Annotated in this window: 227 protein-coding genes, 3 pseudogenes, 1 riboswitch and 1 other annotated feature (2 of these 232 only partly in view); of the genes and pseudogenes, 19 read left to right on the top strand and 211 right to left on the bottom strand. The window is 46.6% G+C overall.

All coding sequences use genetic code 11. The annotated features are described in order from the left end of the window. Positions 1-17, bottom strand: a pseudogene (locus tag P3X63_RS09925) (TetR/AcrR family transcriptional regulator); it reaches 505 nt to the left of the window's first position. 150 nt (positions 18-167) lie between these two features. Between P3X63_RS09925 and P3X63_RS09920 the strand changes: the two are divergent. The 3 genes from P3X63_RS09920 (at position 168) to P3X63_RS09910 (ending at position 2017) form a co-directional block, all read left to right on the top strand. Next, complete coding sequence (locus tag P3X63_RS09920) at positions 168-1427, top strand: glycosyl hydrolase family 18 protein (RefSeq protein ID WP_277692788.1); 1260 nt, start codon at positions 168-170, stop codon at positions 1425-1427. 93 nt (positions 1428-1520) lie between these two features. Beyond that, positions 1521-1721: a hypothetical protein gene (locus tag P3X63_RS09915; RefSeq protein WP_026587095.1), complete on the top strand. Its 201-nt coding sequence runs from the start codon at positions 1521-1523 to the stop codon at positions 1719-1721. After that, positions 1718-2017 carry a spore coat protein gene (locus tag P3X63_RS09910; protein WP_026587094.1) on the top strand — a complete coding sequence of 100 codons (300 nt, stop codon included), beginning with the start codon at positions 1718-1720 and terminating at the stop codon, positions 2015-2017. Before P3X63_RS09915 ends, P3X63_RS09910 begins: the two co-directional genes overlap by 4 nt. A gap of 46 nt (positions 2018-2063) precedes the next feature. Here the strand turns inward: P3X63_RS09910 and P3X63_RS09905 are convergent, their stop codons facing one another. Both P3X63_RS09905 and P3X63_RS09900 read right to left on the bottom strand, forming a co-directional pair. After that, a complete protein-coding gene (locus tag P3X63_RS09905) occupies positions 2064-3644 on the bottom strand; it encodes an APC family permease (RefSeq protein WP_277692787.1) in 1581 nt (526 codons plus the stop codon). Between the two features lie 124 nt (positions 3645-3768). Continuing rightward, positions 3769-4959, bottom strand: a complete 1191-nt coding sequence (locus P3X63_RS09900) for a macrolide family glycosyltransferase (RefSeq protein ID WP_077736801.1) — start codon at positions 4957-4959, stop codon at positions 3769-3771. Positions 4960-5417: 458 nt separating this feature from the next. Between P3X63_RS09900 and P3X63_RS09895 the strand changes: the two genes are divergently transcribed. Beyond that, positions 5418-6431 carry a serine hydrolase domain-containing protein gene (locus P3X63_RS09895; RefSeq protein WP_236251123.1) on the top strand — a complete coding sequence of 338 codons (1014 nt, stop codon included), beginning with the start codon at positions 5418-5420 and terminating at the stop codon, positions 6429-6431. Positions 6432-6468: 37 nt separating this feature from the next. Continuing rightward, entirely contained in the window at positions 6469-7098 is a 630-nt protein-coding gene (locus tag P3X63_RS09890; RefSeq protein ID WP_035428079.1) for a TVP38/TMEM64 family protein, read from the top strand. Positions 7099-7150: 52 nt separating this feature from the next. On the opposite strand, the gene P3X63_RS09885 is transcribed toward P3X63_RS09890, so the two are convergent. The 7 genes from P3X63_RS09885 to P3X63_RS09855 all read right to left on the bottom strand — a co-directional run bounded on the left by P3X63_RS09885 (position 7151) and on the right by P3X63_RS09855 (position 13906). After that, positions 7151-7462, bottom strand: a complete 312-nt coding sequence (locus P3X63_RS09885) for a YbjQ family protein (protein ID WP_026587089.1) — start codon at positions 7460-7462, stop codon at positions 7151-7153. 289 nt (positions 7463-7751) lie between these two features. Further along, positions 7752-8084, bottom strand: a complete 333-nt coding sequence (locus tag P3X63_RS09880) for a hypothetical protein (protein WP_277692786.1) — start codon at positions 8082-8084, stop codon at positions 7752-7754. A gap of 179 nt (positions 8085-8263) precedes the next feature. Further along, positions 8264-9118 (bottom strand): alpha/beta fold hydrolase, encoded by an 855-nt coding sequence (locus tag P3X63_RS09875; RefSeq protein WP_277692785.1) that lies wholly within the window; start codon positions 9116-9118, stop codon positions 8264-8266. 199 nt (positions 9119-9317) lie between these two features. Next, positions 9318-10787, bottom strand: coding sequence for a potassium/proton antiporter (locus tag P3X63_RS09870; protein WP_277692784.1), 1470 nt, complete (start codon positions 10785-10787; stop codon positions 9318-9320). A gap of 120 nt (positions 10788-10907) precedes the next feature. Next, the gene (locus P3X63_RS09865) at positions 10908-11606 is read right to left on the bottom strand and encodes a YoaK family protein (protein WP_026587086.1); all 699 of its coding nucleotides are present in this window, start codon (positions 11604-11606) and stop codon (positions 10908-10910) included. A 360-nt stretch (positions 11607-11966) separates the two neighbouring features. Then, positions 11967-12227, bottom strand: a complete 261-nt coding sequence (locus P3X63_RS09860; RefSeq protein WP_026587084.1) for a CotD family spore coat protein — start codon at positions 12225-12227, stop codon at positions 11967-11969. A 329-nt stretch (positions 12228-12556) separates the two neighbouring features. Further along, a complete protein-coding gene (locus P3X63_RS09855; RefSeq protein WP_277692783.1) occupies positions 12557-13906 on the bottom strand; it encodes an amidohydrolase family protein in 1350 nt (449 codons plus the stop codon). A gap of 338 nt (positions 13907-14244) precedes the next feature. Here P3X63_RS09855 and P3X63_RS09850 point away from each other — a divergent pair, with 338 nt between their 5' ends. The 5 genes and pseudogenes from P3X63_RS09850 to P3X63_RS09830 all read left to right on the top strand — a co-directional run bounded on the left by P3X63_RS09850 (position 14245) and on the right by P3X63_RS09830 (position 18857). Further along, positions 14245-15375: a Rap family tetratricopeptide repeat protein gene (locus P3X63_RS09850; RefSeq protein WP_026587082.1), complete on the top strand. Its 1131-nt coding sequence runs from the start codon at positions 14245-14247 to the stop codon at positions 15373-15375. Next, positions 15375-15503: a hypothetical protein gene (locus P3X63_RS09845; protein WP_256860404.1), complete on the top strand. Its 129-nt coding sequence runs from the start codon at positions 15375-15377 to the stop codon at positions 15501-15503. The genes P3X63_RS09850 and P3X63_RS09845 overlap by 1 nt, the downstream gene beginning before the upstream one ends. A 421-nt stretch (positions 15504-15924) precedes the next feature. Beyond that, a pseudogene (locus P3X63_RS09840) lies at positions 15925-17759 on the top strand (T7SS effector LXG polymorphic toxin). A gap of 20 nt (positions 17760-17779) precedes the next feature. Then, positions 17780-18106 carry a hypothetical protein gene (locus tag P3X63_RS09835; protein ID WP_026587081.1) on the top strand — a complete coding sequence of 109 codons (327 nt, stop codon included), beginning with the start codon at positions 17780-17782 and terminating at the stop codon, positions 18104-18106. A gap of 538 nt (positions 18107-18644) precedes the next feature. After that, entirely contained in the window at positions 18645-18857 is a 213-nt protein-coding gene (locus P3X63_RS09830; RefSeq protein ID WP_026587080.1) for a hypothetical protein, read from the top strand. A 187-nt stretch (positions 18858-19044) separates the two neighbouring features. Here P3X63_RS09830 and P3X63_RS09825 read toward each other — a convergent pair whose 3' ends face one another. The 15 genes and pseudogenes from P3X63_RS09825 to P3X63_RS09755 all read right to left on the bottom strand — a co-directional run. Next, positions 19045-19233: a hypothetical protein gene (locus P3X63_RS09825; protein WP_026587079.1), complete on the bottom strand. Its 189-nt coding sequence runs from the start codon at positions 19231-19233 to the stop codon at positions 19045-19047. 645 nt (positions 19234-19878) lie between these two features. Further along, the gene (locus P3X63_RS09820) at positions 19879-20118 is read right to left on the bottom strand and encodes a hypothetical protein (RefSeq protein ID WP_051290366.1); all 240 of its coding nucleotides are present in this window, start codon (positions 20116-20118) and stop codon (positions 19879-19881) included. 263 nt (positions 20119-20381) lie between these two features. Next, positions 20382-20675, bottom strand: coding sequence for an oxidoreductase (locus tag P3X63_RS09815; protein ID WP_277692782.1), 294 nt, complete (start codon positions 20673-20675; stop codon positions 20382-20384). A 241-nt stretch (positions 20676-20916) separates the two neighbouring features. Then, entirely contained in the window at positions 20917-21510 is a 594-nt protein-coding gene (tmrB, locus tag P3X63_RS09810; protein WP_277692781.1) for a tunicamycin resistance ATP-binding TmrB, read from the bottom strand. Between the two features lie 246 nt (positions 21511-21756). Continuing rightward, positions 21757-22149, bottom strand: coding sequence for a hypothetical protein (locus P3X63_RS09805; protein WP_026587074.1), 393 nt, complete (start codon positions 22147-22149; stop codon positions 21757-21759). A gap of 400 nt (positions 22150-22549) precedes the next feature. Continuing rightward, on the bottom strand, positions 22550-23728 hold the full coding sequence (cntE, locus tag P3X63_RS09800; RefSeq protein ID WP_077736808.1) for a staphylopine family metallophore export MFS transporter CntE: 1179 nt from the start codon (positions 23726-23728) through the stop codon (positions 22550-22552). Positions 23729-23767: 39 nt separating this feature from the next. Then, positions 23768-24514, bottom strand: a complete 747-nt coding sequence (locus P3X63_RS09795; RefSeq protein WP_026587072.1) for an ABC transporter ATP-binding protein — start codon at positions 24512-24514, stop codon at positions 23768-23770. Positions 24515-24516: 2 nt separating this feature from the next. Next, positions 24517-25323: a staphylopine uptake ABC transporter ATP-binding protein CntD gene (cntD, locus tag P3X63_RS09790; protein ID WP_026587071.1), complete on the bottom strand. Its 807-nt coding sequence runs from the start codon at positions 25321-25323 to the stop codon at positions 24517-24519. A 4-nt stretch (positions 25324-25327) separates the two neighbouring features. Next, entirely contained in the window at positions 25328-26224 is an 897-nt protein-coding gene (cntC, locus tag P3X63_RS09785) for a staphylopine uptake ABC transporter permease subunit CntC (RefSeq protein WP_077736809.1), read from the bottom strand. Next, on the bottom strand, positions 26225-27157 hold the full coding sequence (gene opp1B / locus P3X63_RS09780; protein WP_077736810.1) for a nickel/cobalt ABC transporter permease: 933 nt from the start codon (positions 27155-27157) through the stop codon (positions 26225-26227). A gap of 47 nt (positions 27158-27204) precedes the next feature. Then, positions 27205-28803 carry a staphylopine-dependent metal ABC transporter substrate-binding lipoprotein gene (gene cntA, locus P3X63_RS09775; RefSeq protein ID WP_026587068.1) on the bottom strand — a complete coding sequence of 533 codons (1599 nt, stop codon included), beginning with the start codon at positions 28801-28803 and terminating at the stop codon, positions 27205-27207. A 128-nt stretch (positions 28804-28931) separates the two neighbouring features. Next, on the bottom strand, positions 28932-30266 hold the full coding sequence (locus P3X63_RS09770; protein WP_026587067.1) for an opine metallophore biosynthesis dehydrogenase: 1335 nt from the start codon (positions 30264-30266) through the stop codon (positions 28932-28934). A 14-nt stretch (positions 30267-30280) separates the two neighbouring features. Beyond that, the gene (locus P3X63_RS09765) at positions 30281-31075 is read right to left on the bottom strand and encodes a nicotianamine synthase family protein (protein WP_277692780.1); all 795 of its coding nucleotides are present in this window, start codon (positions 31073-31075) and stop codon (positions 30281-30283) included. 27 nt (positions 31076-31102) lie between these two features. Continuing rightward, positions 31103-31936, bottom strand: a complete 834-nt coding sequence (locus P3X63_RS09760; protein WP_026587065.1) for a histidine racemase CntK family protein — start codon at positions 31934-31936, stop codon at positions 31103-31105. 450 nt (positions 31937-32386) lie between these two features. After that, positions 32387-33050: pseudogene (locus P3X63_RS09755) on the bottom strand (amidohydrolase family protein); the annotation flags it as partial. A 129-nt stretch (positions 33051-33179) separates the two neighbouring features. Between P3X63_RS09755 and P3X63_RS09750 the strand changes: the two are divergent. The 3 genes from P3X63_RS09750 to P3X63_RS09740 are packed head-to-tail and all read left to right on the top strand — an operon-like array spanning position 33180 to position 34781. Beyond that, on the top strand, positions 33180-33494 hold the full coding sequence (locus tag P3X63_RS09750) for a PadR family transcriptional regulator (RefSeq protein WP_277692779.1): 315 nt from the start codon (positions 33180-33182) through the stop codon (positions 33492-33494). 13 nt (positions 33495-33507) lie between these two features. Beyond that, positions 33508-34149 (top strand): hypothetical protein, encoded by a 642-nt coding sequence (locus P3X63_RS09745; RefSeq protein WP_277692778.1) that lies wholly within the window; start codon positions 33508-33510, stop codon positions 34147-34149. 17 nt (positions 34150-34166) lie between these two features. After that, positions 34167-34781 (top strand): DedA family protein, encoded by a 615-nt coding sequence (locus P3X63_RS09740; protein ID WP_277692777.1) that lies wholly within the window; start codon positions 34167-34169, stop codon positions 34779-34781. A 189-nt stretch (positions 34782-34970) separates the two neighbouring features. On the opposite strand, the gene P3X63_RS09735 is transcribed toward P3X63_RS09740, so the two are convergent. Both P3X63_RS09735 and P3X63_RS09730 read right to left on the bottom strand, forming a co-directional pair. Further along, the gene (locus tag P3X63_RS09735) at positions 34971-35408 is read right to left on the bottom strand and encodes a hypothetical protein (RefSeq protein ID WP_026587060.1); all 438 of its coding nucleotides are present in this window, start codon (positions 35406-35408) and stop codon (positions 34971-34973) included. Next, positions 35395-35613, bottom strand: a complete 219-nt coding sequence (locus P3X63_RS09730; RefSeq protein WP_026587059.1) for a helix-turn-helix transcriptional regulator — start codon at positions 35611-35613, stop codon at positions 35395-35397. Before P3X63_RS09730 ends, P3X63_RS09735 begins: the two co-directional genes overlap by 14 nt. Before the next feature lie 322 nt (positions 35614-35935). Here P3X63_RS09730 and P3X63_RS09725 point away from each other — a divergent pair, with 322 nt between their 5' ends. Further along, positions 35936-36310 (top strand): YunG family protein, encoded by a 375-nt coding sequence (locus P3X63_RS09725; RefSeq protein WP_277692913.1) that lies wholly within the window; start codon positions 35936-35938, stop codon positions 36308-36310. 389 nt (positions 36311-36699) lie between these two features. Here the strand turns inward: P3X63_RS09725 and P3X63_RS09720 are convergent, their stop codons facing one another. The 3 genes from P3X63_RS09720 to P3X63_RS09710 all read right to left on the bottom strand — a co-directional run bounded on the left by P3X63_RS09720 (position 36700) and on the right by P3X63_RS09710 (position 39224). Next, complete coding sequence (locus tag P3X63_RS09720) at positions 36700-37095, bottom strand: immunity 22 family protein (protein ID WP_026587057.1); 396 nt, start codon at positions 37093-37095, stop codon at positions 36700-36702. Positions 37096-37106: 11 nt separating this feature from the next. Further along, the gene (locus tag P3X63_RS09715; RefSeq protein ID WP_277692776.1) at positions 37107-38993 is read right to left on the bottom strand and encodes a ribonuclease YeeF family protein; all 1887 of its coding nucleotides are present in this window, start codon (positions 38991-38993) and stop codon (positions 37107-37109) included. 63 nt (positions 38994-39056) lie between these two features. Beyond that, positions 39057-39224 (bottom strand): hypothetical protein, encoded by a 168-nt coding sequence (locus tag P3X63_RS09710; protein ID WP_236251231.1) that lies wholly within the window; start codon positions 39222-39224, stop codon positions 39057-39059. 525 nt (positions 39225-39749) lie between these two features. On the opposite strand from P3X63_RS09710, the gene P3X63_RS09705 reads away from it, so the two are divergent. After that, positions 39750-40040, top strand: a complete 291-nt coding sequence (locus P3X63_RS09705; RefSeq protein ID WP_026587055.1) for a YozQ family protein — start codon at positions 39750-39752, stop codon at positions 40038-40040. A 184-nt stretch (positions 40041-40224) separates the two neighbouring features. Here P3X63_RS09705 and P3X63_RS09700 read toward each other — a convergent pair whose 3' ends face one another. The 6 genes from P3X63_RS09700 to P3X63_RS09675 form a co-directional block, all read right to left on the bottom strand. Further along, positions 40225-40890 carry a flagellar brake protein gene (locus tag P3X63_RS09700; protein ID WP_277692775.1) on the bottom strand — a complete coding sequence of 222 codons (666 nt, stop codon included), beginning with the start codon at positions 40888-40890 and terminating at the stop codon, positions 40225-40227. Positions 40891-41945: 1055 nt separating this feature from the next. After that, on the bottom strand, positions 41946-42695 hold the full coding sequence (locus P3X63_RS09695) for an ABC transporter permease (protein ID WP_026587053.1): 750 nt from the start codon (positions 42693-42695) through the stop codon (positions 41946-41948). Next, complete coding sequence (locus tag P3X63_RS09690) at positions 42696-43457, bottom strand: ABC transporter ATP-binding protein (protein WP_026587052.1); 762 nt, start codon at positions 43455-43457, stop codon at positions 42696-42698. Positions 43458-43630: 173 nt separating this feature from the next. Further along, the gene (locus P3X63_RS09685) at positions 43631-43972 is read right to left on the bottom strand and encodes a DUF1048 domain-containing protein (protein ID WP_026587051.1); all 342 of its coding nucleotides are present in this window, start codon (positions 43970-43972) and stop codon (positions 43631-43633) included. A 72-nt stretch (positions 43973-44044) separates the two neighbouring features. Continuing rightward, positions 44045-44365, bottom strand: coding sequence for a PadR family transcriptional regulator (locus P3X63_RS09680; protein WP_026587050.1), 321 nt, complete (start codon positions 44363-44365; stop codon positions 44045-44047). Positions 44366-44724: 359 nt separating this feature from the next. Further along, positions 44725-45918 (bottom strand): Ger(x)C family spore germination protein, encoded by a 1194-nt coding sequence (locus P3X63_RS09675; protein ID WP_277692774.1) that lies wholly within the window; start codon positions 45916-45918, stop codon positions 44725-44727. A gap of 804 nt (positions 45919-46722) precedes the next feature. Here P3X63_RS09675 and P3X63_RS09670 point away from each other — a divergent pair. Both P3X63_RS09670 and P3X63_RS09665 read left to right on the top strand, forming a co-directional pair. Next, complete coding sequence (locus P3X63_RS09670; RefSeq protein ID WP_026587048.1) at positions 46723-47070, top strand: BLB8/JUQZ-1 family protein; 348 nt, start codon at positions 46723-46725, stop codon at positions 47068-47070. Between the two features lie 706 nt (positions 47071-47776). Next, complete coding sequence (locus P3X63_RS09665; RefSeq protein WP_026587047.1) at positions 47777-48133, top strand: Ig-like domain-containing protein; 357 nt, start codon at positions 47777-47779, stop codon at positions 48131-48133. Between the two features lie 548 nt (positions 48134-48681). Here P3X63_RS09665 and mutL read toward each other — a convergent pair. From mutL to P3X63_RS09045, 124 genes are all read right to left on the bottom strand, one after another. After that, complete coding sequence (gene mutL / locus P3X63_RS09660) at positions 48682-50568, bottom strand: DNA mismatch repair endonuclease MutL (RefSeq protein ID WP_277692773.1); 1887 nt, start codon at positions 50566-50568, stop codon at positions 48682-48684. A gap of 15 nt (positions 50569-50583) precedes the next feature. Next, positions 50584-53193 (bottom strand): DNA mismatch repair protein MutS, encoded by a 2610-nt coding sequence (gene mutS, locus P3X63_RS09655; RefSeq protein WP_277692772.1) that lies wholly within the window; start codon positions 53191-53193, stop codon positions 50584-50586. 110 nt (positions 53194-53303) lie between these two features. Next, complete coding sequence (gene cotE / locus P3X63_RS09650; protein WP_026587044.1) at positions 53304-53849, bottom strand: outer spore coat protein CotE; 546 nt, start codon at positions 53847-53849, stop codon at positions 53304-53306. Positions 53850-54163: 314 nt separating this feature from the next. Then, positions 54164-54595 carry a regulatory iron-sulfur-containing complex subunit RicA gene (ricA, locus tag P3X63_RS09645; RefSeq protein WP_026587043.1) on the bottom strand — a complete coding sequence of 144 codons (432 nt, stop codon included), beginning with the start codon at positions 54593-54595 and terminating at the stop codon, positions 54164-54166. 1 nt (position 54596) lies between these two features. Beyond that, the gene (miaB, locus tag P3X63_RS09640) at positions 54597-56126 is read right to left on the bottom strand and encodes a tRNA (N6-isopentenyl adenosine(37)-C2)-methylthiotransferase MiaB (protein WP_026587042.1); all 1530 of its coding nucleotides are present in this window, start codon (positions 56124-56126) and stop codon (positions 54597-54599) included. Positions 56127-56262: 136 nt separating this feature from the next. Next, positions 56263-57438, bottom strand: a complete 1176-nt coding sequence (locus P3X63_RS09635; protein WP_026587041.1) for a glycine C-acetyltransferase — start codon at positions 57436-57438, stop codon at positions 56263-56265. Positions 57439-57453: 15 nt separating this feature from the next. Continuing rightward, entirely contained in the window at positions 57454-58482 is a 1029-nt protein-coding gene (gene tdh / locus P3X63_RS09630; protein ID WP_277692912.1) for an L-threonine 3-dehydrogenase, read from the bottom strand. Positions 58483-58623: 141 nt separating this feature from the next. Beyond that, positions 58624-59544 carry a dipeptidase gene (locus P3X63_RS09625; protein WP_026587039.1) on the bottom strand — a complete coding sequence of 307 codons (921 nt, stop codon included), beginning with the start codon at positions 59542-59544 and terminating at the stop codon, positions 58624-58626. Between the two features lie 97 nt (positions 59545-59641). Beyond that, positions 59642-59902 (bottom strand): stage V sporulation protein SpoVS, encoded by a 261-nt coding sequence (spoVS, locus tag P3X63_RS09620; RefSeq protein WP_003181955.1) that lies wholly within the window; start codon positions 59900-59902, stop codon positions 59642-59644. Positions 59903-60092: 190 nt separating this feature from the next. Further along, on the bottom strand, positions 60093-60890 hold the full coding sequence (locus tag P3X63_RS09615) for a TIGR00282 family metallophosphoesterase (RefSeq protein ID WP_026587038.1): 798 nt from the start codon (positions 60888-60890) through the stop codon (positions 60093-60095). 293 nt (positions 60891-61183) lie between these two features. Continuing rightward, positions 61184-62743, bottom strand: coding sequence for a ribonuclease Y (gene rny / locus P3X63_RS09610; protein WP_026587037.1), 1560 nt, complete (start codon positions 62741-62743; stop codon positions 61184-61186). A gap of 341 nt (positions 62744-63084) precedes the next feature. Continuing rightward, positions 63085-64122 carry a recombinase RecA gene (gene recA, locus P3X63_RS09605; protein WP_026587036.1) on the bottom strand — a complete coding sequence of 346 codons (1038 nt, stop codon included), beginning with the start codon at positions 64120-64122 and terminating at the stop codon, positions 63085-63087. Positions 64123-64293: 171 nt separating this feature from the next. Beyond that, positions 64294-65544 carry a competence/damage-inducible protein A gene (locus tag P3X63_RS09600; RefSeq protein ID WP_077736822.1) on the bottom strand — a complete coding sequence of 417 codons (1251 nt, stop codon included), beginning with the start codon at positions 65542-65544 and terminating at the stop codon, positions 64294-64296. A gap of 19 nt (positions 65545-65563) precedes the next feature. Beyond that, the gene (gene pgsA, locus P3X63_RS09595; protein WP_026587034.1) at positions 65564-66145 is read right to left on the bottom strand and encodes a CDP-diacylglycerol--glycerol-3-phosphate 3-phosphatidyltransferase; all 582 of its coding nucleotides are present in this window, start codon (positions 66143-66145) and stop codon (positions 65564-65566) included. A gap of 61 nt (positions 66146-66206) precedes the next feature. After that, positions 66207-67103 (bottom strand): helix-turn-helix domain-containing protein, encoded by an 897-nt coding sequence (locus P3X63_RS09590; protein ID WP_277692771.1) that lies wholly within the window; start codon positions 67101-67103, stop codon positions 66207-66209. Between the two features lie 17 nt (positions 67104-67120). Continuing rightward, complete coding sequence (locus tag P3X63_RS09585) at positions 67121-67912, bottom strand: YmfK family protein (RefSeq protein WP_026587032.1); 792 nt, start codon at positions 67910-67912, stop codon at positions 67121-67123. A gap of 213 nt (positions 67913-68125) precedes the next feature. Beyond that, entirely contained in the window at positions 68126-68383 is a 258-nt protein-coding gene (locus tag P3X63_RS09580) for a DUF3243 domain-containing protein (protein ID WP_026587031.1), read from the bottom strand. Between the two features lie 70 nt (positions 68384-68453). Next, the gene (ymfI, locus tag P3X63_RS09575) at positions 68454-69185 is read right to left on the bottom strand and encodes an elongation factor P 5-aminopentanone reductase (protein WP_277692770.1); all 732 of its coding nucleotides are present in this window, start codon (positions 69183-69185) and stop codon (positions 68454-68456) included. A gap of 73 nt (positions 69186-69258) precedes the next feature. Further along, positions 69259-70545: an EF-P 5-aminopentanol modification-associated protein YfmH gene (gene yfmH / locus P3X63_RS09570; RefSeq protein WP_026587029.1), complete on the bottom strand. Its 1287-nt coding sequence runs from the start codon at positions 70543-70545 to the stop codon at positions 69259-69261. Beyond that, a complete protein-coding gene (gene yfmF, locus P3X63_RS09565) occupies positions 70542-71822 on the bottom strand; it encodes an EF-P 5-aminopentanol modification-associated protein YfmF (protein WP_026587028.1) in 1281 nt (426 codons plus the stop codon). Before yfmF ends, yfmH begins: the two co-directional genes overlap by 4 nt. Positions 71823-71964: 142 nt before the next feature. Beyond that, positions 71965-73188: a bacillibactin exporter BcbE gene (bcbE, locus tag P3X63_RS09560; protein ID WP_077736827.1), complete on the bottom strand. Its 1224-nt coding sequence runs from the start codon at positions 73186-73188 to the stop codon at positions 71965-71967. Positions 73189-73297: 109 nt separating this feature from the next. Continuing rightward, positions 73298-74023, bottom strand: coding sequence for a GntR family transcriptional regulator (locus P3X63_RS09555; RefSeq protein ID WP_026587026.1), 726 nt, complete (start codon positions 74021-74023; stop codon positions 73298-73300). A gap of 143 nt (positions 74024-74166) precedes the next feature. Continuing rightward, the gene (locus tag P3X63_RS09550) at positions 74167-76506 is read right to left on the bottom strand and encodes a DNA translocase FtsK (RefSeq protein ID WP_077736828.1); all 2340 of its coding nucleotides are present in this window, start codon (positions 76504-76506) and stop codon (positions 74167-74169) included. A 120-nt stretch (positions 76507-76626) separates the two neighbouring features. After that, complete coding sequence (locus P3X63_RS09545) at positions 76627-76842, bottom strand: YlzJ-like family protein (protein WP_277692769.1); 216 nt, start codon at positions 76840-76842, stop codon at positions 76627-76629. Further along, positions 76839-77585, bottom strand: coding sequence for a ClpP family protease (locus tag P3X63_RS09540; protein WP_026587023.1), 747 nt, complete (start codon positions 77583-77585; stop codon positions 76839-76841). The genes P3X63_RS09545 and P3X63_RS09540 overlap by 4 nt, the downstream gene beginning before the upstream one ends. A gap of 91 nt (positions 77586-77676) precedes the next feature. After that, positions 77677-79341, bottom strand: coding sequence for a ribonuclease J2 (gene rnjB, locus P3X63_RS09535; RefSeq protein ID WP_026587022.1), 1665 nt, complete (start codon positions 79339-79341; stop codon positions 77677-77679). 146 nt (positions 79342-79487) lie between these two features. After that, on the bottom strand, positions 79488-80357 hold the full coding sequence (dapA, locus tag P3X63_RS09530) for a 4-hydroxy-tetrahydrodipicolinate synthase (protein WP_026587021.1): 870 nt from the start codon (positions 80355-80357) through the stop codon (positions 79488-79490). Positions 80358-80387: 30 nt separating this feature from the next. Then, positions 80388-81602 carry an aspartate kinase gene (gene dapG / locus P3X63_RS09525; protein WP_026587020.1) on the bottom strand — a complete coding sequence of 405 codons (1215 nt, stop codon included), beginning with the start codon at positions 81600-81602 and terminating at the stop codon, positions 80388-80390. A gap of 97 nt (positions 81603-81699) precedes the next feature. Then, positions 81700-82740: an aspartate-semialdehyde dehydrogenase gene (gene asd / locus P3X63_RS09520; RefSeq protein ID WP_026587019.1), complete on the bottom strand. Its 1041-nt coding sequence runs from the start codon at positions 82738-82740 to the stop codon at positions 81700-81702. 115 nt (positions 82741-82855) lie between these two features. Next, positions 82856-83449, bottom strand: coding sequence for a dipicolinate synthase subunit B (gene dpaB, locus P3X63_RS09515; RefSeq protein WP_277692911.1), 594 nt, complete (start codon positions 83447-83449; stop codon positions 82856-82858). Then, the gene (gene dpaA, locus P3X63_RS09510) at positions 83446-84345 is read right to left on the bottom strand and encodes a dipicolinic acid synthetase subunit A (RefSeq protein ID WP_026587017.1); all 900 of its coding nucleotides are present in this window, start codon (positions 84343-84345) and stop codon (positions 83446-83448) included. Before dpaA ends, dpaB begins: the two co-directional genes overlap by 4 nt. Positions 84346-84522: 177 nt before the next feature. Then, complete coding sequence (locus P3X63_RS09505) at positions 84523-84783, bottom strand: YlmC/YmxH family sporulation protein (protein WP_026587016.1); 261 nt, start codon at positions 84781-84783, stop codon at positions 84523-84525. An 82-nt stretch (positions 84784-84865) separates the two neighbouring features. Continuing rightward, the gene (locus P3X63_RS09500) at positions 84866-86095 is read right to left on the bottom strand and encodes a M16 family metallopeptidase (protein WP_277692768.1); all 1230 of its coding nucleotides are present in this window, start codon (positions 86093-86095) and stop codon (positions 84866-84868) included. Between the two features lie 35 nt (positions 86096-86130). Then, complete coding sequence (locus tag P3X63_RS09495; protein ID WP_236251261.1) at positions 86131-87033, bottom strand: polysaccharide deacetylase family protein; 903 nt, start codon at positions 87031-87033, stop codon at positions 86131-86133. 217 nt (positions 87034-87250) lie between these two features. Continuing rightward, the gene (gene pnp, locus P3X63_RS09490) at positions 87251-89368 is read right to left on the bottom strand and encodes a polyribonucleotide nucleotidyltransferase (RefSeq protein WP_026587013.1); all 2118 of its coding nucleotides are present in this window, start codon (positions 89366-89368) and stop codon (positions 87251-87253) included. A 200-nt stretch (positions 89369-89568) separates the two neighbouring features. Next, positions 89569-89838 carry a 30S ribosomal protein S15 gene (rpsO, locus tag P3X63_RS09485; protein WP_026587012.1) on the bottom strand — a complete coding sequence of 90 codons (270 nt, stop codon included), beginning with the start codon at positions 89836-89838 and terminating at the stop codon, positions 89569-89571. A gap of 203 nt (positions 89839-90041) precedes the next feature. Then, positions 90042-91001, bottom strand: coding sequence for a bifunctional riboflavin kinase/FAD synthetase (gene ribF, locus P3X63_RS09480; RefSeq protein WP_026587011.1), 960 nt, complete (start codon positions 90999-91001; stop codon positions 90042-90044). Positions 91002-91017: 16 nt separating this feature from the next. After that, positions 91018-91947 carry a tRNA pseudouridine(55) synthase TruB gene (truB, locus tag P3X63_RS09475; protein ID WP_277692767.1) on the bottom strand — a complete coding sequence of 310 codons (930 nt, stop codon included), beginning with the start codon at positions 91945-91947 and terminating at the stop codon, positions 91018-91020. Positions 91948-92014: 67 nt separating this feature from the next. Then, the gene (gene rbfA, locus P3X63_RS09470) at positions 92015-92362 is read right to left on the bottom strand and encodes a 30S ribosome-binding factor RbfA (RefSeq protein WP_026587009.1); all 348 of its coding nucleotides are present in this window, start codon (positions 92360-92362) and stop codon (positions 92015-92017) included. Positions 92363-92380: 18 nt separating this feature from the next. Next, positions 92381-92659, bottom strand: a complete 279-nt coding sequence (locus tag P3X63_RS09465; RefSeq protein WP_020451433.1) for a DUF503 domain-containing protein — start codon at positions 92657-92659, stop codon at positions 92381-92383. After that, positions 92656-94824 (bottom strand): translation initiation factor IF-2, encoded by a 2169-nt coding sequence (infB, locus tag P3X63_RS09460; RefSeq protein ID WP_026587008.1) that lies wholly within the window; start codon positions 94822-94824, stop codon positions 92656-92658. Before infB ends, P3X63_RS09465 begins: the two co-directional genes overlap by 4 nt. 19 nt (positions 94825-94843) lie before the next feature. Beyond that, the gene (locus P3X63_RS09455) at positions 94844-95146 is read right to left on the bottom strand and encodes a YlxQ family RNA-binding protein (RefSeq protein ID WP_026587007.1); all 303 of its coding nucleotides are present in this window, start codon (positions 95144-95146) and stop codon (positions 94844-94846) included. Then, entirely contained in the window at positions 95147-95422 is a 276-nt protein-coding gene (gene rnpM / locus P3X63_RS09450; protein ID WP_026587006.1) for an RNase P modulator RnpM, read from the bottom strand. It abuts the gene before it with no gap. A 13-nt stretch (positions 95423-95435) separates the two neighbouring features. Beyond that, positions 95436-96554, bottom strand: coding sequence for a transcription termination factor NusA (gene nusA / locus P3X63_RS09445; RefSeq protein WP_026587005.1), 1119 nt, complete (start codon positions 96552-96554; stop codon positions 95436-95438). A 34-nt stretch (positions 96555-96588) separates the two neighbouring features. Further along, on the bottom strand, positions 96589-97062 hold the full coding sequence (rimP, locus tag P3X63_RS09440; RefSeq protein ID WP_277692766.1) for a ribosome maturation factor RimP: 474 nt from the start codon (positions 97060-97062) through the stop codon (positions 96589-96591). 463 nt (positions 97063-97525) lie between these two features. Continuing rightward, positions 97526-99202, bottom strand: a complete 1677-nt coding sequence (locus tag P3X63_RS09435; protein ID WP_277692765.1) for a cellulase family glycosylhydrolase — start codon at positions 99200-99202, stop codon at positions 97526-97528. A gap of 97 nt (positions 99203-99299) precedes the next feature. After that, positions 99300-101414, bottom strand: coding sequence for a glycoside hydrolase family 48 protein (locus P3X63_RS09430; protein WP_277692764.1), 2115 nt, complete (start codon positions 101412-101414; stop codon positions 99300-99302). Positions 101415-101442: 28 nt separating this feature from the next. After that, complete coding sequence (locus P3X63_RS09425) at positions 101443-103332, bottom strand: glycoside hydrolase family 9 protein (RefSeq protein ID WP_277692910.1); 1890 nt, start codon at positions 103330-103332, stop codon at positions 101443-101445. A 740-nt stretch (positions 103333-104072) separates the two neighbouring features. Continuing rightward, entirely contained in the window at positions 104073-108416 is a 4344-nt protein-coding gene (locus tag P3X63_RS09420; RefSeq protein WP_152520963.1) for a PolC-type DNA polymerase III, read from the bottom strand. A gap of 62 nt (positions 108417-108478) precedes the next feature. Then, entirely contained in the window at positions 108479-110197 is a 1719-nt protein-coding gene (locus tag P3X63_RS09415; RefSeq protein WP_026586999.1) for a proline--tRNA ligase, read from the bottom strand. A 106-nt stretch (positions 110198-110303) separates the two neighbouring features. Next, complete coding sequence (gene rseP, locus P3X63_RS09410; RefSeq protein WP_142246124.1) at positions 110304-111569, bottom strand: RIP metalloprotease RseP; 1266 nt, start codon at positions 111567-111569, stop codon at positions 110304-110306. Between the two features lie 6 nt (positions 111570-111575). Continuing rightward, complete coding sequence (gene dxr, locus P3X63_RS09405; RefSeq protein ID WP_277692763.1) at positions 111576-112727, bottom strand: 1-deoxy-D-xylulose-5-phosphate reductoisomerase; 1152 nt, start codon at positions 112725-112727, stop codon at positions 111576-111578. Between the two features lie 45 nt (positions 112728-112772). Then, on the bottom strand, positions 112773-113576 hold the full coding sequence (locus P3X63_RS09400; protein WP_026586996.1) for a phosphatidate cytidylyltransferase: 804 nt from the start codon (positions 113574-113576) through the stop codon (positions 112773-112775). 12 nt (positions 113577-113588) lie between these two features. Continuing rightward, entirely contained in the window at positions 113589-114371 is a 783-nt protein-coding gene (locus P3X63_RS09395) for an undecaprenyl pyrophosphate synthase (protein WP_026586995.1), read from the bottom strand. Positions 114372-114500: 129 nt separating this feature from the next. Next, positions 114501-115043 (bottom strand): ribosome recycling factor, encoded by a 543-nt coding sequence (gene frr / locus P3X63_RS09390; RefSeq protein WP_372709737.1) that lies wholly within the window; start codon positions 115041-115043, stop codon positions 114501-114503. 16 nt (positions 115044-115059) lie between these two features. Beyond that, complete coding sequence (gene pyrH / locus P3X63_RS09385; protein ID WP_026586993.1) at positions 115060-115782, bottom strand: UMP kinase; 723 nt, start codon at positions 115780-115782, stop codon at positions 115060-115062. 144 nt (positions 115783-115926) lie between these two features. Continuing rightward, positions 115927-116808: a translation elongation factor Ts gene (tsf, locus tag P3X63_RS09380; protein WP_026586992.1), complete on the bottom strand. Its 882-nt coding sequence runs from the start codon at positions 116806-116808 to the stop codon at positions 115927-115929. Between the two features lie 101 nt (positions 116809-116909). Next, the gene (rpsB, locus tag P3X63_RS09375) at positions 116910-117650 is read right to left on the bottom strand and encodes a 30S ribosomal protein S2 (RefSeq protein WP_026586991.1); all 741 of its coding nucleotides are present in this window, start codon (positions 117648-117650) and stop codon (positions 116910-116912) included. Positions 117651-117801: 151 nt separating this feature from the next. After that, positions 117802-118320: a DUF6115 domain-containing protein gene (locus tag P3X63_RS09370; protein ID WP_026586990.1), complete on the bottom strand. Its 519-nt coding sequence runs from the start codon at positions 118318-118320 to the stop codon at positions 117802-117804. A gap of 86 nt (positions 118321-118406) precedes the next feature. Next, entirely contained in the window at positions 118407-119174 is a 768-nt protein-coding gene (locus tag P3X63_RS09365) for a FliA/WhiG family RNA polymerase sigma factor (RefSeq protein WP_026586989.1), read from the bottom strand. A 22-nt stretch (positions 119175-119196) separates the two neighbouring features. After that, positions 119197-119703: a chemotaxis protein CheD gene (locus P3X63_RS09360; RefSeq protein WP_077736837.1), complete on the bottom strand. Its 507-nt coding sequence runs from the start codon at positions 119701-119703 to the stop codon at positions 119197-119199. Next, positions 119700-120329, bottom strand: coding sequence for a chemotaxis protein CheC (locus P3X63_RS09355; RefSeq protein ID WP_026586987.1), 630 nt, complete (start codon positions 120327-120329; stop codon positions 119700-119702). The genes P3X63_RS09360 and P3X63_RS09355 overlap by 4 nt, the downstream gene beginning before the upstream one ends. An 11-nt stretch (positions 120330-120340) precedes the next feature. After that, positions 120341-120817: a chemotaxis protein CheW gene (locus tag P3X63_RS09350; RefSeq protein ID WP_026586986.1), complete on the bottom strand. Its 477-nt coding sequence runs from the start codon at positions 120815-120817 to the stop codon at positions 120341-120343. Between the two features lie 23 nt (positions 120818-120840). Then, entirely contained in the window at positions 120841-122865 is a 2025-nt protein-coding gene (locus tag P3X63_RS09345) for a chemotaxis protein CheA (protein ID WP_077736839.1), read from the bottom strand. Positions 122866-122870: 5 nt separating this feature from the next. Further along, on the bottom strand, positions 122871-123938 hold the full coding sequence (locus tag P3X63_RS09340; RefSeq protein ID WP_026586984.1) for a protein-glutamate methylesterase/protein-glutamine glutaminase: 1068 nt from the start codon (positions 123936-123938) through the stop codon (positions 122871-122873). After that, a complete protein-coding gene (locus P3X63_RS09335; protein ID WP_077736840.1) occupies positions 123935-124819 on the bottom strand; it encodes a MinD/ParA family protein in 885 nt (294 codons plus the stop codon). The genes P3X63_RS09340 and P3X63_RS09335 overlap by 4 nt, the downstream gene beginning before the upstream one ends. Before the next feature lie 2 nt (positions 124820-124821). Further along, positions 124822-125925, bottom strand: coding sequence for a flagellar biosynthesis GTPase FlhF (flhF, locus tag P3X63_RS09330; protein WP_026586982.1), 1104 nt, complete (start codon positions 125923-125925; stop codon positions 124822-124824). Continuing rightward, positions 125922-127958: a flagellar biosynthesis protein FlhA gene (gene flhA / locus P3X63_RS09325; protein ID WP_026586981.1), complete on the bottom strand. Its 2037-nt coding sequence runs from the start codon at positions 127956-127958 to the stop codon at positions 125922-125924. The genes flhF and flhA overlap by 4 nt, the downstream gene beginning before the upstream one ends. 33 nt (positions 127959-127991) lie before the next feature. Beyond that, positions 127992-129071, bottom strand: a complete 1080-nt coding sequence (gene flhB / locus P3X63_RS09320) for a flagellar biosynthesis protein FlhB (RefSeq protein ID WP_077736842.1) — start codon at positions 129069-129071, stop codon at positions 127992-127994. Further along, positions 129071-129850, bottom strand: a complete 780-nt coding sequence (gene fliR / locus P3X63_RS09315) for a flagellar biosynthetic protein FliR (RefSeq protein WP_026586979.1) — start codon at positions 129848-129850, stop codon at positions 129071-129073. The genes flhB and fliR overlap by 1 nt, the downstream gene beginning before the upstream one ends. A gap of 7 nt (positions 129851-129857) precedes the next feature. Beyond that, the gene (gene fliQ / locus P3X63_RS09310) at positions 129858-130127 is read right to left on the bottom strand and encodes a flagellar biosynthesis protein FliQ (RefSeq protein WP_026586978.1); all 270 of its coding nucleotides are present in this window, start codon (positions 130125-130127) and stop codon (positions 129858-129860) included. A 14-nt stretch (positions 130128-130141) separates the two neighbouring features. Further along, positions 130142-130807 (bottom strand): flagellar type III secretion system pore protein FliP, encoded by a 666-nt coding sequence (gene fliP, locus P3X63_RS09305; protein ID WP_026586977.1) that lies wholly within the window; start codon positions 130805-130807, stop codon positions 130142-130144. Further along, the gene (gene fliZ, locus P3X63_RS09300; protein ID WP_026586976.1) at positions 130800-131462 is read right to left on the bottom strand and encodes a flagella biosynthesis regulatory protein FliZ; all 663 of its coding nucleotides are present in this window, start codon (positions 131460-131462) and stop codon (positions 130800-130802) included. The genes fliP and fliZ overlap by 8 nt, the downstream gene beginning before the upstream one ends. 15 nt (positions 131463-131477) lie before the next feature. Continuing rightward, a complete protein-coding gene (locus P3X63_RS09295) occupies positions 131478-131840 on the bottom strand; it encodes a chemotaxis protein CheY (RefSeq protein ID WP_026586975.1) in 363 nt (120 codons plus the stop codon). Between the two features lie 28 nt (positions 131841-131868). After that, positions 131869-132999, bottom strand: a complete 1131-nt coding sequence (fliY, locus tag P3X63_RS09290; protein WP_026586974.1) for a flagellar motor switch phosphatase FliY — start codon at positions 132997-132999, stop codon at positions 131869-131871. Further along, complete coding sequence (gene fliM, locus P3X63_RS09285; protein ID WP_026586973.1) at positions 132989-133987, bottom strand: flagellar motor switch protein FliM; 999 nt, start codon at positions 133985-133987, stop codon at positions 132989-132991. Before fliM ends, fliY begins: the two co-directional genes overlap by 11 nt. Before the next feature lie 37 nt (positions 133988-134024). Further along, on the bottom strand, positions 134025-134456 hold the full coding sequence (gene fliL / locus P3X63_RS09280) for a flagellar basal body-associated protein FliL (protein ID WP_026586972.1): 432 nt from the start codon (positions 134454-134456) through the stop codon (positions 134025-134027). After that, complete coding sequence (swrD, locus tag P3X63_RS09275) at positions 134453-134668, bottom strand: swarming motility protein SwrD (RefSeq protein ID WP_026586971.1); 216 nt, start codon at positions 134666-134668, stop codon at positions 134453-134455. Before swrD ends, fliL begins: the two co-directional genes overlap by 4 nt. Before the next feature lie 42 nt (positions 134669-134710). Beyond that, positions 134711-135505 carry a flagellar basal body rod protein FlgG gene (flgG, locus tag P3X63_RS09270; protein WP_026586970.1) on the bottom strand — a complete coding sequence of 265 codons (795 nt, stop codon included), beginning with the start codon at positions 135503-135505 and terminating at the stop codon, positions 134711-134713. A gap of 27 nt (positions 135506-135532) precedes the next feature. Further along, positions 135533-135988 (bottom strand): flagellar hook assembly protein FlgD, encoded by a 456-nt coding sequence (gene flgD / locus P3X63_RS09265; RefSeq protein ID WP_035428069.1) that lies wholly within the window; start codon positions 135986-135988, stop codon positions 135533-135535. Beyond that, positions 135988-137370: a flagellar hook-length control protein FliK gene (locus P3X63_RS09260; RefSeq protein WP_277692762.1), complete on the bottom strand. Its 1383-nt coding sequence runs from the start codon at positions 137368-137370 to the stop codon at positions 135988-135990. The genes flgD and P3X63_RS09260 overlap by 1 nt, the downstream gene beginning before the upstream one ends. Before the next feature lies 1 nt (position 137371). After that, positions 137372-137974 (bottom strand): MotE family protein, encoded by a 603-nt coding sequence (locus tag P3X63_RS09255; protein WP_026586967.1) that lies wholly within the window; start codon positions 137972-137974, stop codon positions 137372-137374. Between the two features lie 6 nt (positions 137975-137980). After that, complete coding sequence (gene fliJ, locus P3X63_RS09250; protein WP_026586966.1) at positions 137981-138430, bottom strand: flagellar export protein FliJ; 450 nt, start codon at positions 138428-138430, stop codon at positions 137981-137983. A gap of 2 nt (positions 138431-138432) precedes the next feature. Beyond that, positions 138433-139740, bottom strand: coding sequence for a flagellar protein export ATPase FliI (gene fliI / locus P3X63_RS09245; protein WP_372709739.1), 1308 nt, complete (start codon positions 139738-139740; stop codon positions 138433-138435). Between the two features lie 5 nt (positions 139741-139745). After that, positions 139746-140516: a flagellar assembly protein FliH gene (gene fliH, locus P3X63_RS09240; RefSeq protein WP_077736845.1), complete on the bottom strand. Its 771-nt coding sequence runs from the start codon at positions 140514-140516 to the stop codon at positions 139746-139748. Further along, positions 140500-141516: a flagellar motor switch protein FliG gene (gene fliG / locus P3X63_RS09235; RefSeq protein WP_026586963.1), complete on the bottom strand. Its 1017-nt coding sequence runs from the start codon at positions 141514-141516 to the stop codon at positions 140500-140502. The genes fliH and fliG overlap by 17 nt, the downstream gene beginning before the upstream one ends. A gap of 13 nt (positions 141517-141529) precedes the next feature. Then, positions 141530-143131: a flagellar basal-body MS-ring/collar protein FliF gene (gene fliF / locus P3X63_RS09230; protein WP_026586962.1), complete on the bottom strand. Its 1602-nt coding sequence runs from the start codon at positions 143129-143131 to the stop codon at positions 141530-141532. Positions 143132-143182: 51 nt separating this feature from the next. Continuing rightward, positions 143183-143494 (bottom strand): flagellar hook-basal body complex protein FliE, encoded by a 312-nt coding sequence (gene fliE, locus P3X63_RS09225; RefSeq protein ID WP_026586961.1) that lies wholly within the window; start codon positions 143492-143494, stop codon positions 143183-143185. A 13-nt stretch (positions 143495-143507) separates the two neighbouring features. Beyond that, positions 143508-143960: a flagellar basal body rod protein FlgC gene (flgC, locus tag P3X63_RS09220; protein WP_026586960.1), complete on the bottom strand. Its 453-nt coding sequence runs from the start codon at positions 143958-143960 to the stop codon at positions 143508-143510. Beyond that, entirely contained in the window at positions 143960-144349 is a 390-nt protein-coding gene (gene flgB, locus P3X63_RS09215; protein WP_026586959.1) for a flagellar basal body rod protein FlgB, read from the bottom strand. The genes flgC and flgB overlap by 1 nt, the downstream gene beginning before the upstream one ends. A 356-nt stretch (positions 144350-144705) precedes the next feature. Beyond that, positions 144706-145485, bottom strand: coding sequence for a GTP-sensing pleiotropic transcriptional regulator CodY (gene codY / locus P3X63_RS09210; protein ID WP_006638180.1), 780 nt, complete (start codon positions 145483-145485; stop codon positions 144706-144708). 38 nt (positions 145486-145523) lie between these two features. Beyond that, on the bottom strand, positions 145524-146933 hold the full coding sequence (gene hslU, locus P3X63_RS09205; protein WP_256860410.1) for an ATP-dependent protease ATPase subunit HslU: 1410 nt from the start codon (positions 146931-146933) through the stop codon (positions 145524-145526). Positions 146934-146940: 7 nt separating this feature from the next. Further along, positions 146941-147486, bottom strand: coding sequence for an ATP-dependent protease subunit HslV (hslV, locus tag P3X63_RS09200; protein WP_026586957.1), 546 nt, complete (start codon positions 147484-147486; stop codon positions 146941-146943). Between the two features lie 13 nt (positions 147487-147499). Continuing rightward, complete coding sequence (gene xerC, locus P3X63_RS09195) at positions 147500-148414, bottom strand: tyrosine recombinase XerC (RefSeq protein WP_026586956.1); 915 nt, start codon at positions 148412-148414, stop codon at positions 147500-147502. Positions 148415-148480: 66 nt separating this feature from the next. Beyond that, complete coding sequence (gene trmFO, locus P3X63_RS09190; protein WP_026586955.1) at positions 148481-149785, bottom strand: FADH(2)-oxidizing methylenetetrahydrofolate--tRNA-(uracil(54)-C(5))-methyltransferase TrmFO; 1305 nt, start codon at positions 149783-149785, stop codon at positions 148481-148483. A 76-nt stretch (positions 149786-149861) separates the two neighbouring features. After that, positions 149862-151937: a type I DNA topoisomerase gene (topA, locus tag P3X63_RS09185; RefSeq protein ID WP_026586954.1), complete on the bottom strand. Its 2076-nt coding sequence runs from the start codon at positions 151935-151937 to the stop codon at positions 149862-149864. Between the two features lie 219 nt (positions 151938-152156). After that, positions 152157-153044 (bottom strand): DNA-processing protein DprA, encoded by an 888-nt coding sequence (dprA, locus tag P3X63_RS09180; protein WP_026586953.1) that lies wholly within the window; start codon positions 153042-153044, stop codon positions 152157-152159. 97 nt (positions 153045-153141) lie between these two features. Continuing rightward, a complete protein-coding gene (gene sucD, locus P3X63_RS09175; protein ID WP_026586952.1) occupies positions 153142-154044 on the bottom strand; it encodes a succinate--CoA ligase subunit alpha in 903 nt (300 codons plus the stop codon). 18 nt (positions 154045-154062) lie between these two features. Beyond that, entirely contained in the window at positions 154063-155223 is a 1161-nt protein-coding gene (gene sucC / locus P3X63_RS09170) for an ADP-forming succinate--CoA ligase subunit beta (protein WP_026586951.1), read from the bottom strand. A gap of 174 nt (positions 155224-155397) precedes the next feature. Beyond that, entirely contained in the window at positions 155398-155679 is a 282-nt protein-coding gene (locus tag P3X63_RS09165; RefSeq protein ID WP_026586950.1) for a FlhB-like flagellar biosynthesis protein, read from the bottom strand. Beyond that, entirely contained in the window at positions 155676-157382 is a 1707-nt protein-coding gene (locus P3X63_RS09160) for a hypothetical protein (protein ID WP_026586949.1), read from the bottom strand. The genes P3X63_RS09165 and P3X63_RS09160 overlap by 4 nt, the downstream gene beginning before the upstream one ends. Before the next feature lie 24 nt (positions 157383-157406). Beyond that, positions 157407-158180, bottom strand: a complete 774-nt coding sequence (locus P3X63_RS09155; protein ID WP_026586948.1) for a ribonuclease HII — start codon at positions 158178-158180, stop codon at positions 157407-157409. Between the two features lie 76 nt (positions 158181-158256). Next, positions 158257-159108, bottom strand: coding sequence for a ribosome biogenesis GTPase YlqF (gene ylqF, locus P3X63_RS09150; protein WP_277692761.1), 852 nt, complete (start codon positions 159106-159108; stop codon positions 158257-158259). A gap of 114 nt (positions 159109-159222) precedes the next feature. Next, on the bottom strand, positions 159223-159570 hold the full coding sequence (gene rplS / locus P3X63_RS09145) for a 50S ribosomal protein L19 (protein ID WP_020451373.1): 348 nt from the start codon (positions 159568-159570) through the stop codon (positions 159223-159225). Positions 159571-159707: 137 nt separating this feature from the next. Continuing rightward, entirely contained in the window at positions 159708-160439 is a 732-nt protein-coding gene (gene trmD / locus P3X63_RS09140; protein WP_026586946.1) for a tRNA (guanosine(37)-N1)-methyltransferase TrmD, read from the bottom strand. Further along, a complete protein-coding gene (gene rimM, locus P3X63_RS09135) occupies positions 160436-160960 on the bottom strand; it encodes a ribosome maturation factor RimM (protein WP_026586945.1) in 525 nt (174 codons plus the stop codon). The genes trmD and rimM overlap by 4 nt, the downstream gene beginning before the upstream one ends. Before the next feature lie 4 nt (positions 160961-160964). Continuing rightward, positions 160965-161351 carry a YlqD family protein gene (locus P3X63_RS09130; RefSeq protein ID WP_026586944.1) on the bottom strand — a complete coding sequence of 129 codons (387 nt, stop codon included), beginning with the start codon at positions 161349-161351 and terminating at the stop codon, positions 160965-160967. A 115-nt stretch (positions 161352-161466) separates the two neighbouring features. Further along, positions 161467-161712 carry a KH domain-containing protein gene (locus tag P3X63_RS09125; RefSeq protein ID WP_026586943.1) on the bottom strand — a complete coding sequence of 82 codons (246 nt, stop codon included), beginning with the start codon at positions 161710-161712 and terminating at the stop codon, positions 161467-161469. Then, positions 161712-161984, bottom strand: a complete 273-nt coding sequence (gene rpsP / locus P3X63_RS09120; RefSeq protein ID WP_006638197.1) for a 30S ribosomal protein S16 — start codon at positions 161982-161984, stop codon at positions 161712-161714. The genes P3X63_RS09125 and rpsP overlap by 1 nt, the downstream gene beginning before the upstream one ends. 108 nt (positions 161985-162092) lie before the next feature. Beyond that, positions 162093-163433 (bottom strand): signal recognition particle protein, encoded by a 1341-nt coding sequence (gene ffh / locus P3X63_RS09115; protein ID WP_026586942.1) that lies wholly within the window; start codon positions 163431-163433, stop codon positions 162093-162095. A gap of 15 nt (positions 163434-163448) precedes the next feature. Then, the gene (locus P3X63_RS09110; protein ID WP_026586941.1) at positions 163449-163772 is read right to left on the bottom strand and encodes a putative DNA-binding protein; all 324 of its coding nucleotides are present in this window, start codon (positions 163770-163772) and stop codon (positions 163449-163451) included. 138 nt (positions 163773-163910) lie between these two features. Next, positions 163911-164897, bottom strand: coding sequence for a signal recognition particle-docking protein FtsY (gene ftsY, locus P3X63_RS09105; protein WP_277692760.1), 987 nt, complete (start codon positions 164895-164897; stop codon positions 163911-163913). Positions 164898-164913: 16 nt separating this feature from the next. Further along, positions 164914-168474: a chromosome segregation protein SMC gene (smc, locus tag P3X63_RS09100; RefSeq protein ID WP_277692758.1), complete on the bottom strand. Its 3561-nt coding sequence runs from the start codon at positions 168472-168474 to the stop codon at positions 164914-164916. 100 nt (positions 168475-168574) lie between these two features. Further along, positions 168575-169324 carry a ribonuclease III gene (gene rnc, locus P3X63_RS09095; protein ID WP_026586938.1) on the bottom strand — a complete coding sequence of 250 codons (750 nt, stop codon included), beginning with the start codon at positions 169322-169324 and terminating at the stop codon, positions 168575-168577. 145 nt (positions 169325-169469) lie between these two features. Next, entirely contained in the window at positions 169470-169703 is a 234-nt protein-coding gene (gene acpP / locus P3X63_RS09090; RefSeq protein ID WP_003181706.1) for an acyl carrier protein, read from the bottom strand. Between the two features lie 76 nt (positions 169704-169779). Further along, positions 169780-170523: a 3-oxoacyl-[acyl-carrier-protein] reductase gene (fabG, locus tag P3X63_RS09085; protein ID WP_026586937.1), complete on the bottom strand. Its 744-nt coding sequence runs from the start codon at positions 170521-170523 to the stop codon at positions 169780-169782. Beyond that, positions 170510-171469: an ACP S-malonyltransferase gene (gene fabD / locus P3X63_RS09080; protein ID WP_026586936.1), complete on the bottom strand. Its 960-nt coding sequence runs from the start codon at positions 171467-171469 to the stop codon at positions 170510-170512. The genes fabG and fabD overlap by 14 nt, the downstream gene beginning before the upstream one ends. A 17-nt stretch (positions 171470-171486) precedes the next feature. Further along, positions 171487-172479 carry a phosphate acyltransferase PlsX gene (gene plsX, locus P3X63_RS09075; protein WP_026586935.1) on the bottom strand — a complete coding sequence of 331 codons (993 nt, stop codon included), beginning with the start codon at positions 172477-172479 and terminating at the stop codon, positions 171487-171489. 17 nt (positions 172480-172496) lie between these two features. After that, complete coding sequence (gene fapR / locus P3X63_RS09070) at positions 172497-173063, bottom strand: transcription factor FapR (RefSeq protein ID WP_277692757.1); 567 nt, start codon at positions 173061-173063, stop codon at positions 172497-172499. Positions 173064-173178: 115 nt separating this feature from the next. Further along, positions 173179-175227 carry an ATP-dependent DNA helicase RecG gene (gene recG, locus P3X63_RS09065; protein WP_277692756.1) on the bottom strand — a complete coding sequence of 683 codons (2049 nt, stop codon included), beginning with the start codon at positions 175225-175227 and terminating at the stop codon, positions 173179-173181. Then, entirely contained in the window at positions 175205-176107 is a 903-nt protein-coding gene (gene sdaAA, locus P3X63_RS09060; protein WP_026586932.1) for an L-serine ammonia-lyase, iron-sulfur-dependent, subunit alpha, read from the bottom strand. Before sdaAA ends, recG begins: the two co-directional genes overlap by 23 nt. Positions 176108-176130: 23 nt before the next feature. Beyond that, the gene (gene sdaAB / locus P3X63_RS09055) at positions 176131-176793 is read right to left on the bottom strand and encodes an L-serine ammonia-lyase, iron-sulfur-dependent subunit beta (RefSeq protein ID WP_026586931.1); all 663 of its coding nucleotides are present in this window, start codon (positions 176791-176793) and stop codon (positions 176131-176133) included. A gap of 142 nt (positions 176794-176935) precedes the next feature. After that, the gene (locus tag P3X63_RS09050) at positions 176936-178603 is read right to left on the bottom strand and encodes a DAK2 domain-containing protein (protein ID WP_277692755.1); all 1668 of its coding nucleotides are present in this window, start codon (positions 178601-178603) and stop codon (positions 176936-176938) included. A gap of 17 nt (positions 178604-178620) precedes the next feature. Beyond that, entirely contained in the window at positions 178621-178983 is a 363-nt protein-coding gene (locus P3X63_RS09045; RefSeq protein ID WP_026586929.1) for an Asp23/Gls24 family envelope stress response protein, read from the bottom strand. A 281-nt stretch (positions 178984-179264) separates the two neighbouring features. On the opposite strand from P3X63_RS09045, the gene rpmB reads away from it, so the two are divergent. Continuing rightward, the gene (rpmB, locus tag P3X63_RS09040; RefSeq protein WP_003181685.1) at positions 179265-179453 is read left to right on the top strand and encodes a 50S ribosomal protein L28; all 189 of its coding nucleotides are present in this window, start codon (positions 179265-179267) and stop codon (positions 179451-179453) included. A 110-nt stretch (positions 179454-179563) separates the two neighbouring features. Here rpmB and spoVM read toward each other — a convergent pair whose 3' ends face one another. From spoVM to P3X63_RS08955, 17 genes are all read right to left on the bottom strand, one after another. Then, positions 179564-179644, bottom strand: a complete 81-nt coding sequence (gene spoVM / locus P3X63_RS09035; protein ID WP_003221545.1) for a stage V sporulation protein SpoVM — start codon at positions 179642-179644, stop codon at positions 179564-179566. 77 nt (positions 179645-179721) lie between these two features. Next, positions 179722-180366: a thiamine diphosphokinase gene (locus tag P3X63_RS09030; protein WP_026586928.1), complete on the bottom strand. Its 645-nt coding sequence runs from the start codon at positions 180364-180366 to the stop codon at positions 179722-179724. Between the two features lie 85 nt (positions 180367-180451). After that, positions 180452-181105: a ribulose-phosphate 3-epimerase gene (gene rpe / locus P3X63_RS09025; RefSeq protein ID WP_026586927.1), complete on the bottom strand. Its 654-nt coding sequence runs from the start codon at positions 181103-181105 to the stop codon at positions 180452-180454. 2 nt (positions 181106-181107) lie between these two features. Beyond that, positions 181108-181983, bottom strand: coding sequence for a ribosome small subunit-dependent GTPase A (rsgA, locus tag P3X63_RS09020; RefSeq protein ID WP_026586926.1), 876 nt, complete (start codon positions 181981-181983; stop codon positions 181108-181110). A gap of 12 nt (positions 181984-181995) precedes the next feature. Beyond that, on the bottom strand, positions 181996-183972 hold the full coding sequence (gene pknB, locus P3X63_RS09015; RefSeq protein WP_026586925.1) for a Stk1 family PASTA domain-containing Ser/Thr kinase: 1977 nt from the start codon (positions 183970-183972) through the stop codon (positions 181996-181998). Continuing rightward, positions 183966-184730, bottom strand: a complete 765-nt coding sequence (locus tag P3X63_RS09010; RefSeq protein ID WP_026586924.1) for a Stp1/IreP family PP2C-type Ser/Thr phosphatase — start codon at positions 184728-184730, stop codon at positions 183966-183968. The genes pknB and P3X63_RS09010 overlap by 7 nt, the downstream gene beginning before the upstream one ends. Positions 184731-184737: 7 nt before the next feature. Beyond that, positions 184738-185826: a dual-specificity RNA methyltransferase RlmN gene (gene rlmN / locus P3X63_RS09005; protein WP_026586923.1), complete on the bottom strand. Its 1089-nt coding sequence runs from the start codon at positions 185824-185826 to the stop codon at positions 184738-184740. Beyond that, a complete protein-coding gene (rsmB, locus tag P3X63_RS09000; RefSeq protein ID WP_026586922.1) occupies positions 185823-187172 on the bottom strand; it encodes a 16S rRNA (cytosine(967)-C(5))-methyltransferase RsmB in 1350 nt (449 codons plus the stop codon). The genes rlmN and rsmB overlap by 4 nt, the downstream gene beginning before the upstream one ends. Continuing rightward, the gene (fmt, locus tag P3X63_RS08995) at positions 187159-188112 is read right to left on the bottom strand and encodes a methionyl-tRNA formyltransferase (RefSeq protein WP_077736857.1); all 954 of its coding nucleotides are present in this window, start codon (positions 188110-188112) and stop codon (positions 187159-187161) included. Before fmt ends, rsmB begins: the two co-directional genes overlap by 14 nt. Before the next feature lie 4 nt (positions 188113-188116). Beyond that, positions 188117-188599, bottom strand: coding sequence for a peptide deformylase (gene def / locus P3X63_RS08990; protein WP_026586920.1), 483 nt, complete (start codon positions 188597-188599; stop codon positions 188117-188119). Between the two features lie 25 nt (positions 188600-188624). Continuing rightward, a complete protein-coding gene (gene priA, locus P3X63_RS08985; protein ID WP_277692754.1) occupies positions 188625-191042 on the bottom strand; it encodes a primosomal protein N' in 2418 nt (805 codons plus the stop codon). Next, a complete protein-coding gene (gene coaBC, locus P3X63_RS08980) occupies positions 191039-192256 on the bottom strand; it encodes a bifunctional phosphopantothenoylcysteine decarboxylase/phosphopantothenate--cysteine ligase CoaBC (protein ID WP_026586918.1) in 1218 nt (405 codons plus the stop codon). Before coaBC ends, priA begins: the two co-directional genes overlap by 4 nt. 82 nt (positions 192257-192338) lie before the next feature. Continuing rightward, positions 192339-192539 carry a DNA-directed RNA polymerase subunit omega gene (rpoZ, locus tag P3X63_RS08975; RefSeq protein ID WP_026586917.1) on the bottom strand — a complete coding sequence of 67 codons (201 nt, stop codon included), beginning with the start codon at positions 192537-192539 and terminating at the stop codon, positions 192339-192341. A 3-nt stretch (positions 192540-192542) separates the two neighbouring features. Further along, positions 192543-193157 (bottom strand): guanylate kinase, encoded by a 615-nt coding sequence (gene gmk, locus P3X63_RS08970; protein WP_026586916.1) that lies wholly within the window; start codon positions 193155-193157, stop codon positions 192543-192545. A gap of 8 nt (positions 193158-193165) precedes the next feature. After that, positions 193166-193435, bottom strand: coding sequence for an extracellular matrix/biofilm regulator RemA (remA, locus tag P3X63_RS08965; RefSeq protein WP_077736858.1), 270 nt, complete (start codon positions 193433-193435; stop codon positions 193166-193168). Between the two features lie 74 nt (positions 193436-193509). Continuing rightward, a complete protein-coding gene (locus P3X63_RS08960; protein ID WP_277692753.1) occupies positions 193510-194385 on the bottom strand; it encodes a YicC/YloC family endoribonuclease in 876 nt (291 codons plus the stop codon). A gap of 74 nt (positions 194386-194459) precedes the next feature. Beyond that, positions 194460-197132 carry a calcium-translocating P-type ATPase, SERCA-type gene (locus tag P3X63_RS08955; protein ID WP_077736862.1) on the bottom strand — a complete coding sequence of 891 codons (2673 nt, stop codon included), beginning with the start codon at positions 197130-197132 and terminating at the stop codon, positions 194460-194462. A 140-nt stretch (positions 197133-197272) separates the two neighbouring features. Here P3X63_RS08955 and P3X63_RS08950 point away from each other — a divergent pair, with 140 nt between their 5' ends. Next, positions 197273-198988 (top strand): Rqc2 family fibronectin-binding protein, encoded by a 1716-nt coding sequence (locus P3X63_RS08950; protein WP_277692752.1) that lies wholly within the window; start codon positions 197273-197275, stop codon positions 198986-198988. A gap of 17 nt (positions 198989-199005) precedes the next feature. On the opposite strand, the gene P3X63_RS08945 is transcribed toward P3X63_RS08950, so the two are convergent. From P3X63_RS08945 to spoIIGA, 34 genes are all read right to left on the bottom strand, one after another. Further along, a complete protein-coding gene (locus P3X63_RS08945; protein ID WP_277692751.1) occupies positions 199006-199500 on the bottom strand; it encodes an NAD(P)-dependent oxidoreductase in 495 nt (164 codons plus the stop codon). After that, positions 199481-200266, bottom strand: coding sequence for a sirohydrochlorin chelatase (locus P3X63_RS08940; protein ID WP_277692750.1), 786 nt, complete (start codon positions 200264-200266; stop codon positions 199481-199483). Before P3X63_RS08940 ends, P3X63_RS08945 begins: the two co-directional genes overlap by 20 nt. Position 200267: 1 nt before the next feature. Beyond that, positions 200268-201041, bottom strand: a complete 774-nt coding sequence (cobA, locus tag P3X63_RS08935; RefSeq protein ID WP_026586909.1) for a uroporphyrinogen-III C-methyltransferase — start codon at positions 201039-201041, stop codon at positions 200268-200270. 153 nt (positions 201042-201194) lie between these two features. Then, positions 201195-201800 (bottom strand): adenylyl-sulfate kinase, encoded by a 606-nt coding sequence (gene cysC, locus P3X63_RS08930; protein WP_026586908.1) that lies wholly within the window; start codon positions 201798-201800, stop codon positions 201195-201197. A gap of 15 nt (positions 201801-201815) precedes the next feature. Further along, a complete protein-coding gene (gene sat, locus P3X63_RS08925; protein ID WP_026586907.1) occupies positions 201816-202952 on the bottom strand; it encodes a sulfate adenylyltransferase in 1137 nt (378 codons plus the stop codon). 19 nt (positions 202953-202971) lie between these two features. After that, positions 202972-204036 carry a sulfate permease gene (locus P3X63_RS08920; RefSeq protein WP_026586906.1) on the bottom strand — a complete coding sequence of 355 codons (1065 nt, stop codon included), beginning with the start codon at positions 204034-204036 and terminating at the stop codon, positions 202972-202974. An 11-nt stretch (positions 204037-204047) separates the two neighbouring features. Next, on the bottom strand, positions 204048-204749 hold the full coding sequence (locus P3X63_RS08915; protein WP_026586905.1) for a phosphoadenylyl-sulfate reductase: 702 nt from the start codon (positions 204747-204749) through the stop codon (positions 204048-204050). Between the two features lie 85 nt (positions 204750-204834). Beyond that, complete coding sequence (locus P3X63_RS08910; RefSeq protein WP_372709743.1) at positions 204835-204948, bottom strand: YezD family protein; 114 nt, start codon at positions 204946-204948, stop codon at positions 204835-204837. A 107-nt stretch (positions 204949-205055) separates the two neighbouring features. After that, positions 205056-205161, bottom strand: a riboswitch (SAM riboswitch). A 159-nt stretch (positions 205162-205320) separates the two neighbouring features. Then, positions 205321-205953, bottom strand: coding sequence for an orotate phosphoribosyltransferase (pyrE, locus tag P3X63_RS08905; RefSeq protein WP_347176592.1), 633 nt, complete (start codon positions 205951-205953; stop codon positions 205321-205323). Further along, the gene (gene pyrF / locus P3X63_RS08900; protein WP_277692748.1) at positions 205950-206669 is read right to left on the bottom strand and encodes an orotidine-5'-phosphate decarboxylase; all 720 of its coding nucleotides are present in this window, start codon (positions 206667-206669) and stop codon (positions 205950-205952) included. The genes pyrE and pyrF overlap by 4 nt, the downstream gene beginning before the upstream one ends. Further along, on the bottom strand, positions 206638-207573 hold the full coding sequence (locus P3X63_RS08895; protein ID WP_026586902.1) for a dihydroorotate dehydrogenase: 936 nt from the start codon (positions 207571-207573) through the stop codon (positions 206638-206640). Before P3X63_RS08895 ends, pyrF begins: the two co-directional genes overlap by 32 nt. Next, positions 207573-208343 (bottom strand): dihydroorotate dehydrogenase electron transfer subunit, encoded by a 771-nt coding sequence (locus tag P3X63_RS08890; protein ID WP_026586901.1) that lies wholly within the window; start codon positions 208341-208343, stop codon positions 207573-207575. The genes P3X63_RS08895 and P3X63_RS08890 overlap by 1 nt, the downstream gene beginning before the upstream one ends. Continuing rightward, positions 208340-211555 (bottom strand): carbamoyl-phosphate synthase large subunit, encoded by a 3216-nt coding sequence (gene carB / locus P3X63_RS08885; RefSeq protein WP_277692747.1) that lies wholly within the window; start codon positions 211553-211555, stop codon positions 208340-208342. Before carB ends, P3X63_RS08890 begins: the two co-directional genes overlap by 4 nt. Then, the gene (locus P3X63_RS08880) at positions 211540-212634 is read right to left on the bottom strand and encodes a carbamoyl phosphate synthase small subunit (RefSeq protein WP_026586899.1); all 1095 of its coding nucleotides are present in this window, start codon (positions 212632-212634) and stop codon (positions 211540-211542) included. The genes carB and P3X63_RS08880 overlap by 16 nt, the downstream gene beginning before the upstream one ends. Then, positions 212631-213917, bottom strand: a complete 1287-nt coding sequence (locus tag P3X63_RS08875) for a dihydroorotase (protein WP_077736870.1) — start codon at positions 213915-213917, stop codon at positions 212631-212633. The genes P3X63_RS08880 and P3X63_RS08875 overlap by 4 nt, the downstream gene beginning before the upstream one ends. Further along, a complete protein-coding gene (locus P3X63_RS08870) occupies positions 213901-214821 on the bottom strand; it encodes an aspartate carbamoyltransferase catalytic subunit (RefSeq protein WP_026586897.1) in 921 nt (306 codons plus the stop codon). Before P3X63_RS08870 ends, P3X63_RS08875 begins: the two co-directional genes overlap by 17 nt. A gap of 158 nt (positions 214822-214979) precedes the next feature. Beyond that, positions 214980-216272, bottom strand: a complete 1293-nt coding sequence (gene pyrP / locus P3X63_RS08865) for a uracil permease PyrP (RefSeq protein ID WP_026586896.1) — start codon at positions 216270-216272, stop codon at positions 214980-214982. A 195-nt stretch (positions 216273-216467) separates the two neighbouring features. Next, positions 216468-217016, bottom strand: coding sequence for a bifunctional pyr operon transcriptional regulator/uracil phosphoribosyltransferase PyrR (pyrR, locus tag P3X63_RS08860; protein ID WP_026586895.1), 549 nt, complete (start codon positions 217014-217016; stop codon positions 216468-216470). 180 nt (positions 217017-217196) lie between these two features. Next, entirely contained in the window at positions 217197-218111 is a 915-nt protein-coding gene (locus tag P3X63_RS08855) for an RluA family pseudouridine synthase (RefSeq protein WP_026586894.1), read from the bottom strand. A 1-nt stretch (position 218112) separates the two neighbouring features. Then, positions 218113-218652, bottom strand: a complete 540-nt coding sequence (gene lspA, locus P3X63_RS08850) for a signal peptidase II (RefSeq protein WP_256860416.1) — start codon at positions 218650-218652, stop codon at positions 218113-218115. Between the two features lie 44 nt (positions 218653-218696). Then, complete coding sequence (locus P3X63_RS08845; protein ID WP_026586892.1) at positions 218697-219062, bottom strand: TraR/DksA family transcriptional regulator; 366 nt, start codon at positions 219060-219062, stop codon at positions 218697-218699. A 171-nt stretch (positions 219063-219233) separates the two neighbouring features. Beyond that, positions 219234-221996 carry an isoleucine--tRNA ligase gene (gene ileS, locus P3X63_RS08840; RefSeq protein WP_026586891.1) on the bottom strand — a complete coding sequence of 921 codons (2763 nt, stop codon included), beginning with the start codon at positions 221994-221996 and terminating at the stop codon, positions 219234-219236. A gap of 51 nt (positions 221997-222047) precedes the next feature. Continuing rightward, positions 222048-222275 (bottom strand) — a binding site (T-box leader). A gap of 62 nt (positions 222276-222337) precedes the next feature. Continuing rightward, entirely contained in the window at positions 222338-222832 is a 495-nt protein-coding gene (gene divIVA, locus P3X63_RS08835; protein ID WP_026586890.1) for a septum site-determining protein DivIVA, read from the bottom strand. Between the two features lie 95 nt (positions 222833-222927). After that, entirely contained in the window at positions 222928-223704 is a 777-nt protein-coding gene (locus P3X63_RS08830; RefSeq protein ID WP_026586889.1) for a YlmH family RNA-binding protein, read from the bottom strand. 124 nt (positions 223705-223828) lie between these two features. Continuing rightward, complete coding sequence (locus P3X63_RS08825; RefSeq protein WP_026586888.1) at positions 223829-224104, bottom strand: YggT family protein; 276 nt, start codon at positions 224102-224104, stop codon at positions 223829-223831. Positions 224105-224111: 7 nt separating this feature from the next. Next, positions 224112-224564: a cell division protein SepF gene (gene sepF / locus P3X63_RS08820; RefSeq protein ID WP_026586887.1), complete on the bottom strand. Its 453-nt coding sequence runs from the start codon at positions 224562-224564 to the stop codon at positions 224112-224114. Beyond that, the gene (locus P3X63_RS08815; RefSeq protein ID WP_026586886.1) at positions 224561-225256 is read right to left on the bottom strand and encodes a YggS family pyridoxal phosphate-dependent enzyme; all 696 of its coding nucleotides are present in this window, start codon (positions 225254-225256) and stop codon (positions 224561-224563) included. Before P3X63_RS08815 ends, sepF begins: the two co-directional genes overlap by 4 nt. Before the next feature lie 7 nt (positions 225257-225263). Then, complete coding sequence (pgeF, locus tag P3X63_RS08810) at positions 225264-226097, bottom strand: peptidoglycan editing factor PgeF (RefSeq protein WP_026586885.1); 834 nt, start codon at positions 226095-226097, stop codon at positions 225264-225266. Positions 226098-226236: 139 nt separating this feature from the next. Further along, positions 226237-226470: a YlmC/YmxH family sporulation protein gene (locus P3X63_RS08805; protein WP_026586884.1), complete on the bottom strand. Its 234-nt coding sequence runs from the start codon at positions 226468-226470 to the stop codon at positions 226237-226239. 83 nt (positions 226471-226553) lie between these two features. Further along, a complete protein-coding gene (locus P3X63_RS08800) occupies positions 226554-227441 on the bottom strand; it encodes a putative RNA methyltransferase (protein ID WP_277692746.1) in 888 nt (295 codons plus the stop codon). A gap of 287 nt (positions 227442-227728) precedes the next feature. Further along, the gene (locus P3X63_RS08795) at positions 227729-228526 is read right to left on the bottom strand and encodes an ABC transporter ATP-binding protein (RefSeq protein WP_026586882.1); all 798 of its coding nucleotides are present in this window, start codon (positions 228524-228526) and stop codon (positions 227729-227731) included. 131 nt (positions 228527-228657) lie between these two features. Next, positions 228658-229437 carry an RNA polymerase sporulation sigma factor SigG gene (gene sigG / locus P3X63_RS08790; protein ID WP_026586881.1) on the bottom strand — a complete coding sequence of 260 codons (780 nt, stop codon included), beginning with the start codon at positions 229435-229437 and terminating at the stop codon, positions 228658-228660. Positions 229438-229576: 139 nt separating this feature from the next. After that, on the bottom strand, positions 229577-230296 hold the full coding sequence (gene sigE / locus P3X63_RS08785) for an RNA polymerase sporulation sigma factor SigE (protein ID WP_026586880.1): 720 nt from the start codon (positions 230294-230296) through the stop codon (positions 229577-229579). A gap of 60 nt (positions 230297-230356) precedes the next feature. Next, a protein-coding gene (gene spoIIGA / locus P3X63_RS08780; RefSeq protein ID WP_277692745.1) for a sigma-E processing peptidase SpoIIGA crosses the window boundary here: on the bottom strand, positions 230357-230686 show its 3' portion. The gene runs 600 nt beyond the window's last position; the window shows 330 of its 930 coding nt (coding positions 601-930); its start codon lies off the right edge, out of view; its stop codon occupies positions 230357-230359.

Raw genomic sequence — 230686 nt, 5'->3', positions numbered from 1 at the left:
TCTTTGTACCTCCCCAATCACTCATCATCTCCTTTAATAGAAGGAATAAATTTTTTTAGCCTAGTCGTGCAATTTTGGAAATCGGCTCATGATCCTTCCGGGCAAGTCATAGACATAAGCATTAGGATCACACTGTCAAAGCCAGAAGAGCAAAGGAAGTGTAACAGTTGTTTATTTATACGGTTCAGCCTGGAGATTCTTTATTTGTCATCGGGACCAACTTCGGTATTGCGGTCGATCAAATCCGATTAGCAAACGGGCTGGCGGAGACAAATCTCGTTCCCGGACAGGCTCTCCTGATTCCGCTGTTTACATACACCGTTCAGCCCGGAGACAGCTTTTACTCGATCGCCCGCCAGGCATTTGTATCCTCGGAAAGCCTGCAAAGAGCAAACCGGTCGGTTACACCCGGAAATATGAGACCCGGCATGAAATTAACGATTCCCGACATACCGAAAAAGCCGATTACAGGTTTAGGCTATTACACATTAAGAAATCCACAATTAGACCGGGAGCTGATCAACAATTTTGCACCCTATACAACATATTTGGCGTTTTTTGAATACCATTTTTCAAGCGATGGATCATTAAGCGACCTCAACGATCCGCCGGCCGTTCAAACCGCATGGAGGCGCCGCGTTCCTCCTCTCATGACCGTCACCAATTTAACGGAAACGGGATTTAGCCCGTCATTGGCTCATCAAGTATTAAATCAGCCCGAGGCCAGAAACAATCTCATTGAAAATATTTTCGCGACGATTTCGAGAAAAGGCTATGCCGGCGTCAATATTGACTTTGAACAAATTATGGAAGAAGACCGAGATTTATTTTCGGGTTTTCTGCGCCGATTAAAAAATCGCCTGCAGCCGGCCGGCTATGTCCTGACGGTCGCTGTTCCGCCAAAAACAAACGAGAATATCGCCTGGTTAAAAGGCTATGATTACGGAGGTATCGGTTCGGCCAGCGATCTCATGTTTATCATGGCATATGACTGGCACCACGGGGCGAGCGAGCCGGGACCTGTAGCCCCGATTGACGAAGTGCGGCAAACGATCCAGTTTGCCCTCACCAAGGTTCCGAAACAAAAAATCATTCTCGGTTTTCCGCTTTACGGTTATAATTGGACGCTTCCTTACCAGCCTGGAACCGTTTCCCCGGGAATCGCCAATCAAGATGCCGTTCAGCTTGCCATGAAACATCAGTCTCCGATCCAATACGACAAACGATATGAATCCCCATTTTTTGAATATACCGATGAACAAGGTAAAAAGCATATCGTCTGGTTTGAAGACGCCCGAAGCATCGGTAAAAAAATGCAGCTGATGCGCGAATTCGATCTTGACGGCGGAGGTGTATGGCAGTTAACCCTCAGCTTTCCGCAAGGCCCGTGGCTGCTGACAAAATTCTTTCGCGTCAGAAGGGTGTAACCCTCGATTAATTGTTAAAAATTGGATCGGATAAACTTTCAAGAAAACATGATAATAATTGACGATAACTAAACCTGAAAGGGATGTTGAATGTTGAATAATGGGATTCATGAAACATTGGAGCTCCATGAGCTTCTGATGTTTAAAAATCTTTGTCTGACGAAATCTTCGACCATGACCGGACTGGTGAAGGATCAGGAGCTTCGGGATATCCTTGAACGGGATGCATCACAAACAAAGCATCAGATTGAACATTTGCAGGGACTCTTGTCGATGAGAGGTGAATCTCTATGAATGAATTCATCCAAAATATGACGGGAATGGGCGCTATGACTGAGCAGGTCATCGCCACCGATTTTTTGATTACAGCGAAAACAGGTGTTAAAAACATTGCAACAGCCATTACGGAAACCTCTTCCCCTGACGTTCGGGAAACACTGAAGCAATATTTAAACGATGCCATTGAAACACATGAGCAAATCACCAATTACATGATTTCCAAAGGCTATTACAATCCAAGCAATTTACCTAAACAGATTCAAATTGACACACAAGCCGCAGAAGTGGCCAAAGACCTTCCTCAAATGTAGAGATATGAAAAGAACCTGCCGCCTGAGGGCAGGTTCTTTTATGATTTTAAACCGTTTGTTCTTTTTTCTCGTCATAGTCAATCACGGCTTTTGGCAGAGCCGTATATTTCGCCCAGTAAAAGATTCCGAGCGAACCGATTGCGATTACAATCAAATCAAGCGGTGTGTCCAATAAGCCCAGCCCGTTTCCGAAAGACCCGACGTATGACAAAATCAAAAGCATCACATAGTATCCGACGATCCACCATGCGGACCTTAGCTGCTGTGCGAATGGAACATCGTCCTTCGGAACGTACTTTTGACAGGCCCAGTAAATCGCAAACATGACCAGCTGGGAGCCGAGCAGCCATGAGACGGTATTCCAGCCTGACCAGTAGACGATGAATGAGGCGAAGATGAATGAGATCGGCGCTATCACTGCCATTCCCTTGATGCGGAGCGGTTTTTTCAAATGTTTTGCATTGAGATCTAAGGCCGCTGCGGATACCGGGGCAATCGCGTACGAAAGAATCAGGGCAACCGAACAGACATTGACAAGCGCATCCCAAGATGGAAATGGAAGCGTCCAGAATACAGCCAGTCCGAATGACAGCCATAAAGACGGACGGGGAATGCCAGTCGGCTTATCGACCTTTGAAAACACACGAAACAATGTGCCGTTCCGCGCCCATGCATACACAAGGCGGGAAGTCGTATTCATAAAAATATTTCCGTTTCCGCCCGGGGATAAAATCGCGTCAAGTACAACCAATGTTGCAAGCCATCCCATGCCGAGCAAAACGGCGATATCTTTAAACGGAAGAGAAAATTCGCGGCCGATCGCTTTCCAGCCGTCAGCAAGCATGTTTGTCGGAATCGCGCCGATGAACAGCACTTGCAGAATCGTATAAATACATGCTGAAACAATGATGCATATGATCAGGGCAATCGGAATATTCCGCTGCGGATTCCTGACTTCCCCGGCAACCGAAACGATCGGGTGAAGTCCAAGATAGGCAAACATGACCCCGCCTGTCGAAATCGATGCCTGCACACCGCCAAAACCAAACGGTGAAAATTCCGCTGTCGTAAAGTTGACTCCTTTAAAATGAAACATGAGAGCGACAATAATGGTCAGCGGCACAAAGTATTTAAAAACGGAAATGATCAAATTGGACTTGGCGAATGCCTTCACACTCCAAAAATTCAACAGAAAGAATAAGCATAATAAAGCAAACTGCAAAAGCCAGCCGATGATAGTCGGTGATTCTGATCCTTCTATTGTCAAGCCGGGAAACCAATACGCCACATATTGCCGGACCGCCGTCACTTCGATTGAAATCAGACTCGTGTAGGCGACGATCGTAATAAATGAGATGATATAGCCGACAAGATGGCCGTGCGTATACACCGGATAGCGGATGATTCCTCCCGTTCGCGGCAAAGCGGCGCCGAGCTCGGCATACACAAGCCCGATTAAAAGGATGATGATCCCTCCGATTACCCAGGAAAAGCTTCCCGCGGGACCGGCTTTTGAAGCGACATTGCTGACGGCAAATAACCACGCTGACCCAAATATCGCGCCCATCCCGATCAAAATCAGATCCAACAGAGAAATCGTCTTTTTGAAATTGCCCTGTTTAGCCATTACACTACCTCCTAGTCTAAAAAGTCCCGTGAATAGAAGGTAGTATGTTCAAAACATGCCATCCTTATGAGTCTGTAACGGCGAAAGAGCCCGGGAAACATTTGCGGTCCCCCGAGCGTCACAATTATTTTACAGCGGCCGGCGCCAGAAACGCCTCAATTTCATCGGCGGCTTTTTCCGCGCCTCCTGCTTCTTTGATGTTTTTTTGCATATCTTGAACCCGTTTCATCAGCTCCGCATCTCCATCAACTTCTGAAACGGCTTCCTGTAATATAGCAACAGTTGTTTCTTCAGGCTTCAGGTGTATTCCAAGACCAAGCTCATTAACGCGCTCTGCTGTCATTTCCTGTTCAGCCATTTGCGGAATGACGATCAAAGGAACACCTGCATTCAGTCCTTCCATCGTGCTGTTCATGCCTCCGTGGGTGATGAACAGACTGGCTTTTTTAAGGATTTCAAGCTGTGGAACACGCTGATGAATTGAAAAATTTTCCGGCATGTTCGCAAAGCTTTCTGGATCAATCGTGGTGCCCACCGCCATGATGACGCGCCATTTTGAACCGCCGAAAGCATCAATGCACATTTGATAGAACTCCGGCCAGGCGTTGAATGCCGTTCCTAAAGAAATCAGCATGACGGGACGGTCATCGCCATGCAAAAGCGCCGTGCTTTCTTTTTCCTGAAACTTGCGTTTGCTCAGAGAAGGTCCGACAAAACAGAACCGTTCATCAAAAGTATCCCCATAGGGCTGGAAAGCGCGCGGCATAAAGACGATGTTCAGATCGGCCGGCTTGAATACCTCCTCAAAAAATGACGGAAGATTCGAATTTTTCAAAGCCTCTTTTTGCTCATCCGTCAGCTCAGCCTGATACTTTTCCCTGGAAAGATAGCTGAATTGAAAATGGTCGTTTTGCGCATATGTCGAGCAAAGCCGAACCGCTTTTATGCCAAGCTTTTCCGCTAATATTTTCCCCGTCATCGCCATAAAGTCAAAAATGATGAGGTCAGGCTTGTCATGCTCATAAATCGCTTCAAGCTGAGGAAGCACCTCTTCAACCTCTTTCTTGAACATCAGCGGACCTTCGGACATATCCTTGGTTTTCATCATTTCCCTTATTTGGCGGGGATCCATATTTAAGGTTGAACGGTAGCGGAGCGGTTTGGCACCTGTTTCTTCAATCGCTTCCACAAATTCATCTGTCACCGGATATGTGACTCTGTAGCCGCGTTTGACGAGATTTGCCGTTAAAGCGAGCGTAGGGTTGATATGCCCGTGAGCCGGTATATTAAAGATGGCGATATGTCTTTGTTCCATTTTCTAAAAACCTCCCATTATTTTTTTAAAAGAACATTGCCGTATAGCATAGCCGTCTTATGTTCAGACATCATCTTTCATATATGGTAAAGAATATATTATAGATCATAAAGGAAAAACCCTTCAAAATTAAAGTAAAATTGAAAAATACTAATATAGTCCTTTTCTTCACAGCCGAATCGAGACCTTTAGCCCCATCTTGAAGATCAACCTCGACCTTTTTCTCATTTTATGATCCCGAGTCTATCTGCCAATCGTTTTCTATATCAAAAAAACACCGGAAAAACAGCTGATTTTTCCGATGTCAAAAATTTGCCTTATTTTAAATTTAGTTTAAATTATATTGTGAATGATGGAAAGCAAAAGAAAATTTTTATAATGTTATTTTGTCACGTCGCGTGCAACATATAAGTCCGGCACGTTCATTCCACAATATGATGAGAGGACTGGTTTAATTGGTGTATACAACTGAACATCTTGATGATTATCTAATGGAACAGGCAGCAAAAAATCATTTCCACGGCAGCATTCTGCTGGCGGATCGACATGGAGTGATTTTATCGAAAGGATACGGGTTTTCCGACTGCAAGGATAAAATAAAAAACGAATCGGATTCGCGGTATCAAATCGCTTCTTTGACAAAGCAGTTTACAGCGATAGCGGTCATGCAGCTCCATGAAAAAGGACTGCTCTCTACAGCCGATCCCGTTCAACACTATGTAAACGGCTATCCAAATGGGGACAAGATCACCATCAAGCATTTATTAAGCCATACGTCAGGAATTCCGGATTTTTTAGAGGACGAATTGCTTGATGTGGAATTGGAGCTGGCACCGCTTGACGAATACATATCCCGTTTTATTGATAAGCCGCTCGAATTCAAACCGGGACAAAGATTCAACTATAGCAATTCCGGGTACATACTGCTCGCCAAAATCATTGAAGAGGTCATGGGTGATACTTACGCAAACGTCATTCAACAGTTGATATTTGAACCTTTAGGCATGAAAAACTCCGGCTTTTTCACTTCACCGGCAGATATTTCCCCAACGATCGGATATTTAAACATCAATCGGGAAATGATCAAGGCGCCGACTGTTTACGGCTATGGAGAAAGCGGACTCTACTCAACCGTTGAGGACCTGTATTTATGGGACAGGGCGCTTTACACCGAAAAGCTGGTCTCAAAAACCGCACTGAAAGAAGCGCTTTACAGCTGTGTTAAAAAGCCTGCATTTCCAACAGAGGGCCCTTCTCCGGCTCTTGTTCAAAACAATTCGATCGGATACGGATGGTTTATTAATAAAGAAAACAAGTATAAAATATGGCATGATGGCGAGATTCACGGCTTTTTCAGCTCAATCAACCGATACATGGATCAAAAGAAGGTCCTCATCATGCTCAGCAACTGCAATCTATCAAAAACAGACGAAATCCTGGCTGAATTAGAACAGGCTTTGTTAACGATGTAAACGAAAGGCGGCGGACAAGATCAAAAAGCTATTCACTATGATCGCGGTCATGATCATCATTGCAATCGGTTTGACACACAAAGATGCCTGGCTTGAATTGATCAAAGCGGGCGGCGTTTATTCCGTTTTGTTCAGCACCCTGCTTGTGGCAGCCTGCGTCTTTTTCCCGGTCGTTCCATTTGCACTTATCGCCGGGCTGAACGGCGCTTTATTTGGAATCGGAAACGGCGTCTTGATTACACTGTCCGGTTCAATGCTTGGCACGATGCTCTTGTTTTTTCTAGCTCGCTACGGCTTCAGGGATTGGGCGGTTTCAAAGATAGCGAAATATCCGAGAATCAATGAGTATGAAGCCTATTTCAACCGCAACGCTTTCACCGCCGTGCTGTTGGGCAGGCTCCTACCCGTTGTGCCTTCCGTTGTCATGAACATTGTCTGCGGTCTCAGCAAAATCAAATGGACGGTCTTTTTCGCGGCTTCAACGCTCGGAAAAATTCCGAATGTTCTCGTTATCTCCATTGCCGGCGCCAATTTCACCGAGCATAAGCTGATCGCGTTCGGCATCTATGGCGTATACATGCTGATCATCGTCATGGTGATCTATAAAAAATATCCTCACCTTATCAGCAAACAGAAGAAAACAAAGCAGCAGGAGAAAACGCCTTAGCATGTTGAAGGCGGCCGCAGATCCACAAGCGGCCGCACGCTGCAAAAAGCTGTTAATCGATGACGGCGGCAGTGCCGTAGCCGATTAATTCAGAAGTGCCCTGACCAGCCGACAGTTCAAATCTCAAGCCGACGATCGCGTTTGCCCCCTTCTCTTCAGCTTGTTCAATTAAACGCTCGATGACGGCTTTTTTCGAGTCTTCGAGCATTTGCGTATAATTTTTTAATTCTCCGCCAATCACCGACTTCAATCCGGAAAGAATGTCTTTTCCGATATTCCTCGACTGAACGATGCTTGCGGTGACGATCCCCTTGACTTCGCGAATGTTTTGATTCGCGACTGTATCTGTTGTGGCGATGAGCATGATCCTTTCCTCCTGTTCGTCAGCCTGCCAGCTGCCTTATTTCTTTTTTCGCGCATTCATCTATAAATCTTATCGGCCGGATCGCTTACATGTTAAGTCTTATTTAATATTTTCCCAAAAGCGGGCACCGACGAATCAAACCACATTCTCTTTTATTGTATGCCGGAAGCCTTCTGCGCTATTCTTCAAGAGGTTGCTGGTGACGCGTGCAGCTGCACGACACGACTGAACCGTATAGGTAAAATCATAATGGCTTGTTGTGCTGCAGTCACCGTCATGCGATGTAAACCTAACATACACTTTCCCCCGGCAGAACCACAGCCGCGCCAATCGAATCCGTTTTCCCCGGTCCACGATCCTTCACCTGTATCACGACTGTTGTTTCCGTTTCCGGGGTCACATCGTGCGCTTCCAAAGCGAAGTTTTTTCCGCTTGGAGAGGTTAATGAAGCTGATACGTAATGTGGGCCTGCCGTTTTATATTGCCCAAACCGGTCTGAACTTCCATCTATATTCACTTCAAGTACGGAACTTTTATCATCGGCAAAACCGGTGATCGTCAAAGTGAATGGTGTTGTTAGAAGCAGTCCCGACAACACGGCTGTGACCGGCAAACATTTCACGAACTTGAATGTCCTCCTCGTCACACCTTGTCCAAATTCCTAAAGAACCGGCGGATTCTCTCAACCATAATATAACGCCGAGGGTTGACATTGTAAATCATATCTAGGTGTTCTTTAGAAATGTTAATATAATCTACATCTTTTTCTAACACTTTTGTAAAAATAGACTCCCATGCTTTTTAACGCTGCAAAAAGGTGATGACCTTGCGCGATACGGTCTCGGCTCCTTTTCCAAGCCAAATTAAATGCCCCCATGCATCGACCTCATACAGCTCTGATGAAGGGATATACTCCTGCGCGTGATACGCATGCTGATTCGAGACGAGCCGATCATACTGACAATGCATGATTAACACCGGACAAGACACCGTTTTTAAGTGGTGAACGGATAAGTCGTTCATGTTTTTTAAATCGATTAGAAACCCGTGTCCTGAGCGCTGTCTGTTGTTCATTTTTCTCATTTCTTCGATATCTCCCTCTTGTATTTTCAGCATTGCCTCATCGGCAGTAAGCGTTGTGAAGGAAGACATCATTTTCTTAAAGACCATCTGCGGAAATCGGTTATTCAGCGCTGAAATAAGTTTCCATACAGTCTTTTCAACAGGCGGGCGAAACATAAGATTTCCAATTTTATATTCAAGATCATCCGGTGTCAGCCACTGCTTTGTGACCGCACTTTGCAAAATCAAAGATTCCACCCTGTCTGGATATGCTGCTGCAAAGTAAATGGCGCTCGGACCGCCGGCTGACATTGCCAGCACATGAACCTTTTCAATCTTTAGTTCATCAAGCAGTTTCATATAGTAATAACAGGCACGCTCCAAAGTCTCCCCGATTTCTTTGGATGTCCCGCCATATCCGGCGCGGGAAGGCGTAATAATTGAAAATCCATTTTCATAGAGGCTTTGATAGCCAAACTCTTCCTGACAATTCGAATGTCCGCCGTGCATGACAAGAATCGGTGCGCCTTTACCTAGAAGCGAATACTCAATTGTCATTCCGTCAATTTCAAAGATGTCGATTGTTCTATCCATGTCTTGTCATCCTCTCAGGAAGCTTTTTATGTTATACGGTTTTCGTTTTGAATTGGTTTCATCGGGATGCCCCTAAAAGGAGGACGCATACAAGCCTTTCCTCTGTGTATCCGAATCTCAGAAAAAAAGACCAATTAAGCATAACTTAATTGGCCGCTGCTGGTATAAGTGATGTTCTGAGCAATCGACGGCTCAGAGATTATTCAAATTCCCTGTTCAAGTATTTTTTCAGTTCTTTTTTCCTTTTCTTTGAGACGAGAATATAAAGAATATCTCCTGATTGAATTTTCGTTTCTCCGTGCGGCGTGACTAAATCGCCGTCCCGGATAATCGCATTGATGAGGGCGCCTTTCGGAAAACTGATCTCTTTCAATGCCTGCCCCCTGATGACGTTGTCATCATCAACTTCAAATTCAATCATTTCCGCATTTGCCTTCCCGATGGATACAAGCTCTAAAGAATGGGGAGCTTCCACTTTCTTCGGACCGTTCAACCCTAACTTTTCCGCGACAAAAGCGATGGTTGAACCTTGGATTAAAGCGGATGTCAACACGACAAAAAAGACGACATTAAAGAATAGCTGGCTGTTTTCCAGCCCCATCGTCATCGGAAACGTAGCCAGTACGATCGGAACAGCCCCTTTCAACCCCGCCCAAGATAAAAAGATCTTTTCATTAAAATGAAATCCCATTTTGACGGCCGATAAAAATACAGCAACAGGACGGGCAACGAAGATTAAAATGAGAGAGAGCAGAAACCCTTTAAAAATAATGTCAAAGGATAAAAATTGCGAAGGGAACACCAAGAGCCCAAGAATGATAAACATCAGAATCTGCATCATCCACGCAAATCCTTCATTAAACCTGAAGATCGAGTGACGGTATGTTAAATCCTGATTCCCGATGACAAGGGCCGCAATATAAACGGCAAGCAATCCGCTCGCTCCGATTAAATCGGTCAGACTATAGGTCAGAAGTGCAAACGCAAGGGTAAAGATCGGATAAAGGCCGCTTGAATCTAAATTGATGGTATTGATCGCAAAGCTGGCAATGCGACCTAAAAAATACCCCAGCAAAAGTCCGATTCCCATCTGCCAAAAAAACGAACCGATCAGCAATAAATAGCTTGAGCCGTTGGACGTCATCAATTCTATCAAGGATAAGGTTAAAAACATCGCCATCGGGTCGTTCGTACCCGATTCCGCCTCAAGTGTGGCACTAAGCCTGTCGTGGATGTTCTGCCCTTTTAAGACGGCGAAAATGGCAGCCGCATCTGTTGAACCGACAATGGCCCCGAACAAAAACCCTTCCATCCAGGATACATCAAATATGAGTTTGGCGGCGACGGCAATCACGATCGTTGTGAGCAGCACGCCGATGGTTGCGAGCGATAATGAAGGAGCAGCCACCGACTTAACGGATGACCATTTTGTCTGCAGCCCGCCTTCAAAAAGAATGACCACCAGAGCGATGATCCCGATCAATTGAGCAAGCCCGGGATTATCAAAATAAATGATGCCAAGCCCGTCGCTTCCCATAATCATTCCGACAATAAGGAACAGTACAAGAGCGGGCACCCCCAACCGCGTGGAAAACTTTGTCGTCAATACTCCGATGATGAGCAACAATGCCGCAAGTAAAACAAATTGTTCAATATTCATATGTTCCAACCATATATCCTCCTCCCAGGAATGACAATATGCTTTGCAATGTAAATCTGGTCCCCTCGATCAGCAAAACCCTCACCCGTGTTTTACCCGCACAACGTCACGGCAAACGGATGACGTTAGTTAGTCCGTGCGTCTGGTCTCAGCTTTTTCATTTGTCTTGTGAAACCGTGCGGCGGCAAAAATGATGATCCCGATGATCATCACAATGGGAAGCCAGATCACAGCGAACGGGTATACCGGTTCGGCCACTGCGGCGATCACGGCGCCGAGGCAATATAACACGATCGTTAAGGCGCGGAGAAGCGCATCTGTATGAAGAATTGTTTTGGTGTTGATGCTGAGGATCCGTTTGGTGACATCTTCGAAAAAATTGGCGAGCGTGCCGGTCAAAACGGTCGTGGAAATACCTGCGATCGCGAGCTTTCTTGCTGCGGTTGTCTGAAGGCCCATCGCCATACTGAGCAGAATGATCATAAGGTGTGCTGAACATTCAAACAAAGACAGGAAGGCAAACAATAGTAAAATGAATGCTTCAACAGCAAGCGTGACGGTGACGCCGGGAGGCCAGAATGATTTTTCCTGTTTTCCGACGATGAATGATGCGATGACCACTCCGATGACAAACCCCAGCAGTGCGGTCAGTGAATACAGAACGGTCTTGCGGAGGGAGCTGCCGATGGCCAATCCTAAAAGGACAATGTTTCCGGTCATATTGGCGGTAAACACGTGACCGATGCTTAAATACCCTATCACATCCACAATGCCAGCTGTCAGACATAAAAGCAAAAGCATGATGTTTCGATATTGAGCAGCTTTCAATGTGATTCAAATCCTTTCTTGCTACATAAATCCGGAGGAATTGCAGCACATTTCCATCCGGTATCATGTTAAAACAAATGGGGACTGCAGGATCTCCTCTTCTCATATGTATGATGTCCTTTGCCAGAAAAAATCCGCTTCAATCAAACGATGTCCCCTCCTTTTTCAATTGTATCATAAACACAGCAAATGTTTATGATCCACACCTCCAAAAACCCCTTGGAAACGGGATTTTCGATTTATTTTTCTCCGTCGGACAATGAAGAACCCCGAAGTTTTCGCCCTGTCAAAAATAAAACAGACCATAAAGGTCCGAGCGGACTTTTATGGTCTGTTTTTGGTCAGAGATCATTCTCCTTACTAATAGCACTTTCCGTAGTCAGAATGTTTATCATATCCTCTGCATGGCTTTCCGCAGTAATAATGGTCATGCGAAACCTTCTTATCATAAGAATAAGTGTGCGGATAGTAATGAACATGCTCATATTTGTGATGATCTACTTTTCTTGTATGCTGCGGATGAATATGGGGAACGATGGTTTTTTTGCAGCGATGGTCCTCACAATAGTTTGTAGGGTAAACATGCGGCTTCTCTTCATATGATTTGCAACAACGATCCATGGATAAACCCCCTTCCTTCGTCTTCTCGTTCTCTCTATTAAACTATGATGACCACTGATAGTATGACTGCAATAAAAACCTATCCTTCGTCCTATTTTTCTCATTGGGCTACCTTGCCTTGGCTTTAGCCTTACCGAATTCCCAAGACAGTCTATTTCATGAACTTATTTTTAGATTGAATAAAGAAACACTGTATGATGAAGTGCTCATGGGAATTTTGAGAACGCCGGCTGCATAACCATCCGCAGCTTTTACACTTACTCCACAACAACAAGAAAGGCGGCAAAATAAAAAAAGCCTTCAAGCTAAATAGCTTGAAGGACGGCCGCTTAAAAAGCGGTTTCCGGAGAGCGCGATAAGATATGATCTCTTGCTTTAACCGCTTTCTTTCTTATATCATCAAGATTAACATCAACCAATGTTCCATTTCGCTTCAGCGCTTTTCCGGCCACATAAACGGAGTCTACATTACCGGGATGAGTGCACTGAACGATGGCTCCAACCGGATCAGTCAAGGGCAGCAAATTGAGGCTGTCCGATTTGACCATGATAAAATCAGCTTCCTTGCCAGGTGTCAGTGAACCGATTTTATGATCCAGCTTTAACGCCCGCGCGCCGTCAATCGTAGCTGCTTTAAGGATTTGTTCGGCGGAAATCCCTAGTTCCGGCCCCGGCATGATCCCTTGTTCGAGCTGTGCTTCATTCTGTTTGGCACGCTCTGCCTGAAGGGCGAATTTCATTTGTGCGAAAAGGTCGCCGCCCGTTGATGTGACAACATCAACGCCAAGCGTTGGGCAGACCCCTTGTTCGAGGGCAAGCCCTGTGACCGGATAACCATGCCCCATCATCATCTCAATTTCCGGCGTCACAGAAATCGAGCTTCCATGCGCCGCCAGCATTTTCATTTCTTCCCCGCTGATCGCATTGACATGGACCATGTTCAAATCGGGACCGAGCAGACCTGCTTGGTGAAGCTTTTCAATTGAACGGTCTTGCGCTCCCCAATTGCCAAACGCAATATGCATGCTGCACAAAGCATCGAGCTCTCGGGCTGTGTTGATTTCAAAGACAGACGTATCCCATGATGAAAACTCAGGACCGCGAATCGCAAGCCCCATCGAGAGAAGCTGATCATCTGACTGAAAATAGGCTTTTTTGACCCTTCTGGCTTCCTCCATATTGGAAAGTTCGCTTTCTCTGTTCCAATAAGCGGCATCGCCTGATGTTCCAAAAGCAAACACCCCGCGGATTCCTGCATCCTGCAGACCGGCAATCAGCTGATCCGTATGATCGGGCGATTCGATCATCGTCCAATCCAACAATGTCGTCACGCCTGCATCGAGCGCCTCGAGCGCTCCTAAATAATTGGCAATCCAACTATCCTCGGGCCTCAGCATCGCACCGTAATTCCCATAATAAATCCGGTTCAAATACGTTTGCAGCGACCAATCCGCACCGATCCCCCGGATCACGGACTCCCATACATGACGGTGCGTATCGACAAACCCCGGCATGATCACCATATTTTCGGCATCCACAACGAGAGCGTCCGAAGCTTCGATCGACCTCCCAACATCCACAATCGTTGAACCCTCAATCAGCATGTCCCCTTTTTCAATATTGTTCAGGCTCGGGTCAAGAGTGACGATCACAGCACCTCGAAAAAGCGTTTTTTGCATGATGATTCTCCTTTCATAAGGATTAGGACCAAATCAAACATTGCACACATTCTCATAACCAGTAACATTTTCCATCTTCAAAACCATTGTAGAATAAAATTGCCTGGGATTCTATTGATAAGGTTTGTAAAAACTCAATTCGACAAATTTCACGACTAAAGTAATGAGGAAAGTCGGTTAATAAATCCTGCTTATTTATGAAAGCGATTCATATTCTCTAGATCAAAACACCCGAATGCAGGAAAGAACAAACGGCTGTTGACTCGAAATAATTGTAAAAAAATAATCTATTTTGTAAAATAAAAGAAAAAGAAATCACCTGGGAAGGGGTTATGGACTTGAGTCAAAAGATCTCGTCAGCTGCGGTCGGGGTTAAAATCAATGAATGGTATAACATGATCCGCCAATTTAGCGTGCCTGATGCAGAAATTTTGAAAGCGGAAGTTGAACGGGAAATCGAACAGATGGAAGAGGATCAATATTTACTTGTCTATTATTCTCTTATGTGTTTTCGTCACCAGTTGATGCTGGATTCTTTAAAACCGTCAGAAAAACAGAAAAAACGTCCAACCATTCCAGATCTTCTGGAGAAAATCGAGAGCCCTCAAAGGAAACTTACCGGCCTTCTGAAGTATTATTCATTGTTTTTTCGTGGGATGTATGAATTTAACCAAAAGGGATACGTCGAGGCTATTCATTATTACCGCAAAGCTGAAAAAGAGTTAAGTGTGGTTACCGATGAAATGGAAAAAGCCGAATTCCATTACAAGTTAGCGGATGCTTATTACCAAATCAATCAATACTATGTTTCTTTAAACCATCTGACAATAGCTAAAAGATTATTTGAGAGCAATAGCTTTTATAAAGTGAAGACCATTGGATGCAATATGATGTTCGGAGCCAATATGTATGATATGAACCGCTTAACTGAGGCCGAATCTTATTACCGGGAAGCCTTAAGCCTAGCTGAACAACTCAATGAGAAAAACATAAAAAGGATTATTGGTGTCATATATCATAATTTAGGTCTTGTATCTGAAAGAGAGCAGCAATTAAATAAAGCCGAGTCGCTTTTCAGAAAAGCACTTGATATGAAAGAACATGCCGATACGATTTACGGTATTAGATCACAATACATGCTTTCAAGAGTTCTATATCAAACTGACAAATCAGAAGAAGCAAGATCATTTTATTATATCGCTTTACATCGGGCGTTAAAATGTCATGAGGAAGAATACAAATCCAAATTAAAAATCATTTATTCAATTTATGAAGAGTATGATCATAAAGATGTTGAACAAAGTCTTCACTATCTTGAAAAGAAACGTTTGTGGTCAGAATATGCAGAATTGACTGAAATATTGGGAGATTATCATTTTGAAAAAGGAAATTTTGCAGAAGGAAGGAAATTCTTAAAGAGGGCAATAACTGCCCAAACAAAAAAATTTAAAGTAACGGAGGCGTTGTAATGAAAAAATTTATTGTCAGTTCCACAGTAATCGGATTGCTTTTTGCAGGTTTCCTAAGTGTAGATGCAGCATACTCTAAATACGAGTCTGGAACGATGAAAATTGCGGAAAAAGCAATCAATATTTAACGCTTACAAAGGAGCAGGTTCACAAGAGCCTGCTTCTATTGTTTTCCATAAGTCTCATATAGAGAACTTTTTCTATATCAGTAAAACTTTAATGTGCCCTTCAGCAAATTGTTCACTCAGCACTTCCTCCCTACAGCTTCCAACATCCGAATGAATATGCAGCTCCGCTTCCGTACAACGCTGATCAACTGCTTTCTACAAGCATACCTATTTGAATGAATGGTAATTGATTGCCCTCATCCCATTCCCTCTCCATCCCTATGGGAAAAATTCAACTCTTTCTTCCTAAGAATCACATAGGCATAAAAACCTAAATCAAATGATTCATTTTCATGGATAGACAGGATTTATTCACCAATTTCTTTCTATAAAGTGGTAAACTCTTTACTGTTATGTCACTTTCGTATTAGAGGAGAATGCCATGAAGACCTTGGACGTTCAGGCGTTGCACGATGGAATTGATGAAACGCTGGAACAATTAAAAAAACAATCAGATGAAATCACAAACCTCAAAAAAAGCGTTGGCTTGACGATGCTTTAAAAGGAAAAGGGGGCGATGCGATCCGCGCCTTTTACGAAGAATGCCACACCCCTTTCCTGAGATTCTACGAATCCTTTATTGACGAATATCAGTCAGCATTGAAAAAACTAAAACATGCGTTAAAATCGCTTGAACCGAATCACAATGGTTATATTTCGCAAGCCTTTCTTGAAAACGATCTGGAACAAGGCTTGAACACGGCCGATCGAACAACGAAACATTTGGTTTCAAAAGCTAACGCCACGATCGCGAAAGTCAGTCATATTGCCGATCTGCCGGACTTGAATGACAATGATTTTCATGAACAGAATCGAAAAGCGTTGAAAGAGATCAATCAGACGATTGAAAAGCTGCATACATTTGACCGCGAACAGACAAGCGCTTTTAAAACCGCTGAAAACGATCTTGAAACGATGCAAAAATATATTACTAGGCTTGAAAAAATGTATACAGGGCCTAAAATTGAGATTACCGGCTACCAAAAAGGTTCGATTTTAAAGCCGGATGAGATGGATGATTTGAGCGGGAATCAAGAGACAGCGATGGAAGTCATGTTGGATAAGCTTGATAAGAGATCCGAACTTGAAAAAGAAGTGAGTGAAGTTGATGAACGGGATGTTGAAATTTATAAGTTGAAGAAAAAGCTTGAAAACGTCTCCAGTTCAGAGGAATATATTAAGATTGCGAAAGAGATTGGGTATGAAAATCTGGATTCAGATCAGAAGCTATATGTATGGCTGTTGGAGAAAAAGAAGTACATAGAGTTCGATTCGGCTGGATTTGTTGGGGGAGTAAAAGAGAATCTCGTCGATGCGGGTAGTGATTTGTGGGACGCTGCAACCCATCCTATAGAAACACTTGAGGGCATTGGAAACGCGATTATTCATCCCGTAGATACTTTTAACATTATAAAAAAGGATATTGAAGAATCATTTGTGCGGGATGTGATCAATGGCGATTCCTACAGTAGAAGTCATTGGTTCGGATATGCCCTTACAACGGTAGGAACATCGATAGTAGGCTCAAAAGGTGCAGACAAATTAAACAAAGTCTCGAAAGCCGGAAAAGTCGGATCTAAAGTAAAGGCAGCTACTAAGAAAGCAACGAGCAAAACGATTAAGGTTTCGAAGGAAACTTTAGAAAAAAGTATAGCGTATTTCAATAAGTCGATGCATAGGGTTGCTTCAAAAATAAAAGGGATACAAATACATAATCCTTTTGAACCACAAGTTGAATTTGCGGGCGTAGGGAAAGTCCCTTATTATAATGTGCTGAATGGCGAGAAGGTAAAGGAAAAGTTCATTCAGTTTGCAAAGAAAGTTTCTGATTTAACCAAAGGTGACCGCAAATACAATTCAGGCACTTTGAAACACATTTATCATGGAGAAATAAATAAACGTGGAAAAGCTGTAGGTTATCATCATGAAAGTATGATGGGTGGCGGAAAGATTATTCCTGGGACTGAAACCAAGCCTGATAAAAATGGTGTTTATAGAGCAAAAGTTGAAGTTAATGGTGTTACTAAAAAGGCCAAATCAAGCTTTTTCCCGAAAGATTGGAATCGTGCTGATGTATTAAAGGCCATTAATGAAGCTTACCAATCTAAAAAACAAGTTGATATATACAAATATATAGGCAAAAGTTCATCAGGAATTGAAATGTATTTAAATAAAGATGGCTCAATCGCTACGGCATATCCTTTATATAAAAAATAAGTTTAAAAGGATGAAAGGTAATGAAATATTTGTACGATTTTAAAAGAGACCCGTTCGGATATCTACGAATCAGTTTACCAAAAGAAATTAATATTTTTTCAGATTTTCTTGAAGATATTCCGACACCGGAAGAAGCAGACGAGTATCTTGAGGACCTTGAAAATGTTTTGAACGGGACATACGAGGATTTTGAAATTCAGCTAAATGCGACTAGCGTTTTCATGAAAAAAGATGTGACAATTGCTGAACATTTTTTTAGATATGAACCGCCCTTTAAAAACACAATAGAAACCGAGGAATTTAAAAAGTTGCTATTAATTTGGAGAGAGAAGATATCAAAAGAGTGATTACTATGGACCATAGATTGTCCGTCGAGGTTCTTTTATGTAAAAAGAAAACCTTTGATTAGAACTTGAGTTCCGATTTACTTCAATCCGACTTCTCGCTGTGTCAGGTATTTTTGCCTTTCATCAACAGCAAATTAACCGGTTATCTTGGTCTGGCCATCCCCTCACCTCCTTCCGAAATTTCATTTAGGGAATTTTTCAAAATTGAGGGGAGTGCGGCCTTCGCGGGGATCTCCATTTCCTCCTGCAGATGCAGCATGGCCGTCTCCAGTTCTTTTCGAGCTTGCGTTTATTTTTGTTTGTATACGTCAATTCCCTTTTGCGCTTGTGCATTAAAACGCAGCACAGTCAGCTTCTTTACCTTCCCGGGTGAGAATCGGACAGCTTGGCTCATTACAGGACTTTAAAGATTTATTCATCACCCAATCAATCCGCCTAGATTAAGTGCGACAGAATGGATTACATTTATTGTACTAATCTAAGAAATATACCATTTCATCTTCCAAATAAGGTATCATTTAACTAGGAGGTGATAAAAATGTCTGATAACCCAGTCACTATTCAACGCAACAGGTTAGATGTTGCTATGGAACTGACTCAGTTGCATATAAAACAGTTTCATATCCTTGAGGAAGAGGAGATACCTGGAATATACGCCCAATATTATGCGTTGGCTCACTGCTTGCAAAAGGACTCACAAAAATTACATGAGTTCCTCCCTCAAGAAATACGTAACAAATTATATAAGTAAGATTGGGCCATCCACTGTTATGTGTGGATGGCTTTTGATTTTATAAGTCTGTCCCTCCTATAGATTCTTTCTAAACCGAGCCCAAACTCGAGAGGCCCCTTGGCCGCCGATCGTCTATTCTGAGATTCACTGAACCCGTTTTACAGAGAATATAAAAAGCACCCCGGAGGATGCTTTTTAATCACTTTTATCTTTTTTTCACATCAAATTGTGTTACAAGTCGCATATTAACATTTACAATACGCTTCCCCTCTTCAAACTCATACCAATGCTCACATTCTTGCAATTCTTTTATAAGTGCTTTCTCAGATTGTGCCATTACTTTAGCTGTTCTAATATTTTCATTGTCAAACCAAAAAACAACTTCAAATTTCATAATCTTTCACCTCTTGCTTTATTATCGAACAAGAGGTCTAGAAATGGAACAATTCACGAAATTTGTCGAACGAATTTCTAGTTCTTAATGTTTACTTTATTTTAATCACCTAATCAGGACAATATGAAGTTGTTGGGCCACGAGGGTTTAAGAAACAGAGAAATCACTTCTGTAAAAGGAAAACCTTTACCTCCAACTCAAAACCCAAATGAAAGTGATATCTTTTTTTACTCACTCCTTACGCTAAACGCTCATTAATATCGCCTTATACACACTTCGGGAGGAAGCCAAGTATTTTAAATGGTATATCCAAAAAACATCTGCTTACAAATCTCCCACAAGACTGCGCGACCCGGAGCTTAAGAATGTTCCTCCTATTAGGCTTCATTCTTCTTACCTTCAATGGTATCCGAACCATAAAAAGTCGCCCTTCTGTTTTGGAAAGCGCCTTTTTCAATTTGACCTAATATCATATTAACCGATCTAAAACAAAACAGAGTACCAACGTTGTGCCATTTTTAATAACTTCATTCCAATCACCTCCTTTAACGAACACCGCGCTCTTAGCCAGTAAGTCGTTTTTCATCACCAATAAAAAACCTGACGGCATTTATCAAAGATCTATAGGAATCACCCACAACGGCTTCATTTCAAATCATTCCGCATCACTGTCCGCGGCAGCCAATGAACAATTACATCATCCGAATGAATATGCAGCTCTGTCTCCGTGTCAAAGTGAACGACAAAACCGCTGATTAAGCCGGAAAATTTGTTTTTTTCCGTAATTTTCGTAACCGTTGCCCCTTTTTTAAATCCTGGCGGGTGACACGCTTTTCCTACAGTATAGGTATTTGAATGAACGGTAATTGATTGGATTGCCTTCATCTCATTCCCTCTCCATCCCAGCGGGGAAAAGACCCCCTTATTACATCAATACTTCCGCATGGCGATGATTTTTCCTTTGCGGATTTTTTACATAAAAATGTCATTTTGAGAAAGCCCAGCTTGACTCCTTCCCGGTTTTTAAAGGATATGCGCCGGCTTCCGCTAACTCTCCCAGATCACATCCGCGGCTTTTCATACAAAAAGCGCGAAACCGAGAGCGTTTCGCGCCTTGAAAAATAACTGATATTCAACTCGGGAACGTTTCAATCCTTAAAACTGATCATGTTCTGCGCAAAATCAGGGTCTTCCAGCAGCGGGCGGCCGACTGCGACGGCATCTGCCAGCCCGTCCCCGATGATCCGGTCCGCAAAACTGCGGGTATAGATTTTGCCGACGGCAATAACAGGTACTTGTAGATGCTGCTTAATGACGGCGGCATCAGGCAATTGGTAGCCTGGGTGGGTATCGGCCGGCTGGATGGGCAGCAGGCCGCCGGATGATACGTCCACTGTTAACCGCTTTTCTTGACTCATGCAGCCCGTACGGTTTTTCTTCAACCCTTATCGTGCTTTCGAATGCGATTGAAAATAAGCTCATGATCGATGATAATGGCGAATAACAGCCATGTCTTACCGTTAAAAGAGAGCTGAAAATCCCATCCCAAAAAAAGCAGGTGTGAAGCCCGCTTTTTTAGGATAAGGTCGGAACTTTTCATTTCCTCTTCCTTCTCTTTAAAAAAAAGCAGCATTTCCCCGCCGAATGGGTTATCAACAAGTCCGAACGAGATTTTCAAAAACATTATTTTACACGGATATGCTTCAGCTTCACATGCAGTCTGTCGATGAATCTTTTCATGCTTCCTCTCGTGTCAGGTTCAATTGCCAAGTGTGCTTTGGCAGCAATCATTTCCGCGACATTTTGGATTGACATATGATCCGTATGGATATGCTCTTCAAAGGTTTTGTCTGACAAGCCCTTGATGCATCGGTCTATTTGTTTGGCCGCCCAGGAATTTTTTCCTTCAGCTCTGGAGCGAAGACGTTTGTGTAAACTCTCCTTTGAAGCCACTAATGTAAAGTGATAAACCGTACGGTCGTCTTGTCTGAGCCTGCCGATGATTTCTTCAAAATAACCGGGATTCACAATCGTCATCGGCACGATGATAATGCCGCTGTATGTATCGGCTAAGTAGGAGAGTATGCTGTAATTGAAATCTCTCCACAAGCTATAATGTTGAAAATCATCTTCAGCGATTTCTGAAGGTATCAGCGAACGCATCGCAAATCCCATCTTTTCAGGATCGTATACGTAAGACTTTTTCAGCCTTCTATGCAGCTCAAACACCGTCTGTGTTTTCCCGGAACCGAAAGCTCCGTTTATCCAAATAATCATCGTTAACCTCCTCCATCTAAAAAAGCCCTCGGCTTGTTGAAAAGGAAAACCATTTTTCTCTAACATATACCGCCTTTACCCGCAGATCATCCAACACGCAGAATAACCCTGCTTTTCATGTCTTACTGATACAAAAAATCAGTGTTGGAGTTTGTTTATCAGAATGAATTGTCGTGTTTTGATGTTGTGTTTGCATTAAAAAATACCTCCTAAGCGGATAAACAAAGGAGGTATTTTGAACAGAGATTAATCCCATAATTCAAATTTAATGGTACCGATGATATCGCGTGTCGTTGTCACAACAAATTCGGCATCGTTGTCAGACCCGTCTACATATGGATCTACGTCAAATGAAACACAATGCCCATTTCCCCAGAATGATGTTGATTTGATTACAGGCCGTGAACTTCCATCATTATCATAGATTGTTACGTTGGCACCTCCAAAAGCGTCTTTTAAACAAATCTTGGCATTACCACCTTCGGCTCCGTTAAGATAACCCGTTACTCCGTCGCCAATATAAGTCGTATCTATTAATTGCCAACCTGGCGGGTCTGCTGCATAACTAGTTCCAGCTCCCCACATGAAACCTCCGCATACTAGTGTTGTAATGAACAACCCCTTTAAAAATGTTCTCATCCAATCCCCTCCCATTTGATTAGTATTTCCATATTCATCTATACCATATCGACTAACGAATATCCTGCATTTTTATAAAATATGTTACAAAATAATCAAATTGTGGAATACAGAAATACAAAATAACAGTTTATTCTCACCGGAATTACTCCAAAGTTGATCGAAAAATTAAAACGTTATCTTTTGGAAACAAGGAATCAAAAAACATATAGATTCAAAAAGTGCTTCATTCAGAACGGGTATATCTCAATCTTTTGCTTTGCGATGGGACAGACGAAATTCTGTCGGAACACGCGTTTCCATCGCGGCCCGCATTTCACTGAAGGCATTTCCAGTCGCATCCCTCCTCTAAAACATCACCCATTTAAACCTCGTTTAAGGTAAAAGGCTTCCACCGCATTTATCCAACAAATAGTTTTCGCCGATCATAGGCAAAGATGATCATTGTCATCCCTAAAATCGCACAAATCATATACATGAATGAGTAGGATGAAAAATCAGCTATCGGTCCCATGATGACGCCTCCAAGTGAGACACCTAAATCAGCCATCGCAATAAATAAACCCAGCAGCACATTTCGGTTGGCTTGCGGCAAAACAAAAGTTAAATAGGTTGTTAATGTTGGGTAGAGAAGCGCCTGAGCTGTGCCCATTAAAATGGCGCCGGAATAGAAAAAGAAAGCGCCGCCGGTGATCGAAAAGCTTACACACTGTGCAGCTGCAGTTAAAATAAGCATCGTTCCCATCATAAAAAATGAATGCCATTTGCCGTCCGACGGAATTTTGCTTTTTAAAGCAAAACGGGCAAAGACAACGGTGCCCGCCTGAATCATGAGAAAAATCCCGGCATTGCCGCTTTTTAAGTGTGCAGCATACAATGGGATAAAGGTTGCCGTAGCGCCAAATACAACCGATGCTGTGAGCATTAATACACTGCATTTAAATAAGAACGGATTTTGGACTAACTGACGAAATGATGAAAACATTCTTCCTCCAGGCCGAGGATGATTGGTATCTGGCTGAGCTTCTGTTTTGTCGATTTTGGTACTATAGCCGAACACCCCTGTAACGACGGCAATGGTTATCATCACCGCTGTAAAATAATCCGTTCCCCCTTGCCAAATGCCTAATGCCAATAAGGGGCCGATCATTCCCGGTATGTATGAAAACAAAGAATAAAGTGAAATGCCTTGAGATCGCTCCTTCTCAGGCAGTGAATCAATAATCCCAATTTGCAATGCCATTGAAAAAAAGGCTGTTGACACCCCTTGTAACATACGGGCGATAAAATAGCCCCCAAGCCCGGTAAACGTATATAATATTAAAGCAATCCCATTTATAATCAGAATGGTTCGCAACACTTTAATCGGCCCATGCTTTTGAATCATATGACCTGCCCATGGACGAAAGAACATGGTTGTAAACAGATAGGCGCCCATGATCAAGCCAATTGTTGTGTTGGCGGCCCCCAATGCTTCCCCTTGTAATGGAATGATCACATTCAAGATCGAATTGGCGCTAAAATATAGAAGCACCAGCAAGTACAAACGTAATAAAGGCCAAGACATAGCTCCACTCAAAACCTTTTCCTCCTCTACATTCAGTCACACTGCCTTCTATTAAAAAGTAATGAGCTTTTGCAATAAGTTTCTTGCATATTCTGTTTGAACATCCTTCAATTGGTTAATGTTTTTGATTTCTTCGATTTGACCATCTTTAAAAATAATGACTCTGTCACAAATGTAAGCAGCTGCTTGAATATCATGAGTAATAAAGATGTAGCTCATATTGTAAATCGTCTTTAATTTCTTCAATAATCCAAGGATTTGGATTTGAACCGATACATCTAAAGAGCTGATCGCTTCATCTAGTAAAATACATGTTGGTTCTGTGGAGACGGCTCTTGCAATACACACCCTCTGAACCTCTCCGCCTGATAGCTCATGAGGGTATTTGTTTTTATAAGATGGATTCAGCCCTACTTGATGGAGCAGCTGATGAACCGTGCGGTCATCTGGCTTTTTGCCTTTGTTCTGTGCTTTTATCGGTTCCATTATCGCTTCTTCCACCGTAAAGAATGGATTAATGGAAGATTTATAGTCTTGAAACACGACGCTGATGTTTCCTTGGCGCACTTGCCGCTTTTCGACATTCTGCCCTTCAAATCGAACAGTTCCTTTATCAGGCTTTTCAATGCCTGTTAATAAGCGCCCTAGTGTGGACTTTCCGCTTCCGCTTTCACCGATAATGCCGAGGCACTCACCCCGCTTACATTCAAAACTGATATTTTTCAAGATTTTTTGTCTTTTCCTCGAAAAGATACCGCCTGTTTGATATGATTTCTCCAACCGATTAACTTTCAACAATGTTAAGCTCTCCCCATGATTTTGTTAAAATTTTCGCTCAGCGATAATCGAGCGGATACCAAATACTTCGTATACTCATGCTGCGCCTCTGAGAAAATGGACGGTGTGCTTCCTCTTTCGATGATGTCTCCATTCTTCATCACCAACACGTCATCGGCAATTTTTTTGACAACCCCTAAATCGTGAGAAACAAAGATCATCGAACAGCCCATTTTTTCACGTAATTGAATAAACTGTTCCACCACCTCAAATTGTGAAATGGTGTCTAAAGCCGTCGTCGGCTCATCTGCAATGATCATGTCAGGCTCCAAGGCGAACGCCAGGGCAATCATCACCCGCTGCAGCATTCCGCCGGACAGCTGATGCGGGTATTTGTTCATCAGCTCAGTTGGATTTTTCAGCATGACGCTTTCCATTGCTCGAATCATTTTTTGTTCAATTTCGTTTCGGCTTAAGCCGAAATGTTCAGACAGCGTTTCTCTGATATGAACGCCAATCACACATGAAGGGTCGAATGCACTCATCCCATTTTGTAAAATCATGCAAAGGTTTTTTCCCCGTTTTTTTCTCATTTCTTTTTCAGAAATGTGATGAAGGTTTTCTCCTTTCAATAAAATGTCTCCCGATTGACGAAGAGAGGCCTTGTTCAATCTCATCAACGCCCTGCAAGTGACAGACTTGCCGCTTCCGCTTTCTCCTACAATGGCGAGGCAGCTGCCTTTTTTCAACTCAAATGAACTATTATGGACGATGACATGACCTGAATGGACATCCCATACTTTTAAATGCTTAACCTCCAATATATTCATGGCCTTACTTTGCCACCTCTTTTTCCCGAAGCTTCACACCAGAAAGCGCTGCATGATGTTGCCGTTTGCCGTAAGACCGGGTTAACCGGGGATCTAACGCCACCTGAAGTGAATCAGACAAAAAATTAAAGGCAGATACAATGATGATGATGGCGATTCCCGGGGCAAACATTAATTCAGGCCGTGTAAACATCACTTCTCTCGCCTCGTTTAACATCATTCCCCATTCGGCATTTGGCGCTTTGATTCCTAAGCCGAGGAATGAAAGGCCTGACATTTGCAAAATCATAGAGGCGATCGAACTGCTTGAAACAACAGCGATGTCAGAAAATGTAACAGGTATGATATGTCGATAAATAATGTTTGTATGACGCATACCACAGGCTTTGGAGAATTTGACATATTCCAATTCCGCGTATTGCCTGACAGATGTCCGGATGATGCGCGCAAACCATGCCCATTTCATTAAAATGAACGCAATCAGGATATTGACCATGCCAACGCCTAAAACCCCGACTATGGCCAATGCCACCACATATACCGGAAAAGACAGCATCACATCACAAATCCTCATGATGACGGCATCAACAGCTCCTCTAAAGTAGCCGGCCATAAAACCTAAAACGGCGCCAATGAAAATCGAAACCATCAATGCCGCAAGAACCCATAACACATTGGGACGAATACCGTAAATCAGCCGTGACAACACACATCTCCCTAAGTGATCGTTACCTAATACATACTCCCAGGACGGAGCGGCGTAGCTAAGCTTCATGTTGACTTCCAAAGGGTCATGAGGCGCAACGAAAGGAGCGAATATCCCCATCACAAGCGTCGCCGAAATGATGATGAATGAGGCCATTCCCACCTTATCTTTGCGCAAATTTTTTAAGATTCTCATCTACATATCATTCCTCACTTTAGGGTTCAGTACAGCACTCAAAATATCCGAAATCGTATTAAACAACACAAAAGCCGCGGCGACGATCAGAACATATGCCTGAATAATCGGATAATCCCTGTTGAAGATCGCCTCAACACTCAGACTGCCTAGTCCCGGCCATGCAAAAACATTTTCAATGACGACTGTCCCTCCTAAAATGATAGGGAATGCCATACAAAACATCGAAATGGCCACTTGCAGGGAGTTTCTTAAAATATGCATCGTGATTTTCCTTTCCGGTAAGCCTGATGCCCTTCCATACAAGACATATTCTTCATTCAAATGACTCAAAATGGAGCTTCTGACCGTTCTAAAATAAATACCGATATAACCAAGGGATAGGACGGAAACGGGTAAAATATAGCTTTTATAGGAATCCATTCCGCTTGTTGGCAGCAAATCAAGCTTCACAGAAAAATACCAAATCATCACCGCTCCAAGCCAGTAAGCAGGAACTGCGGTAAAGAAAAATAAAACGCCTCTTACCGATTGATCAACGGCTTTTCCTTCCCTCAGCGCACAAAGAACCCCCAGCAATATCGAAAAGAGAATGATCACAACGGATGAGACTGACGTCAGCTTTAATGTATTTACAAAAGCCGGGCCCAGTAAAGACCACACAGGTTCTCCCTTGACATAGGACTCCCCAAAGTCCAACTGCAAAGAGGCCACAAGCCAGTCAGCATAGCGGAGCATAAACGGTTGATCCAGCCCCAATTCTTCATTTGTTTGTTCAATTAATTCTTCCGTAATTACGGGAACATCTTGTCCCCGCAAGACCAATTCAGCCGGCTCTACGGGAGAAAAGCTGATCAATACAAACGTCAAAAACGAAATCGCTAAAAGTAAAGGAATTGAGATGAGGAATCTCTTAAAGATATAAGCCCCCATAAAATATCTCCTTTCATCACAATAAAAAGGGGGGGATCTCCCCTCTTTTATTTAAAATCCATTTTCTCAAACGGAAGTTCAAATTGTGTCTGCTTAAATGAAATGCCTTTAAGGTTTTTCGGAGCAACGACTGTCACATTCCCATTGGTAATCGGAATAAAAACGGCTTCATCGTGAACGATGGTCAATATATCCGCATATAACGATTGTCTTGTTTTCTCATCAACTGATCCTAAGACTTGATCAATTTTTTCGTAAAGCTGATCGGCTTTTGCAATCCCCTTTGTATTATGCAGCCATGAGGATTCAGACGTAAAAGCAGCGACTGTATTTTGCGGATCGTATGCCAGTCCCCATGTTTGGCTGAACAGCAAGTCGTAGTCACCGGTTGATCTTCGATTCATCATCGATGTTGATTTCTCACCAATAATCTCTAGCTCCATGCCGATTTCCTGGAGCGAACTTTGAATAAACTCGGCCTGTTTCTTTTGCGAAGGAGAATGATTGTCATAATAAAGCTTCAGCGCTAATTTTTTTCCGTTTTTCTCCCTGACGGCTGAGCCCTTGTTCAATGTCCAGCCCGCTTCCTCTAAGAGCTCCTTTGCTTTGTCAATGTCGTAATCCCGTTTCTTCAAGTCAACATCTGCATCATGAACGTTAGATGAAAAAAGCCTATCGGCCGGCGTTTCTGTATCATTTAAAATGTCCTTGCTGATCGTTTCTCGATCAATTGCGAACCAAATGGCTTCACGCACACTCTTGTCACCTACCGGACGATCCTTTTTACTGCTATTGGCTGCCAACATTTTTGTGTTCATTTGTTTACTTCTGACAAGCTGATAATCACCTGAATCAACCAGCTGGTTGATCGCTTCAATATTGATACTGTCTGCCCCCCGATCATCTGTGAAGACAAAATTGACTTCCCCTTTTTGTAACGCTAAAAATGTCGTTTCTCCCGCTGGAAGAACTTTCGCTGTGATTTTCTTAATCTTAGGCACGCCGCCCCAATAGTTTTCATTTGCTGCAAATGTTGCATATTTATCGACTTTATGTTCAGTCAGCTTATAAGGGCCTGTACCGTGATAGCCTGTGACACCATCTTTTGTTTCTCCGTTTTTAAAATCTTTCGGTGAAATGAAGACATAAGGTCTCGTCATAGACAATTCCACTAATGTCGGATCATATGCTTCTGAAAGCACCAGTTCAACCGTATAGTCATCGATGACATTGACACGGACAATTTTGGTTGCGAGTTTAATCCAAGAATGCTTTTCTTGATTGTGCTGGACAGCCTCAATGTTTTTCTTCACCGCTTCTGCGTTAAATGGTTCCCCGTCATGGAATGACACATCTTTTCTTAAATGAAATGTGTATACCCTTTTATCTTCGGAAATGTCCCATGATTCGGCAAGCAAAGGCTTAATTCCATCTGCGGTATTCTCAACTAACGATTCATAAACCATCCCTTGCGCTGACATTGAACCTTGATACAGATGGGGGTTCATGTCATTAATATCCTGGGGGACGGCATATACCAACTCTTTTTGACTGGTGGCTGTGCTCTCCGAACTTTGAGAACAAGCAGCTAATATCGATAAGATCAATAAAGCCAGCGCTGCCAGCTTCACTTTTTTAGTTACCATGTCGGTCTCTCCCTGTTCTAAAATGAAATACCTCTTTTTATGCGTCATATATGAATGACGCCTATTTTTTGAAAATCGTAAAAATAACTATTTTCATTAGTTAAATGAACAATTCCGATATCCCGCCTCTATTCTGACAAAGAATGATCATGTCTTTGCCTTTGCTTCTGATTTTTTCTCAGTTCGCCGCAGATCATCTTCAAATCTTCAGCAAAATGTTGAACGACAAATGCGCCAGATAACAAATCGCCTTGACGGGCTTGAGCCACCTCTTCAATTTTGCGCTCATAGGTTTGAATCAATTGATTGATGGTTGGACAATCAACATCTAAATCTTTTGCAATTCCTTGTATAATTTTAATGCGATAATAGTCTTCCTTCGGCATTCTTGGAATATCTAAATATCCTTCCCGGTTGATAAATGTCTTTCGAATCGGCACCGCAGAAAAATCAAAGTACCTGCCATCCTGATCCGGCTCTGAAAAAGGATCAATCAACAGGGAGGCATAACGTACATACAATAAATATTCTTGATGAATCGGCTCTAAATCATTGAAGTGTTCAATATCATGGCGCGATAAGCTTTCTAACCTTAACGGATAATTATCATCTACCATAAACTTGAGTAGGTTTATCGTTTTGATGTTGATTTTCTGTAAAATCGCCATGATTTCTTTCCATTGGGCCAGCATATCACGAATTAACTGTTGTGTTATCGGCCCTTCAGGAAACAGTTTATACACATATGTCTGACGATCGGTGTCTCCAAATATCGCCTGTAATGAAAAATCGTTCATAAACAGCGGAGGATGAACATATAAAGAAATATTTCTCGTTTCCGCCTCAATGGGAGATTTCATCACCTCGAGCACAATGCCTAATTTTTCAAAAAGCTTACACATTGTATCGATATGTTCAGACGGATAGCGTGACGAGCCTATAAAGACTTTTTTCTTAACACCGGTTGTCAGCACTTCATGAGATGGTTCATCGCGCATCCACCTTGTGTCACCATAGTATGTCGAGAAACTGATCACTTCGGCTTTTGAGCGGATGGAATCTAAATAATGAGTTAGTAAACTGTTAGATCCAAAGGTCGGGGAAACCAAAACAATACATTTGACTTGTTTGAGCACATGTTCATCGATTTGTTTTAATACGCTCATATAGGCATCTGTTGTCACAGAAAAAATAATCGTGTCCCATTCTCCTTCAATCGTTTCATAGCCTTTAAATACCCGTTGAACGACGCATTCTCCTTTTAAAGGTTGATGCTGATCATTTTGGATGCTTGCGTGAATTTGATGATGGCTTTGCCGCAACGCTTCAAAGAACCGTTCTGAACGGGCAGACTCCCTTCCCGCAAGCCCCACATCACAATTCAAATCGTTTTTAAAATTGACAGCAAGCTGGACAGAAATAGGGCCAGTCCCCAATATTAACACCCGCTGAAAATGATTCATAAAAGCCTCCCTTTCTACGCTTTTTGATATAAGGCAATGTCAAATATATGACCTGCCCGCAACACTTGGTCCATCATTTTCCATTTTTTCCTGTCCACTTCTTTGATTGGATAATTGAACAACGACTTTAGCCCGTTTCCATATCTCATCGCAACCACGACATGTTCATTCGTTATGTCATACAGCTGCTCTAAGATGTCATACTTGCTTTCAACCGTTGAACTGAAAATAATATGTGTGACATCTTTGATCAGACTAAGCTCTTGGACCGGAACATGATCTAAATGAATATTTAATTCATCACCTAATGTCTTGACGACGTTTCGTCCAAGTTCAATCGCTTCCTCGTCAATATCAATCCCCACAACCTCTGCCCCTGTTCGCTTCGAAATCAATAATAGTGTCATCGGGAAGGAACCTGAACCTACTAACAGCACCTTTGATTCAGCAGTGATTTGAAAACTGCCGAATTCTTTTTCAATGCATGATTCGATGTTTTGGAAGTAATCGGCTATTTCTGTGTCTCCCTTCAACAGCTTCAATGCGCGATATTTCTCCATAATGGCTACACATTGTGCCGATTGCTTTCTTAAATTCTTCACCAGCTGCTGAAGATCTTTGGATATTTGGAAGTCCAGTTGTTCCCAAGCTGCTTTATTTCTCTCGTTTGTGATAAATGCACAATAATCATCAATTAAAACTTCTAATTCTGAACAATGGCTGGTGGTCTGATCATATTTTTCAGCTAAATCATCAAACTTTTCGGAAAACCCAAGCAAACATTCTTGAAACGTTTTTAGCGCCTGCATCCATCCCACTCCCATATTAAGTCGTCACTAAATATTGATAAATGCTTTTCCTTCTGCCACAATACTGACCGATCCTTCAATAATAAGATTTGTTAGCTCTTCTTTTTCAACATCCGCAAATACTCGAATCGTGCCGCCGGGTTGTTTGATGTTTGCACGAATCCCCCTCTTATTCTTCCATGCCAGATAGGCTCCTATCGAAGCTGTACCTGAACCGCACCCCCTTTCCCATACCATGCTGTCTAGATGCGGGACGTAAATGAGCGGAGCCAACTCATCAGATTTCGGTTGATACAATAAAACGCCAATCAAGTTAGCGTCTAAAGTGACCCCGAGCAGCTTTGCTAATGATTGTGCTTTCTCTCTTACCGTCTCACTACATTCCTTCACTTCTATCACAATATGTAGAAACCCGTGATATCTCACGATGATTAAATTCAAATCGCTGCCATCATATTTGACTGTTTTCTGTTCAATTTTTTCAGGAATGGGCATAGCAACTCGACAGTTATATTCATCTACATTTTTTTTCACTTGACACATGATTAATTGATCTGCACCTGAAACTTCCAGCAGCACTTCCGTCCAATCATGTTGCTTGAGGTCTTTCTCCGATGCGATGAAGGCAGCCAGTGCCATGCAAGCATTACCGCAAAACTCGCCGCCGGCCATCTGCAGATGTGCGGCAGCCCGTTCATTCAACGGTTTTTCAATAAAGCCCACTTGTTCAGCATAAACGCTGTCATAGGACATCATTTTTGCTGCGATGTGCTTATACTCATCAGCTGGATAATTCGTTTTCACGAGAATTGTCATATTTTGTGTTGGATTACATTTGATAAAATCGATTCCCTGTTTCATCACAACGATCCTTTTCACTTATATTTTTCATCTATTGAAAATCGAAATTATTACGATTTACTTTGCGTAATGGTACCATCCAAAAATCCGTGGATACTGGAAAATGAACCTGCGGTTTCTCTGCTTGTTGCTTAACGGACTTTCTTGAAGTGAGTTTCAGATCGCTTAGAGCTTATTATCCAGCTGCCGTCATTCCCCTTCTTTTCGTTGTGGCGATACCTCAAATCGTAATTGTTTCGATAATCTTTTTTGATCATACAGCTTCATTCTTTTTTATGTCAAGCTATTTTTTCCAAGTTTGCCAAACTAAAAAATAAATCATTTTCTCCGTGGGAATCGACCTTTCTGCAGCGGCCGTCCTGATGATCGGTCTGAAACAGACTGCAACCGTAAAAATAAAAACGGCTGCCCGAGGGCAGCGTGTGCGTTTAAAACAAAAAATAACGCTCCATGGCTGACAGGCTGGCATGAAAGCTCCTCACCATCAGCAAACACCTGATATGTCTTATGGTCGACTTCGACTTTCGGCAGTGCGTGATTTAATTTCATGTCCAGTTTGCTCAATCCGCATATGGCGCACGGATGCAACCATTTTTGTCAGCCCTAATGATTGAGGCACACCGCGCTCTATACTCCGCGTGAGAGATGTTGACTGATTGGCTTTGCCGTAACCCGCGTACATTTTTCGCATGAACACTGATTCAGATGTCGGAATTGAAGCGTTCGGATCACCCATTTGAGCACGGGCGATCATACCGCCTTTTAAAACGAGTTCAGGCTTGACGCCAAAAAAAGCCGGTGCCCAAAGGACGAGATCAGCTTCTCCTGCCAGCGGGCCGCGCTGCTTTTTCATTTTATCGGCGGTTTGCCATGTCCTGATGATGACCTCACCGACTCTGCCCATCGCCTGCGAGTCAGAGGAAGTCATACTGATCGCGCCGATATCGTGCAAAATATCCTCCGTGGCAATCGCCGCTCGAATTCGCGAATGGCTGAAAGTCACATCCTCAGGCACATTGGTATCAAGCTGGTGGCAAACCATCATCATATCCAGATGCTCGTCCATTGTATTTACTGTATATGGAAGCGTCGGAGTTGTTGAAGACGGCAGGACCGTCTTGGGATTCATCCTTTTTTTATTGTTGATGTTTGTTGCTCATAAATTACCTTGCCTTTTTAAGTAATATAACTTATTATAACAATGTACTTAATGATTTTGAGTAATCTGATGGAGGTTTTCAATTTGAATAAAGAAATGCTGAAAGGAAATATTGATCTTCTCATTCTTTCAGTTTTGAAGGAAAAAGAGAATTACGGCTATGAAATTTCAAAGACGATTAAAGAAAAGACGGAAGGAACGTTTGAAATACAGGAAGCCACTTTGTATTTATCCTTAAAAAGGCTGGAAAAACAAGGAGCCGTCAATTCATATTGGGGAAATGAAAGTCATGGAGGACGCCGTAAATATTACGCCATTACAGAAGATGGTATCCAGCTGCACGAAAATATGGTGTCGGATTGGAAAAAGATGAATGAAATGGTCAAGCGATTTATTTGAAGGAGGAATTCATGTGAGACATATTTTCAAAAAAATGTTCAGTTTAAACGATATTCAATTCTTTTGGGTTTTAATAGCATCTTCGATTCTGTTTGCGTTTTCGTTCTATTTCGATCGGATTCATTCTCATGATCCCTTTTGGATCGTGATTTGTTATTATATTTCATTTGCTATTGCGGTTGTTTGGGGCGCGGTAAATTATATCAGCCACATCCGGATGAACGCCATGTATAACAAACAAAACGACATACGCGCCTATGTCAATCAGTTAGCTATGAATGAAGAGGAAAAACTGGAATTGCAAACCTATTTGGAAGACTATGTTGAGGACCTCATCAGCCAAGGCAAAACAAAAGATGAAGCGGCAGCAGAAGCTATCAACCAATTTAAAGTGAAGGAATTTTTATCTTTATCCAAAAGCACGTCATTCTTCAATCTGCATGCACACCACTATTTATTTGGCTGGTCGCTCATATTAATGACTGCCCTTTTCCTTCTCTGGCTGTTCGGAATATGGTTAGGCGTTTTTCCATTGATGTTTCTCGTGATTGAAGCGACTCTTTTTGCTTATGGATTCGGCTTCTTTGGAATGTTTTTTGTGTATAAGCTTGTGGACGCAGCCATTTATAAGAAGTTTAAAGAGTTGTTATCTTAACAAAAGGACGTGTAAAAATGGAGAATTGGATCATTGATACGATGGAAAAGTTCGGTTATTGGGGTATTCTTTTTCTCATTGCCGTGGAAAATATATTTCCCCCTATTCCATCTGAGATCATTCTTACTTTTGGGGGATTTATGACCACCAAGACGAGTATGAGCATTTCAGGAGTTGTCGCGTTTTCCACCATCGGCTCTGTGCTCGGGGCCATCGTTCTTTATGGTGTCGGCATGCTGATAGACATCCATAAGATTGAAAAACTTGCAGACAGATGGGGACACATCATCAGAATCACCCGGAAAGACATTCATAAAGCGAATCAGTGGTTCGATCAATATGGTCTCTGGACAGTATTTTTTTGCCGGCTTATTCCTCTAGTCAGAAGCTTAATTTCAATACCCGCCGGAATGGCTCACATGAAGTTTGCTTCATTTGTTTTACTGACGACATTGGGGACCTTGATTTGGAATGTACTGCTTGTAAATATCGGTGCGGCCGTAGGATCTTCATGGGAAACGATTGTAGGATATATGGATCTTTACTCAAGTATTGTTTATGGATTTCTATTGTTGATTTTCGCCATATTTGCCGGCTTGTACCTTAAAAAAAGAGTTTTTGCAAAAAAATAACACCGTTTAACTCAGGAAGTCTGAACTTATGCCAATCCCACGGCCATCTCCATTCAAATGTTCTTGATGAACTGACGCGGAAATGAAACACTGGATGAAAACATTAGACAGCTTAGCCCTGTATTCCGGTGGGCTGAAGCTGTCTCGTTTTCGTATGTACACACCTAGAGGAATCGGAAAAAGTTCATATTATATGTCATTTTCCTCTGATCGTTTTTTCATCATATAGTGAACAAAAGAGAAAGGGATGAGAAAACAAACAAAGACCACACTTCCTACAAGTAAGGCTTCACTGTTATCACTATGATCTGGACCGAACTTTGCCAAAAGCGCCAGGATTATGCCAATCAATGCAGAAAGGATGACGACTCGATAATAGGGTCCTGGCTTCTTCTGTTCTTTTGCATCATCATACACATCAACAGAAATTTTGAGATTCAGCCAACCTAAAACAACTGAAGTAAGAATAAATAATAACCATAATGGATTGTCTTTAGCTTCCATAATCCCCTTTGTTATCACCTCATAAAGTAAAATGGCCAATATTCCTACCGTTTGAACCATAAAGGCAATCCGTATATTTTTCAAATTTTGTATTTGCAAGCGTTCATCTTTAATCATCTTCATGTAACTGGTCCTCCCTGCTAATCCAAAATACTTCATCCAAAGACTTATTCACTGCGTAGCATATCTCCAGGCACAATTTTAGCGTGGGATTATACTTACCTTTCTCAATCAAGCTAATCGTTTGCCGAGTAACACCCACTTTTTCTGCTAATTGCTGCTGTGTTAAGTCGACTTGAACACGAGCGATCTTCACTTTATTCTTCACCTATATAATTCCTCCTCAAATGAATTGTAACATATAAATTACATTATTCAATATATATATTACAAAACAAAAAAATACTCCTTCTTAGCATTATCATATCTCTATGTCATTTTATACTTCCTTGAATTCATGAAGTTCGACACGATAGCAGAAAATTCGCGCTTCGGTTTGACCGGAGTAGATCTGATTTGTATTTGAAATGACCGATACTTATCATAGTTTATGCTTAGCAACATTCAATGTGTACTCCTCGTTTCACTAACAATGCAGGCTTTCCTACATTTAAATTGATATAATGAATCTATGAAAAGGAGGATTTATGATGGATAATAATAATCTTGTACAAATCGAACAAATACTTAAAGCATTGTCTGAATCCTGGTCTTTAGACTCAAGTTCAAAATGGAGCAAGGATAACCCTGCAAAGGGACAATGTGGCGTAACCACCTTAGTCGTAAACGATATATTAGGCGGAGAAATAATGAAAACAAAACAACCTGATGGATGGCATTTTTATAATGTCATCCATAGAGAAAGATATGATTTTACGGCTTCTCAATTTAAAGAAGACATCCTGTATATGGATATCCCCTCAAATAGAAACGAAGCCTATTCAGATACCAACGAGAAACAGTATCGCTACTTAAAACAAAGTGTGATGAATCAGTTATCTTTTTCAAATATTGAGTTGTATTAGCTTTATAATTGGGGCTCCTCCTTATAAAATTTAACAGATATTAAATCGCTACAGCCGTTCCTTCTTGGAAGCTGACGACCATTATCATTCGATACATCCGAGTTCACATTTGCTAAGGGTAAGATGCGTCTCCCCTTCCGGCCACGGCCGCCGATCAACTGCACAACATCCGTGTGCAAAAGATCAGTGTCCGCAGGCTCTCCGTCTTGGACTAAGGTATTCGCGTTTGTTTTTCTTGTCGTTATCGGATGACTGAATGGAATGGAAAATATCCCTATTTCATCTCCCTTTTTGTCGGGTTTTTCTCGGATTTACATACAAAAAAAACACTCAATCAGAGATCAAGTGCTAAAACAAGTAATTATCAGTTCTGTAGTTCAATTTTATTTTTAAATATATGAAACGGAGCCTACAAATTTAAAAGTATACTCATTGTTAACAATTTCATTTCTTTTTCCTTCATAATCAAAGTTATATAGTAAAATAGCAGAGTTTATATTCTTCGGAAGTTGTTTACCCTGAATAGCTTCAAAACGAGATAAAATGATATCACCATATGAGCAACCACATATTAATTCGCGCAGCAATTCTTTATTTTGGACATGAACAACCTTTTCGATAAAATCTTCATCTAAATCATCAATATCTATGTCAAAGTCCCTTAAAAACGGAGAAGGGAGGAAGTCACCTTCTTCTTCATCGTACGGTAATTCAACATATTCATTTAATTTATCAACAGTTTGAATATTACCAATCCATAATGATACATAGTTTTCTCGTTCCATTTCAAACCCTCCTATTTTTTTATCCTTAGCCCTTCCGGTAAAGCCTCAACTCCACCTTTTAGTCTGTAATTGGCCCAATTGTTTAATCTTCGCACAAACATATTATAATCTTTTGATGAGTCTATAATCTTTAGTAGCTCGTTGTGAGCAGCAGTAGAACCTAGTCCACCGTGTTTTCCAGTTGGGTTAACAAATTCCACTTCATTTATTGCCGTTCGTAGCTCTCTAATTTTTTCAGCCGTTACTCCCCAATGTTTAAAAGTAGGGGCTCGTGAAACCAAGTGCCACTCATGCATTCCTCCTGGAGCTCGAAGCTGTCTTTCTATGGCTCTTCTAGTTTTTTTATCACTCCAGAGTTCATCTAATTGTTTAGTTGATAATGAATTGAACCATTTATTAAACTCCCCACTTTTAACTGTTGGCACAATGGTTTTTCGTACTTTTTTAACAGTCTGACCCGAAGTCTCTTTACTACTGTTAAAAAGCACACTTTTCTTTTGATCTTCTGCCAATTCTTTTAATACAAGAGGGGTATTCTTTACATTAATAGAATTCGGTGCATCCTGCAGAATCCCTTGCAATGCAGGAGTGTAACGATTATTAGGTGGCTTAATTGACTGTTTTACAGTCTTACCAGCTTCCTTCACCTTGCCAACCGCGGTTTTCCCAGCTTTCGCAAGATCTTTCGAGCCCGTTGAAACAGAAGATTTTCCGCTCCGCAAGCCGGCAAGGCTTCCGATCAAATAAGTAAAGTAATGCGCCCTTGAATACGCATCTCCATGTACTACTTTCTCATCCCATTTTTCCGCCAACGTGTCTACCATACTCAAAAGAGCGCCTTTATAATCGTACCCAAGAACTGTGTCTAAAACAACTTTCGGATCTTTATGTAAATGGTCGATTGTCCATCCGAGATTCCATCCAATTTGTTTTCCGCCCTCGTAAAAATCTTTCGCAAGATCATAAATAGCACCACCCGAACCACTATAAATATCAATAGCAGTCTGATGAAATTCCTTGTCGTCTTCCCCTGGCTTCAGATCCGGTCCAAATGGAGTTTCACTTTTCAAATAGATATCCTGAAAATACTTAGCAGGATCATCTAATTCTGTCTCTGCTGTAGCGACATTCTTTAGCTTTTCTATTGCGTCAGCCTGTTTTTCTGCTTTGCGAATTTCTGTTTCCATTCTGGTTTTATCTAATTTTTCGAGCATCATCTCCATCGGAGTCTCTTCGTTAGGCTGCAATGTATCCATCTCATCCGGCTTTAAAATCGAGCCTTTTTGATAGCCGGTGATTTCAATTTTAGGCCCTGTATACATTTTTTCAAGCCTTGTGATGTATCTTTGCATGGTCTCAAGGTCGTTTTCTGCGGTTTTGAGAGCATTGGTCTGCTCCCTATCAAAAGCATGGAGCTTTTCAAGAGTGCTGCTGATTTCCCTTTTCGCTCTCTGATTCTGTTCATGAAAATCACTGTCATCCAACTGAGGTAAATCGGCGATATGGCTGACTTTAGCGATCGTAGCATTGGCTTTGGACACCAAATGTTTCGTTGTTCGATCGGCCGCGTTCAAGCCTTGTTCCAGTTCGTGTTCGAGAAAGGCTTGTGAAATATATCCGTTGTGATTTGATTCAAAAGAATCCAGTGAGGTTTTGATTTTTTTCAATGCCGATTGGTATTCTTCAATGAACGTTTCATAGAATCGCAGGAACGGAGTATGGCATTCTTCGTAAAAGGCGCGAATGGCGTCCCCGCCTTTTCCTTTTAAGGCATCATCAAGAGATGTGATGCCGTCGACGCTTTTTTTGACTTTGGCAATTTCATCTGCTTGTTTTTTTAACTGTTCCAGCGTATCATCTATTCCATTTCGTAACGCTTGAACATCCAGAGTCTTCATAGCATTCTCCTCTATTTCGTTTTCATCGATGAAGCCAGCTGTTTGTCGGTGTCCTTGATTGCTTCAACGGCTGATTCCGTCAAGACTGCCTTGCCAGGTGTGAGACGAAAGCTCAGGTTCAGTGATCGTCTTTTTGATATCAGAGAACTCTGTTTTGTCTTTTTGCAGCTCTTTGCGGCAAGCTTTCAGCTCTGCCAAAAATTCTTTCTTCAGCGATAAATCGACTTTCATGATATCTAAAGCCCAGGATTGACCCGATCATGTTCAAACCTCTCTTCCCAAAAACTGCATGACTAAAGTAATGACCAGTATAGAGTTTACCACTATACGGAAATGAATTGGTGAATAAATCCTGTCCATCCATGAAAATGAATCTTTAGAAGCGGGTCAAAAAACCCAATAAATAAGGCAATCACACATTAATCCGCTCCAATGCAGAGAGTAATCCAATGAACGGCAAGAAGCCTTCGTAACATCCCCTCTTAAACCTCTTCATCTAAAATGACCTTGATATGGTGACTTAAAGCTACTCTCTTGACTAATGGAAAAGAGTCAACGAAAAAAAGCGAATGAATACCATCTTAACAGACAGAATAAGAAGAGTTGATATTTCTACACATTTCGTGAAGGAGGGAAGCCGTTGAGTAAATTCAAGTATTGAATGAAACAGCATCCAAAGCAGGTCCTAAAAAACTTAAAAAGGCCAAAATAAGTCCATCTGACAAACTAAAATTTCAATAATATGGAGTGAGTAACGTGACTCATAAAAATGGAGCAGACAGACCGGATGATTACAAAAGATTTTCTTCATTAGACAAGGAATATGATTTCCAGCAATCTTTAGATAGCAGCGCTAAGACAGAGAATGTAAACAATGAAACACAAGCTCATAACAGAGAAAACGTAAATGACACAGATGTGGCTGGAAAAAACTTTGATCCCTCGGATTATAAAGGAACCACGCAATTGGAAAAAGGATTGGCTGAAACTCATGAACAGGTTAGTGATGACTATTTTGAAGGGACGATCGATCAAAATTTGGATTAGTCATTTTACGGAACTAACTTTAAAGAGAAAGTTAGTTCCGTTTTTGATTAACAACTACTCAGATCAATGGTGAACTAGCCATGAACACAAATTAGAGAAATTGGTTGGTTTCTTCGGGAGACGAAAAAAATCCCCTCTTGAAATAAGGGGATCTGGGGATCATATAATAGATAAAATTATAATTTTATTCAGATTTAAGTTTTCTCCTCTCTGCCAATTGGAGTTTTATGCAAAAATGTACAAGTGTTTGTTTATCCTGCTCATTCATCTTGATAAATTCAACTGTCATGATCTGTTTGTTTGTTTTACGATCAAGGTAAGTGCGTTTGACTTGAGCATGAACGTCAATCACAATTTCATCATGCCCCTCAGTTGGCAGAGAGATATTTAAACGCAAATCCTCTTCTGGTTCGTGTTTTTGCGTCTCTTCAATGATTAATGCAGCGCCTCCAGCACTGATATTCGCTGTATATGTTTTAAACATTGAGCCAGATCCATATGGACAAACAGTGACAGGAATCGTGGTATTGACTCTAAAAAATTGCCGTCTTTGAATTTTTGTCATTTGATCTTCTTCAGGTAAATACATATTTAATACAGGGATATCGTGATAGATCTCTCGTTTTTGTACTACACTAATAAATTTATAAGGGATTTGTTGCGCGTTTACAAAATGAATCGTGGCAATTGTATTTATCGGAATAATAACAGTTCTTCCCGTTTCTACATCAACAGGATAATGGACTTTTAAAACATTTTCTTCAATGGATGACACTTTGCTTTTCGCAATGATATTTTCTTGATTTTCGTTTTCAAATTCTATTGTTATGATATTTCCTAATGATAACAATGGACATCACTCTTTCAATTCTACTTATAGATTATATCGGTACTATGACACATAAATTAAAGAAATGAAAGGGGGAGACATTGAGAGTCTTTCTTTTATTTTAAGTGCTTTGGAACAGCTGCTTTCATTCATTCTATTTTGAATGCAGTGTTCTTGTATACTCAAATATGTTTTAACAATATAGTTCAGATCGCCGTATTTAAGCCGCTGCCTTTTTTATAAGGAAAAAGTCAATTCTTAAGGTTTTCCATGTCGCGGATTCAATAGGAGACACTAACCTTGAAAAATTAGAGGATGTTGGTGTAATGAAATGAAGCGGTTATAAAATTTTCAGCAAAGCCTAAGCCTTGAGATAAGAAGAAAAAAAGCGCGAAACAAAAAATGTCTCACGCCTTCACAAACCTGAGTGATTAAAGATTCTTGCCTACATCACCCGTTTAAACACGTCATTTCATAAACATTCGTTTCTTTTCGATTTTTAAACCACATAAGGTTTTTTATAAGCGCCATCTTTCCCTATCCCTATGTTTTTTCCATATTGTTTTGAAATAAAAGGTCATTTTGGTGCTCACGTATCATTGTGTGATCTAAGTATTTTCGGACAAGCCATCCATAATAGTCTTTTTAGAATTTATTAACATCTCAAATTTGCATTTTGCCTGTTGTACCCCATGCCCAATCCCCCAAACGAAGATTTTTATCTCCACAGTTTATAAGTATTCAGCTTATTTTTTAGTTCTGGGGTTACCATGGAATGTTAACTTGATGGTGATGGAGCGAAACCCCCATCGAAAAGAACTATGAACCACATTCCAACTGAAATGTAATCCATAGACACTGATTACCTCCTGCAAAGAGCACTCCCGCTGTAAATTCTTCTAAAGCGTGCATGGCAAACCTCGCATTGGCACAAGTGATCAAGCTGCCGACAATCACACGAATTTTGAGGGTTTCCATGATTCCTCGATGGTTGGCCCCGACATTTAAACAGCCTTCCTTGTGACAGCAAATGCATTCATCGCAACGGCTGACTATTGATATAACTGATGGTATACTTATCCCAACTTGCGTTTAAATTCTTTACTGGCGAAGAAGTAAGCGATGACCATGATGCCGACGCACCAGGCAAGCGCGATCCAGATACCGTTGCCAACAGACCCTTCATACAAGAGGGCACGAATCGCATTCACGATTGAAGTCACAGGCTGGTTCTCAGCGAACGCACGGACAATTTTAGGCATGGTTTCGGTGGGGACAAAGGCCGAACTGATAAACGGCAGGAAAATCAGCGGGTACGAGTAAGCTGTCGCCCCTTCCATAGACCCCGCTGTCAATCCGGGAATGACCGCCAGCCATGTCAGCGCCAGCGTAAACAGCCCGAGTATCCCAGCTACCGCGAGCCAATCCAGGATATCAGCGTTGGAACGGAAACCCATCAAGAGCGCGACGAGAATAACTATCACGACAGTAAGCGCATTGGAAACAAGCGAGGTCAACACGTGAGCCCACAATACCGACGAACGCTTGATGGGCATGGAAATGAAACGCGCCATCAGCCCGCTCTTTACATCCGTAAACAGCCGCACGGAAGTGTAAGCGACACCGGATGCGATAGCCATCAGCAAGATTCCCGGCAATAAATAATTGACATAGTTGTCCGCCCCTGTCTCTATGGCGCCGCCAAATACGTAGACAAACAGCAGCATCATCATAATCGGTGTAATCGCCACCGTAATAATCGTATCCGGGCTGCGCATGATGTTGCGCATTAAACGCCCAAGCAATACCCCTGTTTTGCTCTTCATTTACATCTCCTCCTTTTTGCCGATGATCGCGAGGAAAATTTCCTCCAATGTCGGCTGCTTCTCGATGTACTCCACTTTCGCTGGCGGGAACATCTCTTTGAGTTCGGTAAGGGTACCGGTTGTGATGATTTTTCCGCCATGCAGGATGGCGATACGGTCCGCAAGTTGTTCGGCTTCCTCCAGGTACTGGGTCGTCAGCAAGATGGTCGTGCCTCTGCCGGCAAGTTCCTTGACGGTATCCCAGACTTCAATCCGCGCTTCGGGGTCAAGCCCTGTCGTCGGTTCGTCGAGAAAAATGACTGCCGGCGTCCCGATTAGGCTCATGGCGATATCAAGCCGGCGCTTCATCCCGCCGGAATACTTATCCGCCCGGCGGTTGGCCGCGTCACGCAGGCTGAATCTTGCAAGCAGATTGTCGGCAACTTGAGCGGGATTGGAAACTCCCCGCAACTTGGCGATCATCATCAGGTTTTCCCGCCCGGTGAGCATGCCGTCTAAAGCTGCGAACTGCCCTGTCAGGCTGATGCTCTGGCGAACTAGATGCGGTTGACGCTGGACATCAAAGCCGCAAATGCCTACTTCGCCGCCATCAGGCTTCATCAGCGTCGAGAGGATGTTGACCGTCGTCGTCTTCCCCGCTCCATTTGAGCCCAGCAGTGCGAAAATTTCGCCGCGCCGTACCTCAAAATCCACCTCCTTTAAGACTTCCTTGTCTTTAAAGGTTTTTTTTAATCCTTTTACAGAAATCGCTGCATTGCTCATACTCTTTTCCTCCTTATAAATAGCGCCTTGCGGAGCCGGATTGCCTATCCTCTTCTATTCAGTCTGACTGATAATCTGTATAACTTAGTACCAGGTTGAAAATATAACTGAATAGCGAAAGAGCAATTCACATCTGTAACCAGCTATTCAGTCGGTATTATCAATTGAATTCTTTATTTTTTTCCAAATCGCTTCATGATACTCTGATTTAAATCTTCACGATACTTGGCGACATAGGTTTTAGCGTTTGCCACTAGTTCGTCGGCAAAGGACGCCACGTCGTCCCCGGTGATTTCCAGCACTTGTCTGCCTTCCGCCGCACCGGCTTCGAACAACTCGATTAATTCATACTGGATGTGCAACATGTCCATCCCGCTGCCCGCTGAGAAATTCCACATGTAGTTTTGAATTTTCTTAAATACAAACTGATAGTCCTCTGGCAGGGCTTTAACCCGTGCCATCATCATCTTGTACTCTTTTTTATCACCAATCATTTTTTTGAACATTTCCATCATGTTATTTTTCCTCCTTTTTTAAAAACCTGAACAAGACACTTAAACAAATTTCGGACGGAATATCTTATGAAGTTAGGTTGACTTCAAGACATTGATTTTCGATGATATAAACTCCCATTTTTCCCAAAATAATTCGAGTTCACGGCGGCCAGCCTCATTAAGTGAGTAAAACTTGCGGGGCGGTCCCATATCTGACGGTTTCTTTTCTATGTTCACAAGTTTTTTCTTTTCTAATCGCACGAGGATGGTGTAGACCGTCCCTTCCACAACTTCGGTAAACCCAAGCTCGTTTAGGCGGCGGGTAATCTCATAGCCGTAGGTTTCATGGCGGCTGATAATTTCCAGCACGCAGCCTTCCAGCGAACCCTTCAGCATTTCAGTTAAATTTTCCACGTTCAGAACCTCCCCTATTTTGTCCGACTTATATTCAGTATTACTTAGTACCAAGGACAATTTTTACTGAATAGCTATTGAGAAATTACGCTATTCAGTATTGCTTATTACGTGTACATTGTAACACCGAGTAGCAGGGGTGTCAACTCCTTTTGTGGCCGCTGTTCCACTGTTCATGGCAAGTCCTAAAATCAGCGGGGTGAGCACCAGGGCATCATTCGTACCGTCTCCCGCCATGGCGACAAGCTCTTTCCTTCTTTTTGTCGTGTTTAATAACGTTAATTTTATTCTCCGGTTTGACCGATAAAATTTGCCACCACAAAAATTGTCTTCTACATTTAAAAGTTTTAAACTACAGATTACCTATTTAAAGTCCCGTGTTTTTTAACCGTTACATTAACATGATATGCAATTGGAATCTCCGTAAATACTTGATCCCAATTGTTCTTCAGCTTATTCCACAGAAGAGGATATTCGATTCTCACTTCATTACCAAAGCCGGCAAGATCGGCTTTGTATTCCTTCTGCATTTTTTCTGTGATCTTCTTCACCAAATGCTTCACTGTTTGGGCTGTACTTCCCTCAACTCTCTCTATAAATTTTTGATCAATTTGTTTTGTGAAATAATTCCAATTTTCGGCAAGGTGGCCTTCTGACTGAATATATACTTGAAATGACAGGCGGCCTCTTTTGACGATTGGTTCGATCTCGGTTTTTATATTGTCTACCGAAAACGTGATCAGCTTTTTTGTTTTTGGATCATGGCTTTTGACAGCACCGCCTATCCCCTCCCCCTTAATCCACATCATCCCGTCTAAATCTTCTTCATCCAAAAAACCAAGCAGCTTGTTTGTTTTTCCATTGACCGCTACGGCTCCCGCGTATTTGACTTCACCCTTAGCACCGATGACGTTTTGCAGTAAAAAACTGGTTCCTGCATTCATTTTCCCCATCAGTTTGGCAAGTGTGACAGGAGGCAGAATTTTTTTCGCCTTAAAGTCGTTTTGAACGATTTTACGCAAGCGAAACGCCGGCATTTCACCGGTTTCTTTTAGTTCTAAGGTATCTCTCGCTCTACCTCTTGTAATAAGGACAACCGTGCTCGGTCTTATTTCATTATCCCTGAGAGGTTGATCCAGCAGTTCCTTTAGTGAATATGTACGAAGGAGATCTGCGGCGATGACGATTACCTTTAAGTGGGGGTTGAATATTGTTCTGTCTAACCTCAACGCCACTTCAGAATTGATTTGTTGAAGGGAATCTCCCGTTTCAAAAATGTTGACGTACGGTTTTTGGTTTGTGCTTGCCCCTGCGGACTTCGCCCCTGCTTGCTGCTGGCTTACATATTGGTAGGTTACGGTCATCCGTTCTTTTTTCGGATATTCCCCACCCATTTTGTTAAACTTTTTTTCAAGGGCTGTCTCTTGGCCTTTATCTAGTCCCATAGCAAACGTAAGCCCGTACTCTTCAATCTCATGGCTGCTCCAGCACCCGGTTAAAAAGAAGAGCATAAAAGAGGATAGAAAGCAGACCTTTTTAGTCATTTGTTTCATATTTTTTACCTCATAAAGTGTTTCTCGGTGAGATCCTTATTGTTCCCCAAAAATTTCAACAAATGCTTATAATTTGCGAATATTGGAGATATTTTAAGACACATTTAATCACTGATCTTTATTCTTCTGCCACAACTCACGCCTTACGATTTTGGAGCGATTATTTTTTTGCTTATTTAGCGTTTGGGCTAATTAAAATTAATGGAATAGGAGAGGAATCGTTGGCATGATTGATTTTGAATTCTCACGGTTATAGGTTTATGCAACGTATATACACTCGGCTTGTTCCATAAAAAAGCGCGAAACTGGGAATGTTTCACGCTTTGAAGATTCATTTATGATGAACTTACCTATCCCCGTCTACATCACCCGTTTAAAAAAGGCCCGGCAAAACTCCAGGAGGACGCAAAGATTTAAAGAGCCATGTCAAAATGACTTCATGTGCAAACGGGATCTCACCGCTTGCGTTCCCCCGTGACTATCGCGCGCAATCCTGCACAAACTCCAGCCGCTCCTCCTGAAAAGCTGACGACCTTCATCATCATTCGATACACACTTGATAAGGGAAAGGTGCGTCTCCTCTTCTGGCCAATAAAAAAGCGGCCACTAATCAGCTGCACAACATCCGTGTGCAAAAGATCAGTGTCCGCAGGCTCTCCGTCTTGGACTTATTGTTTTTTTCTGTAGCTCTTCTCAGAACCTCCTTTTTGTTCACAAACAATTAACATTTATTTACAAGGAAAATAATTACTTATATTGAATTGTTATAATGTACTACCAAAAATCTTAAAGGAGTGCTTTAAAATGAAATTGAAAAAAAGTGTTGTTTCTGCATTGTCGATTTCTGCTTTAGCATTGTCATTAACTAGTGTTGCCTCAGCCGAAGAAATCAACTCTTCACCAGCTGAAGTACAAAAAAGTCCTATTAATCCATCACAAATTATCAATGTCCAAGCTAAAACTATACCATTAAGAGTAGGAGAAACTGTTAATATCGCTGTACCAGGAGCTACCCGTTATTGGACAGACAATATAAATGTTGCAGATGTTGATCAAGCTGGAAATGTCACTGGAATATCACGTGGAACAGCAAAAATCACAATGTATAAGGGACTCAATGTACTTGGAGCCGTTACGGTTAAAGTTTATTAAATTTTTGAGGGAGCAAAAGCTCCCTTTTTATTTGAATAAACAGTAATTGATTTTATTGACTTCATATTATTCCCTCTCATCCAGAAGCGAAGAAGCTCCCCCCTTTTTAAAATCCCTTCCGTAATCCGAATCTTTACAGAATTAAGGCTTCTGATCTACGTTTTCTTTTTAGAAACCTTATAACAGAACACCTGAACGGTATAGGTTCCGATCCCTAACTTCCTTCCTACTGAAGGCACACAAAAATTTTTAATAGGGGTGGAAGATTTAAAATAACTCGGCACTCTCCACTATTTAATCCGGTGTTTCGTCCATTTATAAGTATAGGTTTTGTAATGAAGCTTCGAACTACCTTTATCCCTTCAAGACAACTGATTAAGTCCTTGAATTGTAAGTGTTGGTATCCATTTAAACTTGCGCATTGATAGCTTGCTAACGAAACCATATGATCCCGATCTTCCGCGTTGATATAAGTTCTTCTCTTCCAACAATAACCCATGACATAAATAAAAGGTGAGACACATAGAATATTAAGTACCCCGGGAACAAGCTTTTTTCATCCCTCATTCCCCTTCTCGGCTCCCACTGCCTAACTAATATTTTCAAGAATACAACGTTCATAAATATTTAACATATTTTTACAAGGTTTTTTATTACAAAAACCGAATCTAATTAGTGTATTAAATCTAAACAAGGAGTGTTTAAAATGAAATTGAAAAAAAGTGTTGTTTCTGCATTATCGATCTCTGCTTTAACATTGTCATTAACTGGCGTTGCCTCAGCCAAAGAAATCAACTCTTCACCAACTGAAGTAAAAAACAGTCCTATTTCTTCATTACAAAATAACAATGTCCAATTTAAAAGCACTGTATATATAAAATCGGGAGAAACTATTAATATCGCTGTACCAGGAGCTACTCGTTATTGGACAAATAAACAAAGTGTTGCATATGTTGATCAATACGGAAATGTCAGAGGTATATCACGTGGACAAGCAGTAATCACAATATATAAGGGACTCAATGTACTTGGAGCCGTTACAGTTTATGTTGATCTTTATTGAGGGAGTAAAAGCTCCCTTGAAAATTCGCTTTGATAATCCTTCATTTCCAGCAGTAAGTAGCGGGCATCTTCCCTGCGGGAAGTGCCCCTTTTTAAATCCCTTCCGTAATCCGAACCTTTTTAGAATCAAAGCTTCCCCCAACTTTTTCTTTTTAGAATCCTTATAACAGAACACCCGTACGAAATAGGTTCAGCTCCCTAACTTTTTTCTTATCGACGGCACGCTAAATGTGGAAAATTTAAACACTTTATTACACTCTACTATTTAAACCGGTGGTTGGCCATTTATAAATATGGGGCTATTTAATAAAACTTCGAGCTGCCTGCCTCTTTAATTTTCCATACAACTGATGCAGTGCTTATAAGTATTGGTATCCGTATAAACTGGCGCAGTACATCCATTGATAGCCTGCTAACAAGACCCCGGCCTTCCCCGTTGATTAAAAACTCTTGTAAAACGTTATTTCAACAATAATTCATGACATAAATAAAAAAAGGTGAGACACACAGTGCCTCACACTTAATAACGTAATACTCGAAACTTATTCCCTACATCACCCGCTTAAACATCTTCTCCATCTCATACGTCGAATAATGAATGATAATCGGGCGGCCGTGCGGGCATGTGAATGGATCTTCGGTCCGGCGCAGTTCGTCGAGCAAAGCGGTGATTTCGTCGTCGCGCAGGTGGTGGTTGGCTTTGATCGATCCCTTGCAGCTCATCATGATCGCGGCTTCTTCGCGCAGTTTTTTGATGTCGATGTTTCGGTCGTCAAGGACCTGCTGGATGATGTCTTCGATGATCATCGCTTCCTCGCCTTTTGGAAACCATGTCGGATGGCTCCGGACGATATAGCTGCCTGCACCGAACGACTCGAGAAAAACGCCGACTTTGGCCAAGTCTTCCAAGTGATCGTCAATGATCATCGCTTCATTTCTTGAATAATGGAAGGTCAGCGGAACAAGCATGTCCTGCACTTCCGGTTCGATTTCACCGACTTTTTCGCGGAAGTACTCATATTTAATCCGCTCCTGTGCGGCGTGCTGATCAATGATATACAGCCCGTTCTCATTTTGGGCGAGAATGTAGGTGCCGTGCATCTGGCCGATCGGATACATGATCGGCACCCTTTCTTTTGGCGCCGGCGTCTCTTCTTTCCGCTCTGGTATGTGTTCCGGAGGCGCTTCAAATGACTCATCCGGCAAGTCTTCCACAACCGGCGGTTCGGGAGGCGTTTCCTGCTGCGGGAAGCTGTCCTCTTCCTCAGGCGGCAGAGGCGCTTCCTTTACGAGCGAACTTAATTTCATCGCTGAAAAAGATGGCGAGGCTGCCGGTGCTGTTTCAGGCACGGCCTTCGGCTCAGGCGGACTGTCGAAATTCAAGATTTGCTGCTCCGGCTTTACGGGCGGTGGCGCTGTTTTTTTCGGAATTTCCGCGCTTGGGATGAGCTGCTGCTGTTTGAAGACGTCTTTGATCGCATCGCGGATCAGCTCGTGGAGCTCGGTCTCTTTGCTCAGTCTCACCTCAAGTTTGGACGGATGCACATTCACATCGACGAGCAGCGGATCCATGTTGATTTCCAGAAATGTGATCGGATGCCGGCCGATCGGAAGCAGCGTATGGTAGCCCTCATGAATGGCTTTGACAAGGGGGAAATTTTTAATGTATCTGCCGTTGACGACAGATGACATGTAATTTCGCGATGCCCTGGTCACTTCCGGGAGGGCGATATAGCCCTTCACTTCAAAGTCAAGGGAACTGGCGTGAAGCGGAAGCATTTTTCTCGCAACCGCCGTTCCGTAAATCGCCGCCAGCACATGGCGGACATCCCCATTTCCGTTTGTTTGCAACAAGGTTTTCCCTTGATGGCGCAGCCTGATCGAGACTTCCGGATGCGCGAGGGCGATTCTGTTGACAACATCGGTAATATTGCCGAGCTCGGTATGAATCGTCTTCATATATTTCAGCCTTGCCGGCGTATTGAAAAACAAATTTGAAACCGTAATTTCCGTTCCTCTCCGGCTCGACGATTTCTGCTCGGAAATGATTCTTCCTCCTTGAAGCGTCAGCTGGGTTCCCGCTTCCTCGCCCGTGCTCGTTTTGATCGTTAAATGTGAGACGGACGCGATACTTGGCAAAGCTTCTCCGCGAAAGCCGAGCGTCCTGACGCGGAACAGGTCGTTTTCGTCTTTGATTTTGCTTGTCGCATGGCGCAGAAAAGCCGTTTTACAGTCTTCGGCATCCATCCCTTCGCCATCGTCAAGCACTTTAATGGAAGAAAGTCCGGCCTCTTCAACATCGACTTCAATGACTGAGCTGTTTGCATCGATCGCATTTTCGACAAGCTCTTTTACGACCGACGCCGGTCTTTCCACTACTTCGCCCGCCGCGATCTTGTTTGATAAATCATCGGGGAGCTGGACGATTTTTGCCAAGTTTGGTCACCTCTCTTATTTTAATTTTTTTTGCAGCAGGTACAGTTCGTTCATGACTTCCAAAGGCGTCATATCCAACAGGTTGATGGCTTTCAATTCCTCTAACACGCCCTGTTCCTTCTTGGAGAGCTTCGCCTGTTTGTCCTTTGGCTTTTCCGTTTCAAAGAAAGACAGCTGGGCGGGCTCTTCGGCCGGTGTCGTCTGAATCTGAGCGGCCGGCTCTTTCACAGCCTCGGGAACGGTTGAAACAGCCGGTTCTGTGGAGCCTGCTTCAAGCTCTTGTAAAATCGTTTTGGCCCGGCTGATTAAATCATCCGGAAGCTCGGCAAGCTGGGCGACATGAATCCCGTAGCTTTTGTCTGCCGCCCCTTCTTTTATCTGATGAAGGAACACGACTTTCCCCTCGTATTCTTCAGCGCGGACATGGACGTTTTTCAAGTCGCTGAGCTTGTCCTCAAGCGCTGTCAGCTCATGATAGTGGGTGGAAAACAGCGTTTTTGCGCCGATATGGTCATGAACGTATTCGATGATCGCCTGAGCAAGCGCCATTCCGTCATATGTGGATGTGCCGCGGCCGATCTCATCAAAGAGAATCAGGCTGTTTTTCGTAGCGTGGACGATCGCGTTTTTCGCTTCAAGCATTTCCACCATGAAGGTGCTTTGGCCGGAGATCAAATCATCCGCGGCGCCGATTCTCGTGAAAATTTGATCAAAGATCGGCAGTACCGCTTTTTTGGCCGGAACGAAGCAGCCGATTTGCGCCAGAATCGAAATCAGCGCCATCTGTCTCATATAGGTGCTTTTACCAGACATATTCGGCCCTGTAATCAACAGCATTTGTCTGCCGCTGCCCATTTCACAGCTGTTCGGTACATAAGACTGGCTGTCCATCACTTTTTCGACGACCGGATGGCGTCCGTCTTCAACCTCAACGGTGTCTTTTGAAAACTCAGGCTTAATGTAATGGCGGTTTTCGCTGATTGTCGCAAAGCATTGCAACACATCAAGCTCACTCATCATTTTCGCCAGCTGCTGAAGGCGGGGAATATAAGCTTTTACCTGATCGCGGAGCTCGGAAAACAGCTCGTATTCAAGCTCTGATATATTGTTTTCCGCTTCTAGAATCAACGCTTCTTTTTCTTTCAGCTCCGGCGTGATATAGCGTTCCGCATTGGTTAATGTCTGCTTACGTTCATAGCGGCCTTCTTCAAGCAGATGGATGTTTGCTTTCGTCACTTCAATATAATAGCCGAACACTTTGTTGAAGCCGACTTTTAAAGAGCGGATGCCCGTGTATTCCCGCTCCTGCTGCTCAAGCCTTGCAATCCAGTCTTTGCCGTTCTTGCTCGCATCCCTGTATTCATCCAGTTTCGCGTTGTACCCGTCTTTGATTAAATTCCCTTCCTTTAACGAAAGAGGGGGATTTTCATAGAGTGCATCTTCCAGAAGCTCGAGCAAATCGCCGCACGGGTCGATTCGTTCAGCACGCTCTTTTGCTTTTGGATGCTGAAGGGAAGCGACAAGCTCTTTAATCGCCGGCACTTGTTTCAGCGATTCCTTCAGCTGGATCAAGTCCCTTGCGTTGACATTTCCGTAGGCGACGCGGCCGGCAAGCCGCTCCAGGTCGTACACTTCCTTGAGGCGCTCGCGCAAATCCTCCCGTTCAAATAAATGGTTCATGAGCGTTTCCACGATTTCCTGTCGCTCTATGATCTGCCCCTTCCTGATCAGCGGTCTGTCAATCCATTGTTTTAAGAGGCGTCCGCCCATGGCCGTTTTCGTTTCATCCAAGAGCCAGAGAAGCGATCCTTTTTTATGTTTTGAACGGATCGTTTCTGTCAGTTCAAGGTTGCGCTTGGAGTACAGATCGATTTTCATCGCTTCTTCCAATTCATAAGACTGTACAGGCTGGAGATGGTCAAGGCTTCTTTTCTGGGTTCGTTGTAAATAGGTGTAGAGCCTTAAAAACGTGCCGGCAAGCTCCTGGGACGGCAGATCTTTCACAATGTCCGGCATCTCTCCAGCCAGTTCGTCTTCGAAGGAAATCGTGGCGCCGCAGCGCTCTTTTAAAATCGTGATTTCCTTCTCGCTGAGATTGCGGCTGACGACGATTTCACGCGCGCCGACGGAGTAGATTTCTGAAACGACATCATCAAACCGCTCGATCGCCGTCACTAAGTTTTCTCCTGTCGTCAAGTCTGAAAAAGCGAGGCCATATGTATGCTGAAAGTCGCTGACAGAGGCGATAAAGTTGTTTTCATTTTCATGAATGCCCTTTCCGTCCATGACAGTGCCGGGCGTGATCAGCTGAACGACTTCCCTTTTGACGACACCTTTAGCTGATTTGGGATCTTCCACTTGTTCACAGATCGCCACTTTATAGCCTTTTTTGATCAGCTGCTCGATATAGGAAGAACACGAATGGTAGGGAACACCGCACATCGGGATGCGTTCGCTCGAGCCCCCGTCTCTGCTCGTTAACGTGATTTCCAGTTCCTGAGATGCTTTTTTGGCATCTTCGAAAAACATCTCATAAAAGTCTCCTAAACGAAAAAATAAAAAGGCATCCTGGTATTCTGCCTTAATCTTTAAATATTGCTGTAACATTGGCGTGTAGCCTGCCATATTATAATCCCTCACTATGTATTAACGTTTCTATGATCCACTACTCATTATACCACAAAGATTACCGGTGAAAAAAAAGAAACTAGGGCGATGCTTCCCTAGCTTCCTTTTTATTCTTCAGGATCTCCGACCAAAAATTCCGGATTAATATCTTCCAGCTCTTCGTCAAGCTCTTCTTCCCACGCTTCATCATCGCTTTCCGTCCAATCGGAATTGACCTCGACGACGACTTTCGTCTCGCCGACTACCTCTGATAAAAATTCCCTTTCCGCCTGAACCACCACTTTGTTTCCGTTTGGCGAAATGGTGACTTCGAGGCAGTTCGGCTGCTGAAGCACTTTCGCGATGACTTCGTGCTCATCATCCAAATAGTTTTTGTCGCGGTAGCGGAGCTTGATGACATCAACATAGGAAACGCGTTCAGTCACAACTTCGGTTTTTGTGTTGTCGGCATAGGAATACCATACATTGATGTCATATGTCCCTTCAATTTCAACCGTTTTGCCGATTTTTTCGGCGTCATACTTATGATTGATAATCCAACCGCCTAAAATACTGGTTGGCTTTTGCGAAGGGGAGATGGTGTGGGTGCACTGCGTGAATTTCCGGCCTTTCGCGACCACCGCTTTTGTAATAATTTCCCTGTATTCAGACATTCGGTCATGCCTCCTTGTTTTTCCTCGTATTATCTTATGCTGGGCATTCGTCTAATGTGCGTTCATGGAGAAATCAAAATAAAATTCCCATTTAATGAATCTGTTTAAGTGTATGCAGTTGAATAGATAAACTTGACTTAAATCATAAAAGAAAAAGACAGACCGAAAGCTGAATCTTTTAAATAAGCCGCCGCGGCGGGAATTTAGAGGCCCAGAACTTCCTTTAAAGCAGGCTTTACAGCTGTGATCCTGAAGTGATGTTGATTTGATTGCCAAAAACAAAAAAAACGGCGCCTCGGAAAGGCGCCGCCTGATTATAGTGAACAGCTCGGTGATGAATTTTTCACTTTTGAACCGGTTTCCCCTGTCAGCAGGTTTCCTCCGGTTGATGATATGATCTCATTTGTCACTTGGTTTGATATTGTATGGGCGACGAGCTGAAGAAGATCGTTGACTTCCATTTGAGAGTCCCTGAACTCTTGGATGATCGGAATTCCGTCGAGCTCTTCCTGGAGCGCGTCGATCTTTGCTTCCGTTTGCTTCAGCGCTTCGTGTTTTTCGTAGTGCTTAAAGTTGACGGCCTGCTTTTGCAGGGCTTTGATTTGATTGATGAGCCCCGAAATCTTGGCATTTTCATTAATCTGCGCTTCCGCCTTTTTGAAGAATTCGACTTCTTCGGTTTCGGCAATCATTTTTGCAAGCTCGCGCGCTTTGGCGACAATATCTTTTTTCGTGTACAGCGTCATCCTATTTCACCTCGATTGCTTCTCCTACCATTTCTCCGTCAAGCGACCATGTTTTCGCCTGATGGATTTTCACGTTGACAAGCTGGCCGATCGCTTCCTTTGGCCCTTTGAAGTTGACAAGCTTGTTTTTCCGTGTATAGCCGGCAAGAATTTCAGGGTTGTTTTTACTTTCACCCTCTACTAATACTTCGACAACCTGACCCTCGTATTCCTTCATTTTCTTGGCGGAAATTTCGTTGACAACATCATTCAGGCGCTGAAGACGTTCTTTTTTCACCCTCATCGGGACGTTGTCTTTCATTTTCGCCGCAGGTGTTCCTTCACGAGGTGAATAAATGAAGGTATAGGCGCTGTCAAACTCGACTTCTCTGTATAAAGAGAGCGTTTCTTCAAACTGTTCGTCCGTTTCATTCGGGAAGCCGACGATAATATCCGTTGTAAGAGAAGCGTTTGGCATCGCTTTTTTAATTTTAGCGACAAGCTCAAGATAGCGTTCCCGATCGTATTTTCTCGCCATCAGCTTCAATACTTGAGAGCTTCCGGACTGAACAGGCAGATGGATATGGTCCAAAAGGTTACCGCCTTTTGCAAGCACTTCGATCAAGTGATCGTCAAAGTCGCGAGGATGGCTTGTAGTGAAGCGGATTCTCGGGATATCGATTTTGTGAAGTTCATCCATCAAATGGCCGAGCCCGTATTCCATGTCCTCAAAATCTTTGCCATAGGCATTGACGTTCTGTCCGAGGAGCGTGATTTCTTTGTAGCCTTCAGCCGCAAGCCTTCTCACTTCCTGAATGATATCCTCCGGACGCCTGCTTCGCTCTTTTCCCCTTGTGTAAGGGACGATGCAGTATGTGCAGAACTTGTCGCAGCCGTACATGATGTTGACCCACGCTTTAATTTTGCCGTGGCGGACTTTCGGAAGGTTTTCAATAACATCTCCTTCTTTAGACCACACTTCAATGACCATTTCTTTTGACAGATAGGCTTCTGACAAGAGCTCCGGAAGGCGGTGGATATTGTGTGTCCCAAAAATCAAATCGACAAACGGATGTTTCTTCAAAATCCGGTTGACGACTGATTCTTCCTGTGACATACAGCCGCAGACGCCGAGAATCAGGTCGGGATTATCCTTTTTTAACGCCTTTAAGTGGCCGATTTCGCCGAACACTTTGTTTTCCGCGTTTTCCCGGATCGCGCATGTGTTGAGCAGGATGACGTTGGCGTCTTCCGTCGAGTCGGTCGGTTCATAGCCGAGCGCCATGAAAATCCCCGCCATGACTTCGGTATCATGTTCATTCATCTGGCAGCCGTATGTGCGGATGTAAAACTTCCGTCCTTCTCCCATGCCTCTGTACTGCTCTGAAATTTTAAAATCGTTATGGTATTTCACGGATTCTTTACCGCGTTTTTTTGCATCTTTTAATGAAGGCGGAACATAAACAGCTTCAAAATACTTGCTGTAATCCTTCTCGGATTTTTTGTCCGATGGATTAACCTGTCCGCTTTCTGTTCGCTGTTTCTCATTCATGTTTTATTCTCCTTTCAAACAAAGCTCCACACTTCAGTATAAAGGTTCTCGGCTGTCAGCACAACCGAGAACCCATTATTGTACACTAAATGAAAATGATTATCAATGGAAATTTACTTTGTTTTAAGGAAGAATATTAAATCAGCCCCGATTTTCGGGCGCCGGTTTCGATGATGTCAAGCGCTTTGTCAAGCTCTTCTTTCGTGTGCTGCGCGGTCATGATCGTTCTGATTCGCGCTTTGCCCTTTGGAACGGTCGGAAAAACGATCGCCTGCGCAAAAACACCCAGCTCAAACAGCGTGTTGGAAAACCGGCACGTTTCGGCTTCATCCCCGATTAAAATCGGTGTGATCGGCGTCTCACTCTTGATCAGCGGGAGACCGATATTTTCGAGGCCTTGTTTGAAATACGCCGTATTATCCCACAGCTTTTTGATCAATGAAGGCTCTTCCATCAGCACATTGACCGCTTCAATACAAGCTGCGGTAACAGCCGGCGGATGAGACGTGCTGAACAAAAACGGACGGCCTTTATGTTTTAAATAGTCGATCAGCACTTTTGAGCCGGCGGCATATCCTCCTAACACACCGATCGCTTTGCTGAGGGTGCCGACTTGAATATGGACTTTTCCGTCGAGGCCGAAATGATGTACCGTGCCGCGTCCGTTTTCACCGAGAACACCGGAAGCATGCGCATCATCGACCATGACAAAGGCATCATACTGTTCGGCAAGCTTTACAATCTCAGGAAGCGGAGCGATGTCTCCGTCCATCGAAAAGACGCCGTCTGTGACGATCAGCCGTGTTCTGTAATTCATCGATTTTTTCAAAATCTTTTCCAAGTCTTCCATATTCGCATGTTCATAGACTTTTTTGCCGGCCTTGGTGAGCCTGATGCCGTCTATGATTGAAGCGTGGTTTAATTCATCTGAAATCACGATGTCGTCTTTTGTGAGAATACTGGAAAGAATGCCCTGATTTGCTGTGAAACCGGACTGAAACACGAGAGCCGCTTCCGTGTTCTTAAATGCTGCAAGCTTTTTCTCAAGCTCGTCATGCATGGTGAACGTTCCGGCGATGGTCCGGACTGAGCCGGTTCCTGCGCCATATTGCTTCACGGCGTCTTCAGCCGCCTTTTGCATCCGCGGATGTGATGTCAATCCTAAATAATTATTGGAAGAAAGCTGTATGATATCTCTTCCTTTCATTCTGACAGTTGACCCTTGAAGCGATTCGATGACCGGCAGCTCTTGAAATGTGCCGTTTTTCTTCATTGCTTCAAGCTCTGAAGCTAAAAAGTGAAACTCTTTCATATCAATCTCTCCTTTCTATGGTTTCAGCACAACTTTGCCGCATTGCCCTTTCCTCATCAGCTCAAAACCTGTTTCATAGTCTTCAAGTGAAAAATGATGGGTAATGACAGGTTTAATCCGGATTGCACCGGCATTCAGCAGCTCGCTTGTCTGCCTCCATGTTTCAAACATCTTACGCCCGGTGATTCCCTGGACTGTCAGGCCCTTAAAGACGATGTCATTTGTCATATCAATGCAGACGGGGTGCTCCGGCAAGCTTAAGATATGAACCTTCCCGCCGTTTGCCGCCATCTTTAGGCTTTGGCGGATGGCTGTCGGATGGCCCGACATCTCACAAACTAAATCAACGCCCTCCCGATTTGTTAAAGCGCTTACATTTTTGAGCGGGTCTTCTTTTTCAATGGAGATGGTTTCCGTTGCGCCCATTTGCACAGCCAAGTCGAGCCTGTACTCGTTTTTATCGATCGCGATCACCTGTGAGGCCCCGGCTGCTTTCGCCACCGCCACAGCCATTAATCCGATCGGACCGCAGCCGACAATCGCCGTCTTATCCCCTGCTGTTATCCCTGAGAGAACGGTATGCAGGGCGTTGCCGAGCGGCTCTTGAATCGAAGCGAGGTCCTCGGGCATACCGGACGGATTTTTCCAGATGTTTTCCGCCGGCACCTTCACATACTCGGCGAAACACCCTTCTGTATCCACGCCGAGGATTTGCGTATTTCGGCAGACGTGTTTTTTTCCGGTCAGACAAGGAATGCATTTCCCGCAGACGATATGCGTTTCCGCTGAGACGTACTCCCCCTCCTTGACTGATGTGACATTCTCCCCGACCTGAACGACCTCTCCGGAAAATTCGTGACCAAACACATAGGGCGGTTTTATTCTGTTTTTCGCCCATTCATCCCAATTATAAATATGAACATCGGTTCCGCAAATCGATGCAGCTTTCACTTTGATGAGCACTTCATGTTGATCGATTTGCGGAATCGGAACGAGCTCAAGGACAGCGCCGGGTTCCCCGGGATTCTTGATAAGCGCTTTCATTTTTCCGTTCAAGACGAACAGCCCCCTTTCGCGAAAAATCGCTTTACACAAGGATTGTAGCACGATTTTCCATCTTGGTAAACACCACTGTCCGTATGATGTGGACATATGAACACACTCTGAAAAAAAGCGGAAATTTTTTTAAAACGGGATGCGGCTGACGAAGTTTTCAAAGAGAAAACGGCGCACTTGACTGGATGAAAACGAGCGTTCCAATGCTTCAATTAGATTGTCATAATCCTTGTGGCATTCCAAATCCGGAATCACTCTGTCGATGCCGTCAAAATCCGAACCAAAGCCGATATGCCGTTCACCGCCGAGAGAACAAATATGGTCAATGTGTGTAAGGATGTCTTTCAGCCGCGGCGTCCCCTCGCGTTTCACAAATTCAGGGACAAATGTCAGACCGATGACACCGTTTTGATCAATGAGTGCTTTGATTTGATCATCCTTTAAATTCCTTGGATGCGGACAAAGGCTGTAGGCATTGGAATGGGAGGCGATCGGATATTTTGCGGCCGCCAGCGCATCCCAAAAGCTGCTTTCCGACAAATGGGAAACGTCTGTCCAGGCCCGGTTTTTGTTGGCGATGCGGATCAATTTGTTTCCCCAGGATGAAAGTCCCGCATTTCTTTTTTCCAAAGCTCCGTCAGCGAAGGCGTTCGCCCAGTTCCATGTCAGACCGAAGCTTCGGACGCCGAGCCGGAAAAAAACATCAAACAGCCTTAAATTTTTGGATATCGGCTCACAGCCTTCCATCGTTAAGATAACGCCTGTTTCATCCGCTTTCAGCGAGTGGATGTCTGCTTTGCTTCTGATTAGTTTGATCCGTTCATATTTGGCGATTTTTTCGTAAAACAGCTGTATTTGAACAAGCGCCATTTCCAGGCGCATCGCGGCCGGAACAGAAGCCGGCAGAAAAATCGCCAGGCATTGCACTTTCGTCTTCCCGTTTAAAAGCGCTTTGACCGGTGTTTGCAGTGTTGGATCGTTGTATTCATTAAGCTTCGGATTTTTCCAGAGCTTGAATAGCAGATCGGAATGGGCATCAAAAATATTCATATTTCATCCGCTCCCAGCTCTACATTTTGGCCAAACCAAAAACAACCCGCTTGCCTTAAGCAAGCAGGTTGAAGCATTGATTCGACTTATCTTTCTATCAGCGAGGTTCAACAATTAATTTAATCGCTGTTCGCTCTTCACCGTCAATTTGAATGTCCGTAAACGCCGGAATGCAAATCAGATCCACTCCGCTTGGCGCTACAAATCCCCTGGCAATCGCCACCGCTTTCACAGCCTGGTTCAATGCACCGGCTCCGATTGCTTGAATTTCCGCAGCTCCTCGTTCTCTCAAGACTCCCGCGAGCGCACCTGCGACCGAGTTTGGATTTGATTTTGCTGAAACTTTTAATATTTCCATTCCTGCTCCCCCTTAAGTTTCAATGGATAAGTGAGTGTTCATTAGAACAATCATTATTAGATGTTGCTATTTTCAAAGCCATCCCCTTTTAATTGCTTTTCAAAAATAGCAGGGTACCTTCCATTTTTACTATATTCACTAAAAGACCGGGATATTCCTGCTTTCCTTTTAATATTTTTCTAAAATGATTTTATTCAAAAAACATGTGGTCGTCATTGATTAAGATCCGTTCAATTTTAACGGCTTTTTTGCTTTGATCATCGATGTCTATGACAACTCCGCTTAAGGTTGTGCGGCCTTCGGCAATCTCAAACCTGACGGGCAGGCTTGTTTTAAAGCGTTTGATAATCGTCTCCCGGTCAACGCCGAGAATCCCGTCATACGGACCGGTCATCCCGACATCGGTGATGTAGGCCGTGCCTTTGGGGAGCACGCGGTTGTCCGCCGTCTGCACATGTGTATGGGTTCCGACAACGGCTGACACCCGGCCGTCCGTATACCAGCCGATCGCTTGTTTTTCACTTGTTGCTTCAGCGTGAAAATCGATAAAGATAAACGGCGTTCTTTTTGAAGCTTCATCAATCAGTTCGTCCGCTTTGCGGAACGGACAGTCAATCGGCGGAAGAAATGTCCGGCCCTGCAGATTGATCACAGCAAGCTCTTTGTTGCCGTTTGTTTTGATGTATGTGATCCCTTTCCCCGGGGTGCCTTCGGGAAAGTTGGCCGGTCTGATGATCTGCGGTGCTTCATCAATAAAATCAAATATTTCCCTTTTATCCCATGTGTGGTTTCCCATGGTGAGGACATCGGCTCCCGCTTGAATGAGCTGATGGTATATTTTTTCGGTAATGCCTTTCCCGTGTGCGGCGTTTTCTCCATTAACGATAACGGCGTGGGGTTTATATTTCAGCTTCAGTTTCGGCAAATAATTTTTGATCATCTCTCTGCCCGGCGAACCGACGACATCTCCAATAAATAAAATTCTCATCATTTGACCCTTTCTTTTTTTAAATAGGTTTTTCTAATAGTGTTACACAAGGTTACAAAAAAATAAAGTGGCGCTTATGCACCACTTTATTCAGCGTGTTGACAAACCCTCGCATTCGTTGTCAGGCCTGCGCTTCAGTGCTCACGAATCCAACATTCGCTCCGCTCCAATGCTCGGCCTTCCTAGACTGCAAAGGTTTTCAATCACGCTGAAAGGATGACAAAATCCTAAAACATTAAACCGTTTTAGGATTTCGTCAAAAATCTGAAATAAAGTGGCGCTTATGCACCACTTTATTTTGCGTACTCAACGGCTCTCGTTTCCCTAATCACAGTTACTTTAATATGTCCAGGGTAGTCAAGCTCGTCCTCAATTCGTTTTCGAATATCCCGCGCCAAACGATGGGCTTCAAGATCGTTGATCGAGTCTGGTTTGACCATGATCCGAACTTCCCGTCCGGCCTGTATCGCAAATGATTTTTCGACACCTTCGTACGACTCAGAAATCTCTTCCAGCTTTTCAAGCCTGCGAATATAATTTTCGAGGGTTTCGCTTCTTGCACCAGGTCTTGCGGCTGACAATGCATCAGCTGCGGCCACGAGCACTGCGATGATGGAAGTCGGTTCCTGATCACCGTGGTGTGATGCGATGCTGTTGATGACGACTGGATGCTCCTTATACTTGGTGGCAAGCTCTACGCCGATTTCGACATGGCTTCCTTCCACCTCATGGTCAATCGCTTTCCCGATATCGTGAAGAAGTCCTGCTCTTTTGGCAAGTGTGACGTCTTCACCGAGTTCTGCAGCCATAAGACCGGTCAGAAACGCTACTTCCATTGAATGCTTCAGCACGTTCTGTCCATAGCTTGTTCTGAACTTCAGACGGCCGAGAATTTTGATAAGATCGGGATGAAGACCGTGGACTCCCACTTCAAATGTCGTCTGTTCACCCATTTCGCGAATATAATCATCCACTTCACGGCGGGATTTCTCAACCATTTCTTCGATTCTGGCAGGATGAATGCGGCCATCCTGAACGAGTTTATCAAGAGCGATCCTGGCTGTCTCACGCCTGATCGGATCAAATCCTGAAAGGATAACGGCTTCCGGCGTATCGTCAATGATAAGATCGATTCCCGTCAATGTTTCCAATGTACGGATATTTCGTCCCTCACGTCCGATAATACGGCCTTTCATCTCATCATTTGGAAGGTTGACAACTGATACCGTTGTCTCGGCCACATGATCAGCGGCACAGCGCTGTAAAGCCAATGAAAGAATATTTTTCGCTTTTTTATCCGCCTCTTCTTTCGCACGATTTTCCGATTCTTTCGTCATGATCGCGATGTCATGGGAAAGCTCATTTTCAACTCGCTCCAGAATGATTTGCTTCGCTTCATCACGAGTCAGACTTGAAATACGCTCCAATTCCGACTGCTGCATACGAATCATTTCATCCACTTTGCTTTCCATCTCTTCAATATGTTGTTGTCGTTCATTCAGAGAATGATCTTTCTTCTCCAACATCGCTTCCCGTTTATCTAATGATTCGTCTTTTCGGTCAAGGTTCTCTTCCTTTTGAAGTAAACGGTTTTCTTGTTTTTGAAGCTCATTTCGTCTTTCACGAACTTCTTGTTCAGCTTCTATCCGAAGCGTGTGAATCTCGTCCTTTGCTTCAAGAAGGGCTTCTTTTTTCAACGCTTCAGCATCCCGCTTTGCGTCTCCAAGAATTTGTTCGGCTGCATTACGCGCACCTGAAATTTTTGCTTCGGCAATGATTTTACGAACATAGTAGCCAACAACTAAACAGAATAGGCTCAGCAAAATGGAGATGAGAATGGTTAAAGGACTCATACTTTCACCTCCTCTTGCTATGAACTTGTTTCTTGCTAAAAGTAAGTGTCGGCATGTACATTGTACTTTCTTCTCAACATACAGAACCTTCACAGGGAATGAAGAAGCTTCACTGCCCTTGTCAAGTTTAAATGTTTATCAATCATGTTAAGAAAAACAAGTGATACAATTTCATTGTAATTGTGTGGGAAATACTTGTCAAGCTTACGGTCTTAACGTTTGGAAAGATATTCGCCTTTTTCAAATTCCCCCGGGAAAAATGAAGGGGGGTTCGCCGGGGAGATCAAAAGCAAAAGGCTGCCTGACACGGGGCCAGCAGCCTTTTCACATATGGTTGATGATTAAAATTCGAGCTCTTCCTGAACTTCTTCATCTTTAGGAGCCGAGGCGCCGGTATCCAATCCGTAGTGCTCCCTGATCTGCTCTTGGATCGTCAGAAGCACGTCCTTGTTTTCTTTCAGGAACTGCTTGGCGTTTTCACGGCCCTGTCCAAGGCGTTCATCCTCATAAGAGTACCATGCTCCACTTTTCTGCACGATATCAAGCTCTGTGCCGAGGTCAATGATTTCCCCTTCTTTTGAAATCCCTTCACCGTACATAATGTCCACTTCAGCTGTCCGGAATGGAGGCGCCACTTTGTTTTTGACGACTTTAATTTTCGTCTTGTTCCCCATGACGTCATTCCCCTGTTTCAGCTGTTCGGCGCGGCGAACTTCAAGGCGTACGGAAGAATAGAATTTCAGCGCTCTTCCGCCCGGAGTCGTCTCCGGATTGCCGAACATCACACCGACTTTTTCACGGATCTGGTTAATGAAGATCGCGATGGTCTTCGATTTATTGATCGCGCCGGAAAGCTTCCGAAGCGCTTGGGACATCAGCCTCGCCTGTAAGCCGACATGGGAGTCTCCCATATCTCCTTCGATTTCCGCTTTCGGGACAAGAGCTGCGACAGAGTCAATGACAACGATGTCCACTGCTCCGCTTCTGACAAGGGCTTCGGCGATTTCCAGCGCCTGCTCCCCTGTGTCAGGCTGTGACAGCAGGAGCTCGTCAATGTTGACGCCGAGCTTTTGAGCGTAAACCGGGTCAAGCGCGTGTTCCGCATCTATGAACGCCGCCTGTCCGCCCTGCTGCTGGACTTCGGCAATCGCATGAAGCGCCACCGTCGTTTTACCGGAACTTTCCGGGCCGTATACTTCAATAATCCGTCCGCGCGGATATCCGCCCACTCCAAGAGCCGCATCGAGCGCTAAAGAGCCGCTCGGAACAGTTGAAATTCTTGTTTCGGTTTGTTCACCGAGCTTCATAATCGAACCTTTACCAAACTGTTTTTCTATTTGTTTAAGCGCCATGTCTAAGGCTGCCTGACGATCACTCATTCTATTTTTTCCTCCTTTATCGCTTCCGCTATATCTACTATACCTTGTTTCCGTGGATTTGCCAAGAAAAAAGCGAACGCATATTCGATTTTTTTAGAAATGAAAAATGCTTTTCCGAAAAGCGGAATGTTCTTTTTTAAAAGGAAGATCTTCCGAAAAAACTGTTGTCGGTTATTTTTCCAGCATTTTCAGCAAAAGGTGGCAGCCGTATTTGGCGGACCGTTTCCGGACGCCGGACCGGGAACCGGCGAACATGAATTCAAAGGCCTCTTCTGTTTTGCCTTTTTGAGAGATGCCGATATATACTTTTCCGGCCGGGTGGCCTTCCTGGGTGTTAGGTCCGGCCACTCCCGTAAAGCTGATGCCGATATCGCTTCCGGTTTTCGCTCTGATGCCTTTTGCAAGCTCTTTTGCGCACTGCGCGCTGACAGCGCCAAAGCGGTTCAGCGTATCTTCGGAGACGCCGGCGGCTGAAACCTTCAATTCGTTCGTATAGCAGACAGCACCGCCTTTGAAATATTCACTGGCACCGCTTATTTCCGTCAGCCAGCTGGAAAAGAGCCCTCCAGTAAAGCTTTCCGCAGCCGCCAGAGTCACCCCTTTTCGGGTGCAGGCCTTCGCAAGCTCTTCCACGAGCGATGTATCATCATACCCGTAAAAGAATTCGCCGACGCGCTCTAAAATGCGGTCTTCCGTTTCTTTCAGCAGACGGCTTGTTTCATCCGGATCGGCATGCTTTGCCGTCAGCCGGAGGGTGACTTCCCCGTCTGCCGCCAAAGGGGCGATCGTCGGATTTGTCTGCGCATCGATGAGATCTTCCAAATCCGTTTCAAGCTGGGATTCACCGATTCCAAAGAACCGCAGCACCCTTGAAACGATTTTTTCTTTTGAGCCGAGCTTTTCCAAAATCAGCGGCTTCGCTTCATGTTCAAACATCGGTTCAAGCTCTTTCGGCGGACCGGGAAGAAGCATGTAAAAACGGGACTCATGCTCCAAAAGCATCCCCGGCGCCATGCCGAACCGGTTCGGCAGGACGTCCGATCCCTTCAAAATCAGCGCCTGTTTGCGATTATTCGGCGACATCGTCCGGTTCGTTTTTTTAAAGTAATCCTCAATCGATTGAAAGGCCTTCTCATCAAGCTCAAGGGGACGCCCGACAACCTCTGCGATCGTTTCTTTTGTCAAATCGTCTTTCGTCGGTCCAAGCCCGCCTGAGAAAATAATAAAATCAGATCTTTCCTGTGCGGTTTGAATGACTTGCTTGAGACGCTCGGGGTTGTCACCGACCGCTGTGTGATAAAAGACATTAATGCCGATTTCAGCCAGCTGTTTGCTGATAAACTGCGCGTTCGTATTGGCGATTTGTCCGAGCAGAAGCTCAGATCCGACAGCGATGATTTCCGCTTTTCTTTCCAATTTCATGTTCTCCACTTCCCCATGTTTAGTCTGATGTTTTTAAAGCATCCCAGTTTTTGGCGAAATAATCCCAGCCTGATACGACGGTGAAAAAGACAGCGACCCATAGCGCAAGGGAGCCGAACGGGAATGATACGAGCTCGAATGGAAGATTGTGAAGCAAGAGAGCCGAAATGGCAATGATCTGCGCCCACGTTTTCACTTTTCCAAGCATGTTTGCCGCCACGACTTCTCCCGTTCCCGCAAGCACGAGGCGGAGTCCCGTCACGGCAAATTCGCGGCTGATGATGATGATCGCCATCCATGCCGGTGCGAGATGATACTGAACCAAAATAATCAATGCCGATGAAACGAGGAGCTTGTCCGCAAGCGGATCAAGAAACTTCCCAAAATTCGTCACAAGGTTCAGCTTTCTCGCGTAATAGCCGTCAACCCAATCGGTAACAGAGGCGAAGATGAACAAAAGGGCGCCGACCAAATGGGCGACCGGAATCGATTCGCTTCCAAACGAGATGGATCCCCATGGAAACGGGACAAGCATGATGATCATGAAAATGGGAATTAATGCGATTCTTGAAAGCGTGATTTTATTCGGTAAGTTAAACATAAAGGTTCCTCCATATGTATCGTTTTGCAAATGATGGACGCAAGAAAAAGTCATCCGGCATTTAAGATGACTTTTCCTCCTTTTTATTTTGAATCGTTATGTTTTGCGTCATCACCGATTTAGGATCAAGTTCGTAGGAAAGAGCTTCTCCGTTGATTTTTATTTCAACGCCTGGCGCATATCCGATCCGCAGATCAACCTGTTCCTGATCGGTTATATTTTTCTTAAAGGTTTCCCCTTTTTTCATCATTCCTTCTTTAAGGGAGCTTCCTTTCGCATCCCGCACCCTTACCCAGGAATCCGCCGTTGCTTTGACCTCAAGCTCAAGCTTGTCGGCGCCGGATACTTCATATGTTGTGGAAGATCCTTCACTGCCTGCGGCTTTAATGCTCAGCTCATTCTTTTCGTCTGACGCTGAATCGGTTTTTTTCTCCCCGCTGTTTTGCTGAGCATCTTCATCTTTCTGATTTTTTTTTGTCAGCGGCGAATCCTTGGAGACGTCGTACTTGCTTTGCGACTCTTCTGTTTTTGGCTGTTCGGCGGACTGCTGATTGCCGCCGCCGTTTACGGCCTGGATGATGACGTAAATGATCACAACGACAACGATAACCCCGGCCGAGACAAGCAGTGTGGGCAGAAGTTCAAGCGCTTTTGACGCAGACTTCGGAAGTTCCCTCTGCGGCTTGATCGAAGATAGCTTATCAGAAACCTCATCATTGTAGGAATTGGGGATATCCTTTTTATACTCTTCAAATAAGAGCTCTGAATTCAGTCCGACAGCTTCCGCATACTGTTTAATAAAGGCTCTTACATAAAATTTCCCCGGAATAACGTCATAGTTTCCTTCTTCAAGCGCTGTTAAATATCGTTTTTGGATTTTTGTCGCCGCCTGAAGATCGTCCAATGACATCCCTTTTTCCTCTCTGGCTTCTTTCAGCCGATTTCCTAGTTCAGTCACAACAAACACCTTCCATTTTAAAAATCAAAACCGGAAAAACCAGAATGGTCAAACATTTGCGGTTCCTCGGCATGTTCATATGTAATAACCTCGTCAGGGCTGTTACGCAATTCGATAATGTAATCAAAATCATCCATCGTATATTCCGTATTCTGCACGAAAATATCCGGATGCTCGACAACTTTGGTCGCGGGAAGCCGCATAATTTCGCTGACGAGCTGCAGGTGGCGCTCAGATCCCCTTCTGGTCGAGACAATGCCGTCCAGTATAAACACATTCTCCGGACTGTACTCATCGGCAATCAGCTGGCTTCTGATCGTTTGCTTCAAAAGTGTAGATGATACGAAAAGCCATCTTTTGCTCGCACATACGCTTGAAGCGACGATCGACTCCGTCTTGCCGACGCGGGGCATCCCGCGGATCCCGATCAGCTTGTGCCCGTCTTTTTTAAACAATTCGGCCATAAAATCGACGAGCAGGCCGAGCTCGGCGCGTTCAAAACGGAACGTTTTTTTATCATCGGCATCCCGCTGAATATAGCGGCCGTGTCTGACAGCGAGACGGTCTCTTAATTTCGGTTCTCTCAGCTTCGTCACTTTAATCGTTTCCATCGTGTTCAAAATGGATTCCAGGCGCTTAATCTGATCTATATGACGGCATTTTAACAAAAGGCCCCTTCTTGAAGTATCAACGCCGTTAATGGTCACAATATTGATTGAAAGCATCCCCAATAAAGAGGATATATCTCCCAGAAGTCCGGGACGGTTGACTTGGATTTCATATTCTAAGTACCATTCGAGCTTTGCCAAATGATAACCTCCCTATCCATCATCGTGGCAAAAATTTACCTTCCTTTATCATAAAGCATTTTGTCTTAATTAGAAAGCAGAATGTTGTGATTAAATAAGAAAAACGTCCGTTTCCCAAAATCGGGAAACACGGCGTCGCGGTTGCTTTGAATCCAAGTATAACGGCCAAGCCGTTCGAACCTATAAAAAAGAGAGAGTGAACACACTCTCTCCTTAATGTGAGCTGTTGTTTTCAACAAGCTTGACCATAACGTTCGCAATGGCGCGCTGCTCTTCTTCTGAAGCTACGCTCCACAGGTCGGCGAGCACTCTTTCCTGATGGTTTTTTGAATCGACCTCACCGGCTAAGTAATCGCCGATCTCATAAGCAAGATCCGAGATGGTTTCGTTTGACATTCCTTTTGCTTGGGCGTAGTTGAGACGGTCGCCCAAAAAGTTTTTCCACTGATCCCAATTATCCAGTACGGACATATCAGGCCCCTCCATTCTCTTAAAGTTACAGGCTTATTATTCTCGGAGGGATGAGAAACTATACATGTTTTTAACAATGCCAGCCGCCGTTCACCGATAAGATCTGACCGGTGATATAGGACGCTTTTTCTGAAAGAAGAAAGAGAACGGCGTCCGCCACCTCTTCCGGGGCTGCAAGCCTGCCCATCGGGATGTCTTCTGCAATCATCTCTTCCTCCTCTTGGGAGAAAGCCCCCATCATTTTTGTCTTGACCGCTCCCGGTGAAACGGCGTTGACCCTGATCCCGCTTGGGGCAAGCTCTTTTGCGAGGGCTTTGACAAACAGGTTTTGCGCCCCCTTTGTCATGCTGTATAACACCTCACAGGATGCTCCGGTTTCGCCCCAGATGGAGCTGATCGCAACGATTGCGCCCGCTTTTTTGCGAAGCATGGCCGGCAGAAGGTTTCTCGTCAAAAGAAACGGACTTGATACATGAAGCTGCACCATGTCCTGGACAGCTTCGTCGGACATGTCTGTGACAAGTCCGTGAAAGCTTTGCCCGCTGTTTAAGACGACAGCGTCAAGCGCCCGTCCGCCGATTGAGGCGGAAACAGCCTGTACACCGTCAGGCGCGGACAGATCACCTTGAATGATTTCCGTGTGAACACCGTATGTATCAACGAGTTTTTCGCTTAAGGAAACGGCCGCCTGTTTGTTCGCGTTGTAATGAAGGAGCAAATCGAAGCCGCTCTCGGCCAGCTTTTCGCTGATGCTTTGGCCGATTCCCCCGCTTGAGCCGGTGACAAGAGCTAATTTTGACAATGGTTCCACCCTTTCCGTTCAAAAAAGAAAGGTTCAGCACAAAGACTTTCCATGCTGAACTTTCCGGTGTGTATTATGATTTCGGAACGACTTTGCAGACGGTGATCCTGTCCTCTTCTATTTCTTCCTCTATTGCCTTGTGGACGTCTTCGAGCGTGATCGACTCGAGAACGGTGACAATATCGAACAGACTCGTCTCCAAAAATGCGTACCGTGTAAACTGATTGGCGATGTATTCAGGCGAGTTCATCGATTTTAGGAATGTACCGATTTTTTTCTTTCTCGCCAAATCGAGTTTTTCAGCCGTGATCGTCTCTTTGGCTTTGAAGAACACCTGTTTCAGTTCTTCTGCAAGCTGATCGGGCTCAGGGGTGTCGCCGCCGACAGAGGCGAAGCCAAAGCCGTGCTCTTCCGTGTAGTCGTAGCTGAATGTCTCGTCAATATAGCCTTTTTCATAAATTTTTTCATAATCGGCAGAGCTTTTGCCAAACAGACATTCAAGAATCAAGTTCATGGTCAGTTCATGTTTTAAGAGGTCGTCTCCAGTATTTCGGGGATTGACGCTTTTTAAGCCGACCATGCATTTCGAGCTTTGAACATTCATTTTGATTTCCTGCTCTTTTCGGTATACTGCGGCGGGCTCATCCACTTCTTTGCGGACGATTTCAGGCTGATCCGTATACGGTTTGTTTTCCTGGTTTTTGCGGACCTGACCGATGATCGCTTCCGCGTCGACCGGTCCGACGACAAACAAGAGCATATTGCTCGGGTGATAGAACGTCTCATAGCATTCATACAAGAGATCCTTCGTAATGTGTGAAATGCTTTCGATCGTGCCGGCGATGTCAATCCGGACGGGATGTTCTTTATACATGTTTTCGATCAGACCGAAGAAAAGACGCCAATCCGGGTTATCATCGTACATATTGATTTCCTGGCCGATGATGCCTTTTTCTTTTTCAACCGTTTTTTCCGTGAAATAAGGGTCCTGCACAAAATTGACGAGTGTTTCAAGATTATCTGCAACCTTTGAAGTGCTTGAAAAAAGATACGCCGTTCTCGTGAAGGAGGTAAAAGCGTTGGCTGAAGCCCCCTGTTTGCTGAAATGCTGAAAGACATCGCCGTCTTCTTTTTCAAACAGCTTATGCTCGAGGAAATGGGCGATGCCGTCAGGCACACGGACCATTTCTTCTTTTCCGAGCGGGACAAACTGATTGTCAATTGAGCCGTACTTTGTCGTAAATACAGCGTATGTCTTGTTAAATCCTTCTTTTGGAAGTACGTATACATCAAGTCCGCCGGGCATTTTTTCATAGTATAGCGTTTCCTTCAGCTGTTCAAATTCAATCGTTTTCGTCAAGATGCTCCCTCCGTCCCTTTCAGAAAGTACGTTGTATCCAATTCGATTTTCTGACCGACCTCAACAATCTCGTCCTTGGTGACATTGTCAATCCGGTCAAGCCATTCCTCCAAAGAAAATTCGGTTTGGGCGGCAGCCTGCTGATAAATGAATTCGACTAAGCCGTAAGGTGTATCAAGGGTTTCAAGAATCTGATTTTTAATGACCGCTTTCGTCTGGCTGATCGCCTCTTCCGTAAAGCTGCCTTTTTTCATCTCCTGGAACTGTTCCTTGATGATGTCGACGGCTTTTTGATAATTGGCGACTTCAATACCTGACATGACCATTAAAAGCCCTTTGAAGCTTTCGATTCTGGAGGCCGCATAATAGGCAAGGCTCGCTTTTTCTCTGACATTCATAAACAGCTTGGAATGGGAGAAGCCGCCGAACAGGCCGTTGAAAAGCTGCAGTGCCGGATAGTCATCGTCTGTAAAAAACGTGTTGGTCCGAAAGCCCATGTTCAGCTTGCCCTGTTTGACATCCGCATCCTCAACAACTTCCCTTGGCTCCGGCGTGTGATTGCGCTCGATCTGGGCGGCTGCCGGTGCACTTCGCTCTTTCGTTTTGAAATAGTTTGCAATGTACTGATCGGCTTGGTTTTCGTCAACATCCCCTACGACGTAAATGTCGAGCTGATCTTCCGCAATTGCCTTAGTATACGCTTGATACAGGCTCTCTGGCGTGATGCCGTCCACATCATCAAGCTCTCCGTTCACATGCAGGGAGTAAGGCTCATCTTTGCACATTTCCTGAATAAGCCTCAGGTTCGAGTAGCGCATTTTATCATTGTAGACGGCCTGAATTCTTTGTTTTAATGTGCGTTTCTCCTGGGAGACATAATCAGGTTTAAAAACCCCTCCCTCAAGCGCCGGCGAAAAAATAATGTCGGACAAAAGCTCCATTCCTTTTTCCAAAAGCGGCGTCTGGTCCTTTAAATATTTTTCATTGGCGATATCCAGGCGGAACGTAATGACGTGCTGTTCCCCTTTTTTGGAGAGGTCAGCCGATACAGAAGTGCCGTAAAGCTCGTCAAGGTACGTCCTGAGGTCAGCCGTTTTCGGATGCCTGCTTGTTCCCCGCAGGAGCACATGCGGAAAAAGAGCCCGGTTAGTCACGTCTACTTTTGTTAAAGGGGCGAGCATTTTAAAAGTAATGGAAACGGTTTTAAACTTTTCCGTCTTCACGATATGGCTTGTGACCCCGCGATGTTTTCCTTTTATTTCATTCAGATATGTCATGAAGAACCTCCTTCGTCCTTTTTATATTATGTATTATGACCCGATTCGACCATATGCTTCTCAGGCCGTTTGGTTGTAATTATATCAACTGGAGGAGATTTAAGGAAACTAAAAACCTCGCCAAAAAAAGAACGGTGCAGATTTACACCGTTTTGACCGCTTCATTCTCATCTTTCTTCGGATCAATGTTAAAGAGCACGAGAGCGACAGCGGCGAGGCTGCAAAGAAGAGACACAATGAAAATCAACCGGTCGGCATTCGTCATCATGTAAGCAAATACCGGCGGTCCGAGTGCCACTCCGATAAACCGCATGCTGTTGTAAAATGACGAAATCGTTCCGCGTTCTTCTTTTTCAATCCCCTCTGTTATCAAAGCATCAAGCGAAGGAAGGGCGACCCCGATGCCGATGCCTCCGACCGTCATAAATAAAAACAGCGGATAAAAGCTGTGGTTCCACCATAATCCCCCGAAAGACAGGGCAAGCAGGATCATCCCGATGAGAACGCATATTTTCATTCTGATTTTATTGTTTCCGATCAGCTTTCCGGCAAGGTAAGAGCTGACGGAGAGAAACAGCAGCGGAATGCTGAGCAGCGCTCCTTTTATGATCCCGTCAATCTGATATTTTTTCTCCAGATTGTCGGAGAGGTAAAACAGCACCCCGAATAAAAGAAACATGATGATCCCGCCGATCAAAAAGATGGACACCAGCCAGCGCCCTTCCCGTTTGAAAATCTGCTGAACATTTTTTGAGAAATCTATAAAAGATTTCGAATCGGCGCCTTTTTCCTTCGGCTTCGGGACAAAAAACAGCACGAGAAAAAAGCTGGCGAGCGACACGACGGGAATAAACCAAAACGGCATAAACCAGACCCATGATGCTAAAAAAGCCCCTAAGATCGGGCTCAATACTTTTCCGGCGGTGTTTGCCGTCTCGATGTCGCCAAGTCCCGCACTGATGTCTTCATCGTTTTGAAACAAATCGCCGATAAACGGCATGACGACCGGAGCGGCACCTGCCGAACCGATGCCTTGCAGCACCCGCCCAGCCAAAATCATCGCATACGGCTCTTTGAAAAAAGGTGCAGCAAAGCCTGCGAGAGCGCCTCCCGCTCCGGCAATGACAAGACATGGAAGCATGACCTTTTTTCTGCCAAACCTATCGGACAAATAGCCTGTTATCGGTATACATATAATCGCAACAATAGAATAAACCGTGATGATCAAAGACACTTGAAACGAAGAAATGTTTAGTTTTTTTTCAATCACCGGCAGAACCGGGATCAGCATCGAGTTGCCGAGCGTCATGACAAGCGGGACAGACGACAGCGCGACAATGCTTTTAACACCTTTTTTTTTGCTCACCTTTTTTCACCCAATTCATTAGGATTTCCATCCATTAGTATGGGTTGCTGCAGGTAAGTTTATGTAGGCACAGCAAAAAACAGCCGCCTATCTTTAGCGCCTGTCTTTATCAAAAACGTTTTCTGACGACGTGAAACCTGAATTTATCAGCCCTGAAATAGTTTAATGAATATAGTACCGGCCTGTCATTTTGATCATAATGAATCTGCTTCAACAATAAAAGAGCGGTTTCCGGATCACACTCAAGGATTTGCGAGACCGTATCATGGTAGCCGATTGGCACAATGTCGGCAACCGCATAGCTGATGACTGCTCCCGATTTGTTCTCCAGCCATTCAAACATCGATTCCTGTTCATGTGAAAAGCCTTTCGGCAAAATCGACGTCGGAATTTTATCTAGACAGTAGACAACAGGTGATCCATTTGCCGTTCTCACCCGCTCAAGCAAAAATATGTCGCTATCTTCAGGGTGCTGAAAGCAGAGCATATCTTCTTCCGTCGGGTCTGTCACCTGTGAGGACATAAAAATGGTTCCGGGTGTCATGTTTGCCTGTTCGATCATTTTCGTCACGCTGTTCAGCTGCTCAATACCTGAGAGAAACAAAGGTTTGGCGTTCACAAAAGTGCCGACGCCATGCCTTCTGATGAGGACGTTTTCTTCTTCGAGGATTCTGAGCGCTTCTTTGAGAGCCGCTCTCGTGACGCCCAACATTTTAGACAGCTCGAATTCAGAGGGGAGCTGTTCATTTTCGCGGTAGACGCCATTTTGAATATCATCTTTTATCCGATCAATCACTTTTAGACATAAATGTTGATTGTCAGCTTTAATCGACATGTTTTCCCTCCGTCTGACCAGATCAGATTCAAAATACCTTTAATTGAGGATAACTATATCATGTTTTGTCAAATAAATAAATAGACGTTTTATCATGCACTAGTTTACATAATGTTTTTATTTTAAACAGAGCTCTCTTCCACCTAGGAAGAGAGCTCTTCATATTGTTCTTTAGACATGAGGACTTCCCGGGGCTTTGATCCTTCATAAGGACCAACGACTCCCCTTTCCTCCATCGCGTCAATCAGCCGGGCGGCCCGTGTGTAGCCGATGCGGAATCTTCTTTGCAGCATGGAGACCGATGCCGTCTGCATGCTGACGACAAGAGCGACCGCTTCATCGTAAAGATCGTCCGTCACTTCGCTGAGCGTCTCTGACGTTTCTTCAGGAATCATTTCCTCCTGGTATTGAGCTTTTTGCTGTGTAATGACATGGTCAACGACTTTTTCGACCTCTTCATCGGATAAGAAGGCCCCTTGTACGCGAAGCGGCTTGTTGGCTCCGACAGGCAGAAACAGCATGTCCCCTCTTCCGAGAAGCTTCTCAGCTCCTCCCATATCCAAAATCGTTCTCGAGTCTGTCTGCGAAGAAACGCTAAAGGCAATCCTTGACGGAATATTGGCTTTAATGACACCGGTGATGACATCGACTGACGGACGCTGCGTCGCAATGATCAGATGAATTCCGGCAGCGCGGGCCATCTGCGACAGCCTTGTGATGGAGTCTTCAACATCGGAGGAAGCGACCATCATCAAATCGGCAAGCTCGTCCACAATCACAATAATGTATGGAAGCTCCGGCTGTTTTGCTTCTTCTGATGCATTCATCCGTTTAATATAATCATTGTACCCTTCAATGTTTCTCGTTCCCGTGTGAGAAAACAGCTCATAGCGCCGTTCCATCTCATTGACGACCTTTTTCAAAGCCTGAGAAGCTTTTTTCGGGTCTGTCACAACAGGCGCGAGCAAATGGGGAATCCCGTTATACACATTCAGTTCGACCATTTTCGGGTCGATCATCATCATCTTCACTTCATGCGGTTTGGCCCTCATTAAAATGCTTGTGATGATGCCGTTGACACAGACGCTTTTTCCGCTTCCCGTCGCACCTGCGACTAAAAGGTGCGGCATCTTATTTAATTCAGCCAACACCGCTTCTCCCGATATATTGCGGCCAAGGCCGATCATCAGCTTTGCATCGGGACGGTCATTGAGCTTGGATTCAAGCACTTCCTTCAACGAAACCATCGCGACCTCGGCATTCGGCACTTCGATTCCGATCGCCGATTTTCCGGGTATCGGCGCTTCGATGCGGATATCCTTGGCGGCTAAGGCGAGCGCCAAGTCATCACTTAAATTGACAATCTTGCTCACTTTGACGCCGACGTCCGGATAGACTTCATACTTTGTCACGGCCGGACCGAGGTGGACCTGTGTCACCTTCGCCTTGACTCCGAAGCTTTGGAACGTTCTCTCAAGCTTTCTGGCGTTATCATAGATGTTTTTTTTGTCGGTTTGCTGGCCGGTATGTTTCGGATCATCCAATAAACTGATGGATGGCAGCTGATAGTCTTTGTTTTCAAGCTCTGTAAACGCAATCTCCGGAGCGGTTTCAAGGCTCTCTGAAGGCATCGGTTCAGGATCCGCCTCCGCAGGCTCGGGTGCTTCATAAGCCTGCACCTCCGGTTGTTCATCACGGTCGGAAAAGCTTGAGATGATCGGTTCCGATTGAATCACCGGATCGGGATCAGCTGCGGGTTCAGGCTCCAGGCCGGACTCCTCAGCAGTGTTTCGCTTCCGCTGCGTTTTTCGTTTTTTTCCTGATTTCTTTTTCGCTGTATGGCTTTTTAATTGCTTCAGATCGGCCAGAAATGCGCGCCATTGATCTTTAATGAATGACGCCGCCGGGGCCGTCCATTTGATCAGCGTCTCTTGCAGCGAACGGTCGGTGATCAATAAAAGACCGATCAGAATCAGAAAGATGGCGATGATTTTGGATCCGGCAGATGCGAACAGAAAATATGATGCCGCAAACAGCACCGCTCCAATCATGCCGCCGCCGAGATCAGGAGAGCCCGCCTTGCCTTCCACATCCATCATAAACAGCTCCCACGTGTTCTGGATCACGCTTGGAGACTGGATCATGCCCCTTTCCGCCAAATGCTGAAACAGCTGTACATGGGAAAGAAGCAAAAGGCTTGCAATGATGCAATAAAGCCCCGCTTTCCTTCTCGTCAGAAAGCTAGGCGTTTTTTTCTTCCAAAACAGTGAAACGCCTGTTAGAAAGAGAGCAAGCAGACAGAGAATAAACCACTCGCCCGCCAAAAAACGGAACATGTAAATGAACGTTTGACCTGCTACGCCAAGCTGCAGAATCGCAATAATCGAGATGGCGATGCAAATTAAACCGTACAATTCAAATTTGAGATTTATCCGTTTGACCTGTTTTTGTTTCTTTTTCGATTTTCGTTTTCTTTTTGCCATGCTCCATCACCTTACTGCTTTGTAAAAAATGTTAAAACAAAGAGAAAGCAGCCTGTTTCCGGCTGCAATTTTACCTCTGGATTCCCCTATTATAGCATATTTATCCTTGCGACACTTCAGCTATTTATAAAATGTCAGCTTCAGCGTTTGTCCGGGCGCCGTTTCCTGTTTTAAAAAATCCATCGGATTTGTGCTGAGTACCTGAACCACCCGGGCTTCTTCTCCGTTCAATTCGACGAGGAGCGGGATGCCGTTAACTTCTATATGCTTTAAGTTCGTCCCTTCCGACTGTCCGGCGAAAATGACTTCCTGCGGCATGGTCGTGTATAGGATCATTGAATCATCCTTTCTTCGCCGCCGCTGTTTTGTTCAATCAATTCATTGAGCTTGTTGATCGCCTGTCCGACGCCGCCCGCTTCGTCGATCAACCCGTATTCGACCGCATCTTTTCCGACGACATTTGTTCCGATGTCACGCGTCAGATTGCCTTTGGAAAACATCAATTCCTTAAACTTGTCTTCGGAAATATTTGAATGGCTTGTGACAAAGTTGACGACCCGCTCCTGCATTTTATCAAGGTACTCAAATGTTTGCGGAACACCGATGACTAGTCCTGTCAGTCTGACCGGATGGATCGTCATCGTCGCGGTCTCAGCGATATAGCTGTGATCACAGGAAACCGCGATTGGAACACCGATCGAATGGCCGCCGCCGAGCACGATTGACACGGTCGGTTTTGACAGGGACGCCAGCATTTCCGCTATCGCCAATCCCGCTTCAACATCACCGCCCACAGTATTTAAGATGATGAGGAGCCCTTCGATTTTAGGATTTTGTTCAACTGCGACAATCTGGGGAATCACGTGTTCATACTTTGTTGTTTTATTTTGGGGAGGAAGCTGAACATGACCTTCAATTTGCCCGATGATGGTCAGGCAGTGGATGTTTGAGTCCTGTCCCATTTGCGGAAGCGACGTTTGGCCAAGCTGCTGAATTTTGTTGACGAGATTGTCTTTTCCGTCCTGTTTGGCCGGCTGCTCCCCTTGGCCGTCCCCGTTTTGTATCGGGTTTGAGTCCATCTGGTTCACCTCTTTCTCGAGTTTCTTTTGTATTATGGACAGTGGCGGTTTTTTCATACAATGTAAAAAACCAAGAGGGATCCTCTTGGTTTTATACTTCCATGATGATTGGGATGATCATTGGTTTTCGTTTCGTTCTTTCATATAAGAATTGATTCAATGCGTCGCGCATCGTCTGTTTTAGCGCAGACCATTCGACGACTGCGTTTTCCGTGCTTTCTTTCACGATTTCCCTGACAAGCTCTGTCGCTTCAACGATCAGCTCTTCTGATTCCCTGACATAGACAAAACCTCTCGTGATAATTTCGGGTCCTGATACAAGATGTTTTTTCTTTTTATCAAGGGTAATGACAACGATTAAGATTCCGTCCTGGGAAAGAAGGCGCCGGTCTCTGAGCACGATGTTGCCGATATCGCCGACACCGAGTCCGTCGATCAGGATGTTGCCTGATTGCACCTTATCGCCGATTTTGACGTTTTGGCCGCGGAACTCAACAACATCGCCTTTTTCGACAAGGAAAATGTCGCTTCTCTTCATCCCGATTTCTTCAGCCAGCTTGGAGTGTGCTTTTTGCATTCTGTATTCGCCGTTTACAGGGATTAAATACTTCGGCTTCAGCAGGTTCAGCATCAGCTTCAGCTCTTCCTGGCAACCGTGGCCTGATACATGGACGCGCTTTTGTGCGAACACGACTTGTGCGCCCGCTCTTGTCAATAGATCGACGGCTTTGGAATAGACCAATTCCTGGCCCGGCACCGGAGAGGAGGCGATTAAAACCGTATCTCCTTCTTCAATATCAAGCTGTTTATGCCCTTGTTTTGCGATTCTTGTCAATGCAGCCAGCGGTTCTCCATGATTGTCTCCTGTCAAAATGGCGACTTCTTTTTTCGGATGTTTTTTGACTTCCTGGACAGGAATGAACATATCCTCGTCAGCCGTTACATAGCCAAGCTTGATGGCAAGCTGCAAAATGGAGGAGATGTTTTTTCCGGAAACCGCAAGCTTTCTGCCGTTTTGCAACGCCGCATCAATCACCTGCTGAATGCGGTTGAAGTTTGATGCGAATGCAGCAATGATCACACGGTTTTCAGCGTTATACATCACATCGGAAATCTCGCCGCCGACAACGGCCTCTGAAGGCGTATAGCCCGGTTTTTCCGCATTGGCGCTGTCAGAAAGCAGACACAGGACACCGCTGTTGCCGATTTTGGCGATTTCACCGATATCACTGGTCTGATTTAAAACCGGTGTTTGGTCAAATTTGAAATCCCCAGTGCACACGATGGATCCGAGAGATGTTTTAAAACTGACACCGACGGAATCCGGGATGCTGTGGTTTGTCCTGAAAAATGATACTTTCGTTGATTCAAATGTAATCACCGACTTGGAGTGGACTTCTCTTAAATCGGCTTTTTTATTGGAGCCGTACTGCTTTAACGTTTCTTTTAAAAGGGCAAGTGTCAGCTTCGTTCCGTAAACAGGCACAGATAGTTTGTTCAGGCAGTAAAAAACGCCCCCGATGTTTTCTTCGTGTCCGTGTGTCAGAAAAATCGCCTTCACGCGGTCAGCTCGTTCGATTAAATATGAAATGTCCGGGATGACCACATCGATTCCCAGCATTTCATTTTCTGGATGCATGAGTCCGGCGTCAACCACGAATATGTCAGAGTCGATTTCAATGACATAAAGGTTTTTTCCGATCTCCCCGACGCCACCTAAGGCGATGATTCTAATAGCTTCTGTATTTTTTTTCAAATTGTAATCCTCCTAATCTAAGTACCCGTCCATCATCACTTGTCCCTATTATACCTGAATCTAATTTTAGAAAACAAGAACCATTATGTATATGACAAACGGCCATCCCCTCCAAAAGAGAATGACCGTTTTCGTCCGTACTCCTTTTACAAACTGTTCATCAGGCTGCTTAAATGGAGTCGCTCTTCTTCATTTAGCGGAATTAATGGGAGTCTGACAGAACCGACGTCAAGACCCTTCAGCTGAAGAGCCGTCTTTAAAGGAGACGGATTCGGAGCGGCGAAAAGACCTTTCATCAGCGGAAGCAGCTTTTGATGGAGCAAGGCTGCCTCTTTCGCATTCCCGTCTATATAATGTTTCATCATCTCCTGCATTTCCGGTCCGATGATGTGTGATGCAACGGAAACAATTCCCCTCGCTCCCACGGACAAAGCCGGCAAAGTCAAGCTGTCGTCGCCTGAATACACGGCAAAATCGTCCGGCGTTTCCGCAACGATTTTCGTGATCGCATCAAGGTCGCCGCTCGCTTCTTTAATCGCAACGATATTCGGAATTTCCGCCAGACGGATCGTTGTTTCGGGCGCCAGTGAAGCCATCGTTCTGCCCGGAACATTATAAAGCATGACCGGAAGCGATGTTTCTTCAGCGATCGCTTTGAAGTGGCGGTACATTCCTTCCTGGGAAGGTTTATTATAGTACGGGACAACGAGCATCACGGCGTCTACTCCGGCTTCCTCCGCTTTTTTTGTCAGTTTGATGGAAGCCTTCGTATTGTTGCTCCCCGTACCGGCGATAATAGGTGCGCGGCCGGCTGCTTCCTTAACCGAATGTTGAAAGAGCGCGACTTTTTCTTCTTCAGACAGTGTCGGCGATTCCCCGGTTGTTCCTGCGACAACAAGGGAATCCGTCCCGTTGTTCAATAAATAATCAATCAGCTTTGACAATTTCTGAAAATCGACGTTTTCATTTTTGTCAAAAGGCGTAACCATTGCGGTTGCAATATTTCCGAAATTCATTTTTTTCACCTCATCATGATTCAATCACATTTATTTTGATAGTTCAAACACTTCGTGCAAAGCGTTTACGGCCGTTGCCATATTTTCCTCGTGAACGAGCACCCAGATCGTCGTATGGCTGTCAGCGGACTGCAGGATCGGAATGCCTTTTTCCGACAAGGCGGTAACGATTTTTGAGGTGACGCCCGGCACTCCCATAATACCGGCACCGACTGCTGAGACCTTCGCACAGTTTTTCGTCACGACAGGTTCATAGCCCAAATCTTTCAGTATCCCGAGCGCCTTGTCTGTCATGCTTCCGGCGACCGTATATACAATTTCACTTGGTGTAATATTAAAGAAGTCAACGCTGATCCCAGCATTGGCCATCGCTTTAAACACTTCGGTCTGTACATTATATTGTCCTTCTTTTGCCGGAACCTTAAACTGGGTCACATCTTTTACATGGGCGATTCCCGTGATGAGCCGCTCAAACACATCGCTTCCGGCCTTAGAGGTATGGTGGCTGGTTACAAGTGTTCCGGGTTCTTTTGAATATGTCGACCGAACACGAATCGGCACCTTTGCCTGCATGGCAATTTCTACCGCTCTCGGATGGATCACCTTCGCACCCTGGTAGGCCAAATTGCAGATTTCCGTATAGGTAATGACAGGCAGCGGCTTTGCTTTTTCAACGATTCGCGGATCTGCGGTCATGACGCCTTCGACATCTGTGAAGATATCGATGAATTCCGCATCCAATGCCGCTCCGAGCGCGGCGGCCGAAGTATCGCTTCCGCCTCTGCCGATCGTTGTGATGTCGCCTTTTGCAGTTGCCCCTTGAAAACCGGCGACGACAACCGCATCATGTTCGGCCAGCATGCTGACAAGACGCTCCGGTTTCATTTCGAGAATTTTGGCGTTCGTATGCTGGTTATCCGTTAAAAACCCGGCCTGTGCACCTGTTAAAGCCGCGGCTTTAATTCCGTTTTCCAAAAGCATGCTCGCAAATACAACAGAAGAGATCGTTTCACCGCATGACAAGAGCATATCCTGCTCCCGCTCGGTAATCGCATCCTGACCGCCGTATAGCAGCTCAAGCAATGAATCGGTTGCATACGGGTCGCCTTTCCGGCCCATCGCCGATACGACAACAACCGCTTTGTATCCTTCATTGACCGCACCTTGGATATGGCTTAAAGCGAGTTTTCTGCCTCGGTCGTCCTTTACAGACGTTCCTCCAAATTTTTGAACGATGATTTTCAATTTATTTCACTCCAAGTTGATTTCGGACGTAACAGAAGAGAGCAGGCTGTTTAAAGCCTTACTCTCTTCTTCCAATGTCCCGTTAGAAATCTTTACATTAAACTAAGTTTAAAGCTTTTAAGCTTTCTGCGATTTGAACAGAATTCCAAGCCGCGCCTTTGAGCAGGTTGTCGGAAACAACCCAGAGATGAAAGCCGTTTGGCCGGTCGAGGTCTTTGCGCACCCGTCCGACAAACACATCTCGTTTTCCCACTGCATCGGCAGGCATTGGATATACCTGTTCTGCCGGGTCGTCTTGAAGGATGACGCCAGGAGCTTCTTTTAACAGGTTTTTGATATCTTCTGCCGTTACATCGTCACGGTCTGTTTCGATATAGACGGATTCCGAATGTCCTGTTGCAATCGGCAGTCTGACACATGTCGCTGAGACTTGAAGTTCAGGCATGTGCATAATCTTTTTCGTTTCATTTATCATTTTCATTTCCTCAAACGTAAACCCGTTCTCCTGGAACTTATCGATTTGAGGAATAGCGTTAAATGCGATTTGATAGTGTTTTTCATCGCTTTTGACCGGCATGATTTCAGGCTCGAACGGCTTTTCGTTTAAAATTGCTTCCGTTTGGCCGTAGAGCTCTTTTATCGCTTCATTTCCGGCACCTGACACAGCCTGGTAGGTTGAGACGATGACTTTATTCAAGCCGAAAGCCTTGCGGATCGGCTCAAGCGCAACGACCATTTGGATCGTCGAACAGTTCGGGTTTGCGATGATGCCGTTATGCTGATGCAAATCTTCCTCATTAACCTCAGGCACGACGAGCGGAGTGTTTTCATCCATTCGAAACGCGCTCGTGTTGTCAATGACGATCGCCCCGCGTTTGACCGCTTCATGGGCAAGCGCCTTTGAAACGCCTCCCCCGGCGCTGAACAGCGCGATGTTTACGCCTTCAAAGCTTTCCGGTTTAGCTTCTTCTACAATATGCTCTTCACCTTTGAATGTCAGCTTCGTACCTGCCGAACGCTTTGAGGATAATAAAGTCAGTTTATCCAGTTCAAAGTTTCTGTCTTCTAGCGTTTTTAGCATTTGCTGTCCTACAGCGCCTGTCGCACCAACTACTGCTACATGTAATCCTCTGCCCAATTGTAAAACTCCTTCCACCTTAATCGTCGTAACGATTGGTTGACTATGCATTTTACATTTTATTTTAACATAGAAGTGAGCCGGGGTGATTGATATTTTTTGTTACATCTTTAAATTATTGCTCATGATTGACAAGAACGGGCTGAATTTGTTTATGAAACAGCGCTTCTTCGACCGCCGGCAGCAAAAGGTCCATTTTGGCGACGAGGGAATTCGGCTTTTTGTAAGGGTCATCCTGCCCGAATGGGATGAAGAAGATGTTTTTTGTCGTCATCAGCCTCATCAGGTTGACGCCGTTGAGGCCGAGGGCATCATTTGTGGAAATGCCAAGGACGACCGGACGCGAGTTTCGAACCGTCGCCTTCGCCGCCATCAGCACCGGAGAGTCCGTCATCGCGTTTGCGAGCTTGCTCATCGAGTTACCCGTTAAAGGCGCGATCACCATGCAGTCAAGCGGTGTTTTGGGGCCGAGGGGCTCAGCTTTCGGAATGGAATCAATACAATCAAAACCTGTCAGTTCTTCGATTTTCCTTACCCACTCCTGCCCTTCTCCAAAGCGTGTGTCCGTCGATCTGACAGTATGCGTCACGATCGGTCTGACTTCCGCCCCTTTGTTGACAAGCTCTTCGATTTGCGGAAATACGGCATCATACGTACAGTGTGAGCCTGTAAGGCCAAATCCGATTCTTTTCCCTTTGATCGACATTATGACAGCCCCTTTCGGTCGGTTGTTGTTTGTGATAAAAGGTTGCACAAAACATTGGCGATGATCTGACCAGCCGTTTTCGGCGCGACAATCCCGGGAAGTCCGGGAGCGAGCAGGGCTTTAATGCCCTGTTTTTCGGCAAAGTCAAAATCTGTGCCTCCGGGACGGGTTGCTAAATCGAGAATTAATGTTCTCGGCGTCATTCGCGCGAGCGCTTTTTGATCAAGGATGAGACTTGGAACGGTGTTGATGCAGATGTCAGTATCCTCCACATGCTCTGCAAGATCTTTTGTATGGAAAGGCTCAAGTCCCATTTCCATAATTCTGGCCAGATGTGCGGAGTCGCGGGCGCCGACTTTAACATTTGCTCCAAGAGCCGAAAAAGCGCGGCTGATGCTCATTCCCGTTCGCCCGAGTCCGAGGACCATGACGTTTGAACCGTGGATCGTATAATCGGTATGCTGTATGGCCATCATGATGGCCCCTTCAACTGTAGGTATCGAGTTGTAAATCGCGATATCGTCTCTTTCAAAAAGCTTGATCAGACGGCGGTTCGCCCCTTTTGCCATTCCGTCTAAATAACGATTTGAAATTCCTGTATAAATGTCGCAGTGAGGCTTTGTTTTTTCCAAATGCTCCTGCTTTAATATCACTTCTTCATTTGAGAAAACGGTCGCAACCGCTCCTGCTGCGGATGTTCCAGATACAGGCAGGATGATGCTGTCTATTGCTCCAAAATCCAGTTCATTTAATTTTAATTTCGTAGCTCCGGTAAACCCGTGGTCAAGCTGATCAAATCCGACCAGAAATACCTTCGCGTCCTGTTCCGTCAGCTTGCGGATGATTTCAAGCTGCCTCGCATCACCGCCGATGATGGCAATCGTCAATCCGGTTAACATGGCTTTAACATTCACCTTCTTTTTGACAAGGATCTAATTCCATAAGCTAATTTCATCATATGATAAAAAGGAAATAGCGGTGAATTGAAATACATCCCGTGAAATAGATGAAAGCCCGGCCTTTCCTGAGGGCGGAACAGCCTTGAAAAGGCAATAAAAAAAACCGGCTGCCGCCGGCTATTCTTCTTTTATTCCGCTGTCTTCAGGAACATCGAGAATAATCATGTCTGTTCCGATTTTTTGAATCTGCGTCCATGGCACCCTGATGTCATTCCCCTGCTTTCTGCCAAGTCCGAACCATTTCACCGAAGGGATGATGAGGGCGGTGATCTGTCCGTCCTGTTCATTGATCTCAAGGTCGGTCTGCCCAAGCACGCCGAGGCGCTCAGCCCGCTTGATATCGACGATCTCTTTTCCCGAAAGCTCGCTCAGCCTCATAAAAAAACCCCCTTTTGTTATGATGTATGTACGAACAGCAAAAAACATGCCTGCCGATCAAGACAAGCATGTTTTTTCTCATTTATTTCGGAAGTTCTCCGGTCGGACTGATCAAGGCTTGAGAATAGTCGTCCGTAAACATCCGGTTGGCGAGATTGTTGACGCGGTCGAGATTGACGGCGTTCAGTTTTTCGATAATCTCATCCAGCGTCCGGTGCTTTCCGAGCAGCAGCTCATTTTTTCCGTTGCGGCTCATTTTGCTGTTCGTGCTTTCAAGACTGAGCATCAGGCTGCCTTTCATTTGCTCTTTGCTGTTTTCCAATTCTTTCGGGGTGATGCCATCCGCTTTTAACACGCGAAGCGTTTCATGGATCGTTTCTGACAGAAGCTGCAGCTGGCTGGCGCCGGTTCCCGCATAAATCGTCATCATTCCGCTGTCTTCATATGAGCTGTGGTAGCTGAATACGGAATAAGCGAGTCCTTTATCTTCGCGAACATCCTGAAAAAGGCGGCTGCTCATGCTTCCTCCCAAAATGTTGTTGAGTACGATCAGGTCGTAAATTTCGGGGTGGCCGACTTCAAGTCCATTGAACCCGAGGCAGAGATGAGCCTGTTCAGTATCTTTTTTGCGCGTCATTTGTTGATGATGAAATTCCGGTTTTGCCATTCCTGTTCTTTTTCCGTTCGCTTCATATGAACCGAAATGCTTTTCCGCTTCTTTGATAAAGCTTTCAGGAACATTTCCGGCAATCGAAATCACGACCCGGTCCGGTGTATAGTATTCGTCCATATAGCGGCGCAGGGCATCTCCGTCAAAGCTCGCCAGCGTTTCCTCTGTTCCGAGAATCGGATAGCCCAGGGAATGGCCGCCGTATGACGCCTTGCTTAAAAGATCGTGGACGATATCATCAGGCGTGTCTTCATACATTTTAATTTCTTCAAAGACGACGTTTTTTTCTTTTTTTAATTCTTCCTCGTCAAATGATGAATGGAAGAACATATCCGAGAGCACTTCCAAAGCGAAGCTTGCATGTTCATCAAGAACTTTGGCATAGTAGCACGTATACTCCTTTGAGGTAAACGCATTGACCTGGCCGCCTATTCTGTCAAAAGACTCCGCAATGTCTCTGGCCGTGCGCGTTTTTGTCCCTTTAAAAAACATGTGCTCCAGAAAATGCGAAATGCCGTTGATCTCCGGTGTTTCGTGTCTTGACCCGGTTCCAATCCAAACGCCGATAGCTACCGACCGGACAGTGGGATTGTTTTCAAATACGATTCTTACCCCGTTTTGACAAGTATATCGTTTAATCAAATCTGTTCCTCCTATTCAACGAACGGGCCTTGCATCTATTTGACCAAAAGCCTTTTTTCATTCAGCAGCTGTGAGACAGTTCCGATGTGATAGCCTTTTTCATGAAGGTTTTGAATCAAAGCATCAAGGCTTTTGGCAGTTGGATCTGTCGGATGCATCAATATCATGGCACCGTTGTGTACTTTGCTTAATACCCGTTGCTGCAGAACGGCCGGCTGCGGCTTCTGCCAGTCGATTGTATCGACTGTCCACATCACCGTACCCATTCCCATTTGGTGAGCCTGATCGACGACTTCTTTGCGGAAGCTGCCGCTCGGCGGCGCAAACCACTTTGGTTTGACCCCGAGGGTTTCTTTAATTTGTTCATTTGTCATCCGCAGCTGTTCTGAGATTCGTTCTCTCGTCAGTCTGCTCATATCCGGGTGATTGTATGAATGGTTTCCAATTTCATGGCCGCCCTTTACGATGGATTTTGCCAGATCCGGATGGTTTTTCACCCATTTGCCCTCCAGAAAGAATGTGGCTTTCACATGATGTTTGTTCAATATGGGAAGCATTTTTTCCAAATGCTCATTCCCCCAGGCGACATTGATAAGAAACGATACCATCGGTTTATCGGGATGTCCGCGGTAAATCGGCTCAGGCTTTAAAGACTCCAGATGGACTTTTGGTCTCACTTGGTCGTAAACAAGAAGCTTTTCATTGAATTCGCCAGCCTCTTTTATTTTTTTGTAAGACTTTTCGATGTTCACCTTTATACCGTTATACCCCGGCATCGCTTTCCAAATCTTATCGATTTTTGCGTTTTGCGGTTTCGCTTCGTACTCAGGCGCTTTTTGCACCAGCTCCTGATACAGTTCATCCTTTTGAGCGGCGACGGTCACCGCATCCTTCTTCATCGCATCTATGTAATCGAGTGAGTATGGATGATTCATCATCTGATATGAAATAACCAAAAGAAAGAAAAAAACGGACAACCGAACCAATGTTCTTTTCAACCTATCCTTCCTCCCTTCCCCACAAAATATGTGAGATAAGGACAAGATAGAACTGATCGGTTTCAAACGGCTGTATCAGCTTAAAGCAAAGAAGCCGGGTCTCCCAGGCTTCCTTTTTCCTTTTGATGGTTAAGACAGAAGCAAGACAGACACCGTTTTACGATTTTTGTTCTTCTTTTTCCTTCTGTTCACGCAATACTGCTTTTCTTGATAAATTGACGCGTCCTTGCTTATCGATTTCCGTTACTTTGACAAGGATTTCGTCACCGATTTTCACGACATCTTCCACTTTGCCGACGCGTTCAAGCGCAAGCTCTGAAATGTGGACCAAACCGTCTTTTCCGCTGAACAGTTCAACGAAAGCGCCGAATTTTTCAATCCGTTTGACTTTACCTAGGTAAAGCTGTCCGACTTCCACTTCTCTGACAAGGTCTTCAATGATTTTCTTCGCTTTTTGGTTCATGCTTTCGTCAGTGGAAGCAATAAAGATTGTGCCGTCTTGTTCGATATCAATTTTAACGCCTGTGTCTTCAATGATTTTATTAATTTGTTTTCCGCTTGGTCCGATAACGTCGCGGATTTTATCCGGATTAATCGTCATTGTCAAGATCTTCGGCGCATACGGCGACAGCTCTTTTCTTGATTCAGCCAATGTGCTCAGCATGCTGTCAAGGATCTCCATTCTGCCTTTTTTCGCCTGCTGGAGCGCTTCTTCCAAAATCTCTCTTGATAGACCGGCAATTTTAATATCCATTTGCAGCGCGGTTACGCCTTTTGACGTTCCTGCTACTTTAAAGTCCATATCTCCAAGGGCATCTTCCATTCCTTGAATATCTGTCAGAACAGTGTAATGTTCGCCAGATTTGACAAGGCCCATTGCAATTCCGGCGACAGGCGCTTTAATCGGCACCCCGGCATCCATCATGGCAAGTGTGCTGGCACAAATGCTCGCTTGAGAAGTGGAACCGTTTGATTCGAGCACTTCAGAGACAAGGCGGATCGTGTATGGAAAGTCTTTTTCAGACGGAACAATCGGTTCAAGCGCACGCTCTCCAAGTGCACCGTGCCCGATCTCGCGGCGTCCCGGTCCGCGCATTGGTCCTGTTTCCCCGACGCTGAATTGCGGGAAATTATAGTGGTGCATAAAGCGTTTTGATTCTTCCACACCGAGACCGTCCAGAATTTGAACATCGCCGAGCGCACCGAGTGTACAGATGCTGAGCGCCTGCGTCTGGCCTCTTGTAAAGAGCCCTGAACCGTGTGTTCTCGGCAGCAGTCCGACTTCTGAAGAAAGCGGGCGAATCTCATCGACCGCACGTCCGTCAGGGCGAACCTTTTCTTCGGTGATCAGACGGCGCACTTCGTTTTTCACAAGCTGTGATAAAATATCCTTTACTTGTTTAAGCGTTTCTTCATCATGTTCTTCTTCCTCAAATTTCGCTAAAACTTGATTTTTCATTTCGCTGATCGCGTCTTCGCGGGCATGCTTTTCATGGACCTGGATCGCTTTTAACAAATCGCTTTCCGCCATCCCCCGCACTTTTTCTTTCAGATCAGCATCGATCTCATACAGCGCCACTTCTGTTTTTTCTTTTCCGACAGCAGCGACGATCTCTTCCTGGAAGGCGATTAAACGCTTAATCTCTTCATGACCGAACATGATCGCTTCAAGCATGATTTGTTCGGGAACTTCTTCGGCACCCGCTTCCACCATGTTGATGGCGTCTTTCGTCCCTGCTACAACTAAGTGGATATCGCTTTTTTCAAGCTGATCAAGCGTCGGGTTGATGATAAACTCGTTGTCGACCCGGCCGACTGTGACACCGGCAATCGGACCTTCAAACGGAATATCGGATACGCAGAGCGCAAGGGATGAACCGAACATCGCGGCCATTTCTGACGAACAATCCTGATCAACACTCATGACAATGCTGACAACTTGAACTTCATTCCGGAAACCGTCTGCGAACAGCGGGCGGATCGGCCGGTCGATTAAACGGCTGGCGAGAATCGCTTTTTCACTAGGTCTGCCCTCTCTTTTAATAAAGCCGCCTGGAATTTTCCCGACTGCATAAAGCCTTTCTTCGTAGTTCACGGTTAAAGGAAAGAAATCGACGGTTTTAGGTTCTTTTGAAGCTGTCGCCGTGCTGAGTACAGCCGTATCTCCGTAACGCACCATGACAGCCCCGTTTGCTTGTTTTGCAAGCTGGCCGGTTTCAACTGTGAGCTTGCGGCCGGCCCAATCTATGGAAAAGACGTGTTTCTCTTGTCCCATTCTTATATGAACTCCTCTCTTCGGATAGTTTTTCGTTACTCCTATTATGAACGAAATGAATTAAACATATCAATGGCAAAGTGCTATGTAAAGACCTGAAACAGGTGATTTAAGATCATGTATATGAAAAACGTGTTTTGGAGTTGCCGGATATTCGTTCTTATACGATAAAAAAGCGGGAATCCTCCCGCTTTTTACGATTATCGACGTAATCCTAGCTTGTTGATCAACTCACGGTAACGAGTTACGTCTTTGTTACGAAGATACGTAAGAAGATTACGACGTTTACCTACCATTTTAAGAAGACCGCGACGTGAGTGATGGTCTTTCTTGTGAACGCGCAAATGCTCGTTCAAGTTGTTGATTTGATCTGTTAGGATAGCGATCTGAACTTCCGGTGATCCCGTGTCAGATTCGTGTGTTTTGAACTCGCTGATGAGTTGGTTTTTACGCTCTTGAGTAATTGCCATCCTGTTTCACCTCCATATAATATTAGCCCCGTTTACCTAGCAAACGCCGGTGATTCGATTTGCCAAGTGAACGGTTTTTAAAGCTACAGACAATATGATACTAGAAAGACGGTCCATATGCAACTATTTATTATAAACTTTGAGAAGCCCGGCCATTTATCACCCATTGTTGACAGGGATTCACTTTTCAATACGTATTTTGATCATCTTTTGCCGGCTAAAAGCTCTTCAAAAAAACGGATCGCTTCTTCTTTGTCCTTTGTGATCTGTTCAACCAGCTCATCGACACCGGCGAATTTTTTTTCGCTTCTCAGCCGTTTATACCATTCAATTTTCATTTCGCTGCCGTATATTTCCCGATTAAAATCAAATAAGTTCACTTCTATGGAAGGCTGGCCTGGCCGCTTCTCGTAAAAAGTCGGCTTGTATCCGACATTGCAGACTCCGTTGTATAATGCGCCGGCTATTTCCGCTTTAACGGCATAGACACCGGTCGGCGGGACAATGTATGTGTCGGAAAGACCGATATTGGCAGTCGGGAAGCCGATCGTCCTTCCTCTTTTATCACCGTGAATCACGACGCCTTTTACATAGTACGGCCTGCCGAGCAGTTCCGCGGCATATTCGACATCGCCCGCTCCAAGGACACTGCGGATCCTTGTTGAGCTTACCTTTTGATCATGGCTTGAGTATTTGGCGACAGACGTGCTTTTAACACGACCTCTCGCATACTCCTGAAAATTTTCCATCGTGCCTTTTCCAAATTTCCCGAAGGTAAAGTCAAATCCCGCGACAACATGGGATACATGAAGCCCGAGAATATACTGCTCGATAAAGTCCTCAGGCGAAAGGGCGGCAAATTCGGGGCTGAATTCCACGATGTATAGAAAGTCGGCTCCCAAATCTTCAATGATTTTTACTTTTTCGCTCAAAGGTGTGATTAAATCCTTGGGCTCCCGGCCTTTTTTCAGAACGGCTGACGGATGGGGATGAAAGGTCATCACAGACGTTTTGACCCCTTCTCTCTCCGCCGCGGCTTTGGCCGTGAGAATGACTTGCTGATGTCCCAGGTGAACACCGTCAAAATAACCTAATGCCATAACTGATGTTGGAACATCCTCACGCTTCAGATCGTGTGGATGGGAAATATGTATCGTCTTCAAGAACGGTCACCTTTTCTTATTGTTCGCTTTTTTGCACGAGTACTTTTGCCGGCTTCAACAAGCCGGGTTTTGTCGGATGCGGATAATAGATGGCTGTACACCGGCCTTCTTCTGTAAAAACGGCAAGACGGGCGTCTGCATCCATTTCAGAAAAACGCTCAGGTGTTTCAAGCAATGCTCCATTTTCCACTTTCTTAGCTAATGTATCACTAATTATCCATTTCGGCAAATGATCAAGCGCACGCTCAATTGTAACGAGCTGTTCAGACAATGTGCCGTTTTCCATATGTTCATTCAGCTGCTCAAAGCTCAGACATTCATCAAGGGAGAATGATCCAGACGCCGTTCTGATTAAATGGGACATATGGGCGGGGAATCCGAGCTTTTCCCCTATCGCAACCGCCAATGTCCTGACGTATGTGCCCTTTGAACAAGTCACACGAAACCTGAAGCTGACCGTATCATCATCAGAGCGGATGTCAGAAGTCAGCTCGATACGGTGAATGGTGATCGTCCGCTTCGGCCTTTCCACCTCGATTCCCGCCCTTGCGTATTCATACAGCTTTTTGCCGCCTACTTTGACTGCGGAGTACATAGGCGGAACTTGTTCGATCGTTCCTTCAAGGCTTTGAAGAACGCTCCTCACGGCTTCTTCATCAGGCGGGGTGCTGACTGGCCGCTTTTCTATGATTTCCCCCGTCTGATCTTCTGTCGTCGTTGAAAAGCCGAGCGTTATTTCAGCATCATATGTTTTTGATTTTTCGGTCAGATACTCGACGATTTTGGTCGCCCTTCCGACACAAATTGGGAGTACGCCTGACACTTCAGGATCAAGCGTCCCTGTGTGTCCGACTTTTTTTGTTTTGAGCAGCTTGCGGATCTTCATGACACAGTCATGGGATGTCATACCGACCGGTTTATGTAAAAGCAGGACTCCGTTATACACGCCTTTTCCCCCTTTCTTATGTCAGCTAAAAAGGACAGACGGTAAGTCCGCCTATCCTGGATAGCTTTTATTCTTTATTTGAATTGAGCTCGTGAATCAATGTTTCGATACGGTTTCCGTAATCGATGGATTCATCGAATTCAAACTGGATTTCAGGTGTTTTGCGAAGCCTGATTCGGTTTCCAAGTTCGGAACGAATAAAGCCCTTCGCTTTTGCCAAGCCTTTCAGCGTCTCTTCCCTCTTCTTTTCATCTCCAAGAACGGAAATATACACTTTGGCGATTTGCAGATCACCTGAAACTCTGACATCGGTCACTGTTAAGAATCCGATTCGCGGATCCTTCAGCTTTCTTCCGATAATGTCACCTAGTTCTTTTTTCATCTGCTCACCCACACGGGTAGCTCTCATCGTCATGACTATACCACCTCTATGTTAAAACCACTCTGTTCTCGTGATCGTCCGTTCGATTTCCGGAAAAGAGTCGATAAAGCTAAGAACGCGCTGCAGCTCTTTTTCCGTTTGCACGCGAGAGGAAGAAACGGCGGCAATGCCGAAGCTCGTGCGCTGCCAAGTATCCTGGTAGTCGATTTCTGAGACAGAAACGTTAAATTTCGCCCGGATTCTTGTGATCACCCGCTTCAGCACCGCCCGTTTTTCCTTGAGTGACGATGCATCGTAAATGATGCATTCGCATTCAACGAACCCGATCACTTTCTTTCAATTTCTTGCATGACATACGCTTCGATCATATCGCCTTCGCGTATGTCGTTGTATTTCTTAATGGTGATACCACATTCATACCCTTGTGAAACCTCTTTTACATCATCTTTAAAGCGTTTAAGAACATCCACTTCCCCTTCAAAGATGACGACGCCGTCGCGGATTAAGCGGATTCCGCTGTCCCGCGTGATCGTTCCTTCCGTCACATAGCCTCCGGCAATCGTTCCGATTTTGGAGACTTTGAATGTTTGACGGACTTCAACCATTCCGATCACTTTTTCTTCGTATTCAGGGTCAAGCATCCCTTTCATGGCTGCTTCGATTTCGTCGATCACTTTATATATGATGCGGTGAAGACGGATATCCACATTTTCGACTTCGGCTGTACTCTTAGCATTTCCGTCAGGTCGGACATTAAACCCGATGACAATCGCGTTTGAGGCCGAAGCTAAAATAATGTCTGATTCGGTAATCGCACCGACACCTGTGTGAATGATTTTCACTCTGACGCCTTCGACTTCGATTTTTTGCAGAGCGGCGGCGAGCGCTTCAACAGACCCTTGAACATCAGCTTTGACGACGAGGTTGATCTCTTTGACATCGCCTTGTTTAATCTGTTCAAATAAATCGTCAAGGCTGAGCTTCGCTTTATCGCTGCGCTGTTCTTCAAGCTGTTTTGTCGCGCGGGCTTCACCGACAGAACGGGCTGTTTTTTCATCTTTGAAGACAAGGAACTGATCCCCTGCATTCGGAACTTCATTCAAGCCTGTGATTTCTACAGGCGTTGACGGGCCGGCTGATTTGACGCGTCTGCCGATATCGTTGACCATCGCGCGCACGCGGCCAAATGTGTTTCCGACAACGATCGGATCGCCGACGTGAAGCGTTCCGTTTTGAACGAGCAGTGTCGCAACAGATCCTTTTCCTTTGTCAAGCTCGGCTTCGATGACCGTTCCTTTTGCTCTGCGGTTCGGATTTGCCTTGAGCTCTTCGACTTCGCTGACTAAGAGAATCATCTCGATGAGTTCGTCGATCCCTTCACCTGAAAGCGCTGAAAGCGGAACGAAAATCGTCTCGCCTCCCCATGCTTCAGGAACAAGGCCGTGCTCTGTCAGCTCTTGCATAACGCGGTCCGGATTTGACGTTGGTTTGTCGATTTTGTTGACGGCGACGATAATCGGCACCTCAGCCGCTTTGGCATGGTTGATGGCTTCAACCGTCTGAGGCATCACACCGTCATCTGCGGCGACGACGAGAATCGTGATATCCGTTACTTCCGCTCCGCGCGCGCGCATCGTTGTGAATGCAGCATGCCCAGGTGTATCAAGGAAGGTGATTTTCTTGCCGTTTTCCTCAATTTGATAAGCGCCGATATGCTGTGTGATGCCTCCGGCTTCGCCTTCGACGACTTTCGTTTTTCTGATGCTGTCAAGAAGCGTTGTTTTTCCGTGGTCGACGTGGCCCATGATCGTGACAACCGGCGGACGGATTTCGAGATCTTCTTCGTTGTCCGGTTCTTCGTACTTTTCAAATTCGGTTTCTTCGTGGACGATGACTTCTTCGACTTCGACGCCGTACTCCGCAGCGATCAGTTCAACCGTGTCTTTGTCAAGATCCTGGTTGATCGTCGCCATGGTGCCGAGCAGCATCAGCTTCTTAATGATTTCTGACGGCTCTTTTCCGAGCTCTTCGGCAAGTGCGCCGACCGTCATTGAATTTGTAAATTCAATTTTTTCCGGCAGCTCTTTTTTCGGCTTGAATTGTTTTTCCTGCGGAGCTTGATGTTTGTTGTTGCGCTTGTTCTTTTTGTTGTTGTTGTTTTTCTTTTTGTTTTTATTGTTAAATTGAGTATTCTGCACGTTATTCTTCTTTCCGTCTCGATTTTTGTTTGGCTTATTTCCGGCATTCTGTTTTGCGGCTTCTTGCTGCGGCTTTTTTTGGCCGCTTTGATCGGCGTTCTTTTTGCTTGCGCCCTGCTTGCTTCCGCCGGACTGACCGCCTTTTTTGAATTTTTGGTCAAGCTGTCTGATTGCATTTTCTTCAATCATCGCCATATGGTTATTGACTTCGATATTCATATCTTTCAATGCCGCGATAATATCCTTACTTGAAACATTGATGGCTTTCGCATATTCATAAACTCTCATTTTAGCCATTCGTTCACCCCCAAAAAGATTAATCGAGCTTTCGGAGCAACGTATTCGCAAAACCTTGATCAGTTACGGCGACAACCACACGGGATTCTTTGCCGATTGCGCGGCCCAAAAGCGTCCGGTCGCTGACTGTTCTGACCGGTACGCCGTAGTGCCTGCATTTGTCGGTTACCTTTTTCTCCGTGTTAGCTGCAGCGTCGTCTGCAAGCAAAACAAGCTTTGCGCGTGAATGCCTGATTTCTTTTATAACCAGGTCTTCTCCGGACACGACTTTTCGAGCTCGATTCGCCAGACCCAGCAAGGAAAACCACTCCGATTCCGACATTTATCTGTTCTCCTTTTCCGCCAGTTCCAGCAATTCATCAAAAATCTGATCATCAATTTGTGCTTGAAGCTGATTTGCTAAGCTGTTTTTCTTTTTTGCAGTTAAGATGACGTCTTTATCAAGCGTAAGGTAAGCTCCCCGGCCGTTCTTTTTGCCGGTCGGGTCTACGGAAACTTCCCCTTCCTTCGAACGGACGACGCGGATGAGCTCCTTTTTCGGCTTCATTTCCCCTGTCACGACGCATTTTCTAAGCGGGATCTTTTTTCGGCTGTTCACCAAAGGTCACCTCTTATTCATCCGATTCCGGAGTTTCGCTTTCCAAGAAAAGCTCTTCAGGCTCCTCTTCCTCAAGCTCTCTTGGATAAATGCCAAGCTCTCTTGCATCTGTTTCGCTTTTAATGTCGATTTTCCAGCTTGTCAATTTTGCCGCCAGGCGGGCGTTTTGCCCTCTTTTGCCGATGGCAAGCGACAGCTGGTAGTCTGGAACGACCACGGTTGTTGCCTTATCTTCTTCATTGACGATGACATCAAGCACTTTAGAAGGGCTCAATGCATTGGCGACAAATTCAACCGGATCGTTTGACCAGTGGACAATGTCGATTTTCTCGCCCTTCAGTTCATTGACGATCGCCTGAACGCGCTGCCCCTTCGGACCGACGCAGGCACCGACCGGATCGATATCCGGATCATCCGTCCGGACGGAAATTTTGGAGCGGTCCCCCGCTTCCCTCGCCACAGATTTAAGCTCGACCGTTCCATCGTAAATTTCAGGGACCTCGATTTCAAAGAGCCTTTTTAATAAGCCTGGATGAGTTCTTGAAACGTAAATCTGCGGACCCTTCGTCGTTTTTTCGACTTTTGTAATGAACACTTTGATCCGATCATGAGGCTTGTAGACTTCGTTCGGCATCTGTTCTGAAACCGGCAGAAGCGCCTCGATTTTCCCTAAAGAAACATAGATAAACTTGTTGTCGATTCGCTGGACGATACCTGTCATGATATCTTCTTCGCGGTCGATGAATTCAGAATAGATGACGCCGCGCTCCGCTTCACGGACGCGCTGAGTGACAACCTGCTTCGCCGTCTGGGCAGCGATGCGGCCGAAATCTTTCGGCGTCACTTCAATTTCCACGACATCTCCGACAATATAGTTCGGGTTGATGTTCCTCGCGTCTTCAATCGAGATTTCCAGCCGCGGATCATAGACTTCATCCACGACGTCTTTGCGGGCGAAAACGCGGATTGAACCGGTGTCGCGATTCAAATCTACCCTGACGTTCTGCGCCTGGTTAAAGTTCCGCTTATAAGCGGAAATGAGCGCAGCCTCAATAGCTTCAATAATAATGTCCTTACTGATTCCCTTTTCTTTTTCAAGAACGGTCAGGGCATCTAACAACTCACTACTCATGTTTATGGTTTCCCCCTTAAACAGTCAAAAATAATTAATTGAACGAAACAGCCAGCCTTGCTTTGGCTATCTTTTCATATGGAATGTTGATTCTTTTTTGCCGCGTTTTGATTGTGACTGTAATTTCCGCGATTTCACCGTCAAATGCAGTAAGCTTGCCTTCAAACTCTTTATTTCCTTCAATAGGTTCGTACGTTTTAATATATACGTTTTTTCCGAGCGCTTTCATGAAATCGGCTTCTTTCTTCAAGGGCCGTTCAGCTCCGGGAGATGATACTTCGAGGAAGTAATTTTGCTTGATAGGATCAGCCTCGTCAAGCTTTTCGCTAAGAGCTTCGCTAACCTTGGCACACTCTTCGATGTCAACGCCGTCATCAGAATCAATAAACACGCGAAGGAACCAGTTTTGACCTTCCTTGACAAATTCGATGTCAACGAGTTCAAGCTGAAGATTGTCTAATATAGGCTGGACCATTTCGCTGGCGATATCGATCACTTTGTTACTCATTCTTTTCCTCCTTGTGCAGGCTCCAATTCATCAGCTCTCTCGTAAAAACCCTGCTTCATGAGCAGGGATCAGAAAAGACGATGAACATGTCGAGACAAAATTGCCTGTTCAATACAAAAGAGCGGGTTTCCCCACTCTTCGCCTCGGCTATCGTTAGCATTTCCAATAAAACTATACCATAACCATATTTTTATTGCAAATCATGACAGTGTTCAGTTTAGACTAGTGCCCGCGCGGTTTTGATGGAGCGCGGCCGATTTTTCATTGATCCGTTTGGCATGCTCGGAAATGACGGAGGCAGTTTGGAAACTGGCTGCCTCTGTCATTGCCCTCTTATTAGATCAGGTCAAGACATGTTCTGCAGCCATCATTTTCGCATTGACTGATTCTACATCCGTATTCTCCCCGCAACAAAAAAGGATGTAATCAGCGGCGTTCGGTAAATGTTACGCCGTTTTTTGCTTCACTCTGTAAATTTCACCTTCACATCCACATCGACACCTTTTGGCCACATTTCAAATGTGAAGGTGGAATCGCTTTTCAAATAGTGTAAAACACGCTCCCGCAAATACAGATCCCCGTCTTTTTCATAAAAATCTTCGTCATGGTTCATGTACGGTGTCCATGACCAGACTTCTTCCAGGACGGGTCTGCCGGTGGAATCGACGGTTCCTTTCACAGTAGCCAGCTTCGTTCCGTTTAATGACGCGGGGATTTTAAGATCGCCGGTGATGGCCGACTTGCTGACGGTAAATTCGTTTTTTTCAAGTTTTGGCTGATCATAAACAATGACATCCAAGACCTGATCTGAGCCTTTATGAAACGCAAAAGTGAGCTGTGCTTTCATCCCCGGCTGTCCTGATTCTGAGATCAGCTTTTTCAGCCAGGATGCATTGATCACGACCGTTTTTCCGTCATCATCAATCGTATAGTCGTATCCTTCTTGAAGCTCTTCAGTTTGCCGGTAGATTCCGGTCAGCGTATTGCCGGCCAGCTGAATGTCCACCGTTTGATCGGTGATAGTCTCTCCCTTTTTTAGAAAAAGATCTGCCGGATTGATGATCGCATTGGAGACGCCCTTTCCAGCCTGAACGACAATATCCTTTACGACCGGATCACGCCACTGCCTTGCGAACCGGTCAAACTGGTCGTTCCCGTTATCCCACCACATCGGAATCATATCGTATTTGCGGGCGAGACGGACAAGTGTATCATGGTACAGCCACTTTGAATGTTTCTCATTGGCGCCCAAAGTACCGTATTCACCAATGATGACCGGGTACCCTTTGCTGACAAATTTGTCATAAACGGGCCTGATGTCCCGCTCCATCTCTGCGATCTCCTGTGCCGATCCCCAGGTCGTCCGCCCCCACCAATTTGACACATAGTCCCATGGCGAATAGTAGTGATAGGTGAGGACGATCCGGTCGTCATCAGGCAGTTCGAATGAATTGAGCAATTCATCCTTGTTATCTTCAAGCCCGCCGATGATCACAAGCCGATGATCATTATGCCCGCCTGTCATGCGGATTTTGCTGAGCATTTCCCTGTTCAGCAGGTTCAATTGATCAGCGTCCATCCCCGTCGGTTCATTGACGATTTCAAACAGCAGGCGTTCGTTTTTGTTCTTGAAGCGCTCGGCAATCTGCGTCCACACTTTCCCCAATTTGTCTAATGTCTCCTGCTGGCTTTCTCCCATGCGGTTAATCCAAAGCCAGGAATCATGGTGAATATTCAACACCACATAAAAGTCTCTTTCCAAAGCCCAGTCCGTCACTTTTTCGACACGGTTCATCCACCCGGAGTCAATCTTATATCCGGGAGCGCTTCCGATGTGCGAGTCCCAAGTTACAGGAATGCGGACGCTTTTAAAACCCGCGTCGCGAATATCATCAAATGTGTGCTCCTCGACCGGCGGATTGTTCCAGGAGCCCTCCGTCGGGATCGCATCAAGCGTATTGCCCAAGTTCCATCCGGGGCTCATTTTTTCCAAAAGCTGTTTCGGCCGGACACTGCTCTGCTCTTTTGTCTTTGGCTGTCCTTCTGTTCCTAAAGCTCGCGGAATTGAAGCTGAAAATGCTGATCCAATGAGCAGGCAGAATAGAATGATCGATTTGACGCATAAGCCTTTTGCTTTCAATCTTGTAATCTCCTTTTCAGTTCATTATTCAACATATACAGGCGGCCGGGTACAGGTGTTTTGCCTGAAAGGCCGCCTTTAAAATCAAGCAGGATGTTTAAGCATTGCCGATTAAACGGTCATACTCGGCATAAGCTGTCGCCATGTCGACTTGAGACCAAAAGCGATGATACACAAAAGTCGGCAGACCGTTTTCCCATTTGCCCGTATTCGGGTTCCAGGAGTCTTGGTATTTATTTTCCAAATAAGGCCACATCACATCGTTTTTAATGTTCGGGCGAAGATCGGTATGACTGATATAGACGCCGTTTCCGCCTTTTGCCGGATCGGACGGCACCGTATTCGGGCCCGGAATGGTGTTGCCCTGTCCGTATCTGCCGCTCCACCCGTTTGGAAAGTAGATTTCTTTCGTGAAATAGCGGATATAGTCTTCGTGTTCTTCTTCTGCAGCGATTCCAATTCCGTCGTTTTTGTTCCATGCCGCATCAAGCAGTTCTTTTGCCATGTTTTTCGCCCGGTTTCCAAGAGCTGTGAAGCTGCCGGTTTCCGCTTTTGTTCCGGCGGCAAAAAAGACAAGCGTCTTGATATAGCTGCCGAGAACGCCGACATCTTGTGACGGGTTCTTTGTCGTGACATGCAAATTCGGATTTCCGGTAAATGAATGAAACCCTTGCCATGGATCAGGCTGACCGCTCCATTCAAGGTTCGAAGGAATCCAAAATTCCCCCGGATCCGATTGTGTGGCGATTTGCGGGTTTTGACCGCCGAGTACGCGTTCCCCCGCTTCATTTAAAAAATAGCCTTCTTCATCCGAAAGCGGCCGTTCGTTCACAAACACATAATCCAATGAATAAGCGACCCATTTTTCAATGACTTTCTTTGCCATTTTGAACTGTTCTGATGATGTTTCACCTTTCTGCGCAAAAATATCATACAGTTCCGCCACCCTTTCCATCGGCCAGACTTGCATGCCGAACCAATTGTTTGAAGGCGGATCATGATAGACGGGCGCTTCCGTGTAAGCCATGCCGTAAAATGTGCTGACATTTTGCGGATATGCGCTGTAATTGCCGTTCCAGCTGTTTGTGGCGCCTCCGGCAATTGCTCCTTCTGAAGACAGCAGCCATGTGTAAAATTCAAGCTGCCTTTCCAGTGTGGTTTCCCAATCGCTTCGTGCTGAAGGGGAATTTGGAATCAGGCCCCCTTCAGATGTGGATAAAGCGTAAGAGGCAACGGGATTTTGATAGCCTTGATGGATATGGCTCGCACCGATCCGCCATGCCCAGTTGGCATACTGACCTAATCCGCCGCCCCAAGCGGTGTACCAAGCCATTAAAAAATGACAGGCATTTTTTCCGGAACCGCGGGAAGGCGATCCGTCAGCGGCGCTTCCAATCTCTTGAAAGTATTTATCATACATGCCATAGCGGAGAAAATCCCCCATCTTCTTGGCTTTATTTAAATACGTTGTATTGCTGTAGCCCCACTCTTTTGCCCAGTACATCGCCTGAATGGCGCGGGCATCGGCGTCTGTCGCATTCGTATAGCGCCATTGCGGTGCAGGCGCCTGATTTTCTTTTGTAAACAGGCTCATAAAGCCTTCATTCGGTTTCCCGAATGTCTGATCATCCTGAGACGGATGCGGAACCGTTTCCCATACCGACTCCTGTTCACCGCGCTGGTACGTGTTGACATATGCGGCGGTATGCGCAGGATTCAACAGGTTTCCGAAGCCATACCAGTTATCAACATCCAGCAGCCAGTGCATTAAATACGTTTCATTGCTTCCATAAGTGGATCTGAGCTCTCCGTCAAGCGGATCGTTTCCGGCAGGATATTGTCCGGTCAGCTGTGAAGGGTAAAGGTCCGGGTAGGCATGTTCAGCGGCATATGTGGCAGGGCTTGAGGGGTTATAGTAGCTCATCGTCGGCTGTTCTTCTTTTCCATCGCCTTCATTCACCGGAATGATATATTTCTCCATGTTATCCCAAGCGGCTTCAAGTCTTGACCAATCTTGCGTATAGCGCCCATACATCGCTTCAAGCCAGATCCAATAGCTGTATGCTTCAGATGTCGTCATGTGGCCGTAGTCAGGTGCTTCACATATGAGCGTTTCTACGGAGTGATAAGGAATGCCTTCAGGTGAGAAATAACCGTTTTGCGGATTTTTGATTTGCTCATACAATTGCATAAAACGAGTTTGATTGTCCATGATACGTCCTCCTTTTGAAGTCAAGGAATCACAATCCTTCAGGTTCTTTTCCGAAAACAAGCCGTCCTTCATCATAAACAGGCATATATCGGGTTTTCACTAGCGTGTGTGACAACCCTTGATATGAGTGGTCATTTTCCGGATTCCAGAAAGAAGTCCCTCCAGGCGCCGAAATACGGAACTGAACTTCTTTTTTATGGGCCGATTGACCGCCCGGATAAATCATCACCCCGCTGAAGCTGACCTCCGTAAAGTAAACATGACTTCCGCTCTGATCAGGCTTGAGCTGAGACACAGACGCACCTTCGTTGTATCCCCCGATCGTGACCTTGATATCTTCCGCGGAATATCCGGCTTTCACCGCCTCAGACAGATCAACATAGTAACGGAAAGACAATTGATCGGTTTTCCTTGCCGGCCATCCCGACCGGTTATTGAGCTGCGCCCGGATTTCTGTATAATTGTTTCCTGAACTGTTGATGGAGGCCTCTACAAAAAATTCGTCATCAGGGGTTTCTTTTTCCGGAAAATGAGGCAGCGGCGATTGTCCCGCTCCATACAGCTGAAACATTTTGGCGATATTGCCGGTAAATGCAGCATTATAATCGATCGCTACTTCGTTTGACACATAGTCATCGATTTCATCCTTGTACGAATCATCCCTTCCCGGTCCGCCGACCAATGCACCGTAAAGCGTATGGCGATGATGGTCAGGCACATGCATTTGATCAGCCCATGAACCGTGGGCGGTACGGTGATGCGGATGCTTTGGCGGATTGGCTCCGTATCCGACGACAAAGCTGCGGTTATGAGGGTTGTCACCGAGCATATATTTGATTTGCCGAATGGCAAAATCCCGGTATCGGTTAGCTTTTTCCGCATCTTTTACCCAATCGGAATAAACAAATGCAAGAAAAGCGGCGTTTGAAGCATATCGGAGCGCCCCCCACCGCTCAAGCCAGGCGAGTCCTCCCGGGGTATACGTGATGCGCTCATTCCTGTATCCTGTCGACCAGTAATCTAGATTCCGTTCGACAGATTGGGTAAAGCGCGAATCGTTTGTCAGACGAGCCAATAACAGCTGTGCCCCGTATGAGACGTCATCCCAGGAAAGCGTCCAGCGGTATGGCCAGTTTGCGGGCTCTCCCCAGTCAGAAACCGAAACAAGCGCTTTATCCAAATATGTTGGGTCATCAGTCGCCAAATAAAGCCATACGGCTCCCCATGTCAGTTCGTCTTCATATCCGCTCCAGGAATTGTAGTATTGCCGGGCGTCTGTAATGCAGTCTGAATATTTGCCGCGGTAGCGGTCGGCAAAATCATAGAGCTGCTTGGCATGGGTTAAGAGTTGATTGGAATAAGAAGGGTCTGTCGGCTTGAAGATGATCGATGCAGAAGCAAGAGCTGCTGCCGTGCCGCCGGCCAGATCTGAACCAGGGCAGCTCGCATCAATCTTATAGGCCGGGCGCTCCATCGGCATCGCTTCTGCCGGGCCCCACCAGGCGTGGTCAAGGGCTCCATTGCCGACCTGGCCCCAAAATTCGTTAGGTGCTGTATGCGCTTTAATAAAGTAGTCCGTCGCCCATTTAATGTTGTCTAATACCGCTTCAAGCTGTCCGGCCTCTTCATAGGCATCGCGAAACTCATAGACGGACCAGGACAGGACTGCTGCAGAATAAGCCATTGGCAGGCCGAACTTCACATGGTCCCCGGCGTCATACCATCCTCCTGTCAAATCGCGGTCGACATCTTTTCCATCCTTGAGAGCTGAGTCTCCCCTCCAATTGAGCCGACTGTTTTCCGGAAGCTTTCCAGAGCGCTGCGCCTCATAGAAAAGAATCGATTTTTGCAGCAATTCCGCATAATTTTGCCGAGTCTCTGTCGCATATGTCATACCCGTCTTGTCGGCAGCCGGCATGAAGATGATGCCAAACCCCAGCATTAAAACACATAAAAACGCTTTCATTTTTAAAGAAGCTTTCTGTCGCAACTGACTCCTTCCTCCTCATTTTCATTTTCCTTTGGATCAGAAATAGTCCGCTGTTTACATCACACTCACCTCCTTTTAGTGAAAACATACGGTGTCTTTCGGTAAGCGTCGAATGTGAATTAAAATTTTCCGAGGAAAGAATCACTGTTTACTAGATTGATAGTCATATTTTACAAGGTCAATCTTTTGGAAAGTTAACTTCGTTTGTTTACTAAATAAACGAAGTCGAGGGGACTGGTTGCCCCCATTCGTCAATCCGGCAGCGTTTTGAAAATATTAACATCACTGTATAATTATTGTCAATGGATCTGACAGCCCGTTATGCAATTGCGGCAGTCACCCAGTTTATCTTCACTAAAAAGAGACTGGCCGAAAATAGGCCGTACCGCCACCAAAGAAATCAGATCCCTATGAATGACCGCTATCATCACTTTGAAATGACGTACCAGTAGTATCCTTCTGTCCTTAATGGAGTGAAGGGAGCTATATCTCTCCATCCGCTAGGACATTCATTGTGCTAAAAATTAACGAGGGATTTAAAATGAAAAACACCTTGTTAGGGAGGTCGTATAAACGATAGTTGAAGAAGCTCAAAACACAAATGGACTTCCAATGATACGGAAGTCCATTTGTTCTATTGAAAATCAACATTTAGCATTAACAGAGCCTTAAAATAAAGAAAGCTGATTTTGGTCTGGAAGCGACTCTAAACAGCCATGGCGCTCCAAATATTCCATAATCGTTTTTGATACTTTTCCTCTTTTTTGCAAGTCTTCTTTTGACAGAAATTCTCCTTCCCCTCTTGCCTTGACAATATTCAAGGCGGCGTTTGTGCCTAATCCCGGGATGGAGTTAAAAGGTGGAATCAAACTGTTTCCGTCGATGATGAACTCAGATGCGCTCGAGCGGTACAGATCAACCTTTTGGAAGGAGAAGCCCCTCTCACACATTTCAAGCGCCAGTTCGAGCACGGTTAATAAACTCTTCTCTTTCGGAGAAGCGTCAAGCCCTTTAGAGTTGATGTCATCCATGACGGCTCTGATCGCTGTTGAGCCTTTGATCATCGTATCAATGTCAAAATCATCGGCCCGCACAGTAAAGTATGCTGCATAATAAAGCAAAGGATGATGGACCTTAAAGTAGGCGATCCGGACAGCCATTAAAACATACGCCGTGGCGTGGGCTTTCGGGAACATGTATTTAATTTTTTTGCAGGAATCAATATACCAGTCCGGCACATTGTTATTTTTCATTTCCTCTTCCCACTCAGGTGTCAATCCCTTTCCTTTCCGGACGAATTCCATGATCTTAAAGGCAAGGGACGGCTCAAGCCCCTGGTAGATTAAATACACCATAATGTCGTCACGGCAGCCGATGACTTCACTCAGCTCACAAATATTGTTGTGGATCAGTTCCTGTGCGTTGCCGAGCCAGACATCGGTACCGTGGGAAAGACCGGAAATCTGCACGAGCTCTGAAAAGGTCGTCGGTTTGGTATCTTCTAACATCTGTCTGACAAAACGCGTACCGAACTCAGGAATTCCAAGCGTTCCTGTCTTACAGCCGATCTGCTCTTCTGTTACGCCTAAAGATTCGGTTCCCTGAAATATTTTCATCACTTCGGGATCGTCGGTCGGAATCGTCTTCGGATCAATTCCGCTTAAATCCTGAAGCATACGGATCACCGTCGGATCATCGTGTCCGAGGATATCGAGCTTCAACAGGTTGTCATGGATGGAGTGGAAATCAAAGTGCGTCGTCTTCCACTCCGAGTCCGTGGCGTCAGCCGGGAACTGGATCGGTGAAAAATCATAAATATCCATATAATCGGGAACAACGATAATTCCGCCAGGGTGCTGACCTGTCGTCCGCTTGACACCGGTACAGCCCTGTACAAGGCGGTCGATTTCCGCGCCGCGCATATGCAAGTTGTTGTCGTTTGCATATCCTTTCACATACCCGTATGCCGTTTTTTCTGCTACCGTACCGATCGTTCCCGCACGGTATACGTTATCTTCCCCGAATAATACTTTCGTATAGTTATGTGCATGCGGCTGGTATTCCCCGGAGAAGTTCAAATCGATATCCGGAACCTTGTCCCCTTTAAAGCCGAGGAACGTTTCAAACGGAATATCATGGCCGTCTTTTTTATAAGCGGCACCGCATTTCGGACAGTCTTTGTCGGGAAGGTCGAAACCTGAGCCGACGGAACCGTCGTTGAAAAACTCGGAATGACGGCACTCCGGGCAGACATAGTGCGGCGGCAGAGGATTGACCTCGGTAATCTCCGTGAATGTCGCAACGAGTGAAGAACCGACAGATCCCCTGGAACCGACGAGATAGCCATCGTCCAGAGAGCGTTTTACGAGTTTGTGAGAAATGAGGTAGATGACGGCGAAGCCATGGCCGATAATGCTTTTCAGTTCTTTTTCGATCCGCGCTTCGACGATTTCGGGAAGGTCGTCCCCATAAATGCTTCTCGCTTTCTCATAGCTCATGCGGCGGATTTCTTCGTCCGCCCCGTCGATTTTCGGGGTGTACAGCTCATCTTTGATCGGTTTGATTTCTTCGATCTGCTCGCTGATCTTCCGGGTGTTGGCGACAACGATTTCTTTCGCTTTTTCCTCGCCCAGAAATGAAAAGGCATCAAGCATTTCATCTGTCGAGCGGAAGTGCACATTCGGCAGCTTATGTCTGTTGAGCGGGTTTGCGCCGCCCTGTGAAGAAACCAGGATCTTCCTGTAGATCTTATCCTCGGGATTTAGGTAATGGACATTGCCCGTCGCCACAACAGGGATATCCAGTTTTTCGCCGAGCTTTGTGATGTTTGTGATGATTTCTTTCAGCGCCTTTTCATCCCTGACCAGTTCGAGCTGGATGAGATGGCGGTAAACCTCCGGCGGCATCACTTCCAGATAATCGTAGAATGAGGCGATCTCTTCGACTTCTTCCGGCGATTTTTGCATCATGCCTTCAAACACTTCGCCTTTGTCGCACGCCGAACCGATTAAAAGGCCTTCTCTATACTTTTCCAGCTGCGATCTGGGGATCCTCGGCACTCTGTAAAAATAATGGATATGCGACATTGACACGAGCTTGAAAAGGTTTTTCAGGCCTGTCTCATTGACCGCCAAAAGGGTCGCATGATACGGTCTAGAGCGCTGGTAAGCGTTGGACTGCCCCATGTTTTCATTGAGCTGGTCATGATACAAAATATTTTTTTCAGCCGCGTCTTTCAGCATTTTCACAAGAAGATAGCCCGTCGCTTCTGTATCGTATATCGCCCTGTGGTGCTGTGTGAGTTCGATGTCAAACTTTTTACAGAGCGTATTCAGTCTGTGGTTTTTGAACTCCGGATAAAGAAAACGTCCCAGCTCAAGCGTGTCTATAACGGGGTTTTGCACTTTATCCGTTTGCAGCAGACGCTTATAGGCGACATTGATGAACCCGATATCAAAGCTCGCATTGTGGGCGACTAATGTGTGATCCCCGGCCCATTCCTTAAATTCCCTGATGACCTCTTCAACGTCAGGGGCATCTTTGAGCATATCGTCGGTAATTCCCGTCAGCTCAATGATCGTCGCTGATAAAGGGCGGTGCGGATTCGCGAACCGTTCAAAACGTTCAATGATTTCCCCGCCTTTTACTTTCACGGCAGCCAGCTCGATGATCGTATCATAGACAGCCGAAAGCCCCGTCGTTTCAACGTCGAATACGACATATGTTTCTTCTTCGAGAAGGCGGTGGACGGGATTGTAGGCAATCGGCACACCGTCATCGACAAGGTTGGCTTCAAGACCGTAAATCATTTTCACACCGTGCTTTTTGCTTGCAGCGTAAGCGTCGGGAAACGACTGGACAACGGCATGGTCTGTGAGCGCGATGGCGGAATGCCCCCATTTTTTCGCCTGTTCGACAAGCTTGCCAATGCCTGATACAGCATCCATCTGACTCATCGGTGAATGGAGGTGAAGCTCGACCCGCTTTTCTTCTTCAGGTGCTGAATCTTCCCGTGTTTTCGCTTTGATTTCATTGACATCATTGGCGATCATCACCAGGTCGCGGACGAATGTATCGTTCTGGATGCTTCCCCTCGCTTTTACCCACATGCCTTTCTTCAAAGATTTCATCAGGGCGGCATCTTCTTTTTCGCGGGCAAACATTTTCACGAGGATGCTGTTTGTGTAATCTGTTATTTTGAAAATGCAAAGCGTTCTGCCGCTTTTCAGCTCTCTCGTTTCCGCATCAAACACATAGCCTTGCACCGTGATTCTCCGCTCTTCATCCATAATGCTGTCGAGCGTTCTGATTTCCTCGGAGTCTTTGATTTGGTAGCCGATTTGAAGAGGGCCTTGCGGCGCGTCATCATCAGCGGCTTCTTTATCCTGCTTCTCCATTTCGATCAAAGCTTGAAGAGCTCTTTCCTGATCTTCAGCGAGCTTTTGCTCTCTGAATTTCTGAATCTCTTGATCTGACACGAAAATTTCGGTATCAAGCTGAAGCTCCGGAAAGCCGAACGTCCGGTAGCTGGATTGGATAAGTGAGCCGTATTTTTTCTTTAAAGCGGCCGCTTCCGTATCTGTTTTCGTCTTTAGCAATATTTTATTTCCTGTAAGCGACGGCTTCTGTTCATTCAAAAGTGCTAAAATCGGCGGTGAAATGCCGTCCAATTCTTGGATGCAGCGCGTCCAGTAGTCTTGGACCAGCTGTTCATCTATGGATTGGTCTTCGGCTGTAATTGAACAGGTCACTTGTGCGATATGGGAAAAAGCAGTCGTCAGCTGGCGGTGAAACCGTTCGAAGATCTGATAAGGCAGTACCGTTTTCAGTTTAAAGTGAAAATGCCAAGACTTCTTATTTTTATGAACGGTCAGCTTCATGATTTGTCCGCCTTCAAGATGGCGGATGAATGGATCTTCCGTTAAATTCAGCTGCTGCAGAAGAATTTGAAACTGTCTTCTGTTGACAGAAAGCTGGTCTTCCAAGACAGATTCCTCCCTAAAAATAATCATAACCTAAAGGTACCTCGGAGAGGGATTTCCGAGGTACCTTCCTTTAGACTAGTTTAACATGTTTACGCTTGAGAAGATAAGCTCTTGATTTGCTTTTCGATGAAGTCTGAAAGCTCATCGGAAGCGACTTCAAAGGATTCTCCGGTTTTGCGAATTTTCACTTCCACGATTCCTTCATCGGCTCTTTTTCCGACGGTAACGCGAATCGGCAGCCCGATCAAATCGGAGTCCGCAAATTTCACGCCGGCCCGTTCCGCACGGTCGTCAAGCAAAACGTCATAGCCTTTGTCTTTTAGATTCACATACAGTTTCTCGGCCAGCTGAACTTGCGCTTCATTTTTCATGTTGAGCGCGAGAATGTGAAGATCATACGGAGTGACATTCAACGGCCAAATCAAGCCTTTGTCATCATGGTGCTGTTCAACAATGGCTGAAAGGGTCCGGGAAATTCCGATTCCGTAGCAGCCCATCAGCATCGGCTGGGCTCGTCCGTTTTCATCAAGGTATGTCGCATCCATCGCTTCAGAATAGCGGGTGCCAAGCTTAAACACCTGTCCGACTTCGATCCCTTTGGCAAAACGAATCGTTCCTTTGCCGTCAGGCGACGGATCCCCTTCCTGAATAAAGCGGAGATCGGCGTATGTCACATTGTCTGCGTCACGGCTGACATTGACGTTTTGATAATGGTAATCGGTTTTATTCGCTCCCGCTACGGCATTTGCCATCGCCTTCACGGCATAATCAGCGAAGATGTCGATTTCGGCGTTTAATCCGACAGGACCGACAAAGCCAGGCTCAGTGCCAACGAGCTCTGTCACCTCTTCAGCGCTGGCAAGTTCGATGATTTCCGCATTCAGCAGATTTTTCACTTTAATCTCGTTTACTTCATGATCCCCTCTTGTCAAAACGAGCACGAAGCGGCCGTCCGCTTTGAGAAGAATCGATTTAATGCAGTTTTGCGGAGATACATCCAGGAATTGAGCCACATCCTCTATCGATTTGACGGAAGGGGTATGGACTTCCTGCAATTCTTTCATCCCTGCTGTTGGCGCCTCACCGGCTTCCGCCACTTCAGCCATTTCGATATTCGCTGCGTATGTGGACTGATCGGAGTAGGCAATCGTATCTTCGCCGATGTCAGACAGCGCCATAAATTCGTGGGTGTCCTTTCCGCCCATCGCGCCTGAATCTGCGATGACCGGTCTGAAATTCAAGCCGCAGCGCGTAAATACATTCGTATAAGCCTGGTACATGTCTTTGTATGTTTCATCAAGGCTTTCTGCGGAGGAATGGAACGAATACGCATCCTTCATGATGAATTCGCGGCCTCTCAGCAAGCCGAAGCGCGGGCGCTTTTCATCGCGGAATTTGGATTGAATTTGGTAAAGGGTCAAAGGAAGCCGTTTGTACGATTTGACTTCGTCCCGCACGATGCTCGTGATCACTTCTTCATGTGTGGCACCAAGGGCAAATTCACGGCCGTGGCGGTCTTTCAGCCTCATCAGCTCAGGACCGTACGTATACCATCTTCCTGATTCCTGCCATGTTTCCGCTTGCTGCAGCGCCGGCATCAGCATTTCGACGGCGTTGATTTTTTCCATTTCTTCGCGGACAATGCCCTGGATCTTTTGAATGACTTTATTGGCAAGAGGCATATAGCTGTATACACCGCTCGTGTTTTGTCTGATAAATCCTGCTCTGAGAAGAAGCTGATGGCTTTTCGCATCAGCATCAGCCGGCACTTCCCTGAGCGTAGGTATTAGAGTCCTGCTCTGTCTCATTTCGTTCGCACCTCATTTTATTCAGTTGGTCTATCAAGTGTGGGAGTGGCGCTCCCTAAAAGAGCCTTTTAAAAAGCGGAGCCGCTCTTTAAAAAGGCAAAGACGATCATAAGAATAAGCGCTGGATGTCGTTCCAGGTGACGACAAGCATCAAAAGCATCAGGAATGCGACGCCGATAAACACGACAAACGCTTCTTTTTCGCGGTTGATCGGCTTCCCGCGGATCGCTTCAATAAACAGAAACAACAGTCTCCCGCCGTCCAAAGCAGGGATGGGCAAGAGGTTGACAATCCCGAGGTTGATGCTCAAAAATGCAGCCAGCTTCAACAGATTGATGACGCCTGTCTTCGCCACTTGATCTGTCATATCATAAATGCCGACAGGACCGGCCAGCATATCAATCGAAAATTGTCCCGTCACAAGCTTGCCGAGGTTGGTAAAAATACTTTGCGCAACGGTTACCGTTTCGGTCGCACCGTATGAAATCGATGTGAATATGCCTTTTTCCACCGGATTGTAGGCGCCGAAGCGGCCGATCGTTTCATCTCCCGATTTCACCGCCTCAGGCGTCACATATTTGGTCAGTTTGACATTGTCACGCGTGAGAACGATCTTCAATTCCTTTTCCGGGTTTTCTCTGACCGTGTTCACAATATCAGTCCATGATTTCATCTTCTCATCGTTGATGGTCATAATGCGGTCGCCTTCATGAAGCCCGGCTTCCACTGCCCGCCCGTTGTCAATCAGTTTGCCGAGCACGGGCTCGTCTGACGGCACACCTTGAATCAGTCCGAGCGCGACGAGAATGACATAAGCTAAAATAAAGTTCATGATCGGACCCGCCGCAATCGCTTTGATGCGCTGCCAAACCGTTTTTGAATGAAACTGGCGGTTGTACGGGGCAATCTGCACTTCTTCACCGTCTACGATGAAAAAGGAGGTTTCACTGACTGAAAAAGAAGAGAGATGGTCTTCATTGCCGTACTCGAAGCCCGTGATTCTCATCTCATGCTCAAGATCAGCCTGTTCGACTTCGATGACCAATGCATCAGGGTATTTTTCTTTTTGGTTCATAATGATCTTTTCGACTTTGTTTTCCTTGTCAAACAAAAGCCCAACCGTATACCCCGGCTTCACTTCGATCATCTCCGGGTCTTCCCCTGCCATTCTGACAAAGCCGCCGATCGGCAACAGCCTGATGGTATAAACGGTCTCATTTTTCTTGAATGAAAAGATTTTCGGACCGAACCCGATGGCAAATTCCCGGCACAGTATTCCGGCTCTTTGAGCAAGGATCAAATGCCCCAGCTCATGGAAAAAAACGAGCGTTCCAAAAATAATAATAAACGCGATCACAGTATTCACGAACATACCACCTTATGTGAGTAATGTTTGGACAAATCTTCTGGCCTCTTTGTCCACTTCACGGATCTCCTGAAGGCTCGGCTTTGATATCACCTGATGGCGTTCCAAAGCTTTTTCGATGATGTCTTCGATTCCAAGAAACGTTATGTTGCCCGCCAAAAACGCTGCGACTGCTTCTTCATTGGCCGCATTTAAAACAGTCGGCATTGTACCGCCTATTTTTCCTGATTCATATGCGAACCGCAGGCAGCGGAACCGTTCAAAATCGGCTTGGGCAAAATGCAGCTGGCCGATTTCCCAGAGCTCAAGGGACTTCGCCTCTTCAAACGGAAGTCGCTCAGGATAGCTTAGCGCATATTGGATCGGCACCCTCATATCAGGTGTGCCAAGCTGGGCGATGACACTTCTGTCGTGGAATTCGACCATCGAATGGATGATGCTTTCTTTGTGGAGCAGCACATCGATCCGGTCGTAAGGCAGATCAAAAAGCCAGTGCGCTTCAATGACCTCAAGCCCTTTATTCATCATTGTAGCCGAATCGATCGTAATTTTTGCACCCATCGACCAATTCGGGTGATTGAGGGCTTCCTCCACCGTCACGCCTTCAAGCTCTTTTCTCGTTCTGTCCCTGAAGCTGCCGCCTGATGCGGTCACGATCAGCCGTTTGATGTGCTTCGGATTTTCACCCTGGAGAGATTGAAAAATCGCAGAATGTTCACTATCGACAGGCAGTAGTGGAACATTGTATTTTTTCGCGTGTTCTTTCACTATATGTCCGGCCGTCACAAGAGTTTCCTTATTTGCCAGGGCAATTGTTTTTCGCTGCTCAATCGCCTTCAGCGTTGGAAGAAGGCCGATGCTTCCGACGAGAGCGTTGACGATGATATCCGCATCAGGATGAACCGCCGCCTCGATCAGTGCTTCTTCCCCTATTCCCGTTTGAAACGAGTGGGAAAAAGAATATTGTTTTAATGTTTCATATGTATGCTCATCTCCGACGGCTACATACTTCGGTTTAAATGTTTGAATGATTTCAGCCGCTTTTTCCGCATTTTTTCCGAAAGCCATAGCTGTAAGCCGAAACCGGTCGCCATGGGCCTTGATCACTTCAAGCGTCTGTTCTCCAATGGAGCCTGTTGCTCCCAATAGACATATGTTCTTCAAATTTGCCGCACCTCTGTTTCTTTCTAGCTACATGCACACTTCTTATCATAGCCCGAACGGCTGAAAAAGAACAAGCAAGAAGTATAGAACCGGCATGACAAATAGAAAGCTGTCAAAGCGGTCCAGCATCCCCCCGTGACCGGGAAGGATCCGTCCCGAATCTTTCACATCGTAATGCCGCTTAAACGCCGATTCGGCCAAATCGCCGATCTGTCCGACGATCGACAATAGCACGGTAAGCAGCAGCACAAATAAATACGCATGTGGAAAGCCGGTGACTGCTTGAAAGATCGAAGAAAAGACGACCGCTGTCAAAATACCGCCCCAAAACCCTTCGACCGTTTTGTTGGGGCTGATTTCAGGCCAAAGCTTTCGCTTGCCGATCGCTTTTCCGATAAAATAAGCGCCGGAATCCGTCGACCAGACGACACCGATCGCAAAAAAGACATAGCTGAGGCCGATGTTTCTGATTTCAATGAAATAATAAAAGCCAAATCCGATATAAACAGCCGCTAAAGCGATAAATCCGGCCTCATCAAAAGTGAATGCATTTTTGCTGAGCACCGTGTATGCCAACAGGAGCAGAACGGCTAAAAACACGGTTTCTCCCTTGGAAATGCCAAGGTTAACGCCTCCGCCCAGCCGGCCCGGATACAGCAAGACACCCAAAAGCAAGAGGCTGATCACGCCCGGGACGCTTAAAAGCTTCATGCCTTTCATTCTCAAAAGTTCAAAAAGAGCGATTATGCCCATTGCATAGACCAATAAGGTGAACGGCAGCTCGCCGAAAATGACAAGCGGTAAAAAAATCGCTGCCGCTATGACACCCGTCAATATTCTCTGTTTCATCTGCACCATCCTCTAAATTCCGCCAAACCTTCTCCCGCGACGCTGATATTCTCCGATAGCCTGCAGGAAGTGAGCCTCTTTAAAATCAGGCCATAATACATCAGTGAATAAAAATTCACTGTAGGCAAGCTGCCAAAGCATAAAATTGCTCAGTCTGATCTCGCCGCTTGTTCGAATCAGCAAATCCGGATCTTGCAAAGCTTCTGTCATCAAATATTCAGAAAAGAGCTTTTCATCAATCTCCTCCGTATTCAATGCGCCTTTTTTTGCTTCTTCGGCGATTTTCTTTGCAGCATTCGCAATCTCTGCCCGGCCTCCGTAATTCAATGCAAAATTAAGTATAAGTCCGTCATTGTTTTCCGTGTCGCGAATTGCTCGTTCAACCGCGCGAATCGTATGCGGAGGCAGACCTTCCTTATCACCGGTAATGCGCACTCGAACATTCTCCTCGACCAGCTCCGGCAGATACGTGCCCAGAAACTCTTCAGGCAGTTTCATCAGAAAATCAACCTCAAGCTTCGGACGCTTCCAATTTTCCGTGGAAAAAGCATACAAAGTCAACGCTTTGACACCGAGCTCATTTGCAAGCTTCGTTGTCTCTCTGACCACCTTCATGCCTTCATGATGCCCAGCGATGCGGGGCATCGCGCGTTTTTTTGCCCATCGGCCATTTCCGTCCATTATGATGGCAATATGTTCTGGAATTTCTCCCTTTAAAATATTTTCTTTTGTGTAACTTTCCATGTTGGAAGCCGCTGAATGCTGATTCTTCCAATTTTTGAGTATATTGAGCATGAGATTCCTCCATCACCCAAAAGGTTGCTTTCCTGTTTGATCCTGCTAGATAACAACAGTATTAACAAAAAAACCCCCTGTAAACATGAGAGGGTCTTTTCACTATTATCTATTGTACAGAGTTTTTGGTTAAACTTCCATGATTTCTTTCTCTTTATCTTTTGTGATCTCATCGATTTTTGACACGTATTCATCTGTCAGCTTTTGCACGTCTTCAGTTGAAGAGCGCAATTCATCTTCAGTCATTTCACCATTCTTCTCTAATTTTTTCAGGTCGTCATTTGCGTCACGGCGAATGTTGCGGACGGCGACTTTCGCTTCTTCAGAGTATTTCTTGACAAGCTTGACAAGCTCTTTTCTCCGCTCCTCTGTTAAAGGAGGAATCGTGATCCGGATAATGCTGCCGTCGTTTGTCGGAGTTACGCCTAAATCGGCTTTCTGAATCGCTTTTTCGATGTCTCCGAGTGCCGTTTTATCATATGGTGTGATGACAAGCATGCGCGCTTCTGGAACATTGATGGACGCAAGCTGGTTTAAAGGCGTTTGCGCTCCGTAGTATTCGACTGTGACTTTGTCCAAGAGCGCCGGATTTGCACGTCCTGCACGGACGGTGGCCAACTCGCGCTGGTATGCTGTTACCGCTTTTTCCATCCGTTCTTTTGTTTCATTCATCACTTGATTTGACACATTATTTCCCCCTTACAATTGTTCCGATTGGTTCGCCGATAACGGCTCTTTTAATGTTTCCTTCTTCCATGATGGAAAAGACGATCAGCGGGATGTCGTTATCCATGCATAGGGAAGAAGCGGTTGAGTCCATGACGGCCAAGCCGTCTTTTAAAACGTCCAGATAAGACAATTTTTCATATTTTACGGCCGTTTCATCCGTTCTCGGGTCGGCGTTGTAGACACCGTCGACATTGTTTTTGGCCATCAAAATGACATCGGCCTCAATTTCGGCTGCTCTGAGCGCCGCTGTCGTGTCCGTTGAGAAATATGGATTGCCTGTACCGGCGGCGAAGATGACGACGCGCTTCTTTTCAAGATGGCGAATCGCTTTTCTTCTTATGTATGGCTCAGCGACCTGCCGCATTTCGATCGATGTCTGAACTCTCGATTGAATTCCGAGCGTTTCCAGGCTGTCCTGAAGCGCCAGCGAATTCATGACGGTTGCAAGCATTCCCATGTAATCCGCTGTCGCGCGGTCCATTCCGAGATCGCTGCCTGTCTTGCCGCGCCACAGGTTGCCGCCACCGACGACGACCGCCACTTCAACATCGAGCTCAGCAATTTCCTTCACCTGTTTGGCAATCGATTGGATCACCGTCGGGTTGATGCCGTTGCCCTGTTCGCCAGCAAGCGCTTCTCCGCTAAGCTTTAATACAATACGATTATACTTTGGTTTTTCCATAATAACCTCCAAGTGCATGCTTGCCGTTATTTATTATGCAAGAGAAAAAAAGGTTTGTAAACTGTTTTAAAAATAGGGACACAAATTGTGTCCCCTATTTCTTTGAAAAGATCCGCCTTATCTTAGGCAAGCGGCTTTTCAATCTTATTTTTTCACTTGGTTCATAACTTCTTCAGCAAAGTTTTCTTGGCGTTTTTCGATTCCTTCTCCAACTTCATAGCGGACATATGTTTCAACTGTTGCGTTTTTCGCAGCCACGACTTGCTTCACTTTTTCATCCGGGTTTTTAACGAATGATTGGTCAAGCAGGCAGATTTCTTCGAAGTATTTGTTCAAACGGCCTTCAACCATTTTAGCGACGATGTTTTCAGGTTTTCCTTCTTGAAGAGCTTGTTGAGTCAAGACTTCGCGCTCGCGGCTCACTTCTTCTTCAGATACCTGGTCGCGGTTAATGTAGCGAGGGTTTACAGCCGCAACGTGCATTGCGATGTCCTTCGCAGTTTCTTCGTCTGTCGTGCCGTTTAGAACGGTCAACACGCCGATTTTTCCGCCCATGTGCAAGTATGCGCCGAATGCGGCGTCATCGCCTTTTGTCAAGACAGCGAAGCGGCGAAGCGTGATTTTTTCTCCGATTTTGGCAACCGCGCTTGTGATGTATTCTTCAACAGTTGAACCGTTTGCCATTTTTTGGCTCATAGCAGTTTCAAGGTTTTCAGGCTTTTCGGCAAGAAGATGATCAGCCAGGTCATTTAAAAGCGTTTTGAAGCCTTCGTTTTTCGCAACGAAGTCAGTTTCTGAGTTCACTTCCAAAATCACGCCTGTGTTGCCGTTTGTTTTCACGAGAGTCAGACCTTCAGCAGCGACGCGGTCAGCTTTTTTCGCAGCTTTTGCAATACCTTTTTCTCTGAGAAGGTCGATTGCTTTTTCCATGTCTCCGTCAGTTTCAGTTAACGCTTTCTTGCAGTCCATCATGCCTGCACCGGTTTTTTGACGAAGCTCTTTTACCATTTGTGCACTAATTGCCATAGTGATTTTCCTCCTTATAATCCAAACAAAATATGTAAATGTTTATCTGGTGAAAAAAAAGGTGATAAAAGGCAGTTCCCCCTTATCACCTTTTGATCAGGTTAAGCAGTTGTTGTTTCAGTTGTTTCTGCTTCTGTCTCTTCTGTTTCAGCTGTTTCTTCACCTTGTTTTGCTTCCAGAATCGCATCTGCCATTTTAGAAGTCAGCAGTTTAACAGCGCGGATCGCGTCGTCGTTCGCAGGGATGACAACGTCGATTTCATCCGGATCGCAGTTTGTGTCAACGATTCCGATGATCGGAATGTTCAATTTGCGCGCTTCTGCAACAGCGATGCGCTCTTTGCGAGGATCGATGATGAACAGTGCGTCAGGAAGCTCTTTCATCTCTTTGATTCCGCCGAGGAATTTTTCAAGACGCTCAAGTTCTTTTTTCAATTGAACGACTTCTTTTTTAGGAAGCACGTCAAATGTGCCGTTTTCTTGCATTTTTTCGATATCTTTAAGGCGTTTGATACGCTTTTGGATCGTTTCAAAGTTGGTTAATGTACCGCCGAGCCAGCGTTGGTTGACATAGTACATTCCAGAACGTTCCGCTTCTTCTTTAACGGAGTCTTGAGCTTGCTTTTTCGTACCGACAAAAAGGATTTTTCCTCCGTCAGCTGCAAGGTTTTTCGTGAAGTTGTAAGCTTCCTCAACTTTTTTGACCGTTTTTTGAAGGTCGATGATGTAGATGCCGTTACGCTCCGTGAAGATGTAGCGCTTCATTTTTGGGTTCCAGCGGCGCGTTTGGTGGCCGAAGTGAACACCAGCTTCAAGCAATTGCTTCATAGAAATGACTGACATGTGTTATTTCCTCCTAATATAATGGTTTTTTTCCTCCGCTTAGGTCATCTTTATGCAGGACTGCACGGAGACCGCACAGCACCGCTTGCATAAATCGTTAAGCGTGTGTAATTAACACCAAGAAATAATATAACATAAGCTTACCCGACAATCAAGAATCGTTTTTCAGCTTTCCGCGAAATTTTAAGAAAAGCTCCACTTCTGTTTTGCCGCTTTTTAATTGTCTTGCAATCTCTTCTGGCGACAAGCCCTCATCATGCAAGGCGAGAGCCTGTTTTTCAAAGGATGCGGCAGAATCTTCGTACTCCTCTTGATTCAGCTCATCCTCCTTTCTTTCCACTTCACCGATCATCGATTCAATGTGAAGCGGCAAACTCGCGTCTTCTTCCGTTTCCGGGATGCCGGCTGCAGCTTCAGCGGGAGCTTCCGCCTGCGGCTCGGCTTTTTGAATCCCGATTTCATCATCTTTCTCAAGCGTGCGGACTAATCTTTCATTTTCGTCTTTCAGCTCCATCAGAAAGGCGGTCAGTGTGTTCTCGGTTTCTTCAAGAAGCTGCTTCTGTTCCATTTCCGCAGCCTTAAAGGCGCTGAGCCTCGCATTGAGAATGATGACAAAATAGATCAATATTCCGTGGAGTGTGAAGCTCACAAGCCATAATATTGTTGACATATTTTTCACCCGCTAACCATGAATTTTTAAAAATACCTTTTTTAAAAGCAGCCTAAAAAATGCTGCCGGCAAGGCCAGCAGCTAAATCATGATTGTACCGCTTTATCAAGAAGGTGCTTCAATTTAAAAAGCGCCTTGGAGTGGATCTGGGAAATGCGGGAGGTGGACAAATTCAAAACCTGGCCAATTTCCGTCAGCGTCAGCTCTTCTTTATAGAATAAGCTGATCACAATCTGTTCTTTTTCGGAAAGCTCGTTTATTTTTTCTGCAAGCTGCGAGATCAGCTCGTCTTTGAGCATTTTTTCCTCGGGTGTGCTCGTTTTGTCATCCCTTATCATGACCTGAACATTCTCTCCGTCTTCATGGTCGTGAAGCTTTTCATCGATTGAAAGGAGATTTGCAAAAAATCCTTCGTTGATGGTTGTGACGACATCTTGTTCAGTCATTCCCAGTTCCTCTGCGATTTCGCTTGGCGATACATTGCGCAAGTAGCGCTGTTCAAGCTTTTCAATCGCAGCCTCCACCTTTTTCGTTTTTTCCCGGGATGTTCTCGGAAGCCAATCCTCTTTTCTGAGACCGTCGATAATAGCGCCCCTGATTCTGAAAGAAGCGTATGTATCAAACTTCAGATCCCTCCCCGGGTCAAATTTTTCAAGGGCATCATACAAACCCAGCATGCCGAGGCTGACCAAATCGTCTTTGTGAACGGATTTGGGCAAGCCGACGGCTATCCGGCCGACATGATAAGTGACAAGCGGCATATAGCGGCGGATTAAATCATCGCCGGCCTGAGGATCTTTCCATTCTTTCCACCGCGACCAAAGCATCTGATCTTCATAGTTCAAGGATTGCATCATTATCCCCCTATATTGCATATTAAATCGTTGTTACACCTTGTTTTACTGTCCGGATGACAAGCTCGGCCGACTGCGGATCAAACTCGATCGTCCTTCCGCTGTTTCCGCCTGTATCCTCGCTTATAATCGGGATATTCAAGAGAGATAGATGTTTTTTAATCGCCAGTACATTTCTTGGCCCGACTTTCATCAGATCATTTGTCATCTTAAATTTAAACATTTCCGCTCCCCCGGCCATCTTCGCTTTCAGGGCAAACTTTCGGCAGCCTGCTTCCAGCAGCATGTTGACCGTTGCACTGACAGCGGTGTCCGCATATTTTGCCAGATTGATATCCGCTGTCTTTGAAAGGGAAGAATCGGGAAGCATGACGTGGACGAGCCCCGCCGTCTTTTGTTCGAGATCATAAATGACAAGCCCGACGCAGGAACCGAGGCCAGATGTCCGGATCCTGTCGGGGCTGTGGGCGATTTTCACATCGGCAATGCCCACTCTGATAATAGCAGTCTCTTTTTCTATCATTTTCATAGCGCTGCACCCAACGAATGAAAGAGCTTTTCAAACGAATCGTAGTCGGGCAAAAGGAACAAATGCGCTTTTACCTTCCGGTTGTTCTCTTCGTCAAATATGGAGTTGTCAATGACAATGACCTGGTCTCCGACTTGGCTGAGCTCGATCAGGCCTTCGCTGATGACGGCTCCGAACATGTCAAGCGTCAGCTCCGGGACGCTCGGATACATCTGCCGGTTTGTCAAATTTGCTAAAGCTGTCAAATACGAACCCGCCATAATATTCCCCAGTTCGTGCAGAGCGGAGGCGCCCATATCGTCCGGTGTCATTTGATCGATTTTAAATTCGGGGTTGGAAACAAGCTCCCTGACCAGTTGTTCAGCCTCTGAAAAAGGCATAATAACGAACATTGAGCCCGGAAAATCCCCTTCCATGCGCAAAAAGATGCTGGCTACGGGAAGGTCTGCACCGCCGAACAGATTCACAAGCTCATCAAACGACATCAGTTTGACGAACGGCACTTCCATCTCGATTTTTCTGTTCAGCAAATTCGCTAAAGCAGAGGCAGAGTGGCCCGCTCCAATATTTCCGACTTCACGCAAAATATCAAGATGCTCTTCTTTAATTCCGTTAAAAATGCTCATCTCCAGGCTCCTTATTTCTTCGCATTTTCGGAAGCTGCAGCAAGGCTTGACTTCCTGTTTAACACGGCTTCAGAGTCGATCAGGTTCAGAAGTCTGGAGCCTTGTTTGACAATCCCTTTAATCCATTGTCTGCCATCTTTTCTGGAAGTTTCCGGAGCTGATTCGATTTCCCCTTCTTCAACGGTGATAACGTCATTGGCTTCATCTACCACCCAGCCGACTTCAATGTCCTGATGGGTGATGATGATAATTCTCGTTTCATCCGTGATCGTGTCTCCAGGCGCCCCGATCCGCTTCCTTAAATCAATGACAGGTGTGACGACACCTCTTAAATTGATGACACCGCAAATATAAGATTCAACTCCTGGCACCCTTGTAGGCTGCTGCCACTTTTCAATCGACATGACTTCTGAAACAGATATGGCATATTCTTTATGATTCACTTTGAATACGATCATTTTTTCACCGGTGGTTGTCTGTGTGGTCAAGAGGATCGCTCTCCTTTCGCTTTCTATTTAATAAGGGCGTTGCAATCGATGATCAGGGCAACTTGTCCGTCTCCCAAAATCGTCGCACCAGAAATGGCAAAGACATTTGTTAAATAATCACCCAGTGATTTTAATACGACTTCCTGCTGGCCGATAAAGGAGTCGACAACAAAGGCCGTCAGCTTATCTCCTTTCTTCACGACGATGACATGAAGCTGATCAAGATCATCTGAAGAATCCTCGACTTTAAACTGCTCTTTCAGGTAAACCACCGGCACGATATGGCCCCTGAAATCAATGACTTCGCGGTCATGCGTTTGAAGGATGTCCTTCTTGTCGATGACAGCCGTTTCTATAATAGAAGAAATCGGGATCGCGAACGTTTCTTTTTCAAGCTTGACTAACAGCACGGATATGATGGATAGTGTCAGCGGCAGCTGAATCGAAAAGAGCGATCCTTCGCCTTCGCTAGATTTGATGCTGACAGATCCGCCAAGTGATTCAAGCTTGCTCTTGACAACGTCCAATCCGACGCCGCGTCCGGAAATATCGGAGATTTGATCGGCCGTTGAAAATCCCGGCGCAAAAATCAGCGCATCGATCTCGTGGTCTTCGATGGTTTCCGCTTCACGTTCAGTAATGACATTGCGCTCAAGCGCTTTTTCCAGCACTTTTTTACGGTTGATGCCCGCACCGTCATCCTCTACTTCGATGAAGACATGGTTTCCGCTATGGTAGGCTTTCAGGCGGACTTGGCCTGTTTCAGGCTTTCCGTTTTTGACCCTGACTTCAGGCGCTTCAATCCCGTGGTCAAGGCTGTTTCTCAACAGATGGACGAGCGGGTCGCCGATTTCATCGATAACTGTACGGTCAAGTTCTGTTTCCGCTCCGAAAATGGTAAGTTCAATCTTTTTGTTTAATTCCTTCGTCAGCTGGCGGACCATGCGCGGGAATCGGTTGAACACCGTTTCGACCGGCACCATTCTCATATTGAGAATGATCGACTGCAAATCTCCGGAAATTCTTGTCATCCGTTCGACGGTTTCCGTTAATTCGCCGTGTTCCAGCTCTTTGGCGATTTGCTCTAAGCGCCCCCTGTCAATGACAAGTTCTTCGAACAGGTTCATTAAAGAATCGAGGCGGTCAATGTTAACGCGGATCGTTTTCGTTCCGCCGCCTGCGGCCGGTTTTGCCGCTTCTTTTTTGTCTTGCGCCTGTTTTGCTTTTTTCGGCTTTTCTACCTTCTCTTTGGGAGCGTCTGCTTTATCAGGAGCGGGATTCTGTTGTTCTGCTGCCGAAAAGTCGTTTTTCAGCTCCGTTACTTCTATTTTCTCGATTTCGGAAACGCTGTTTATTTTGCTGAAAATCTCGTCTGCTTTTTGTTTGCTTAAAAAGCAGATGTTGAATTCTGAATCGAAATCTTCGGCTTCAAGGACTTCCGTCTCCGGAATCGTTTTGACGACCTCGCCGATTTCATTTAGCTGCTCGAACACCATATACACGCGCACACCTTTTAAGAGGCAGTCCTCTTTAAGGGAAACGGCAATTTCATAGCATGTAAAGCCCTGCTCTTCCGCTTCGGCTATGACTGTTCGCTGAAATTCGTCATAAGTCCATTTCGCGCCGGAGGATTCGGCAGCGGCTGTTTCAACCGCTGCTGCTGTTTCTTTGTTAGCCCCGGTTACATCGAGCTTGGCGCAGACTTCGGAGACATTCCTTTTGCCGTCGCCGCCGTCAATGATCGAAAGGACGATCGCTTCCAGATCATCGAGCGCTTCAAACATGACATCCATCCAGTCTGAGGTAATGGTCATCTCCTCGTTGCGGATGGCGTCCAGCACATTTTCAAGGCTGTGTGTTAAATGAGCCATATCTTCATAGCCCATTGTCGCGCTCATTCCTTTTAAGGTGTGAGCCGCTCGGAAAATATCGTTGACAAGCTGCAGATCTGATGGGTTTTTTTCGAGTTCGAGCAATTTTTCATTACAGGTTTGCAAATGTTCTTTACTTTCTTCAATAAAGACGTCTAAATATTGGTTCATCTCCATATGAGTCACGCCCTCTCTTTTTTCATATAAGTCATAATAGCTGCAGCAATTTCATCAACATGTTTGATCTCATCCGCAAGTCCGGTGTTGATGACTGCCTTTGGCATCCCGAATACGACGGACGATTCGGCAGATTCGGCGATCACCTTTCCTCCTCCGTGCGTCAAAAGGCCTTTGACGCCTTCCGTCCCGTCGCTTCCCATTCCAGTCATGATGACGGCGATTTTTTCAAAGTCTCTGAGCGATGCCAGCGAGTTGAACAGATAGTCGACAGATGGTTTATGGCGACTGGCTGTATCGCGGTTATCGAGGGAAATCACCAATTCGCCCATATCAAGACGCACGGACATGTTTTTCCCTCCGGGGGCAATATAGACCCAGCCGTTTTTCGCTCTCTCACCGTCTTCAGCCTCCTTCACGGTTACTTCAGAGAGGTGGTTCAGCCTGTTTGCCAATGAGGCCGTAAACCCCGCGGGCATATGCTGAACAACAAAAACAGGCGCCTTCATGGTTTTGGGAAGCCTAGGAAGCACTCTTTGCAGCGCTTTCGGTCCCCCTGTTGATGTACCGATGCAAACAAGCTGCTTTGCAGCGGGCGAACGTGTCGGATTATTGATATTCATCGAACCTGACGCGGGCTCTGCCTTCATTGGCAGCGGTGCAGGGCGGGCTTTCACCTTCGCCCGTCCGGCCGTCACCACCTTTTCAATCATGGTGTCCCTTACTTTGTACAGGTCGATGGAAATGGATCCTGAAGGCTTCGCGACAAAATCAACCGCCCCGAGCTCAAGACATTCAATCGTGATTTCCGCCCCCTGCTGCGTCAGGCTCGATACCATGACGACGGGTAGAGGGTCGTCTGCCATGATCCTTTTCAATGTTTCTTTTCCGTTCATCACAGGCATTTCCATGTCTAGCGTAACCACATCCGGACGGAGCTCCTTTATTTTTTGGAGCGCTTCCTCTCCGTTTCTTGCCGTTCCTGCCACAGCAATCTGATGATTGGTTGTTAAAAACTTGGTGATCATTTTTCTCATAAAAGCAGAGTCATCAACGACAAGAACACGAATCATGTTGCATTGCCCCTCCTCAAAAATGAAGATAATTTATCGATAAACGACCGAGTTTCACCGGGATCCTTGTTGTCGTCCTCAAGCAGCGAATCTGCCAAAAGGTAAACCGCCCTGCTCGGTTTTGAGCGCGGATTCTTCATCAGAAACGGAACCTGCTCCACAACGGCTTTTGAGACGATCGAATCCTCAGGAATCGGTCCTGCGTATGCCAGGTTTTCCTGCAAAAACGCGTTTACTGTTTTGGAAAGGCGCAGAAAAGCGGATATTCCGTCCTTTTGGCTTGTGCAGCGGTTGACAACGACCTTCATCTGCAGCTTCTGCCGGGTCAGCGCCAGATGCTTGATTGCACTGTAGGCATCCATAATGGATGTCGGCTCAGGCGTGGTGACAACCAGGATTTCGTCGGCTGCAAGGACGAAGGGCAGCTGGTCTTTTGACAATCCCGCTCCCATGTCAAACAGCACATGGTCAAAATCCCCCATAACAGCTGACAGTTCCTGAAGAAAAAACGACCATTTCTCACGGCTTAATTCAAACAGCGTGTTCAGCCCCGTCCCGCCCGCAATATATCGAACCCCCTTCGGACCTGTAGAGACAGCGCGGTCAAAAGGCATTTTTTGATTCAATACATCCATCATGGTGTAAAGAGACTGCCGGCCGATCAGGATGTCGATGTTCCCCATTCCGACATCAAGATCGATCAAAAGGACGTTTTTTCCTTTTTCTGAAAGTGCCAGCGCCGTATTCAGCGATAGATTGGACTTTCCCACGCCTCCCTTGCCGCTGATCACAGCCAGTGTTTTCGCTTTTTTTCGATACACGGCGGGCGGCTCGAAAAGGCGCTCTTCCATTCGTTTTCGTAAGCTTTCTGCCTGATCCATGTTCAACACCCCGTAAGCAGTCTGACAAAAGATGCGTTTGACAAGCAGCGGATATCTTCCGGAACGTTTTGGCCGTTTGTCATATAGCCGAGACCGATTCTCGATTCAGCCAGCAGATTCATGACGCTCCCCAATGAATCGGTTTCATCCACTTTCGTGAAAATCAAATGGTCGATTGGGACGCTGGAAAACTGTCTGATCAGTTCTTTCATATCCTCATATTTGCTTGTTGCAGACAGGACGAGAAACGCCTGAATCTTCCGTTCAAACGGAATGGTCTCCTGCAGCTCCCTGACGTATTGTCCATCTTTGAAATTGCGGCCCGCTGTATCGATGAACACATGATCGAAATCGGCAAATTTTTGCTGTGCTGCTTGAAATTCCTCTTTCGTATAGCACACTTCAAGCGGAGCATTCAGAAGCTCGGCATACGTTTTCAACTGGTCGACGGCCGCAATCCTGTATGTATCTGTCGTAATAAAGGCGATTCTTTTTTGTTCTTCCAGTACAGATGTAGCGGCAAGCTTGGCCAATGTCGTCGTTTTGCCGACCCCGGTCGGGCCGAACAGGACGACATACTGTGAACGAATGATCATATCTTTCTCAGGATTTTCAGGCAGAAGCTCGGCTAAAGCGTCTGTCAAGCGGTGAAGCACCTGTTCTTCCGTCCACTGTTCACCGTTTTTTAAAGGGGTGCTGATTAAATCACCCAACGCTTTCGTGCGGATGGCGGTTGATACACCTTGCTTTGCGAGAAGCCGGTCCGCTTTTTTCAGCGGCTCTGGCAACACATCAACTGGTTCGTCATGCCGATGCACTTCAAGCAGTTGTTTTAGCTCTTTGACCTGGTCTGCCAAATCAGACTTTACGGGTGTAAAGCTTTGTTCTGGGAAAGCAGCTTTCGGTTTCTCGAGCGGTTTTGGCGAATCGGAAAAGTCTTGGTCAACAACAGCGATCACTTCAACGCCCGGCTTTTTGACCAGACCGAGAAACTTTCTCGTTTGGATCTTTTTGGAGTTGAGGATCACGGCGTCATTTCCGAGCTCTTGTCTTATTTGCTTTGTGGCTTCCTGCATGGAACCAGCTACAAACTTTTTGATTTTCATTGAATATCCACCACCCCGATACTTTGAACTTCAACATTGGCCTCCAGTTCGTTATATGAAAGAACCGGCAGATCAGGGAAATATCGCTCCAAGAGCTGTTTGACATACATTCTGACTGGCGGCGAGCATAGCAGAATCGGCATTTCCTGTCTTAATGAAAGCTGTTCGATTTCCCTTGCGACAGATTGAATGATATTTTCGGATACTGCCGGTTCAAGAGACAGATAGTTGCCGTGTTCGGTCTGCTGGATACCTTCGGCGACGGCCTTTTCAACCCGTCCCGAGCAGGTCACCACTTTCAGTGTCTCGTTTTCCTTTGCATATTGGGCTGTGATCTGCTTGGCAAGAGACTGCCTTGCATACTCTGTCAGCATGTCTGAATCTGTCGTCAGCTTTCCATAGTCCGCCAAGGTTTCAAAAATCGTCACCAGATTGCGGATGGACACTTTTTCTTTGAGCAGTTTAGCCAGTACTTTTTGAATATCACCGACAGACAGCGGGTTCGGCGTCACTTCTTCGACCAAAACAGGATACGACTCTTTCAAATGGTCGATCAGCTGCTTTGTTTCCTGTCTGCCAATCAGTTCATGGGCGTGCTTTTTCACTTGTTCGGTAATATGTGTCGACACGACTGAAGCCGGATCAACGACCGTGTACCCGAGCATTTCAGCCTGATCTTTTTGAGATTCGGAAATCCACTTAGCCGGAAGCCCAAAGGATGGCTCAACCGTATCAATCCCTTCGATTTGATCATCCTCACCAGTCGGCGACATCGCCAAAAAGTGATCGAGGAGAAGCTCGCCTTTGGCTGCTTCGTTTCCTTTGATTTTCAGCCTGTACTCATTCGGCTGCAGGGCGATGTTGTCCCTGATCCTGACGACCGGAATCACGAGACCGAGCTCGATGGCGAGCTGCCGCCTGATCATCACGATTCGGTCCAAAAGATCCCCGCCTTGATTCGTATCTGCGAGAGGGATCAGTCCGTAGCCGAATTCAAATTCGATCGGATCGATATCAAGCAGATGAACGACGCTTTCCGGACTTTTCAATTCATCCACTTCCGCTTCTTCCTCTAAGATATCTTCCTCTTTTTCCTTTTCATCTCCGGCTTTAGAAAGCATGTAGGCGCCAAACGCGAGGAGGAGTGCCAAAGGCCCGGTCAGCAGAATGCCGATCGGTGTGAACAGACCCAATAAGAAAATCGTTCCGGCTGTGACATACAAGAGCTTCGGATAAGCAAACAGCTGGCCTGTAATATCGTGGCCAAGATTCCCTTCTGATGCAGCCCTTGTGACGACGATACCCGTCGCTGTTGAGATCAGAAGCGCGGGGAGCTGTGATACGATTCCATCCCCAACGGACAAGAGCGTAAAATGTGATGCAGCATCCTGTATGCTCATCTGTTTCTGCAGCATGCCGATGATGATCCCGAAAAGGACGTTGATGAGAACGATGATGATCCCGGCGATCGCATCCCCTTTGACGAATTTGCTGGCACCGTCCATCGCTCCGTAGAAATCCGCTTCCCGGGCCACTTTTTCCCGGCGGACTTTCGCTTCCTGTTCGGTCACCATACCGGCGTTCAGATCGGCATCGATGCTCATCTGTTTTCCCGGCATGGCATCGAGCGTAAATCTCGCAGCAACTTCGGAAACCCGCTCGGCCCCTTTTGTAATGACGATGAATTGGATGATGATCAAGATGATGAAAACGACGAGACCGACTAAAACATTGCCGCCGACGACGAAAGACCCGAATGTTTCGACGACTTTCCCGGCATCACCGTTCGACAAAATCGAACGGGTTGTCGATACGTTCAGCCCTAAACGAAACAGGGTAAGCAGCAGCAATAAAGAAGGAAAAATCGAAAATTGCAGCGGTTCTTGCATGTTCATTGTGGTGAGAAGCACGATTAACGCAAGAGAAATATTAACGATAATTAAAATGCTTAACATCCATGTTGGAAAGGGAATGATAAGCATTGCCACGATGAGGACAACGCCGGATAAAATAGATAAATCTCTTGCAGACATGCTGTTTCTCTCCTTTTAAAACTAAAAAATTCACTAGATTTTTTGCTTTGTTTTATATACATAGGCCAGGATTTCAGCAACGGCCTTAAAAAATTCCTCGGGAACGGCCTGATCAATTTCCACCTGATCATAGAGGGCTCTCGCCAGCGGTCTGTTCTCGACCATCATGACGTCATGCTCTTTGGCAATCTGCTTGATTTTCTGCGCCATGAGGTCGACGCCTTTTGCGATGATAAACGGCGCATCCATTTTGCCTTCGTCATATTTAAGGGCGATGGCGTAGTGGGTCGGGTTCGTAATGATGACGTCGGCCTTCGGAACCTCCTGCATCATGCGGCGCATCGCCATTTCTTTTTGTTTTTGCTTAATCTTGGATTTAATCAGCGGATCGCCTTCCGTTTTTTTATACTCATCTTTAATATCCTGTTTGGACATTCGAATGTTTTTCTCATAATCAAACTTCTGATAGAGATAATCGAGCAGTGCGAGAAAAATCAGCGCCACCGCTGCCGAAACGCCCATTAAAAAGGTGAGCCAGCCGACATATGACAATGTCTCCCCCGGTGACAAAAGCGGGATTCTGAGAATCTTGTCAAAGTTCAGCCACAAAACGGCGAATGTCACACTGCCGACGACGGCGATTTTCAAAATGGATTTTAATAGTTCTACGATCGCCCTGATGCTGTAGATCCGCTTAAACCCTTTGAGCGGATCGAGCTTTTTCAAATCGGGCTTCACCGCTTCCGGTGCAAATAAAAACCCGACTTGCAAATAGTTGCTTAAAACGCCTGAGATGAGAGCCGTCAGCATGACCGGAGCCATGAGAAGGCCTGCTTCCAGCGCCAGCTCCGTAAATAGCCCCGGTATATTGCCGGCCGTAAGCTTCATGGTGAGCATGTCTCTAAAAAACCTCTCAATCAGGCCGAGCAAGCGGTCTCTCATCAGCGGACCGATAAATAAGAAGGACATAAAGACGATCAGGAGTGTGACCGCTGTATTGACATCCGCGCTTTTGGCAACCTGTCCTTTTTTTCTCGTCTCGCGCCGTTTTTTCGGCGTCGCTTTTTCTGTTTTTTCCCCTGCAAAAAATTGCAAATCCAACGTCAGCTTCATCATGCCACCCCAAGCAAACTTAATAGATCTCTCATCGTCCGAATGGCAAACTCAAATACGTGCTGAATCATGCTGAACATGACGGACATAAAGATGATGAGCATGATAAAGGTGACCGCGATTTTCAAAGGAAGACCGACGACAAATACGTTCAGCTGCGGCACCGTTCTTGCGACAATTCCGAGTGCCAGATCGACTAAAAACAAACAGGCGACAACAGGTGCAGCCAATTGAAAAGCCGTAATGAACATCGTGTTGAAGCTTTTCGCGATAAACTCCGGGAATGCTTCATCCCCAAATCCCAACGCCAGACGGTCGACCGGGATGTATTGATAACTGTAGTAAATCCCGTCAAGCAGCAGATGGTGCGCATTCAGGCTCAGCATGAAAAGCAGGGCCAGCGTATACAAAAACTGGCCGACCAGAGGGCTTTGCGCTCCTGTCTGCGGATCGATGACATTTGCCACGGCGAATCCCATTTGAAAATCAATGAATGATCCGGCGATTTGAACGGCGGAAATCATCATGTAGGCAATCAGGCCGAGCAGAAGTCCGACAAGCGCCTCCTTCATGATCAAAAGCATAAAAAATGCGTCAATATCTAGCTGGGGAGGCTTTTCAATCGTACTGAAACTGACAATCGCCAGAAAAAATGCAAAACCTATTTTATGAACGGCCGGAATTGTCCGATAAGAAAATAGAGGCACCGTGACATAAAAGGCAGACACTCTGACAAACACAAGTAAAAAGGCTGGAAATGATTCAATAATTGACATCATCTGAAAACTACCCTGCAAAACGATTTAAATTGGAGAACAGCTCGGTCGCAAAAGACAAAATCGTCGACAGCATCCACGGTCCAAAAATGACGAGCCCCACCAAGACGGCGACAATTTTCGGTATAAATGCAAGAGTCTGTTCCTGTATTTGAGTCGTTGCCTGAAAAATACTGACGATCAGCCCTACCGCCAGAGCGAGCACAAGCAGCGGCCCGCTGATGAGCAATGTCACGTATACCGCTTTTTCAGCTATCGATATAACAAATTCTGAATTCATGTTTAGCACCTACTCTAAAAGCTTTGCAGCAATGATTTAACGATTAAATACCAGCCGTCCACAAGGACAAAAAGCAATATCTTAAACGGCAGCGAAATCATGACTGGCGGAAGCATCATCATCCCCATTGACATCAAAACACTGGCCACGACCATATCGATTACCAGAAACGGAATAAAAATCATAAATCCCATTTGAAACGCGGTCTTCAATTCTGAGATGACAAACGCGGGAACCAACGTTGAAAGCGGAATATCTTCAACCTTTTCAGGCGTTTTCTTATTGGCATAATTCATAAACAAAGCCAAATCCTTCTGCCTCGTATGCTTGCTCATAAATTGTTTAATCGGAGCTTCAGCTTTCGTGTACGCTTCATCCAACGTAATTTTGTTGTCCATTAAAGGGGTCAGCGCTTCTTTGTTTATTTCTGAAAACGTCGGCCCCATAATGAAAAACGTTAAAAATAACGCAAGTCCGATCAGCACCTGGTTTGGCGGCATCGACTGCGTCGCCAGCGATGTCCGCACAAAGGAAAGCACGATGACAATCCTTGTAAAACACGTCATCAGAATCAAGATGCCCGGAGCGATCGAAAATACTGTTAAAAGCAGCAAGAGCTTGACGCTTGTGCTGACATTTGCCGCATCGCTTGAATTAAATAGATCAATAAACTCATTCATGTTGATTTTGGCCTTTCTTTCTGCCTTTTGCATGATTTTGTTTCAATTCCGCAAGCTGCGCTTTTAATGATTCAGAAAAAGAAGCTTTGACACCTTTTTTTTGCACGCCCGGAACTTTGACTTGCTCCACCCATTTCTGCCATTCAATCTTGCTGTTCATCGCAGCCTCGTGCTGTTTGAGGATGTCTTCGCATTCCTTTTCATCATCGATCTCTTTTAAAAGCTGAATATTTTCCCCGACGCCGACGACAAGCACCCTGTTTCCTACTTTTACGAGCTGTACGGATTTGTTTTGCCCGAGTGAAGTGCCGCCGATGTTTTCGACATGCTGAAAAGGTTTTAACAGGCGGTTTCGTTTGTTCACAAACCTAACCAGAGCGTAAATCAGAAAAATCACGAACAGCAGGGCGCCGATCATTTTGACAAAATCAAATATGGAAACGGAAGGAGACGGGGGATTGCTCTCCGCCTCTTCCTTCTTGGAATCGCTGCTTTTTTGCTCTGTTTTGTCTTTTTCCTTGAGTTCGCCTGCATCTTTCTTAAACAGCTGATCAACCGTCTGATCGCCGGACTCCTCGGCAAAAGCGAAAGGATGAGGCATTGCGAAACAAAGCAGAAGGCAAATGCCGGCTGTGATAATAAAAGATTTCTTCAACAAGTTGTACACCCTTTAGCTCAGCGTTTTATTGATCGCTTCCATCACGCGGTCAGCCTGGAACGGTTTGACGATAAAGTCTTTCGCCCCCGCCTGGATGGCGTCGATAACCATTGATTGCTGACCCATTGCAGAACACATGATGATTTTTGCCTGAGGATCGATTTCCTTGATTTCTTTCAGAGCGGTGATTCCGTCTTTTTCCGGCATGGTGATATCCATTGTCACCAAATCCGGCGTATGCTCTTTATATTTTTCTACGGCCTGCGCTCCGTCTTGAGCTTCGGCGACCACTTCAAACCCGTTTTTCACCAAAATATCTTTAATCATCATTCTCATAAATGCTGCATCATCAACTACTAAAATCTTGTAAGCCATCTTAATCTCTCCTTCATTCAATCTGTTGTTATCTTAATTTATTGATTCGTTCCGCCTGACTTAAAATGTCTGTCACCCTGACACCGAAGTTCTCATCGATGACAACGACTTCCCCTTTGGCGACAACACGCTGGTTGACGAGGATGTCAACCGGTTCTCCGGCCAGCTTGTCAAGCTCAATGATGCTGCCGGTTGACAGCTCCAGCACCTCTTTGACGCTGCGGCTTGTTCTGCCAAGCTCGACCGTCACGGATAAAGGAATGTCCATGAGCATGTCAAGGTTGTTGAGGTGCGGCTGTGCTTCAGGCTGGGAATCAAATGAAGCAAACTCAGCCGGTGTGACCTGAACAGGTTCGGATACTTTCGCCGTACCCTGCCGTTTAGGAGCGGGTTCTTTTTTCGGAGCCGGCGAAGGCTGAGGCGCGGCTGAATCCTGTACAGGCGGTGCCTGCTCCGGCACTACCTGTTCCTCTACAGGCTGCTCACCGCTTTCCTGATTCGTCAATTCGTCAATCAGATCTTTTGCAAAGGTGAGCGGATAAAGCTGCATAATGTGCGAGTCAATCAGATCTCCGACTTTCAATCTGAAGGATACTTTGACAAGTGGATCCTCTTTAGGAATATGGTCTGTTCCTTCCCCTTCCTTTACATCAAGAAGATCAACCTCAGGCGGCGAAATATCAATCTTCTTGCTGAACACGGTTGACATCGAAGTCGCCGCTGAGCCCATCATTTGGTTCATCGCTTCCTGGACGGCGCTTAAATGAATCTCGCCAAGAGACGGATCAGCATTCGCCCCGTCTCCGCCCATCATCAAGTCGGCGATGACGGCTGCGTCTTCCTGTTTGATGACGAGAAGATTGTTGCCTGAAAAGCCTTCCGTATAGCTCACACCGATCGATACATAGGGGTGCGGAAACTCATCGTTCAAATGGCTTTTTTCGATCACCGATACGGTCGGTGTCGTGATTTCGACTTTTTGGTTCAACAAAGTGGACAAAGCTGTTGCAGAGCTCCCAAAGGAAATATTTCCGATTTCCCCGATCGTATCTTGTTCCATCAGGGACAATCCTGATTCCGGCTGCTCCCCATTATTGTCATCGCCGCCTTTAAGCAGCGCATCAATTTCATCCTGTGATAACTTATTGTTATTCTCCATATTCTTCACCTCTTATGTCGTGATCTAGAATTTGAATCGCAGTTTTTCGATTCATTCGGCCGGCTTGTCCTAGAAATTTCGGTTTATCTCCGACCAAAACAGTAAGAGGTTCTGCTACTGATTTGTCCAAAGTGATACAATCTCCAATTTCTAAACTCAAAAACTCTTCAATGGTTAGTTCCGATGATCCGAGTTCTGCGACAATTGGGATCCGGGCCGTCATGATCCGCTTTTCAATCGACTTTGTTTCCTCCGGCTTTGGTTCAATTCTGTCTGATTGCATCCAATAATGGACGGAAAGCTTCGGAATGATCGGTTCAAGAACGACATGCGGGATACACAGGTTGATGACCCCGCTAATATCTCCAATTTGTGTATTCAGCGAAATGACAACGACCGTCTCATTAGGCGAGACCATTTGCACAAACTGCGGATTCACTTCAAAATCGGACATTTCCGGCTCAATTTCCGCAATCGACTCCCACGCATCTTTATAATTCGTGAGGCAGCTTTCAAACAAATTGGACATGATCTTCGTCTCGATTTCCGTCATGTTGTCGATTTTGTTATGACTCGTTCCGATCCCGCCCATCACCCGGTCCATCATCGCATAGGCGATGGTCGGGTTGATCTCCATCATGATCCTTCCTTCAAGAGGATGAACCTCAAAAAGATTGAGGATCGTCATGTTTGGAATCGATCTGATGAACTCCTCGTAAGGGACCTGATCAACCGAGCTGACGGAAATCTGGATATAGGTTCTCAGCTGCGCCGAAAAGTAGGTCGTTAAAAGCCTTGCAAAGTTATCATGAATCCTCGTCAGACTGCGGATCTGATCCTTCGAAAAGCGGAGGGCCCGTTTAAAATCATATACTTTGACTTTTTTGGCGGCCTCTTCTTTCTTCAGCTCATCGGCATCCATTTCTCCGGTCGATATCGCTGACAGCAATGCATCGATTTCATTTTGGGAGAGCACTTCTCCTGCCATCTGATTTTCACCTCCATGGTTCTGTCAAATCTCTTTCCTACTGCAGATTAAAGGAGGTAATGTATACTTCTTTCACTTTGCCCTCTTTCATATATTCCGAGTTCATTTTTTGTTTGAGCTTTTCTTTAAAATGCTCTTTTCCTTTTGTTCCTTCAAGGTCATCCGCATTTGTATTCGCCAAAAGGGAGATCACCGTATCTTTGATTTGGAAATCCCGTTTTTCAAGCTCTTCCTTTGCCTTTTTGGAATCGGCTTCAAGCTTGATGGACAGGCGGACAACATTGTCAGATTTTAAGTTCGTGGTGATTTCATCGATTTCCACTGAAGATTCCACCACTTCATCGATCGATGGTTCCTGCTTTTCATCCTTTCCGCTTGCGTTTCCTTTGATGACAAAGAAAGCAACGGCTCCCAGCACAGTGATGGTCAAAATAATAATCAGCATGATTCCTAGAAGTTTTTTATTCATTCAGATTCCTCAATTCTTTGGTCACAAGAAAGTATTTGGATTTTTTGATAGAAAGAGACAATGTTTTCTACAACGGTATCTTCGTCTTCTTTGACAACAAATTTTTTTCCGTTTGACAAGGTGATGGTCGTATCCGGAAAACATTCAATTTGTTCAATAAAAATCGCATTCAGAATAAAGGGCTGTCCGTTTAATCGCGTCACTTTGATCATGGTTTATTGAAAGGCGCCGTCAGAGAGGCGCCCTCTCCCTCCTTATCGCTTCAGATTCACAAGTTCCTGAAGAATTTCATCAGAGGTTGTAATGATTTTCGCATTGGATTGAAAACCGCGCTGTGAAATAATCATTTCGGAAAATTCTTCTGAAAGGTCAACGTTTGACATTTCAAGCGCACTTGTTTGCAGTTCGCCTGATGTGCCTTCCCCCGGCGCAACGATTTGCGGAGCTCCGGAGCTCAAGCTTTCGCGGTATAAGTTGTCGCCCGCTTTAGTCAACCCTGACGCATTGCTGAACGTCGCCAAAGAAATCTGTCCGGCTGTCACGTTGTTGTTATTCTGATCGACATAAGTCACCGTTCCGTCGGTTCCGATGCTAAATGATTTAGCCTCATCAGGCGGGATATTGATTTTCTGATCGTCTGCTGTCAATACGAACAATCCATCTGCAGTCGTCAAATCGCCTTGATCAGTCAATGTGAAGTTGCCGTATCTTGTATAGTACGTCTCATCCCCTGTTCCGACGCGGAAGTAGCCGTCCTTGGTAATCGCCAAGTCAAGTTTGCGGCCTGTTGTTGCAGGTGCGGCATTTGTATGAATGACATCAATCGATCCGATCGTGGAACCGAGCCCGATTTGCTGGCCGTTCACAGAGCCTCTGTTCGCAGTCGAAGCAGTCGCTCCTGAAAGCTCCTGACTGACAATATCTTTAAATGTAACCCTGCTTTTCTTATACCCATAAGTATTGATGTTAGAGATGTTGTTGGCGATGACATCAAGCTTTGTTTGAAAGTTTTTCATCCCGCTGATTCCTGAGTATAGTGAACGTAACATGATTATTCCTCCCTGTATACTTTGTTTTTATTTGTCAGAACTTCCTACCGCTGTCACATTCCATGGGCTGACTTCGGTTCCGTCGTCAAGCACGAGCACGTATTGCCCGTCAGAACTTTTGACAGATTGAACAAGCGCTGTTTTTTCCTCGTGGCTGTCACCTTCAAATGTGACTTCTTTGCCAATCCAGCCGACATACATGGACATCGGATCTTGAAGCCCGACGAACGTTGACATCGTTGAGTTTAAATTTGTCAGCTGCTCAAGGCTTGAAAAAGTCGCCATCTGCGAGATAAATTCGCGGTCATCCATCGGATTTGTCGGGTCTTGATTTTGCAATTGCGTGACCAAAAGCTGTAAAAAAGCATCCTTGTCCAAACTGGTTCCGATTGATGATTCCGTCGTTTTTTTGGAACTGGACGACGTCGAATTTGCAATTGTACTGCTGACCTGAGTTCTAGCATCAACCGCTGTTTCAGACATTAGATCTCCTCCTCGTTATCCTGGCTCGGGGTTTCGATTAACTCATCCAAAAACTCTCTGAAATCTTCGTTATCTTGGCTTTTCTGCTGATCTTGCTTCTGCTGCTGCTGACCTTTTTGATCATCAGCCGGCTGTCCGAAGGTCTGATCCGCGCTTTGGTGTGCCACGGCAAAGCGGTCGATGTGCACCGACATGTTTGGCAGCGCCTGTTTGAGATGCGAGAGATTGTGTTCCAAAAGCTCTTTCGCTGAATCGGTTGAGGCGATGATTTTGCTGGAAAACATCCCGTGCTGTTTGACCAGTTTAATCGTGATAAAACCAAGATTTTCAGGATTCAGACGGATCGTAAAACTGCCGGTCGATCTCCCGAACGGGGTAAACTTCATTTGTTTCCACGAGCTTAAAATTTGCTCTGAAACACTTTTCGGCTGAGATTGAGATGCTTCATCAGCAGTCTGTGTCATTTGCAGCCCCTGAAGCAAGGTCTGGCTTGTCCGGTGCTGGCTGCTGAGTAGTCCGTTTGAATGGACCGGCTGATCGCGGATAACCGCTTTTTCATCCGCTTGGACGTCTTTCGCTTTAACCATGAACGACAACCGCTGATCCGCTTGCGGAGCGTCGGTTTTTTTGCCCATCAGCATCGCTTTCAGCTCACTTTCGGCCAGCTTCCAATCTTTTTGCCCCGTTTCAGAGTTTGCGGACATCATCTGCTCCATAATGCTTTTCAGACCTTTCAGTTCAGCGCTTGACATGGACAGGACCTTTGACTGAGCCGGATCTGTTGTGAAAAACTGGCGTTTGAGCTTGCCGACGAGCTCTTCCGAACCCGGTTTTGACTGCAGGATGGCAAGAAACTCCGGCGCCTTTTCAACGATGTCGGCCACAAGTGCTGTTTTTTGCGACGGCTGGTTGTCCTGGATGATCTGAGTAAGCAGATGCTGAACTTGGTGCAGCACATGGCTGTCAGGCAACTTAAGCTCTATTGTTTCAGGTTTTTCCTCGCCGGGTAATGCCGCTTCGGCCTCGTCTGTTTCACCGGTGTTCTCAAGCAGTGTCTTTATTTTATGTAAAAGCTGTTCGACAGCTGCCAGCTCCTCTTCGGAAGCGGTCACGCCGCCGTGCGGAGGAAGGGAACTGAGCGATTCTTCGTCCAGAGCGCCATCTGTCTTTTGTGAAAGCCAGTTTTCAAGCTCCTGTAACAGCTGTTCCAATTGACTACCTGAAGACGTTTCTCCTCCATTTTCACTTGCGGAAAGGCTCCCGTTTTCTTTCTGCAACACATTTTGAAAGATGGTTCCTGCCAATGGCTGCCTTGCTGATTGTGCAGATGCGGCATCCGCCTTCGGCGCGGCATTAAAAGAGAGCATATCAAGAAGCTTCAATCTATTCCCCCCCTTCATTTTTTTCTTCATTTTCCGCAAGCTTCTCGGTGAAGAGAGCCGCTTTATCAGGAGCCATTTTTGAGAGAATTTCCGTCACTTGCTTTTTGTTTAATGCGTCTAAAATCTTTATGGCTTCCTGCTCTTTTAATTCGGTTAATATCTTTGCAGCTTTATTGCTCGGCATGCTCTGATAGATTTTGACGACCTTGCTGTCCTTTTGGTCATCAGCGCTGTTTTTATCATCTTCGGCTGCGTCTTTCTCCGTTTTTTCCAGCGAGCTGATCTTTTGTTTGAGCCGTTTGATCTCTTCATCGCTCGTTTTCAAGTCGCTTGTCAATGTTTGAATTTCGCTTTTTTGTTCATCAATCGTCTTTTGGAGCTTTTCCTCTTTATTTTCCTTCTGCTTTGCCGCGCTGTCTTTCTCCTTATTCCCATCGTCGCTTTTAACAAGCTCTTTTACGACCGGAATTTTGGAGGCCACATCCTGGACGTTCACTCCCAAGAGCCACATCCCGACGAACCCTACAACGACTAAAAAGATGAGCGGAATGACGACGACAAACAAAAACGTCTGAAATTTACCGGCTTTTTTTTCTTCGGCCATCGCTTTTTACCCCTGGTTTCCTTGACTCATGAATTGGGCAATGGAGATGTCGTCCATTTCTTTCAATTCATTTGCTTTGTTTTGTATTGCATACATTTCAAACTGTTTTTCTTTCATTTTTTCAAATTTTTTAAGTTCAATGTTTTTTTCCGTCAAATCGTTTTGCTTCTCATACATTTCGTTTCGCTTCATCATCACAAGCTTTTGATAATGGTAAATGGTCGTTTCTAGATTTGTGACAAACTGCTGATAATGTCTCATTTCCTGAACGCTCATCCCTGTCTGCAGCTTGATTTCTTTGTTTTTCTCAAGCGTTTCCTTTTGGTTCATGCTTTCATAGAGCTTTTCCGCTACCTTTTCAAATTCGGAGACAGAATGTTGATATTCAGCGAATGATTGGTCTTTTTCATTTTCTTTAAGCTCCAACAGCTTTTGAAATTTAAATGAATAAGCCATTCCTAATCCTCACTTCCTAAAAGACTCTTTAATAAGGAGATGCTGTCTTCCTGGGATGCCGCTTCATCGACTTCCTGCTTCAGAAAGCTGATCAGCTTTGGATAAAACTGTATGGCTTCATCAATATCGCGGGAAGATCCTTTTTTATAGGCGCCTATGTTGATGAGATCCTCCGAATTTTGATAGGTTGACAGCAGCTCCCTGAATCGGTTCGCCGCTCTGATGTGATCCTTTTCAGCGATGTTGGCCATGACCCTGCTGATGCTTTTTAAAATATTCACTGCAGGAAACTGGCCTTTATTCGCCAGATTCCGGTCAAGGACGATATGGCCGTCCAAAATCCCTCTGACGGTGTCGGCGATCGGTTCGTTCATGTCGTCACCATCGACAAGAACTGTATAAAAAGCCGTGATCGATCCCTTTTCGGTCGTCCCTGTTCTCTCTAAGAGCTTAGGTAAAATAGCGAACACCGAAGGCGTATAACCTTTCGTCGTCGGCGGTTCGCCCGTGGCTAAGCCGATCTCTCTCTGAGCCATGGCGACCCTTGTCACCGAATCCATCATAAACATGACGTTTTGCCCTTTGTCGCGGAAATACTCGGCGATTGCCGTTGCGGTATATGCCGCTTTCAGCCTCATGAGTGCGGGCTGGTCAGAAGTCGCCACAACGACGATCGAACGCTTCAATCCTTCTTCTCCAAGGTCTTTTTCAATAAACTCCCTGACTTCCCGGCCCCGCTCTCCTACAAGGGCGATCACATTCAGGTCCGCAGCCGTCTGCCTTGCAATCATTCCCATCAGGGTGCTTTTTCCGACGCCGCTTCCTGCGAAGATGCCGACGCGCTGTCCCTTGCCGACGGTCAAAAGACTGTCAATCGATCTGACGCCAACCGCCATTTTTTCTCTGATCGGCGGCCGTTTCATCGGATTTGGCGGAGCCTGGTCTGTTGAAACAGGTGCCAGACCTTTCGGCAAGGCGCTTCCGTCGAGCGGGGTGCCGAATGCATCGACAACCTGGCCGATCAGCCCGGAGCCGACCTTGACCTTTAATGATTCGCCGGTCGCTTCGACAATGCTGCCGGGAGCGATGTTTGATGCTTCAAGATATGGCATGAGAAGTATGTTTTGATCCTTGAACCCGACAACTTCAGCTTTTATGGCTTTCGGTCCGTCTCCTTTTGTATAGATCTTGCAGACGTCGCCGATCGAGCATTCCGGCCCCTTTGATTCGATCATTAAGCCGACGGCCTGTTTGACTTTTCCGTAGCGTTTGTATGAATCGGCCGTTTCGATTGCTTCAAGCAAAGGCATGAGCTTCACCGGCTTTCACCCGCCGTTTCAAGCAGCGTGTTCAGTTTCTGTTTCAGCTGCTCCAATTGCGTATCGATGCTTGCATCGACTCTTCCGAAGGCCGTTTCTACGTAGCAGGTCCCTTTTGCCGCTTTATCATCGGCATAAATCGCGAGATGGGAACCGTATTGAAGAAGCGCATCGAGTTCGTTTTTATGGCTTTGAACTTCTGTGTAATAGTCCGGGTCGACATAAATCGAAATGTCATCAAACTCTTTCATTTCGGACAGCACCTGTTTGACAAGGTCGGTGAAAGCTTCCTTGTCATCGGGCTTTTGATTCCATACTTTTTTGGCCAGAGAAACGGCAAGCGTGACGATTTCTTCTGCAGATTGCTCAATTTTTTCTTCGTAGTCCCGCCTTGCTGCCCTGACGATGGCATTGGCTTCTTCCAAATAGGATTCATAAGCTTTTTGCGCCTCTTGTTTTCCCATTTCGAGCCCCGCCTCAAAGCCTTCTTTTTTCGCTTGTTCAATCAAGGCTTCCCGCTCTGCCTCCCAGCCGGCTCTTTCCTCTTCAATCTGCCTGCGGATTTGTTCATGTTCGGCGTTCGCCTTTTCATATATTTTGCTTGCTTCCTGCCGGGCATGATGAAGAAGGAGTTCCGGATCGGGTTCGGCGGCGGCAAGGTCAGCCTCGTTTACAGGGCGTTTGACTTCCTTTAACGTAATCGTCCGCCTTTTCTGTTCCGGGACCGATGATAATCGTTGTTTAATAATTTTAGACAATGATATCATCTCCTCCGCCCCTGGCGATGACGATCTCACCCGCTTCTTCAAGTCTGCGGATGACGCTTACGATTCTGGACTGTGCTTCTTCAACATCACGGAGACGAACAGGTCCCATGAATTCCATTTCTTCCTTAAATGTCTCAGCCATACGCTGTGACATGTTGCTGAAGACAATGTCTTTGACCTCTTCGCTGGCCACTTTCAGGGACAGGAGCAGATCGTCGTTTTCAACATCGCGGATAACCCTCTGAATCGCACGGTTATCAAGCGTAACAATATCTTCAAAGACAAACATCCGTTTCTTGATTTCATCCGCCAGTTCCGGATCCTGAATCTCGAGGGCGTCGAGAATCGTTTTCTCCGTTCCCCTGTCAACACCGTTCAACACTTCAACCACGGCTTCTATGCCGCCGGTCTGTGTGTAATCTTGAGTGAAGGTGGATGAGAGCTTCTGTTCTAAAATTTGTTCGACTTCATTGATGATTTCCGGCGAAGTCCGGTCCATCACAGCAATCCGCCTCGCCACCTCCGCCTGCACATCCTGGTTCAGTTCTGATAAAATCTGTCCGGATTGTACAGGGTCCAGGTAGGATAGGATCAGCGCGATCGTTTGCGGATGCTCATGCTGGATAAAATTCAGAATTTGCTCGGGATCGGCTTTTCTGGCAAAATCAAACGGCCTGACTTGAAGCGACGATGTCAGCCGGTTGATGATGCTGGCCGCTTTGTCTTCGCCAAGCGCTTTATCGAGCACCTGCTTAGCGTAGTGAATACCGCCTTGGGAAATATATTCCTGAGCAATAGCCGTTTCATGAAATTCTTGGATGATTTCATCTTTTTTCTCAGGAGATACAGATCTGACATTTGAGATTTCAAGCGTCAGTCTTTCAATCTCTTCATCTGTTAAATGCTTGTATACCGAAGCTGACACATCAAGTCCTAAGGATATCATGAGAATGGCCGCTTTTTGTTTGCCTGTTAGCCTGTCTTGTTTCATTTTTGCCATTTCAATACTCCTCCTAATCCTCAGTCAGCCAACTGCGCAGTAATTTGGCGAATTCTTCAGGCTTGTCTTTCGCCATTTTTTCAAGCTGTTTACGTCTGACGCTTTCTTCCGTCTCTTTCTCATTGTTTACATCTGCCACTCTGATCGGTTCCTGAGGCGTTTCATACCATTCTTCCTCATACTCTTCATCAGCATTTTTGCGCCGTCTGATGAGCCAGATGATAAGGCCGATCGCCGCAACCAGACCGGCTCCGCCTGCAATATAAGCCCAAAGCGGTATGCCGCCTGTCGCCTCTTCCGTGTCCATTGTCTGTTTGCCGTCAAACGATGAAACAGAAACGACGATTTTGCTTTGCAGATCTTCGTCTGTGAGCTGTTCATTCTCCGACTTGTCAAGCGATGTCCGGACGATCGTAGACAGAATGTTTTTAATATCGTCCTGTCTCTCTTGTGTCAAAGAAGCCGGGTTTTTCGCATTTGGCGGTTCGACTAACACTTGAATCCCTAAATCCCTGACTTTATACGGGCTTTCTGCGATTTCTTTATGAATCCGGTTGACTTCATAATTGAGACGGTCTTCGCTTTTTTCATAATCTCCGTTATTATTGCCGTCTTCCGTTTCGGCGTAATTTGTGACGTCTTCGTCACCGGTGCCGTTGACTCCGCCTGCCTGTGCCCCGTTTCCGGAGTACGTTTCGCTGATTTTTTCCGAGCTTACGACGATGCCTTCCATATTTTCTTTGTCGACGGGTTCAACCAGGTCTTCTGTTCGTTTTTCCTGCGTAAAGTCGATGTCCGTCGTGACGGATACCGCGACTTTATCCTGCCCCATCATCGTGCCCAACAGGCTTTGAACCTGTCTTTGAAGATCTTTTTCGATCTGCGCTTTGACCTCGCGCTGTGAAGCGTAGGAATTTCCGGACGAATTGCCGATGCCCTCGCTGTTTTGATCATAGTAGTTCGAATTTTGATCCATAATCACGATATTTTTCTGATCAAGATTTGGCACACTTTTCGATACGAGGTGATACAGGCCGTTGATTTCACTTTGGTCAAGCGTATGGCCCGGTTTGACTTGAAGGACGATTGAAGCAGAAGCTTCCGGCTTTTCTTCTCCGACAAAAACGGAATCCTTCGGAAGGTTGATCATGACTTTTGCATCTTTAATGCCGTCGATGCCTTTGATGAGATTTGTCAGCTCGGTTTGGGTCGCTTTCACTTTCAAAACATCAAACTCGTTGTCTGTCATCCCAAAGCCGGCATTTTCACCAAAGAACGAATAATCGATGCTTCCGCTTTTCGGAAGGCCTTCTGCGGCCAGATCCACTTTCAGCGAATCGACATTTTCTTCCGGAACTTTGATGATGGAACCGTCGGATGCGACTTCTGAAGGTATTCCTTTTTCATCAAGGACCTGTTTAATTTGACCCGCTTCTTCGGCTGACAGATCCTTATAGAGCGGAACCATCTTATTTGTTGAGGCCAAAATACCTATGACGATAGAAAGAATGACTGCTGCAGCAAAAACGCTGATCATCAGTATTTTCTGCCACTTCGATCGATTTTTCCAAAAATCAGTTATTTTCGTTTTGATTTGCAATAAAGTACGATTCATCTTACTCCCCCGGTAGTTACACTAATTCTCTTCGCTTTCAGACTCCTTTCCTTACACTTGCATTCTCATGATTTCCTGATAAGCTTCGACCGCTTTGTTGCGGAACTCTGTCGCTGCGGTTAGTGTAACATTTGCCTTCTGAGCTGCGACCATGACTTCGTCAAGATTGACATCCTGGCCGAGCGCCAGCGCGTTTGTCAGTTTATCAGATTCGTTTTGAGACTGGTTCAAAGCATTGATAGAATCTTTCAGCACCTTTGAAAAGCTGACTTGATCACCGGAACCGGCCGGCTGTGTTTTGATTTCGTTTGTTGTTGCCGCCTGTGCGGACTGCACCTGAAACGGAGAAACTCCATTGATCATCAGTGTTTTCACCCTACTTTCCGATTTCTAATGCTTTCATGAGCATTCCTTTTGTTGCATTCATCGCTGTTACGTTCGCCTCATATGACCTTGTGCTGCTCATTAAGTCGACCATTTCTTTCAGAGGATCGACATTTGGCATCTGAACATAACCGTCTTCGTTCGCGTCGGGATGTGTGGGATCATAAACGAGTTTAAACGGTGTTTGGTCTTCGCTGATCTTTGTCACTTTCACTCCCTCGCCCACTCTGCTTGACGCATTCATCGATGATTGAAGAACGGATGAAAAAGATTCGCCTTTCGGAGCCGTTGATACGAGCTTTCTTCTGTATGGCTGCCATTCTCCGTCAACCTGTTTTGCTCTTGTTGTATCCATGTTCGCCAAGTTGGAAGAAACGGTATCCATTCTGACTCTTTGTGCAGTCAAAGCCGAAGCTGAGATGTTGATGCTATTGAATACCCCCATCATTTACCCCCCGTAATTACGGTTTTGAGCGAGTTGAATTTTCCGCTTATCCGCTCAACCACTGCCTGGTATTGAATCTGGTTTTTCGCCATTTCACTCATTTCCTGGTCAATGTCGACGTTGTTTCCGTTCTGTTGATATGATGTCTGTTTGCTCGACACAACTGAATAATTTGACTCATTGCCTTTAAAGTCAATGTGCCTATAGTCTGTTTTTATGGAATCAAGACGGGAAGACTCTTCATTCAGCACGTTTTTAAATGACACTTTTTTCGCCTTGTAGTTCGGTGTATCTACATTGGCGAGATTATTGGTTATGACTTTTTGCTTAACGTTCGCTCGTTCCAAGGCTCCCTCTAGTCTATGTATTGTTCCTGAAAATAAATCCAACGCCAAATACCTCCAATCTCTTTCCATCTGTCATAAAATCTTGTCGAGAATTGTAAAAACCATAAGCCTATTGTAAGAAATAATAGGCTTAAAGTCTATGATCTGGGAGTAAAAAAAAATCGTAATATATATCTATTTTACGAATAGGTATTTTGACCTAGATTATAAGAACTATGTAATGTTACAGTCGGTTTACCTTTTTTAAAGTTATACCAATATATTTTCTGTTTCACTAACGAATTGCTTCATTACTGTCATTAACTTATTTCTTCCCTTTCAAAAAACTACAGCGATATACTTAAAAACATGAAATAAAAAAAGCCGCAGAACATGTCGTTCTGCGGCTTTCCCAGTGCTTAATGCGATTTTAATTTTTCTAATTCCATCAGGAATTTGTTGTTTAGGACTTTTATATATGTGCCCTTCATCCCCAGTGACCTCGACTCGATGACACCCGCGCTTTCCAGCTTGCGGAGTGCGTTTACGATAACCGAGCGCGTGATGCCGACGCGGTCGGCAATTTTGCTTGCAACAAGAAGGCCTTCGTTGCCGTCAAGTTCTTCAAAAATATGTTCGATCGCTTCAAGCTCACTGTATGATAATGAGCTGATGGCCATTTGTACGACTGCCTTGCTGCGGGCTTCCTCTTCGATTTCTTCGGCTTTCTCTCTCAGAATCTCCATTCCGACAACCGTTGCCCCGTATTCGGCAAGAATGAGATCGTCATCTTCAAACTTTTCCTGAAGACGGGAAAGAATTAAGGTTCCCAATCTCTCGCCTCCGCCGATAATCGGAACGATGGTCGTCAGACCCGCTTGGAAAAGGTCGCGGTTTTCTACAGGGAATGCCGTGTATTCACTGTTGATGTCCAGGTTGGATGATGTTTCCGGAATGTTGAATAGGCTTTTCGTATAATCTTCAGGAAATTGGCGCTCCTCAAGCATTTTTTTCATTCGGTCGTTTTCAATTTGCTGATTAATGGAGAAGCCGAGCAGTTTTCCTCTCCGGCTGACAACGAAAATGTTTGAATCGATCACATCGCGAAGCGTTTCGGCCATTTCTTTGAAATTAACCGGCTTCCCTGCCGCGTTTTGCAGCATTGCATTAATCTTTCTCGTTTTTTGTAATAAAGCCATAATAAATGATCCTCCTAAATTACTCTTATTTAATTGTTTTATAAAATAAACTGGCTTAAATCCTTGTTCTTGGCGATCGAACCGAGCTTTTCTTCGACATACTGAGGTGTGATGACGACTTTTTCCATCGTCACATCCGGCGCCTCGAATGACAGTTCTTCCAAAAGGCGTTCCAAAATGGTATGGAGCCTTCTTGCCCCGATATTATCTGTGTCTTGATTGACATGATATGCCACTTCTGCAATCTTACGAATAGCATCGTCAGAAAATTCAAGAGATATACCTTCCGTCTGCAATAAAGCTTTGTATTGTTTCAAAAGGGCATTATCCGGTTCAATTAAAATTTTGACAAAATCATCGATGCTAAGCTTTTTCAATTCGACCCTGATCGGGAAACGGCCCTGGAGCTCAGGGATTAAATCTGACGGCTTCGCCATATGGAATGCACCTGCTGCAATGAACAGCATGTGGTCTGTTTTGACCGCTCCGTATTTGGTCATGACTGTCGAGCCTTCGACAATCGGCAGGATATCTCGCTGCACACCTTCCCTGGAGACATCCGCTGAAGAAGATGCTCCGCTTTTTTTGGCGATTTTATCGATTTCATCGATGAAGATGATCCCTGATTGCTCAGCTCTTAACACAGCTTCCTGCGCCGCTTCATCCATGTCGATAAGCTTTGCCGCTTCTTCATTTGTCAGCACTTTTCTCGCTTCCCTGACCGTGAGCTTGCGGCGCTTTTTCTTTTTCGGCATCAGGCTGCTGAGCGCATCCTGCATGTTCATTCCCATCTGTTCCATACCCGAGCCTTGAAGCATATCAAACATCGACGGCTGCTGTTCCTCAACCTCGACGGTGACGTAGTGGTCCTCAAGTTCGCCGAGGGCGAGCTGATGAGCGATCCGCTTTCTGCTGTGTTCAATATCGGATTCTTCCTGGCTTTCCGCGTCATGCTCCTGCTCCTGATTTCCGCCGAACAGCATTTCAAACGGGTTTTTCGCGCCGGACTGTTTTTTTCTTCCCGGGACGAGCAGGCGCACAAGCCGTTTATTCGCGTTTTCTTCAGCGATGGTTTTCACTTCGTTCATTTTTTCTTCTTTGACAAGGCGGACAGATGTTTCCACAAGGTCTCTGACCATTGATTCAACATCTCTTCCTACATAGCCGACTTCCGTAAACTTCGTCGCTTCAATTTTCACAAACGGAGCGCCGACGAGTTTGGCGATCCGCCGGGCAATTTCGGTTTTTCCCACACCTGTCGGACCCATCATCAGGATGTTTTTCGGAACGATTTCTTCGCGCAGCTTTTCATCAAGAAGACTTCTTCTATAGCGGTTTCGCAAAGCGACGGCAACCGCTTTTTTCGCATCGAGCTGGCCGATGATGTACTGGTCAAGACGTTCGACAATCTGCCTCGGAGTCAGCGGCTTTTTTTCCATTTGCCTCAAATCCTTTCTATTCGAGTTCTTCTACAATGATCTGATCATTCGTGTATACGCAAATTTCGCCCGCAGTTTCAAGGGCGGCTCTGGCGATTTCTTTCGCTTCAAGCCGCCCGCCGGCATGACGTTTCAGCGCTCTGCCCGCAGCAAGAGCGTAATTCCCTCCAGAGCCGATCGCGAGGATCCCGTCATCGGGTTCTATCACTTCCCCTGTTCCGGAAACGAGCAGAAGGCTGTCGGCATTCATGACGATCAGCATCGCTTCAAGCTTTCTGAGAATTTTATCGCTGCGCCACTCTTTCGCCAGCTCGACAGCCGCCCGCTGCAGATTGCCGTTGTACTCCTCAAGCTTGGCTTCAAACATTTCAAATAGTGTGAAAGCGTCCGCAACAGAGCCCGCAAAGCCGGCAATCACTTTTCCGTTAAACAGCTTTCTGACTTTCCTTGCCGTATGCTTCATGACAACGGCCTGCCCGAATGTGACCTGGCCGTCTCCCGCCATCGCGCTTTTTCCGTTGTGGCGGACGGCAAATATCGTTGTTGCGTGAAATGATGACATAAAAGAACCTCCTTTATTTCCCTTTATGTGCCCGAGGGTGATGGGACATATACGTCTTTCTGAGCATATCTTTAGATACATGCGTATACACCTGGGTTGAAGAAAGATTCGAATGTCCGAGCAGTTCCTGTACGCTTCTGAGATCCGCCCCCTCATTTAATAAATGGGTCGCAAACGTATGGCGGAGCATGTGCGGATGAATATGTAATGTACCCGATGTCTTCTTGACCAGCTCTCCCAAAATATAACGGACCCCCCTCGGGGTTAAAGGCCCGCCCCTTTGATTCAAAAAGACAAAAGGAACGGGCTCTTTTGCTTTTGATTGAAGGATTCGTCTTCCATTTTGAAAATACAGATCCAAAGACTCCCGGGCAAAAGACCCGAATGGAACATACCTCTGCTTTTTGCCCTTCCCGTGAACAAGCACCGTATCCAAAAACAGATCGACTTCGGATTCCTTCAGACTGCAAAGTTCGCTCACCCGCATGCCTGTCGCATACAGAAGCTCCAGCAGCGCCTGATTTCTTTGTCCCAGCGGAGTGCTCAAATCAGAAATCCCGAACAGTTCTTCAAGTTCTCTTTCATATAAAAACTGCGGAATCCGTTTATCCTGCTTCGGAAGACTGACAAGCTGAAACGGGTTTTCTTTTACCAGTTTTTCCCTTAACAAAAATTTATAGAAGCTTCGCAGAGCCGAGATCTTTTTGCTGATCGTTCTGCGAGTGAGCCCCTTTTCATGGGCTTCCGTCAAGAAAATCCTCACGTCGGTATAAGTCGTGTCCTCAAAGCCCTTTATTCCCTGAGCTTGTAAAAAGCGCTCAAACTCTTCAATAGAAGAAATGTAACCCACAATTGTATATTTTGAATAATTCTTTTCTATTTGTAAATATTCAATGAATAAAGTTAAAAAATTCTTAACATTTGCCATCACTACACCTCTTCAAAAAGGGCTTCTAAATGTTATCACATAACAAGTTGATCTGGCAATGAATAACTATATCGTTTTCGCAATATTTCGAATTGTTTCCAATGCGCGCGAAGCGTACTGTTCATTCCGCTCCTGCTTGTTTTTAATTTTAACCCCTAATTCCTTGAAAAGACCGAAATTCGCATTCATCGGCTGAAAGTTTTTCTTGTTCGTTTCCGTGATGTAGTGGGCCATGCTGCCGATTGCCGTCTCATTTGGGAACGTAACCGGTTCTTTTCCTAAAACAAGGCGGGCCGCATTGATTCCTGCAGCAAGACCTGAAGCTGCTGATTCAACATAGCCTTCAACCCCTGTCATCTGTCCGGCGAAAAACAGATCGTTCCGCTTTTTAAACTGGTAGGTTGCATGTAAAAGGCTCGGCGAGTTGATGAATGTATTTCTGTGCATAACGCCGTAGCGGACGATTTCAGCCTGCTCCAATCCAGGTATGAGACGAAGGACTTCCTTTTGATCCCCCCATTTCAGATGGGTTTGAAAACCGACGATATTGTAAAGAGTGCCTGCGGCATCATCCTGTCTCAGCTGGACGACCGCATATGGGCGCTTTCCTGTTTTCGGATCTTCCAGTCCTACCGGTTTCATCGGGCCGAACAGCATCGTTTTTTTGCCGCGCTTGGCCATGACTTCGATCGGCATGCAGCCTTCAAAAAAGATTTCTTTTTCAAATTCTTTCAATGGAACGGTTTCCGCAGACACAAGGGCGTCATAAAACCTGTCAAACTCTTCTTCTGTCATCGGACAGTTCAAATACGCTGCCTCCCCTTTGTCATAGCGGGATTTCAAATAGACTTTATCCATGTCAAGGCTGTCCTTTTCAACAATCGGGGCAGCGGCGTCATAAAAATACAGATAGTCTTCGCCTGTCAGCTCCCGCAGCTGCTCAGAAAGCGATTCAGAAGTGAGCGGACCTGTGGCGATGATTGTCGGTCCTTCCGGAATTTCCTTGACTTCCTCATTGACAACTGTGACATTCGGATGGTTTTTTACTTTTTCGGTTACATTTGCGGCAAATTCATGCCTGTCAACAGCAAGCGCTCCGCCGGCCGGTACTGAGCATTCATCCGCGGCTGCGATAATCGCAGAATCAAGAATCCGCATTTCTTCCTTTAATACACCTACAGCATTCGTTAAAGAATTGGCGCGAAGCGAGTTGCTGCAGACAAGCTCTGCGAATTTATCCGTGTGGTGTGCCGGCGTTTGTTTAACAGGCCTCATTTCGTATAATCGGACATTGATTCCGCGTTTGGCAAGCTGCCATGCCGCTTCGCTTCCGGCAAGTCCTGCACCGATGACATTCACTGTTTGGTTCATATTTACATCTCCTAATATTATGAATTGAATTGTTCTTTTAACACAACAAAGAAGGTGAGCAAAGCCCTGCTCACCGCTACTTTTGTTGTTCTTCCTTATAATCGCAACCCACGCATTGCACCTGAACGCCTTTTTTCAGCTTTTTCTCAACAAGCATGTCCTCACACTTCGGACATTTTCGTTCCAGCGGTTTATCCCAGGATACGAATTCGCATTCAGGATAGCGATCACATCCGTAAAAAATGCGGCGTTTTTTCGATTTGCGTTCGACAATGTTGCCGGTTTTGCAGGATGGACATTTGACACCGATCTCTTTGACGATCGGCTTAGTGTTTCTGCAGTCCGGAAAATTGGAGCAAGCCATGAATTTTCCGTAACGGCCCATTTTATACACCATCGGATGGCCGCATTCTTCACAATCGACTCCGGCGTATTCGGGTTCGATTTCGATCTTCTCCATCTCGGCTTCCGCTTTTTTCAACCGTTTCTCAAAATCCTTGTAAAAGGAATGAATAATTTGCACCCATTCGACGTTCCCGTCTTCGACATCGTCAAGTTCTTTTTCCATTTTGGCCGTAAACTCGATGTTAATGATTTCAGGGAAAAATTCCATCATTGATTTCATCACGATTTCACCGAGTTCCGTCGGGATAAAGCGTTTGTTGTCAAGGGCGACATATCCCCGTTTTTGAATGGTGTCAACCGTCGGGGCATATGTGGACGGACGCCCGATCCCCAGCTCTTCGAGCGTTTTGACAAGCCTTGCTTCCGTATACCGCGGAGGCGGCTGTGTGAAGTGCTGCTCTGGTTCAATATCCTTTGAAAGAACAGTATCTCCTTCCTGCAAATCAGGGAGCATTTTGTTCTTCTCTTCCAGCTGGTCGTCTTTGCCTTCAACATAAACTTTCATAAAGCCTGAAAACTTGACTTTACTTCCGTTTGCGCGAAATGTCAACCCGTTGTTTTCGAGGTCAACGCTCATCGTATCAAGTGTGGCCGGAGCCATTTGGCTCGCGACAAAGCGTTCCCAGATCAGCTTGTAAAGGCGGAGCTGATCTCTTCCCAATACAGCCTTCAGATCAGCGGGCCTTCTCATCACAGATGTCGGTCTGATCGCTTCGTGGGCATCCTGGGCGTTTTCGTTCTTTTTGGCAGGCTTTCTTTTGCTTCCTAAAAATTCTTTACCGTACTGTTCGCCGATAAAGGATGATGCTTCTTCTTGCGCCGTGTTTGAGATTCTCGTTGAATCCGTTCTCATATAGGTGATTAACCCGACTGTTCCTTCTTTTCCGAGATCGATCCCTTCATAGAGCTGCTGGGCGATCATCATCGTTTTCTTTGCCCGGAAATTTAATTTTCGCGCCGCTTCCTGCTGAAGCGTTGATGTTGTAAACGGCAGAGCCGGGTTCCGTTTCCGTTCTTTTTTCGTAACCTTTTTGACGTTGAACTTATTGCCTTTGATCTGAGAAAGAATTTGTTTGACGTCTTCTTCGCTTTTCAGCGGATGCTTTTCACCATTTATACCGAAAAAGGCGGCTTCAAACGTTTCTTTTCCCTTTAAGAAAGAGCCTTCAATCGTCCAGTATTCTTCCGGCTTGAATTCGTTGATTTCTTTTTCGCGGTCAATGATCAGACGGAGCGCAACAGATTGTACGCGGCCGGCGCTTAATCCTTTTTTGACTTTCTTCCATAAAATCGGGCTGATTTTATAGCCGACAAGACGGTCAAGCACCCTTCTCGCCTGCTGGGCATCGACCAGATCCATATTGATCATGCGCGGGTGCTTAAATGAATCTTTGATTGCATCTTTTGTGATTTCATTAAACACGACGCGGCAGTCCGAGTTCAGGTCCAGGTCAAGGCTGTGCGCCAAATGCCATGCAATCGCCTCTCCTTCCCTGTCGGGGTCGGCTGCAAGGTAGACTTTCTTCGCCTTTTTCGCGGCCGTTTTTAATTCCTTCAATATCGGCCCTTTCCCGCGGATCGTAATGTATTTCGGTTCAAAGTTCTGCTCGATGTCGACGCCCATCTGGCTTTTCGGCAAGTCTATGACATGCCCCATCGATGCTTTGACTTTATACTTTTTTCCTAAGTATCGCTCAATCGTTTTCGCCTTGGCAGGCGATTCCACGATGACTAAGTATTCGGACATACACATAATCCCCCTCAAGAGGTGTTCTCTCTCTTTTCAATTTTGCCTTTTTATTGTATTCAGCATAATCGTCGTTTAGATAGTCATTAGTTAATTAAAAGTGTCTGAATTTCATCTTTTATATAATGAACGCCGATTAAAGCGTTTAAACTTGAAATCCTCACTATTATTAAATATTCGAATACAGTTTGTCAAACGATAATTCCAAACGGATACCGCTTATTGAACATTGGAAGGCGGAAGTTCGCTCAAAATATCGTCGATATCGAATGCCAGTTTTGCCCCTTCCTGGATCAGCCTTGCGGGTCCGAGCGAATTCGCATCAAAGATGGAACCGGGCACTGCAAACACTTCCCGCCCTTCTTCAAGCGCTTGATAGGCGGTGATGAGCGAGCCGCTTCTTTCCTTTCCTTGAACGATGATAACGCCTTCAGTCAATCCGCTGATCAGCCGATTTCGCATCGGAAAGTGCCATTTTTGGGGTCTTGTCTCGGGAGGGTGCTCAGACACCAGGAGATGGTCTGCCGCCATCTGGTCGGCAAGAAAACGGTTTTCACGGGGGTAGATATGGCTGAATCCGCCTGCAATGACGCCGATGGTCGCCCCGTTTGAACGGATGCTCTCATGGTGAGATAGTCCGTCAATTCCTTTTGCAAGCCCGCTGACGATCGTCCAGCCTTTTTTACTTAGTTCCTTCACATAATAAATTGCGGCTCTTTTCCCATATAAAGTTGGTCTGCGGGTTCCGACAATGCCGATTCGCCGATGGACACGAAGAAGCTGTTGATTTCCTTTCAGAAAAAGGACGGGGGGCGGATCATGGATCGTCTTTAGAGAAGGCGGATACTCAGGGGATGATATGGCAAGCATATCCACTCCTGCTGCTTGATAGGACTTGATGAGGTGTTTGACATTCGGGAGTTCTTGTTCAACAAGCTTTCGAATCGGAGATAAATCTAATGCTTTTCCTGAAAGCCGTGTTAAAGGATGGTTTTTTTTGTCTGAAAGAGATAAAGAGGGGTCTGTTCTCCACCATTTGGAAAGCAGTGAAGGAGAGAGCGCGCCGCGCAGGCGGAGCAAAATCAAAAGTTCGCTGCTGACAGTCATTCAAGAGTCCTCCATATATTGATTTTTCCGAAAACATAAATCATCAGGATAAAAAGGAGGGATAGACCGTTTGGCCTATTCCCTCAAGTCATGAAGATCAATGTGTTTTACATGCTTCATAAAGACCTTTTTCTTTTAAAACTTTGATAAGGGTTTCCCCCATCACTGAAGGTGTTTCTGCGACTTCGATTCCGCAGGCGTTCATCGTTTTAATTTTTTCCTCAGCCGTGCCTTTTCCTCCGGAAATGATGGCGCCGGCGTGGCCCATACGTTTCCCTGGAGGCGCCGTTTTTCCGCCGATGAAGCCGACGACAGGCTTGGTCATATTCGCTTTGATCCATTCCGCCGCTTCCTCTTCAGCCGTTCCGCCGATTTCGCCGATCATGATGACGGCATGCGTCTCAGGATCTTCATTAAACGCTTTTAACACATCGATGAAGTTCGTTCCGTTCACAGGGTCTCCGCCGATGCCGACTGCCGTCGATTGCCCGACTCCAGCCTCAGAAAGCTGATGAACCGCTTCATATGTAAGGGTTCCTGACCGCGACACAACACCGACATGACCTTTTTTATGGATGTAGCCCGGCATGATGCCGATTTTGCATTCCTCAGGCGTGATGACCCCAGGACAGTTCGGACCGACAAGACGCGTTTTCTTGCCTTCCATATATCTTTTTACTTTTACCATGTCAAGCACCGGAATATGCTCGGTAATGCAGATGACGAGATCAAGCTCTGCATCTGTCGCCTCCATGATCGCATCTGCCGCAAAAGCTGCCGGCACATAAATAACAGATGCATTCGCTCCCGTCGCTTTCACCGCGTCTTCCACCGTATTGAACACAGGAACACCTTCAACCTCTGTTCCTCCTTTTCCAGGTGTCACGCCGCCGACGATTTTCGTGCCGTATTCAAGCATCTGCTTTGTATGAAACAAAGCTGTTGAACCTGTTATCCCCTGAACAATGACTTTTGTGTCTTTATTAATAAATACGCTCATTTTGGTCCCCTGCCTTTCTTACTTCACTAAGGATACGATTTTCTGCGCGCCGTCAGCCATTGATTCCGCAGACGTAATATTGAGCCCTGAATCATCGAGGATCTTTTTGCCGAGATCGACATTTGTTCCTTCCAAACGAACGACAAGCGGCAGTGTCAGACCGACTTGTTTCGTCGCTTCAACAACACCTTCGGCAATGACGTCACACTTCATGATGCCTCCGAAAATATTGACAAAGATCCCTTTGACGTTTTGATCGGATAAAATGATCTTGAACGCTTCCGTTACCTTTTCAGCTGTTGCGCCGCCTCCAACGTCAAGGAAGTTGGCCGGTTCCCCTCCGTAATGTTTAATAATGTCCATGGTCGACATCGCAAGTCCCGCTCCGTTTACCATGCAGCCGATGTTTCCATCGAGTGAAATATAGCTTAAATCATACTTGGATGCTTCAATTTCCTTAGGATCTTCTTCATCAAGATCTCTGAATTCCAGGATGTCTTTCTGTCTGTATAACGCATTGCTGTCAAAGTTCAGCTTGGCGTCGAGCGCCATCACTTTCCCGTCCCCTGTGACGACGAGCGGGTTGATTTCAGCAATGGAACAGTCTTTTTCAACAAAGGCATTGTATAAGCCCATCATAAATTTAACGGCTTGGCCGATCAGTTCTTTTGGAATATTGATGGCGAAAGCGATTTTTCTCGCTTGATAGCTTTGCAGCCCGACAGCCGGGTCGATTACTTCTTTGACGATTTTTTCCGGCGTCTTGGCGGCGACTTCTTCAATCTCTGTTCCGCCTTCTTCAGAAGCCATCAGCACGATCCGGGAAGTCGCTCTGTCGAGGACAAGACCGACATAGTATTCCTTTTTAATATCGCAGCCTTCTTCAATAAGTAAGCGTTTAATTTCTCGGCCTTCAGGACCCGTCTGATGTGTGACGAGCGTTTTCCCCAGCAGTTCTTCCGCATAGGCTTTCACTTCGTCTTTTGATTTTGCAATTTTTACCCCGCCTGCTTTGCCTCGGCCGCCCGCGTGAATTTGAGCTTTCACGACAAAAACCGAGCTTGACAGCGCTTCCGCCGCCTTGACCGCTTCATCTGCTGTAAAAGCCACTTTACCTTCCGGAACAGCCACTCCGTACTTTCTGAGGACCTCTTTCCCTTGGTACTCATGGATATTCATTTCCCATCCTCCTAACTTATGTAGCAAAAATAAAAATAGACTGCGCTTTCATTTTATATAATCATAGATCGATTGTCTAGGTTTCGATGAGAAATCGTAAAATCCTTCTAAACATTCAAACTTTTATTTTATTAAAAATATAAAATTAATAAAGAGAATGCCTTTTTTAAAAGGTCATTCTCTGTTTTTCATCCTATCATCAAGTGTATAGATAAATGAAAAAATCTCGGCGACGATCTCATACAGCTCTTCTGGAATATGATCGTCAAGCTCCAGATGGCGCATCAATTCGACAAGAGTCGGGTCTTCCTGTATCGGGACTCCCGCTTTCTGCGCCTCTTCAATGATCTTTTCAGCTGTATAGCCGGAGCCTTTGGCCACCACTTTCGGCGCTTTGTCTTTCATTTCGTCATAGTGCAGGGCAACGGCTTTTCTTAATGGAGCGGATTCCTTCATATTTTTACATCCACCGCGCTTTCTGCCGCTTGTTCAAACTGGCTTTCCAAAAACGGAGCGATCTCGATCGCCTCCCGCTTTTTCGCGGTGACGCCTGTCAGGCTGTAGCCAAGGTTTTTCAGGTTTTCTTTTAATGAGGGAACGAGCGGCTCGACAAGAGGGCCGATATCAAAGCCGGTCTCAACCGTAAGCGTCATGACGTTTTTTTGAATAAAGCAATCGACTATCGTCTCCTCCAGCGCCTCCAATTGAAGGTAAAACATGAGACGGCATTGGGACGGGTCGATTTTCCCATCTTCTTTCTTCTTCCCTTTCAAGAATACCGTTAAATCTTGTACACCGTTTTTTGAAAACAGCGGATATGAAAGAAAAAGCTGGCTTTGAGCGGGCTGCTCGTTCTGTAAAATCAGCTGCCCGTTTAAGCGGTGAAACATTTGCTCAGCCTCCTGTTTGACGGGTGCCGGAAGGTCTGTCGAGTGCCTGATTTCATTGAGTACAAGCTTAAGGGAATGCAGCCCTTGATCTTTTGGCGCGCCTCCGTTTTCGATCGCTTTTACAAAAGACAGCTCGTCTTTGACACCCAAAAGGGTTTTCATCTTGAGCAGAACGGCGAGTGCATCTGCTTTCGTTGTCATGAGGGGTGCTGATTCTCTGACGATCTGCTTGAGCGCTTCTGTTTCTTTTTTCGTTAAAACTTCCAAACCGGCTTGAGCCGGCACAGGCTCCCGCGTTTCCAGCGATTTGATCCAGCTGGCCGCCTCTTTGACCGGAAGTGTGCCGTTTCGTTCTGCTAAAGAGGCCAATTTTGCAAGCAGCTCTTTTGCAGCCTCCGGTTCGATCACCTGCGCTTTCGGCAGGGCTCCTTTCGTTTCGTATCCGGAGGCGCCCGGATGGATCTTGATTTCGGCTGCCGGTTTCGGCTGGGAAAACCCCAGCTCTGCCGATTCTTGCTTCCTGAGTGGCTGAAGCGTCTGCTGCTCTTTTCCGGCTTGTTCGACCTGTCCGCTGAGCATCTGAATCAGCTTTTCGGCATGCACTTCAGTCTCGGCATTTAAAATCGGCAAAAGCGCCTGTTTCAGCTTTTCCATACTTGCCGATGACGCAGGGTCGTTATTGATCATTTGCAGCGTCTTGGCAATCTGCTGATTGAACGGAACGGGGCTTTTGACGGCCAAAATCGAATCAAGGACGCCCGGATGGACGGGAAGCTCGCGCTTGAGCGCAAACATGACGGCATCGGTTCCTTTTTGGGCGTCTGACTTCGGCAGATGTTCAAGCCATTTGATGGCAGCCTTCACATCGTTTTCTTTAATCGGCTGCTGCTCTTTTAACAGAGCCGAGATCAAAAATACTGCTTCTTTTGTTTTTTTCAAAGAGAGCCCGTTTAACAGCTTGAGGGCGGCATCCTGCACCGTCTTCGGATTTTTGTCAAACGCTTCTACAACCTGAAGACGGCCGGTCGGATCGCCCGATTTTTTTTCGTATGAAAACCAGTAGTGTGCACCCGCTTTAAGCGGCGCTTCAAGTTTTCCCTGCCATTTCGCATCGCCGATTTGGATTTCGGCGAACTGCTCGCTGATGAAGCGGAGCACTTTGCCGAGTACCAGCCTTTTCTGGTTCGTCTCTGTTCCGCTGATCCGCTGGAGAGATTCCGATTGTTCCAATTGTTTGGCCAGGCTGTTTTGTATATCATTCAGCATCATCAAAGTCCTTCTCCCCCCGGGAACTTATTGATAGTCTTTAACAGGGGCGAACGATCTTCGGTGAATCGGTGACGGTCCGTATTTGGCAAGGGCTGCGAGATGCTCCTTTGTCCCGTAGCCTTTATGCTTGTCAAACCCGTAGAGCGGATACTTTTCAGCATATTCATCCATCAGCCTGTCTCTCGTCACTTTGGCGATGCATGCACCCGCTGCGATCGATGCGCTCTTTGCATCTCCTTTGATGATCGATGACTGTTTTGTATGTATAGGAAGCGACATGGCGTCAATCAGAAGATAATCAGGTGTGGCGGTGGCGGCAAGCGCCTCGACCGCTTTGACCATCGCCGCTTTAGACGCCTCATAAATATTCAGCTCATCGATCTCTCCAGCATCCGCAATTCCGATGCCGACAGCGAGCGCTTCTTCCATAATATATGAATAGTAGTCTTCTCTTTTTTGCTTTGACAGCTTTTTCGAATCCGTCAGTCCCAACATTTCACAGTCTTCTTTTAAGATGACGGCGGCGGCGACGACCGGCCCCGCCAGCGGGCCTCTTCCGGCTTCGTCGATTCCGGCGATCCATTGAAAGCCGCGTTCTCTGAGCGATCTTTCAAAAGACGTCATCATCCGCCACTCTTCCCGCATGGCCAAAAGTCTCTCATTTTTCTTCAGCCATGCGGTAATAAGCGTTTGTACGCTCTTCCGCTCATCCTTTTTACACTGCTCGATAAAAGGGTCTTTTTCATCTTTCACCGTTTGAAGATGTTCTTTTATTTCTTTTACGGTTAATGGTTTCACTATCTCTTCTCCCCTAGTTTTCTTATCGGCGCTTCCGCTTCAAAAATAAAGACCCGCTTCCGAGGAAAGCGCGCCTTTACATGTCTTCCGGCTTTTCAAAAGAAAGCGGGCCGAACTTCTCCGTGCGGATATCGCGAATGATCACTTCTGTCGTTTTGTCATAATCAATGGCGCCTCCCGCCATCAGACAGCCGCGTTTTTTTCCGATCTCATCAAAAAGCGCTGCGATCTCCTCGGGAATTTCCTCCAAGTCATAACGCTTTTTTAAGCGCTCGGGATAGTTCCCTTCCAAAAAGCGCAAACCGTAGACGGCGACATCCTGCAAGTTGATAATCGAATCTTTTATCGCGCCTGTTGCCGCAAGCCTCAGCCCGACAAGCTCGTCCTCAAACTTCGGCCATAAAATCCCCGGCGTGTCGAGAAGCTCAAGCTCTTTTCCGACTTTCACCCATTGCTGCGCCGTTGTGATCCCGGGTCTGTCGCCGGTTTTGGCGATGTTTTTTTTCGCGAGCCGATTGATTAAGGTTGATTTGCCGACGTTTGGAATACCGACGATCAATGCTCTGATCGCGCGCGGTTTTACACCTTTTGCCTTCATTTTATCAAACTTTTCTTTCAGCAGCTCTTTTGATGCAGGAAGAATTTGATTGAGTCCCTGTCCGTTGACCGAGTTGATGGCGAGGGAAGGAATTCCGTCTTTTTCAAAGTGCTGCTTCCAAGCCTTTGTCACGGAGGAGTCCGCTTTATCCGCTTTGTTGAGGAGCATGATTCTCGGCTTGTTTTTCAATATGTCTTCGATCATCGGATTTCTGGAAGACATCGGAATTCTGGCATCGACCAGTTCGTACACAATGTCGATCAGCTTGAGTTTTTCCGTCACTTCCCGCCTTGCTTTGGCCATATGCCCGGGAAACCATTGGATTACCATGTGATGGACACCTTCTTTCTGTTATTGCTATTCTTTTAATGGTTTGCTGCAATTATTCTTCTTTTACAAAAAAAGAGCTTGTTATGGCTAACAAGCTCTTTTCGTTCGCTATCATTATCGTCTGATTTCTTTAATACGAGCCGCTTTTCCGCGAAGCTCACGCAAGTAATAAAGTTTCGCACGGCGTACTTTACCATGACGGACAACTTCGATCTTTGCGATTTTTGGTGTGTGCAATGGGAATGTACGCTCAACTCCGACACCGTAAGAAATCTTACGAACTGTGAAAGTCTCGCTGATTCCGCCACCACGACGCTTAATCACAACGCCTTCAAAAACCTGAATACGCTCGCGGTTACCCTCGACAACTTTAACGTGTACACGTAAAGTATCACCAGGACGGAACGCAGGCAAATCAGTGCGCAATTGTTCTTTTGTGATATCTTCAATCAATTTTTGCATCGTCTTCAACTCCTTCCAACAGATGCTCATGGGCGAACAGCCGCCACAGCGGAACATCGTTTTCAAACTTGAACAGGCAGACCTGTTCAAGTCACAAGTAGTATCATATCATACCTTTAGGCCATGTGCAATAGAATCTATCGGTTTTCCCATTCAGAAATCCATTTTCTTTCTTCATCTGTTAAAGGATAGTTTTCCAGAAGGTCGGGCCGCCTGAAGAAGGTCCGTTTGAGCGACTCTTTCCGTCTCCATTCGTTGATCTTCGCATGGTTTCCGGATGTCAGCACTTCCGGCACCTTCAAGCCTTTATAATCCGCAGGCCGCGTGTAGTGAGGATGTTCGAGCAGTCCGGTGCTGAAGGAATCTTCTAGGTGTGATTCTTCCTTGCCGAGAACACCCGGTAACAGTCTCACAACGCTGTCGGCAATCATCATCGCCGGGAGCTCTCCGCCTGTCAGCACAAAGTCTCCGATGGAAATCTCATCTGTTGAAAGGTGTTCTCTGATCCGTTCGTCATATCCTTCATAATGGCCGCAAATAAACATTATATGGTCTTCTTTTGCGAGCTCTTCCGCTTTCCTTTGCGTATAGCGCTCCCCTTGAGGGCAGACAAGAATGATCCTTGGAGATCCCCCGGCTTCAGCGGTCAGTTTTTCAACCGCATCAAAGACAGGCTGCGGCTTCAATACCATGCCCGCACCCCCGCCGTACGGATAATCATCCACTGTCTGATGCTTATTGTCGGAATACGCCCGGAAGTTGACCACGCGAAAACGGACGGCGTTCTTGTCCTGGGCCTTCTGCAGAATGGATGAGCCGAGGACACCTTCAAACATTTCCGGAAAAAGCGTTAAAAAATCAATTCTCATTCGTCAAGTAGTCCTTCCATGATATGAATCTTGATCGTTTTATCTTCCACGTTAATGTCTTTGACGACGGCATCGATATAAGGGATGAGCACGTCTTTTTTCCCCGGTCTGCCCACCACCCAGACATCATTGGCGCCCGGCGTTAAAATTTCTTTGACCTTGCCGATTTCGTCCCCGTCTTCTGAAAAAACGTCACAGCCGATGATTTCATGAAAGTAGAACTCGTCTTTCGCCAATTGGCCTAATTGGTCTTCGGGAACTTTAATCAGGGCATTTTTGAGCTTTTCCGCTTCCGTTAGTGTCTCGACTTCTTTAAATTGCAAGAGATGAAATTGTTTATGAAGCCTGTGTGCGCTCACCGTTGCCTGAACGGGTTCCTCTTTTCCCTCCATGAACAGGTAAAGCGTGTTTCCGGACTTGTACCGTTCCTCCGGAAAATCGGTTCTGGAAATGACGCGGACTTCCCCTTTTACTCCATGAGTATTGACAATTTTCCCTACATTAAACCATCGTTTTTCCATGTCTTCACCTCGGACGAATTTCAATGACGATCCCGTCTTTAATCACGATTGTTTTTCCTGCTGTCATATCATGCCAATTGTCACCGACTTCAATGTCGAGCAGAGCATCGATTTCTTTCTCTTTTACTTCACTGCCCAACGGGAGCGTGTGAATTTGATTGATTTGAAAAACGATCATTTTGATTTTGTCCTGGCGTTTTTCAATTTCTTTTTTAAATGATTCAGCTGCTGCCGGGTTGTGATGTTCCTTTTCGTGTTTTCTCAGCTGGAAATAAAGCTGGTTGCATTCGCGCTCAAGCATTTCCTTTCTTTCTTCAAAAGCAGTCAGCAGTTTTTTCTTGCTGTTTTCGGTTAAAACCTGCATGACGGTAACACGTTGGATAATTTGCATGGCATCATCACCTACTGTCCCGTGATTTTTCCTTCCCGCTTGAAGAATTGGAATCGTTCATTTGTTTCTCATTTTCTCTCATGATAAAAAAGGGGGAGGTTTTCACCCTCTCCCCTTAGTCTGCGATCTCAAGTTGAACTTTCTTAGAAGACTGTGCGCCGGCCGCAAATACGACGGAGCGTATCGCTCTTGCAGTCCGCCCTTTTTTTCCGATGATCTTGCCGGTATCCTCTTTGTTGACGGAAAGGCGGAACATGATCCGATCGGAACTTTCGTCTCTGAATACCTGAATCTCATCCGGGTGATCCACAAGCGGCTTGACCAATGATACAATCAGCTCTTCCAAGTGCAGATCACTCATTACTTGCTTTGTTTAGCGTTGTGGAATTTTTCCATAATGCCTTCTTTAGAGAAAAGGTTGCGAACCGTGTCAGACGGTTTAGCTCCTGTTTGAAGCCATTTCAGTGCAAGCTCTTCATCGATTTTAACTTCCGCCGGTTTCGCTACCGGGTTGTACGTTCCGACTGTTTCGATGAAACGGCCGTCACGCGGTGAACGAGAATCTGCTACAACAATACGATAGAAAGGAGATTTTTTAGCTCCCATACGTTTTAAACGAATTTTTACTGCCATTTTACTAGCACCTCCGAAAATATTTCAACAAGATAGTATATTAACAATGATAAAAGTGTTTGTAAAGTGTTTTTTCTTAACAACCTTTTTTATCATCTGAAAACAGGTTTACATAAAGGGCAGTTTAAACCCTTTTTTCTTCCCTTTTGACATGTTTGTCATTTGTTTCATCATTTTTTTCATTTCTTCAAATTGCTTTAAAAGACGGTTGACTTCCTGAACGGATGTGCCGCTTCCTTTGGCAATTCGTTTGCGCCTGCTTGCGTTGATGATCTCAGGCTGCGCTTTTTCTTTCCCGGTCATCGACTTGATGATCGCTTCAACGTGGATGAGCTGTTTTTCGTCCACTTTGACGTTTTTCAAGCCTTTCATTTTGCCTGCGCCGGGCATCATTTGAATCAGATCTTCAAGCGGTCCCATATTGCGGACCTGTCCGAGCTGTTCTAAAAAGTCATCAAGCGTAAAGCTCATATTTTTCATTTTTTGCTCGAGCTCTTTCGCCTTTTCTTCATCTACGTTGGCCTGGGCTTTTTCGATCAGGGTCAGCACGTCACCCATGCCGAGAATCCGCGAAGCCATCCGTTCAGGATGAAACGGTTCAAGCGCATCAAGCTTTTCGCCCATTCCGGCGAATTTGATCGGCGTGTTTGTCACCGCGCGGATGGACAGAGCCGCACCGCCTCTTGTGTCACCGTCAAGCTTTGTCAGGATGACGCCTGTCACGCCGAGCTGTTCATTAAAGCTTTTGGCGACATTTACGGCGTCTTGCCCTGTCATCGAATCGACGACAAGAAAGATTTCTTCCGGCTGAGCTGTTTCTTTTACCTTTTCCAGCTCATCCATCAACTGCTCATCAATATGCAGACGACCCGCCGTATCGATGATCACATAGTCGTGATGGTCTTCTTTCGCCTTTTCGATCGCCTGTTTGGCAATATCGACAGGGCTCACCTGATCTCCCAGTGAAAACACCGGCATGTCAAGCTGCTTCCCGAGCGTTTCCAGCTGTTTGATCGCAGCCGGACGGTAAATATCTGCCGCAACAAGCAGCGGATTGCGGTTATGTTTTTTGCGAAGCAGGTTGGCAAGCTTGCCCGTCGTCGTCGTTTTACCGGCCCCTTGCAGACCGACCATCATGATGACGGTTGGCGGACGTTTGGCCGCGGCGATTTTGCTTTCTTCACCGCCCATCAGCTCCGTCAGTTCTTCTTTGACGACTTTAATGACCTGCTGCCCCGGTGTCAGGCTTTTCATAACGTCCTGACCGACGGCGCGTTCGCTCACCTTTTTCACAAAATCTTTGACGACTTTAAAGTTGACATCCGCTTCAAGGAGCGCTAAACGGACTTCGCGCATCATCTCTTTGACGTCTTGCTCCGTTACCTTCCCTTTTCCGCGGATCTTGGAAATCGTTTGCTGCAGTCGGTCGGCTAATCCTTCGAATGCCATATTAAGTGCCGCCTCCTAATCTAATTTCTCAAGCGCATCGATCAAGGAAGCCGCTTCAGGCTGACCGTCCGTCAGCTCTCTCAGCTCTTCAAAAATCTTTTTGCGCTCTTGAAATTTTTTAAACAAAAGTAGCTTTTCTTCATACTGCTCAAGCATCGCTTCGGTCCGTTTAATGTTATCATAGACCGCCTGTCTTGAGACATGATATTCTTCAGCTATTTCGCCAAGGGAGAAATCGTCTAGGTAGTAAAGCGACATGTAGCTTTTTTGTTTTGATGTCAACAACGACTGATAGAAATCAAATAAGTAATTCATTCTCGTTGTTTTTTCAAGCGTCATGAGACTCTCCCCTTTGTTAAGTCAAATCCCTTTACGATACATTAGTTTACGCTAAAAACATTCCATCTGTCAAGTTTTTATCTTGTCATGATCAAATGATAAAGAACCCCCGGAAAAAAGGGGGCTCTAAGGCCTTCGTTATTCCTCTTTCTCAATCAAGTCGGAGAACAAGCCGTACACATAAGATTCGGCTTCAAACGGCTGCAGGTCGTCCATTTTTTCGCCGAGGCCGACAAGCTTGACGGGAATCTTCAATTCGTGGCGGATGGCCAGGACGATGCCGCCTTTTGCCGTTCCGTCAAGCTTCGTCAGAGCGATTCCGGAAACATCGGTCGCTTTGGAAAATTCCCGCGCCTGTGTCATCGCATTTTGGCCTGTTGTGGCGTCTAATACAAGGAGCACTTCATGGGGGGCATCAGGGACTTCGCGCTGGATGACGCGCTTGACTTTTTCAAGCTCCTTCATCAGGTTCACCTTGTTTTGCAGACGGCCTGCCGTATCGCAAAGCAGAACATCGGCGCCGCGCGCTTTTGCGGCTTGAACGGCATCATAGATGACAGCGGCGGGATCTGAACCTTCCGCCTGTTTGACCACATGGGCGCCGACGCGCTCCCCCCACACTTCCAGCTGATCGATCGCTCCGGCGCGGAACGTGTCCCCCGCCGCGAGGACGACGTTTTTGCCTTCCGTGATAAACTTATGGGCGAGCTTGCCAATCGTCGTTGTTTTTCCGACACCGTTGACTCCGACGAATAAAATGATGTTTAAGCGGCCGTCCTCAACGCGGAGTTCTGACGCTTCATCCTCTCCGCCTTGATATATCTCGACGAGCTTTTCAGAAATGACGGATTGAACTTCTTTTGGATCTTTAATATTCTTCCGTTTGACTTCGCTCTTCAGTTCATCGATCAGCTCCATCACGGTAGAAACGCCGACATCCGCTCCGATCAGCACCTCTTCAAGCTCTTCAAAAAAATCTTCGTCGACTTTCCTGTAGCGGGAGATCAGATCATTGACCCGCTCCTGAAAAGAATGTCTCGTTTTGGCCAGGCCTTCTTTAAACTTGCCTGAGACAGAATCGGTCTGCTTTGTGATTTTTTCTTTCAGTTTTTTAAAAAAGCTCATGACTGGTAACCTCGCTTTATTGAACTAATTCTTTTGTTTCTTCAAGCTTGACGGAAACAAGCTTGGAAACGCCTGATTCCTGCATCGTCACACCGTAGAGAACATCGGCTTCTTCCATTGTCCCTTTTCTGTGTGTAATGACGATAAACTGGGTTTCATGGCTGTATTTTTTCAAGTATTGTGCAAAGCGGAACACATTTGCCTCATCAAGCGCCGCCTCGACCTCATCAAGGACACAGAACGGGACGGGCCTCACTTTGAGGATCGAAAACAATAGGGCGATCGCCGTCAGAGCCCGCTCCCCTCCTGAAAGGAGGCTTAAGTTTTGCAGCTTCTTCCCCGGCGGCTGCGCGATGATATCGACGCCGGATTGGAGCAGGTCATCCGGGTCTGTGAGCTTCAGTTCGGCTCTTCCTCCGCCGAACAGCGCCCGAAAGACGTCTTCAAAATGGGCGCGGATTTGCGAAAATGTCTCTTTAAACCGTTTCGTCATTTCCTCATCCATTTCTTCAATCACCTGAAAGAGCGTATTTTTCGCTTCAATCAAATCGTCTTTCTGTTCTGAGAGAAACACGTAGCGCTCATTGACCCGTTCATATTCTTCAATGCTTCCAAGATTGACGGTTCCGAGCTCTTCGATCGCCAGCTTGATCAGCTTGACGCGCTTTCTCGCTTCATCGGCTGAAAGCTCCAACGGATATTTTTCTTTGGCTCCTTCAAATGACAGGCTGTATTCCTCGCGCAGGAATGACAAGAGGTTGTCCAGCTCCACTTCCATGCGGCCGAGCTTGACTTCTTCATCTTTCAAGAGTTCGGCCATTTGTTTGTACTGACGCTTCATTTCTTTCAGCTCAAGCTCTTCTGTTTCAAGGCCTTTTTGCAGCTTCATCCGCTGCTCTCTTCTTGAGGCGATAAGCTCGGCGGTTTTATTTTTGTCATTCAGCTTCTTTTTCGCCGCTTCTTCAAGCTTCTCTTCACCGGACGAATTGGATGTCATTTCCGTCGTCAAAAGCGACAGGTCTTCCTTTGCCACTTTTAATGCTTCCTCATTCTCAGCATATTCCTCTTCGAGCCTTTCGAGCTTTTCACGCTCGTTTGCACACGCCTGCTCAGTTTTGGCAAGCACCACTTTCAGATCGGTCAGCTCGCTTTGCAGCGTTTCCTTTGTCGACGTCTGTGTTTGTTTTCTTTCAGACAGGCTTTCGATTTCCGCGTCGAGGCGCTTGAGGTTTTCGGAAATGGCATCAAGCTTTTTCTCAAGCTCTTTTTTCCGCGCTTGCTTTTCTCCGTCTTCTGCAATAAGCGCTGATTTTTCCTGATCATAAAGCTCCAAATGGCTGTTGACGTTTTTCTCGGCGATTTCGAGCTCGTACAGACGCCCTTTTATCTCCTGCTGTTCAGCTCTGAGGCGCTCTCCATCCTCGCGAAGGGCTTGAAGTTTAGCGTCCAGCTTCTGAATTGTCTGCTTCAAGCCTTTCACATCGTGTTCAAGCGTTTCCGTTTTTTCTTCCATTTCGCCCAGGCGCTTTGTGATCGCTTCTAGTTCTCTCGTGCGGCCTAAAAGAGAGCTGTTCTTTTTCTTGACGGCACCGCCGGTCATCGAACCTCCCGGGTTGACGACATCCCCCTCAAGGGTGACGATGCGGTATCTGTGGCCGAGCCTTTTAGCAAGCTCATTCGCTCCTTTTAAATGCTCTGTGACGAGCACTGTGCCGAGCAGGTTTTGCACGGCTGAGCGGTAAGCGGGGTCATATGACACAAGATCGCCGGCGATTCCGATAAAGGACGGGATGGCCTTTGCCGCTTCAATGTCGCGCGGCTGAATGCTGCGCTCTTTGATCACGGAGAGCGGAAGAAAAGTCGCCCGGCCGAATGAATGTTTTTTCAAATATTGGATCGCCCGTCTTGCGGCCCCTTCATCTTCTGTGACGATGTGCTGGGCTGATGCCCCTAAAGCGATTTCGACAGCCGTTTCATATCGCTCGTCCGTCTTGATCAGTTCGGCGATTGCCCCGTGGATGTCCGGCAGTTCGCCGCGGGCCTTCAGGACTTCTTTGACACCTTGATAAAATCCGGAAAAATCCTCCTGCATCGCCTCCAGCATTTCTTTTTTGGAGCGGGCTTGCTGGAGGTACTGATACGCCTGGTAGAGCGCGGACTCCTTTTTTTCATACTCGCTTTTTTTCTGTTCATGCTGTTTTTGCGCATCCCGATAAGCCTTGATCTGGCTGTGGAGGCGCTCATCAAGGAGAGTGAATTCGTGTTCTGTTTTCGCTTTTTGTTCGGCGAGCTCGCGGCGCTCGCTTAAATATTTCTCATTGTTTTCCGCAAGCCGTTTTTGCTGGCTGGCCGATTGGGACATTTGCTCTTCTAAAAACTGAATCTCGTTTCGAACCGATGCCTGTTCATTCAACAATTCGAAATAGTCGCTTTTGAGCTGTTCGATTTCTTCTTCGACATTTTCGCTGTAAACGGAAAGGGCCTGTTTCTTTTCCTTCACCTGCTTTGCCAGCTCTTTCACTTCGGCTTGGAGCTTCTCAAATGCCAGCTTCTGCCCGGCCATTTTTTCTTTCAGGCTTCGGTCTTTCTCCCCGTGCTGAACGATGGCCTCTTCAAGCTGGGCTCTGTTTTGGGTGGCGTTCTTTTTTCGCTCTTTCAGGACTTCTTTTCTGCCTTCGAGCTTTTCAAGCTCCTCACTTGTCAACAGCAGCACCTGCTGAAGTTCGTCAACCGATTCGTCGAGCGCCTGTATTTTGTCTCGCGCCTCTTCAATCTTAGCTTCTTTTGTCTGAATAGCTGCCGAAGCGGACATTTCTTCATCCTTCGCCTTTTCGACTTTTCCCTGAAGCGCCTCCCATTTTTGATGAAGCTCCTCGATGTCAAACACCGTCAAAGCGATTTCAATTTTTTCGAGCTCGTCCTTTTTTTCCAGGTAATCCTTGGCGATCGATGCCTGCAGCTTTAACGGCTCGACCTGCCCTTCAAGCTCGTGAAGGATGTCTTCGACCCGGTTCAGATTGTCCTGGGTTTCAAACAGCTTGTTTTCCGCTTTTTTCTTTCTTGTTTTATATTTTAAAACACCGGCCGCTTCTTCAAATATGCTTCTCCGCTCTTCAGCCTTGCTGCTTAAAATCTCTTCGACCTTTCCTTGGCTGATGATCGAAAACGCTTCTTTGCCGAGACCCGAGTCCATAAAAAGATCGATGATATCTTTCAGGCGGCACGATTGATTGTTGATGAGAAACTCGCTTTCTCCTGATCTGTACACCCGTCTCGTTACGCTGATTTCATGAAAATCGATCGGCAAAAAGCGGTCGTCATTATCAAGCGTCAGCGTCACTTCGGCAAGGTTCAGCTTTTTGCGCGAGTCGCTTCCGGCAAAAATGATATCTTCCATTTTGCCGCCCCTGAGCGATTTCGCGGACTGTTCCCCGAGCACCCAGCGGATCGCATCGGTGATGTTGCTTTTGCCGCTTCCGTTTGGGCCGACGACAGCTGTCACGCCTTTAACAAAATCTACAGAAATTCGTTCTGCAAACGATTTAAAACCTATCACGTCTAAACGTTTGAGGAACATTCTGATCCTCCTTATGTATTAAAGTATTACAATTCTATCACACCCGAAGGTAAAAGGTGCAAATATATGAAATCCCCCTAAAAGTTAAGCAAAGGGGGATTTATTGTTTCATATGGTGTTTTTGCAGCTTTTCAAGCGCTTCTTGAGCGGCGTGCTGTTCAGCTTCTTTTTTGGAACGGCCGCTTCCCACCCCAAGCACTTCTCCTTTCAGCGATACGTTTGCTTCAAACTCGCGGTTGTGCGCCGGACCTTTTTCTTGAAGAATCCTGTACTCCAAAATGCCGCGTCCGTCGCGCTGTACAAATTCCTGCAGCTGGCTTTTAAAATCCATCACATGAGAAAAAGCACCATCATCGATTTTAGGGAAAACGTACGCTTTCAGAAAGTCCACGACGGAATCAAGCCCCTGATCAAGATAAAGCGCGCCGATAAAGGCTTCAAACACGTCGGCTAAAAGCGCCGGCCGCTTTCTGCCGCCCGTCATTTCCTCTCCTTTTCCAAGAAGAACAAGCTCTCCGAAAGAAAGTTCATGGGCCAGGGAAACAAGGGAAGGCTCGCAAACAATCGCCGCTCTCAACTTCGTCAAATCGCCCTCGCTCATCGCCGGGTATTTGGCGTATAAAAATTGAGAAATCGTCAGTTCCAAAACAGCGTCTCCTAAAAATTCAAGCCTTTCATTATCTTCATACGGCTTCTTCCGATGCTCATTCACATAGGATGAATGTGTAAATGCTTGATACAAAAGCTTTTCATTTTGAAATTGTACCGAAATCCGTTCTTGAAACTTTTTAAACTGCTCCGCTTTTTTTAGAAACATTTTTCTGTCTCTGTAATGTGAATGTTTTGACATAGCAACCTCCATATGGGCACATCAAGTTCACCTCACCTCCTGTATCAAAAGGCAGGTTCCGTGTATCATTCGGCAAAACATGAAAATCTAAAGCCGCATTTATAAAGGGATAAAGCCCCGTCTTTAAACGGGACTTTAAATGAGCTTACTGCTTACTATTTATGTAGTTCACAGCGTCACCGACTGTTGCAATCTTTTCAGCATCTTCGTCAGAAATCTCCATATCAAACTCGTCTTCAAGTTCCATGACAAGCTCAACTACATCCAGGGAATCAGCGCCTAAATCCTCTTTAAAAGAAGCTTCAAGAGTGACGTCAGCTTCATCTACGCCAAGGCGGTCTACGATGATTTTTGTTACACGCTCTAATGCGTCTGCCATAGCTATTCACCTCCCCTCAAGTATTATAGTTGATTCGTTTTTAAAAAACCAGAGATAATTCAACTTTTTGCTATGTTTACAACATGACCATTCCGCCGTCGATATTCAGTGTCTGACCGGTCATGTAACGCGACTGATCAGAAGCAAGGAACACGACGACACTGCTGATGTCTGCCGGCTCACCGAAGCGGGCAAGCGGAATCTGTTTCAGCATTTCATCCTGAATGTCTTTGGTCAGCTTGTCCGTCATTTCCGTTGCAATAAATCCAGGAGCGATCGCATTGACGGTAATGTTTCGTGAAGCAAGCTCTTTGGCCAGCGTTTTCGTCAGGCCGATGACGCCCGATTTCGCCGCGACATAGTTCGCCTGTCCGGCGTTTCCGATGACGCCGACAACAGAGGCAACATTGATGATCCGGCCGCTTCTTTGCTTCATCATTTGTCTTGTCACGGCTTTTGAGCAGTTGAATACGCCTTTTAAGTTTATGTTAATGACGTCATCCCATTCATTTTCCTTCATTCTCATGAATAAGTTGTCCTTTGTAATGCCGGCGTTATTCACAAGAATATCGAGCGAGCCGAAGCGTTCAATCGTCTCTTTCATCATCGCTTGGACTTCCTCGGCATTGGAGACGTCCGCTTTGACGGCAAACGCATCGCGGCCGAGCGCTTTGATTTCGTCGACGACTTCATTCGCTTTCGCTTCATTCCCCGCATAATTGACGGCGACGTTTGCACCGTTTTTAGCGAGATCCAGTGCGATCGCACGTCCGATTCCTCTTGAGGCACCGGTGACAACAGCTGTTTTATTCTCCAGCATTTTCGTTTTCCTCCTTCAGCGTTTGAACGGCGAGTTCAATCGTATTCGTATCTGATACAGCAATCGTTTTGACCCTGCGGTTCACTTTTTTCACAAGCCCTGACAACACCTTGCCAGGCCCGATTTCGATGAAAGTCGTGACCCCTTCGTCAAGCAGCCTGTTGATCGTTTCTTCAAAGCGGACCGGTGAATAGAGCTGTTCGATCAGCTTATTCTTAATGTCATCCTTGTCTGTCACAACATCGGCCGTCACATTTGAAATCACGGGGGTTGAGGCATTGCTGATCGTGCATGCATCCAGGACTTCGCGCAGTTTTTCAGCTGCCGGCTTCATCAGGTCTGAGTGAAACGGCCCGCTGACTTCGAGCGGAATCGCGCGTTTTGCGCCGTTTTCCTTGGCAAGCTCTGAGGCGAGCTCAACCCCTTTGGCGGTTCCTGAGATGACGATTTGTCCAGGACAGTTCAGATTGGCCAGCTGAACGAGGTTTCCTTCTTCAGTCACCTTGTCCGTTACTTGTTTCAATGCTTCACCGTTCATGCCGAGAATAGCGGCCATTGCGCCTTCTCCGGCCGGCACGGCTTCATTCATAAATTCCCCGCGCTTTCTGACGGCGTAGACGGCGTCTTTAAATGACATCGCGCCGCCGGCCACTAAAGCGGTGTATTCGCCAAGGCTGTGCCCCGCTGCAAAATCGGCTTTGATGCCGTATTCCTTTAATTTTTCAAGCGCGGCGATGCTCGCTGTCAAAAGGCTTGGCTGCGCGTTGTATGTAAGGGTTAATTCTTTCGCGTCACCTTCAAACATGAGCGAGCTCAAATTTGTTTCCAGCGTTTGATCCGCTTCTTCAAAGATCTTTCTTGCTTTCGGTTCTTTTTCGTATAAGTCGTATCCCATGCCGATATGCTGCGATCCTTGGCCCGGGAAAAGAAAAGCAATCTTACCCATTTGTTAAAACCTCCAGACTATTCATCTGCTTTATGTTGGATTTTTTCTTCGATAAATGCGGCGACATTTTGGCTGACCATCTCCCTCGCCTGGCGGATGGCATGGTAAACGGCCCTTCCGTCAGAGGAGCCGTGCGCTTTGATGACCGGCGCCTTCAAGCCGAAGAGTCCGGCACCGCCGTACTCCGAGTAGTCCATTTTTGTTTTCATCTCTTTCAGCTTCGGTTTCAGTGCGGAAGCAGCGAGCTTCGCCGTAAAGCTTGAGGTCAGCGTGCTTTTCAGCATTTTAAAAATGGACAGGGCCGCACCCTCGACCGTTTTTAAGGCGACGTTCCCCGTAAATCCGTCCGTCACGATGACGTCCGCGACTCCGTCGAGCATGTCGCGCGCTTCCACATTGCCGATGAAATTCAAATCGGTTTCCTTCAATTTTTGAAAGGTCTGTTTGGCAAGTTCATTGCCTTTTTTATCTTCTGTGCCGACGTTTAAAAGCCCGATTCTCGGATTTTCGATGCCGAGAACCTGCTCTCCGTAGACAGAGCCCATAATCGCGTATTGGACGAGATGTTCGGGTTTGGCATCCACATTCGCTCCGACATCGAGAAGGAGAAAGCCGTCTCCTGAAACCGTCGGCAAGGTCGGCGCCAAAGCCGGTCTTTCAATCCCTTCAATTCTGCCGACGATGAATAACCCGGCCGTCATTAAAGCGCCGGTGTTGCCGGCGGAAATGCAGGCATCCGCTCTGCCTTCGGCAACTTCTCCGGCCATTAAAACCATCGACGAATTTTTCTTTCTTCTCACGGCCCGGACAGGTTCGTCGGTCGCTTCAATGATTTCTTCAGCGTGCTTGACGGTGATCCGCCCGTGCTCTGTCAAATGGGCGGCTATTTTTTCTTGATCTCCGATGAGAGTGACTTCAAGATCTTCGAAGTTCTCGACGGCTTTCATCACTCCGTCGATGACCGCTTGGGGAGCATTGTCCCCTCCCATAGCATCTACAGCAATTCTCATGACTTACGCGCCACCTTCTATGATTGTTTTGAACGATACATGACAAATTCGCCCGAAAAAACGGGCTCTTCGGCAACATAGCTGTTGACATCAACAACCGTTCTGCCTTTTTCTTTATCAAGCTTGACGACTTTTGCTTTTGCAACGACCCGTTCGCCTTGTTTGACCTGCCTTGTAAAACGGATATCCGCTTTGGCTGTTAATGCAAGCTCATCATCGATGACGGCGACGGCGAGCGAGTTCGCCTGGGCAAACAGATGATGCCCCCTGGCGATTTGATTGCGGCTGAAAACATGCTCCCTTCTGATTTCAAGAATGGAAATCGCCTGTTCATCAAGCTCAAGGTCAATGATCTCGCCGATCACCTCATCAAGCGGAAGGGATTTGACTTCATCTTCAAGAGATTTCTCAGCAACGCTTTTGATTCTTTCTCTCAGTTCGGGTATGGATAGTTCCAAACGGTCTAAACGAATCGTCTGAATGCTGACGTTAAATTTCTCCGCAAGCTCCTCGTCTGTAATAAACGGGGTCGCTTTAATCGTCTGCTGCAGCAATTCTTGGCGTTCTCTTTTACTTTTTCTCATGTTTTTAAACACCATCCGCGCATTTATGACTAGGTACTAATAGTAGTATATAATTTCATAGATTGGAATGCAATCATTCTTTGCTGCACCGATCCTAATTTTTTGAAGGAACAGGTCAGCTCAGTTTTTCTCCGTCCATGACTCCGCTTTTTTGCAAATGTTCCCTTAACCCCGCATATTCGGCATCGGTCCAGAATGCATGTGAGGAGACGAGTTCTGCGGCGTCTTTTCTCGCCGTCTCAAGAGCGCGGTAATCATGAACCATATCGGCAACTTTAAATTCGGGCATTCCGCTTTGTTTCTTGCCGAAAAAGTCGCCGGGCCCCCTTAATTCCAGATCTTTTTCCGAAAGCTCAAAGCCGTCCGTCGTTTCCGACATGATGCCCATCCGTTCCTTGCCCGTTTCGGATTTGGGATCTGCCATGAGAATGCAATACGATTGATGATCCCCCCGTCCGACGCGCCCGCGGAGCTGGTGAAGCTGGGAAAGGCCGAACCGGTCGGCATCATAGATCAGCATCACGGTCGCGTTTGGAACGTTGACACCGACTTCAACAACGGTTGTCGAGACGAGAACCTGACACTCGTTTTTGCTGAACTGCCTCATCACCTGCTCTTTTTCATCATTGGAGAGCTTCCCGTGCATGAGGCCGACTTGCCATCTTCCATGAAAAGCATGGATCAGCATGCTGTGCACATCGATCGCATTCTGCACATCGAGCTTGTCCGACTCTTCGATCAGCGGGCATATCACATACGCCTGTCTGCCTTTTCTCAACTCTTTTTCAATGAAAGCGAGAATCCGTTCCAGCATGTCGTGCTTGACCCAATATGTTTCGATCCTTTTCCGCCCGGCCGGCATTTCGTCGATGATCGATACATCCATTTCGCCGAATACCGTAATCGCGAGTGTCCGCGGTATCGGCGTTGCCGTCATAAACAGGACGTCCGGATCCTTTCCTTTGCTTCTTAATTTTTGCCTCTGCTCAACGCCAAAGCGGTGCTGTTCATCCGTAATGACGAGGCCGAGCTGTTGAAAATGCACATCATCCTGGATCAGGGCATGGGTGCCGACCAGGATATCAATGTCCCCGTCTTGCAGTCTTTCGAGCAGTTCTCTTCTCCTTTTTCCTTTGACAGAGCTTGTTAACAGCGCGACATTGACATCGTGGTTTGCAAACAGAGAAACGAGTGAATCCGCATGCTGTTCGGCCAATATTTCAGTAGGCACCATCATCGCCCCCTGAAAGCCGGACAGGATCGAAGCGTATAAAGCGATCGTGGCGACGGCGGTTTTGCCTGAGCCGACGTCGCCTTGCAGCAGACGGTTCATTTTATATTCTGACGTCATGTCCTTTAAAATCTCGTCGAGCGCTTTCGCCTGCGCGTTCGTCAAAGAAAACGGCAGACTGTTGACAAACGCATCGACCTCCCCGCGTTTAAAGCTGTGTCTGATTCCGTCGGAATGCTCCCGTTCAAACTTCCGCAGCGCCTGCATTTTCAGCTGAAACAGCAGAAATTCTTCATAAACAAACCGGCGCCGCGCCTGTTTTAACGTCTCCCTTGACTCAGGCTTGTGGATCGCCCTTACCGCATCCTGGTAGGAAAGCAGCTTATAGGTACTCCGGAGCTTTTCAGGCAGGGGATCTTCCGCAAATGGCAAATAGCTCTGGACGGCTTCCTGGATCAATTTCCGCATCGTTTTCACCGTCATATGTTCTTTTACGGAATAGACGGGTTCTATCGACTGGTCGCTTTGATGCGGGCCGTTTTTCAGCTCCTGCACCATCACCGACTGCCTGTGCTTGTCCCATTTTCCCGAAATGGTGACAACCGAACCGATGGCCAGTTTCTTTTTCAAATACGGACGGTTAAAGCAGACCGCCGTGATCAAGTAGTTTCCGACGAGAAGGCGAAACGTCAGGCGGCTCCGCTTTTTTCCGTAATAGGTAAGAGAAGGTTCGCTGTGAACCTTCCCTTCAACCGTCACTCTTTCCTCGTGTGCCACTCCTTCCAAATCGCGCAGTTCATAATCGTCATAGCGGTACGGGAAGTAGTTCAAAAGGTCGGAAACATCATAGATTCCAAGCTCGTTTAATGTTTTTTCCGTTTCCGTCCCGACTCCTTTGACAACAGATACACTATTTTGCAGATTGTTCTTCACGTGCGTTCGACGCCCCTCCGAATATTTTTTTCTCCAGTTCTTTCCCGGTTGGGGTTGCGGCGAGACCGCCCCGCCCTGTTTCTCTCAAGGCGGTCGGCATCGTCTGGCCGATTTTATACATCGCATCAATCACCTCATCGCACGGAATGCGGCTTGTGATGCCGGCAAGCGCCATATCGGCCGCCACCATCGCATTGGCGGCACCCATCGCATTTCGTTTGACACACGGAACTTCGACAAGCCCTGCGACAGGGTCGCAAACAAGACCGAGGACGTTTTTCAAGGCGATCGCCATCGCTTCGGCGCACTGCTCAGGCGTCCCTCCAGCCATTTCCACGATCGCCGCTGCCGCCATCCCGGAAGCTGAACCGACTTCAGCCTGGCATCCGCCCGCAGCACCTGAGATGCTGGCATTGTTGGCGACGACAAAGCCGAACGCCCCTGATGTGAATAAAAAGCGGACCATCTGCTCTTTGGTCGGATGAAGTTTGTCTTTAACGGCAAATAAAGTGCCGGGAACAACGCCGGCCGAACCGGCTGTCGGAGTTGCGCAAATCGTTCCCATCGCAGCGTTGACTTCATTGGTGGCAACCGCCTTGCTGACGGCGTCTAAGATGACATCTCCGGAAAGCCCTTTTCCCGCTTTAAGATAGGCCTGCAGCTTGACGGCGTCACCGCCCGTCAGTCCGGAGTGTGACACAACACCGTTGATTCCCTTTTGAACAGCGTCTTCCATGACGGTTAAGTTGGCTTCCATCTGCTTGAAGATTTCCTCCCGCGTCCGGCCTGACACCTCGATTTCCTGGGTGATCATGATTTCAGATATGGACACGTTTTTCTCTTTTGTCAGCTCAATCAATTCTTTCACATTTCGAAACATTTAATCTCCCTCTTCCATATCCTTTAGTCAGCGATCTGTGTCACTTCAATGATATTCGGCAGCGCTCTCAATTCCTCAAACACGGACGGATCAATCGTTTGATCGACCTCTATCGTCATCAGCGCTTCCTGTCCGACATCTTTGCGCGCCACTTCCATGTGGCCGATGTTGATCGCAAATTTCGCCAGCACATTGGCAACACCCGCAATCGTTCCGTAGCGATCGTTGTGGACGACTAAAATGGCGGGGTGATTACCCGACAGTCTAAGTCTAAAGCCGTTTAACTCGATGATTTCGATTTTTCCTCCGCCGATTGATATGCCTGCAAGCTCAAGCGTTCCTTCATCATCAGAAATGAGGACGCGGGCGGTATTCGGGTGCTTCGGCACCGCATCTTCTTCACGGAATTCGATGTCAATCCCCTTTGCTTCGGCAATGCGGATCGAGTCTTTAATTCTTTCATCAAATGTATCAAAGTCTAAAAGACCGCCGATGATCGCCACATCTGTTCCGTGTCCTTTATAGGTCTCGGCAAAAGAACCGTAGAAGGAAACAATGATTTTCTTCGGCTCTCTCCCAAACACGCTTCTGGCGACCCTGCCGATTCTGGCTGCGCCGGCCGTATGGGAGCTTGACGGTCCGATCATGACGGGCCCTATAATATCAAATACGCTTCTGTACTTCATCCTGATCCCCTTCCCTCTTGTTTTTCGCGGGAAAAAACAGCCGTTTTTTTTAGACTAATTGATCAAACACGAATTGGCAAGCGGACATAAAAAAAGCCAAAAGAAGAGAAGGGCTTTGTTAAACACCCTTCTGCTTCGATCATTATTCCACAGCCAGAATGTATGAATACAGCGGCTGTTTTCCGTCGTGAACTTCAACTTCGACTTCTTCGTATGTGTCGCCGATATAGCCGGCGAGTTCTTCGACTTCTTCTTCTGACGCATCTTGACCTTTAATCACCGTGACGATTTCACTGTCTTCATCGATCATTTTTGCAATCAGCTTTTTCGCCGCTTCGATTTGGACTGACGCGGTTTCCACGATTTTTCCATTTAAAATGCCCATAAAATCGCCTTTTTTGATGTCGATGCCGTCGATGTTCGTGTCTCTGACAGCGTATGTGACCTGCCCGCTTTTGACATCATCGATCGCTTCAAGCATATTCGCCCTGTTTTCTTCCGCATCCAACGCCGGATTAAACGCCACCAATGCAGCCATCCCCTGCGGGACGGTTTTTGTCGGGATGACGATGACGTTTTGCTCCGCAACATCTGCAGCCTGGTTTGCCGCCATGACAATGTTTGAATTGTTCGGCAGGATCACGACGGTGTCCGCATTGGCCTCGCGTATCGCTTGAACGATGTCTTCCGTGCTCGGGTTCATCGTTTGCCCGCCTTCAATGACAGATGTCGCACCGATGCTGCGGAAAAGCTCGGAAATTCCTTCCCCCATCGCTACGGTAACCACACCGTACGGCTGTTTTTCAGCCGGGACCTCGGGCGCCTGGGCCTCGCTTTTGTTTTGGCTGAGGATCGCGCTGTGCTGTTCTCTCATGTTTTCAATTTTCATATTGATCAAGCTGCCATACTTTTGCGCATAGGTCATGACTTCTCCGGGATATTCGGCATGGATGTGCACCTTGGCGAGATTTTCGTCTGATACGACGAGCAGAGAATCGCCGAACCGGCTTAAATCCTGGCGGAACACATCTTCGTTGAAGCTTCTTTTCCCTTGGTTAAGTTTGACCATAAATTCCGTGCAATAGCCGAATTCGATGTCTTCGGTATTCATATGGCTTTGCGCGTTTTTATGGTGCTCAGCGCTGACAAGATCATCCAATGACGGCAGAGCGGCTTTTTGATCGGAAAGCTTTTCTCCTTTCAAAGAAGCGAGAAACCCTTCATATACGCAAAGAAGCCCTTTTCCGCCGCTGTCAACAACCCCGACTTCCTTTAAAACAGGGAGAAGTTCAGGCGTCCTGTCCAATGAGGCTGCCGCTTCACTGACAACCGCTTCCATGACGCTTGTGACATCGTTTTCAGTTTGAGCGGTGAGGACGGCTTTTTTAGCCGCATCTTTGGCAACCGTCAAAATCGTGCCTTCCACCGGTTTCATGACGGCTTTATAGGCAGTGTCGACACCTGCCTGAAACGCAGCGGCAAATTCCTTGGCATTGATTTCGCTCTTTTGTTCAATCGACTTCCCAAATCCCCGGAACAGCTGGGACAAAATAACGCCCGAGTTGCCGCGCGCTCCCATCAAAAGTCCTTTTGAAAGGCCCGCTGCCACTTTTCCGATATGGGCGGTATCGATTTGCTCGACTTCTTTCGCACCTGAAGTCATCGATAAATTCATGTTTGTTCCTGTGTCTCCATCCGGAACCGGAAACACGTTTAACGCATCAACTACGCTTGCGTTTTGAGACAGATGGTGCGCACCGTACAGAACCATGTCTGCAAAAGCTTTCCCATCTAAAGTTCGTATAGACACTCTTGTTTTCCTCCTAACTACGGGTTCGTCACTCGTACTCCTTGAACGTAAATATTGACGGAATCAACCGCAAGACCTACCGTATGGTCCAGCGTATATTTGACTTTTGTTTGAACATTGTGTGCCACTTCAGAAATTTTCGTTCCGTAGCTGACAATGATGTACATGTCAATATGAATGCGATCTTCTTCCTGACGGACGATCACGCCGCGGCTGAAATTTTCTTTTCTGAGGATCTCAGTCAGCCCGTCTTTGATCTGGTTCTTAGATGCCATACCTACGATCCCGTAGCAGTCAATCGCCGCACCTCCGGCAACCGTGGCGACGACTTCATTTGATATATCTATCTGTCCGTATTTTGTTCGGAATTCAATGGACACGTCGGTTCCTCCTTTTTGAGTCACTTTGACCGAGTTATCATCATTCTACTATAAGGACCTTCTTTTTAAAAGAACAGGCATGCTTCTGTCTAAACCTAACCCTACTTATACTACAGCGCGTTCATTTTTTCAAGATGTCAAGTGATTATTCTTGAAAGGATAGCAAACAATAGTTGCAAACGGTTTTCAGCTGTGGTAAATTATTAAAGTATCTGAAGCATCACAGGTGATCAAATCGATAAAGAATGATGATGTTTTTTTGAGAGTTAGGAGGGAAACAAATGGCACGTAAATGCGTTATTACAGGCAGAAAATCACGTTCTGGCAATTCTCGTTCTCACGCAATGAACGCTTCTAAACGCACATGGGGCGCAAACGTTCAAAAAGTGCGTATCCTTGTGAACGGCAAGCCTAAAAAAGTATATGTATCTGCTCGAGCTTTGAAATCTGGAAAAGTTGAGCGTGTATAAGAAAAAATAAACGCCTGCCTATAGCGACCGTGTCCTAAAGGCAGGCGTTTTTTACATTCTTTTTCTTCGTCCGGGAAGGAGCAGTCCGTTTCAAAAGCGGACCGGCGCTTTTAATCTTTGCGAAACGAACCAAGCATTGCCCGGACGATCCCCCCCAAAAACTTCGGTAATTTAATGGTGTAAAATTTCATTCCGTTCCCTCCTCAAGAGTCCCGCAGCCGCATGTATCGCCAGTCTTTTTTAGACAGGCGTAAAGAGCCAGGATATTTTAATCAGTGCTTCTTATCATTATTAATATGCCTTCTGTAAACGAAAAAGCACCTTGTGAATGGATGAGTTCGTTACTAATACATAGTGTAGAACCAAGAGCAATATGACACTTATTTAAAGAATACTTAAATCCTTCGAGAGATAGGTTTTTCACCGTTTCTGTAAACGGGAGGAATGAAACATACGGCTTCGTTTGATCACGCATGACAGTATATGTACCAGGGGAATGCATGGTGATCGCATTTTGCTTGTCGATCATGACAGCGCTCACCTTTTGTTGGAGAGCTTGATAAAGAAGCTGCAGATTCCCGAGAAAATGATCCGCTCTCCCGCCTGAGATGCCGAACATCCTGATCAAGGAAGGCTGCTCTTTGACAGCCCAGCTGAGCGCGAGATCCAAATCTGTTTGATCTTTTTCCGCCTGGTAGATATGCAGACGGGGGGCGGCTTTTTCAAGCGCTTCCTTTTGTTCTGCCGTGATGCTGTCAAAGTCTCCGAACGCTTCATCGGGTATGATTCCCGCTTCCAGAAGCGCCGCCGCTCCTCTGTCGACGCCGACCCAGAGGGCTTGATCGTCACGGTACTGCGATAGATCAGGAATGAGATGGCCGGGTCCTCCGGCGACAATATTGATCGTTTTCATCACTTATCCTTTCTGCACCCCCTTTAAAAAAGAGCACAGCACAGGCTGGCTCTTTTTTAAGAGGAGCACGCCCAAACCGTTTGATTCAGAGGGCTCCTTTAATATTGGAAATGGCTTTTTTGCGGTCTTTTTCATTATAGACGGCAGATCCGGCGACAAGCAGATTCGCTCCCGCTTCAATGCACTGTGCTGCGGTCTCTCTGTTCACGCCTCCGTCCACTTCGATCAGCAAATCTGAAAGTCCTTTTTGCTCAGCAAGCTCTTTGACCCGGCTGATTTTCGGAACAACGGAAGAAATAAACGATTGTCCGCCGAAACCCGGATTCACCGTCATCAAAAGGACAAGATCAAGGTCTTCCAGCACATGTTCGATCTGCTCAACCGGTGTATGCGGATTTAGAACAACACCCGCCTTGATCCCCTGTTCCTTGATCAGCTGGATCGTCCGATGGAGATGCGGACAAGCTTCGACATGGACGGAAAGAATGTCCGCTCCCGCTTTTGCAAATGCAGGTATATAGCGATCCGGGTCCTCGATCATCAAATGGACGTCAAGCGGCAGTTTGGTGATCGGGCGGACGGCTTCGACAACAAGCGGTCCGATGGTGATGTTGGGAACGAAATGCCCGTCCATCACATCAATGTGGATGAAATCGGCTCCGCCCTGTTCTACATCTTTGATCTCTTCTCCCAAACGGGCAAAGTCGGCTGAAAGAATCGAAGGAGCAACATATACCATATTTAATACCTCGGCTTTCTATCTTTAATCTCTTTTAAAAATTCAACATAATGGTCGTATCGATATGAAGCGATGTCCCCGCTTTCCACCGCTTTTTTGACGGCGCAGCTCGGCTCTTTTAGATGCAGGCATCCGCGGAATTTGCATTCTCTGCTTTTTTCACCGATCTCCAAAAAGGTATATCCTAAATCTTCGGCTTCGATGCCGGTGAATTCCAGCGAGCTAAAACCCGGTGTATCGGCCACGAGCCCACCGCCCACATCAATCAGTTCGACATGGCGCGTTGTATGCTTGCCTCTCCCTAAATGGGCGGAAATGCCATCGGTTTTTAGTTCCAGGTCAGGGCTTATCGCATTTAACAGGGAAGACTTCCCCACACCGGATTGACCGGCGAACACGGTGATTCGGTCTCTAAAATGGGCCGTTACTTCTTTTGCGCCGCCCTCTTTGATTGAGGTCAAATAGACGGGGTACCCGATTTTCCGGTAGTCTTCGGCATATTGATGAATGTCTTCTTTTACATCCTCCGCCAGATCCATCTTCGTGATGCAAATGATCGGTTTGATGTCGTTTGCTTCAACAAGCGCTAAAAAACGGTCCAAAAGCGAAGTGCTAAAAGCCGGCTCTTTCGCTGAAAACACCAGAACGGCCTGATCGACATTGCTGATCGGGGGCCTGATTAATTCATTGAGCCTTTCCTTGATTTCAAGAAGGTAGCCTTCCTTATCATTGTCGGCCTGATAGACGACATCATCGCCGACAAGAGGGGTTACTTTGTTCTTTCGGAAAACCCCTCTTCCCCTGCATTGAATCACTTTCCCGCCATCCAATACATAGTAAAAGCCGCTTAAAGCTTTAATGATTTTGCCCTCAGGCATACTGCACCTCCTTTATTCATCCTCAGGATATTCAATCGTTTTGGTCCTGACCACTTTATTGTTGACGGTTACTTGATAATACCCTTTTTGGCCGGGGGCAATCCTGAACTTGATCGTTCTTTCGGTCGGCGCCGTGATTTTAAAATTTTCATAGACGTCGGAAATGCTGTGGTCTTCGTCATCAATCGAAATCTGGACGGTCTGCTCTTCCCCCTCCGTTTCCGGCTCATAAGGGATCTCGATTTTTTCGGTCACCGTTTTGACCGGCTTTTGTTCGGGTCCGAGTGAAAATGTAACCTCAACCTTATCTCCCGGTTTGACGGTCGACCCGGCTGCAGGCTTTTGTTTGATGACCTGGCCTTCCGGAACGTCATCAGAGTGCGCTTCTTTTTCCACCAGTACGAGCTGGTGATCATCCAGATAGCCTGAAGCTGCCTGTTTGCTGTATGTTTTTAAATCTCTCAATGTGATGTCTTCCGGTCCGAGGCTGACCGTCAACTTGACCTCGTCGTCGCCGGGCACGATTTCCGTTCCTGCCGTCGGCTTCTGTTCGATGACAGTGCCGGCTTCTTCTTCATCATGAACCTCTTCCGTCTTGATATGTTTAAAGCCTTTTTGTTCAAGCAGCTTTTGTGCGGCATCGGCTTTTTGGCCGACGACATCTTCCACTTCCTTTTTCGCCTTGCCGGAGCTTTTGTACAGCTTGACTGTCGCACCTTCCTTGACGACATCGCCTGCTGCCGGGTCTGTTTTGACAATCAGCCCTTCCGCAATTTTTTCGTCGGCGATGTCTTCCGCATTTGGATCGACTTCAAACCCTTCTCCTTCCAACGCTGTGACGGCTTCTTCATATTCGAGGCCGCTAACGTTCGGAACCTCTACATCCTTAGGGAAGAAGAGTGACGGAAACACCGTTAAAGCGAGTACGGCAGAAGTGATCAAAATGAAAAGCAGGGTCAGCACGATGAGCGGCCATTTTTTTCTTTTTTTCTTTTTGCCCGCTTTAGCCTGCTTCTTTTTTTCTTTTTTTGATAAAACAGGTGCCTCCTCCGCAACATCAGCGGCATCCCCTTGTCCATCCGCGTCAGACGGAAGGTCTTTGATGACCGGGACCGCTTTCGTCATCTCATCGTCAGACGGAATGGCGAATTTCGCTTCATCGATTCTGTCCGGATCAAAAGCCGTCTGCAAATCGCTTTCCATCTCTTCAGCGGAATCGTACCGGTGAAACGGATCTTTGGCCGTGGCCTTGAGCACGACGTTTTCTAAACTTTGCGGCACGGCGGGATTCCACCTTTTCACTGTAGGGGTTTCCGTTTGCAGATGTTTGAGTGCGATTGAGACCGCTGATTCGCCTTCAAATGGCGTGCGTGATGTCAGCAGCTCGAACAGCACAATACCGAGTGAATAAATGTCGGATTTCTTCGTAGACAGGCCGCCTCTTGCCTGTTCAGGCGACAAATAATGGACAGAGCCCAATACCGAGTTGGTGTGCGTAATGGTTGTTGAGCTTAAAGCCATGGCAATGCCGAAATCGGTGACTTTAATGTGTCCCATATGGTCGATTAAAATATTGTGCGGTTTAATATCCCGGTGTACGATTTGATTTTCATGGGCGTGAGCGATGGCGGAGATGATCTGCTCCATGATTTGGACCGCTTCTTTTGGATGGAGGGGACCGGTTCGGTTTATGTATTCTTTCAGGGTCATCCCCTCTACATACTCCATGACGATATAGTAGATGTCATCTTCTTCTCCGACATCATAAATGCTGACGATATTCGGATGATCGAGGCTTGCTGCGGACTGGGCTTCCCGTCTGAACCGCCTGATGAAATCGGCGTCGTGAACGAAGTCAAATCGCAGCACTTTAATCGCGACTTCCCGATCGAGTATGATGTCTTCAGCCAAATAGACGTTAGCCATTCCCCCTCCGCCGATAGCGCGCAGGATTTGGTAGCGTCCGCTGATCCTTTTGCCGATTAGCACTTGTCTTCACCTTCTTCAGTTTGAAAAGGAAGCTCCAATATCGCGACGGTAATGTTGTCTTCGCCGCCGTTGTCATTGGCCGCCTGAACAAGCCGCTCAGCTTTTTCCTCCGGAGAAGATGAAGCCTCAAGCATTTCCTGCAATGTTTGATCATCCACTTTGTTCGTCAGACCGTCAGAGCATAACAGAACTTGATCGCCGGGTTCGATTTCAAAGGTGTGGGCCTCGACCTGTACATCAGGATCTGTACCGAGCGCTTTTGTCAGCACGTTTTTCCGCGGATGGTGTTCAGCGTCTTCCTTTGAAATCCCTCCGGTTTTGACCAGTTCATTGACAAGCGAATGGTCTTCGGTCAGCTGAGTCAAGCTGTCTTGATGCAGAAGATAGCAGCGGCTGTCGCCGATATGGGCGACCGTCAACGTTTTCCCCTCATATAAAGCGCAGACGACCGTCGTCCCCATTCCCTGGCATTCTTCGTGCGCTCTTGCATGGTCGTATAGTTTTTGATTGACGGCCGAAATCTGCTCTTTCAGCCATGCTTCGCTCTCAGCGGGAGAAGCCGGAATGTCTTCGGTTTGCTCCCAGATGTCCCGAAGGGATGAGACGGCCATCTTGCTAGCAACATCGCCGGCAAGATGACCTCCCATACCGTCGCAGACAACGGCAAAAACATATCCTTCTTTTTCAGTAAAAATGTCCGCAGCATCTTCATTGTGCGGCCGTATTTTTCCCCTGTCCGTCTTTAAGGCTGTCTTCAACCTTGATTCACCTCGTCTCTTCTTTTCGCTCCTTCGCACGCAGCTGTCCGCAGGCAGCGTCAATATCATGGCCTTGCTCTCTTCTGATCGTGACATTTACTCCGTGAGACTTTAATGTTTTTTCAAAGGCGAAAATCTGTTCTTTAGGTGTTCTGACATAGTCTCGTTCAGGTACATAATTGACGGGAATCAAATTGACGTGGCATTTGATTCCTTTTAATAATGCAGCCAATTCTTCCGCGTGCTCTACCTGATCGTTGACACCGCCGAAAAGGCCGTACTCAAACGTGACCCTTCTGCCGGTTTTTTTAATGTAGTATTCGACTGCTTTCATCAGCTCTGGAAGCTTGTACGCTCTGTTGATCGGCATCAGCCGGCTTCTGATTTCCGTGTTTGGCGCGTGCAGAGAAATCGCAAAATTGATTTGCAGCTTTTCATCGGCAAACTCATAGATTTTCGGGATGATGCCGCTCGTTGATACCGTGATGTGGCGCGCACCGATATTCAGCCCTTGATCATGGTTGACGATTTTCAAGAAAGCAAGCATTTCCTGAAAGTTGTCGAACGGTTCGCCGATTCCCATAATCACGATCGAGCTGACGCGCTCGTCTGTTTCATCGAGCGCCTGCTGCACTTTGACCACCTGTGCGACGATCTCGCCTGCTTCAAGGTTCCGCTTCAGCCCTCCGAGTGTTGAAGCGCAGAACGTACAGCCGATCCGGCATCCCACCTGTGTCGTGACACAAACAGAATTGCCATATTCATGCCGCATTAATACGGTTTCGATCGTATATCCGTCATGAAGCTCAAATAAAAACTTCATCGTTCCGTCCTGAGATGTCTGCTTGACGGCCGTTTTCAGCGTTGTTAAGACAAATTGGTCTTTCAGCTTGGCGCGGAGCTCCTTTGAAAGGTTTGTCATCTCATCAAACGATGCGACTCGTTTTTCATAGAGCCACTCGAAAATCTGTGTGGCGCGGAAAGGCTTTTCTCCGTTTTCTTTAAGCCAGCTTTTGATATCCTCTATTTCAAAAGAATAAATGGACGGTTTCTCTGTCCGCAATTCTTTTCTGATCTTTTGTTTCGTTTCAATCATTGTGATCCCTTCTTTCTCATGCTGCAAATAAAGAAGCCGTCTGTACCAAAGTAGTGAGGGAGGATTTGAATGCTCCCATCCTTGACATACGGCGCCGCTTTTTCGGGCAGCCGCTCGACGAGGGTGGGGTCCGCTTCAAATTCGTCGTGTTCTTCCAAAAAAGCATGCATGACTTGTTCATTTTCTGTCCGGTCCATCGTACACGTACTGTAGACCAGTGTTCCGCCGTTTTTCAAAAGCGGTGCGATTTCCCTTAAAATGGCGAGCTGAATCCCGGCAAGACGAGAGGAATCTTCAGGCGATTTGCTGTATTTAAGATCCGGCTTTCTCCGGATGACACCAAAGCCGGAGCACGGAGCATCGACGAGAATCCGGTCAAAAGTTTCCGGCTCGAAAGCTGCACCGGCCTTTCTGGCGTCCAGCGCCCGGGCTTCGATGTTTGACAGGCCGAGCCGGCCGGCCGCTTCCTTGATCAGCTTGACTTTATGCTGATGAAGGTCAAGGGAGACAATCTTCCCCGTATTTTCAAGAAGCTCGCCGATATGGGTCGATTTTCCTCCCGGGGCGGCGCAGGCGTCAAGAATCGTTTCTCCTGGTACCGGGCCGACCGCTCTTCCCACGAGCATTGAGCTTTCATCCTGAATGGTCACATCGCCTTCTTTGAAAAACGGACTCGCTGCGATCGTTCCTTTTAACAGCTTTACAGCATCTTCGGACAAATCGCCTTCCTCCGCCTCAAATCCTGCTTCACTGAGGCGTTTAAGCAGTGTGTCTCTGTCGTTTTTCAGCGTATTGACCCGGAGCGTTTGCTTCGGCGGAATCATATGGATTCTGCACACTTGTTCAGCAGCCTCAAATCCGTAAGCCTCCGTCCATTCTCTGACAAGCCACTCCGGATGGCTCGTTTCAACCGCCAGGCGCTCAATCGGATCGCTGATATCAGCAAATGAAGGAACGCCTTCCCTCTGAATCGAACGCAAAACCCCGTTAACGAATGAAGAAATGCCTTTGTGCCCGCGTTTTTTCGCGATCTCAACCGCTTCAAACAGTGCGGCGCGGTCAGGTATTTTCTCCAAGTATTCCATTTGGTACAGCGACATTCTTAAAAGGTGAATCACCCATAGTTTCACCTTTTCCGGCTTTTTAATAAACGGCTTCAGCATATAATCGAGAGCGAGCCTGTTTTGAAGGGTTCCGTAAACGAGTTCTGTCAGCAACCCTCTGTCCTTGTCGTTTAAATCGCTTGCTTTCATGACAGACTGGAGCAGGAGATTGCTGTATGCCTGATTTTGATCGAGCTTAATCAGCGCATCAAGCGCCACTTCCCTGACATTACTTTTCTTCATCGACATAACCTAATTTCATTCCGGTTTGAAGACCCGCTCCCCTTACGAAGTCTTCGCCCCTCATTCTTTTTTTGCCCGCCGGCTGCACTTCCGTCAGTTTCAGCGCGGTGCTGTTTCCAGTCGCAACGACAATCCCGTCCTTTTCAACGGCGATGATCTCTCCCGGCTCTCCCTGTTTTCCTGCCGAAGTCTTTTTCGCCGCCCAGACTTTCAAGGTCTTTCCGCCGAGCATCGTGTAGGCGACAGGCCAAGGATTTAGACCGCGCACCTGGTTGTACAGAACTTCACCAGGTTTTGACCAGTCGATCCGTTCCTGCTCACGTTTAATGTTTGGCGCATATGTCGCTTTTTCTTCATCCTGTTTTTCCGGTGACACCGAACCGTTGATGACTTTCGGAACCGTTTCGGAAAGAAGCGCGGCTCCCGCCTGGCTCAGTTTATCATGAAGGGTGCCGACATTATCATCTTCTTCGATGTCCACTTCCACTTTTGACAGCATGTCCCCCGCATCGAGCTTTTCGACCATGTACATAATCGTCACACCCGTTTTCTGTTTGCCTTCAAGGATTGCGTAGTGGATCGGCGCTCCTCCGCGAAGCTCGGGCAAGAGGGAAGCGTGGACATTGATGCAGCCGTATTTCGGATAATCCAAAAGCTTTTTCGGCAGGATTTGGCCAAATGCCGCCGTTACGATTAGGTCGGGCTCAAGCTGAAGAATCCTGTCGGTCTCCTCCTCTACCCGCACCCTTTCAGGCTGAAGCACGGGAATGCCGTGCCGCAGCGCTTCTTCTTTGACCGGAGGCGGTGTCATGACCTTTTTTCGCCCCTTTGGACGATCGGGCTGAGTGACGACACCCACCACATCATAGCCGTCTTTGATCAGTGTATTCAGCACCGGAACCGAAAAATCCGGCGTCCCCATAAAAACGATCCTTGTCATCCAATCATCCTTCCATTTCCTCAAGTTCTTCCGCTTCAATGTAGCGCGTTACTTTTGACGTAAATAAAACGCCGTCCAGGTGGTCGATTTCGTGCAGCAGCGCTCTCGCCAAAAAACCCTCCGCTTCAATTGTGAACGGTTTTCCGCGGCGGTCGCATGCCTTCACCTTGACATAGTCAGACCGCGTCACTTCGCCGTATAAACCCGGAAAGCTCAAGCACCCTTCAGGTCCTGTCTGTTCGCCGCGTTCCTCGATGATCTCCGGATTGATCAGCTCGATCCTCCCTGTCTCATCACCGATATCGACGACGGCCGCCCTTTTGGAGACGCCGATCTGCGGAGCGGCGAGGCCGACTCCATCCAGTTCGAGCATCGTGTCATACATGTTATCAAGTAGTTTTTTTAATGATTTATCAAAAGCCGCAACGGGCTCGGCAGGGGTTTCAAGCACTTCTGCCGGGTACGTTACGATCGGTTTTACTGCCAACGATAAGCCCTCCATCTGCTATGTCTTACATCATCATATAAGGATTCATATCTACCGAAATCGACAATTGTTTTTGTTCAATATCCCGCTTATAATGATCCATCACTTTTTTGAGTAAAGATGTAAGCATTTTTTCCTGTTTGTATTTTATCACGCATTGATAGCGATATCTATCTTTGATCCTGGCAATCGGCGATGCGACCGGCCCGAGAATTTTAGCGTCGCCGGAAATGTTCGCTTTTAAAAAGCCGGCGATTTTTTCCGTGACGATGGCCGCTTTTGTCACCTCTTCGTGTGAGACGGTGACGAGCGCCAAATAATAATACGGCGGGTATGCCTGCTCTCTTCTGTGAAGCATTTCCTGCCGGAAAAATGTTTCATAGTCATGCGTTTTCGTGAGCTCAATGCTGTAGTGGGACGGGGTATAAGTTTGAATGATGACCCTGCCCGGCTTTTCGTGACGTCCGGCTCTTCCGCTGACCTGCGTCATCAGCTGAAACGTTTTTTCCGCTGCTCTGAAATCGGGGATGTGAAGCATCGTATCGGCGCTCAGCACCCCGACAAGTGTGACGTTTTCAAAATCGAGCCCTTTGGCGATCATCTGCGTGCCGAGCAGGATATCGGCTTCCCCTCTCCCAAAGGATGTGAGCAGTTTTTCATGGGCTCCTTTTCTTGAAGTTGTATCCACGTCCATGCGGATGACTCTGGCAGCAGGCAAAATTTTCGCCAACTCCTCTTCGACCCGCTGTGTTCCTGTTCCAAAATAGCGGATATGTTCGCTTCCGCATTCGGGACAGCTTGACGGCATCCCGGTTTCATAGCCGCAATAGTGGCATTTGAGGCGCTGGCCGAATCTATGGTATGTGAGGGAAATTTCGCAGTGCGGACATTGGATGACATATCCGCAGTCCCTGCACATCACAAACGAGGAATAGCCCCTTTTATTTAAAAACAGGACGGCCTGCTCGCCTTTTTCAAGCGTCTCTTCAAGAGCTGCCATTAAATCTCTGGAAAACATCGAACGGTTTCCGTTTCTCAGTTCTTCCCTCATATCGACGAGGGAAACGTCAGGCATAACCTGATGGTTGACACGGTGCTTGAGGGTAAGCAGCTTGTAGACGCCTTTTTTTGCGCGGGCAAACGATTCAAGCGTCGGAGTCGCGCTGCCGAGGACGACCGGACACCGATGGTATTCGGCCCGTTTAATCGCCGCTTCTTTCGCGTGGTATCTCGGCATTTCCTCCTGTTTGTAAGATGTTTCATGCTCTTCATCAATAATGATCATACCGAGATTTTCAAACGGGGCGAAAATCGCGGAGCGCGCCCCCACGACAAGCCGGACTTCTTTGCGGTGGATTTTCCGCCATTCATCATATTTTTCTCCTGTTGAAAGCCCGCTGTGCAAGACGGCAACCTGTGAGCCGAAACGGCCTTTGAAACGGTTGACCATTTGCGGTGTGAGCGAGATTTCCGGAACGAGGACGATCGCTTCCTTGCCGGCTTTCAGCACCTTTTCAATCGATTGCAAATAAATTTCTGTTTTACCGCTGCCGGTGACGCCGTGAAGAAGGAATACGTCATGCCGCTTTTCTTCAATCGCTTCTGCCACCGCTTCAAATGCTCGGGCCTGTTCTTCAGTCAAAGCAAGCGGCTCGGTTTTTTTGAACATTCTGTCCTGATAAGGGTCTCTGTAAACCTCCTGCTCGCTCTCCTTCAGCAGGCCTTTTTGAATCAGCGCTTTTAAGGATGCGGAGGACCCGCCGGTCTTTTCGAGAAGATCCTTTGCCGGCACCGAGAGCCCCTCATCGGATGCAATGAAAAACTGAAGAATTGCTGTTTGTTTGACAGCCTGGGCAGAAAGCTCGTCCAGCGCCTCATTCAATTTCGTCCTCGAACAGAGGGGCGCGATCATTCTCTGCGTCTTTTTGTTTGTTTTCTGCTTGACCTTGTAGGCCACTTCAAGGTTTCCTTCTTGAACCTGGCGCTGGATGAGCTTCAATATCCCGTGGTCTTCTATATCTGAATAGGAGAGTGACATCTTTTCGGAAAACAATCGTTTCAGCCTATCTGGAAGCCGCTCTTCTCTGATCACGTTGATTTCTTTGCCGTACTTCGCTTTCATCGCAGCCGGCAGCATCGCCTGCAAAGCCGTAATTTTATAAGAAAGCGTTTTTTCTGTCAGCCAGTCGGACAAATCGAGCAGCTCTTCGGTTAAAACAGGCGTCAGGTCAAGGATTTCCTCGATCTCCTTGACCGCGCGCACGGCGAGTTCTGATGTGTCCTTCACACCGATAACAAACCCTTGTATTTTGCGGGCGCCAAAGGGAACGATCACCCGCATCCCTTTTTGAATCATCCCTTTCCATTTTTCCGGGATGCGGTAGTCAAACGGTCTGTCGATATTTTTCGTGGTGACATCGACGATCACTTCTGCAAAGTTCATGAAGAGGTCCCGCTCCGATCAAAAAGCAGGGCGGCTTCCTTTAAGACTTGAGCGGCAACCTCCCGCTTTGTCATCAGAGGGTGTGCTGTCTTTTTCCCGTCTTTATGATAAACCGTGACAATGTTGGTCTCCGTTCCAAAACCGGCGCCTTCAGCGGTGACATTGTTGGCGACAATCATGTCGGCGTTTTTAGAGTCCAGCTTTTTTCGGGCGTATTCTTCAATACTTTCGGTTTCCGCTGCAAAACCGATCAGGATTTGCTTTGTTTTCCTCTGGCCCAGCTCTTTTAAAATATCTTTTGTCCGTTCAAGCTCAATCACCAGGCTGCCGTCTTTTTTCTTCATTTTTTGGTCATGAATATGCTTCGGCCGATAATCGGCGACAGCTGCGGTTTTAATGACGATGTCGCTCTCATCGAATACAGACAGAACCGCTTGATACATCTCTTCGGCAGATTGGACGCGAACGACGTCAACCCCCGGCGGTTCATCAAGCGACGTGGGGCCGCTGATCAGCGTCACACGCGCTCCCAGCTTTGCCGCTTCCTCACTAAAGGCATAGCCCATTTTCCCTGTCGAACGGTTTGAGAAAAAGCGGACGGGGTCGACTTTTTCCCTTGTCGGGCCCGCTGTGACCACAACGTGTTTTCCCGCTAATAGACCGGTCTTTCCACCTGTGAAATGCTCTTCTGCCAATTGGACGATCCGTTCCGGTTCCTCAAGCCGGCCTTTACCGACATACCCGCAGGCAAGATAGCCTTCGCTCGGCTCAATAAACCGGTAGCCGTCCTTGTAGAGAACATCGATATTCCGTTTGACGGCCGGGTGGTCATACATGTGGACATTCATGGCCGGAGCGATCCACACCGGCGCCGTCGTCGCCAAAAGCGTCGTCGTCAGCATGTCGTCGGCCAGCCCTGAGGCGAGTTTTCCGATAATGTTGGCTGTTGCAGGTGCAACAATCACAAGATCAGCCCAATCCGCAGCGTCGATGTGGGCGATCACGCGCGGATTCGGCTCTTCAAATGTATCGGTATAAACGTGGTGACGCGAAAGCGCCTGGAAAGTGAGCGGTGAGACAAATTCGCAGGCGGATTTTGTCATGATGACTTTGACATTGGCCCCTGCCTGTACAAGCTTGCTCGTCAGTGCGGCTGCTTTGTACACCGCAATTCCTCCGCTTACACACAGCAGAATGTTGCGATCTTTCAGCATCGTTTTCTCCCCCTTATGTTCTGTTGGATGGTTCCCTGAAAAAAATAACAACCTAATGGATAGGTTGCTATTTTTAAGGCTATTAGCGATTTTCCTTTTCAAATGTCAAAAGGCCGGCATCGATTTCCTCCAGCGCTTTGCCGACATATTTATGCGACTTCGGGTTTTCGATCTGTGCGTCTTTGTTGATCTGCATTTCACGGGCGCGTCTTGCCGACACAGTCACAAGCGTGTATTTTGAATCGAGTTTATTCATTAAAGAGTCAATTGACGGATCTAGCATAAGTTATTCAACCTCCAGCATTTTCTTATATCTTGGGGCAACGCGGTCACGCCGCAAATGCTCGGCGAGAACGATTGCTTTGATTCTTTCGCAGGCAAGCTCAATACTGTCATTTTCGACAACATAGTCATAGGCGTCCATCAGTTCGATTTCTTCCTTCGCCGCTTTCATCCGGTTTTCAATCAGGGTTTCAGATTCAGTCCCTCTTGTTGTAATCCGGTTTTTCAGCTCGGCAAGGCTCGGCGGCGCCAAAAAGATAAACAGGCCTTCGGGAAACGCCTTTCTGACTTGGAGCGCCCCCTGCACCTCAATTTCAAGGAAAACATCCTTTCCTTCTTCAAGGGTCTTCTCCACGTAATCGACGGGTGTCCCGTAATAGTTGCCGACATACTCGGCCCATTCGAGCAGCTTGTCGTTTTCAATCATTTCTTCAAATTGTTCACGCGTTTTGAAAAAGTAATCGACGCCGTCTCTCTCACCTTGTCGCGGCTGCCTCGTCGTTACCGAAATCGAATATTCAAACTTTGTGTCCTCCTGAGCAAACAGCGCCTGCCTGACCGTTCCTTTACCGACGCCGGAAGGGCCGGAGAGAACGATTAATAATCCTCTTTCTTTCATAAGGCCAATTATCCCTGCCCTTCATCGATGATTTCTTCTTTAGCGGAAAGCCTTTGTGCTACTGTCTCAGGCTGGACGGCAGATAAGATGATATGGTCACTGTCCATAATGACAACCGCTCGCGTTCTTCTTCCGTATGTAGCATCTATAAGCATACCGCGGTCTCTCGCATCCTGGATCATCCGTTTGATAGGCGCGGACTCCGGACTCACAATCGAGATGAGCCGATTCGCGGATATGATATTTCCAAAGCCGATATTAATCAGTTTAATCGTCATCTTCTACGTTCCCCCTGTATTGGACGTCTCTAGTTTAACCTGGAGAGAACATCCCTAAACAATACGCACAATCGCTATTCTATATTTTGCACTTGTTCTTTTATTTTTTCAATAGAGCTTTTCATTTCGACTACATGTTTTGTGATCTTATGATCATTTGCCTTTGAGCCGATCGTATTCGCTTCCCGGTTGAGCTCCTGCACGAGAAAATCAAGCTTTCTCCCCGCCGGCCCGCCTGAATCGCAAATATCGCGGAACTGGCGGAAATGGCTTTTCAGCCTTGTCACTTCCTCCGTGATATCGGAGCGGTCAGCAAACAAAGCGACTTCGGTCAAGAGCCGGCTTTCGTCGAGGCGGTCCGCCGACCATTCTTCAAGCCTTGCCTCAAGGCGCTCCCTATAGTGGTCAACGACGCGGGGAGCAAGCTTTGCGACATCGTCTGTCAGCTTCTCAAGCCTTTCGATTTGCAGAAGGCAGTCTTCCTTAAGCCTCAGCCCTTCTGCTTCGCGCATGCTGCACAGTTCAAGGATGGCTTCCTCAACCGCTTCGAGAAGAACACCTTCAAGCTGCTCGTTGCGGACAGGCTCCTCCTCAACCTGAACGACATGTTCAAACTGAAAGGCGTCATGAACCGTGACATCTCCCGAAAGCTGACAGCGGTCTTTCATCTCGCCTGCGGCTTTGAGATACTCTTCAAGCAGCGGCCAGTCAACCTGGATTTTCCGGCTGACCAGAGCCTCGCCATCAACCGAAACGAACAGCTCCAGTCTTCCTCTTTGTATATGCTTAAAAATCGTTTGCTTTATTTTGTCTTCTAAATAGAGCAAAGGCCTTGGCATGCGGGCGTTCACTTCTTTAAACCGATAGTTGACAGATTTCAGCTCAACAGCTGCTGTCAGCCCATCCTTCGTTTTGCTCGCGCTGCCGAAACCGGTCATACTCCGTATCATAAAACACACCCAATTCTGTATAAGTAAAAAGGCAATAGAAACCTCTATTACCTTTAAGATTATATCATACAAGCCTATTTTTTTCTTGTCAAAAGTGACCCGGCTAGCAAAAAAGTTGGGATGGCCGACATGCCGATAATCAAGAGCCAGTCTACCATTAAAATCGGGACGGTATGGAAGATCGGCTGCAGCGGCGGATAATAAATGACAACCAGCATCAGCAAAATCGAAGACAAGACGGCCCCGAGCAAGTAAAGGTTCTCAAACGGATTGCGGTCAAAAATAGAACGTTCGCTGCGGCAGTCAAACACATGAATCAGCTGGGCCAGCACCAATGTCGCAAAGGCGACGGTCTGGGCATATGCAAGCTCTTCAGGATTTCGGTGGTAAATGAACATAAAGGCCCCGAGCGTAGCAGCGCCGATTAAAAACCCGCGCGAGACCACTTTCCAGCCAAGTCCCCTCGCAAACACGCCCTCTTTCGGATTGCGCGGTTTTCTCTTCATGACATCGCCCTCAGGCTGATCCATTCCGAGTGCCATGGCCGGGAGCCCGTCTGTCACAAGGTTGACCCAAAGAATTTGAATCGGCACGAGCGGCAAAGGGAGGGCTAGCAGCATCGCAAACAGCATGACAAGAATCTCGCCTACATTGGATGCTAAAAGATATCTGATGAACTTTCTAATATTTTCATAGATGTTCCGCCCTTCCTTGATCGCCGATTTAATCGTGGCAAAATTATCATCGACGAGAATCAATGATGAAGCTTCTTTGGCGACATCCGTCCCGGTGATCCCCATGGCGATCCCGATATCAGCTTGTTTGATGGCGGGCGCGTCATTGACGCCGTCTCCGGTCATGGCGACGATATGTCCGTTTTCCTGGTATGCGGTGACGATTTTCAGCTTGTGTTCCGGCGATACTCTGGCAAACACGTAAACATTTTCCGCGGTTTCTGCCAGCTCTTCCTGTGAAAGCTCGTTCAGCATCTGCCCGTCCATGACTTTTCCGCCCGGCGGCAAAAGACCCAGCTGTTTTGCGATCGCCGTTGCCGTCGTCACATGATCCCCGGTGATCATCACTGTTTTGATCCCCGCTTCCCGGCACTCTTTGATCGCTTTTTTCACTTCCGGACGCGGCGGATCAATCATTCCGAAAAGACCGATAAACGTTAAACCGGATTCCGCTTTTTCGAGCGGCGGATTCTCCGTTTCCTTCAGCGGTTTATATGCGACGGCGATCGTCCGCAGCGCCTGTGAGGCAAGCCGTTCCAGGGCGGCGCTTGTCTCTGTGAGCCGTTCTTTCGTAAACGCTTCCCGGCTTCCTTCTTTCAGCGTGTGTGACGACCGCTTCATCAAGACATCGGGGGCGCCCTTTGTAATCACAAACCGCTTTCCGCTTTTGTCTTCGACGATGACGGACATCATCTTACGCGTCGAATCAAAGGGAAACTCCTCGACGACTTTAAAATGCTCGCCAACATACCGGTCAGTAAACCCCGCTTTTTTGGCCGCCGTTAGCAATGCCCCTTCTGTCGGATCCCCGTCAAGACGAAAATCGCCGTCTTCTTCGATGATGGAGGATGAATTGCAGAGTGCGCCAAACAGCAGAACCTGCTGCAATGATTTGTGGTTTTTGATCTGAATGTCGCGACCATCCATGCTGAAAGAGCCTTTCGGGTCATAGCCGATGCCTGACACGTTCCACGTTTTCCCCCCTGACCAGACATGGGTGACCGTCATTTTGTTCTGTGTCATCGTTCCCGTTTTATCAGAGCAAATAATCGAGGCGCATCCCAGCGTTTCCACCGCAGGCAGCTTCCTGACAATCGATTTTTGCTTGATCATCCGCTGTACACCGAGGGACAAAGCGACTGTCACAATCGCCGGCAGTCCTTCAGGTATAGCGGCAACGGCCAGTGAAACGCCCGCCAAAAACATGCTGTAGATGTCATGCCCTTGAATGACGCCGGCGATAACAACAAGCAGCGTCAGGAAGAGGGCGGCCACGATCAGAATTTTGCCGAGCTCTTCCAGCCTTCTTTGCAGCGGAGTCGAAGCATTCCCGGCCGATTCAAGCATATCGGCGATTTTTCCCATCGCAGAGTTCATTCCTGTGCCAATGACAACGCCCATGCCGCTTCCCCTTGTGACAAGCGTTCCCATAAAGGCCATATTTGTTAAGTCGCCTAAAGAAACATCAGAGGCTTGAAACACATCAGCGTGCTTAGACACAGGAAGCGATTCCCCGGTGAGAGCCGACTCTTCTATTTCCAGGCTCTTTGCCTCGACGACTCGAAGATCGGCGCCGATCCTGTCGCCGCTTGAAAAGCGCACCACATCACCCGGCACAAGCTCTTTTGAAGGAACTTTGATCCAGCTCCCTTCCCTTAGCACTGTCACCTGGGGAGCCGACAGTTCCTTCAATGCCTCAAGCGACCGTTCCGCCCGCCTCTCCTGAAAAAATCCGAGAATGCCATTTACAAAGATAATCGCAATGATGGCGATCGCATCGATGTACTCCCCCAAAAAACCGGAAATCAGCGTCGCCGCTACTAGCACAAGAACCATAAAGTCTTTAAACTGGGAAAAAAACAAGGCGAGCGCCGATGTCCTTTCCCCTTCCTGAAGCTCGTTTGCTCCGTGTCTTTCCAGGCGTTTTTGAACCTCTTTTTCTGTTAAACCATTGTTTATGGACGTTTTTGTTATATTCAACAATTCGGTTTGTCCCATCTCGTGCCATTTCATTGATTCGTCCACTCCTCCTGCCCTAAGTGCTTTAAGACTCCGTCTCTACAAGTCAATTTATTCAGACTCGTCCAAAATCATGCTATAATTATTGAATGGCAATTTAGTTAGAGGAATAACGAGAAAAGGGTGTTATCAACATGTCTTTTGACGGCATTTTTACATACGGAATGACAGAGGAACTGAACAAAGTCATCCAAGGCGGACGGATTGCAAAAATCCATCAGCCGTTTAAGCACGAACTTATTTTTCATATCAGAGCGAACGGGAAGAACGTTAAATTGCTGCTTTCCGCCCATCCAAGCTACGCACGGGTGCATCTCACAAATGAAACATATGATAACCCGAGCGCTCCGCCGATGTTTTGCATGCTGCTCCGCAAGCATCTGGAAGGCGGATTTATCGAGCAGATTGAACAAATCGGAATGGACAGAATGATGGTCTTCCACATCCGAAGCCGCAACGAAATCGGCGATATGCTCGTCAGAAAACTTTTCGTTGAAATCATGGGAAGGCACAGCAACATCGTCTTGACAGATGGAGAAAAAGACGTGATCATCGACAGCTTAAAACACCTTCCCCCTGCCGTGAACAGCTACCGGACCGTTCTCCCCGGCTACGACTATGTTCTGCCTCCAGCGCAGAACAAGCTGTCTCCGCTGGAAACCGGGAAAGAGGACATTCTCCGCCACCTGAACTTTCAGGAAGGAAAATTGGATAAGCAGATTGTCAACACCTTCTCCGGCGTCTCTCCGCTGTTTGCTAAAGAAGCCGTGTTTCGCGCAGGGCTCGCCAACAGGGCGACACTCCCGAATGAGCTTGTGGAGATGTTCGCCGCCGTCAAAGACCGGCGCTTCGCTCCGCAGCTTGTGTCACAAGAGGGAAAAGAATATTTTTACCTGCTTGATTTGACGCATCTAAAAGGCGAAAAGCGTGTGTTTGACAGCTTGAGCGGACTTCTGGATCGCTACTATTTCGGAAAAGCGGAACGCGACCGCGTCAAACAGCAGGCTCATGATTTAGAACGGTTCGTCGTCAATGAAAAGAAAAAAAACGAAAATAAAATCAAAAAGCTCGAAAAAACGCTCGAGCAATCGAAGCACGCGAAGGATTTTCAGCTTTACGGAGAGCTTTTGACAGCGAACCTCTACCAGCTGAAAAAAGGCGATCAATCGGCGACGGTGATCAACTATTATGATGAAGACGGCGGAGAGGTCACCATTCCGCTCGACCCGAATAAAACACCGTCGGAAAACGCGCAAAGCTATTTTACAAAATACCAAAAGGCGAAAAATTCCGTGGATGTCGTCAAGGAGCAGATCAGACTGGCCGAAGAGGAAATCGCGTATTTCGACCAGCTCATTCAGCAGCTCACATCAGCCTCGCCGAAGGATTTAAATGAAATCCGCGAAGAGCTTGCAGAAGGAAAGTATTTGCGCATCAAACAGCCTAAGGGTCAGAAAAAGCAGAAAAAACAGGCGCCAACCCTTGAAACATACGAATCGACAGCAGGAGAAACCATTCTTGTCGGCAAAAACAATAAACAGAATGAGTATTTGACGATGAGGCTTGCTGCCCGCGACGATATTTGGCTTCACACAAAGGACATCCCGGGCTCGCATGTCGTCATTAGAACGAGTGATCCGGATGAGAAAACGATTCTTGAAGCGGCTCAGATCGCGGCCTACTACAGCAAAGCGAAAAATTCGGCTTCGGTCCCTGTCGACTATACGAAAATACGCTATGTGAAAAAACCGAACGGCGCAAAACCGGGATTTGTCACGTATGACCGCCAGCAAACCGTTTTTGTCACCCCTGATGAAGACCTTGTCATCAAGCTGAAAAAAACGCGCTGACTAAAAAAGGCCCGAACCTATTGGTTCGGGCCCCTTCTTTTATGAAAAAGCGTTTCGATTTCCCGTACAAGCCGATCATCGATCAATTCTTCGATCTTCCCGGCCAGTTCGATCGTGTGGCGCGGACTGGCGCCGTTGGTTGAGACAGAGATTGTCACGTTTCCTTTATGAATGATTTTTGGAACGTAGACGTTTCCGCGTTCGGCTTCACTCGCGACATTGACCAGCTGAGACGCTGAAGCCGATTCGGCAATCCGCCTGTTCGTCTCAGGGTCATCAGTGGCGAGAATCATTAAAAAGGCTTCCTTGAAATCGGCAGGCTCCGCTTTTTTTCTTTTCCAGCTGACACCGTAATGTTCAATCAGCTCAAGCATTTCAGCTGATACTTCAGGACTGACGACGGTCGCGGCTGCCCCTTCATCAATGACCGTTTTCAGCCTTCTTGCGGCAATCCGCCCTCCCCCTGCAATGACGACCGCCTTGCCGCTGATCTTAATGTGCAGAGGCAGCATCGGCTGCTCCTTTAAAATCAAACCGGCCGGACTCGTTTAAAACGGTCTCTTCAACACGATGTAAAAAGGCTTGTTTAATATGGGGGTGGAAGCCGAGATATTCGGTCAGCACAACGTCACGATTGGATTCCTTCAGTTTGGCGGTCTCCCTTTCGATCTCATTCATCAGCATGCCGGTAAACAGCAGATAAGGAACGATGAATGTCGTTTTTCCGCCGGATTCGGTCAGATCTGCCAAAACATCTTGATAATGCGGACGGCAAGCCGTCATAAAGCAGGGAATGACCGTCTCGACGGGGGCGAGTTCCTCTAGGCGCGCCGCAATTTCACTCACATCGCGTTTGACATCCGGATCTGAGCTGCCTCTGCCGATCAATACGACTCTTGCGTTTTCATAAGGTGTCCCCGTTTCCTCAATCCGCGTTAAAACAGCTTTGACGACTTCCTCGTCGACACCAATCGGCTTGCCGTAAGTGACGCGGACGGAAGGATATTGCGAAGAAACGCGGGCGAGTTCCTGAGGGATATCCCTTTTGGCGTGCGCGGCGGTCAAAAGCAGAAGCGGAACAGCGGCAATATGTGTCGCCCCGTTTTGTACACAGGCTTTAAAGCCCGTTTCGATATCGGGCTCCGCAAGTTCCAAAAAAGAGATTTCCTGAATCGGTGCCGCCATATGTTTTTGGCAGTCTTCCAGAAAAGCGGCCGCTTCTTTCTCCGCTTTTTTCAGCCGGCTGCCGTGTCCGATATATAAAATCGCTTGTTTCATATTAAAGCGCCTCGCTTAATGCCGTATTTTTCAGCTCGTTTTCAAACCAGTCGATTTTCGAGCGGAAATGGACCACATCGCCGATCACAATCAGGCTCGGATTCGTGATATTTTCAGTTTTAACGGTTTCGGCCAGCGTGTCCACCGTGCACAGCACCGTTTTTTGTTTGTCCGTCGTGCCCCAGTGAATGAAAGCGGCTGGTGTAGACGGATCTCTGCCGTTTTCGATCAGCAGCCTTTCAATTTGTGTGATGTTTTTGATTCCCATATAGATCACAAGAGTATCGATCCCCGTCGCCAGCGCTTTCCATTTTTCTTCAAAGACTTCTTCTTTTTTGTAATGGCCCGTCACGAAAGCGACGTTTGAGCTTGCCTCCCGGTGTGTTACAGGAATGCCGGCATAAGCGGCCGCGGCTATCCCCGATGTGATGCCGGGAATAATTTCAAAAGAAATCCCGTTTTCAGCAAGGCTTTCCGCTTCTTCTCCACCTCTGCCGAAGACGAACGGATCTCCTCCCTTCAGCCTGACAACGGTTTTGCCTTTTTTCGCATACTTGACGAGAAAATGGTTGATCGTTTCCTGCTTCATCATGTGATAGTCAGGCAGCTTTCCGCAGAAGATCAAATCCGCTCCCGCTTTGGCATGCTGTAAAATCTGTTTATTGACAAGCCTGTCATATAAAATGACATCGGCTTGTTGGATGGCTTTTAAAGCTTTGATCGTCAGTAAATCGGGGTCTCCAGGACCTGCCCCAACGATATATACTTTCCCCATCTTCTTTTCTCCCCCCGATCTGATCTCGATCTTCTCCAAACTCATTATAAATCATAAAGAAAGCGTTCGGTGCCCGAAAATATCACAAAAACCAAACGTTTTCTTTATGAAATAGGAAAGTGCATCAGCTGCACTTTCCTATTGTTCCCGTTTTTAGTTTCCGGATGGTTTCGCAATGGTTTTGACATATTCGACAAGCTGCTCCCTGCATGCGTTTCGGTCGTTTTGACCCGTATCAAGGACAAGCTCCGGCGCTTCGGGTTCTTCATAAGGCGAATCGATTCCGGTGAAAAACGGAATCTCCCCGTTTCTCGCTTTTTTGTACAGGCCTTTCGGGTCCCGCTCTTCACACGTTTCTAAATCGCATTTGACATATACTTCGTGAAATTCATTTTCCTCAACAAGCTGTCTGATGAGGTCGCGGTCTTCTTTAAATGGAGAAATAAATGCCGTAATCACGATCGTCCCCTGTTCGACAAACAGTTTTGCAACTTCGCCGATCCGGCGGATATTCTCTTTTCGGTCCTCATCGGAAAACCCGAGATCTTTGTTCAGCCCGTGTCTGACATTGTCCCCGTCAAGGACCGTCACCTGGTAGCCTTCTTCAAACAATTTGCGTGCGGCTGCGTTGGCAATCGTAGATTTTCCTGAGCCGCTTAAACCCGTCAGCCAAATGATCGAGCTTTTGTGTTTGTTTTTTTCATGGTATTCCTGCTTTGTAATGGATGCCTGATGCCAGACGATATCTTGATTTACCAATTGTTAGCCCCCCTTTTAAGAAACCCCGGCCGCCAAGCCTTTTATCAATGTTTGAATGACTTCAGGGCGGCTGAATGTGCTAGGCGGGAATTCGCCGTTTCTCAGCATGGCCCTCACCTTTGTGCCGGACAAAATGACATGATGTTCTTTGCCGTGAGGACACGTTTTCGCCGTTGCCATTGAACCGCAGACATTGCAGTAAAAGCTGTGTTCAAATTTCAGCGGCGTGATCCCGATCTCTTCCGGTTTAAACTGATCAAACAGCTCCTGCGCCTCATATGTTCCATAGTAATCGCCGACTCCGGCATGGTCTCTTCCGACGATAAAGTGTGTGCAGCCGTAGTTTTTTCTGACAAGCGCGTGGAAGATCGCCTCTTTCGGTCCCGCATAGCGCATCGCTGCCGGGAAGACCCCGAGGAAGACGCGGTCTTTCGGATAATACCCGTCAAGCAGCACCTGATAGCTTTCCATGCGGACATCCGCCGGAATGTCGTCTGATTTCGTTTCCCCGACCAATGGATTGAGGAACAGTCCGTCTACCGTTTCGAGCGCTGTTTTTTGGATGTATTCGTGTGCTCTGTGCACCGGGTTTCTCGTTTGGAAGCCGACGATCGTTTTCCAGCCATTCTCTGCGAATTTTTGTCTCGTTTCCGCAGGTTCAAACGTATGTGCCGGGAATTGCTTTTCACTTCGCTTGATGAGAGTGATCGGCCCGCCGACATAAACATTCCCGCGTTCAAACAGTTTTTTGACGCCCGGATGCTCAATCTCGTCGGTTTTATAGATGCGGACGGCTTCCGTCTTTTTATCCGGCGTATAGATATCTTCGATGTCAATGACGCCGTATGTTTCTCCGTTGTATGTGAGACGGACGGTATCTCCGACTTTCAATTGAACCGCTTTTTGTTCATCAACAGGAAGTGTAATCGGAAGCGTCCATACATGGCCTGCGGCAAGCCTCATGTTTTCCACAACCGAAAGATAGTCTTTCTCTGTTAAAAACCCTTCTAACGGGCTGTATGCTCCGATTCCGATCAGCTCAAGATCGGCAAAAGCGATCACATCCAGTGCAATTTCCTGTGCGATTTGCTCGAAATCAAATTCTTCATTTACGCGGTTTACCAAAACACCGCCGTGTGGTGCTAAACTCATGACTCTGTTTCCCCCTACTTTAAATTCCTCCGCCCTGTTCATGGACGGAGCTGTGTTCTTTTTTGACCGCCCTCATCAGGCTGATCGTTCCGACTGACGCCAGAAGAACGCTCGTGATGACAATGAGAGCGTAATAGTCTCCCTTTAATAAAAGGCTGACTAGCGTATAGGAAAGACTTAATGAAAGAAACGGCGATACGATCCATACTTTCAGCATCGTTTTGACCACCTGTTTATGAAAAACATTGCCGCCGTTTTTTGCCATTCCCATTCCTATTATAGAAGATGATGTCACCTGCGCGAGCGGAACCGGAAGACCGAAAATTGAGCTGATCATCACAAGCCCGGCTCCGGTGCTTGACAGAAGGATCCCCTCTCCTTTTGAGAATCTGGTGATCTTTTTGCCGTTTGTTTCAAGTACGCGCCGGCCCAATAATAGGGCGCCCAGTGCGACGAACAGCCCGCCGTACAGCGTTCCTTCGCCAACTGTCAAAACATGCGCCGCCACCAGAGGGCCGACAGCGTTTGCGACATTGTTCATTCCCGCTGAGAAGGCCTCAAAAAATCCGCTGATGAGCAGAAGGACCGCCAAAATTTTCGCTTTGTTCCCTGAAGCGGGACGCTTTATCGCTTTTTTCATGATCTTTGCCATGGCAAATGTAAAAGTAAAAGCGGCGATTGGAACGATAACCCAAAACATGACGATGACAAGCAAAGATTTGACATATAAAATTTGATAGGCGACACCGACGCCGACGACAGATCCGACTGTCACCTCACTTGTCGAAAGCGGAATGCCGAGAACGTTTGCGATAAAGAGCGACAAAGCGGCTGATCCGATGATAATGCAGACGATTTCCAGCGTGATCACCTGTTCGGGAATAATACCCGAGCTGATCGTCTTCACGACGTTTCCGCCGCCGATGACGGCACCTGAGAGAACGCCGGCCGCACAGATCAAAAGCGCGTGAAGCTTCTTTTTGACCGCTTCCGATCCGTAGGCGATGCCCATTGAAGCGGCGGCCCCGCTTGCTCCAATGTTCATCGCAAAAAACATGCTAAATAAAATGGCGGCAAGTTCCATAACTCATCTCCTTACTCGTGCAGTCCGCATTCGGTTTTGTTTAAGCCGTTCCATCGTCCGGAGCGGAGATCGTCCATCGTAAAGGCAGGAGAGGTGCACGGCGCACAGCCTATGCTCGGATAGCCTTGGTCGTGAAGCGGATTATACGGCAGATCGTGTTTTGTGACATATCTCCAAATATCCTTCCACGTCCAATGGATGAGCGGACATACTTTGATGGACTTGAATTTCTCGTCTTTGTTTAAGAAGTTCGTCTTTCTGCGTCCTTCGGATTGTTCGCGGCGAAGGCCAGACAGCCATGCCGGATAGCCGGAAAGCACCTCGCGGAGAGGAATGATCTTCCGCATTTCACAGCAGGAATTCGGGGCGGTCTTCCAAAGTTCATCCCCGTATTGTTCAGCTTGCTGTGCGACGGTAAGCTCCGGTTTTTTCATCACAATCTGGAGGCCGGGATATCGTTCTTTGACAGCGTCTATCGTTTCATACGTTTCTTTAAAATGAAGGCCTGTATCAAGGAAGACGATGACAGCGTCTTTTTTCACCTTGTAAATCAAATCGATCAGGACAATTCCCTCAATTCCGAAGCTGCATGCATATACGAGCTGATCTCCGTAATGGCCGTACGCCCATTTCAGGACGGACAGTGCTCCTTTATATGAATCATCTTCTTGAAAAGAGATGGTCGGTTCTTCCCATGTACTGTAAGTAAAAATTGTCGGTTCCCCCTTTTTTCGCCAACAAAAAAACGGCTTCCAGCAGAAAAAAACTGTGAAAACCGCCTCTAGTTTGTCTAGTCAGCTATTTCAATCTTATTTTTTCATTTTTTTCAATTTGAATGACCTTGCCGTCTTGAACAACGAATGTGATCGATCCGTAATTCATGTCCTTCAGCATGTCTTTCATTTTGATGATCGCTTTTTCGAGCTGCTCATCTGTTTTCACTCCTAGCTCCTCCTCTGCCCCGTAAAAATTAAAATCTTTCTTCCAAATTTGAAAGAAAGATGAGGAACTTCTCATATTCCTTATCTCTCAAAATGAGGGCATTTTGCTGGAAGTAGCACCTTACGTCTGCACGCAGGTTGCCGGGTTTCATCGGACCAGTCCCTCCACCGCTCTTGATAAGTTTGCTTTTGTTATTTTAAAATTTTAGCACAATTCGAATAAAAGTCAACCCGACTTTTTTGATAGGATTAATAAAAATAAAAAATGATACGTTTTTCCTATTTCTGAATCTGAAAAAAGAAACAAAAAAACCGTTCCCCATTTCAGGGGACACGGCATCGGTCACATTTCCATCCAGGATGTTGATTCAGGATTGACTTTCCATTCTTTCAGCTTGACGGCATCCGCTTCTTTGATCATACCTTCGGCAAGCGCAGCTTCCGTCAAGGTGTCATAATCGGTGAGTGTATAATAGGCGATACCTGCCTCACCAAAAGCGGCGGCGGCTTTGTCGAGGCCGTATGTGAAGATCGCGGCGACGCCGAGCACCTCACATCCGGCTTCTTTCAGCGCGGCGGCGGCTTCAAGCACACTTCCTCCTGTTGAAATCAAATCTTCGATCACAACGACTTTTTGGCCATTACTTACGGCCCCTTCGATTTGATTTCCTTTTCCGTGCGCCTTCGGCTTGCTTCTGACATAGCACATCGGCAGCTGCAGCCTGTCAGCGGCCAGCGCAGCATGCGGAATACCCGCTGTCGCCGTTCCGGCGATCATTTCCGCTTCGGGAAATTTGTCTTGTATCAATTCGGCAAGGCCGGAAGCGATGGTGTCGCGCACTTCGGGGTATGAAAGTGTCAATCGGTTGTCGCAATAGATCGGCGACAGGATGCCGCTTGCCCATGTGAACGGCTCATTCGGCCTCAGGAAAACCGCTTTGATTTTTAATAGATGGTTGGCTATCTCTGTTTTCATGCCTTGATTCCCTCCCATTGAAACGCTATTTTCTGATAGGCTGCGACCGGATCCGGCGCCTTTGTGATCGACCGGCCGACAACGATCGCCGAAACGCCTTTTTCCCTTGCGTATTCCGGCGTCGCTACTCTGACTTGGTCATTGGTATTGTCATCTGCCAGGCGGATTCCCGGTGTGACGGTCAGAAAATCAGGAGCTGCAGCCTGATAAATGCGCTCAGCTTCATGTACGGAGCAGACGACCCCGTCGAGCCCGCTTTGTGCAGCCAATCTGCTGTAGTGAAGCACAGCCTCCTCAAGCGGCGCTTCGATCAAGAGTTCGCTTGTCAGTATGTCTTGGGACGTGCTGGTCAGCTGGGTCACCGCGATTAATGACGGCCGTTTTTCTCCGGCAGGGGTTCCGGCTTCAAGGCCTTCCACCGCAGCTTCCATCATCTGCTTTCCGCCGGCGGCGTGCACATTGACAAGGTTAACGCCGAATCCCGCCAGCCTTTTCATCGCTTTATATACCGTTGTCGGGATGTCATGGCATTTCAAATCAAGGAAAATGCGGCAGTCCCGCTGCTTCAGTTCTTCAAGAATGGAAGGGCCTTCTTGATAAAAAAGCTCCATTCCAACTTTGACAAAAAGCTTCTCCCCTTGAAAACGGTCCAAAAACGCAAATGTTTCGCGCGCTGATGCAAAATCAAGCGCGATGATGGGCTGCGTATGCTTCATCCTTCCAGCTCCTTCCGATACACTCTTCTAAGGAGTGATATCCGTATTTTTCTAAAACGCGCGGCAGCTCGTTAATGATGTCCGGGCAGGCAAACGGGTTGACGAAGTTAGCTGTGCCGACGGCGACAGCGCTAGCTCCGGCCAGGAAAAATTCGAGGGCGTCTTCGGCAGACTGGACACCGCCCATGCCGATGATCGGAATGTTAACCTTCTGGCTGACTTCATACACCATCCGGATCGCTACAGGCTTCACGGCAGGGCCGGATAATCCTCCTGTTTTGTTGGCGAGGATCGGTTTTCCCGTTTTTAAGTCGAGTCTCATCCCGATCAGCGTGTTAATCATCGTTAAACCGTCTGCTCCCGCCTCTTCAATGGCAAGAGCGATTTCTGTCACATTCGCGACATTCGGCGACAGCTTGACATAGATGGGAACGCTCGACACTTCTTTCACCGCTTTCGTCAGTTCACCCGCCATCCCCGGGTCTGTCCCGAAGGCGATGCCTCCGGTTTTGACATTCGGGCAGGAAATATTGAGCTCAAGCGCGTGCACGTTCGGCGCCTTGCTGACGGCTTCGGCCACTTCGACATAGTCTTCAAGCTGTGATCCGGCGACATTGGCGATGATCGGTGTGTCAAACTGTTCAAGCCATGGCAGCTCGTTTTCCATGACAGATGCAAGACCCGGATTCTGCAGTCCGATCGCATTGAGCATGCCGGCCTGCGTCTCGGCGACCCGCGGTGTCGGATTTCCGAAGCGGGGCTCGCTCGTTGTCGCTTTAATCATGATGGCGCCAAGACAGGAAAGATCGTAAAAGTTAGCAAACTCTTTTCCAAAGCCAAAACATCCGGAAGCCGGCATGATCGGGTTTTTTAATTTAAGGCCTGGCAAATTCACATCAAGCATTACAAAAGCACCTCCTGCGCTTTAAAAACGGGGCCGTCAAGACATACCTTCACATACGATGTTTCGCTTTCTTCCGTATGGCATACACAGGCAAAACAGGCGCCGATTCCGCAGCCCATCCGTTCTTCCATTGAAAGGTAAACCTCTTTGTCAGGATAGCGCTGTTTCAAAGCTTTCAGCATCGGTGTCGGACCGCAGGCCAGAAGATAATCGAACTGAAGCCCGCGGGCTTCGATGACATCTGTTACAAATCCTTTTGATCCGTGAGTGCCGTCCGCTGTCGCGATAAACACCGGTCCGAAGGCGCTAAATTCCCGCTCATAAAAGACATCCTTTGCAGATCCGAATCCTAATACACTTATGACGTTGACCCCTTTTTTTGTCAGCTGTTTGGCGAGCTCGTACAGGGGCGGGACCCCGATTCCGCCTCCGACCAACAGAGCCGTTTTTCCGCTTGCGAGCGATTCGGCCGGAAACCCGTTTCCAAGCGGACCAAGGACATCGACTTGATCCCCTTTTTGCTTTAAAGAAAGAAGGCTTGTGCCTTCTCCCTCTTTACGGTAAATGATCGTAATCTCCCGCTTGTCCTTGTCGACCTCGGCGATGCTGATCGGTCTTCTCAATAAAGGAGCCACAGATTCCGATACTTTTATATGAAGGAACTGGCCGGGAGTGCTGCACGCCTCGGCAAGCTCTCCTTCCAGCACCATTTGATAAATACTGTCTGCTATACACTCGTTTGCGCGAACCGTCATATTCCCTTTTTTCATTGGACAACAGCTCTCTCTTGCTTGATTTTCACAGCAGGCATATGGTCGGCGCGGAAGCTCATGCTTTCAAGCACCCGGAGGATTGCTTCAGCCGTATCTAACGATGTCAGGCAGGCTACGCCGTTTTCAACAGATTCACGTCTGATTCTAAAGCCGTCTCTCGCCGGCTGTTTTCCTTTTGTCAGCGTGTTGACCACAAACTGCGCTTCTCCGTTGCGGATGACATCGAGCAGATTTTTCCCTTCTTCACCGATTTTCCCGACGGTTTTAGCCGGTACGGATGCTTCGCGCAAGTACTCGGCGGTTCCTTCTGTAGCCAGGATGTTGTAGCCGATTGAATGGAACCGCTTGGCGATCGCAAGCCCTTCCTCTTTATCTTTGTCAGCAACAGTCAGGAGCACGGACCCGTAATTTGGAATTTGAATACCTGATGCAATCAGCCCTTTGTAGAGCGCCTTTTCCAATGTGCTGTCCTTGCCCATCACTTCTCCGGTCGATTTCATTTCCGGTCCGAGAGTGATATCCACTCTTCTGAGCTTCGCGAAGGAGAAGACAGGAACTTTGACATAGACGCCTTCCTGTTCTTTTTGCAGGCCTTCCGCATAGCCCATGCCGGCCAGCTTCTGCCCGAGAATCACTTTTGTCGCAATGTTTGCCATCGGAATTCCGGTGATTTTGCTGAGGAACGGCACCGTGCGGCTTGAGCGCGGATTCACCTCAAGGACGTAGACCTCATCTTTAGAAAGGACAAACTGAATGTTGAGCAGTCCGATGATGTTCAAGCCTTTCGCAAGCTCGATCGTATATTGTTCAATCTTTTTCTTGATCCCTTCAGAGAGCGATTGCGGCGGATAGACGGCAATCGAGTCTCCGGAGTGGACGCCGGCCCGTTCGATATGTTCCATAATCCCCGGAATCACGACCGTGTCGCCGTCAGAGATCGCATCGACTTCAATTTCTTTTCCGATCAAATATTTATCGATTAAGACAGGATGCTGCGGATTCACTTTCACCGCATGTTCCATGTAATGGAGAAGCTCTGTTTCATTGTAGACGATCTCCATGGCCCGTCCCCCGAGTACATATGATGGACGGACAAGAACCGGATAGCCGATATTGGCCGCGATTTTGACGGCGCCTTCTACAGATGTTGCCGTTTTCCCCAGCGGCTGCGGAACATTCAGCGCCTCAAGCGCCTGTTCAAACTTGTCGCGGTCTTCGGCTCTGTCCAAATCTTCAAGCGATGTACCGAGAATCGCAACGCCGCGGTCTGCAAGTTCATCGGCAAGATTGATCGCCGTTTGTCCGCCAAACTGGACGACAACGCCTTTCGGCTGCTCCAAATCGATAATATGCATCACATCTTCAACTGTCAGCGGTTCAAAATACAGCTTGTCGGAGATGCTGAAGTCTGTCGAAACCGTTTCCGGATTGTTGTTGATAATAATCGCTTCATAGCCCGCTTCTTTAATGGCCCAGACCGAGTGAACGGTTGCATAGTCAAATTCAACTCCCTGGCCGATCCGGATCGGTCCTGATCCGAGAACAATGACACTGTCTCTCTCTGTTCTTTCCGATTCGTTTTCTTCTTCATATGTGCTGTAGAAGTAAGGCGTTTCTGATTCAAACTCGGCCGCACACGTATCGACCATTTTATAGACAGGTGTGATGTTCGCTTCTTTCCTGAGCTCATACACTTTTCGTTCAGGCATATCCCACAGGCGGCTGATGAAGCGGTCGGAAAAGCCGAGCTCTTTCGCTTCCTGCAGCAGTGCGAGATCACCGCGACCCGCTTTCAGCACCTCTTCAAAGCGAATGATCCCCTCGAGCTTATGAAGGAAGAAAAGGTCAATCGCGGAAAACGCGTGGAGATCTTCCACAGTGTAGCCTCGTCTGAATGCATCAGCCAAATAAAAGAGCCGTTCGTCGCCTGCTTTTTTAATCCGTTTTTCCAAAGTTTCGTTTGAAATGGTTTGCGCATCTTTCAGTTCCAGATGGTAAACATCTGCTTCAAGCGAACGAACCGCTTTCAGAAGCGATTCCTCCCATGTTCGGCCGATCGCCATCACCTCGCCCGTCGCTTTCATCTGTGTGCCGAGCTTGCGGTTTGCCGATTCAAACTTGTCAAACGGCCAGCGCGGGATTTTCGAGACGACATAGTCAAGGGCCGGTTCAAAGGAAGCGTATGTTTTTCCTGTCACAGGGTTCATCATTTCATCTAAGGACAGGCCGACAGCGATTTTGGCAGCCAGCTTTGCGATCGGATACCCGGTCGCCTTTGAAGCGAGCGCTGATGAACGGCTGACCCGCGGATTGACCTCAATGATGTAGTATTGGAAACTGTCCGGGTCAAGCGCCAGCTGGACATTGCATCCGCCTTCGATTTCAAGCGCGCGGATGATTTTTAAGGATACATTGCGAAGCATTTGATATTCGCGGTCGCTTAACGTCTGGCTCGGTGCGACAACAATGCTGTCTCCGGTATGAATGCCGACCGGATCGATGTTTTCCATATTGCAGACGACAATGGCGTGGTCGCTCGAATCCCGCATCACTTCGTATTCAATTTCTTTGAAGCCGGCAATGCTCTTTTCCAAGAGACACTGGTGAACCGGGCTCATTTTCAAGCCGTTTTCAACGATTTCTGAAAGCTCCGCTTCATTTGAACAGATCCCTCCGCCTGTTCCGCCAAGCGTGTAAGCGGGTCTGACGATGACCGGAAACCCGATTCGCTCGACAAACGCGCGGGCTTCATCCAAAGAATGGATGATCTCGCTTTCCGGCACAGGCTCGTTCAGCTCATTCATCAAGCTTCTGAACAGATCGCGGTCTTCCGCCTTTTGAATGGCAGACAATTTCGTGCCGAGGACTTCAACACCGCATTCGGCCAAAATTCCTTGCTCTGACAATTCAACCGCCAAGTTCAGTCCGGTCTGGCCGCCAAGGGTAGGCAAAATCGCATCTGGACGCTCCTTGCGGATAATCCGTGTCAAAAACTCAAGCGTCAGCGGCTCGATATAAACCCGGTCTGCCATCTCAGTATCCGTCATGATCGTTGCCGGATTGGAATTGACAAGAATGACTTCATAGCCTTCTTCTTTTAAAGCGAGACACGCTTGTGTGCCCGCATAATCAAATTCCGCCGCCTGGCCGATGATAATCGGCCCTGATCCGATCACCAATATCTTTTGAATATCTACGCGTTTAGGCATACCGCTTCCCCTTCTTTCTCTGTGGTTTCAATCATGGCTAGAAATTGATCAAACAAATGGTTGGCATCCTCAGGACCCGGTGAAGCTTCCGGATGATACTGAACCGTGAAAGCCGGTTCGTATTGATGCTTCAGCCCTTCAATCGTGTTGTCGTTGATGGCCACATGTGTGACTTCAAGAGGCGTATTGTCCACAGATGATACCGTATAGCCGTGGTTTTGCGCCGTGATCGACACCCTGCCTGTTTTCAGCTCTTTGACCGGATGGTTGGAACCGCGGTGGCCGAACTTCATTTTGACGGTTTCCGCCCCGCAGGCGAGTGCAAACAGCTGATGGCCGAGGCAGATGCCGAATAACGGCACTTTGCCGAGAATGTTTTGAATCATTTCAATCGCTTCAGGCACATCCTTCGGATCTCCTGGTCCGTTTGACAGCATGACACCGTCCGGCTTCAGCTGCATGACTTCTTCAGCCGTGACATTGTGGGGAACGACAATGACATCGCATTTGCGTTTGTTCAGTTCTCGCAAAATACCGTGTTTCATGCCGAAATCAACGAGCACGATCCGCTTTCCTCTTCCAGGGCTCGGATAGGCGGTTTTTGTTGAGACTTGGCTGACCTGGTCTGTCGGAAGGCTTGTATCTTTCATTTTTCTGATCAAAGCGTCCGCATCCTCATCAGAGCCGGCAAACATTCCTTTCAGCGTTCCTGCCGTGCGGATCATTCTTGTCAGCTTCCTCGTATCAATTCCGGACAAACCAGGGATGTTTTTCATTTTCAAGTATTCATCTAGCGTATAGGCTGAGCGCCAGTTTGATGGGAGTTGACATAACTCTTTTACGATAAACCCTTTCACATACGGTGTAATCGATTCGAAATCGTCTCTGTTGATGCCGTAGTTTCCGATCAGCGGGTAGGTCAGGGTGACGATTTGTCCGCAGTATGACGGATCTGAAAGGATTTCCTGATAGCCTGTCATCCCTGTGTTAAAAACGACTTCTCCCATGCTGTTGTCCAGACTGCCGAACGCTTTCCCTTCAAATATCGCTCCGTTTTCTAATATAAGACGTCTTTTCATTTTACAAGCCTCCCCTTTTCGTAAACGAGTTTTCCACCGGCCATTGTCAAGACCGGCCAGCCGAAGCAGCTGATGCCGTTAAACGGCGTGTTTCTTCCTTTGGAAAGGAAGCTCGTTTTATCAATCGCTTCTTCTTTCTCAAGATCGATCAATGTGATGTCCGCCGGCCGTCCAACTTCAAGTCTTCCGTATGGCAGTCCGAACGCTTCACAAGGTTTGACCGTCATATAATCAAGCAGTTGTTTTAATGTCCATGCACCGTTTTTGACAAAGTGTGTGTAAAGCAGCGGAAAAGCCGTTTCCAATCCGACGATTCCAAATGGGGCGAGGCTCATCGTCTGCTGTTTTTCCGCTTCTGTATGCGGCGCATGGTCTGTAGCGATGAAATCGATCGTTCCATCAAGAAGGCCTTCAAGCAGTGCTTCCTTGTCATCTTGGCCTCTGAGCGGCGGATTCATTTTGTAGTTTGTATCAAGCCCGGGGATGTCGCTGTCAGAAAGCAGCAAGTGATGCGGTGTCACCTCGGCTGTCACGCGGATACCCGCTTTTTTTGCATCGCGGACGACTCTGACCGATTCCTTCGTACTGATATGACAGACGTGGTAATGGCAGCCCGCCGCTTCCGCCAGGAGAACGTCCCTGGCGATATGAACCGCTTCACATACGGAAGGAATCCCGTTTAAACCGTGAGCTTTTGCAAAATCACCGTCATGGACGCTGCCGCCGTAGATTAAAGTATTGTCTTCACAATGGGCAACGATTGCTTTATTGATAGAAGCCGCTTTTTTCATCGCTTCAAACATCATACCCGCGTTCTGGACGCCGACACCGTCATCGGTAAAGGCAAATGCGCCCGCAGCTGAAAGCCCTGCAAAATCGGTCATGTCCTCGCCGACTTGTCTAACCGTGATGGATGCGTATGGAAGGACCCTGACGGCAGACGTTTCGTGAATGCGGCTTGTCAGCCACTCCATTTGTTCCGTCGTGTCGGGGACGGGGCGTGTGTTCGGCATGGCGGCGACTGTCGTAAATCCGCCTCTTGCCGCCGCTTTTGAACCCGTTTCGATCGTCTCCTTTTTTTCCCCGCCGGGCTCTCTGAAGTGGACGTGAAGATCGACAAGCCCCGGGGAAACGAGGAGCCCCTCCGCATCAATGACCGCTTCGCCGGGTGCAGCCTCAAGGCTTCCGAGTTCGCTTATGGCTTCACCAGTGACCCTGATATCGCGCTTGACCTTTTCTCCTTTTTCGTTGAGCATAAAGCCGTTTTTAATTAAATAAGACATAAGCTTGATCTCCCCTTTTTTCATTTTCGCCTAGTTCGAGCGCCCGTTTTAAAACCGCCATTCTGATGTAGACGCCGTTTTCCATTTGCTTGAAAATCCTTGATTGAGCGGATTCCACCAGCGCACTGTCAATTTCGACACCGCGGTTGACCGGAGCCGGATGCATGATGATCGCATCCTTTTTCAAACGCTTTGCCCGTTCAGTCGACAATCCGAATGTCTGCAAATAATCGCTGGCATCTGCTTTTGCTTGATGGCGTTCATGCTGGATTCTCAGCAGCATCACGACATCCGAATCGGCAACAGCTTCATCTGCCGCAACATACGTTCCGTAAGGATTATCCTCATCCCTCCACTCAGCAGGTCCTGAGAAGAGAACCGTTGCCCCGAGCCTTGTCAGCACTTCGGCGTTTGATCTGGCCACTCTGCTGTGCTTGATATCGCCGTGAATGGAGACGGTTAATCCGTCAAATTTGCCCCATTCCTCATAGATCGTCATTAAGTCGAGCAAAGATTGTGTAGGATGCTGACCGCAGCCGTCACCTGCGTTGACAACCGGGATGCCGACACGGCCGACCAATTCCTTGTAGTAATGATCTTCCGAGTGCCTGATGACACAAACGTCGGCGCCGATGGATTCAAGCGTCCGCACCGTATCGTACAAAGATTCCCCTTTTTGAACACTTGTCGATACACCGTCAAGATTCAACACATTCATGCCAAGCTTCTTTTCTGCGACTTCGAAGCTGAAACGGGTTCTTGTACTCGGCTCAAAGAACAAGTTGGCGGCAAATTTTCCGGAGAGAACGTGATCTGATTTGCCTTTTTTGAGCTCCTCCGCCTCTTGAATCAACCCAAAAATGTCCTCGATACTCAACTCGTTCATTGCGGTCAAATGTTTCATTTGTTTTCCCCTCCGCTTTCATCGGATTTTCCGTAAAAAAAACCCCAAGCCATGGGAGCTTGGGGTACAGTAAATCAGAGAATGTGACAGCACTTCTCTTGTTAACAACCCTTCCAAGCCTCTCTGGACTTCAATTAAAAGGTCTTCATATTTGCTTTTTACACTTCTGTCGCATCCTGCTCTTCCTTGGATTCAGGCAGGACAAGGTTCAATATGACGCCGACGATAGCCGCCAGCGCCATGCTGGACAGTTCGAATCCGGAGATTTTGATAAATGCGCCGCCGACTCCAATGACGAGGATGACGGATGAAATGATCAGGTTTCGCTTATTTTCCAAATCGATTTTATTGTCAATCAGCATCCGCAGTCCGCTAGAAGCGATGATGCCGAAGAGCAGGAAGGATACACCGCCCATGACAGCAGACGGAACTGAGCTGATCAGCGCCGACACCTTGCCGATAAACCCGAAGCAAAGTGCGATGACGGCCGCTCCTCCGATGACAAACACGCTGAATACCCGTGTGATCGCCAGGACACCGATATTTTCGCCGTACGTTGTTGTCGGCGGTCCGCCCAAGCATGAAGCAAGCATTGTGGCCACACTGTCACCGAAGATGGAGCGGTGAAGCCCCGGCTTGTTGATGAAATCGCGGCCAACCACTTTGCTTAACACCATCTGGTGGCCGATATGTTCCGACATGGTGACGAATGCGACAGGAACCATCGCAAGACCGGTGACAATAGCGGCTATACCCGGCGTATAATCGACAAACGGGAGAACAAAATCAGGAACCGCAAACCATTTGGCATCAGCCACGATTTGAAAGTCGACAATCCCTTGGGTGAGCGCGTACAAGTATCCGCAAATAATTCCGATCAACACCGGGATCAGGCTGAAGAATCCGCGCAAGAAAATGGCACAGATGATGGTCACTGCCAGCGTAAACCCGGCTACGCCAAAGTGTTTGGCGCTGTAGACAAGCGTTTCGGCGTTCGGATTTTCATACATTGCCATATTGACCGCTGTACTCGCCAGTCCGAGTCCGATGACGATGATAACCGGTCCGATGACGACCGGCGGAAGAAGCTTCATCAGCCAGCCCGTTCCCAGCCGCTGAATGAAAAGGGCAATCAATCCGTAGACGATTCCGGCCATAAAGGCCCCGATCATGGCAGCTGCCGGCCCGCCGGCCGCTTTGGCTGCAAGAATCGGCGAGATAAAGGCGAACGATGAACCTAGGTAGGCGGGAATCTGCCCTTTCGTGATCAACAGGTAGGCAAGTGTTCCGAGTCCACTCGTAATCAGCGCCACTCCCGGGCTTAAGCCGACAAGCTTCGGCACAAGGATGGTCGCGCCAAACATGGCGAACAGATGCTGAAGGCTGAAGGATAGCCAATTCAGCGGTTTTGGCACATCTCTTACATCTAAGTTCATATTTTTCATGCTCATAATTTTCCTCCTGATGTTCGATTCGTAATCTATGATGTCTTCTTATGTTGTCAAGATAACGCCATAAAAAAAGCCTCTTTGCATATGTGCGCAAAGAGGCAGACAAAAACCGTCACTGCTGGCGGTGACTTTAAGTTAGTGTCTAGATCCCTCTTTGCAAACTCACTGGAATGCATTTAAAAAAGGATATATCATTTATTTTTTGTAGATTGCGGCAAGGTCGCGCCCGTCCACTTCCTGAAGCTCAACCATAACCTTTTCGGCTTTGGATGTCGGAATGTTTTTCCCGATAAAGTCAGCCCTGATCGGAAGCTCTCTGTGGCCTCTGTCAACCAGTACAGCAAGCTGAATCGCAGATGGACGTCCGACATCGACGAGGGCATCCATCGCCGCTCTGACCGTCCGTCCTGTGAAAAGCACATCATCCACGAGTATGACTTTTTGGTCATTAATGTCAACCGGGATGTCCGCGCCTTTGACAAGCGGTTCTTCATTGGACGTTTTTTTGGACAAATCGTCTCTGTACAGCGTAATATCGAGTTCTCCCACCGTCACGCTGTTTCCTTCAATTTGTTCGATCCGTTCGGCGAGTCGTTTGGCCAAGTAGATGCCTCGCGTCTTGATGCCGACAAGGATACAGTTGTTCATTCCTTTGTTTCGCTCGATCATTTCGTGGGCGATTCTTGTCAGCGCCCTTCTGATCGCCTGTTCGTCAAGTACAACAGCCTTTTCTTGTTCGTGCATGGCTTAAAGCACCCCGTCTCTTTCTAAGGATAAAACAAGAACCCCTTCCGCTAAAAGGCAGAGAGGGGTTCTGTAAGCGAATGGTATCATTCACTTGTCCGCTATCCTTCTCAGCCTCTCTGGACTGTGTTAAAGAATCTGATGTAACTGCATTTATTATTTCAAAAAAGAAACCGCATGTCAATGATTATTTCGAAGATTGTCGATGAGCGTTTTCATATCTTCAGGCAATGGAGCCGCAAATTCGATATATTCCCCTGTGCGCGGATGATCAAATCCCAACACTCCGGCATGAAGCGCCTGGCCGTTGAAATCGATCGTTTTTTTCGGACCGTATTTAGGATCCCCGGCCAGAGGAAAACCGATGTATTTCATATGAACGCGAATTTGATGGGTCCTCCCGGTTTCCAGACGGCACTCAACAACGGAAAAATGATCGAACCGTTCTTTCACTTCAAAGTGAGTGACGGCGTGCTTGCCGTTTTCTCTTGTAACCGTCATGCTTTGCCTGTCCTTTTTATCCCGGCCGATCGGTGCATCGATTGTCCCGTGGTCATGCGGGATGACACCATGGACAAGCGCCGTGTATTTTCTCGTCACCGTTTTATCGACGAGCTGGTTGACAAGCGATTCATGAGCCAGATCGTTTTTGGCAACCATCAGCAGGCCTGAGGTGTCTTTATCGATGCGGTGGACGATCCCGGGACGCATGACACCGTTGATGCCGGACAAATCATTGCAGTGCGCCATCAAGCCGTTGACAAGCGTTCCCGTCAGATGGCCGGGAGCAGGGTGGACTACCATTCCGCGCGGTTTATTGACGACAAGGACATCCTGATCCTCATAATAAATATCCAGATCCATCGGTTCCGGTTCGACATCGAGCGGCTCCGGTTCAGGAACATCGACTTTCACAACATCTCCCGGCTGCACTTTGTGATTGGCTTTGACAGCCTTTTCGTTTACCTGTACGCGTTCTTCCTTGATCCATTGCTGTACTTGAGTCCGCGACCAGTCTGATTCGACCGCGGTCAAGTATTTATCAATCCGTTCACTTTTATGGGCTTCCGGAACGGTCATTTCATATTGCTCCATGTTACAGCTCCTTCTTCTTCTTTCCGTCTAGCAGCATTTGCACAAATAAAAGCAGGACGCCGATGCATAATGATGAATCAGCGATGTTGAAAATCGGGTAATGATAGTTGACGATCGTGACATGAATAAAGTCGACAACCTCTTGTCTGGCGGCTCGGTCGATAAAATTGCCGACAGCCCCGCCAAGCATCAGGCCGAGTGCGGTCCCGAGCAGCATTTGCCCTTTTGCATGCTTTTGGATGTAGTAGACAAGACCGATGATGACGACCGTTGTGATGATGTAAAAAAACCACATCTGCCCTTCAAGAATGCCCCAGGCAGCGCCTGTATTCCGGTGGGAGGTGATCTGAAAGAAGCCGTCGATGACAGGGATGCTTTCTCCGTATTCCATCCTGCTGACGACAAGCCATTTTGTAAATTGGTCGATACCGATGATTATCAGTGCAATTATGTAATAAGGCACACACTGTTCCTCCAGTTTCTGTTTCTCTTCATTTAAGCATTTTACCAAGAAAAAGAATCGGAGTAAAGGAATATTCATTGACATCCTTAAAGAGGAAAGCGAAGCTTCCCCCTTTAAGGCATTTAAGAAAACAGTGCTTGACTGTAGGTTTCATCTGTTTCGGCCCAAATGGGCAGCGTCTTTTTCTCAAACTGAATGTGGTACAAAAAATCGTTCGCCGTTCTCGCAGTCGGCAGAACAGCAAGTTTTGCAAGCGGAATCGCCTGACCCGTTTCTTCACAGATCCCGTATGTTCCGTTTTCTATTTTGGAAAGGGCCAAAAGCACATCCTGCAGTTCTTCTTTTACATGGTACATCAAAGTTGCCTGCTGATATGAATTGATTGTCGGTGAATCTTGTTGAAAAAAGGAATACTCAAATAATCTTGACTCCAGTTCCTCCTTCATTTGAAGAAGCTCTGTATGGATGTTCGCCAGCTGGTCATTCACTCCTGAATCAACTCCTGCTTTTAGCGTTGTGCCTTTAGTGTTACCGACAATTTCGATCTCCAAGCCCATAAGATTTTTCCTGACGTACAAAACGATGTCAGTTCCTGAAAAAAGCTGTTTTTTAAGTAAAAAAACAGCGGCTCGGAAAACCGAACCGCTGTTGCGTTCATTTTAATAATATGTTTTGACAATCCCTGCGCAGCGAGGGCAAAGTTCAGGGTGGTCAGGATCCTGGCCGATTTCTTTTGAGACCATGCGGCATCGTTCACAAGTCTCTCCGTCCGCTTGGGCGACGACGATTTTTCCTGTTTCAAACGATTGCGCCTCTTCCGGAGCTTCCGCTTCAGTTCCGCCGATTGCGAACTCGGAAACGATGAAGAGCTGTTTGACATCCTCATTGATGGAAGCTAATAATGCCTTGGATTGTTCGTTCGGATAAAGCGTCAGGCTCGCAACGGAAGATTTTCCGATGATCTTATCATTACGGGCATTTTCCAGCGCTTTTAAGACATCATCGCGGAGCGTCATGAAACGGTCGAATTTCTCTTCCGTCTCTTTTGCGTTCGGAATGTCCTTCGTCTCCGGCATATCGCTGAGCTGGACGCTTTGTTCCGATACGAATGTAAAGTGGCTCCACATTTCATCTGCTGTATGCGGCAGGATCGGCGCGATCAGCTTGACGAGGGCAAGCAGCGTTTCATAAAAAACAGTCTGCATGCTGCGGCGGTCTTTGTGATCAGCATGTTCAATATAGACGACGTCTTTTGCGAAATCCATATAGAACGAGCTGAGTTCGATTGCACAGAAGTTATGAACCGCATGATAAATTACCGCAAAATCATATTCTTCATACGCTTTTTTCACTTTTTCAATCAGGTTGTTCAGCTTGATCAAAATATATTGATCCACTTCACGAAGATCGTTTGCAGAGACAGCATCTTTCGCCGGGTCAAAATCGCTGATATTTCCGTGAAGGAAACGGAACGTGTTGCGGATTTTCCGGTATACTTCTGCGACCTGTTTTAAAATCGCGTCAGATACGCGGACGTCCGCTTGATAATCGACAGATGCAACCCACAGCCTGAGAATATCGGCGCCAAACTGGTTCATGATTTTTGCCGGTACGACGACATTGCCGAGCGATTTGCTCATTTTCCGGCCTTCGCCGTCAAGCGCAAAACCGTGTGAAAGGACGCCTTTATACGGCGCTTTTCCCGTTACGGCGACAGCCGTTGAAATCGATGAGTTGAACCAGCCGCGATATTGGTCAGACCCTTCAAGATAAAGGTCAGCAGGTCTTACCAAATCATCGCGCTCTTCCAAGACGGCCTGGTGGGATGAACCTGAATCAAACCAGACATCCATGATGTCCTGCTCTTTCGTAAACTTGCCGTTCGGGCTTCCAGGATGTGTAAATCCTTCAGGAAGCAGCTCATTCGCTTCTTTTTCAAACCAGATGTTTGATCCGTGCTCCCTGAACAAAGCGGAGACGTGTTCAATCGTTTCATCGGTGATAATCGGTTCACCGTTTTCCGCATAAAATACCGGAATCGGCACGCCCCATGCCCGCTGTCTTGAAATACACCAGTCGCCGCGGTCGCGAATCATGTTGTAAAGGCGGGTTTCACCCCATTCAGGCACCCACTTCGTTTCTTTAACAGCCTCAAGCAGCTCGTTTCTGAAATCTTTGATGGAAGCGAACCACTGAGCAGTCGCGCGGAAAATCGTCGGCTTTTTCGTTCTCCAGTCGTGCGGATAAGAGTGGGTGATAAAATCCAGCTTCATGAGCGCGCCTTTTTCTTCAAGCTTTTCGGTAATCGGTTTGTTGGCCTGATCGTAAAACAGTCCTTCAAATCCAGGCGCTTCGCTTGTCATATTCCCTTTTTCATCAACTGGGCAAAGGACATCAAGCCCGTATTTCTGGCCGATGATAAAGTCGTCTTCACCGTGTCCCGGTGCTGTATGAACACAGCCTGTGCCCGCGTCTGTTGTGACGTGTTCGCCGAGCATCACAAGCGAATCTCTGCCGTATAAAGGATGAGCGGCCACGATGTGCTCCAAGTCTTTTCCTTTAACCGTTTGAACGATTTCATGATCTTCAAATCCGATCGCTTTTGCTACGCTTTCCACCAATGCGCTGGCGATCACATAGCGTGAGCCTCCCGCAGCAACGACGCTGTATTCCAGCTCAGGATGTACCGCGATTCCAAGGTTCGCCGGGATCGTCCATGGCGTTGTCGTCCAGATGATGAATTTTTCGCCGTTTGTTAAAACCCCTTTGCCATCCTTCACATCAAACGCGACATAAATGGATGGTGAGCGCTTGTCATGATACTCGATCTCCGCTTCCGCTAAAGCCGATTCGCTCGAAGGAGACCAGTACACAGGCTTCAGCCCTTTGTAGATATAGCCTTTTTTTGCCATCTCGCCAAACACTTTGATTTGCTGTGCTTCAAACTCAGGCTTCAGCGTGACATATGGATTTTCCCAATCTCCTCTGACGCCCAGGCGTTTAAACTGCTCCTTTTGGCCTTCGATCTGCTGCCATGCATATTCCTCGCAAAGCTTGCGGAATTCGGCGACCGTCATTTCTTTGCGTTTGACTTTTTTATTTTTTGTCAGCGCCGTTTCAATCGGCAGTCCGTGAGTATCCCAGCCAGGTACATACGGCGCGTGGTAGCCGCTCATTGATCTTGAACGGACGATGAAGTCTTTTAAAATTTTGTTCAGCGCATGACCCATATGGATGTCGCCGTTTGCATATGGCGGCCCATCGTGCAATACGAACATCGGCCTGCCCGCCGTCCGTTCCTGCACAAGGCTGTAGATATCCATGTCCTCCCATTTCCCCTGAATTTCCGGCTCCCGTTTCGGCAGGTTTCCTCTCATTGGAAAATCCGTTTTCGGCATTAAGAGCGTGTCTTTGTAATCCATTATCATTCCTCCAAAACATCTTTTCTAAAACAAAAAAAGCCTCTTCATCCCATAAGGGACGAGAAGGCTTTGATCTCGCGGTACCACCCTTTTAGATAAGCTGCAGCTTATCCGCTCAAACATCGTAACGTGATGGGACGTCCTTTCCTACTGCGCGGTTCAGAAAGGAAACTTAAGGGCTGATCCACATGAATCCCAACAATCCCGGGCTCACACCGCCCCCGGGTCGCTTCGATTGCTGATTTAGGAATTATGTCGGTCCCTCTCAAACGTTTTTCACTCGATTTTATGAACGTATTATATGCGAACGCATGACAACATGTCAAGAATGAATGAAAAATCTATTCTTTTTCATCCATGACCGCGTCGACTTCGTATTCAAGCAGATGATCCCAATCGTCATTCTTCAGCAGGTCAAGCTGTGCTTCAATCAGCATTTGGAATCGGGTTCTGAACACTTTTGATTGCTTTTTGAGCTCTTCGATTTCCATCGCGATTTTTCTTGATTTAGAGAGCGATTCGTTAATAATCCGGTCCGCGTTTTTTTCAGCCTCGCGGATGATGAGCTTCGCTTCTTTCTCCGAATTGCGCTTTACGTCCTCCGCCGCTTCCTGTGCGACAAGAATCGATTTATTCAATGTTTCTTCAATCGTTGAGAAATGGCCGAGACGCTCGTCCAGCTCATTCACCTTTGCTTCAAGCTCGCTTTTTTTGCGCAGCACGATCTCATAATCTTTTCTCACCTGGGCCAGAAATTCGTTTACTTCATCTTCATCATAGCCGCGGAACGCTTTCGTAAATGTTTTATTATGAATATCATTTGGCGTCAAAGGCATGCTGCCCACCTCCATTATTTTCTTTATGTACAATTGTCCTTGTTCACATTATAAAGCAAAATTCGACCGGACGGAGAAAAAACTGTGAAATTGGCTTATTTTTGCAGTTCAAACGACAATCTCCATTTGCCCTTTTTCGTTTTGCCGTCAATGTTTTTCAGCCTGAAGCGGCCAAAACCGCGCACGGACAGCATATCCCCTTCGAGAAGTGTATAAGAAGGGTCTTCGATAACCTTCCAATTCACTTTGACGAGTCCGTTTTTAACAAGAACCTGCGCCTTTTGCCGGGATTGTCTGCTCACTGCCGAGCAAACCGCATCAAGCCTTAAAGATGAAACAGTGTCATCCCTTATTTCGACAGCTTGCTCCGGTACTTTAAGTTTTGACAGCGGAATTTTTTCCAGTGATACTTTCACCTTGCCGATTTGCCCAAGTTGGGAAAATACAAAATCAGCGACCTCTTCCGAACAAACAAACTGCCATGTCCCGTCCGCAAAGATCAAGTCACCGAACTTTTGCCGCTTCAGCCCGATCCCCATTAAAGATCCGAGAAGCTCGCGATGTTCGATGGAGGCGAACTTCTGCGGATACAGCACTTCATAGGCCTGAAGCTGAAAATCTTCCGCGGACGGCTCGACGTATTCCGGATAAAAAACGGCCCTTTTCCGTTCGGCTTCAGGAAAGCCGCCGAAAAAGGCGAGCTTCACCTCATCCGACTGGCCGACGAGAGAATTCAAAATCACCTGCTCCCGCGGGTCCAAAAAATCGGTGAGTTTCATCCGATATTGATCGGCCGCTGTTTGTTTCCATTCAAGAGCCTTGTCAATAAACGGCTCCTCATCTTTTCTGAAATGCTGGTAAATATCGCTCATTGTCTATCCTTTCCAAGTAAACAGGCTTGGCTGTAAGCCAAGCCAAAACTTGCCCTAAAACATTTGAAGGCGGCGCTTTGCCGCGTTCTTCGGCAAGCCCTTCCCTCCTTAAAGGGGCGATGTCTTAAAAAGCGCCGAGCATTCTGAAGACCGCGATCAGCCCCATATCTGCGAACCGCAGGACGAAGATCGCCACAATCGGCGAAATGTCAATCATGCCAAGCGGGGGAATGATTCTTCTGAACGGCTCCAGATACGGCTCACACACGGACGCCAAAACCCTGCCGAATGATGTTGCTCTTGCATTCGGCACCCAAGACATAAAAATGTAAATAATCAGCGCAAAGGAATACACGGTTAGAAGCATGCTTAAAACTTTGTAAATATAAAATAGGATCATCTGCGATTTACCACCTCTGATGTTCTTCTTCAATGAGCTCGGAAATTGTGCCGGAGACATCGACGTTTTCAGGCGTGCATAAGAAGATGTCCGCACCGATCCGCTGAATATCGCCGCCGAGGGCATATACCGTTCCGCTTAAGAAATCGACGATTCTTTTCGCCTGATCATGCTGGATGCGCTGCAAGTTGACGACAACCGCGCGGCGGTTTTTGATATGATCGGCGATCTCCTGGGCTTCCGCGTATACACGGGGCTCACTTAACACCACTTTAGAAGATTTCTGCACGCTTTGCAAACTGACAACATTCTGCTTCCCGGCCGCTTTTGACTGGTAGGCGGCTTTGTCTTTCGGCTCGTGCTCTTCAGGGATTTCTTCCCTGTCCGTTTCAATATATTCGTATTCATATTCCTCGTCATCCAAGGAAAAAAAGTTTTTAAACTTGTTTTTAAGACTCATGTTTGTCCACCTCCAGTTTCATTTCCGACTAAGGAAGAACCGATTCTGACGAATGTTGCGCCTTCCTCTACGGCGATTGTAAAGTCGTTTGACATGCCCATTGAAAGCTCATCGCACGGGGCATTCCATTGATCAAGCCGCCGCACCTCGCCTGCGAGCTCTCTCAGCTGGCGGAAACAGCTTCTGATTGCCTCCTCATCATCCGTAAAAGGAGCCATCGTCATTAATCCCGCAATCCGAATGTTTTCGTAGGCAGACAGTTTTTTTACAAAAGGAAGAACTTCTTCTTTTGTCATGCCGTGTTTTGAAGATTCAAGGGAAGTGTTGACCTGAACAAAACAGTCAACCGGCTTTTTCGCCCTCTTTTGAATCTCGTCGGCCAGTGAAAGCCTGTCTAAAGAATGGATATATGAGACATGATCGATAATGGCCTTTACCTTTCTCGTCTGCAAGGTTCCGATAAAATGCCATACCGGTTCGCTGTCTTTCAAAGCATCGAGCTTGTGAAGCAGCCCGGTATCACGGTTTTCACCCAAATGCCTGATTCCCGCATCAAGCGCTTCCTGCGCCCGTTCCGGGGAAACATATTTCGTGACAGCGATGACGGATATTTCATCGGGGGTTCTGCCCGCTTTGATACACCCTTCGTTGATTCTGTCATTTATATGTCGTAAATTGCTTTTTACATCCAACTGTAAGCTATACCTCCTTTAAACCGATGAAGGACATCATCCGTCCCGTCTTTCCCTGATCTCTGCGGTGGGAGAAAAACAGCGAACGCTCGCAGCTCGTACACAGTGAACTGACCTTGATCTGATCATTCGGAATTCCCGCATGAATGAGAAGCTGTCTGTTCACCTCTTTTAATTCAAGACGGTACTCCCCTTCTTTTATCGGCAAAAAAGCTTTGTCTTCTTGCTGAAGAGGAAGGCTTCTGACTTTGTTCATCACATGGTCATCGACAATGTAGCAGCATGATCCGATCGCAGGCCCGATAACCGCCTGGATGTCGCGGGGATTAGATCCTTCCTGTCTGACCCAGGTTTCAATCATTTTGCCGGCGATTCCTTTGACGGTTCCTTTCCATCCGGCGTGAGCAATTCCGACAAGCGAGCGGACCGGATCATAAAAATAAACGGGAACACAGTCCGCAAAACAGAGTGCCAAAAATACATTTGGCTCGTTTGTATAAAGCCCGTCTGTTCCCCGGAGAGCCGTTTCATATTGTAATGCGCCGCTGCCGCGGTGTTCGTGTGTCACTTTTTGAATCCGGTCTTCATGGGTCTGATCGGCAAACACCCAATGATCGAGGTCTGTCTCTAAAATATCGGCAATTTTTTTTCGGTTGTTTGCAACATGCCGCCGATCATCCTGCACGTGCAGTCCTGTATTTAATGTTTGAAAAGGCGGCTTGCTTTCCCCGCCGTTTTTTGTCGTAAATCCGGCTGTAATCGCTCCGCCGTTTTTCGCCGTCCAATCCTCTATCAAAAGCATTGACGGAGCATCAAGACGAAAGGGTTTATATGTACTCATGGTGATCAGCCTTTCGACAAGCATCGTAGTCTTTCATCATATCGCTCCTATTTTAACACATCTTGATGCATTCGTTTAGTTTCGTTTCAAAAAACTAAACGAAATGTATTTTTTGAAACAATATTCACCTTTTTTCTGTTCAGCTTAAACGGACGAGAATGACATCTTCTCCAATTTTGACTATATTTCGCCACGGAATGACGATTTCCTCTTCTTTTCCGAAAAATCCAAAAACTTTACCTGATCCGCCGATGACGATCGCCTGTATTTTACCCGTCGTTACATTTATATCAATATCACCGATGCTGCCCAGTTTCTTGCCGTTTGACACATTGACAACGTCCTTCACCTGGAAATCGGAAATGTTCATCATATAAGCCGCACGCCTCCTCTGATCGTGTATCCTTTAAAATTATATGAAAGGCAGTCTTTCATTTAGACTGCCTTTCCGCCTTTTTATTCCGCTTTTTTGACGCCGATTAAAACATCGAGATCAACCGTGATCGAAGCGGCTTGGTTCCGATTCAAAAAGTCCGCAATCCGATCATCCTTTACGCGCCATGACAAAGGGGTCATCCGGAGCAGCCGGCTGAGCTCCTCCCGGTTCAGGACGCAGCTGTATGAAAGCTCTATCCTGTCTATCAGCGCAAATTGCGCGAGGAAGCGACCGGCCGTATCGTGATTGGAATAAACGGACTTTTCCGGCCCATCATAGAAAGCTTCCCTTAATTCCTGCAGATAGCCGGCCTTTGGCATCACTTTAATCACCATGCCATCGGCAGATATCAGCCTTTTGAACTCCGCATAGTTGGAAGGTGATAAAATGTTCAAAATCACATGAAATGATCGGCGCTGAAAAGGAGCGTTCGCCAAATCAGCGACAAACCAGATTAGTTCGGCATCACGCCTTGCCGCCGTCAAAATCCCCGCTTTTGACAAATCGATTCCAGCTCCGAACACCCTGCCGCCAATCTCGGCTTTAAGATCTTCTGTGATCCTGATCAGATGGGACCCTTCACCACAGCCCGCATCAAGAATCCCGATCGGCTTCTGCCTCAGCGGCAATGCTTGCTTGAGTAGGCTCGTCAGCACTTTATACAAGGGCTCGAAAAATCCGCTGTCAGCTATCATTTTTCGGGCCTCGAACAGCTCTTGATCATATTTTCCGGCCTTTGTATTCGCCGCAACATTCACATATCCTTGTTTGGCTAAATCAAATGTATGATGATTGACACAAGCGAGGCTTTTGAAGCCCGCCACTTTCATGTCCGCAGCGCAGAGCGGGCATTGAAGCACTTTTTCAAACCTCTTCATCAGCACTGCGCTTCTCATCTTGTTATTCATGACAGCACCTCTTTCATTCACAAATGGAGATAAATGAAAAAGGCATAGACAAATAAACCCGCTCCATCAGCGTTTTTAAAACCTGACGGTGTGGATTTGCTTTAAGTTTGTCTATACCTTGCATTTATCTATAGCGAATGAATTGGATGATCATGAAAGAAAAACTCCTTTTATGGGAAATCAATGACATCTTAACATTGAAATGACGTCTTTGGAAGAGAAGTGCGGCGAATGGTCAAGCCGGCCAGACTGTTTTTACACAGCAAAACAGCCGGGCCAAAAATGGGCTAGCCGTTTACACAAACGGGCTTTTTCTTGGACAAGTACGGCCTTCCATCCGTCCAAACGGCTTTGACCGGCATGCCGAAAAAAGCGGAGAGCGTGTCATCTGCCATCATATCCTTCGTTTCCCCCTTGGCAAATACTTCACCCTTCCTTAAGAGAAGCGTTTTTTTAAAGGCCGGGAGAATTTCTTCGGCATGGTGTGTGACATACAGCATGGATGGCGCTTCCTCTTTCTGGGCGATGTGCTCAATTGTTTCAAGCACCTGTTCCCTGGCGATGAAATCGAGGCCTGTGACAGGCTCGTCAAGGATCAACAGTTCCGGATCGGCCATTAAGGCCCTGGAAATCAGGACTTTTTGCTTTTCTCCTTGTGAAAGTGTTTCATATCTTCTGTCGGCATAGCTGATTGATCCGAACTCTTCCAGGAAGGCGATCGCTTTTTCCCTCATATGCTGTGACGGCGTCTCATAAAGGCCGATTGAAGCGAATGCGCCGCTCAGCACAATTTCAAAAGCGCTGTCTTCCGGATAAAATTTTTGCTGCAATGCTGCGGAGACGAGACCGATTTTACGGCGGAGCTTTTCGCCCAGCTCTGTTTTTCCAAACTCATGACCCAGCACATTCACTCTCCCGGTTGTCGGAAAATAGTAAGCGCACAGCATGTTGAGCAACGCTGTTTTTCCGGCGCCATTTAAGCCGTACAAAGCCCAATGCTCCCCTTTTTTCACCTCCCAGTCAATACATTTAAGTATCTGCTGTCCATTTCGTTTTAGTGTCGCTTGTTCAAGCTTCAATGCCATGATCAGAACTCCTTTCACTTATGTAAATATTCAGAAAATATAATTCTTTTATTATAGCTTATTTGAATGGTAAAGTGAATGAGAGATTTTCCATTTTTAACATATAAAAAGCCGCAGACGATTCTGCGGCTTTAATGGATATTCTTATTCATTTGTTTAATTGCGGCTTTTTCCAGCCGTGATACTTGAGCTTGGGAGATCCCGATCTCATCGGCGACTTCCATTTGCGTCTTGCCTTGAAAAAAGCGTTTTCTGAGAATCATTTTTTCCCGTTCATTCAGCCGCCTCATTCCTTCTTTTAAAGCGAGCTCTTCAATCCATTGCGAATCCTTGTTCCGCTCATCGCTGATTTGGTCCATCACATAAATCGGATCTCCTCCGTCATTGTAGATCGGTTCAAACAGTGAGACTGGATCCTGGATGGCGTCAAGTGCAAAAACGATCTCTTCGTGGGACACTTCAAGCTCTTTCGCGATTTCCTCCGCTGTCGGCTCCCTGCTTGTCTCACTCATAAGACGTTCCCTCACTTGCAGCGCCTTGTATGCGATATCCCTGAGTGACCGCGATACGCGGATCGGATTGTTGTCTCGCAAATATCTGCGGATTTCTCCAATAATCATGGGTACAGCATATGTTGAAAACTTAACATTGTGGCTCAGATCAAAATTATCAATTGATTTCATTAGTCCGATGCAGCCGACTTGGAATAAGTCATCAACATATTCTCCTCTGTTGTTAAACCGTTGAATGACGCTTAAGACAAGGCGCAAATTGCCGTTAACAAGCTGTTCTCTTGCTGAGCGGTCTCCTTCTTCCTGCATTTGCTTGAATAACTTTCTCATCTCTTCATTCTTGAGTACGGGCAGTTTTGATGTATCAACCCCGCAGATTTCGACTTTATTTCTTGACACTTTTTTCCCTCCCTACAGGAGCTGCTGTACAAAGTTCAGTATCTCCTTGGGTGGGAAAAATATGCATCGCTAATTTCCAAAAATAAGAAGTTCGAGGCGAAAACCCTTGTCAGTCAACGCTTCAAATTTCATAAAAAAATTAAACCATTTTGTTGAATTCTTTTCTGAGCCTTTTGATGATTCTTTTTTCAAGCCGTGAAATATAGGACTGCGATATTCCGAGCATATCGGCAACATCTTTCTGTGTTTTTTCTTCTCCCCCGACCAGGCCGAAGCGGAGCTCCATGATTTGTTTTTCTCTGTCATTCAGCTGCTCCAGCGCTTTTTTCAGCAATTTCTTATCGACATTTGCTTCAATATCTTTCGTGATGATGTCATTTTCCGTTCCGAGCACATCTGACAAGAGCAGCTCATTCCCATCCCAGTCGATGTTTAAAGGCTCGTCAAACGATACTTCCGAGCGGATTTTATTGTTCCGTCTTAAATACATTAAAATCTCATTTTCAATACATCTGGAAGCGTATGTAGCCAGCTTGATTTTTTTCTCCGGATTAAAGGTGTTCACCGCTTTAATGAGGCCGATCGTCCCGATGCTGATCAAATCCTCGATGTTGATGCCGGTGTTTTCAAATTTTCTGGCGATGTATACAACAAGTCTCAAATTGCGTTCAATCAAGATGGCCCGCGCAGCCTGATCGCCGTCAGGAAGCTTGTGGAGAAGCACCTGTTCTTCATCTTTCGATAATGGCGGCGGCAACGCCTCACTTCCGCCAATATAATAAATTTCATCGCTTTTTAAACCTAATTTCAGCAAAAGTTTGTACCAGAGATAAGTCAGCCTTAATTTTAGTTTTTTCATCTTCCTCCCCCTTCTAAATAAACATTTTCCGGAGTATGATAATGTAACAGCTCACCAAGTTTAAGAAACGTGTTTGATCGGGTTTCCCGACAGCATTTTCGGATGAACGATCGCATCAAATTCGCCGTCCGCTGACAATGGCGATGTGCTGAGGCCAATCAGGCATTTCGGCGCTTCAATTGCCTCATCTTTCGTAAAAATCAGCACATGATCGGGCTTCAGGCACAGCAAAAACTGATGCTGATGGCCGACGCCTCTGTACGGAATCAGACGGATTCGTCCGATATACGGCAGTGCATCATCAAGAAGGCCGACGGCATCAAGAGGGCTTTTTTCCATGATGACCGCGCTCGCTTCTTCACCCAGCACGCTTTTCAGCTTTTCCATATT

Source organism: Bacillus sp. HSf4, from assembly GCF_029537375.1.
Taxonomy (GTDB): Bacteria; Bacillota; Bacilli; order Bacillales; family Bacillaceae; genus Bacillus; species Bacillus sonorensis_A.
Note: the sequence above shows the minus strand (reverse complement) of the source record. Positions and strands in the feature narration are given on the sequence as shown.

Coding starts and splice junctions, on each gene's coding strand:
- miaB (WP_026587042.1), bottom strand. CDS start 56,126: ATGAATGAGAAACAGCGAACAGAAAGCGGACAGGTTAATCCATCGGAC.
- P3X63_RS09905 (WP_277692787.1), bottom strand. CDS start 3,644: ATGGCTAAACAGGGCAATTTCAAAAAGACGATTTCTCTGTTGGATCTG.
- P3X63_RS09770 (WP_026587067.1), bottom strand. CDS start 30,266: ATGAATCATTTTCAGCGGGTGTTAATATTGGGGACTGGCCCTATTTCT.
- P3X63_RS09555 (WP_026587026.1), bottom strand. CDS start 74,023: ATGTCGATTAAAGCTGACAATCAACATTTATGTCTAAAAGTGATTGAT.
- rpsB (WP_026586991.1), bottom strand. CDS start 117,650: ATGTCAGTCATTTCTATGAAGCAATTGCTTGAAGCTGGTGTTCACTTC.
- rpoZ (WP_026586917.1), bottom strand. CDS start 192,539: ATGCTAGATCCGTCAATTGACTCTTTAATGAATAAACTCGATTCAAAA.
- sat (WP_026586907.1), bottom strand. CDS start 202,952: ATGAGTTTAGCACCACACGGCGGTGTTTTGGTAAACCGCGTAAATGAA.
- P3X63_RS09580 (WP_026587031.1), bottom strand. CDS start 68,383: ATGTCCGTACTGGATAATTGGGATCAGTGGAAAAACTTTTTGGGCGAC.
- P3X63_RS09165 (WP_026586950.1), bottom strand. CDS start 155,679: ATGAAGGAATCCGCTCCATTAAGAAAAGCCGTTGCCCTGCACTATGAC.
- mutS (WP_277692772.1), bottom strand. CDS start 53,193: ATGGCAGGCTACACGCCAATGTTACAGCAATATTTAAAGATTAAGGCA.
- P3X63_RS09690 (WP_026587052.1), bottom strand. CDS start 43,457: ATGAGCAATGCAGCGATTTCTGTAAAAGGATTAAAAAAAACCTTTAAA.
- P3X63_RS09110 (WP_026586941.1), bottom strand. CDS start 163,772: ATGACGCTTGAAAAAACAACGAGAATGAATTACTTATTTGATTTCTAT.
- P3X63_RS09255 (WP_026586967.1), bottom strand. CDS start 137,974: ATGGCCGAAGAAAAAAAAGCCGGTAAATTTCAGACGTTTTTGTTTGTC.
- frr (WP_372709737.1), bottom strand. CDS start 115,043: ATGAATGAAACAAAAGAACGGATGGAAAAAGCGGTAACAGCATACCAG.
- P3X63_RS09860 (WP_026587084.1), bottom strand. CDS start 12,227: ATGGATCGTTGTTGCAAATCATATGAAGAGAAGCCGCATGTTTACCCT.
- P3X63_RS09615 (WP_026587038.1), bottom strand. CDS start 60,890: ATGAGAATTTTATTTATTGGAGATGTCGTCGGTTCGCCGGGCAGAGAG.
- opp1B (WP_077736810.1), bottom strand. CDS start 27,157: ATGGGGGCTTATATCTTTAAGAGATTCCTCATCTCAATTCCTTTACTT.
- P3X63_RS09400 (WP_026586996.1), bottom strand. CDS start 113,576: ATGAAACAGAGAATATTGACGGGTGTCATAGCGGCAGCGATTTTTTTA.
- acpP (WP_003181706.1), bottom strand. CDS start 169,703: ATGGCAGACGCATTAGAGCGTGTAACAAAAATCATCGTAGACCGCCTT.
- dapA (WP_026587021.1), bottom strand. CDS start 80,357: ATGAATTTCGGAAATATTGCAACCGCAATGGTTACGCCTTTTGACAAA.
- pyrR (WP_026586895.1), bottom strand. CDS start 217,016: ATGCACGAACAAGAAAAGGCTGTTGTACTTGACGAACAGGCGATCAGA.
- P3X63_RS09295 (WP_026586975.1), bottom strand. CDS start 131,840: ATGGCTTACAAGATTTTAGTAGTTGATGATGCAGCATTTATGAGAATG.
- tsf (WP_026586992.1), bottom strand. CDS start 116,808: ATGGCAATTAGTGCACAAATGGTAAAAGAGCTTCGTCAAAAAACCGGT.
- fliG (WP_026586963.1), bottom strand. CDS start 141,516: ATGGCAAAAATGAAACAAGACAGGCTAACAGGCAAACAAAAAGCGGCC.
- topA (WP_026586954.1), bottom strand. CDS start 151,937: ATGTCCGAATACTTAGTCATCGTGGAATCGCCTGCCAAGGCGAAAACG.
- P3X63_RS09455 (WP_026587007.1), bottom strand. CDS start 95,146: ATGTCGGAATCGGAGTGGTTTTCCTTGCTGGGTCTGGCGAATCGAGCT.
- sdaAB (WP_026586931.1), bottom strand. CDS start 176,793: ATGAAGTACAGAAGCGTATTTGATATTATAGGGCCCGTCATGATCGGA.
- sucD (WP_026586952.1), bottom strand. CDS start 154,044: ATGAGCGTATTTATTAATAAAGACACAAAAGTCATTGTTCAGGGGATA.
- rplS (WP_020451373.1), bottom strand. CDS start 159,570: ATGCAAAAATTGATTGAAGATATCACAAAAGAACAATTGCGCACTGAT.
- P3X63_RS09370 (WP_026586990.1), bottom strand. CDS start 118,320: ATGTCAACAATATTATGGCTTGTGAGCTTCACACTCCACGGAATATTG.
- rpmB (WP_003181685.1), top strand. CDS start 179,265: ATGGCACGTAAATGCGTTATTACAGGCAGAAAATCACGTTCTGGCAAT.
- P3X63_RS09365 (WP_026586989.1), bottom strand. CDS start 119,174: ATGCAATCCTTGAACTATGAAGATCAGATGCTTTGGTCGCGGTGGAAA.
- P3X63_RS09340 (WP_026586984.1), bottom strand. CDS start 123,938: ATGATTCGTGTTCTTGTCGTTGATGACTCTGCTTTTATGAGAAAAATG.
- P3X63_RS09600 (WP_077736822.1), bottom strand. CDS start 65,544: ATGAAATTGGAAAGAAAAGCGGAAATCATCGCTGTCGGATCTGAGCTT.
- P3X63_RS09675 (WP_277692774.1), bottom strand. CDS start 45,918: ATGAAACAAATGACTAAAAAGGTCTGCTTTCTATCCTCTTTTATGCTC.
- coaBC (WP_026586918.1), bottom strand. CDS start 192,256: ATGCTGAAAGATCGCAACATTCTGCTGTGTGTAAGCGGAGGAATTGCG.
- pgsA (WP_026587034.1), bottom strand. CDS start 66,145: ATGTTTAACTTACCGAATAAAATCACGCTTTCAAGAATCGCATTAATT.
- rimM (WP_026586945.1), bottom strand. CDS start 160,960: ATGGAAAAACGATGGTTTAATGTAGGGAAAATTGTCAATACTCATGGA.
- dprA (WP_026586953.1), bottom strand. CDS start 153,044: ATGACTGTCAGCAGCGAACTTTTGATTTTGCTCCGCCTGCGCGGCGCG.
- P3X63_RS09345 (WP_077736839.1), bottom strand. CDS start 122,865: ATGGAGATGAACCAATATTTAGACGTCTTTATTGAAGAAAGTAAAGAA.
- cntD (WP_026587071.1), bottom strand. CDS start 25,323: ATGAATATATTGGAGGTTAAGCATTTAAAAGTATGGGATGTCCATTCA.
- trmD (WP_026586946.1), bottom strand. CDS start 160,439: ATGAGAATTGATTTTTTAACGCTTTTTCCGGAAATGTTTGAAGGTGTC.
- P3X63_RS09725 (WP_277692913.1), top strand. CDS start 35,936: ATGGATAATAATAATCTTGTACAAATCGAACAAATACTTAAAGCATTG.
- P3X63_RS09415 (WP_026586999.1), bottom strand. CDS start 110,197: ATGAGACAGAGCAGGACTCTAATACCTACGCTCAGGGAAGTGCCGGCT.
- P3X63_RS09885 (WP_026587089.1), bottom strand. CDS start 7,462: ATGCTCATCGCCACAACAGATACAGTCGCGAATCAAAACATTCGCGAA.
- ylqF (WP_277692761.1), bottom strand. CDS start 159,108: ATGGTAATCCAATGGTTTCCCGGGCATATGGCCAAAGCAAGGCGGGAA.
- xerC (WP_026586956.1), bottom strand. CDS start 148,414: ATGGCAAATGTTAAGAATTTTTTAACTTTATTCATTGAATATTTACAA.
- sdaAA (WP_026586932.1), bottom strand. CDS start 176,107: ATGTTTCGAAATGTGAAAGAATTGATTGAGCTGACAAAAGAGAAAAAC.
- pyrP (WP_026586896.1), bottom strand. CDS start 216,272: ATGAGCATGAAAAATATGAACTTAGATGTAAGAGATGTGCCAAAACCG.
- flgG (WP_026586970.1), bottom strand. CDS start 135,505: ATGTTACGTTCACTATACTCAGGAATCAGCGGGATGAAAAACTTTCAA.
- P3X63_RS09875 (WP_277692785.1), bottom strand. CDS start 9,118: ATGGATAGAACAATCGACATCTTTGAAATTGACGGAATGACAATTGAG.
- P3X63_RS08880 (WP_026586899.1), bottom strand. CDS start 212,634: ATGAAAAGACGTCTTATATTAGAAAACGGAGCGATATTTGAAGGGAAA.
- rsgA (WP_026586926.1), bottom strand. CDS start 181,983: ATGCCTGAGGGCAAAATCATTAAAGCTTTAAGCGGCTTTTACTATGTA.
- ffh (WP_026586942.1), bottom strand. CDS start 163,433: ATGGCATTCGAAGGATTAGCCGACCGACTGCAGCAAACGATTTCCAAG.
- P3X63_RS09855 (WP_277692783.1), bottom strand. CDS start 13,906: ATGCAAAAAACGCTTTTTCGAGGTGCTGTGATCGTCACTCTTGACCCG.
- P3X63_RS09825 (WP_026587079.1), bottom strand. CDS start 19,233: ATGAAATTTGAAGTTGTTTTTTGGTTTGACAATGAAAATATTAGAACA.
- rnc (WP_026586938.1), bottom strand. CDS start 169,324: ATGTCAAAACATTCACATTACAGAGACAGAAAAATGTTTCTAAAAAAA.
- codY (WP_006638180.1), bottom strand. CDS start 145,485: ATGGCTTTATTACAAAAAACGAGAAAGATTAATGCAATGCTGCAAAAC.
- ftsY (WP_277692760.1), bottom strand. CDS start 164,897: ATGAGCTTTTTTAAAAAACTGAAAGAAAAAATCACAAAGCAGACCGAT.
- rbfA (WP_026587009.1), bottom strand. CDS start 92,362: ATGACGATGAGAGCTACCCGTGTGGGTGAGCAGATGAAAAAAGAACTA.
- P3X63_RS08950 (WP_277692752.1), top strand. CDS start 197,273: ATGTCTTTTGACGGCATTTTTACATACGGAATGACAGAGGAACTGAAC.
- P3X63_RS09125 (WP_026586943.1), bottom strand. CDS start 161,712: ATGAGTGATCTGCACTTGGAAGAGCTGATTGTATCATTGGTCAAGCCG.
- P3X63_RS09425 (WP_277692910.1), bottom strand. CDS start 103,332: ATGCCGGCTGCCGACAAGACGGGTATGACATATGCGACAGAGACTCGG.
- P3X63_RS08805 (WP_026586884.1), bottom strand. CDS start 226,470: ATGATGAACATTTCCGATTTCCAGGTGAAGGACGTTGTCAATGTGTCA.
- fliF (WP_026586962.1), bottom strand. CDS start 143,131: ATGAATCGTACTTTATTGCAAATCAAAACGAAAATAACTGATTTTTGG.
- P3X63_RS08945 (WP_277692751.1), bottom strand. CDS start 199,500: ATGCTGCCTCTGCACATTAAGATCAGCGGCAAGGCGGTCGTCATTGCA.
- P3X63_RS09715 (WP_277692776.1), bottom strand. CDS start 38,993: ATGAAGACTCTGGATGTTCAAGCGTTACGAAATGGAATAGATGATACG.
- P3X63_RS08890 (WP_026586901.1), bottom strand. CDS start 208,343: ATGAAAAAAGGGAATATGACGGTTCGCGCAAACGAGTGTATAGCAGAC.
- cntC (WP_077736809.1), bottom strand. CDS start 26,224: ATGAGAATCTTAAAAAATTTGCGCAAAGATAAGGTGGGAATGGCCTCA.
- fliH (WP_077736845.1), bottom strand. CDS start 140,516: ATGATATCATTGTCTAAAATTATTAAACAACGATTATCATCGGTCCCG.
- flgD (WP_035428069.1), bottom strand. CDS start 135,988: ATGTCTGAAACAGCGGTTGATGCTAGAACTCAGGTCAGCAGTACAATT.
- pyrF (WP_277692748.1), bottom strand. CDS start 206,669: ATGAAGCATACGCAGCCCATCATCGCGCTTGATTTTGCATCAGCGCGC.
- lspA (WP_256860416.1), bottom strand. CDS start 218,652: ATGAATATTCCTTTACTCCGATTCTTTTTCTTGGTAAAATGCTTAAAT.
- fmt (WP_077736857.1), bottom strand. CDS start 188,112: ATGACAAGGATCGTTTTTATGGGGACGCCGGATTTTTCGGTTCCGGTG.
- P3X63_RS09495 (WP_236251261.1), bottom strand. CDS start 87,033: ATGATGAATCATCCATACTCACTCGATTACATAGATGCGATGAAGAAG.
- remA (WP_077736858.1), bottom strand. CDS start 193,435: ATGACGATTAAACTGATTAATATCGGCTTTGGAAATATCATATCCGCG.
- P3X63_RS09735 (WP_026587060.1), bottom strand. CDS start 35,408: ATGAAGATGATTAAAGATGAACGCTTGCAAATACAAAATTTGAAAAAT.
- P3X63_RS09635 (WP_026587041.1), bottom strand. CDS start 57,438: ATGAAAGAGTTTCACTTTTTAGCTTCAGAGCTTGAAGCAATGAAGAAA.
- P3X63_RS09545 (WP_277692769.1), bottom strand. CDS start 76,842: ATGATCCTATACACGACCATGCCGCAGGAAGTCATTTTCGCCGGACAG.
- P3X63_RS09360 (WP_077736837.1), bottom strand. CDS start 119,703: ATGAAAATGATAGAAAAAGAGACTGCTATTATCAGAGTGGGCATTGCC.
- rseP (WP_142246124.1), bottom strand. CDS start 111,569: ATGTTCGTGAATACTGTGATCGCGTTTATTATTATTTTTGGAACGCTC.
- flhB (WP_077736842.1), bottom strand. CDS start 129,071: ATGAAGCTGACGTTGGATTTGCAATTTTTTGCAGGGGAAAAAACAGAA.
- P3X63_RS09910 (WP_026587094.1), top strand. CDS start 1,718: ATGAATGAATTCATCCAAAATATGACGGGAATGGGCGCTATGACTGAG.
- P3X63_RS08825 (WP_026586888.1), bottom strand. CDS start 224,104: ATGATCCTATTTTATATTTACAAAGTTTTAAGCATGCTTCTAACCGTG.
- P3X63_RS09030 (WP_026586928.1), bottom strand. CDS start 180,366: ATGAAAACGATCAATATTGTCGCCGGAGGACCCGGCCATCTCATTCCT.
- P3X63_RS09845 (WP_256860404.1), top strand. CDS start 15,375: ATGAAAAAATTTATTGTCAGTTCCACAGTAATCGGATTGCTTTTTGCA.
- dpaA (WP_026587017.1), bottom strand. CDS start 84,345: ATGTTAACCGGATTGACGATTGCCATCATCGGCGGTGATGCGAGGCAG.
- P3X63_RS09430 (WP_277692764.1), bottom strand. CDS start 101,414: ATGGACAATCAAACTCGTTTTATGCAATTGTATGAGCAAATCAAAAAT.
- P3X63_RS08830 (WP_026586889.1), bottom strand. CDS start 223,704: ATGAGCGATATTTACCAGCATTTCAGAAAAGATGAGGAGCCGTTTATT.
- sigE (WP_026586880.1), bottom strand. CDS start 230,296: ATGAAAAAACTAAAATTAAGGCTGACTTATCTCTGGTACAAACTTTTG.
- fliY (WP_026586974.1), bottom strand. CDS start 132,999: ATGGAGAATAACAATAAGTTATCACAGGATGAAATTGATGCGCTGCTT.
- nusA (WP_026587005.1), bottom strand. CDS start 96,554: ATGAGTAGTGAGTTGTTAGATGCCCTGACCGTTCTTGAAAAAGAAAAG.
- gmk (WP_026586916.1), bottom strand. CDS start 193,157: ATGAAAGAAAGAGGATTATTAATCGTTCTCTCCGGCCCTTCCGGCGTC.
- P3X63_RS09805 (WP_026587074.1), bottom strand. CDS start 22,149: ATGAGAACATTTTTAAAGGGGTTGTTCATTACAACACTAGTATGCGGA.
- flhA (WP_026586981.1), bottom strand. CDS start 127,958: ATGTCTGCAAGAGATTTATCTATTTTATCCGGCGTTGTCCTCATCGTG.
- P3X63_RS08960 (WP_277692753.1), bottom strand. CDS start 194,385: ATGATACGGAGTATGACCGGTTTCGGCAGCGCGAGCAAAACGAAGGAT.
- P3X63_RS09695 (WP_026587053.1), bottom strand. CDS start 42,695: ATGAAGAGCAAAACAGGGGTATTGCTTGGGCGTTTAATGCGCAACATC.
- fliM (WP_026586973.1), bottom strand. CDS start 133,987: ATGGCAGGAGAAGTGCTCTCCCAAAATGAAATCGATGCATTGCTGTCA.
- fliL (WP_026586972.1), bottom strand. CDS start 134,456: ATGAATAAAAAACTTCTAGGAATCATGCTGATTATTATTTTGACCATC.
- rsmB (WP_026586922.1), bottom strand. CDS start 187,172: ATGAAGAAAAGTAATGTCAGGGAAGTGGCGCTTGATGCGCTGATTAAG.
- P3X63_RS08795 (WP_026586882.1), bottom strand. CDS start 228,526: ATGGCATTGAAGCTTGAACAAGCGACACTAAAACGAAATGGACAGCAG.
- infB (WP_026587008.1), bottom strand. CDS start 94,824: ATGGCTAAAATGAGAGTTTATGAATATGCGAAAGCCATCAATGTTTCA.
- P3X63_RS08855 (WP_026586894.1), bottom strand. CDS start 218,111: ATGGAGCAATATGAAATGACCGTTCCGGAAGCCCATAAAAGTGAACGG.
- fabG (WP_026586937.1), bottom strand. CDS start 170,523: ATGCTGGAGAATAAAACAGCTGTTGTCACCGGTGCCTCAAGAGGAATC.
- P3X63_RS08870 (WP_026586897.1), bottom strand. CDS start 214,821: ATGAAACATTTGACCGCAATGAACGAGTTGAGTATCGAGGACATTTTT.
- P3X63_RS09625 (WP_026587039.1), bottom strand. CDS start 59,544: ATGAATATTTTTGATGCCCATTCCGATCTGCTATTCAAGCTCTGGAAA.
- fabD (WP_026586936.1), bottom strand. CDS start 171,469: ATGGGTAAGATTGCTTTTCTTTTCCCGGGCCAAGGATCGCAGCATATC.
- fliI (WP_372709739.1), bottom strand. CDS start 139,740: ATGCCTTTGCTTGAAGCAATCGAAACGGCCGATTCATACAAACGCTAC.
- P3X63_RS09835 (WP_026587081.1), top strand. CDS start 17,780: ATGAAATATTTGTACGATTTTAAAAGAGACCCGTTCGGATATCTACGA.
- P3X63_RS09685 (WP_026587051.1), bottom strand. CDS start 43,972: ATGATGGAAATGTTCAAAAAAATGATTGGTGATAAAAAAGAGTACAAG.
- carB (WP_277692747.1), bottom strand. CDS start 211,555: ATGCCTAAACGCGTAGATATTCAAAAGATATTGGTGATCGGATCAGGG.
- pyrH (WP_026586993.1), bottom strand. CDS start 115,782: ATGGAAAAACCAAAGTATAATCGTATTGTATTAAAGCTTAGCGGAGAA.
- fapR (WP_277692757.1), bottom strand. CDS start 173,063: ATGAGAAAAAGTAAAAGAGAACGCCAAGAATTGCTGCAGCAGACGATT.
- P3X63_RS09160 (WP_026586949.1), bottom strand. CDS start 157,382: ATGATGCTGAATGATATACAAAACAGCCTGGCCAAACAATTGGAACAA.
- P3X63_RS09760 (WP_026587065.1), bottom strand. CDS start 31,936: ATGAAACAGGGAATCGATTTTATCAAATGTAATCCAACACAAAATATG.
- cotE (WP_026587044.1), bottom strand. CDS start 53,849: ATGTCTGAATACAGGGAAATTATTACAAAAGCGGTGGTCGCGAAAGGC.
- flgC (WP_026586960.1), bottom strand. CDS start 143,960: ATGGGGGTATTCAATAGCATCAACATCTCAGCTTCGGCTTTGACTGCA.
- P3X63_RS09740 (WP_277692777.1), top strand. CDS start 34,167: ATGGAGAATTGGATCATTGATACGATGGAAAAGTTCGGTTATTGGGGT.
- fliP (WP_026586977.1), bottom strand. CDS start 130,807: ATGAATGAGTTTATTGATCTATTTAATTCAAGCGATGCGGCAAATGTC.
- pgeF (WP_026586885.1), bottom strand. CDS start 226,097: ATGAGTACATATAAACCCTTTCGTCTTGATGCTCCGTCAATGCTTTTG.
- pnp (WP_026587013.1), bottom strand. CDS start 89,368: ATGGGACAAGAGAAACACGTCTTTTCCATAGATTGGGCCGGCCGCAAG.
- rpsP (WP_006638197.1), bottom strand. CDS start 161,984: ATGGCAGTAAAAATTCGTTTAAAACGTATGGGAGCTAAAAAATCTCCT.
- P3X63_RS09540 (WP_026587023.1), bottom strand. CDS start 77,585: ATGGACTCAAACCCGATACAAAACGGGGACGGCCAAGGGGAGCAGCCG.
- sepF (WP_026586887.1), bottom strand. CDS start 224,564: ATGAGTCTTAAAAACAAGTTTAAAAACTTTTTTTCCTTGGATGACGAG.
- P3X63_RS09890 (WP_035428079.1), top strand. CDS start 6,469: ATGATCGCGGTCATGATCATCATTGCAATCGGTTTGACACACAAAGAT.
- spoVS (WP_003181955.1), bottom strand. CDS start 59,902: ATGGAAATATTAAAAGTTTCAGCAAAATCAAATCCAAACTCGGTCGCA.
- fliQ (WP_026586978.1), bottom strand. CDS start 130,127: ATGAATTCAGAATTTGTTATATCGATAGCTGAAAAAGCGGTATACGTG.
- P3X63_RS08800 (WP_277692746.1), bottom strand. CDS start 227,441: ATGAATAACAAGATGAGAAGCGCAGTGCTGATGAAGAGGTTTGAAAAA.
- swrD (WP_026586971.1), bottom strand. CDS start 134,668: ATGATCAAAGTGACGCGATTAAACGGACAGCCCTTTATTCTGAATGCG.
- divIVA (WP_026586890.1), bottom strand. CDS start 222,832: ATGCCTTTGACGCCAAATGATATTCATAATAAAACATTTACGAAAGCG.
- P3X63_RS09420 (WP_152520963.1), bottom strand. CDS start 108,416: ATGATTATTTTTAGGGAGGAATCTGTCTTGGAAGACCAGCTTTCTGTC.
- P3X63_RS09665 (WP_026587047.1), top strand. CDS start 47,777: ATGAAATTGAAAAAAAGTGTTGTTTCTGCATTATCGATCTCTGCTTTA.
- P3X63_RS09395 (WP_026586995.1), bottom strand. CDS start 114,371: ATGCTCAATATACTCAAAAATTGGAAGAATCAGCATTCAGCGGCTTCC.
- ricA (WP_026587043.1), bottom strand. CDS start 54,595: ATGACGCTGTACACGAAAAAAGATATTGTCGCCAAAGCGCGCGAGCTT.
- P3X63_RS09505 (WP_026587016.1), bottom strand. CDS start 84,783: ATGAGGCTGAGCGAGCTTTCGGGAAAAGAGATCGTCGATATCAAGCGG.
- yfmF (WP_026587028.1), bottom strand. CDS start 71,822: ATGACATATCTGAATGAAATAAAAGGAAAACATCGCGGGGTCACAAGC.
- P3X63_RS09765 (WP_277692780.1), bottom strand. CDS start 31,075: ATGCAGGCGCTAAAAACGTTTCAAGAATGTTTGCTTGGGTTTTCCGAA.
- spoVM (WP_003221545.1), bottom strand. CDS start 179,644: ATGAAATTTTACACCATTAAATTACCGAAGTTTTTGGGGGGGATCGTC.
- P3X63_RS09130 (WP_026586944.1), bottom strand. CDS start 161,351: ATGCAAATTATCCAACGTGTTACCGTCATGCAGGTTTTAACCGAAAAC.
- P3X63_RS08875 (WP_077736870.1), bottom strand. CDS start 213,917: ATGTCTTATTTAATTAAAAACGGCTTTATGCTCAACGAAAAAGGAGAA.
- P3X63_RS09720 (WP_026587057.1), bottom strand. CDS start 37,095: ATGGAACGAGAAAACTATGTATCATTATGGATTGGTAATATTCAAACT.
- plsX (WP_026586935.1), bottom strand. CDS start 172,479: ATGAGAATTGCTGTAGATGCTATGGGAGGGGACAATGCTCCCCAAGCG.
- fliR (WP_026586979.1), bottom strand. CDS start 129,850: ATGATGTCAATTATTGAATCATTTCCAGCCTTTTTACTTGTGTTTGTC.
- rimP (WP_277692766.1), bottom strand. CDS start 97,062: ATGAGTAACAAAGTGATCGATATCGCCAGCGAAATGGTCCAGCCTATA.
- recA (WP_026587036.1), bottom strand. CDS start 64,122: ATGAGTGATCGTCAGGCAGCCTTAGACATGGCGCTTAAACAAATAGAA.
- pyrE (WP_347176592.1), bottom strand. CDS start 205,953: ATGAAAACAGAGATAGCCAACCATCTATTAAAAATCAAAGCGGTTTTC.
- fliJ (WP_026586966.1), bottom strand. CDS start 138,430: ATGGCTTATTCATTTAAATTTCAAAAGCTGTTGGAGCTTAAAGAAAAT.
- P3X63_RS09710 (WP_236251231.1), bottom strand. CDS start 39,224: ATGAAAGTCGATTTATCGCTGAAGAAAGAATTTTTGGCAGAGCTGAAA.
- rpe (WP_026586927.1), bottom strand. CDS start 181,105: ATGGTATATGTTGCTCCTTCGATTCTTTCAGCCGACTTTGCCCGTTTG.
- rny (WP_026587037.1), bottom strand. CDS start 62,743: ATGAGTCCTTTAACCATTCTCATCTCCATTTTGCTGAGCCTATTCTGT.
- P3X63_RS08895 (WP_026586902.1), bottom strand. CDS start 207,573: ATGCTTGATGTGAATTTGCCAGGCCTTAAATTAAAAAACCCGATCATG.
- cntA (WP_026587068.1), bottom strand. CDS start 28,803: ATGGTAACTAAAAAAGTGAAGCTGGCAGCGCTGGCTTTATTGATCTTA.
- P3X63_RS09335 (WP_077736840.1), bottom strand. CDS start 124,819: ATGGATCAGGCAGAAAGCTTACGAAAACGAATGGAAGAGCGCCTTTTC.
- P3X63_RS08955 (WP_077736862.1), bottom strand. CDS start 197,132: ATGAAATGGCACGAGATGGGACAAACCGAATTGTTGAATATAACAAAA.
- priA (WP_277692754.1), bottom strand. CDS start 191,042: ATGAACTTTGCAGAAGTGATCGTCGATGTCACCACGAAAAATATCGAC.
- ileS (WP_026586891.1), bottom strand. CDS start 221,996: ATGGATTACAAAGACACGCTCTTAATGCCGAAAACGGATTTTCCAATG.
- P3X63_RS09820 (WP_051290366.1), bottom strand. CDS start 20,118: ATGAAGGCAATCCAATCAATTACCGTTCATTCAAATACCTATACTGTA.
- P3X63_RS09355 (WP_026586987.1), bottom strand. CDS start 120,329: ATGAGCATTTTTAACGGAATTAAAGAAGAGCATCTTGATATTTTGCGT.
- P3X63_RS08920 (WP_026586906.1), bottom strand. CDS start 204,036: ATGGAACTTGCCGCCATTTTATTTAGCATGTTTTTTGCGATGAACATT.
- smc (WP_277692758.1), bottom strand. CDS start 168,474: ATGTTCCTCAAACGTTTAGACGTGATAGGTTTTAAATCGTTTGCAGAA.
- fliE (WP_026586961.1), bottom strand. CDS start 143,494: ATGATCAATGGAGTTTCTCCGTTTCAGGTGCAGTCCGCACAGGCGGCA.
- cobA (WP_026586909.1), bottom strand. CDS start 201,041: ATGGGGAAAGTATATATCGTTGGGGCAGGTCCTGGAGACCCCGATTTA.
- rlmN (WP_026586923.1), bottom strand. CDS start 185,826: ATGATTGAAACGAAACAAAAGATCAGAAAAGAATTGCGGACAGAGAAA.
- tdh (WP_277692912.1), bottom strand. CDS start 58,482: ATGAAAGCGCTTATCAAGAATCCCGGGGAACCCGGCGCTGTCCTTGAG.
- sucC (WP_026586951.1), bottom strand. CDS start 155,223: ATGAATATCCATGAGTACCAAGGGAAAGAGGTCCTCAGAAAGTACGGA.
- P3X63_RS08940 (WP_277692750.1), bottom strand. CDS start 200,266: ATGAAACAAGCGATTTTATATATCGGACACGGCAGCCGGCTGAAAAAA.
- P3X63_RS09550 (WP_077736828.1), bottom strand. CDS start 76,506: ATGGCAAAAAGAAAACGAAAATCGAAAAAGAAACAAAAACAGGTCAAA.
- rpsO (WP_026587012.1), bottom strand. CDS start 89,838: ATGGCAATTACTCAAGAGCGTAAAAACCAACTCATCAGCGAGTTCAAA.
- trmFO (WP_026586955.1), bottom strand. CDS start 149,785: ATGAACCAAACAGTGAATGTCATCGGTGCAGGACTTGCCGGAAGCGAA.
- P3X63_RS09670 (WP_026587048.1), top strand. CDS start 46,723: ATGAAATTGAAAAAAAGTGTTGTTTCTGCATTGTCGATTTCTGCTTTA.
- P3X63_RS09830 (WP_026587080.1), top strand. CDS start 18,645: ATGTCTGATAACCCAGTCACTATTCAACGCAACAGGTTAGATGTTGCT.
- hslV (WP_026586957.1), bottom strand. CDS start 147,486: ATGTCATCATTTCACGCAACAACGATATTTGCCGTCCGCCACAACGGA.
- P3X63_RS09900 (WP_077736801.1), bottom strand. CDS start 4,959: ATGGAACAAAGACATATCGCCATCTTTAATATACCGGCTCACGGGCAT.
- tmrB (WP_277692781.1), bottom strand. CDS start 21,510: ATGATTATTTGGATAAACGGAGCTTTCGGTTCCGGGAAAACACAGACG.
- flhF (WP_026586982.1), bottom strand. CDS start 125,925: ATGAAAATCAAAAAGTTTGTAGCTGGTTCCATGCAGGAAGCCACAAAG.